General features: G+C 73.2%; 198 protein-coding genes and 1 pseudogene. 163 read left to right on the top strand and 36 right to left on the bottom strand.

Going from position 1 to position 214,183, the window contains the following annotated elements:
• A partial coding sequence (locus tag DSZ44_RS09530; protein ID WP_146237513.1) for a transposase occupies positions 1–149 on the bottom strand: 149 nt, incomplete at its 3' end.
• A 179-nt stretch (positions 150–328) separates the two neighbouring features.
• Between DSZ44_RS09530 and DSZ44_RS09525 the strand changes: the two genes are divergently transcribed.
• Both DSZ44_RS09525 and DSZ44_RS09520 read left to right on the top strand, forming a co-directional pair.
• A complete protein-coding gene (locus DSZ44_RS09525) occupies positions 329–688 on the top strand; it encodes a hypothetical protein (RefSeq protein WP_110852378.1) in 360 nt (119 codons plus the stop codon).
• Between the two features lie 271 nt (positions 689–959).
• Positions 960–1,835 (top strand): AbiJ-NTD4 domain-containing protein, encoded by an 876-nt coding sequence (locus DSZ44_RS09520; protein WP_146237512.1) that lies wholly within the window; start codon positions 960–962, stop codon positions 1,833–1,835.
• Between the two features lie 410 nt (positions 1,836–2,245).
• Here DSZ44_RS09520 and DSZ44_RS09515 read toward each other — a convergent pair whose 3' ends face one another.
• The 7 genes from DSZ44_RS09515 to DSZ44_RS09490 all read right to left on the bottom strand — a co-directional run bounded on the left by DSZ44_RS09515 (position 2,246) and on the right by DSZ44_RS09490 (position 8,875).
• On the bottom strand, positions 2,246–4,201 hold the full coding sequence (locus DSZ44_RS09515; protein WP_146237511.1) for a DUF3732 domain-containing protein: 1,956 nt from the start codon (positions 4,199–4,201) through the stop codon (positions 2,246–2,248).
• The gene (locus DSZ44_RS19025) at positions 4,202–4,711 is read right to left on the bottom strand and encodes a three component ABC system middle component (RefSeq protein WP_220035147.1); all 510 of its coding nucleotides are present in this window, start codon (positions 4,709–4,711) and stop codon (positions 4,202–4,204) included.
• A complete protein-coding gene (locus DSZ44_RS09510) occupies positions 4,698–5,822 on the bottom strand; it encodes an ABC-three component system protein (protein ID WP_146237510.1) in 1,125 nt (374 codons plus the stop codon). The genes DSZ44_RS19025 and DSZ44_RS09510 overlap by 14 nt, the downstream gene beginning before the upstream one ends.
• A 314-nt stretch (positions 5,823–6,136) precedes the next feature.
• On the bottom strand, positions 6,137–6,814 hold the full coding sequence (locus DSZ44_RS09505) for a hypothetical protein (protein ID WP_110852374.1): 678 nt from the start codon (positions 6,812–6,814) through the stop codon (positions 6,137–6,139).
• Positions 6,811–7,512 carry a hypothetical protein gene (locus tag DSZ44_RS09500; protein ID WP_110852373.1) on the bottom strand — a complete coding sequence of 234 codons (702 nt, stop codon included), beginning with the start codon at positions 7,510–7,512 and terminating at the stop codon, positions 6,811–6,813. The genes DSZ44_RS09505 and DSZ44_RS09500 overlap by 4 nt, the downstream gene beginning before the upstream one ends.
• Positions 7,512–8,675 carry a hypothetical protein gene (locus tag DSZ44_RS09495; protein ID WP_110852372.1) on the bottom strand — a complete coding sequence of 388 codons (1,164 nt, stop codon included), beginning with the start codon at positions 8,673–8,675 and terminating at the stop codon, positions 7,512–7,514. The genes DSZ44_RS09500 and DSZ44_RS09495 overlap by 1 nt, the downstream gene beginning before the upstream one ends.
• The gene (locus DSZ44_RS09490) at positions 8,675–8,875 is read right to left on the bottom strand and encodes a hypothetical protein (protein ID WP_146237509.1); all 201 of its coding nucleotides are present in this window, start codon (positions 8,873–8,875) and stop codon (positions 8,675–8,677) included. Before DSZ44_RS09490 ends, DSZ44_RS09495 begins: the two co-directional genes overlap by 1 nt.
• 481 nt (positions 8,876–9,356) lie before the next feature.
• On the opposite strand from DSZ44_RS09490, the gene ileS reads away from it, so the two are divergent.
• From ileS to DSZ44_RS09305, 37 genes are all read left to right on the top strand, one after another.
• Positions 9,357–12,590: an isoleucine--tRNA ligase gene (gene ileS / locus DSZ44_RS09485; RefSeq protein WP_110852370.1), complete on the top strand. Its 3,234-nt coding sequence runs from the start codon at positions 9,357–9,359 to the stop codon at positions 12,588–12,590.
• Positions 12,591–12,643: 53 nt separating this feature from the next.
• On the top strand, positions 12,644–14,215 hold the full coding sequence (locus DSZ44_RS09480; protein ID WP_110852405.1) for a bifunctional folylpolyglutamate synthase/dihydrofolate synthase: 1,572 nt from the start codon (positions 12,644–12,646) through the stop codon (positions 14,213–14,215).
• 31 nt (positions 14,216–14,246) lie between these two features.
• Positions 14,247–15,248 (top strand): dihydroxyacetone kinase subunit DhaK, encoded by a 1,002-nt coding sequence (dhaK, locus tag DSZ44_RS09475; RefSeq protein ID WP_110852369.1) that lies wholly within the window; start codon positions 14,247–14,249, stop codon positions 15,246–15,248.
• 7 nt (positions 15,249–15,255) lie between these two features.
• Complete coding sequence (gene dhaL / locus DSZ44_RS09470; RefSeq protein ID WP_110852368.1) at positions 15,256–15,906, top strand: dihydroxyacetone kinase subunit DhaL; 651 nt, start codon at positions 15,256–15,258, stop codon at positions 15,904–15,906.
• Positions 15,903–16,586, top strand: a complete 684-nt coding sequence (dhaM, locus tag DSZ44_RS09465) for a dihydroxyacetone kinase phosphoryl donor subunit DhaM (protein ID WP_110852367.1) — start codon at positions 15,903–15,905, stop codon at positions 16,584–16,586. The genes dhaL and dhaM overlap by 4 nt, the downstream gene beginning before the upstream one ends.
• Before the next feature lie 108 nt (positions 16,587–16,694).
• Positions 16,695–17,804 (top strand): S-(hydroxymethyl)mycothiol dehydrogenase, encoded by a 1,110-nt coding sequence (locus tag DSZ44_RS09460; RefSeq protein WP_110852366.1) that lies wholly within the window; start codon positions 16,695–16,697, stop codon positions 17,802–17,804.
• A 114-nt stretch (positions 17,805–17,918) separates the two neighbouring features.
• Positions 17,919–18,587, top strand: a complete 669-nt coding sequence (locus DSZ44_RS09455) for an MBL fold metallo-hydrolase (protein ID WP_110852365.1) — start codon at positions 17,919–17,921, stop codon at positions 18,585–18,587.
• Between the two features lie 36 nt (positions 18,588–18,623).
• Entirely contained in the window at positions 18,624–19,430 is an 807-nt protein-coding gene (locus tag DSZ44_RS09450) for an HAD-IIA family hydrolase (RefSeq protein ID WP_110852364.1), read from the top strand.
• Positions 19,427–19,837: a DUF4233 domain-containing protein gene (locus tag DSZ44_RS09445; protein WP_258369374.1), complete on the top strand. Its 411-nt coding sequence runs from the start codon at positions 19,427–19,429 to the stop codon at positions 19,835–19,837. The genes DSZ44_RS09450 and DSZ44_RS09445 overlap by 4 nt, the downstream gene beginning before the upstream one ends.
• Before the next feature lie 10 nt (positions 19,838–19,847).
• A complete protein-coding gene (gene ndk / locus DSZ44_RS09440; RefSeq protein WP_110852363.1) occupies positions 19,848–20,270 on the top strand; it encodes a nucleoside-diphosphate kinase in 423 nt (140 codons plus the stop codon).
• Positions 20,271–20,361: 91 nt separating this feature from the next.
• A complete protein-coding gene (smc, locus tag DSZ44_RS09435) occupies positions 20,362–23,916 on the top strand; it encodes a chromosome segregation protein SMC (protein WP_181424589.1) in 3,555 nt (1,184 codons plus the stop codon).
• Between the two features lie 56 nt (positions 23,917–23,972).
• Positions 23,973–24,299, top strand: coding sequence for a hypothetical protein (locus tag DSZ44_RS09430; protein ID WP_110852362.1), 327 nt, complete (start codon positions 23,973–23,975; stop codon positions 24,297–24,299).
• A gap of 82 nt (positions 24,300–24,381) precedes the next feature.
• A complete protein-coding gene (gene ftsY / locus DSZ44_RS09425; protein ID WP_110852361.1) occupies positions 24,382–25,545 on the top strand; it encodes a signal recognition particle-docking protein FtsY in 1,164 nt (387 codons plus the stop codon).
• 238 nt (positions 25,546–25,783) lie between these two features.
• Positions 25,784–27,103, top strand: coding sequence for an ammonium transporter (locus DSZ44_RS09420; protein WP_110852360.1), 1,320 nt, complete (start codon positions 25,784–25,786; stop codon positions 27,101–27,103).
• On the top strand, positions 27,100–27,438 hold the full coding sequence (locus tag DSZ44_RS09415) for a P-II family nitrogen regulator (RefSeq protein WP_110852359.1): 339 nt from the start codon (positions 27,100–27,102) through the stop codon (positions 27,436–27,438). The genes DSZ44_RS09420 and DSZ44_RS09415 overlap by 4 nt, the downstream gene beginning before the upstream one ends.
• A 2-nt stretch (positions 27,439–27,440) precedes the next feature.
• Positions 27,441–29,243 (top strand): [protein-PII] uridylyltransferase family protein, encoded by a 1,803-nt coding sequence (locus tag DSZ44_RS09410; RefSeq protein ID WP_258369372.1) that lies wholly within the window; start codon positions 27,441–27,443, stop codon positions 29,241–29,243.
• Positions 29,244–29,271: 28 nt separating this feature from the next.
• Positions 29,272–30,846 (top strand): signal recognition particle protein, encoded by a 1,575-nt coding sequence (gene ffh / locus DSZ44_RS09405; protein WP_110852358.1) that lies wholly within the window; start codon positions 29,272–29,274, stop codon positions 30,844–30,846.
• A gap of 10 nt (positions 30,847–30,856) precedes the next feature.
• A complete protein-coding gene (locus DSZ44_RS09400; protein ID WP_110852357.1) occupies positions 30,857–31,945 on the top strand; it encodes an amidohydrolase family protein in 1,089 nt (362 codons plus the stop codon).
• A 99-nt stretch (positions 31,946–32,044) separates the two neighbouring features.
• Positions 32,045–33,436 (top strand): FAD-binding oxidoreductase, encoded by a 1,392-nt coding sequence (locus DSZ44_RS09395; protein WP_110852356.1) that lies wholly within the window; start codon positions 32,045–32,047, stop codon positions 33,434–33,436.
• Between the two features lie 103 nt (positions 33,437–33,539).
• Complete coding sequence (locus DSZ44_RS09390; protein ID WP_110852355.1) at positions 33,540–33,902, top strand: GntR family transcriptional regulator; 363 nt, start codon at positions 33,540–33,542, stop codon at positions 33,900–33,902.
• Positions 33,899–34,780, top strand: coding sequence for an ATP-binding cassette domain-containing protein (locus DSZ44_RS09385; protein WP_110852354.1), 882 nt, complete (start codon positions 33,899–33,901; stop codon positions 34,778–34,780). The genes DSZ44_RS09390 and DSZ44_RS09385 overlap by 4 nt, the downstream gene beginning before the upstream one ends.
• Positions 34,777–35,538 (top strand): hypothetical protein, encoded by a 762-nt coding sequence (locus DSZ44_RS09380; protein ID WP_110852353.1) that lies wholly within the window; start codon positions 34,777–34,779, stop codon positions 35,536–35,538. Before DSZ44_RS09385 ends, DSZ44_RS09380 begins: the two co-directional genes overlap by 4 nt.
• Before the next feature lies 1 nt (position 35,539).
• On the top strand, positions 35,540–36,463 hold the full coding sequence (locus DSZ44_RS09375; protein ID WP_110852352.1) for an ABC transporter ATP-binding protein: 924 nt from the start codon (positions 35,540–35,542) through the stop codon (positions 36,461–36,463).
• Positions 36,460–37,254 (top strand): ABC transporter permease, encoded by a 795-nt coding sequence (locus DSZ44_RS09370; RefSeq protein ID WP_110852351.1) that lies wholly within the window; start codon positions 36,460–36,462, stop codon positions 37,252–37,254. Before DSZ44_RS09375 ends, DSZ44_RS09370 begins: the two co-directional genes overlap by 4 nt.
• Before the next feature lie 191 nt (positions 37,255–37,445).
• On the top strand, positions 37,446–37,907 hold the full coding sequence (rpsP, locus tag DSZ44_RS09365; protein ID WP_110852350.1) for a 30S ribosomal protein S16: 462 nt from the start codon (positions 37,446–37,448) through the stop codon (positions 37,905–37,907).
• A complete protein-coding gene (locus DSZ44_RS09360; protein WP_110852349.1) occupies positions 37,897–38,133 on the top strand; it encodes an RNA-binding protein in 237 nt (78 codons plus the stop codon). Before rpsP ends, DSZ44_RS09360 begins: the two co-directional genes overlap by 11 nt.
• 70 nt (positions 38,134–38,203) lie before the next feature.
• Complete coding sequence (gene rimM / locus DSZ44_RS09355) at positions 38,204–38,719, top strand: ribosome maturation factor RimM (RefSeq protein ID WP_110852348.1); 516 nt, start codon at positions 38,204–38,206, stop codon at positions 38,717–38,719.
• 1 nt (position 38,720) lies between these two features.
• The gene (gene trmD, locus DSZ44_RS19020; protein WP_110852347.1) at positions 38,721–40,034 is read left to right on the top strand and encodes a tRNA (guanosine(37)-N1)-methyltransferase TrmD; all 1,314 of its coding nucleotides are present in this window, start codon (positions 38,721–38,723) and stop codon (positions 40,032–40,034) included.
• A 158-nt stretch (positions 40,035–40,192) separates the two neighbouring features.
• Positions 40,193–40,534, top strand: a complete 342-nt coding sequence (gene rplS, locus DSZ44_RS09345) for a 50S ribosomal protein L19 (RefSeq protein WP_110852401.1) — start codon at positions 40,193–40,195, stop codon at positions 40,532–40,534.
• A gap of 82 nt (positions 40,535–40,616) precedes the next feature.
• Positions 40,617–41,378 carry a signal peptidase I gene (gene lepB / locus DSZ44_RS18785; RefSeq protein WP_110852346.1) on the top strand — a complete coding sequence of 254 codons (762 nt, stop codon included), beginning with the start codon at positions 40,617–40,619 and terminating at the stop codon, positions 41,376–41,378.
• 25 nt (positions 41,379–41,403) lie between these two features.
• Positions 41,404–42,162 carry a ribonuclease HII gene (rnhB, locus tag DSZ44_RS18780; RefSeq protein ID WP_110852345.1) on the top strand — a complete coding sequence of 253 codons (759 nt, stop codon included), beginning with the start codon at positions 41,404–41,406 and terminating at the stop codon, positions 42,160–42,162.
• A gap of 7 nt (positions 42,163–42,169) precedes the next feature.
• A complete protein-coding gene (locus DSZ44_RS09330) occupies positions 42,170–42,475 on the top strand; it encodes a DUF2469 domain-containing protein (RefSeq protein ID WP_110852344.1) in 306 nt (101 codons plus the stop codon).
• Positions 42,476–42,584: 109 nt separating this feature from the next.
• Complete coding sequence (locus DSZ44_RS09325; RefSeq protein ID WP_110852343.1) at positions 42,585–42,947, top strand: YraN family protein; 363 nt, start codon at positions 42,585–42,587, stop codon at positions 42,945–42,947.
• A gap of 1 nt (position 42,948) precedes the next feature.
• Complete coding sequence (locus DSZ44_RS09320) at positions 42,949–44,478, top strand: YifB family Mg chelatase-like AAA ATPase (protein WP_110852342.1); 1,530 nt, start codon at positions 42,949–42,951, stop codon at positions 44,476–44,478.
• Positions 44,471–45,661, top strand: a complete 1,191-nt coding sequence (gene dprA / locus DSZ44_RS09315) for a DNA-processing protein DprA (protein WP_110852341.1) — start codon at positions 44,471–44,473, stop codon at positions 45,659–45,661. The genes DSZ44_RS09320 and dprA overlap by 8 nt, the downstream gene beginning before the upstream one ends.
• Positions 45,662–45,772: 111 nt before the next feature.
• A complete protein-coding gene (fdhA, locus tag DSZ44_RS09310; protein WP_110852340.1) occupies positions 45,773–46,978 on the top strand; it encodes a formaldehyde dehydrogenase, glutathione-independent in 1,206 nt (401 codons plus the stop codon).
• 18 nt (positions 46,979–46,996) lie between these two features.
• Positions 46,997–47,950 carry a tyrosine recombinase XerC gene (locus DSZ44_RS09305; protein WP_258369369.1) on the top strand — a complete coding sequence of 318 codons (954 nt, stop codon included), beginning with the start codon at positions 46,997–46,999 and terminating at the stop codon, positions 47,948–47,950.
• A gap of 189 nt (positions 47,951–48,139) precedes the next feature.
• Here DSZ44_RS09305 and DSZ44_RS09300 read toward each other — a convergent pair whose 3' ends face one another.
• Entirely contained in the window at positions 48,140–48,691 is a 552-nt protein-coding gene (locus DSZ44_RS09300) for a M23 family metallopeptidase (protein WP_110852338.1), read from the bottom strand.
• Between the two features lie 465 nt (positions 48,692–49,156).
• Between DSZ44_RS09300 and rpsB the strand changes: the two genes are divergently transcribed.
• The 27 genes from rpsB to DSZ44_RS09165 all read left to right on the top strand — a co-directional run bounded on the left by rpsB (position 49,157) and on the right by DSZ44_RS09165 (position 78,797).
• Entirely contained in the window at positions 49,157–50,164 is a 1,008-nt protein-coding gene (gene rpsB / locus DSZ44_RS09295; protein WP_110852337.1) for a 30S ribosomal protein S2, read from the top strand.
• Positions 50,165–50,192: 28 nt separating this feature from the next.
• The gene (gene tsf / locus DSZ44_RS09290) at positions 50,193–51,032 is read left to right on the top strand and encodes a translation elongation factor Ts (protein ID WP_110852336.1); all 840 of its coding nucleotides are present in this window, start codon (positions 50,193–50,195) and stop codon (positions 51,030–51,032) included.
• Positions 51,033–51,101: 69 nt separating this feature from the next.
• Positions 51,102–51,893: a UMP kinase gene (gene pyrH, locus DSZ44_RS09285; protein ID WP_110852335.1), complete on the top strand. Its 792-nt coding sequence runs from the start codon at positions 51,102–51,104 to the stop codon at positions 51,891–51,893.
• The gene (gene frr / locus DSZ44_RS09280; RefSeq protein ID WP_110852334.1) at positions 51,890–52,447 is read left to right on the top strand and encodes a ribosome recycling factor; all 558 of its coding nucleotides are present in this window, start codon (positions 51,890–51,892) and stop codon (positions 52,445–52,447) included. Before pyrH ends, frr begins: the two co-directional genes overlap by 4 nt.
• A complete protein-coding gene (locus DSZ44_RS09275; RefSeq protein ID WP_309146708.1) occupies positions 52,448–53,359 on the top strand; it encodes a phosphatidate cytidylyltransferase in 912 nt (303 codons plus the stop codon).
• A gap of 32 nt (positions 53,360–53,391) precedes the next feature.
• On the top strand, positions 53,392–54,594 hold the full coding sequence (gene rlmN / locus DSZ44_RS09270) for a dual-specificity RNA methyltransferase RlmN (RefSeq protein ID WP_110852333.1): 1,203 nt from the start codon (positions 53,392–53,394) through the stop codon (positions 54,592–54,594).
• Positions 54,591–55,148 (top strand): DivIVA domain-containing protein, encoded by a 558-nt coding sequence (locus DSZ44_RS09265; RefSeq protein WP_110852332.1) that lies wholly within the window; start codon positions 54,591–54,593, stop codon positions 55,146–55,148. The genes rlmN and DSZ44_RS09265 overlap by 4 nt, the downstream gene beginning before the upstream one ends.
• On the top strand, positions 55,145–56,320 hold the full coding sequence (dxr, locus tag DSZ44_RS09260) for a 1-deoxy-D-xylulose-5-phosphate reductoisomerase (protein WP_110852331.1): 1,176 nt from the start codon (positions 55,145–55,147) through the stop codon (positions 56,318–56,320). The genes DSZ44_RS09265 and dxr overlap by 4 nt, the downstream gene beginning before the upstream one ends.
• Entirely contained in the window at positions 56,317–57,630 is a 1,314-nt protein-coding gene (locus tag DSZ44_RS09255) for a M50 family metallopeptidase (protein WP_110852330.1), read from the top strand. Before dxr ends, DSZ44_RS09255 begins: the two co-directional genes overlap by 4 nt.
• Positions 57,631–57,669: 39 nt before the next feature.
• On the top strand, positions 57,670–58,833 hold the full coding sequence (gene ispG, locus DSZ44_RS09250) for a flavodoxin-dependent (E)-4-hydroxy-3-methylbut-2-enyl-diphosphate synthase (RefSeq protein ID WP_110852329.1): 1,164 nt from the start codon (positions 57,670–57,672) through the stop codon (positions 58,831–58,833).
• A gap of 46 nt (positions 58,834–58,879) precedes the next feature.
• On the top strand, positions 58,880–59,710 hold the full coding sequence (locus DSZ44_RS09245) for a GNAT family N-acetyltransferase (protein WP_258369367.1): 831 nt from the start codon (positions 58,880–58,882) through the stop codon (positions 59,708–59,710).
• Positions 59,711–60,017: 307 nt separating this feature from the next.
• Positions 60,018–61,808 (top strand): proline--tRNA ligase, encoded by a 1,791-nt coding sequence (locus DSZ44_RS09240; protein ID WP_110852327.1) that lies wholly within the window; start codon positions 60,018–60,020, stop codon positions 61,806–61,808.
• Positions 61,809–61,810: 2 nt separating this feature from the next.
• Positions 61,811–62,722 carry a DUF4439 domain-containing protein gene (locus tag DSZ44_RS09235; RefSeq protein ID WP_181424588.1) on the top strand — a complete coding sequence of 304 codons (912 nt, stop codon included), beginning with the start codon at positions 61,811–61,813 and terminating at the stop codon, positions 62,720–62,722.
• A 61-nt stretch (positions 62,723–62,783) separates the two neighbouring features.
• Positions 62,784–63,272, top strand: a complete 489-nt coding sequence (rimP, locus tag DSZ44_RS09230; protein ID WP_110852325.1) for a ribosome maturation factor RimP — start codon at positions 62,784–62,786, stop codon at positions 63,270–63,272.
• A gap of 9 nt (positions 63,273–63,281) precedes the next feature.
• Positions 63,282–64,265: a transcription termination factor NusA gene (nusA, locus tag DSZ44_RS09225; protein WP_110852324.1), complete on the top strand. Its 984-nt coding sequence runs from the start codon at positions 63,282–63,284 to the stop codon at positions 64,263–64,265.
• A gap of 114 nt (positions 64,266–64,379) precedes the next feature.
• Entirely contained in the window at positions 64,380–64,739 is a 360-nt protein-coding gene (locus tag DSZ44_RS09220; RefSeq protein ID WP_110852323.1) for a YlxR family protein, read from the top strand.
• A 70-nt stretch (positions 64,740–64,809) separates the two neighbouring features.
• Positions 64,810–67,704 carry a translation initiation factor IF-2 gene (gene infB / locus DSZ44_RS09215; protein ID WP_110852322.1) on the top strand — a complete coding sequence of 965 codons (2,895 nt, stop codon included), beginning with the start codon at positions 64,810–64,812 and terminating at the stop codon, positions 67,702–67,704.
• Positions 67,705–67,778: 74 nt separating this feature from the next.
• The gene (gene rbfA / locus DSZ44_RS09210; protein ID WP_110852321.1) at positions 67,779–68,243 is read left to right on the top strand and encodes a 30S ribosome-binding factor RbfA; all 465 of its coding nucleotides are present in this window, start codon (positions 67,779–67,781) and stop codon (positions 68,241–68,243) included.
• A gap of 7 nt (positions 68,244–68,250) precedes the next feature.
• Positions 68,251–69,015 carry a sulfite exporter TauE/SafE family protein gene (locus DSZ44_RS09205; RefSeq protein ID WP_181424587.1) on the top strand — a complete coding sequence of 255 codons (765 nt, stop codon included), beginning with the start codon at positions 68,251–68,253 and terminating at the stop codon, positions 69,013–69,015.
• Between the two features lie 30 nt (positions 69,016–69,045).
• Complete coding sequence (gene truB / locus DSZ44_RS09200) at positions 69,046–69,984, top strand: tRNA pseudouridine(55) synthase TruB (protein ID WP_110852319.1); 939 nt, start codon at positions 69,046–69,048, stop codon at positions 69,982–69,984.
• A gap of 104 nt (positions 69,985–70,088) precedes the next feature.
• Positions 70,089–71,444 carry a nucleoside transporter C-terminal domain-containing protein gene (locus tag DSZ44_RS09195; RefSeq protein WP_110852399.1) on the top strand — a complete coding sequence of 452 codons (1,356 nt, stop codon included), beginning with the start codon at positions 70,089–70,091 and terminating at the stop codon, positions 71,442–71,444.
• Positions 71,445–71,506: 62 nt separating this feature from the next.
• Positions 71,507–72,454 (top strand): bifunctional riboflavin kinase/FAD synthetase, encoded by a 948-nt coding sequence (locus DSZ44_RS09190; RefSeq protein ID WP_110852318.1) that lies wholly within the window; start codon positions 71,507–71,509, stop codon positions 72,452–72,454.
• 54 nt (positions 72,455–72,508) lie between these two features.
• Positions 72,509–72,817 (top strand): 30S ribosomal protein S15, encoded by a 309-nt coding sequence (gene rpsO / locus DSZ44_RS09185; protein ID WP_181424592.1) that lies wholly within the window; start codon positions 72,509–72,511, stop codon positions 72,815–72,817.
• Between the two features lie 210 nt (positions 72,818–73,027).
• A complete protein-coding gene (locus DSZ44_RS09180; RefSeq protein WP_181424586.1) occupies positions 73,028–75,388 on the top strand; it encodes a polyribonucleotide nucleotidyltransferase in 2,361 nt (786 codons plus the stop codon).
• Positions 75,381–76,742, top strand: coding sequence for a M16 family metallopeptidase (locus tag DSZ44_RS09175; RefSeq protein ID WP_110852398.1), 1,362 nt, complete (start codon positions 75,381–75,383; stop codon positions 76,740–76,742). The genes DSZ44_RS09180 and DSZ44_RS09175 overlap by 8 nt, the downstream gene beginning before the upstream one ends.
• A gap of 348 nt (positions 76,743–77,090) precedes the next feature.
• On the top strand, positions 77,091–77,843 hold the full coding sequence (dapB, locus tag DSZ44_RS09170) for a 4-hydroxy-tetrahydrodipicolinate reductase (RefSeq protein ID WP_110852397.1): 753 nt from the start codon (positions 77,091–77,093) through the stop codon (positions 77,841–77,843).
• Positions 77,844–77,903: 60 nt separating this feature from the next.
• Positions 77,904–78,797 (top strand): serine/threonine-protein kinase, encoded by an 894-nt coding sequence (locus DSZ44_RS09165; protein ID WP_181424585.1) that lies wholly within the window; start codon positions 77,904–77,906, stop codon positions 78,795–78,797.
• 7 nt (positions 78,798–78,804) lie between these two features.
• Here DSZ44_RS09165 and DSZ44_RS09160 read toward each other — a convergent pair whose 3' ends face one another.
• Together DSZ44_RS09160 and DSZ44_RS09155 are read right to left on the bottom strand one after the other, a co-directional pair.
• Positions 78,805–79,737 carry a nucleoside hydrolase gene (locus DSZ44_RS09160; protein WP_110852314.1) on the bottom strand — a complete coding sequence of 311 codons (933 nt, stop codon included), beginning with the start codon at positions 79,735–79,737 and terminating at the stop codon, positions 78,805–78,807.
• Between the two features lie 21 nt (positions 79,738–79,758).
• Positions 79,759–80,385 carry a GNAT family N-acetyltransferase gene (locus DSZ44_RS09155; protein WP_110852313.1) on the bottom strand — a complete coding sequence of 209 codons (627 nt, stop codon included), beginning with the start codon at positions 80,383–80,385 and terminating at the stop codon, positions 79,759–79,761.
• 85 nt (positions 80,386–80,470) lie between these two features.
• Here DSZ44_RS09155 and dapA point away from each other — a divergent pair, with 85 nt between their 5' ends.
• Genes dapA through DSZ44_RS18775 form a run of 3 tightly spaced genes read left to right on the top strand, consistent with a single transcriptional unit; the run spans position 80,471 to position 83,185 of the window.
• Positions 80,471–81,367, top strand: a complete 897-nt coding sequence (gene dapA / locus DSZ44_RS09150) for a 4-hydroxy-tetrahydrodipicolinate synthase (RefSeq protein ID WP_110852396.1) — start codon at positions 80,471–80,473, stop codon at positions 81,365–81,367.
• The gene (locus DSZ44_RS09145; protein ID WP_110852312.1) at positions 81,364–83,049 is read left to right on the top strand and encodes a ribonuclease J; all 1,686 of its coding nucleotides are present in this window, start codon (positions 81,364–81,366) and stop codon (positions 83,047–83,049) included. Before dapA ends, DSZ44_RS09145 begins: the two co-directional genes overlap by 4 nt.
• A gap of 10 nt (positions 83,050–83,059) precedes the next feature.
• On the top strand, positions 83,060–83,185 hold the full coding sequence (locus tag DSZ44_RS18775; RefSeq protein WP_258369362.1) for a hypothetical protein: 126 nt from the start codon (positions 83,060–83,062) through the stop codon (positions 83,183–83,185).
• Here the strand turns inward: DSZ44_RS18775 and DSZ44_RS09140 are convergent.
• A complete protein-coding gene (locus tag DSZ44_RS09140) occupies positions 83,152–83,718 on the bottom strand; it encodes a TetR/AcrR family transcriptional regulator (protein WP_110852311.1) in 567 nt (188 codons plus the stop codon). The two genes, DSZ44_RS18775 and DSZ44_RS09140, sit on opposite strands and share 34 nt — an antisense overlap.
• 53 nt (positions 83,719–83,771) lie before the next feature.
• Between DSZ44_RS09140 and DSZ44_RS09135 the strand changes: the two genes are divergently transcribed.
• Complete coding sequence (locus DSZ44_RS09135) at positions 83,772–84,209, top strand: hypothetical protein (RefSeq protein ID WP_258369361.1); 438 nt, start codon at positions 83,772–83,774, stop codon at positions 84,207–84,209.
• A 108-nt stretch (positions 84,210–84,317) separates the two neighbouring features.
• Positions 84,318–86,951: a DNA translocase FtsK gene (locus DSZ44_RS09130; RefSeq protein ID WP_110852310.1), complete on the top strand. Its 2,634-nt coding sequence runs from the start codon at positions 84,318–84,320 to the stop codon at positions 86,949–86,951.
• A gap of 451 nt (positions 86,952–87,402) precedes the next feature.
• Here the strand turns inward: DSZ44_RS09130 and DSZ44_RS09125 are convergent, their stop codons facing one another.
• The gene (locus DSZ44_RS09125) at positions 87,403–88,701 is read right to left on the bottom strand and encodes a CapA family protein (RefSeq protein ID WP_110852309.1); all 1,299 of its coding nucleotides are present in this window, start codon (positions 88,699–88,701) and stop codon (positions 87,403–87,405) included.
• A 61-nt stretch (positions 88,702–88,762) separates the two neighbouring features.
• On the opposite strand from DSZ44_RS09125, the gene pgsA reads away from it, so the two are divergent.
• The 3 genes from pgsA to DSZ44_RS09110 all read left to right on the top strand — a co-directional run bounded on the left by pgsA (position 88,763) and on the right by DSZ44_RS09110 (position 90,308).
• Positions 88,763–89,362, top strand: coding sequence for a CDP-diacylglycerol--glycerol-3-phosphate 3-phosphatidyltransferase (gene pgsA / locus DSZ44_RS09120; RefSeq protein WP_110852308.1), 600 nt, complete (start codon positions 88,763–88,765; stop codon positions 89,360–89,362).
• Complete coding sequence (locus DSZ44_RS09115; protein WP_110852307.1) at positions 89,359–89,850, top strand: CinA family protein; 492 nt, start codon at positions 89,359–89,361, stop codon at positions 89,848–89,850. The genes pgsA and DSZ44_RS09115 overlap by 4 nt, the downstream gene beginning before the upstream one ends.
• Positions 89,851–89,999: 149 nt before the next feature.
• Positions 90,000–90,308: a helix-turn-helix domain-containing protein gene (locus DSZ44_RS09110; RefSeq protein WP_110852306.1), complete on the top strand. Its 309-nt coding sequence runs from the start codon at positions 90,000–90,002 to the stop codon at positions 90,306–90,308.
• 68 nt (positions 90,309–90,376) lie between these two features.
• Here the strand turns inward: DSZ44_RS09110 and DSZ44_RS09105 are convergent, their stop codons facing one another.
• The 3 genes from DSZ44_RS09105 to DSZ44_RS09095 form a co-directional block, all read right to left on the bottom strand.
• Entirely contained in the window at positions 90,377–91,081 is a 705-nt protein-coding gene (locus DSZ44_RS09105; RefSeq protein WP_110852305.1) for a hypothetical protein, read from the bottom strand.
• 90 nt (positions 91,082–91,171) lie between these two features.
• Positions 91,172–91,951 carry an Fpg/Nei family DNA glycosylase gene (locus DSZ44_RS09100; protein WP_110852304.1) on the bottom strand — a complete coding sequence of 260 codons (780 nt, stop codon included), beginning with the start codon at positions 91,949–91,951 and terminating at the stop codon, positions 91,172–91,174.
• Positions 91,938–96,659, bottom strand: a complete 4,722-nt coding sequence (locus DSZ44_RS09095; RefSeq protein WP_110852303.1) for an Lhr family helicase — start codon at positions 96,657–96,659, stop codon at positions 91,938–91,940. Before DSZ44_RS09095 ends, DSZ44_RS09100 begins: the two co-directional genes overlap by 14 nt.
• Positions 96,660–96,746: 87 nt before the next feature.
• On the opposite strand from DSZ44_RS09095, the gene DSZ44_RS09090 reads away from it, so the two are divergent.
• The 3 genes from DSZ44_RS09090 (at position 96,747) to DSZ44_RS09080 (ending at position 98,829) form a co-directional block, all read left to right on the top strand.
• Positions 96,747–96,977 (top strand): DUF3046 domain-containing protein, encoded by a 231-nt coding sequence (locus DSZ44_RS09090; RefSeq protein ID WP_110852302.1) that lies wholly within the window; start codon positions 96,747–96,749, stop codon positions 96,975–96,977.
• A 230-nt stretch (positions 96,978–97,207) separates the two neighbouring features.
• Positions 97,208–98,251 (top strand): recombinase RecA, encoded by a 1,044-nt coding sequence (gene recA, locus DSZ44_RS09085; RefSeq protein ID WP_110852301.1) that lies wholly within the window; start codon positions 97,208–97,210, stop codon positions 98,249–98,251.
• A 92-nt stretch (positions 98,252–98,343) separates the two neighbouring features.
• Positions 98,344–98,829: a regulatory protein RecX gene (locus DSZ44_RS09080; RefSeq protein WP_258369357.1), complete on the top strand. Its 486-nt coding sequence runs from the start codon at positions 98,344–98,346 to the stop codon at positions 98,827–98,829.
• Positions 98,830–98,861: 32 nt separating this feature from the next.
• Here the strand turns inward: DSZ44_RS09080 and DSZ44_RS09075 are convergent, their stop codons facing one another.
• From DSZ44_RS09075 to DSZ44_RS09060, 4 genes are all read right to left on the bottom strand, one after another.
• Positions 98,862–99,752 (bottom strand): amino acid ABC transporter permease, encoded by an 891-nt coding sequence (locus DSZ44_RS09075; protein ID WP_110852299.1) that lies wholly within the window; start codon positions 99,750–99,752, stop codon positions 98,862–98,864.
• On the bottom strand, positions 99,749–100,399 hold the full coding sequence (locus tag DSZ44_RS09070) for an amino acid ABC transporter permease (RefSeq protein ID WP_110852298.1): 651 nt from the start codon (positions 100,397–100,399) through the stop codon (positions 99,749–99,751). The genes DSZ44_RS09075 and DSZ44_RS09070 overlap by 4 nt, the downstream gene beginning before the upstream one ends.
• Positions 100,400–100,464: 65 nt before the next feature.
• Positions 100,465–101,322, bottom strand: coding sequence for a glutamate ABC transporter substrate-binding protein (locus tag DSZ44_RS09065; protein ID WP_110852297.1), 858 nt, complete (start codon positions 101,320–101,322; stop codon positions 100,465–100,467).
• 42 nt (positions 101,323–101,364) lie between these two features.
• The gene (locus tag DSZ44_RS09060) at positions 101,365–102,084 is read right to left on the bottom strand and encodes an amino acid ABC transporter ATP-binding protein (RefSeq protein ID WP_373681247.1); all 720 of its coding nucleotides are present in this window, start codon (positions 102,082–102,084) and stop codon (positions 101,365–101,367) included.
• 138 nt (positions 102,085–102,222) lie between these two features.
• Here DSZ44_RS09060 and miaB point away from each other — a divergent pair, with 138 nt between their 5' ends.
• The 4 genes from miaB (at position 102,223) to DSZ44_RS09040 (ending at position 106,414) form a co-directional block, all read left to right on the top strand.
• Positions 102,223–103,740 carry a tRNA (N6-isopentenyl adenosine(37)-C2)-methylthiotransferase MiaB gene (gene miaB, locus DSZ44_RS09055; protein WP_110852295.1) on the top strand — a complete coding sequence of 506 codons (1,518 nt, stop codon included), beginning with the start codon at positions 102,223–102,225 and terminating at the stop codon, positions 103,738–103,740.
• Positions 103,741–103,936: 196 nt separating this feature from the next.
• On the top strand, positions 103,937–104,845 hold the full coding sequence (gene miaA / locus DSZ44_RS09050; RefSeq protein WP_110852294.1) for a tRNA (adenosine(37)-N6)-dimethylallyltransferase MiaA: 909 nt from the start codon (positions 103,937–103,939) through the stop codon (positions 104,843–104,845).
• Positions 104,846–104,935: 90 nt separating this feature from the next.
• The gene (gene dapF / locus DSZ44_RS09045) at positions 104,936–105,847 is read left to right on the top strand and encodes a diaminopimelate epimerase (protein WP_110852394.1); all 912 of its coding nucleotides are present in this window, start codon (positions 104,936–104,938) and stop codon (positions 105,845–105,847) included.
• 42 nt (positions 105,848–105,889) lie between these two features.
• Positions 105,890–106,414, top strand: a complete 525-nt coding sequence (locus DSZ44_RS09040) for a hypothetical protein (RefSeq protein ID WP_146237508.1) — start codon at positions 105,890–105,892, stop codon at positions 106,412–106,414.
• Positions 106,415–106,425: 11 nt separating this feature from the next.
• On the opposite strand, the gene DSZ44_RS09035 is transcribed toward DSZ44_RS09040, so the two are convergent.
• Positions 106,426–107,031, bottom strand: a complete 606-nt coding sequence (locus DSZ44_RS09035) for a class I SAM-dependent methyltransferase (protein WP_110852292.1) — start codon at positions 107,029–107,031, stop codon at positions 106,426–106,428.
• Positions 107,032–107,122: 91 nt separating this feature from the next.
• Between DSZ44_RS09035 and hflX the strand changes: the two genes are divergently transcribed.
• The 3 genes from hflX to DSZ44_RS09020 are packed head-to-tail and all read left to right on the top strand — an operon-like array spanning position 107,123 to position 111,602.
• The gene (hflX, locus tag DSZ44_RS09030; RefSeq protein ID WP_110852393.1) at positions 107,123–108,610 is read left to right on the top strand and encodes a GTPase HflX; all 1,488 of its coding nucleotides are present in this window, start codon (positions 107,123–107,125) and stop codon (positions 108,608–108,610) included.
• Positions 108,607–110,616 carry an ATP-dependent DNA helicase gene (locus DSZ44_RS09025; protein WP_258369356.1) on the top strand — a complete coding sequence of 670 codons (2,010 nt, stop codon included), beginning with the start codon at positions 108,607–108,609 and terminating at the stop codon, positions 110,614–110,616. The genes hflX and DSZ44_RS09025 overlap by 4 nt, the downstream gene beginning before the upstream one ends.
• Positions 110,617–110,648: 32 nt before the next feature.
• Positions 110,649–111,602 (top strand): L-lactate dehydrogenase, encoded by a 954-nt coding sequence (locus DSZ44_RS09020; protein ID WP_110852291.1) that lies wholly within the window; start codon positions 110,649–110,651, stop codon positions 111,600–111,602.
• Here the strand turns inward: DSZ44_RS09020 and lexA are convergent.
• Entirely contained in the window at positions 111,599–112,306 is a 708-nt protein-coding gene (gene lexA / locus DSZ44_RS09015; RefSeq protein ID WP_220035145.1) for a transcriptional repressor LexA, read from the bottom strand. The two genes, DSZ44_RS09020 and lexA, sit on opposite strands and share 4 nt — an antisense overlap.
• 169 nt (positions 112,307–112,475) lie before the next feature.
• Between lexA and DSZ44_RS09010 the strand changes: the two genes are divergently transcribed.
• Both DSZ44_RS09010 and nrdR read left to right on the top strand, forming a co-directional pair.
• Positions 112,476–112,919: a LysM peptidoglycan-binding domain-containing protein gene (locus tag DSZ44_RS09010; protein ID WP_110852289.1), complete on the top strand. Its 444-nt coding sequence runs from the start codon at positions 112,476–112,478 to the stop codon at positions 112,917–112,919.
• A 91-nt stretch (positions 112,920–113,010) separates the two neighbouring features.
• On the top strand, positions 113,011–113,532 hold the full coding sequence (nrdR, locus tag DSZ44_RS09005; RefSeq protein WP_110852288.1) for a transcriptional regulator NrdR: 522 nt from the start codon (positions 113,011–113,013) through the stop codon (positions 113,530–113,532).
• Positions 113,533–113,579: 47 nt separating this feature from the next.
• Here the strand turns inward: nrdR and mgrA are convergent, their stop codons facing one another.
• Genes mgrA through DSZ44_RS08990 form a run of 3 tightly spaced genes read right to left on the bottom strand, consistent with a single transcriptional unit; the run spans position 113,580 to position 118,107 of the window.
• Positions 113,580–114,605: an L-glyceraldehyde 3-phosphate reductase gene (mgrA, locus tag DSZ44_RS09000; RefSeq protein ID WP_110852287.1), complete on the bottom strand. Its 1,026-nt coding sequence runs from the start codon at positions 114,603–114,605 to the stop codon at positions 113,580–113,582.
• Between the two features lie 26 nt (positions 114,606–114,631).
• Positions 114,632–115,840, bottom strand: coding sequence for a phosphoglycerate dehydrogenase (gene serA / locus DSZ44_RS08995; protein ID WP_258369353.1), 1,209 nt, complete (start codon positions 115,838–115,840; stop codon positions 114,632–114,634).
• 56 nt (positions 115,841–115,896) lie between these two features.
• Positions 115,897–118,107, bottom strand: a complete 2,211-nt coding sequence (locus tag DSZ44_RS08990; RefSeq protein WP_110852285.1) for a HelD family protein — start codon at positions 118,105–118,107, stop codon at positions 115,897–115,899.
• A 115-nt stretch (positions 118,108–118,222) separates the two neighbouring features.
• Here DSZ44_RS08990 and DSZ44_RS08985 point away from each other — a divergent pair, with 115 nt between their 5' ends.
• The 5 genes from DSZ44_RS08985 (at position 118,223) to DSZ44_RS08965 (ending at position 122,811) form a co-directional block, all read left to right on the top strand.
• Positions 118,223–119,350, top strand: a complete 1,128-nt coding sequence (locus DSZ44_RS08985) for a SpoIIE family protein phosphatase (RefSeq protein ID WP_110852284.1) — start codon at positions 118,223–118,225, stop codon at positions 119,348–119,350.
• Entirely contained in the window at positions 119,347–120,954 is a 1,608-nt protein-coding gene (locus tag DSZ44_RS08980) for a sensor histidine kinase (protein WP_258369352.1), read from the top strand. The genes DSZ44_RS08985 and DSZ44_RS08980 overlap by 4 nt, the downstream gene beginning before the upstream one ends.
• Positions 120,951–121,382, top strand: coding sequence for a response regulator (locus tag DSZ44_RS08975; protein WP_110852283.1), 432 nt, complete (start codon positions 120,951–120,953; stop codon positions 121,380–121,382). The genes DSZ44_RS08980 and DSZ44_RS08975 overlap by 4 nt, the downstream gene beginning before the upstream one ends.
• 68 nt (positions 121,383–121,450) lie before the next feature.
• On the top strand, positions 121,451–122,401 hold the full coding sequence (locus DSZ44_RS08970) for a PAC2 family protein (RefSeq protein ID WP_258369351.1): 951 nt from the start codon (positions 121,451–121,453) through the stop codon (positions 122,399–122,401).
• A 206-nt stretch (positions 122,402–122,607) separates the two neighbouring features.
• The gene (locus DSZ44_RS08965; RefSeq protein ID WP_110852282.1) at positions 122,608–122,811 is read left to right on the top strand and encodes a cold-shock protein; all 204 of its coding nucleotides are present in this window, start codon (positions 122,608–122,610) and stop codon (positions 122,809–122,811) included.
• 55 nt (positions 122,812–122,866) lie between these two features.
• Here the strand turns inward: DSZ44_RS08965 and DSZ44_RS08960 are convergent, their stop codons facing one another.
• Entirely contained in the window at positions 122,867–123,745 is an 879-nt protein-coding gene (locus tag DSZ44_RS08960) for a spermidine synthase (RefSeq protein ID WP_181424584.1), read from the bottom strand.
• Positions 123,746–123,771: 26 nt separating this feature from the next.
• Between DSZ44_RS08960 and dinB the strand changes: the two genes are divergently transcribed.
• The 25 genes from dinB (at position 123,772) to dnaE (ending at position 152,523) form a co-directional block, all read left to right on the top strand.
• A complete protein-coding gene (gene dinB / locus DSZ44_RS08955) occupies positions 123,772–125,046 on the top strand; it encodes a DNA polymerase IV (protein ID WP_110852280.1) in 1,275 nt (424 codons plus the stop codon).
• Positions 125,047–125,148: 102 nt separating this feature from the next.
• On the top strand, positions 125,149–125,526 hold the full coding sequence (locus DSZ44_RS08950) for an SCO2097 family morphological protein (RefSeq protein WP_110852279.1): 378 nt from the start codon (positions 125,149–125,151) through the stop codon (positions 125,524–125,526).
• Between the two features lie 454 nt (positions 125,527–125,980).
• The gene (gene mraZ, locus DSZ44_RS08945) at positions 125,981–126,412 is read left to right on the top strand and encodes a division/cell wall cluster transcriptional repressor MraZ (protein ID WP_110852389.1); all 432 of its coding nucleotides are present in this window, start codon (positions 125,981–125,983) and stop codon (positions 126,410–126,412) included.
• Positions 126,413–126,564: 152 nt separating this feature from the next.
• On the top strand, positions 126,565–127,566 hold the full coding sequence (rsmH, locus tag DSZ44_RS08940; protein ID WP_110852278.1) for a 16S rRNA (cytosine(1402)-N(4))-methyltransferase RsmH: 1,002 nt from the start codon (positions 126,565–126,567) through the stop codon (positions 127,564–127,566).
• Positions 127,563–127,946: a cell division protein FtsL gene (gene ftsL, locus DSZ44_RS08935; protein ID WP_110852277.1), complete on the top strand. Its 384-nt coding sequence runs from the start codon at positions 127,563–127,565 to the stop codon at positions 127,944–127,946. The genes rsmH and ftsL overlap by 4 nt, the downstream gene beginning before the upstream one ends.
• Positions 127,943–129,694, top strand: a complete 1,752-nt coding sequence (locus tag DSZ44_RS08930) for a peptidoglycan D,D-transpeptidase FtsI family protein (RefSeq protein WP_110852276.1) — start codon at positions 127,943–127,945, stop codon at positions 129,692–129,694. The genes ftsL and DSZ44_RS08930 overlap by 4 nt, the downstream gene beginning before the upstream one ends.
• A 61-nt stretch (positions 129,695–129,755) precedes the next feature.
• Complete coding sequence (locus DSZ44_RS08925; RefSeq protein ID WP_110852275.1) at positions 129,756–131,153, top strand: UDP-N-acetylmuramoyl-tripeptide--D-alanyl-D-alanine ligase; 1,398 nt, start codon at positions 129,756–129,758, stop codon at positions 131,151–131,153.
• The gene (gene mraY, locus DSZ44_RS08920) at positions 131,147–132,238 is read left to right on the top strand and encodes a phospho-N-acetylmuramoyl-pentapeptide-transferase (RefSeq protein ID WP_110852274.1); all 1,092 of its coding nucleotides are present in this window, start codon (positions 131,147–131,149) and stop codon (positions 132,236–132,238) included. The genes DSZ44_RS08925 and mraY overlap by 7 nt, the downstream gene beginning before the upstream one ends.
• Positions 132,235–133,692, top strand: coding sequence for a UDP-N-acetylmuramoyl-L-alanine--D-glutamate ligase (gene murD, locus DSZ44_RS08915; protein WP_110852388.1), 1,458 nt, complete (start codon positions 132,235–132,237; stop codon positions 133,690–133,692). Before mraY ends, murD begins: the two co-directional genes overlap by 4 nt.
• A complete protein-coding gene (gene ftsW / locus DSZ44_RS08910; protein ID WP_110852273.1) occupies positions 133,689–134,957 on the top strand; it encodes a putative lipid II flippase FtsW in 1,269 nt (422 codons plus the stop codon). Before murD ends, ftsW begins: the two co-directional genes overlap by 4 nt.
• A complete protein-coding gene (murG, locus tag DSZ44_RS08905) occupies positions 134,950–136,065 on the top strand; it encodes an undecaprenyldiphospho-muramoylpentapeptide beta-N-acetylglucosaminyltransferase (protein WP_220035144.1) in 1,116 nt (371 codons plus the stop codon). Before ftsW ends, murG begins: the two co-directional genes overlap by 8 nt.
• Positions 136,066–136,100: 35 nt before the next feature.
• Positions 136,101–137,423 (top strand): UDP-N-acetylmuramate--L-alanine ligase, encoded by a 1,323-nt coding sequence (gene murC / locus DSZ44_RS08900; protein WP_502530284.1) that lies wholly within the window; start codon positions 136,101–136,103, stop codon positions 137,421–137,423.
• A complete protein-coding gene (locus tag DSZ44_RS08895) occupies positions 137,420–138,343 on the top strand; it encodes a cell division protein FtsQ/DivIB (RefSeq protein WP_110852271.1) in 924 nt (307 codons plus the stop codon). The genes murC and DSZ44_RS08895 overlap by 4 nt, the downstream gene beginning before the upstream one ends.
• Positions 138,344–138,563: 220 nt before the next feature.
• Positions 138,564–139,769, top strand: a complete 1,206-nt coding sequence (gene ftsZ, locus DSZ44_RS08890; RefSeq protein ID WP_110852270.1) for a cell division protein FtsZ — start codon at positions 138,564–138,566, stop codon at positions 139,767–139,769.
• A gap of 14 nt (positions 139,770–139,783) precedes the next feature.
• Complete coding sequence (locus DSZ44_RS08885; RefSeq protein WP_110852269.1) at positions 139,784–140,542, top strand: purine nucleoside phosphorylase YfiH/LACC1 family protein; 759 nt, start codon at positions 139,784–139,786, stop codon at positions 140,540–140,542.
• Between the two features lie 122 nt (positions 140,543–140,664).
• On the top strand, positions 140,665–141,138 hold the full coding sequence (locus DSZ44_RS08880; RefSeq protein WP_110852268.1) for a cell division protein SepF: 474 nt from the start codon (positions 140,665–140,667) through the stop codon (positions 141,136–141,138).
• A 3-nt stretch (positions 141,139–141,141) separates the two neighbouring features.
• On the top strand, positions 141,142–141,435 hold the full coding sequence (locus DSZ44_RS08875) for a YggT family protein (protein ID WP_110852267.1): 294 nt from the start codon (positions 141,142–141,144) through the stop codon (positions 141,433–141,435).
• Between the two features lie 107 nt (positions 141,436–141,542).
• Entirely contained in the window at positions 141,543–142,241 is a 699-nt protein-coding gene (locus tag DSZ44_RS08870) for a DivIVA domain-containing protein (protein ID WP_110852266.1), read from the top strand.
• Positions 142,242–142,305: 64 nt separating this feature from the next.
• Positions 142,306–143,172: a signal peptidase II gene (lspA, locus tag DSZ44_RS18270; RefSeq protein ID WP_181424583.1), complete on the top strand. Its 867-nt coding sequence runs from the start codon at positions 142,306–142,308 to the stop codon at positions 143,170–143,172.
• Positions 143,165–144,091, top strand: coding sequence for an RluA family pseudouridine synthase (locus DSZ44_RS08855; protein WP_110852265.1), 927 nt, complete (start codon positions 143,165–143,167; stop codon positions 144,089–144,091). The genes lspA and DSZ44_RS08855 overlap by 8 nt, the downstream gene beginning before the upstream one ends.
• Entirely contained in the window at positions 144,088–144,558 is a 471-nt protein-coding gene (locus DSZ44_RS08850) for a GNAT family N-acetyltransferase (protein ID WP_110852264.1), read from the top strand. The genes DSZ44_RS08855 and DSZ44_RS08850 overlap by 4 nt, the downstream gene beginning before the upstream one ends.
• Positions 144,559–144,602: 44 nt before the next feature.
• Positions 144,603–146,201: a helix-turn-helix transcriptional regulator gene (locus DSZ44_RS08845; RefSeq protein WP_110852263.1), complete on the top strand. Its 1,599-nt coding sequence runs from the start codon at positions 144,603–144,605 to the stop codon at positions 146,199–146,201.
• Between the two features lie 126 nt (positions 146,202–146,327).
• Positions 146,328–147,410, top strand: coding sequence for a flavin-containing monooxygenase (locus tag DSZ44_RS08840; RefSeq protein WP_110852262.1), 1,083 nt, complete (start codon positions 146,328–146,330; stop codon positions 147,408–147,410).
• Positions 147,411–147,614: 204 nt separating this feature from the next.
• Positions 147,615–148,796 carry an FAD-dependent monooxygenase gene (locus DSZ44_RS08835; protein WP_110852261.1) on the top strand — a complete coding sequence of 394 codons (1,182 nt, stop codon included), beginning with the start codon at positions 147,615–147,617 and terminating at the stop codon, positions 148,794–148,796.
• A gap of 160 nt (positions 148,797–148,956) precedes the next feature.
• Positions 148,957–152,523: a DNA polymerase III subunit alpha gene (dnaE, locus tag DSZ44_RS08830; RefSeq protein WP_110852260.1), complete on the top strand. Its 3,567-nt coding sequence runs from the start codon at positions 148,957–148,959 to the stop codon at positions 152,521–152,523.
• A gap of 29 nt (positions 152,524–152,552) precedes the next feature.
• Here dnaE and DSZ44_RS08825 read toward each other — a convergent pair whose 3' ends face one another.
• The 3 genes from DSZ44_RS08825 to DSZ44_RS08815 form a co-directional block, all read right to left on the bottom strand.
• A complete protein-coding gene (locus DSZ44_RS08825) occupies positions 152,553–153,413 on the bottom strand; it encodes an amino acid-binding protein (protein WP_110852259.1) in 861 nt (286 codons plus the stop codon).
• A gap of 157 nt (positions 153,414–153,570) precedes the next feature.
• Positions 153,571–154,143, bottom strand: coding sequence for a biotin transporter BioY (locus tag DSZ44_RS08820; protein WP_110852258.1), 573 nt, complete (start codon positions 154,141–154,143; stop codon positions 153,571–153,573).
• 98 nt (positions 154,144–154,241) lie between these two features.
• On the bottom strand, positions 154,242–154,466 hold the full coding sequence (locus DSZ44_RS08815; RefSeq protein WP_258369348.1) for an RNA-binding S4 domain-containing protein: 225 nt from the start codon (positions 154,464–154,466) through the stop codon (positions 154,242–154,244).
• Positions 154,467–154,538: 72 nt separating this feature from the next.
• Between DSZ44_RS08815 and hisD the strand changes: the two genes are divergently transcribed.
• Both hisD and DSZ44_RS08805 read left to right on the top strand, forming a co-directional pair.
• A complete protein-coding gene (gene hisD / locus DSZ44_RS08810; protein ID WP_110852256.1) occupies positions 154,539–155,867 on the top strand; it encodes a histidinol dehydrogenase in 1,329 nt (442 codons plus the stop codon).
• A gap of 254 nt (positions 155,868–156,121) precedes the next feature.
• Positions 156,122–156,868, top strand: a complete 747-nt coding sequence (locus DSZ44_RS08805; protein ID WP_110852255.1) for a SurA N-terminal domain-containing protein — start codon at positions 156,122–156,124, stop codon at positions 156,866–156,868.
• A gap of 5 nt (positions 156,869–156,873) precedes the next feature.
• Here DSZ44_RS08805 and DSZ44_RS08800 read toward each other — a convergent pair whose 3' ends face one another.
• Together DSZ44_RS08800 and DSZ44_RS08795 are read right to left on the bottom strand one after the other, a co-directional pair.
• On the bottom strand, positions 156,874–158,343 hold the full coding sequence (locus tag DSZ44_RS08800) for a gluconokinase (RefSeq protein WP_110852254.1): 1,470 nt from the start codon (positions 158,341–158,343) through the stop codon (positions 156,874–156,876).
• 44 nt (positions 158,344–158,387) lie between these two features.
• A complete protein-coding gene (locus tag DSZ44_RS08795; RefSeq protein WP_110852253.1) occupies positions 158,388–160,574 on the bottom strand; it encodes a RecQ family ATP-dependent DNA helicase in 2,187 nt (728 codons plus the stop codon).
• 435 nt (positions 160,575–161,009) lie between these two features.
• On the opposite strand from DSZ44_RS08795, the gene DSZ44_RS08790 reads away from it, so the two are divergent.
• From DSZ44_RS08790 to DSZ44_RS08745, 10 genes are read left to right on the top strand one after another with little or no spacing between them, the layout of a single operon-like run.
• Entirely contained in the window at positions 161,010–162,017 is a 1,008-nt protein-coding gene (locus tag DSZ44_RS08790) for a siderophore ABC transporter substrate-binding protein (protein ID WP_110852252.1), read from the top strand.
• A 50-nt stretch (positions 162,018–162,067) separates the two neighbouring features.
• Positions 162,068–163,060, top strand: coding sequence for an ABC transporter permease (locus tag DSZ44_RS08785; protein WP_502530283.1), 993 nt, complete (start codon positions 162,068–162,070; stop codon positions 163,058–163,060).
• A 55-nt stretch (positions 163,061–163,115) separates the two neighbouring features.
• Positions 163,116–164,138, top strand: coding sequence for an iron chelate uptake ABC transporter family permease subunit (locus tag DSZ44_RS08780; RefSeq protein WP_258369380.1), 1,023 nt, complete (start codon positions 163,116–163,118; stop codon positions 164,136–164,138).
• Positions 164,135–164,890 carry an iron ABC transporter ATP-binding protein gene (locus DSZ44_RS08775; RefSeq protein WP_110852250.1) on the top strand — a complete coding sequence of 252 codons (756 nt, stop codon included), beginning with the start codon at positions 164,135–164,137 and terminating at the stop codon, positions 164,888–164,890. The genes DSZ44_RS08780 and DSZ44_RS08775 overlap by 4 nt, the downstream gene beginning before the upstream one ends.
• A gap of 56 nt (positions 164,891–164,946) precedes the next feature.
• Positions 164,947–166,077, top strand: coding sequence for a histidinol-phosphate transaminase (locus tag DSZ44_RS08770; protein WP_110852249.1), 1,131 nt, complete (start codon positions 164,947–164,949; stop codon positions 166,075–166,077).
• Positions 166,074–166,679, top strand: coding sequence for an imidazoleglycerol-phosphate dehydratase HisB (gene hisB, locus DSZ44_RS08765; RefSeq protein WP_110852248.1), 606 nt, complete (start codon positions 166,074–166,076; stop codon positions 166,677–166,679). Before DSZ44_RS08770 ends, hisB begins: the two co-directional genes overlap by 4 nt.
• A complete protein-coding gene (locus DSZ44_RS08760) occupies positions 166,676–167,212 on the top strand; it encodes a hypothetical protein (RefSeq protein ID WP_110852247.1) in 537 nt (178 codons plus the stop codon). Before hisB ends, DSZ44_RS08760 begins: the two co-directional genes overlap by 4 nt.
• Before the next feature lie 17 nt (positions 167,213–167,229).
• On the top strand, positions 167,230–167,877 hold the full coding sequence (gene hisH / locus DSZ44_RS08755) for an imidazole glycerol phosphate synthase subunit HisH (protein WP_110852246.1): 648 nt from the start codon (positions 167,230–167,232) through the stop codon (positions 167,875–167,877).
• 35 nt (positions 167,878–167,912) lie between these two features.
• Complete coding sequence (gene priA, locus DSZ44_RS08750; protein ID WP_110852245.1) at positions 167,913–168,644, top strand: bifunctional 1-(5-phosphoribosyl)-5-((5-phosphoribosylamino)methylideneamino)imidazole-4-carboxamide isomerase/phosphoribosylanthranilate isomerase PriA; 732 nt, start codon at positions 167,913–167,915, stop codon at positions 168,642–168,644.
• Complete coding sequence (locus DSZ44_RS08745) at positions 168,641–169,441, top strand: SseB family protein (RefSeq protein ID WP_146237507.1); 801 nt, start codon at positions 168,641–168,643, stop codon at positions 169,439–169,441. Before priA ends, DSZ44_RS08745 begins: the two co-directional genes overlap by 4 nt.
• Positions 169,442–169,549: 108 nt before the next feature.
• Here DSZ44_RS08745 and DSZ44_RS08740 read toward each other — a convergent pair whose 3' ends face one another.
• Positions 169,550–170,287, bottom strand: coding sequence for a trypsin-like peptidase domain-containing protein (locus DSZ44_RS08740; protein ID WP_258369347.1), 738 nt, complete (start codon positions 170,285–170,287; stop codon positions 169,550–169,552).
• Positions 170,284–170,970, bottom strand: a complete 687-nt coding sequence (locus tag DSZ44_RS08735; RefSeq protein ID WP_110852243.1) for a hypothetical protein — start codon at positions 170,968–170,970, stop codon at positions 170,284–170,286. Before DSZ44_RS08735 ends, DSZ44_RS08740 begins: the two co-directional genes overlap by 4 nt.
• Before the next feature lie 172 nt (positions 170,971–171,142).
• Between DSZ44_RS08735 and infC the strand changes: the two genes are divergently transcribed.
• From infC to DSZ44_RS08695, 8 genes are all read left to right on the top strand, one after another.
• Positions 171,143–171,829: a translation initiation factor IF-3 gene (infC, locus tag DSZ44_RS08730; RefSeq protein ID WP_110852384.1), complete on the top strand. Its 687-nt coding sequence runs from the start codon at positions 171,143–171,145 to the stop codon at positions 171,827–171,829.
• A gap of 81 nt (positions 171,830–171,910) precedes the next feature.
• Positions 171,911–172,105: a 50S ribosomal protein L35 gene (gene rpmI, locus DSZ44_RS08725; protein ID WP_110852242.1), complete on the top strand. Its 195-nt coding sequence runs from the start codon at positions 171,911–171,913 to the stop codon at positions 172,103–172,105.
• 25 nt (positions 172,106–172,130) lie between these two features.
• Positions 172,131–172,511 (top strand): 50S ribosomal protein L20, encoded by a 381-nt coding sequence (rplT, locus tag DSZ44_RS08720; RefSeq protein ID WP_110852241.1) that lies wholly within the window; start codon positions 172,131–172,133, stop codon positions 172,509–172,511.
• Positions 172,512–172,517: 6 nt separating this feature from the next.
• The gene (locus DSZ44_RS08715; protein WP_110852240.1) at positions 172,518–173,516 is read left to right on the top strand and encodes a TrmH family RNA methyltransferase; all 999 of its coding nucleotides are present in this window, start codon (positions 172,518–172,520) and stop codon (positions 173,514–173,516) included.
• A 36-nt stretch (positions 173,517–173,552) separates the two neighbouring features.
• Positions 173,553–174,188 carry an RNA 2',3'-cyclic phosphodiesterase gene (gene thpR, locus DSZ44_RS08710; RefSeq protein WP_110852239.1) on the top strand — a complete coding sequence of 212 codons (636 nt, stop codon included), beginning with the start codon at positions 173,553–173,555 and terminating at the stop codon, positions 174,186–174,188.
• 362 nt (positions 174,189–174,550) lie between these two features.
• A complete protein-coding gene (gene pheS, locus DSZ44_RS08705) occupies positions 174,551–175,618 on the top strand; it encodes a phenylalanine--tRNA ligase subunit alpha (protein WP_110852238.1) in 1,068 nt (355 codons plus the stop codon).
• Between the two features lies 1 nt (position 175,619).
• Positions 175,620–178,205, top strand: coding sequence for a phenylalanine--tRNA ligase subunit beta (pheT, locus tag DSZ44_RS08700; protein WP_110852237.1), 2,586 nt, complete (start codon positions 175,620–175,622; stop codon positions 178,203–178,205).
• Complete coding sequence (locus DSZ44_RS08695; protein ID WP_110852236.1) at positions 178,198–178,983, top strand: SDR family NAD(P)-dependent oxidoreductase; 786 nt, start codon at positions 178,198–178,200, stop codon at positions 178,981–178,983. Before pheT ends, DSZ44_RS08695 begins: the two co-directional genes overlap by 8 nt.
• 67 nt (positions 178,984–179,050) lie before the next feature.
• On the opposite strand, the gene DSZ44_RS08690 is transcribed toward DSZ44_RS08695, so the two are convergent.
• Positions 179,051–179,518: a hypothetical protein gene (locus DSZ44_RS08690; RefSeq protein ID WP_110852235.1), complete on the bottom strand. Its 468-nt coding sequence runs from the start codon at positions 179,516–179,518 to the stop codon at positions 179,051–179,053.
• A gap of 172 nt (positions 179,519–179,690) precedes the next feature.
• On the opposite strand from DSZ44_RS08690, the gene DSZ44_RS08685 reads away from it, so the two are divergent.
• The 15 genes and pseudogenes from DSZ44_RS08685 (at position 179,691) to DSZ44_RS08620 (ending at position 198,667) form a co-directional block, all read left to right on the top strand.
• Complete coding sequence (locus DSZ44_RS08685) at positions 179,691–181,085, top strand: acyltransferase family protein (RefSeq protein WP_110852234.1); 1,395 nt, start codon at positions 179,691–179,693, stop codon at positions 181,083–181,085.
• 1 nt (position 181,086) lies between these two features.
• Positions 181,087–182,385 carry a sensor histidine kinase gene (locus DSZ44_RS08680; RefSeq protein ID WP_110852233.1) on the top strand — a complete coding sequence of 433 codons (1,299 nt, stop codon included), beginning with the start codon at positions 181,087–181,089 and terminating at the stop codon, positions 182,383–182,385.
• Positions 182,386–182,395: 10 nt separating this feature from the next.
• Positions 182,396–183,049, top strand: coding sequence for a response regulator transcription factor (locus DSZ44_RS08675; protein WP_110852232.1), 654 nt, complete (start codon positions 182,396–182,398; stop codon positions 183,047–183,049).
• Positions 183,050–183,074: 25 nt separating this feature from the next.
• Positions 183,075–184,151, top strand: a complete 1,077-nt coding sequence (locus DSZ44_RS08670) for a winged helix DNA-binding domain-containing protein (RefSeq protein WP_110852231.1) — start codon at positions 183,075–183,077, stop codon at positions 184,149–184,151.
• A 52-nt stretch (positions 184,152–184,203) separates the two neighbouring features.
• A complete protein-coding gene (locus tag DSZ44_RS08665; protein ID WP_110852230.1) occupies positions 184,204–184,701 on the top strand; it encodes a flavodoxin domain-containing protein in 498 nt (165 codons plus the stop codon).
• Positions 184,702–184,856: 155 nt separating this feature from the next.
• Positions 184,857–186,263: an MFS transporter gene (locus DSZ44_RS08660; RefSeq protein WP_110852229.1), complete on the top strand. Its 1,407-nt coding sequence runs from the start codon at positions 184,857–184,859 to the stop codon at positions 186,261–186,263.
• Between the two features lie 15 nt (positions 186,264–186,278).
• Positions 186,279–188,537 carry a molybdopterin oxidoreductase family protein gene (locus DSZ44_RS08655; RefSeq protein WP_110852228.1) on the top strand — a complete coding sequence of 753 codons (2,259 nt, stop codon included), beginning with the start codon at positions 186,279–186,281 and terminating at the stop codon, positions 188,535–188,537.
• Positions 188,534–190,270: an FAD-dependent oxidoreductase gene (locus DSZ44_RS08650; RefSeq protein WP_110852227.1), complete on the top strand. Its 1,737-nt coding sequence runs from the start codon at positions 188,534–188,536 to the stop codon at positions 190,268–190,270. The genes DSZ44_RS08655 and DSZ44_RS08650 overlap by 4 nt, the downstream gene beginning before the upstream one ends.
• A gap of 139 nt (positions 190,271–190,409) precedes the next feature.
• Positions 190,410–193,085, top strand: coding sequence for a nitrite reductase large subunit NirB (gene nirB, locus DSZ44_RS08645; protein WP_258369346.1), 2,676 nt, complete (start codon positions 190,410–190,412; stop codon positions 193,083–193,085).
• Positions 193,082–193,516, top strand: coding sequence for a nitrite reductase small subunit NirD (nirD, locus tag DSZ44_RS08640; protein WP_110852226.1), 435 nt, complete (start codon positions 193,082–193,084; stop codon positions 193,514–193,516). The genes nirB and nirD overlap by 4 nt, the downstream gene beginning before the upstream one ends.
• Complete coding sequence (gene cobA / locus DSZ44_RS08635; RefSeq protein WP_110852225.1) at positions 193,513–194,646, top strand: uroporphyrinogen-III C-methyltransferase; 1,134 nt, start codon at positions 193,513–193,515, stop codon at positions 194,644–194,646. Before nirD ends, cobA begins: the two co-directional genes overlap by 4 nt.
• Positions 194,643–195,791: a uroporphyrinogen-III synthase gene (locus tag DSZ44_RS08630; RefSeq protein WP_258369344.1), complete on the top strand. Its 1,149-nt coding sequence runs from the start codon at positions 194,643–194,645 to the stop codon at positions 195,789–195,791. The genes cobA and DSZ44_RS08630 overlap by 4 nt, the downstream gene beginning before the upstream one ends.
• A complete protein-coding gene (locus DSZ44_RS08625; protein ID WP_110852224.1) occupies positions 195,788–196,597 on the top strand; it encodes a sirohydrochlorin chelatase in 810 nt (269 codons plus the stop codon). Before DSZ44_RS08630 ends, DSZ44_RS08625 begins: the two co-directional genes overlap by 4 nt.
• Positions 196,598–197,140: 543 nt before the next feature.
• A pseudogene (locus DSZ44_RS19015) lies at positions 197,141–197,218 on the top strand (SEC-C metal-binding domain-containing protein); the annotation flags it as partial.
• Between the two features lie 33 nt (positions 197,219–197,251).
• Positions 197,252–198,667, top strand: coding sequence for a hypothetical protein (locus DSZ44_RS08620; RefSeq protein ID WP_258369342.1), 1,416 nt, complete (start codon positions 197,252–197,254; stop codon positions 198,665–198,667).
• An 830-nt stretch (positions 198,668–199,497) separates the two neighbouring features.
• Here DSZ44_RS08620 and DSZ44_RS08610 read toward each other — a convergent pair.
• Positions 199,498–200,619, bottom strand: a complete 1,122-nt coding sequence (locus DSZ44_RS08610; protein WP_110852221.1) for a TIR domain-containing protein — start codon at positions 200,617–200,619, stop codon at positions 199,498–199,500.
• Between the two features lie 311 nt (positions 200,620–200,930).
• Between DSZ44_RS08610 and DSZ44_RS08605 the strand changes: the two genes are divergently transcribed.
• Positions 200,931–201,368, top strand: coding sequence for a hypothetical protein (locus tag DSZ44_RS08605; protein ID WP_110852220.1), 438 nt, complete (start codon positions 200,931–200,933; stop codon positions 201,366–201,368).
• Positions 201,369–201,970: 602 nt separating this feature from the next.
• Here DSZ44_RS08605 and DSZ44_RS08595 read toward each other — a convergent pair.
• Positions 201,971–202,156: a hypothetical protein gene (locus DSZ44_RS08595; protein ID WP_146237506.1), complete on the bottom strand. Its 186-nt coding sequence runs from the start codon at positions 202,154–202,156 to the stop codon at positions 201,971–201,973.
• A 318-nt stretch (positions 202,157–202,474) separates the two neighbouring features.
• Between DSZ44_RS08595 and DSZ44_RS08590 the strand changes: the two genes are divergently transcribed.
• From DSZ44_RS08590 to tyrS, 11 genes are all read left to right on the top strand, one after another.
• Complete coding sequence (locus DSZ44_RS08590; protein WP_181424581.1) at positions 202,475–202,945, top strand: DUF4395 domain-containing protein; 471 nt, start codon at positions 202,475–202,477, stop codon at positions 202,943–202,945.
• Between the two features lie 93 nt (positions 202,946–203,038).
• A complete protein-coding gene (argC, locus tag DSZ44_RS08585; RefSeq protein ID WP_181424580.1) occupies positions 203,039–204,115 on the top strand; it encodes an N-acetyl-gamma-glutamyl-phosphate reductase in 1,077 nt (358 codons plus the stop codon).
• A complete protein-coding gene (gene argJ / locus DSZ44_RS08580; protein ID WP_110852216.1) occupies positions 204,112–205,278 on the top strand; it encodes a bifunctional glutamate N-acetyltransferase/amino-acid acetyltransferase ArgJ in 1,167 nt (388 codons plus the stop codon). Before argC ends, argJ begins: the two co-directional genes overlap by 4 nt.
• A complete protein-coding gene (argB, locus tag DSZ44_RS08575) occupies positions 205,275–206,201 on the top strand; it encodes an acetylglutamate kinase (protein ID WP_110852215.1) in 927 nt (308 codons plus the stop codon). Before argJ ends, argB begins: the two co-directional genes overlap by 4 nt.
• A complete protein-coding gene (locus DSZ44_RS08570; protein WP_373681245.1) occupies positions 206,198–207,445 on the top strand; it encodes an acetylornithine transaminase in 1,248 nt (415 codons plus the stop codon). The genes argB and DSZ44_RS08570 overlap by 4 nt, the downstream gene beginning before the upstream one ends.
• The gene (gene argF, locus DSZ44_RS08565; RefSeq protein WP_110852214.1) at positions 207,442–208,383 is read left to right on the top strand and encodes an ornithine carbamoyltransferase; all 942 of its coding nucleotides are present in this window, start codon (positions 207,442–207,444) and stop codon (positions 208,381–208,383) included. The genes DSZ44_RS08570 and argF overlap by 4 nt, the downstream gene beginning before the upstream one ends.
• Positions 208,384–208,385: 2 nt before the next feature.
• Positions 208,386–208,952: an arginine repressor gene (gene argR, locus DSZ44_RS08560; RefSeq protein ID WP_110852213.1), complete on the top strand. Its 567-nt coding sequence runs from the start codon at positions 208,386–208,388 to the stop codon at positions 208,950–208,952.
• Positions 208,949–210,232: an argininosuccinate synthase gene (locus DSZ44_RS08555; protein ID WP_110852212.1), complete on the top strand. Its 1,284-nt coding sequence runs from the start codon at positions 208,949–208,951 to the stop codon at positions 210,230–210,232. The genes argR and DSZ44_RS08555 overlap by 4 nt, the downstream gene beginning before the upstream one ends.
• Positions 210,225–211,637 carry an argininosuccinate lyase gene (argH, locus tag DSZ44_RS08550; protein ID WP_110852211.1) on the top strand — a complete coding sequence of 471 codons (1,413 nt, stop codon included), beginning with the start codon at positions 210,225–210,227 and terminating at the stop codon, positions 211,635–211,637. The genes DSZ44_RS08555 and argH overlap by 8 nt, the downstream gene beginning before the upstream one ends.
• On the top strand, positions 211,637–212,284 hold the full coding sequence (locus DSZ44_RS08545; protein WP_110852379.1) for a DNA-3-methyladenine glycosylase: 648 nt from the start codon (positions 211,637–211,639) through the stop codon (positions 212,282–212,284). The genes argH and DSZ44_RS08545 overlap by 1 nt, the downstream gene beginning before the upstream one ends.
• Before the next feature lie 46 nt (positions 212,285–212,330).
• Positions 212,331–213,608 carry a tyrosine--tRNA ligase gene (gene tyrS, locus DSZ44_RS08540; RefSeq protein ID WP_110852210.1) on the top strand — a complete coding sequence of 426 codons (1,278 nt, stop codon included), beginning with the start codon at positions 212,331–212,333 and terminating at the stop codon, positions 213,606–213,608.
• Positions 213,609–214,183: the final 575 nt, after the last annotated feature.

Raw genomic sequence — 214,183 nt, 5'->3', positions numbered from 1 at the left:
CCGGTCCCGTACGCCTGGAGCCACTGGCGCAGCGTGCCCCGCACGATGCCCAGATCCTCAGCGATACCGCGGACCGTGGCCCCCGGGGTGGACTCGTACAAGTCGACGGCCTGACGACGGAACTCCTCGGAGTAGTTCTTCCTGGCCATAGTTCCTTGATCATCTCGCTCTCCCAGCAGATGCTGGATTCAGCGTGTCCAAGAACTGGGGTCAGGGCCCCCCGCGGCTGGCCCCGGGACCGGACCGTGGTGACCCGGGCGACGTTGGCAGTTGAACCAGGCGCTCGGTAATGCCCCGGAAACGAACGTCCGCCCCATAGGCTCGCTTCGTGTTCGCCGCCTCCGCCCTCCCAGTCGGCGCGCGCTTCACCATCCGGGGGCGCGAGTGGGTGTTGGCCCAGCTCCGTGACGAGCAAACCTTGGACGGGGATGTTCGGGACGTGCGCATGGTTGAGTCTTACCTCATAGAGCACTTCACCAAAGAGGAACTACGTGGAGAGAATGCCGGGCGGAGCTTCGCCGAGATGATCAACAACTTCCTGCGGGACAACCTCCCGGCCTGGACGATCATAGAGGGGCGTGTAGGGGAACTTCACCCCTCCAGCGACGTAGACGCAGTCCACGCGGCCCTCGACGCCACCGAAGGCCGGCCTGGCGCCCGGCATCACCTGCAACGCATCCTGTTCTAAGTAGCCGCACACAACCTCACCCTCACGTCACCTCGTCAGCGCCCAAGCGCGCCCGAGCGCCGTGCCCAGTCGCGATTACGGCTTGCGTCGAGGTCAATGTCATCACCGCTATCACTGTGCCCGCGATGCACGCGTGGCCTCCTCGGCGAAACTGCCACGGCTAGGTGTCGCGCGCTGTTCCTGGGGCCGTTCTACCAGTGCTTCCCGTTGCCTGGATGGGGCTCTGGACAACGGTCGCCGCGTGCTTCCCGACACATGCGACACTCAAGGCATGACAGATGCGCCCAACGTGAAGGCCTCCAACTTCTCGCAGCAATACGGGTATGAGCCCATCCCGAACACGCTCCAGCGTGAGGAGATGGATGGCCGTCTTCGGAACGCCATCTGGAACCGACTGTTCGTCTTTCAAGACAGGTTACGAAAGTCGTCGACGGACTCCTTCGATCACGTACCCCTGGTTCGGCACTGGGCGAGCCAGGGCAAGCCAATAGACGAAATCCCTACCTACGTCCGTCAATATTTCGCCTACTTGAAGACGTCCATCCAGCGCGCCGACTGGCATCATGTCTACGACTTGATCCAGCACTTCGCTTCTGAGGAGCACTATGGTGACACTGGGTTCGCTGGCTTCTCTGAGCTCGTAAACGGTGCCCTCGAACAGCACCTCTCCGCCTGGACCATCATCGACGGGCAGGTGGTCGAGCTTCACGCGAGCACAGACGTGGAGGCGGTCCGCGCGGCGCTCACAGACACTGAGGGGCTTCCTGGAGCGCGTCACCACCTCACGCGGGCGCTAGCAATAATGAGCAACCGCGACAACCCCGATGCGTCGAACACGATCAAGGAAGCCATCTCAGCGGTGGAGTCGGTATGCGGCTCTATCAATGGGAAAAAGGGTACGTTGGGTGACGCACTCAGCAAGCTCGAGAAGAGTGGCGTCACGATCCATCCTGCGCTTATAAACGGATGGAAGGCGATCTACGGCTACACGAGCGACGCGGACGGCATCCGGCACGCATCTATCGAAGTTCCCAAGAGCGATGTAGCGATGGCTCGCTACATGATGGTGTCTTGTTCCGCGTTCGTCAGCCTACTAATCAAGTACGCCCAGGAGGCAGGAATCTCCCTGATTAGCGGCAGCCCCTAACGACGCGTAGGAAGTCAGTATCTACAAACACGAAGCAGCCGTTCGCCCTGGTCGGGCCGACATTAGCCCCTCGTCGCTCTCGACCGTCTCAACCTGGACCTGGCCAGGCCGAGCAGCAGATCGCGTCGAGGGGCCGGCGCGGGCCACGCTTCGCTTCAGCGGGGCGAGGTCCGGTTGGGTTGGGGTGCGGGCGGCCTGTTATCCGGTCATGCCGCAATGAGCGCATCGGCTGACCGCAGGGGGATCGTCTTACGGCGAGTCTGTGCCCGCTTCCCCGCCGGTCGTGGCCGTCTTCAGTAGTCAGTCCTTGCTATGGAACCAGAGGGGGAGTAACCAGTCGCACGCCGGGGAGAGCAGGTTCGTGCCGCGCCCACGGACTCGGATCGCCCCCCTCGCACTTTGCGGATCCGCTAAGTTGCCTTCGATGGCCAATCGTCAGGGATCAATGCGACGCCGTTACGCCAGTTGTCTACTACGGCATCTTGGAACCAGTCGTCCGCCAAATTCGCGTGGTCGCACACGATCACCTGAAACCGTCCACCGAGCGAAGTGACAACGTCTTTCAGGAGTTCGAACTGACGCCGCACCGCTCCCCAGTCGGCGTCCTCATCGTCAGTAGCGTCCACGACCTCCTCGGGGAAGAAAGCTTGAGTGGGCTGGTCCAGCATGAGGAACCTTGGCACTGGCCGGTCTTTTGTAACGAACCAATGGTGCAGAGCAAGGTGTGCCGCGAGGTGGTAGCCCACCCAGTTCTCTGCGCTCCCCATACGTGCTAGAGGGACGCGGCCCCCCGGGCGCCGGTACGAAACGGTCAGTTCTCCTGGGTCCAGACGCGCATAGTGCTCAGACCCCTCCAGTTCAAGGCTCCGGGCGTAGTCGGTAATCAACTCACTCAGCCCGTCCATGGCTCGCCGAAGTGACTCAGTTGGATCGTCGGCTTCAAAGAGCTCTTCTAAGCGAGCCACCTGCCCACGTGCGCGGCGTTCCGCGACGCGCAATTCCTCAACCCCGCCCTCGACGTGAACTCCACGCTCCAGTTCCTGGCTCACTCGGCCCTTCAAGAAAGCCACTTGCTCGCGCCGCTCGCGCCCTTCCGACAGTTCCTGATTCTGTATCGCCGCAGCATCGAGATCCGCCGCATTCTTACGGAGCGCTGTTAGCAGATGCTCCCTGGACTCCTTGAGATCATCGATCACCGACTCCCTGCGTGCCGCTGAGCCACGAGAAGCTGCCAACCGAGTGTCCAAGTCGCTCAACAGTGCCTGAAGTGACTCAATCGTTTCATCAGACTGCGGGAGACCTTGGTCGCACAGCGGGCATGTACCTGCATGGCCAGCTGCATGACGTTCTCGAGGGCGCATGAACTCCAGAGCGCTTAGTCGATCTCGCTGAATCGCCAACTCTGAGGTCGCATCAGATTGCTCCGCTTCGAGGCGCGTCATTAGAGCGATCCGATCGTCAACCTCTCGAAGTTGCCGGCGAATCCCCCTACCCTCCTCAAGTAGTTCTGCCTGGCGCGCCACAGCCTCCGTGCTGAGAGTCGTGTCGACCGACTCGGATTCGTAATGCAGGATTTGCTCGAGCAGGTCGCGCCCATGGTCGGGGTCATTCCCTACCTGGTCCGACTCGCTCAAAAGACCCAGCGCTACGGCGGACCTCAGGAGATTGAAAGTGCGGTCATCCCGTTGACTTAGCTCCGCCTCTGCCGCTCGAATTTCAATCAGCAGTCGCTGCAACGTGCGCCTAGCCTGGAGTAGCTGACGTTGGATTGCCGACTGTTCGGGAGTTGACGCTCCTAAGAAATACGGCAGTGCCCCACGGATGGTGGGGCGCACTTCGGGTTCGTTCTGGCGATGGAACAGGACCGCGCGATTTGCTATCTCGTTCTGACTTTGGAAGCAGAACAGCAACGCCTGCTTGCTAGAAACCTCAAAGGGATGGCGAAGCGACCCTCGATCAGGTTCAATTCGGAACCTCTCTATTCGCAGGCGCTCGCTCAAGACGTCCTTTACGACCTCGGTGTCCGCGTTGACTTCCAACGGTCGGCTCGAGCTCGGGGCCTCCAGGGCGAGGTCACCGATGGTAATCATTGCCCTATTAGTGCTAGCCGTCTCTGGATTCGGGCGGCAAAGCAACACTCGCTCATTGTCGAACTGAACAAGTGTTGAGTACCAGGATACTTTATCGCTGATAACACCGGTCGGAATTGTGACAGTGTCGCGTCCCAGGCAGAACTCGACAATGTCGAGGAGGGCGGATTTGCCGGTCTTTGACTTGCCGGTCAGAATGTTCAGTTGACCAGGAACGAAGTCGACCTTTCGATGCTCTCCGTGGTGGCCATACACGCCGATGGAAACAATTTGCACTTAGTTGCCCATTCCGAGGAGGTTGAATGCCGTGTACACGTCGGTAGCCCGGAACCAGCGTCCAGAGACGCGTGCAGCGCGGACCGCGTTGGTCAGTTCCTCTGGCCATTCATTGCGAATTGGGTTTCTTGGTCGCGCGATCGCCATGACGTCTGTACCTGAAAGCGCCAACCGACCCGAGCGCATTCCGAACCGAAGGGCTCGTTTTGTCTGATCGACCGTCGTAGCAACGCGGGCGCCGATGCTCTGAGACAACTCGGCGTTACGAACCGCCCACGCGGTCAATGTAACTGAAGGACTCCGCGGTAGTGATTCACGGGTCGGGGGGTGGAGGACGAGCGGAAGAATGAGAAAACATGCTGGCCAGCTAAGGCCCGTGTCACTGTCTTGCTCTTTTGCCCATGCTGCATTGACGAGTAGCTCGGATGTGAACGCCTCGTTGAACAGCGCGACCGCCTCCGGCGCGCGCGCGCGTCCACCTCCGTCGACGGGGGTCTCAGACTGTTGCACCGGTGAGCAGGCCTTCCAAGCGAGATTGAAAGTCGGGGTGCCAACCTATCCGGTATCCAAGTTCGCCGTCGGCCAGCGCTTGGAACATGCCACGGTTGAACCACGGCTCGTCGAAGCGGTCGCGCAGCCTGGCCCTCGAAGTTCGCGCAAGCTGACTCATGATCTCTTGCCCGACTTCCTCTGCGGTGCGGCCCCCATCTAGAGCCCTGCCAACTTCAGCATCGAAAACTTGTTCCCACTCGTCGTACAACTTGAACGCGAAACGGTCGAGTTCCTGTTCACCGACAAGTTGGTAGCGCAGCCAGAAGGAGCGCTGTGAGTATGAACGATGATAGTCGCGGATTGCCTTCCATAGACGCTCTCGGTCGAGGGCAACCCACAGGAGTTGCTGAACAAATTGTCGGTCCTTATAAGCTTCGGTGATCGATTCATCGAACCGCTGCCGCACATCCGGGTCCACCGGGAGGTTGTCCAGTCTAAGTTGATCAACGATGTCCGCGACCTCGACCGCCAGGTCGTTTCCCGTTACAGCAGGCAATGTGCGATCGAGCAATCTAACGGCGATCCCTGCCCACCAGCCTTTGAGGAGAGCCAAGAAGGCCTTCTCTTTTCCAGGTGTAACCGCGTAGCGAAAAGTCTGAATCAACTCCGAGTCCAAGCCGCTAGCGCTTGGCGTGGCGTCATCTATGACGATTCGGTCGACGAGTTCGAGCTGGTCCACTGCGTCCAGCTGAAGGAAACGGTCGCGCCAAGGCTGGGACTTTTTGTTGCCTGAAGCGCTTGCCGCTTCGACGATCCTTCGCAATGCCTCCGGACTATCCCTGTCTGCCCCTGGCCGAAGCAAGCCGAGGTCCTCATCAGCGATCTGGGTAGTGACCATTCGTAGAAGAGGCCGCTCGTCGAGAGAAAGGTCCATCCACACATTCATGGTGCGCCAGAAATCTACGCTCTTCGCTGTTACTTTCTCCGTCTCACCGAGGTGATGCTTTGTCTGCAAGAGTTCCGACGCGGATCCGCCGGAGTTAAAATCTATGTCGTCTAAGACTTCCAAGCGGAGCACGACGGCAGGATCGACCGATGCTCGCTTCCCCAGCTCAGCGAGCGCGCGCATGCACTGTTGGAAGTACCCCAGAGCTTGGCCAGCCGCCTCATGGCTCGCTCCCAATGACATCCGATGCACCTCCACAAGCGAACAGCAGCGTTCGAGGCCGGCCCGAGCGGTTCCGACTGTACATCGCCAGTGGCGAACTACGTTCCGGTTTGCAGGTCGGAGCGGCGGCGGACCGTTCGTCTCCGACGCTCGTTTCGCTCGCCCCGATAGGGGAACCATCAACGGGAACCGGCTGGTCAGACGCGCAGCCGGGGGCTCGCTCGAGCCGTGACGTCCCGTAAGCCCCGTCCGGTGATCCGTCCGGTGAGGGTGCGCTATCCGGCAGTGCCGTACGCCGTCGCGGCCGGGTCGTGGATGAGGCCGCGCTGCACGCGGCGCGAGCCGCGCCACAGGGCGACGGCCGGGACCGCGCACACGACGGCGAGCACCGCGCAGGCGACGCCCAGCGTGGCGTTGAGGGCGACGTCGATAGCGTCACCGCCGAGGCGCGAGAGGCTGAAGCCCACGGCGCTCGCGGCCAGCACGGCGGCCAGGCCGCTGAGGCTGCACAGGACCACGCGCGCGAAGAGCTCGGGCCGCAGCGCGGAGAGCAGGCCGTGGACCCGGTGCCCGAGGCCCGGGTGCCGGGCCGGGCCGCTCGTCATCCACGCCTCCGCCGCCCGAGACAGGCGGGCGCCCGCACGGAGGAGGTCACGGCCCCGCAGCGCCGCGAGGCAGCCGCCGGCGAGGGCGACGGCGACGGTGAGGCCGCCCAGCACACCGGTGGTCACGGGGTCCCCGCCGACGACGGTGGCGAGCACCGCCACGCAGCCGACCGTGGCGACCACGAGTGCCGCCACGACGCCCAGCCACAGCGCCACGCCGGTGAGCAGGCGCCGTCCGCTCGTGTACTCGGCGACGACGGCGCGGACGGCCGGGCGACGGGCGCCGGTCGTCTCCCCGCGCTCCGCGGCGACGACGTAGGGCTCCACCGTGGCGGGCAGGAACCTCACGTGCCCGCCGGCTCGTTCACCGGCAGCACACCACTGGCGCGCGCGACGCCCTCCGGCGGCTCGGTGCCGACGTGCACGCCGGCCGCGATGGCGCTGACGACGTGCGCGAGCAGCGGCCGGTGCTCGGGGTCCGGGGAGCTGCCGGTGACGAGGACGAGGTCGTGCGGACGTCCCGGGAGGGCGACGGCCACGACGCAGCTGCCGAGCCGCTCGACCGGCGGGGTGCCGGTGCCGCCGGCCGGTGCCGTCGCGGAGCCGTGCGCCCGCCCCAGCCGGGTCTCCGGGCTGAGGGTGAGGAAGGCCTGCACCGCCGTCCGCCCGTCGACCAGCGTGATGTCCTCGACACGCTCGACCGTGCCGGCGGTCCCGACGGCGCGCTCGACGAGCGCGACCGGGTTGACCTCTCCGCTCGCTACCTTCTCGATCGTCGTCGAGAAGGTCCACACGGCGGGCTTGTCGTCGACCTCGGTGACGACGACGCCCGCGGAGGTGACGCCGCTGCGGGCGACGGCCGCCCGGGCCTCGCGCAGGCCGAGGTAGAGGTGGTCGGTGGGGCCGTCGCCGAGGTGCTCGCGGGCGGGCTCGATCATGTCGCGCCAGTGCGCCTCGGCGCGCGCGTCGGTGTCGAAGGCGGCGATCTCCACCCAGCCGGGCGGGGTGGGGACCCAGAACTGCTTCTGAGCAGCGGTCGTGTCCATCAGTCGTTCCGATCGTCGATGTCGCGCTGCTGCTCGGCGGTGACGAAGCCGTGCCCGCCGAAGAGGTTCCCGAAGCGCTCGACGGTCCGGCTCACCGGGTTGCCGATGTCGTTGAGGTTCTCGCTCGTGTCCATGACGTTCTTGCTCTCCTCGTAGGTGCGGCCGGTGACGTAGCCCCACGTCGCCAGCGGACCCACGGGGTTGAAGGACAGGGCCGCCGTCGCCGTGGCGCCGGCCCCGCCCGTCCCCCGGGAGATGCCCGCCACCGCCGGGACCAGCCCCGACATCCCGCCCGAGCTCGCCGCCAGGCTGCCGAGCCCCTGGACGATCTTGCCGAGACCCGCGCCGGCGAGGAGACCGAGCGCCCCGGTGAGCATCTCGGTGGCGTCCTCGCGCCCGCCGGCGAACTGGAGGAAGTCGACGGCCACGGCGGCGCCGCCGAGGATGAGGCCGGCCATGCCCAGCCAGCCGACCGGGCCGGAGACGATGAGCGCGATGATCGCCGCGACGGCGACGACGACCGCGAGGATGTCGATGATGTCCTCGAGCACCGGCAGGACATAGTCCTGGAACCAGTCCTCGACGTCCCCCAGCCAGTCGGTGAAGCTGTCCCACATGCTCGAGTCCGGGGCGTCGCCGGCGGCGCAGGACAGGCAGCTCGCGACGTACTCCGCCTCGCCCGCGTAGGTCTCGGCCAGGCCGTAGGCCTCGGAGCGGATCTGCTCGAGCTCGGAGGTCGCCGCGGAGAGCTGGTTCGCCGGCCCGTCGGTGTCGACGTCCGGGTCCTCGCTCTGCCGGGCGGCGGTGAGGTCGTCCGCCGCGTTGGAGACGTTGGTGATCGCGGTCGCCGCGCGGGTCTCGAGATCCTCGGCCTGCTGCTGGAAGGTGACGAGGGAGGAGGCCCAGGTCTCCAGGGCGGCGGCCGCCGCCTCGAAGCTGTCGGCCGCCGTGACGACCTTGGGCGTCAGCTCGCCCGACATCGTCTCGTGGAAGGCGGTGGCGGTCTCGCCCTGCCAGTTCTGCTGACCGGTGCCACCGAGCACGTCCGCGGCCTCGCGGATGCGCGCGGCGGTCGTGCGCACCTGCTCGGCGACCGACTCGGCGGAGACGAGGCTGCCCGGCGCGGGGTCGAAGCCGAGTGCGGGGAAGGACCTGGCGACCATCAGCCCTCACCGCTCTCGAGGGAGGCCTTGAGGGCGGCGTCGAGCTCGGCGAAGCCCTGCGCGATGGCGCCGAGCCCCTCGGCGCCGTTGCCGGAGACCTCGGCGAGCTCGCCGATGCCGTGGTTCCACTCCTCGCCGAAGCTGCTGAGCTGCTGCCGAAGGGCGTCGTGCCCCGTGACGTCCCCGGGGACGGCGGACATCGCCCCGGCCGCGCCGGACAAGGTCTAGCGGATGTTCTCCAGCGTCGTCCTCGTGGCTGCCAGGGCGTCGCCGTCGATGAACAGGTCGACCACGTGTGCGCCTCTCTCTCGCCGATGACGTGCCCGGTGCACGTCTGCCGGGGACCATCATGGCGAGCGCCGCCCGCGAGGGACAGCGCAGCGCATAGGGAGAACTCCCCATGTGCCGCCCGCTCACCGCGCGGCCGCCGCGAGCGGCTACACTTCCCGGCACAGGCATCGACCCGGCCATCACCGGTGAGCCGCCGGAAGAACGGAGCCCCGGCTCCCAGTAGAACCGGCCGGTCGCGGACCGTCATCCCGCACGAGAGCGGCCCCGGGCCGCGGCCCCGGCCGTGGACCCGACGGCAAGCGAGGTGGTACCGCGGCAGCGGACCCGCCCAGGGTGGGTACGTCGTCGTCCTCGCATCGACGCGCACGACGACGAGGAGCACCACCACCCATGGCTTCCACCCCCCGCTACCCGCGCCACCAGACCGGCGGCGAGGTCCCGGCCTCCCCGCGGTTCCCCGAGCTCGAGCAGCGAGTGCTCGCGCACTGGGCCGCCGACGGCACCTTCCAGGCCTCCGTCGACAACCGGCCTGCCGGCGAGGACGGCAGCAACGAGTTCGTCTTCTACGACGGCCCGCCCTTCGCCAACGGCCTGCCGCACTACGGCCACCTCCTCACCGGCTACGTCAAGGACGTCGTCGGGCGCTTCCAGACCCAGCTCGGGCGCCGGGTGGAGCGCCGCTTCGGCTGGGACACCCACGGCCTGCCGGCCGAGCTCGAGGCCGAGCGCACCCTGGGGATCACGGACAAGTCCGAGATCGAGGAGATGGGCATCGAGGCCTTCAACAAGGCCTGCGAGGACTCCGTCCTGCGCTACACGGGGGAGTGGCAGGACTACGTCACCCGCCAGGCGCGCTGGGTGGACTTCGAGAACGACTACAAGACCCTGGACCCCTCCTACATGGAGTCGGTCATCTGGGCCTTCAAGCAGCTCTACGACAAGGGCCTGGCGTACGAGGGCTACCGGGTGCTGCCGTACTGCTGGAACGACCAGACCCCGCTGTCCAACCACGAGCTGCGCATGGACGACGACGTCTACCAGATGCGCCAGGACCCGGCCGTCACCGTGGGGCTGCGCCTCGAGAGCGGCGAGCTCGCCCTCATCTGGACGACGACTCCGTGGACCCTGCCCTCCAACCTCTCCCTCGCCGTCGGGCCGGACGTCGAGTACGTCACCGTCGTCCCTTCCGAGGGGGCGCTCGCGGGGGAGAGGGTGCTGCTCGCCGCGGCCCGCGTGGGCGCCTTCGCCCGCGAGCTCGGTGAGGAGCCGCAGGTCGTGGCGACGACGACGGGACGCGAGCTCGCCGGGCGCCGCTACGCGCCGGTCTTCGACTACTTCGTCGGCCGCGAGGGCCTGGGCGAGAACGTGTGGACCGTCCTCACCGCCGACTACGTCTCCACCGAGGACGGCACCGGCATCGTCCACCAGGCCCCGGCCTTCGGTGAGGACGACATGGCCGTGTCCGCCGCCGCCGGTATCGGCACCGTCGTCCCCGTCGACGACGGCGGCCGCTTCACCTCCGAGGTCGCCGACTACGCGGGCACGCAGGTCCTCGAGGCGAACCGCGCGATCATCGCCGACCTCAAGAACGCCACCGGCCCGATCGGCCGCCGGCCCGAGGCCGAGCGGCCCGTGCTCGTGCGCCAGGAGACCTACGACCACTCCTACCCGCACTGCTGGCGCTGCCGCCAGCCGCTCATCTACAAGGCGGTGACGAGCTGGTTCGTCCGCGTCACCGAGTTCCGCGACCGGATGGTCGAGCTCAACCAGCAGATCACCTGGGTGCCCGACCACATCAAGGACGGCCAGTTCGGCAACTGGCTGGCCGGCGCGCGCGACTGGTCGATCTCCCGCAACCGCTACTGGGGCACCCCGATCCCGGTGTGGGTCTCCGACAACCCTGAGTACCCGCGCATCGACGTCTACGGTTCCTTCGCCGAGCTCGAGGCGGACTTCGGGCGGCTGCCGGTGGGACGCGACGGTGAGCCGAACCTCCACCGTCCGTTCATCGACGAGCTCACCCGCCCCAACCCGGACGACCCGACCGGCACGTCGACGATGCGCCGCATCCCCGACGTCCTGGACGTGTGGTTCGACTCCGGGTCGATGCCCTACGCCCAGGTGCACTACCCCTTCGAGAACGCCGAGTGGTTCGAGCACCACAACCCGGGCGACTTCATCGTCGAGTACATCGGCCAGACGCGCGGCTGGTTCTACACACTGCACGTCCTGGCGACGGCGATCTTCGACCGCCCGGCGTTCACCACGTCCGTCTCCCACGGCATCGTCCTCGGCTCCGACGGCCGCAAGATGAGCAAGTCGCTGCGCAACTACCCCGACGTCAACGAGGTCTTCGACCGCGACGGCTCGGACGCGATGCGCTGGTTCCTCATGGCCTCCCCGATCCTGCGCGGCGGCAACCTCGTCGTCACCGAGGAGGGCATCCGGGAGAATGTGCGCCAGGTGCTGCTGCCCGTGTGGAACACGTGGTACTTCCTCTCCCTGTACGCGGGCGCCGCCAACGGCGGGCAGGGCGCCGTGGGCCGCGAGGTCACCGCGGAGGAGGCGGCCGGCCTGCCGGTCATGGACCGCTACCTCCTCGCCCGCACCCGCACGCTCGCCGCCGACGTCCGCGCCATGCTCGAGGCCTACGACGTGCCCGGCGCCTGCCAGGCCGTGCGCGAGCACCTCGACGTCCTCACCAACTGGTACGTGCGTACCTCCCGCGACCGGTTCTGGGAGGAGGACGCCGACGCGTTCAACACCCTCCACACCGCGCTCGAGGTCCTCATGCGCGTCATGGCGCCCCTCGCCCCGCTCATCACCGAGGAGGTGTGGCGCGGGCTCACCGGTGGGCGCAGCGTCCACCTCACCGACTGGCCCGTCCTCGACGACGCCTTCTCGGCCGACGAGCTCGTCACGACGATGGACCGGGTGCGCGACGTCGTGTCCACCACCCTGGGCCTGCGCAAGGCCGGCGGGCTGCGCGTGCGCCAGCCGCTGCGCACCCTCCAGGTCGTCACCGACGACCCGGCGGCGCTCGAGCCCTTCACCCGGCTCATCGCCGACGAGGTCAACGTCAAGGCCGTCGAGCTGCGCTCGCTCGCCGACGACGCCGCCCAGGAGTACGGCGTCTACACCAAGCTCACCGTCAACGCCCGAGCCGCCGGCCCGCGGCTCGGCAAGGACGTCCAGCGCGTCATCAAGGCAGCCCGCTCGGGCGCCTGGGAGCAGACCGCCACCGGCGTCGTCGTCGACGGCATCGCGCTCGAGGAGCAGGAGTACACGCTCACCACGGAGGTCGAGGACCGTCCCGGCGACGAGCGCGCCGCGGGCGTGCTCGACGGCGGTGGCTTCGTCGTCCTCGACACCGCCCTGGACGACGAGCTGCTCGCCGAGGGCGTGGCCCGCGACGTCGTGCGCCGGGTGCAGGACGAGCGCAAGGCCGCCGGCCTGCACGTCACCGACCGCATCACCCTCGCCGTCGACGTCCCCGGACGCTACGCGCGCTGGATCGAGAACCACGCCGACCTCGTCACCGAGGAGACCCTCGCGGTCTCCCTCACCGTCGACGTCAGCCCCACCGACGAGATCGCCGTCCGCCTGGAGGTGGCACAGCCGTGACAGACCGCGACGACCAGCGTCCGGAGGACCGGACCGACCGCGCCCGCCGGGAGATGCTCTCCCGGCGGACGGACGAGCACGCCGCCCCGCCGGCGTCGGGCGGACCCACGCCGGCGAGCGCGGAGACACCGGACAGCGCCGAGCTCGAGGCCCGGGAGGTGCAGGCCGAGCACGACCGCGCCGCCCAGGAGCTCGTGGCCTCGGGCCTGTTCAGCGGGCCGGACCCCACGGTGATCGACGACGTCCGCGCCTCCTCCGACCCGACCGTCGTCGTCGACCCGGTCGCGCGGGCCCAGGCCGAGACGGAGGTCCACCGGATCTACACCGAGATCCTCACCCGGGCGCCCGAGCACGACGTACAGCCCAGCCTCGACCGGGTCCGGGAGGTCCTCGACCTCCTCGGTGAGCCGCAGCGCGCCTACCCCGTCATCCACATCGCCGGCACCAACGGCAAGACGTCGACGGCGCGCGTCGTCGAGCGGCTGCTGCGCGAGCGCGGTCTGCGCACCGGACGCTTCACCTCCCCGCACCTGTCGACGGTGCGCGAGCGCATCGCCCTCGACGGCGAGCCCATCAGCCCGGAGGCCTTCGTGCGCACGTGGGAGGACGTCGCGCCCTACGTCGAGATGGTCGACGAGCGCTCCCGCGCCGCGGGCGGGCCGCGGCTGAGCTTCTTCGAGGTCTTCGTCGTCATGGGCTACGCGGCCTTCGCCGACGCGCCGGTGGACGTCGCCGTCGTCGAGACCGGCATGGGCGGGCGCTGGGACGCGACGAACGTCGCCGACGGGACCGTCGAGATCCTCACGTCGATCTCCCGGGACCACGAGCAGTGGCTCGGGGACACGCTCGAGGCCATCGCGGGCGAGAAGGTCGGCATCCTCACGCCCGGCTCGACGGTCGTCAGCGCCGAGCAGCACGACGAGGTCACCCCTGTCGTCCGGGACGCCGCCCACGCGCTGGGCGCCCGGCTCGTCGTCGACGGGCAGGACATGGAGGTCGTCGACCGGCAGCTCGCCGTCGGCGGGCAGATGCTCGTCCTGCGCACCCCGGCGGCGACCTACACGGACGTGTTCCTCCCCCTCCACGGCGCCCACCAGGCGCGCAACGCCCTGCTCGCCGTCGCGGCCGTCGAGGCCTTCTTCGGCGGGGGCTCGCTGAGCGGGGAGGTCGTCGAGCACGCCCTCGCCTCCGTCGACTCACCCGGTCGCCTCGAGCTCGTCCGCACGAGCCCGACCGTCCTCGTCGACGCCGCCCACAACCCCGCGGGTGTCGAGGTGCTGCGCGAGGCCCTCGAGGAGTCCTTCGACCTGCGGCGCGTGGTGGGCGTCGTCGGCCTCATGGCCGACAAGGACGCCGAGGGGATCCTCTCGGGACTCGAGCCGATGCTCACCGAGATCGTCATCACGCGCGCGGCGACCGACCGTGCCCACGACGTCGAGGACCTCGCCGAGCTCGCTCGGGACATCTTCGACGAGGACCGCGTCCACGTCACCGAGAGGATCGACGAGGCAATCGACCTCGCGGCGGCCCGGGCCGAGTACGGTGGGGAACCAGGCGGGGCCGTCCTCGTCACCGGCTCGGTGGTGCTGGTCGGGGAGGCGCGGCTCCTGCTGCGGCGCGGCTGAGCGCCGTCCCACGACGCCGAGGGAGGCTGCAGTGAAGAAGCTCATCAACGACCCCGGTGACGTCGTCACCCAGTCCGTGGCGGGCCTCGTGTCCGCCCACGGGGACGTCCTCACCGCCAGCACGGACCCGCTGTTCGTCTCCCGTGCCGGAGGCGCGGTCAGCGGCAAGGTCGGGCTCGTCTCCGGCGGCGGCAGCGGGCACGAGCCGCTGCACGCGGGTTTCGTCGGCGTCGGCATGCTCGACGCCGCCGTTCCCGGCGCCGTCTTCACCTCACCCAGCCCGGAGCCGATCCTCGCCGCCATGCAGGCCGCCGACGGCGGCGCCGGCGTAATGCAGATCGTCAAGAACTACACCGGCGACGTCCTCAACTTCGAGGTCGCCGCCGAGCTCGGCGAGGCCGAGGGCATGACGGTGCGCAGCGTCCTCGTCGCCGACGACGTCGCCGTGGAGGACTCGACGTGGACGGCCGGGCGCCGCGGCGTCGCCGGCACGCTCGTCGTCGAGAAGATCGCCGGGGCCGCCGCCGAGCGCGGTGACGACCTCGACGCCGTCGTCGCCGTCGCCGAGCGCACCGCCCGGGCGGTGCGGACGATGGGCATCGCCCTGCACGCACCCACCGTGCCCGCCGCGGGCCGCCCGTCCTTCGACCTCGAGGACGACGAGGTCGAGCTCGGCATCGGCATCCACGGCGAGCCCGGCCGCAGCCGCGTCAAGGCCGCCTCCGCCGACGAGACCGCCACACTGCTCCTGGACGCCGTCCTCGCCGACCTCGGTGACGTGTCCGGCCGCGAGGTCCTCCTCCTCGTCAACGGCATGGGCGCCACGCCCGCCCTCGAGCTGTACGTCCTGTACGGCGCCGCCCGGCGCCTGCTGGAGGAGCGCGGCGCGAGCGTCGTGCGCTCGCTCGTCGGCAGCTACGTCACCTCCCTCGACATGGCGGGCGCGAGCATCAGCGTCATGCCGCTGGACGAGGAGCTCATCACGCTGTGGGACGCACCCGCCCACACCGTGGCACTGCGTCAGGGAATGTGAGGACCGCATGGACACGCTCGACACCTCCTGGGTGCTGCGCTGGGCCGAGCTCGCGCAGCAGACCGTCTCCGAGAACCGGATCGCGCTCATGGAGCTGGACCGCGCCATCGGCGACGGCGACCACGGCGACAACCTCGACCGCGGCTTCACCGCCGTGAGCGCCAAGCTCGCCGACGCCGCCCCGGACAGCCCGACGGCGGCGCTCAAGCTCATCGCCACCACCCTCATGTCCACCGTCGGCGGAGCGGCCGGGCCGCTGTACGGCACCGCGTTCCTGCGCGGCGCGACCGCCGTGGGCGACGGCCCGGTCGACGCGTCCGCCGTCGCGGCGCTGCTCAGCGCCGCCGTCGAGGGTGTCATCGCGCGGGGCCGTGCGGAGGCCGGGGACAAGACGATGGTCGACGCGCTGCGCCCGGCCGCCGAGGCTGCCCGCGCCGTGGCCGAGGAGGGGGGTAGCGCTCGCGCCGCCCTCGAGGCCGCCGCCGACGCCGCCGCGGCCGGTGCGGAGGCGACCGAGCCGTTGGTCGCCCGCAAGGGGCGCGCCAGCTACCTCGGGGAGCGGTCGGCCGGACACCGCGACCCGGGCGCCCAGTCCAGCGCCCTCATCCTGCGCGCCGCCGCGGACGCCGCGGCCGACGGAGCGGGAACAGGGCCGTGACGACGGCGATCGTCGTCGTCTCCCACTCCGCGCAGCTGGCCCAGGGGCTGTGCGAGGTCGCGGCCCAGATGGCCCCCGACGTCCGGCTCCGCCCGGCCGGCGGGACCGACGACGGCCGCATCGGCACGAGCTTCGACAAGCTCCTCACGGCGGTCGGCGAGCTGACCGCCGACGGCCCTGACGGCGTCGTCGTCCTCACCGACCTCGGCTCGGCGACGATGACGGCCGAGTCCGTCCTGGAGATGGTCGAGGACGACCGGGTGCTGCTCGCCGACGCGCCGCTCGTCGAGGGCACGGTCGCCGCGGCCGTCGCCGCGCAGGGCGGCGCGGGCCCCGAGGAGGTGCGGCGCGCCGCCGAGGAGGCCGCACTGTCCTTCGCCGCCACGAGCCGGGACGGGCGCGAGGAGCCCGCGCCGGGCGACGACGTCCTCGAGCGGGTCCTCCAGCTGCACAACCCGCTCGGGCTGCACGCCCGGCCTGCCGCGCAGCTGGCCCGCCTCGTCACGAGCTTCGACGCCCGCGTCGAGGTCAACGGCGTGGATGCCACCAGCGTCCTCGCGCTCATCGGGCTCGGGCTGTCCGGCGGGGCGACGATGACGGTCCGGGCCAGCGGCCCGCAGGCCGAGCACGTCCTGGACGCCGTCGCCCAGGTCGTCGACGAGGGCTTCGGGGAGGAGTAGCGCCGCCCGTGGCGGCCGGACCGACCACCCGGCCCGGCGGCCGCGACGTGGTTATGGTGGCGGTAGCGCTCGCCCCGACCGCACCGTCGCCCGAAGGGAACTCACCCGATGCATGAGGTCAAGGCCGTCGTCGTCACGGCGAAGGACGCCCCCGCCACCGTGGAGACCATCCTCGTCCCCGACCCCGGACCGGGGGAGGCGCTCGTCGACGTCATCACGTGCGGGGTGTGCCAGACGGACCTCCACTACAAGGTCGGCGGCGTCAGCGACGACTTCCCCTTCCTCCTCGGGCACGAGGCCTCCGGCGTCGTGTCCGCCGTCGGTGAGGGGGTCACCGAGATCGCCGTCGGGGACCGCGTCATCCTCAACTGGCGCGCCGTGTGCGGGCAGTGCCGCGCGTGCCGCAAGGGCCAGCCCTGGTACTGCTTCGCCACCCACAACGCGCGGCAGAAGATGACCCTGCAGGACGGCACCGAGCTCACCCCGGCGCTCGGCATCGGTGCCTTCGCCGAGAAGACGCTCGTCGCCGCCGGCCAGTGCACGAGGATCGAGGGCGACATCGGCCCCGAGCAGTACGCCGCCCTCGGCCTGCTCGGCTGCGGCGTCATGGCGGGGATCGGCGCCGTCCTCAACACCGGTGCGGTCCAGCGCGGGGAGTCCGTGGCCGTCATCGGCTGCGGCGGGGTCGGCACGGCCGCGGTCGCCGGGGCCGTGCTCGCCGGGGCGACGACGATCATCGCCGTCGACCTCGACGACGAGAAGCTCGCCACCGCCCGCCGCTTCGGCGCCACCCACACCGTCAACTCCCGCGAGCAGGACCCGGTCGAGGCGATCCGGGAGCTCACCGGCGGGTTCGGCGCGGACGTCGTCGTCGACGCCGTCGGGGTCGCCGCCACCTTCGCCCAGGCCTTCGAGGCACGTGACCTCGCCGGCCGCGTCGTCCTCGTCGGCGTGCCCGACCCGGGCACCACGTGGGAGATCCCGCTGGACCAGGTCTTCGGGCGCGGCGGGGCGATCAAGTCCGCGTGGTACGGCGACACGCTGCCCTCGCGCGACTTCCCCATGCTCGTGGAGCAGTACCGCCTGGGCCGCCTCGACCTCGACGGCTTCGTCACCGAGCGCATCGGCATCGACGATGTCGAGCCCGCCTTCGACAAGATGAGCGCGGGCAAGGTGCTGCGCTCCGTCGTCGAGATCAACGATCCCCCCGCCTCCTGACCCGCCCCCACCCCCCCCCTTACCGCCGACAGCGCACTTACCGCCGACAGCCTTCCCCCTAGCGCCGACAGCTGACTTGTTACCGGCCGTCACCGACCCGATGGGAGCCACCCGATGACCACCCCCGTGCGCACCGACAGCACCGGCCGCGTCCGCGTCGAGAACCTCGTGACGAGCGGGACGTTCTCCCTGGACGGCGGGACCTGGGACGTCGACAACAACGTGTGGATCGTGGGCGACGACGCCGAGTGCGTCGTCATCGACCCCGCCCACGATGCGGCCGCCGTCGTCGAGGCGGTCGCCGGCCGGCGTGTCGTCGCCGTCCTGCTCACCCACGGGCACGACGACCACATCCGGGCCGTGCGCGACGTCGCCGCCCAGGTGGGCGCTCCGGTCCACCTCAACCCGGCCGACACCATGCTGTGGGAGCAGGTGTACCCCGGCACGACGGCGGACGAGGAGATCGTCGACGGGAAGGAGACCACCGTCGCCGGCGTCACGCTGACCGCCCTGCACACCCCCGGCCACTCGCCCGGCTCGACGTGCTTCCACGCACCGGACCTGGGGGAGGGCGGCGTGCTCTTCTCCGGGGACACGCTCTTCAGCGGTGGCCCGGGCGCGACCGGTCGCTCCTACTCCGACTTCCCCACGATCATCGAGTCGATCCGCGAGCGGATCCTCACCCTGCCCGGGTCCACCGAGGTGCTCACTGGCCACGGGGACGCGACGTCGGTGGGCGCCGAGAAGCCGCACCTGCAGGAGTGGGTCGACCGCGGCCACTGAGGCTGCCGGCGCGGCACGTAGGGCACGATAGGGGCCATGAGCGAGATGAAGCCCGTCGAGAGCTGGTTGACCGACATGGACGGCGTGCTCGTCCACGAGCAGCAGGCCATCCCCGGGGCCGCCGAGTTCATCCAGACCCTCATCGACTCCGGGCGGCGCTTCCTCGTCCTGACGAACAACTCGATCTTCACCCCGCGCGACCTGCGGGCGCGGCTGCGCGCCGGCGGCATCGACATCCCCGAGGACGCGATCTGGACCTCGGCGATGGCCGCCGCGCAGTTCCTCGACGGCCAGCGCCGCGGCGGCAGCGCCTACGTCGTCGGCGAGGCGGGGCTCACCACCGCGCTGCACGACATCGGCTACACGATGACCGACACCGACCCCGACTACGTCGTCCTCGGGGAGACCCGCACCTACTCCTTCGAGGCGATCACCCGCGCGATCCGGCTCATCGAGGCCGGCGCCCGGTTCATCGCGACCAACCCCGACCCCTCCGGCCCCTCCCAGGAGGGCACGCTGCCGGCCACGGGAGCGGTGGCCGCCCTCATCACCCGGGCCACCGGCGTCGAGCCCTACTTCGTCGGCAAGCCCAACCCGCTCATGATGCGCAGCGCGCTCAACCGGATCGACGCCCACTCCGAGTCCACCGTGATGATCGGGGACCGGATGGACACCGACGTCATCTCCGGCCTCGAGGCCGGCATGCGCACCATCCTCGTCCTGTCCGGCTCCACCCGCCCCGAGCAGGTCGACCGCTTCCCCTACGTGCCCAGCCGGGTGGTCGACTCCATCGCCGACGTCATCCCGCTCGTGGCCGAGTACGGCCAGCAGGCGGAGCAGTGAGCCGCCGCCCCAGGCGCAGCGCCCGGGCGCTGTTCACCGCGACCCTCCTCCTCAGCGAGGCGATGGTCGTCCTCTTCGCCGGCCTCGTCGCCTACGGCCTGCGGCTGGCGCCGGTCCGCGAGATCGTCCTCGGCGGAGCGGTGCTCGCGCTGTGGTCGGTCGTGGCCGGCGCGCTCGTGCGGCGGGGGACGGTCGGGTACGTGCTCGGCTCGGTGCTCCAGGTCGCGCTCATCGCCACCGGCCTCGTTGTGCCGATGATGTTCGCCGTCGGCGGCATCTTCGCGGTGCTGTGGCTCGTGTCGCTGCGCGTCGGCGGGCAGATCGACGCGGAGCGCGTCGTGCGCGAGGACGCCGAGCGCGAGTACGAGCAGCGCCACGGCGCGGGGGACGCCGCAGCGGCCGGGTAGGGTCGGTCGCGTGACTACCGAACGCACCCTCGTCCTCATCAAGCCCGACGGCGTCCAGCGCTCCCTCGTCGGGGAGGTCCTGCGCCGCATCGAGGCCAAGGGCTACCGCATCGTCGCCCTCGAGATGCGCAGCGCCGACGCCGAGCTCCTCGGCGAGCACTACGCCGAGCACCGTGGGCGCCCGCACTTCGAGCCGCTCCTCGAGTTCATGGGCTCCGGCCCGCTCGTCGCCGCCGTCGTCGAGGGCAACCGCGTCATCGAGGGCTTCCGCTCCCTCGCCGGTACCACCGAGCCGACGACGGCGGCCCCCGGCACCATCCGCGGCGACCTCGCCCGCGCCTGGGACACCCAGGTGATCCAGAACCTCGTCCACGGCTCCGACTCCGAGGAGTCGGCCCAGCGCGAGATCGCCCTCTGGTTCCCGGCTCTCTGACTCGTCTTCCGCCGAGAGCTGAGATGTTCCCCGGAACATCTCAGCTCTCGGCGTCATGGGGGGTGGGGGCGCGGGCCGTTAGGCTGCAGCCGTGCATCTCAAGACGCTGACGCTGCGGGGGTTCAAGTCCTTCGCGTCGGCGACGACCCTCCACCTGGAGCCGGGGATCACCTGCGTGGTGGGTCCCAACGGCTCGGGCAAGTCCAACGTCGTCGACGCCCTGTCCTGGGTGATGGGGGAGCAGGGCGCCAAGTCCCTGCGCGGCGGCTCGATGTCCGACGTTATCTTCGCCGGCACCTCCTCGCGCGCACCGCTCGGCCGGGCCGAGGTCTCCCTCACGATCGACAACTCCGACGGGCTGCTGCCCATCGACTACTCCGAGGTGACGATCTCGCGCACCCTCTTCCGGGGCGGCGGCTCGGAGTACGCGATCAACGGCGAGTCCTGCCGGCTCCTCGACATCCAGGAGCTCCTCTCCGACACCGGCATGGGCCGGGAGATGCACGTCATCGTCGGGCAGGGGCAGCTCGACGCCGTCCTGTCCGCCGGCCCCGAGGAGCGCCGCGGCTTCATCGAGGAGGCCGCCGGCGTCCTCAAGCACCGCCGCCGCAAGGAGAAGGCGCTGCGCAAGCTCGAGGCGATGCGCGCCAACGTCGACCGCGTCACCGACCTGTCCACCGAGATCCGCCGCCAGCTCGGCCCGCTCGCCAAGCAGGCCGACGTCGCCCGCCGCGCCCAGGTCATCCAGGCCGACCTGCGCGACTCCAGGGCCCGGCTGCTGGCCGACGACCTCGTCCAGCTCACCGCGACCCTCCAGCGGGAGGTCGCCGACGAGACCGCCCTGCGGGAGCGGCGCACCGCCGTCGAGGCCGCCGCCGACTCCGCCCGCAGCAGGCTCGCCGCCCTGGAGGCGCAGGCCGCGGCCGCCGCACCGCTCCTGCGGGAGGCGACGGACACCTGGCACTCCCTGTCCGGGCTGCGTGAGCGGCTGCGCGGCCTGCACTCGCTGGCCGCCGAGCGCACCCGCCTGCTCGGCGCCCCCACCCAGGAGCACCGCGGCACCGACCCCGAGGAGCTCGACGCCCGCGCCGCCCGCGCCCGCGAGGAGGAGCAGGCCCTCGCCGCAGAGGTCGAGACCGCCCGCGCAGCCCGCGACGCCGTCGTGGCCGAGCGCACCCGCCTGGAGGAGGCCGAGCGGGAGGCCGAGCGGGCCCTGGCCGCCGTCCACCGCGGTGTGGCCGACCGCCGCGAGGGGCTCGCCCGGCTCACCGGCCAGGTCGCTGCCCGCCGCAGCGCCGCCGAGGCCGCCCAGGCGGAGATCGGGCGCCTGCGCGCCGGCCTCGCCGAGGCCGAGGAGCGCAGCCGCCACGCCCAGGCCGAATTCACCGCGCTCGAGCAGCAGGTCGCCGGTGAGGAGGAGGGCGAGGAGGGCCTGGACGAGGCCCACGAGGAGGCCCTGGAGGAGCTCGACGCCGCCGAGGCCGCCCTCGCCGCGCTCCTCGAGGAGGAGCGCACCGCGGAGGGGGAGCGCCGCACCTGGCAGACCCGCCGCGACACCCTCGAGCTCTCCCTCGCCCGCAAGGACGGCACCGGCGCGCTCCTCGAGGCCGCCGACCGGCTCGCCGGCCTGCGCGGCTCCCTCCCGGACGCGCTGAGCGTCGAGCACGGCTACGAGACGGCCGTTGCCGCCGTCCTCGGGGCCCACACGGACGCCGCGGTCGTCGAGTCCACCGACGTCGCCGTCGACGCCATCCGCCGCGCCCGCGACGAGGACCTCGGCCAGGTGCGCCTCGTCGTCGCCGGCGCCCCCGGCCAGGACGACGACGGCGCCGCCCCGGCCGGCGGGCGCTGGGCCCGCGACGTCGTCACCGCCGACGGCGAGCTCTCCGGTGCCGTCGCCACCCTCCTGGCCGGCGCCGTCGTCGTCGACGACCTTGCCGCCGCACGCGCCGCCGTGGCGGCCGCCGACGTCGTCGCCGTCACCCGCGACGGCGACGTGCTCTCGCGGGCGAAGGCCGCCGGGGGCACGAGCGCCGGCCCGAGCGTCCTCGAGCTGCACGCCGCCCACGAGGAGGCGGTGGCCGAGGCCGACGCCGCGACCGCCCGCGCCGAGCAGGCCCGGTTCGGACTCGTCGCCGCCCGCGACCGCGTCTCCCGTGCCCAGGAGTCCGTCGACGCGACCCTCGCCGCCCTGCACGCCTCGGACGCCAGGCTCGCCGGCGTGGCCGAACAGCTGGGCCGCCTCGGGTCCGCCGCCCGCTCCGCGGAGGCCGAGGCCGAGCGCCTCCGTCCCGCCATCGCCGAGCTCGTCGCCAAGGGCGAGGAGCACGAGCGCCAGCTCGCCGAGCTCCTCACCCGCCTCGAGGTCGCCCAGCAGGAGCCCGAGCGCACCGAGGAGGACCTCACGGCGGCGACGGCGGAGCGGGACCGTGCTGCCGGGGAGGCCCGGGCGGCCCGCGCCCGCGAGACCGAGGCGCGCCTGGCGCTGCGGACCGTCGAGGAGCGGGCCGGGGCACTGTCGGGCCGGGCCGCCTCCCTCGAGCGGGCGGCCGAGGCGGAGCGTGTGGCGCGCCGCAAGGCCGCCGAGCGCGAGCAGCGCCGCGCCCGGCAGGCCGAGACCGCCGCACTCGTGCGCGCCGGTGCCGAGCAGGCGCTCGGCGTCGTCGAGCGCTCCCTCGCCGCCGCCGCGGACGCCCGCGAGGAGGCCGAGGAGGCACGCGGCGCCCGCGAGCGTGAGATCGCCCAGGTGCGCGGGGAGGTCGAGGAGGCCACCGCCGAGCTCGCCCGGCTCACCGACGCCGTCCACCGCGACGAGGTCGCCCGCACCGAGCAGCGGCTGCGCATCAGCCAGCTCGAGGAGCGCTCGGTGAGCGAGCTGGGCCTGGACCCGGAGGTGCTCGTCGAGGAGTACGGGCCCCACCAGCCGGTGCCCGTCGTCGTGCCCGAGGGGGAGGAGCCGCGCGACCCCGTCCCCTACGTCCGCGAGGAGCAGGACAAGCGCCGCAAGCGCGCCGAACGCGACCTCGCGCGCCTCGGCAGGGTCAACCCGCTGGCCCTGGAGGAGCACGCGGCGCTCGCCGAGCGGCACCGGTTCCTCACCGAGCAGCTCGCCGACCTCAAGAAGTCCCGCGCCGACCTCATGGAGATCGTCCGGGAGATCGACGAGCGTGTGGAGCGGGTCTTCGCGGAGGCCTACGCCGACACCGCCGCCGCCTTCGACGACGTCTTCGCCCGGCTGTTCCCCGGCGGCGAGGGCCGGCTCGTCCTCACCGACCCCGAGGACATGCTCACCACGGGCATCGAGATCGAGGCGCGGCCCGCCGGCAAGAAGGTCAAGCGGCTCTCCCTCCTGTCCGGCGGGGAACGCTCCCTCACGGCCGTCGCCCTCCTCGTGGCGATCTTCAAGGCCCGGCCCAGCCCGTTCTACGTCATGGACGAGGTCGAGGCGGCGCTGGACGACACGAACCTCGGCCGGCTCCTGGAGATCTTCACCGAGCTGCGCGAGGACTCCCAGCTCATCGTCATCACCCACCAGAAGCGGACGATGGAGGTCGCCGACGCCCTGTACGGCGTCACCATGCGCGGTGACGGCGTCACCACCGTCATCAGCCAGCGCCTGGTCGAGGAGGAGCGTGCGGGCGTCTGAGGCACGCCCGCGAAAGGGGTAGCACAAATCGCCCCTGCATGGGTGATAATGGGCCCATGACGGGGGCGATCCTGGTGACCACGCTCGCGGTGCTGTGCGCCGCGGGGATCTTCGTTGCCGTCCTCACGGCCCAGCGCCCCGAGGAGGGCTGGGGCACGTGGCTGCGTGACACGGTCCGCGCCTGGCGGCGCGAGGACTTCACGTGGGCCGACGAGGTCGACGAGGAGGACGCCGGCGGGCTCGGCACGCTGTACCTCATGAGCGAGCCGGGCAACGCCTACACCTCCGCCGAGGAGCTCGCCGGGCGGCTGCGTGACTTCCGCGAGCACGCCCCCGTCCTCGCCGACCGCGGCGAGGGTCGCCCCGCCGAGGCGCCCGCCTGACCCAGGCCCAGCGGGCGGCCCCGGTCCCCGCCTCGCCCGCCCGGTGGCCCTGCCACCGTCCCGTGGTCCAGACTTGGCTGTTGTGACCGATCAGCTCTGGGCAGTCCTTGCCGTCGTCCTCGTCGTCCTCGCCGGCGGAACCGCCGCCCTCACCGCGGGCGTGCGCCGCCGTCGTCCACCCGCGCTGCCGGACGAGCAGCCCGCCGCGCCTGTCGCCACCGCCGACGCGCCGGTCGACACCCTGCCTCCGGACGTGGACGACACCGACGTCGTCGTCGAGGAGCCGTCCGCCGTCGAGGCCGAGCGGCCCGCGCCCGTCGCCGGGCGGATGGTGCGCCTGCGCGAGCGGCTGTCCCGCTCGGGCGCCATCGGCCGCTCGCTGCTGTCGATCCTCTCCCGTGAGTCGCTCACCGAGGAGGACTGGGAGGAGATCGAGGAGACCCTCCTGCTCGCCGACGTCGGCATCGGCCCCACGACCGAGCTCATGGACCGGCTGCGCACCCGCGTGCAGGTCCTCGGCACCAAGGACGCCGCCTCGGTGCGCGAGATCCTGCGCGAGGAGCTCCTCCAGCTCGTCGACCCCGCGATGGACCGCTCGCTACGCACGACCAAGGGCGTGGGCGACGACGGCGAGCAGCACCCGGCCACGATCCTCGTCGTCGGCGTCAACGGGACAGGCAAGACGACGACGGTGGGCAAGCTCGCCCGCGTCCTCGTCGCCGAAGACCTCGAGGTCGTCCTCGGCGCCGCCGACACCTTCCGCGCCGCGGCCGCCGACCAGCTGCAGACCTGGGGCGAGCGCGTGGGGGTCACCACCGTGCGCTCGGACCGTGAGGGCGCCGACCCGGCCGCCGTCGCCTTCGACGCCGTCCAGGCCGGACGGACCGCCGGCGCGGACGTCGTCCTCGTCGACACCGCGGGGCGCCTGCAGAACAAGGCCGACCTCATGGGTGAGCTCGGCAAGATCAAGCGCGTCATCTCCCGGCAGGCGCCGGTGAGCGAGGTCCTCCTCGTCCTGGACGCGACCACCGGCCAGAACGGCCTGCGCCAGGCCCAGGTCTTCGCCGAGGTCGTCGACGTCACCGGCATCGTCCTCACCAAGCTCGACGGCACCGCCAAGGGCGGGATCGTCGTCGCCGTCCAGCGCGAGCTCGGTGTCCCGGTCAAGCTCGTGGGGCTGGGGGAGGGCGCTGACGACCTCGCCCCCTTCGTCGCCGAGGACTTCGTCGAGGCGCTCCTCTCGTAGGCACCCCACCACCGCACTGTGCGCCCCTTCGGCACGCTGTGCGCCCGTTCGAACGGGCGCACAGTGGGCACAGAGGGCGCATGGTGCGGGGGTGGTCGCCGGCGGCGGGGAAACATGCCCGTCACACGACGGCGAAGAACGTCACCCGGTCGAAACATTGCCGCGCCGTGCCTGAAACATGGTGCGAGCAGGGTGGTCCTCAGCCGGCCGCAAGGAGCCGGGATCGAGAGGACCACCCATGGAGCTCGACAGCGGCATCACCGCGTGGATGCTGGTCTCAGCATCGCTCGTGCTGCTCATGACACCCGGGCTGGCGCTGTTCTACGGCGGTATGACCCGGTCCAAGTCCGTACTCAACATGATGATGATGTCCTTCGGGGCGATGGGCGTCATCGGAGTCATCTACGTGCTGTGGGGCTGGTCGATGTCCTACGGCAGCCAGAGCATCGGCGGATTCTTCGCCAACCCCTTCGAGATGTTCGGCCTCGACGGCGCGATCCTCGACGAGTCCGGGGAGTTCGTCCTCGACGGCGGACTGCCCGTCATCGTCGACGTCGGCTTCCAGGTCACCTTCGCCATCATCACGACCGCCCTCATCAGCGGCGCCCTGGCCGAGCGCGTGAAGTTCGGCACCTGGATGGTGTTCACCGGCCTGTGGGTCACCCTCGCCTACTTCCCCATGGCCCACATGGTCTGGGGCGGCGGCCTCCTCAGCGGTGACGGCCCCTTCGCCTCGATCGCCGAGCCGATCGACTTCGCCGGCGGCACCGTCGTCCACATCAACGCCGGCGTCGCGGCCCTCGTGCTCGCGATCGTCGTCGGCAAGCGCCGCGGTTTCGGGCGCACCCCCAGCCGCCCCCACAACCTCCCCTTCGTCATGCTCGGCGCGGCCCTCCTGTGGTTCGGCTGGTTCGGCTTCAACGCGGGCTCCGCCTACGCGGCCGACGGCCTCGCCGGCCTGGCCTGGGTCAACACCACGACCTGCGCCGCCGCCGCCATCATCGGCTGGCTCGTCGTCGAGAAGCTGCGTGACGGGCACGCCACCTCCCTCGGTGCCGCCTCCGGCATCGTCGCGGGCCTCGTCGCCATCACCCCGGCCGCCGGTGCGCTCAGCCCCGTCGGCGCCATCGTCCTGGGCCTCCTCGCCGGTGGGCTGTGCGCCCTCGCGGTCTCCCTCAAGTACCGCTTCGGCTACGACGACTCCCTCGACGTCGTCGGCGTCCACCTCGTCGGTGGCCTCGTCGGCACCGTGATGATCGGCTTCCTCGCCACCGACGGTGGCCTGTTCTACGGCGGCGGCCTCAACCTCCTCGCCGTCCAGGTCATCATCGCCGTCGTCGCGATGGTCCTGTCCGCCGTCGTCACCCTCGTCATCGCCCTCGCCCTCAAGGCGACGCTGGGCTGGCGGGTGGCCGAGGACGTCGAGACGATCGGCATCGACTCCGCCGTCCACGGCGAGTCCGCCTACGAGGGCCTGGGCAGCGGCCTGGCCGCCACCCTCCCGCCCCGCGAGGGCGCTCCCACCACCGTCAGCAGCGAAGAGAAGGTCGGGTCATGAAGCTCATCACCGCAGTCGTCCAGCCGCACCGGCTGACCGAGGTCAAGCAGGCCCTCACGAGCGTGGGGGTGCGCGGGATGACGGTCTCCGAGGCCAGCGGCTACGGACGCCAGCACGGGCACACCGAGGTCTACCGCGGCGCCGAGTACGCCGTCGACCTCGTGCCCAAGGTCCGCATCGAGGTCCTCGTCGACGACCACGACGTCACCGTCGTCACCGGCGCGATCGTCCAGGCCGCCCAGACCGGGCGCATCGGCGACGGCAAGGTGTGGGTCTCTCCCGTCGAGGAGGTCGTGCGGGTCCGCACGGGCGACCGCGGCGCCGTCGCGGTCTGACCGTGGGCCGCGCGCACACCGTCGACGACCTGCGCGCGGCCCGGCTCGCCCTCCCGCTGCCCGTCCCGGCCCAGGCCGGGGCGGGCAGCGGTCGTGCGACGGCCGGCACCCGGTACCGCGCCGAGCTCTCCGGCCTCGTCGACGCCGCCCTCGCCGGGCTGTGGGACGCCGCGGTCCCGGACACGCCGACCGGCCTCGCGCTCGCCGTCGTCGGGTCGCAGGGGCGGCGCGACGCCGGACCGACGAGCGACCTCGACGTCGTCCTCCTCCACGACGGGCGCCACCACGACGCCGCGGCCGTCGCGCCGCTGGCGCAGGCGCTGTGGTACCCGCTGTGGGACTCCGGCCTCGACGTCGACCACGCCGTGCGCAGCCTGGCCGGGTGCCGCCAGGTCGCCTCCGACGACCTCGTCTCCGCCGTCGGTCTGCTCGACATCCGGCACGTGGCCGGGGACACCGACGTCGTCGCCCGTGCCCGGAGCGCCGTGCTCGCCGACTGGCGGTCCGCGGCCCGCCGTCGCCTGCCGGAGCTGCTCGGCTCGGTGCGTGAGCGCGGGGAGCGGCACGGCGAGCTCGCCTACCTCGTCGAGCCGGACCTCAAGGAGGCCCGCGGCGGGCTGCGCGACGTCGTCGTCCTGCGGGCGCTCGCCGCCACCTGGCTCGCCGACCGGCCCCACGGCGAGGTCGACGACGCCGCCGGGTTCCTCCTCGACGTGCGCGACGCCGTCGCCGTCGTGACCGGCCGCCGCACCACGCGGCTGCTGCGCGCCGACACGCCCGACGTCGCGGCGCGGCTCGGCCTGGACGGCCCGGACGCGCTGCTCGCCGAGCTGGCCCAGGCCGCCCGTGTCGTCACCGCCGCGCTCGACCTCACCGTCCGCCGCGCCCGCCAGGCGCTGCGCCGGACCGCGCTGCTGCGCCGCGGCCCGACGGTGGTGCGCGGACGGCGCGTGGCCCCCCGGCTGCGTCACGTCGCGGCGGGGCTGGCCGAGCACGACGGCGAGCTCGTCCTCGCGACCGATGCCGATGTCGAGCAGGACACCGGCCTCACGCTGCGCGCGGCGGCCGCCGCGGCGAGGACCGGTCTGCCGCTGTCACCGGTCACCCTCGAGAGCCTCCGGCGGGCGCCAGCGCCGCCGGTCCCCTGGCCGGAGAGCGCCCGGTCGGACCTCCTCGAGCTGCTCGCCTCCGGCCTCGCGCAGATCCCCGTGTGGGAGGCGCTGGACCTGGCCGGCGTGGTGACGCAGTGGATCGGGGAGTGGCGGGACGTGCGCAACCGTCCCCAGCGGTCGCCGGTGCACCGGCACACCGTCGACCGGCACCTCGTCCAGACCGCCGCCAACGCCGCCGAGCTGCTGCGCGACCGCGCCCCGCGTCTGACGGAGGCGGCCCGGACGACACTCCTGCTGGCGGCGCTCCTCCACGACATCGGCAAGGTCGACGGCGCGGCGGACCACTCGCGAGAGGGGGAGCGGCGGGCCGCGGTCGTCGTCGCGCGGCTCGGGCTGCCCTCCCCGGTCGCGACGACGGTCACCCTCCTCGTGCGTGAGCACCTCACGCTCGCCACCCTCGCCACGACGCGCGACCCGGCGGACCCGGAGGTCGCGGAGGAGCTGCTCGCCGCCGTCGGGCACCGTCCCGTCACCCTCGAGCTCCTCGCGCTGCTCACCGAGGCCGACGCGAGCGCGGCGGGCCCTGTCGCGTGGACGCCGTGGCGTGCCCGGCTGGTCGGTGAGCTCCTCGCGCGGGGCCGTGAGCGGCTGCGGCACGCGCCGTCGGTGCCGCCAAGTACCCTGGAGCTCTGACCGGACCCAACGAGCACGAGGAACGTCCTTGTTCGCCAGCCTCTCCGACCGCCTGACAGCCACCTTCCGCAACCTGCGCGGCAAGGGCCGGCTGTCCGAGCAGGACATCACCACCACCGTCTCCGAGATCCGGCGCGCCCTCCTCGAGGCGGACGTCGCCCTGCCGGTGGTGCGCGAGTTCACCGCCGCCGTGCGCGAGCGGGCGCTCGGCGCCGAGGTCTCCAGCGCCCTCAACCCGGGCCAGCAGATCGTCAAGATCGTCAACTCCGAGCTCGTCGAGATCCTCGGTGGCCAGGCCCGTGACCTGCGCTTCGCCAAGCGTCCGCCCACGGTCATCATGCTCGCCGGCCTCCAGGGCGCCGGTAAGACCACCCTCGCCGGGAAGCTCGCGAAGTGGCTCAAGGACCAGGGCCAGACCCCCCTCCTCGTCGCCTCCGACCTCCAGCGCCCCAACGCCGTCACCCAGCTGCAGGTGGTCGGCGAGCGGGCCGGCGTGCCGGTGTGGGCGCCCGAGCCGGGCAACGGCGTCGGTGACCCCATCGAGGTGGCGCGCTCGGGCCTGGCCCACGCGCAGGACAAGCTCTACTCCGTCGTCATCGTCGACACCGCCGGCCGTCTCGGCGTCGACAGCGAGATGATGGCGCAGGCCGCGGCCATCAAGGACGTCGTCCAGCCCGACGAGACCCTCTTCGTCCTCGACGCGATGATCGGCCAGGACGCCGTCGCGACGGCGCAGGCCTTCCAGGAGGGCGTCGACTTCACCGGCGTCGTCCTCACCAAGCTCGACGGCGACGCCCGCGGTGGCGCCGCGCTCTCCGTCGCGAAGGTCACCGGCCGGCCCGTCCTCTTCGCCTCCACCGGTGAGAAGCTCACCGACTTCGAGCGCTTCCACGCCGACCGGATGGCCTCGCGCATCCTCGACATGGGCGACATCCTCACGCTCATCGAGCAGGCCGAGCGTGCGTTCGACCAGGACGAGGCCGAGCGGATGGCGGCCAAGGTCGCCGGCGGCGAGGACTTCACGCTGCAGGACTTCCTCGACCAGATGCAGCAGCTCAAGAAGATGGGCTCGATGAAGAAGGTGCTCGGGATGCTCCCGGGCGCCGGCCAGATGCGCGAGGCCCTGGAGAACTTCGACGAGCGCGAGGTCGACCGCATCGAGGCGATGGTCCGCTCGATGACGCCCCAGGAGCGGGCGAACCCGAAGATCATCAACGGCTCCCGCCGCTCGCGCATCGCCCGCGGCTCGGGCACGACCGTCACCGAGATCAACCAGCTCATGGAGCGCTTCGAGCAGGCGAAGACGATGATGCGGCAGATGGCCCGTTCCGGCGGGAAGATGCCCCCCGGCGGCTTCGGTCCCGGCGGCCTGCCCGGCGGCGGCAAGAAGTCCAAGGGACGCATGGCGCCCCCGCCGAAGAAGGGCAAGAAGGGCAAGTCCGGCAACCCGGCCAAGCGTGCCAAGCAGGAGGCCGAGGCGCTGCGCAAGGCCGCCGAACAGCCCGCCGCGCCCACCGGGTCCTCCTTCGGTCTCGGGGGCGGCGCCGGGGCGGACCCGGACGCCGTGCCCGACCTCGAGGACCTGCAGAAGTACCTGCGCTGACGGGAGTGGGATGGGCCAGCCGCTGCACCTGACCGGGACGATCGTCGTCGGCGACACCGCCGAGCTCGACGAGTGCTGGGTGGTCGACGGCCGCCTCACGCTCGAGCCGCCGGCCGGGCCGGCACGCGAGGTCGAGGGCTGGGTGCTGCCCGGGCTCGTCGACGTGCACTGCCACATCGGGCTCGGTCCCGAGGGGGCGGTGAGCGTGGAGGAGGCCGAGGTCCAGGCCAAGGCCGACCGCGACGCCGGCACGCTCCTCGTCCGTGACGCCGGCTCACCGCAGGACAACCGGTGGGTCCAGCAGCGGACCGACCTGCCCAGGCTCATCCGTGCCGGCCACCACCTCGCGCGGCCCAAGAGGTACCTGCGCCACTACGGGCGCGAGCTCGACGACGTCGCCCGGCTCCCGCAGGCGATGGCGGAGGAGGCCGCCTACGGGGACGGCTGGGTGAAGGTCGTCGCCGACTGGATCGACCGGTCCGAGGGTGTCGACTCCGACCTGCGCCCGCTGTGGCCCGCCGACGTCCTCGCCGAGGGCGTCGCGGCCGCCCACGAGGCGGGCGCCAAGGTCACCGCCCACGCCTTCTCCCGCGAGGTGGTCGACGACCTCCTCGACGCCGGCATCGACGGCATCGAGCACGGGACCGGGATGACGGCGGACCACATCGCCGAGGCCGCCCGCCGCCGCATACCCGTCACCCCGACCCTGCTCCAGGTGGCCCACTTCGCGGACTTCGCCGAGCTGGCCGCTACCAAGTACCCCGTGTACGCCGCGCGCATGCGCGCGATGCACGAGCGCCGCCACGAGCAGGTGCGTGCCTTCCACGAGGCCGGCGTGCCGCTGCTCATGGGCTCCGACGCCGGAGGCACCATCGTGCACGGGTCGCTGCCCGCCGAGCTCGTCGAGGTCGTGCGGGCCGGCGTCCCCGCGCTCGACGTCGTCGCCGCCGCCAGCTGGCGAGCGCGTGACCTGCTGGGTGTGCCCGGCATCCGGGAGGGTGCACCGGCCGACGTCGTCGTCTACGCCGAGGACCCCCGCGAGGACGTCTCCGTCCTCGCGGACCCGCGCGCCGTCGTCCTGCGCGGCGAGCTGTTCTGAGGGCCGGGCGCCCTACCGCAGCGCATCCAGCAGGAGTACCGTTCCGGCCAGGTGCGCGGTCGCACGGCCGGTGGGCCGCGCGGACCAACGGAGGCTCTCATGGACGCCGCGACCGTCGCTGCCCAGGACCCGGTGCCCGATCTCCGCGCCCGCGTCTCCGGCGCCGTGCTGGGGGCCGATGACGAGGGCTACGACGAGGCCCGTCGCGTGTGGAACGGGATCATCGACAGGTTCCCGCTCGCGGTGGTCCGGGTCGCGGACGAGGAGGACGTCGTCACCGTGGTCGGCTACGCCCGTGACCACGGGCTCCCGCTCGCCGTGCGCGGTGGTGGGCACGGCGTCGCCGGGTACGGCACCGTGGACGCCGGCATCGTCATCGACCTCGCCGCCCTCGACCGGGTGGAGGTGGAGCCGGAGGCCGCCACCGTCCGGGCCGGTGGTGGGGCCCGGCTCGCCGACGTCGACCGCGCCACCACACCACACGGTCTTGTCGTGCCGCTCGGCGTGGTGTCGCAGACCGGTGTCGGGGGCCTCACCCTCGGCGGCGGGGTCGGGTGGCTCACCCGTGCCTACGGCCTGACGGCCGACAACCTCCTCGCCGCCACCGTCGTCACGGCGTCGGGTGAGCGGGTGACGGCGAGCGGGACGGAGCACACGGACCTCCTGTGGGGGTTGCGCGGCGGAGGCGGCAACTTCGGCGTCGTCACGAGCTTCACCTACCGCGCCCGACCCCTGCCCGCACCGCTGGTGGCGGTCGAGCTCGTCTACGGCGAGCCGCGGTGGCCCCAGGCGCTGCGCGCGTGGGAGGAGTGGACGCGGGAGCTGCCCGACGCGATGCAGTCGATCGCGACCTTCCTCGTGCCGCCGCCGGAGCTCGGGGCCGGGGACGAGCCGCTCCTGGTCCTCGCCTCGGTGTGGGCCGACCCCGACGACGGCGCCACGGGAGAGCGGCTCGTGTCCGAGCTGCGCGCCGCCGCGCCGCCGGACGAGGAGTCGCCCGAGGCCGACTGGGTGGCCTGGCAGTCCGCCTTCGACGTCCTCGGGGGCCGGGACCGCCGCGGGTACTGGCGCAACACGTCCTTCGACCGCCTCGACGACGACGTGACCGAGGTGCTCCTGCGGCGCGCGGGCGAGCAGCGCTGGGCCGGGACGGGCATCGACATCCACCACATGGGCGGGGCGTTCGCCCGCGTCCCGGCGGACGCCACGCCGTTCCCCGCGCGTGGTGCCCGGTTCTGGCTCAACGTCTACGGCGCGTGGACCGACCCGGCCCTCGACGGCGCCCGCACCGCGTGGGTGCGCGCGTTCGCGCAGGACATGGCGCCGGCCTCCACCGGTGGCCTGTACGTCAACTTCATGGGCAGCGAGCCCGGCGACCGGGGCGCACGGGCCGTCTACGGCGACGACACCCTCGCCCGCCTCGCCGGGCTCAAGCGGCGCTACGACCCGGAGAACCTCTTCCGGCTCAACCACAACGTCCTCCCCGCCTGACCCAGCCTCCCGCGGCCGGCACGTGCCCGCGAGGCCTTGACGCGCGCCTACTTCCGTGGTTCATTAGTGGAGTAATGAACCAGTGAGGCGAGGGAGGTGGGAGATGTTCGACGGACCGGAGCCGATCTACGTGCAGATCGCCGAGCACCTGCGTCGCCAGGTCCTCGACGGCGCGCTGGCCGAGGGGGACCAGGTCATGAGCACCACCCAGTACGCCACGACCTACCGCATCAACCCCGCCACCGCGGCCAAGGCCTTCGCGCAGCTGGTCGACGAGGGCGTCATCTACAAGCAGCGAGGAGTGGGCATGTTCGTCGCCGACGGCGCCCGGGAGCGGCTGCGCGAGCACCGCCGCGGCGCCTTCTTCACCGACCACCTCGACCAGGTGCTCGACGAGGCCCGGGTGCTGGGCATCAGCCCCGACGACCTCGTCCGCTACATCCAGCAGAAGGGAGCCGGAGCATGAGCGGCCTCGACGTCGAGCTCACCGGGCTCACGGTCGACTACCGCGACACCCGCGCCGTCGACTCCGCCACCGTCCGCTTCCCGGCGGACAGCATCACCGGGCTCCTCGGCCGCAACGGCTCGGGCAAGACGAGCATGCTCTCGACGATCGCCTCCCTGCGGCGCCCGACGAGCGGCACCGTCCGTGTCGACGGTCGCGACCCCTTCGAGGACGAGCGCCTCATGGAGAGCGTCTGCCTCATCCGCGAGAGCGGGGACGTGCTGAGCGAGGAGAAGCTCAAGGCCAGCCTCGAGCTCGTCGCCTCCGCCCGGCCCACCTGGGACCAGGCCTACGCCGAGGAGCTCCTCGACGCCTTCGGGCTCGACCCGCGCAAGAAGCCGGGCAAGCTCTCCCGCGGCCAGCGCTCCGCCTTCGGTGCCGTCATCGGGCTCGCCTCCCGCGCGCCGGTGACGATGTTCGACGAGGTCTACCTCGGCATGGACGCCCCGTCACGCCGCCGCTTCTACGACCTCCTCATCGCCGACTACGTCGAGCACCCGCGCACGATCATCCTCTCCAGCCACCTCATCGGGGAGGTCGAGCGGCTCTTCGAGAACGTCGTCGTCCTCGACGGCGGCACGGTGCTGCTCGCCGAGGAGGCCGAGACCCTGCGCAGCCACGGCGTCACGGTGACCGGCCTGGCCGCCGACGTCGACGCCGCCACGGCCGGCCTGCGCGTGCTCGGCGAGCAGGTGCTCGGACCCACCAAGCGGGTCACCGTGCTCGGCCGGATCGACGACGCCACGCTCGGCCGCTTCCGCGCCGCCTCCCTCGAGCTCGGTGCCGTCCCGATCGAGGACCTGTTCATCGCCCTCACCGAGAAGGAGGCCCGCCGATGATCACCGGCACCTCAGCCCCGCGCCTGCGCGGCAGCGTGAGCGTCAGCCGCCCGCAGTGGGTCCGCTCGGCGGTCCACCACCTGCAGGTCTACCTGCTCATGTGGGTGTGGCTGTGGGCGGTCGTCGTCGTCGGCGCTGCCGTCGCCATCGCCGTCGTCGACCGGGTCGGCACCGTCAACGTGTCGGTCGTCCAGTTCGTCCGCAACGGCCCGCTCGTGTGGTTCCTCTTCTCGATCGCCGTCATCGTCGCGACGACGTACCTCACCGCGCACGTCGCCAACGGCATGACCCGTCGCTCGTTCCTCACCGGCGGGCTCGTCGCCGCGGTGAGCAGCTCACTGCTCCACGCCGTGACCGCCGCGGGGCTCCTCCTCCTCGAGGGGATGCTCTACGACCGCATGGGGTGGCAGCACGACGCGGAGCCGGGGGAGGAGTACACCGCGGGCGTGTGGGAGTCGGGGCTCGGGACGCTCCTCGTCGACCACGCCCTCCTCGGGCTCTCCGGCACCCTCACCGGACTCCTCGTCGGCATCACCTACTACCGGCTCGGCGGCTGGTGGGGCACCCTCGCGCTGCCGCTCACCATCTCGCCGATCCTCGCCGTCATGTTCATGACGAGCTGGACGGAGGCCCCCTTCGTCCCCTTCGACGCGCCGGGCTGGAGCGGCTACCTCGTGGGCGCTGTGCTCGTCCTCGCGGCCGCACTCGCCTTCGCCCTGCTCGTCCGCCGTGTCCCGATCGCCCGAACGGAGTCATGAGATGGAACCCGTCATCGAGGTCCGCCACCTCCGCAAGACCTACGGCGACAAGGTCGCCGTCGCCGACGTCAGCTTCGACGTCCACCCCGGCGAGATCGTCGCCGTCCTCGGCCGCAACGGCGCCGGCAAGACGACGACGGTCGAGACCGTCGCCGGCCTGCGCACCGCCGACGGCGGCGAGGTCCGTGTCCTCGGCGTCGACCCGCAGCGCCACCCCGAGCTCATCCGTGAGCACGTGGGCATCCAGCTGCAGGAGGCCAAGCTGCCGCCGAAGATCACCGTGGCCGAGGCCATCGAGCTGTACGCCTCCTTCTACGCCGAGCCCGCCGACGGGCAGGAGCTCCTCGCGCTGCTCGGGCTCACCGAGCACCGCGACAAGCGCTTCGACCGCCTCTCCGGGGGCCTGCAGCAGCGCCTGTCGATCGCGCTGGCCCTCGTCGGCAACCCGCGCATCGCCATCCTCGACGAGCTCACCACCGGCCTGGACCCCCAGGCCCGGCGCGAGACCTGGGCCCTCATCGACGGTGTCCGACGGCGCGGCGTCACCATCCTCCTCGTCACCCACTTCATGGACGAGGCGGAGCACCTGAGCGACCGTGTCGTCGTCATCGACGGCGGTCGGGTCGTCGCCGACGGCACGCCGGCCGAGCTCGCGGCGGGCAGCGCAGACCAGCGCAGCTTCCGCATGACGACGCCCGAGGTGCTCGACCCGGCGCTGCTGCGGGACCTGCCCGAGGTCACCGACGTCGTCGCCCACGGCCGCGAGGTCGAGGTGACGGGCACGCGCCGGGTGCTTCCCGCCGTCGTCCTCGAGCTCGCCCGCCACGACGTCGTCCCCGACGACATCACCACCGTCCGCCGCACCCTAGAGGACGTCTTCCTCGAGGTGACCGGCTCACCCAGCACGGAAGGAGTCCCCGCATGAGCGCCACCGCCACCACCGCCACCCGTGCGCCCTCGGGCCGCCGCGGCCTCACCACCCTCGTGAGGACCGAGGGCCGGCTCTTCCTCCGCGACCCCGGAGGCGTCTTCTTCGCCCTCGCCTTCCCGGCCGTGCTGCTCCTCGGCATGGGCCACGCCATCCCCGGGATGCGGACGGAGGTGGAGGGCGTCCCCGGCCTCGAGGGCGTCACCCTCATCCACCTGTGGGGGCCGGTCGTCCTCGCCACCGCGATCGCAACCGTCTCCCTGACCACGCTGCCCGCCACCGTGGCCGGCTACCGGGAGCAGGGCATCTTCCGGCGCCTGTCGACGACGCCGATGCGGCCCAAGTCCGTCCTCGTCTCCCACGTCGCGGTGAGCGGGGCGGCGCTCGCCGTCGCCGTCGTCCTCGCCCTCGTGGGCGGGATGGCCACGCTGGGGATCCCGCTGCCCGAGAGCCCGCTCCTCGTCCTTGCCGCCTTCCTCCTGGCAACCCTCGCGCTGTTCGCGATCGGCCTCGTCGTGGGCGGGCTGGCGCCCAAGGCGTCGACCGCCTCGGGGATCGGGATGCTCCTGTACTTCCCGCTCCTGTTCTTCGCCGGCCTGTGGCTGCCGATCTCCCAGATGCCCGACACCCTCGCGACCGTCGCGACGTTCACCCCGCTCGGTGCGGCGAGCGAGGCGATGACCACGGCATGGTTCAGTGGGGACCTGCCGTGGCGCGAGCTCGCGGTGCTGGCCGCCTGGAGCGTCGTCGGCTACCCCGTCGCCGCGAAGGTCTTCCGCTGGGCGTGACGAACGCCCCACGCGCCCTTCGGGGCAGCACGCTTGGGAATGGGCCCGCCGGTCTGGCAGAATGACCCGCTGTACTCGGACCGGTGGGCCCCTCTCACCCGTCGGAGCCGCGTCCAGGGCCAAGCACGTCCCCGAAACCCACCGGGGACACGCGTCGGCCCACCCCACATGAACCAGGAGTGACCACCACAGTGGCAGTCAAGATCCGTCTCAAGCGCATGGGCAAGATCCGCGCGCCGTACTACCGCGTCGTCGTCATGGACGGTCGCAAGAAGCGTGATGGTCGGGCGATCGAGGAGATCGGCAAGTACCACCCGACCGAGGAGCCCTCGCTCATCGACATCGACTCCGAGCGTGCGCAGTACTGGCTCTCCGTGGGCGCCCAGCCCACCGAGCAGGTCGCCGCGCTCCTCAAGGTCACCGGTGACTGGCAGAAGTTCAAGGGCCTGCCGGGCGCCGAGGGCACCCTGCGCGTCAAGGGCGTCAGCGCCGAGGAGGCCGCCGAGGCGCGCGCCGCCGCGGTCAAGGCGGCCGAGGACGACGCCGAGAAGCGCAAGGCCAAGGCCTCCGAGGCCGCCGCCGCGACCACCGAGGAGAAGGCGCCTGCGGACGCGCCCGCCGAGGAGCCCGCCGACGAGACCAATGCTGGCTGACGCCCTCGAGCACCTGGTGCGTGGCGTCGTCGACAACCCCGACGACGTCACCGTCACCTCCCGTTCGCTGCGCCGCGGTGAGCTGCTCGAGGTCCGGGTGCACCCCGACGACCTCGGCCGCGTCATCGGCCGGCAGGGGCGCACGGCGCGTGCCCTGCGCACCGTCGTCTCCGCGCTGTCCACGCGCGGCCCGGTCCGCGTCGACGTCGTCGACACCGACCGCTGACCACCGGCGCGAGCCCTGGTTCACCACCGGTGAGCCAGGGCTCGCGCTCGTTCTACCCGAGGAGAGCTAGATGGAGCTGGTGGTCGCCCGCATCGGCGCACCCAACGGCCTGCACGGCCTGGTGCGCCTGGAGGTCCGGACCGACGACCCGGCCGGTCGCCTGACGCCCGGGGCGGTGCTCGCCACCGACCCGCCCGAGCGCGGCCCCCTCACCGTGGCCGCCAGCAGCGAGCGGCAGGGCTCGTGGTACGTGCGCTTCGAGGAGGCACCCGACCGCACCGCCGCGGAGGCGCTGCGCGGCACGCTCCTGCTCGCCGCGCCCGAGGAGGGCGCCGAGGAGGACGCCTGGTACCCCCACGAGCTCGTCGGGCTGCCGGTGGAGGACACCGAGGGCCGGCACCTGGGGACGGTCGCCGGGATCGAGTACCTGCCCGCCCAGGACCTCCTCGTCCTCACCGAGACCGGCGGCCAGCGCACGCTCGTGCCCTTCGTCGCCGAGATCGTCCCGGTCGTCGACGTCCCCGGCCGGCGCGTGGTCCTCGACCCGCCGCGCGGGCTGCTCGCCGGCGACGACGACGAGGACTGACGTGCGCATCGACGTCCTGACGATCTTCCCCGACTACCTCGCCCCCCTCGAGCTCTCGCTCGTCGGCAAGGCCCGGCAGTCCGGCCTGCTCGACCTCGCCGTCCACGACCTGCGCGCCTGGACCACCGACCGGCACCGCACCGTCGACGACACCCCCTTCGGCGGGGGAGCGGGCATGGTCATGCGGCCCGACGTGTGGGGCACGGCCCTGGACACCGTCCTCGGGGACGACGCCGACGGTGACGGGACCGTGCTGCTCGTGCCGAGCCCGGCCGGGGAGGTCTTCACCCAGCGCACCGCCGAGGAGCTGGCCGGCGCGCGCCGCCTCGTCCTCGCCTGCGGCCGCTACGAGGGCATCGACGCCCGCGTCGCCGAGCACTACGCCACCCGGCCCGGCGTCACCGTCCGCGAGGTGTCCATCGGCGACTACGTCCTCAACGGGGGCGAGGTCGCGGCGCTCGTCGTCGTCGAGGCCGTGGCGCGGCTGCTGCCCGGCGTGGTCGGCAACCCCGAGTCCCTCGTCGAGGAGTCGCACGGCGCCGCGGGGCTGCTCGAGTACCCCGTCTACACCAAGCCGCCCGCCTGGCGGGACCTGCCCGTCCCCGAGGTCCTCACCTCCGGCCACCACGCCAAGGTCACCCGCTGGCGCCGCGACCGCGCCCTCGAGCGCACCGCCGCCCGACGGCCCGACCTCCTCGAGCGCCTCGCGCCCGAGGCGCTGGACCGCGAGGACCGGCGCGTCCTCGCCGGCCTGGGCTGGTACGTCGGTCCGGCCGGCCCCCGTCGCGCGCAGGTGCGCCCCGCCGACCCCGACGACGTCGCCGCACTGGCCGCGCTCGCCGCCGTCACCTTTCCCCTCGCCTGCCCGCCGTCGCTCGGCGCCGAGGCGATCGCCGCCCACGTCGCGACCCAGCTCGACGTCGACAGCTTCGCCCGCTTCCTCACCGACCCGCGGCGCCTCCTGCACGTCGCCGCCGACGAGGACACCGGAGCGCTGCTCGGCTACACGATGGTGGTCCTCGACTCCCCGGCGCCGGGCCAGGAGGAGAGTGCGGGTGTCGCCGAGCTGAGCAAGTGCTACGTCCACCCCGACGTCCACGGCGGGGGACTGGCCGCCCGGCTCGTCGCCGCCGCCACGGACGCGGCCGCGCAGCACGGGGCCCGGGAGCTGTGGCTGGGGACGAACGTCGCCAACCGCCGGGCCCGACGCTTCTACGAGCGGTGCGGCTTCGCCGTCGTCGGACGGCGGACCTACGACGTCGGCGGGGTGCCCAACGACGACGTGGTGATGAGCACACCGGTTTCGGTGCCCTGACGGGCTGTGGCAAGATGGACCGGTCATGCGCTCACGGCGCGCGGTCTGCCTCAGGGGACCGGCGCATCCGGGCGGCGTGACCACCATCAGAGATGTCGGCAGCGACCGCTGCCACGAACAGCGCCGGTGACCTGTGGCACCAGCGGGAAGGCACCACCATGCAGACCCTCGACCACGTCGACGCGGCATCGCTGCGCGACGACATCCCCGACTTCCGTGCAGGCGACACCCTCAAGGTCCACGTCAAGGTCGTCGAGGGCAACCGCAGCCGTATCCAGGTCTTCCAGGGATACGTCATGGCCCGCTCCGGTGCCGGGGTCCGCGAGACCTTCATCGTCCGCAAGGTGAGCTTCGGCGTCGGTGTCGAGCGCACCTTCCCGATCCACTCCCCGTCGATCGACAAGATCGAGGTCGTCTCCCGCGGCGCGGTCCGCCGGGCCAAGCTGTACTACATGCGCGGTCTGCAGGGGAAGAAGGCCAAGATCCGCGAGAAGCGCTGACTCGCGAGCACGTACCATCGCTTCTGCCCGGCTCGTCTCGAGCCGGGCAGAAGTCATATCCAGACACAGGAGTGCGCAGGCCGTGACGAACGACGACGACGCACGGACCAGCGCGACGCGCCGCGACCGTGACCAGCTCCGGTCCGACGAGCCGGGCGAGGCAGCCCGGCCGGCAGCCCGGCGCCGCGGCGGCTGGCTGCGGGAGACCGCGATCGTCGTCGTGAGCGCGCTCGTCCTGTCCGTCCTCATCAAGACCTTCCTCGTCCAGGCCTTCTTCATCCCCTCCGGCTCGATGGAGGACACCTTCGCCGTCGGGGACCGGGTGCTGGTGAGCAAGCTCGCGCCCGGGCCGCTGGACGTGAGCCGCGGCGACGTCGTCGTCTTCGTCGACCCCGGTGGCTGGCTCGATGCGCAGCCCGACACCCGCAACCAGGTGCAGCGCGGCGTGGAGGAGGTCCTCACGTTCGTCGGCCTGCTGCCCCAGAACGCCGGTGAGCACCTCATCAAGCGGATCATCGGCCTCGGCGGGGACACCGTGGAGTGCTGCGACGCCGACGGTCGGCTCACCGTCAACGGCGTCGGGATCGACGAGCCGTACCTCAAGCCGGGCGTCGCGCCGAGCGAGACGGAGTTCTCCGTCACCGTCCCGGAGAACCACCTGTGGCTCATGGGCGACAACCGCTCCAACTCCCAGGACTCCCGCGCCCACCAGGGCGACCCGGGCGGCGGGGCCGTGCCCATGCGCAACGTCGTCGGGACCGCGATCCTCATCCTGTGGCCGTTCGACAGCTGGACGGTGCTGCGCAACCCGGGCGACACCTTCGCCGAGGTCCCCGAGCCCTGAGCGGGCCCGTGCCTACGATGGCCACGTGCCCGTGAACCGCCCACCCACCCGGCAGCTCGAGCGTGAGCTGCTCGACTCCGGCCACCGGCTCGTCGCCGGGATGGACGAGGTGGGGCGCGGCGCGCTCGCCGGCCCCGTCAGCGTGGGCGTGTGCCTCGTGGACGCGAGCACCGGCCGCCTGCCCCGCGGGCTGCGTGACTCCAAGCTCCTCAGCGCCTCCGCCCGCGAGGCCCTGTGCGAGCCGGTGCGCCGCTGGTCGGTGGGCAGCGCCGTCGGGCACGCCGGGCCGGACGAGATCGACGCGCTCGGCATCATCGCCGCCCTCCGGCTCGCCGGGACCCGGGCGCTGGCCACCCTGGCCGGGCAGGGTCTGGTGCCCGACGTCGTCGTCCTCGACGGCATCCACGACTGGCTCACCCCGCCCGACGACCTCTTCGCCGGCCTCGACCCCGAGCTGCCGGTCCTCGTCCCGCCCGTGCGGACCCAGGTCAAGGGCGACCTGCGCTGCGCCGTCATCGCGGGGGCGAGCGTGCTGGCCAAGTGCGAGCGCGACGCGATCATGGTCGACATCGCCGAGCGGCACCCCGCCTACGGCTGGGAGGCCAACAAGGGGTACTCGGCCCCCGGGCACCTCGCGGCCCTGCGCGAGCGGGGGCCCTCCGAGCTGCACCGCCGGTCCTGGCGCCTGCCGACGGCGCAGGACCCGGCTCACGGGGCCGCTGTGCCCGAGGCCACGCCGGTCCCGGTGCCCGCCGGTGCCGCACCGGCCCGTCCCGGGGCATGATGGGGACGTGAGTGCTGAGGACCTGGAGAACTACGAGGCCGATCTCGAGCTCGGCCTGTACCGCGAGTACCGGGACGTCGTCGGGCTCTTCTCCTACGTCGTGGAGACCGAGCGCCGCTTCTACCTCGCCAACGAGGTGGACCTGCAGGTGCGCTCGGCCGGCGGCGAGGTGTTCTTCGAGCTGACCCTCGGGGACGCGTGGGTGTGGGACGTCTACCGCTCCGCGCGCTTCGTGCGCTCGGTGCGGGTGGTGACCTTCAAGGACGTCAACGTCGAGGAGCTGCCGCGGGCGGAGCTCAACCTGCCCTCCTGAGGCGGTTGTCCCACAGTGCGGGTTCGCGCTGAGCCCGTGCACCGCCGGTGCGCGTGCCCAGCCGGCAGGTGGGCGGCGTCGGTGACGCTGGTCGCGGAGGTGGTGCCCCGTGGCCGCGAAGGACGAGCTCGGTGCCCGTGGTGAGCGCATCGCCGCGGCGATGCTCCGCGAGGACGGCTACGAGATCCTCGACCGCAACTGGCGCTGCCGCGAGGGCGAGATCGACATCGTCGCCCGGGACCCGCGGTCCGACGCCATCGCGTTCGTCGAGGTCAAGACCCGCAGCGGCACCGGGTTCGGTCACCCGGCCGAGGCCGTGGGCCCGGCCAAGCTCGAGCGGCTGCGGCGGCTCGCCGGGCGGTGGCTGAGCGAGCACGGCACGCGTGCCGCGGAGGTGCGCATCGACGTCGTCGCGGTGCTGGGCCGCCGCGGGCGCCCGGCGCTCGTCGAGCACCTGCGGGCGGTGGGCTGAGGTGGGGCTGGCCCGGACGTGGTCGGTCGCGCTGGTGGGGGTGGAGGGGCACCTCGTCCAGGTCGAGGCGCACGCCGCCAGCGGGCTGCCGGCCTTCATCCTCGTCGGCCTGCCGGACGCGTCGCTGTCCGAGGCGCGCGAACGTGTGCGGGCGGCGGTGACGTCCTGCGCGCTGCCGTGGGAGGCGCGGCGGCGCACCGTCAACCTCTCCCCGGCCTCGCTGCCCAAGGCGGGGTCCGCCTTCGACCTCGCCGTCGCGGTCGCGTGTCTGGGGGCGGACGGCCTGCCCGGCGCCGAGCGGGCCGCACGGGCGGTCCACCTCGGTGAGCTCGGCCTGGACGGCCGCGTCCACCCGGTCCGCGGGGTGCTGCCCGCGGTGGCTGCCGCCGTCGCGGCGGGCCGGCCGGAGGTCGTCGTGCCCGCCGGGAACCTCGCCGAGGCGTGCCTGGTCCCCGGTGCGCGGGTGCGTGGCGTCCAGCACCTGGCCGAGCTCGCCCGGGACTACGGAGCGGAGGTGGGGGTACCGGTGCCCGAGGCGCTGCCGGTGCCCGCCCCGCCCGGGGCCCGCACACCACCGGACCTCGCGGAGGTCATCGGGCAGGACGAGGCCCGCTTCGCGCTCGAGGTCGCGGCCGCCGGAGGTCACCACCTCCTCATGGTCGGGCCGCCCGGTGCGGGCAAGACGATGCTCGCCGCGCGCCTGCCCGGGCTGCTGCCCGACCTGGCGGACGCCGACGCCCTGGAGGTGACGGCGATCCACTCGGTGGCCGGCACCTTCGACGCCGGCGGGGGACTGCTGCGACGCCCGCCCTTCGAGGACCCCCACCACACGGCCACCGCCCAGGCCATCGTCGGGGGCGGGTCCGGGGTGCCGCGCCCCGGCGCCGCCTCCCGCGCCCACCGCGGGGTGCTGCTGCTCGACGAGGCACCCGAGTTCGCGCGCCGGGTCCTCGACTCGCTGCGCCAGCCGCTCGAGCAGGGGGAGATCGTCGTCCACCGTGCCCGGGGCGCCGCTCGGTACCCCGCCCGCTTCCAGCTGGTCCTCGCGGCCAACCCCTGCCCGTGCGGCAAGGGGACGGGCAAGGGCCTGGCGTGCACCTGCACGCCGCTCGAGCGGCGCCGCTACCTCGCCCGGCTCTCCGGGCCCCTGCTCGACCGCGTCGACCTGCAGATCGTCGTCCCGGCCGTCACCCGTGCCTCGGCCGCGCTCGGCAAGCAGGGCGAGAGCAGCGAGGTCGTGTCCGAGCGGGTCTCCGCGGCCCGTGAGGTCCAGCGCCGACGGCTGGCGGGCACACCCTGGCAGAGCAACGCCGAGGTCCCCGGCGGGTGGCTGCGCGCCCCGGAGCAGGGCCTCGGGCCGCGTCCGCGCGCCGTGCTGGAGCGGGCGCTCGACTCCGGGAGGCTGAGCCTGCGGGGGATGGACCGCGTGCTCAAGATCGCCTGGACGCTCGCCGACCTCGCCGGGCGTCCCCACCCCGACCTCGACGACGTCGGGACCGCCATGAGCCTGCGAGGAGCCACCGGTGCCTGACCTGCCCTTCGACACGACCGACCCGCGGCTCGCCGCGGCCGCCTGGACGCGCGTCGCCGAGCCCGGCGACCCGGTCGCCGGTGCACTGCGCGCCCGCCTCGGGGCCGGGGCTGCCCTCGAGTGGCTCGGTCACGTGCGGCGCTCGGGCCGGTCGAGCCCAGCAGTCCCACCCGGCGGGACCCTCCAGGAGGACGGCGTCACCGTCCTCGAGTGGGACAAGGCCGTGGCCCGGTGGCTCCCGCGCCTCGAGGACCTCGACATCCGCCGGGAGCTCAGCATGCTCGACGCCGTCGGCGGTCGTCTCCTCCTGCCGGGGGACGCCGAGTGGCCGGCCGCGCTCGCCGACCTCGCGGAGCGAGCACCGGCGGCCCTCTGGGTGCGGGGCCACGGGCGCCTGGACCGGCCGCGACCAGCCGTGGCGATCGTCGGGATGCGCGCAAGCACCGGGTACGGGGAGACGATTGCCGCCCAGCTGGCCATCGAGCTCGCCGAGCGGGGCGTCGTCGTCGTGTCGGGCGGCGCCTACGGGATCGACGCGGCCGCCCACCGAGGCGCCCTCAGTGCCGACGGCCTCACGTGGGCCGTGCTCGCCGGGGGAGTGGACCGTCTCTACCCGGCCGGCAACACCCGCCTGCTCGAGGCCGTCATGGAGGAGGGCGTCGTCCTGGCGGAGCCGGCGCCCGGCTCGTCACCCGGCCGCCACCGCTTCCTCGAGCGCAACCGGCTCATCGCCGCACTCGGCCGGGTGTGCGTCGTCGTCGAGGCGGGGTGGCGCTCCGGTGCCCTCAACACCGCCAAGCACGCCGAGGAGCTCCTGCGCCCGGTGGCCGCCGTGCCGGGTCCGGTGACCTCGATGGCCTCGGCCGGCTGCCACCGCCTCCTGCGGGACCACGGCGCGGTGTGCGTCACCGATGCCGCCGACGTCCTCGAGCTGCTCGCCCCCAGCGGGGAGGACCTCGCCCCGGACCGGCCCGTGCAGCCGGGTCTGCTCGACGGGCTCGACCCCCTCGGCTCCCGGGTGCTCGACGCGTTGCCGGCGCGGTCGGCCGCAAGCCTGGGCAGCCTCGCGCGGGCTGCAGGGCTGAGCGAGCGGGAGGTGCGAGCCGGCATCGGACGGCTCGAGCTCACCGGCCACGTCGAGCGCAGCGGCGCCGGCTGGCGCCGCTCCCGGGGCCCTGCGTGAGCCACGTCACAGTGAGGTAGCGTGGCAGGACGACGAGGCCGTCGTACCGGCCGCTGAGACCCATGCGCGACGACGCGTTCGTGGCCGGCGGATCACAGGGAGGGCAGGAACATGGCAGGAAACCGAGCAGTCGCCTACAAGGGTCCCGGCAAGGTCGAGGTCATCGACACCGAGTACCCGACCTTCGAGCTCCAGGACGGACCGGGCGTCAACCCGGCGAACGTGGGGCGCCAGGTCCATCACGGTGTCATCCTCAAGACCGTCGCCACCAACATCTGTGGCTCCGACCAGCACATGGTCCGTGGCCGCACCACCGCCCCCAGCGACCTCGTCCTCGGCCACGAGATCACCGGTGAGGTCGTCGAGGTCGGCAGGGACGTGGAGTTCGTCAAGAAGGGCGACCTCGTCTCCGTGCCCTTCAACATCTCCTGCGGCCGCTGCGTCAACTGCAAGAAGCGGCGCACCGAGATCTGTCTGAACGTCAACCCCGACCGGCCCGGCAGCGCCTACGGCTACGTCGACATGGGCGGGTGGGTCGGCGGGCAGGCCGAGTACGTCCTCGTGCCCTACGCGGACTGGAACGCCCTGGTCTTCCCGGACAAGGACCAGGCGATGGAGAAGATCCTCGACCTCACGATGCTCTCCGACATCCTGCCCACCGGCTACCACGGCGCGGTGAGCGCGAAGGTCGGGACGGGCTCGACCGTCTACGTCGCCGGAGCGGGTCCTGTCGGGCTCGCCGCCGCGGCCTCGGCGCAGCTGCTCGGCGCGGCCGTCGTCGTCGTCGGTGACTTCAACACCGAGCGGCTGGCCCAGGCCCGGAGCTTCGGGTGCGAGACGATCGACCTCAGCAAGGGGGAGCCGCACGAGCAGATCGAGGACCTGCTCAAGGTGCCCGAGGTGGACGCGGCCGTCGACGCCGTCGGCTTCGAGGCGATGGGCCACGGTGGCAAGGAGGCCCCGGCGACCGTGCTCAACAGCGTGATGAGGGTGACCTCCGCGGGCGCGTCGGTCGGCATCCCCGGCCTCTACGTCACCGGTGACCCGGGCGGCGTCGACGAGGCGGCCCAGCGCGGCGCCCTGTCGATGGACTTCGGGACCGGCTGGGCGAAGGCACTCACCTTCGTCACGGGACAGACGCCGGTGATGACGTACCACCGCGGCCTCATGCAGGCGATCCTCAACGACAGGATCCACATCGCCAAGGCCGTCAACGCCGAGGTCATCAGCCTCGACGAGGCGCCTCGCGGGTACGAGGAGTTCGACAAGGGCGCCGCCAAGAAGTACGTCATCGACGCCCACGGCTCCATCCGCTGAGCCACGATGCGCCCGGCGGTGAGGCTTGCCCTCACCGCCGGGACGCGCGACGGTGAGCGCGTGCCCGACTCCGCCGCGCTCCTCGACGCCTTCGGGCGCCACCTCGCCCTGCAGCGGGGGCTGTCGGAGCACACCGTGCGCGGCTACCTCTCCGACGTCCGCTCCCTGCTCGACACGCTCCGCGAGGGCGACGATGGAGCCGTGGACCTCACCCGGCTCGACCTCACCGCCCTGCGCGCGTGGCTGGCCGGACAGGCCCGTGAGGGGCGCTCGCGGTCGACGCTCGCGCGCCGCTCGGCGGCCGCGCGCACCTTCTGCACGTGGGCGGTACGCCAGGGGCACGTGGCAGAGGACGTCGGCGTCCGTCTGCAGAGCCCGCGCGCGGACAAGCGCGTGCCGCAGGTGCTCGCCGTGGACGAGGCGACCGTCCTGCTCGACCTCGCCGCGCAGGTGGCCGACGACGGCGACCCCTCCCACCTGCGGGACTGGGCCGTCCTCGAGATGCTCTACGCGACCGGTGTCCGCGTCGCCGAGCTCGTCGGCATCGACCTCGCCGCCGTCGACCGCCGCGAGCGGACCGTGCGCGTGCTCGGCAAGGGCGGCACCGAGCGGGTCGTCCCCTTCGGGGTCCCGGCCGACCGCGCCCTGGGGGAGTGGTTGGTGCGTGGCCGCCCGGAGCTCGTGACGCCGACGTCGCCGCCGGCCCTGTTCCTCGGCGCACGCGGCGGCCGCCTGGGCGTGCGGGCGGTGCGCGAACGGGTGCACGGTCTGACGGCGCTCGCCGGCGTGCGGGACATGGCGCCCCACGGCCTGCGGCACAGCGCTGCCACCCACCTTCTCGCCGGCGGCTCGGACCTGCGCACCGTCCAGGAGGTGCTCGGCCACGCCTCCCTCGCCACCACCCAGCGCTACACCCACGTGACCCCCGAGCGTCTCCGCGCCGCCTACACCCAGGCCCACCCCCGCGCCTGACGTCCCCTCTCGAAACCACCACCTCCCCGCCGAGAGCTGACTTGTTCCTCCACCTCCCCGCCGAGAGCTGACTTGTTCCTCCGCCCCCATCGCCGAGCGCTGAGTTGTTCCTCCCCCCATCGCCGAGAGCTGACTTGTTCCTCCGCCCCCATCGCCGAGAGCTGACTTGTTACTGACGGCCGCGGTGCCTCACCCGTGCTGGGGAAGCAGCCGGATCACGACGTCCTCGGCGAGGAGGCTGAGCGGGTCGACATAGTCGTCCGGGCCCCGCCGGGCGCCCCAGTGCAGGCACGGCTGGTCCGAGCAGTGGTGCCCGAGCGGCTCGAGCACGCCGAGCACCTGTCCCGCCGCCACCTGAGCGCCGCGTCGAGTCGTCGCCGTGACCGGCTCGTAGGTGGTGCGGAGGCCGTCCGCGTGGTCGACGGACACGACACCGCGGCCGGCGACCCGGCCGGCGAAGGCGACGACGCCGTCGCCGGCAGCCCGGACACCTGCGCCTGCCGGGAGGGCGAGGTCGACGCCCCTGTGACCTGCGGCCCAGCGCTCCGGCGGCGCGGAGAAGGGGCGGACGACCTCGCCAGGATCCCCGGTCGGCCACTCGTAGAGGACCCGACCGACGGGCTCGGCAGTGCTCGGCGCGACGACCGGGGGTGAGGCCGCCGGTTGCGGAGCCAGAAGGAGCGCGCCACCGATGACGGCGAGCACGCCCGCCGCAGCCACGGCACCGCTGCTGAGTCCCATGGAACCAGAGTGGGACGAGCGCGCCGGCCCCCGCCGGCCGGCGGGTGGCCTTTGGGGACGGCGGGTCCGCGGCGGTGACCGGTGGACCGGTAACAAGTCAGCTCTCGGCGATGGGGGAGTAACAAGTCAGCGCTCGGCGATGGGGGAGGGGGGTCGTGCGCGTCACACGGCGACGCTCTCGTCCCTGCGCTGCCGGGAGCCGCGGTGGCGTGCGGTAGAGTTGGCGGCGCAGCCGGAGCGATCTGGTTGACATCGCGTGCCCACATGTCGCGCTCGCAGTCCTTCGGACCCAGCGACGCGAGGCAGCCGGCGCGGTCCCGCCCAGGCGGGTGCCGGCAGTCGTGAGCACCAGGAGTGGCGGCCACCCGGTCGACCACTGAGAGAACCGAGTAGCGGACAAGGCAGCGGCACGCCCGCGCCCTGTCCGCGCGACGTGCGGAGCACCCGCACCGGAAAGGACGAGCCATGGCCGTCGTCACCATGCGCCAGCTCCTCGAGAGCGGCGTCCACTTCGGGCACCAGACCCGTCGCTGGAACCCCAAGATGAAGCGCTTCATCTTCACCGAGCGCAACGGCATCTACATCATCGACCTGCAGAAGTCGCTGACGGACATCGACCGTGCGTACGAGTTCGTCAAGGAGACCGTCGCCCACGGCGGCAGCATCCTCTTCGTCGGCACGAAGAAGCAGGCCCAGGAGGCCGTGGCCGAGCAGGCCGCGCGCGTCGGCATGCCCTACGTCAACCAGCGCTGGCTGGGCGGCATGCTCACGAACTTCTCCACCGTGCACAAGCGCCTTCAGCGCATGAAGGAGCTCGAGCAGATCGACTTCGACGACGTGGCGGGCTCGTCCCACACGAAGAAGGAGCTGCTCATGATGCGTCGCGAGAAGGAGAAGCTCGAGCGCACCCTCGGCGGCATCCGCGACATGGCCAAGCTGCCCTCCGCCGTGTGGATCGTCGACACGAAGAAGGAGCACCTCGCCGTCGCCGAGGCGCGCAAGCTCAACATCCCCGTCGTCGCCATCCTCGACACCAACTGCGACCCGGACGAGGTCGACTACGGCATCCCCGGCAACGACGACGCCATCCGCGCCGTCGGCCTCCTCACCCGCGTCGTCGCCGACGCCGCCGCTGACGGTCTCGTCACGCGCCACGGTGGCGGCTCGGGCAACGCCCCGACCGAGGCCGAGCCGCTCGCCGAGTGGGAGCGCGAGCTCCTCGCTGCGGGCGAGGCGGACCAGAGCACGCAGGCCCCGCCCGTCGTCGCCGAGCAGGGCGACGAGTCCGTCGAGGCCGCGCAGCACGCTGCCGGCGTGACGAACGACGCCGAGCAGGTCGCCGCCGCCGCCGAGGGCGGCGAGGAGACCGCCCCCGTCGTCTCCGGCGAGAGCCCCGACACCACGCAGGTGGCCGACAACGCCCCCGCGCTCGACGCCCCCGCGGCCGACGAGCCCCCCGCCAGCCAGGCCTGATCCCCGACACTCCCGAGGAGACACACACATGGCGAACTACACCGCCGCTGACATCAAGGCGCTGCGCGAGAAGACCGGCGCCGGGATGATGGACGTCAAGAAGGCGCTGGACGAGGCCGACGGCGACGCCGAGAAGGCCATCGAGATCATCCGGGTCAAGGGCCTGAAGGGCGTGGCCAAGCGTGAGGGCCGCGCGGCCTCCGACGGCCTCGTCGCCATCGAGGTCGTCGCCGACGGCGAGGGCGAGACCGGTGTCATGGTCGAGCTCAACTCCGAGACGGACTTCGTCGCGAAGAACCAGGTCTTCATCACCCTCGCCGAGAAGGTCCTCGCGGCCGCCGTCGCCTCCGGCGCGGCCGACGTCGAGGCCCTCCTCGCGGCTCCGACCGGTGACACCACCGTCGGCGCCCTCGTCGACGAGCACGCCGCCACCCTCGGCGAGAAGCTCGTCGTGCGTCGCGTGGCCCGCCTCTCCGGCACCAAGGTGGCGCACTACCTGCACCGCACCGCCAAGGACCTGCCCCCGCAGGTCGGCGTGCTCGTCGCCACGGACGCCGCCGGTGCCGAGGTCGCCCGGGACGTCGCGATGCACATCGCGGCGTACAGCCCGCAGTACCTCACCCGTGACGAGGTTCCCGAGGACGTCGTCGCCAACGAGCGTCGCATCGCCGAGGAGACCTCCCGCAACGAGGGCAAGCCCGAGGCGGCGCTGCCGAAGATCGTCGAGGGCCGGATGAACGGCTTCTTCAAGGAGTCCGTACTCCTCGACCAGGCCTACGCCCGTGACCCCAAGACCACGGTCGGCAAGGTCGTCGAGGGTGCTGGCGGCACGCTGACCGGCTTCGTCCGGTTCCGCGTCGGCGCCTGACACACGTCGTCCGGTGGCCCCGGCCCGTACGGGCCGGGGCCACCCGCACACCATCTCCCGGAGGTCTGCATGAACGTCTCGTCCGACACGCCCACGGGCGGGCCCTCGCCCCGCCGTGTGCTCCTCAAGCTGTCCGGTGAGGTCTTCGGCGGCGGCTCCATCGGTCTCGACGCGGACGTCGTGGCCGGCGTGGCCAAGCAGATCGCCGAGGCCAACGCCGCCGGCGTGCAGATCGCCATCGTCGTCGGCGGCGGCAACTTCTTCCGCGGCGCCGACCTCTCCCAGCGGGGGCTGGACCGCTCCCGCGCCGACTACATGGGCATGCTCGGGACGGTGATGAACGCCCTCGCCCTCCAGGACTTCCTCGAGCAGGCTGGCGTGCGCACCCGCGTGCAGACCGCCATCACGATGGGCCAGGTCGCCGAGCCCTACATCCCGCTGCGCGCCGTGCGGCACCTGGAGAAGGGGCGCGTCGTCATCTTCGGCGCCGGCGCGGGCATGCCCTTCTTCTCCACCGACACGGTCTCCGCCCAGCGGGCGCTCGAGACCCACTGCGACGAGGTGCTCGTCGGCAAGAACGGCGTCGACGGCGTGTACACCGCAGACCCGAACATCGACCCGACGGCCACGCGCCTGGACCACGTCACCTACGGCGACGCGCTGCGCCAGGGCCTGCGGGTGGTCGACGCCGCCGCGTTCTCCCTGTGCATGGACAACGGCCTGACGATGCGTGTGTTCGGCATGAACACGCCCGGTAACGTCACGCGGGCGCTGCTGGGTGAGAAGATCGGCACACTGGTGACGGTCGACGGCGGTGGCGACACCTCCGCGGCAGGAGACGACATGAAGGAGACACGGTGATCGACGAGATCCTCCTCGAGGCCGAGGAGAAGATGGACAAGGCTGTCGAGGTGGCCAGCGAGGACTTCGCCGGCATCCGCACCGGCAGGGCGAACGCGGGGATGTTCTCCAAGATCCTCGTCGACTACTACGGGGCGCCCACGCCGCTGCAGCAGCTCGGCTCCCTGACGATCCCCGAGGCGCGCACCGTCCTCATCCAGCCCTACGACCGCGGCGCCTCCAACGCGATCATCAAGGCGCTGCGCGAGTCCGACCTCGGCGTCAACCCGACCGACGACGGCAACGTCATCCGCGTCGCGCTGCCGGCCCTCACCGAGGAGCGCCGCCGCGACTACGTCAAGCTCGCCAAGACCAAGGCCGAGGACGCGCGCATCTCCATCCGCAACGTCCGTCGCAAGACCAAGGACGAGCTGGACCGCATGAAGAAGGACGGCGAGGCCGGCGAGGACGAGGTCGACCGCGCCGAGAAGGAGCTCGAGGGGCTGACGAAGAAGCGCGTCGACGCCGTCGACGAGCTGCTCGCCGGCAAGGAACGAGAGCTCCTCGAGGTCTGAGTGAGTACCACCGGCGGTGACCCGCCGCTCACCCGCCGCCAGATCCGCGAGATCCAGGAGGGTGCGCGGCGCGCCATCGTGACCCAGGCGCCGCCCAAGCCCGCGAGCCGGGCGGGACGCAACCTGCCCGCCGCGATCGCCGTGGGCCTGGGACTGCTCGGCCTGCTGCTCCTGTGCCTCTTCGTGCGCGAGGAGGCGTTCGTCGTGCTCGCGCTGCTCGCCACCAGCGGGGCGCTGTGGGAGTTCGCACGCGCCGTCGGCACCCGCGGGGTCGCCGTCCCGCTCCTGCCGCTGTGGGTGGGCAACGCGGGCATCCTCGTCTCGGCGTACACGGCCGGCCCGGGCGCGATGCTCGTCGCCTTCTTCCTCACCGCGGGCGGCGTGCTCGTGTGGCGCGTGCTCGACGGCGGGGGCCCCGACGCCGTGCGCGACGCCTGCGCCGGCATCCTCGCCTCCGCCTACGTCTCCTTCCTCGCCGGTTTCGCCGTCCTGCTCCTCACCGAGGACCGCGGGCCCTGGCTCGTCCTCACCCTCGTGCTGTGCGCCGTCGCCAACGACACCGGCGGCTACGTCGCCGGTGTCCTCGTCGGTCGCCACCCGATGGCGCCGTCGATCAGCCCGAAGAAGTCGTGGGAGGGGGCCGGCGGCTCCCTCGTCCTCGCCACCGCGGTGGGTGTCGCGCTCGCGCTGCTCGCGTTGGACGCGCCCTGGTGGGTCGGCCTGGTCCTCGGGGCCGGAGCCGTCGTCACCGCCACCGTCGGGGACCTGTCCGAGTCGCTCCTCAAGCGTGATCTCGGACTCAAGGACATGGGCACCCTCCTGCCCGGGCACGGCGGAATCCTCGACAGGCTCGACTCCCTGCTCATGACGGCACCGGCCAGCTACCTGCTGCTCACGACGTTCGTCGGCTGATTCCCAGGAACATCTGGAACAATCGGTCCGACATGTCGACGACTGCACCCCTCCCTCCGACGCCAGGCGCTGCCGGTGAGCGGCCCCAGCTGACCTTCACCGCGCGCCGCCGTGGCAAGCCGCCGCGCCACCTGGCCGACCTCACCCGTGAGGACCGCGCCGCGGTGCTGCGCGAGAAGGACCTGCCCGCCTTCCGGGCCGACCAGCTCTCGCGCCACTACTTCAGCCACCTCACCCGTGACGACGCCGCGATGAGCGACCTGCCCGCGAGCGGGCGCGACGAGCTCGTCGCCGAGCTGCTGCCCCAGCTCCTCACCGAGGTCCACACCCTCCAGGCCGACGGCGGAGCCACCCGCAAGGCGCTGTGGAGCCTCTTCGACGACGCCAAGGTCGAGTCCGTCCTCATGCGGTACTCCGAGCGCGCCACCCTGTGCGTGTCCTCCCAGGCCGGGTGCGGCATGGCCTGTCCCTTCTGCGCGACCGGCCAGCAGGGCCTGACCCGCAACCTGTCGACGGCGGAGATCGTCGAGCAGGTGCGCGTGGCGGCCGCCGCCTGCCGGGACGGCCTGCTCACCGGCGGTCCCACGCGCCTGACCAACGTCGTCTTCATGGGGATGGGCGAGCCGCTGGCCAACTACCGCGCCGTGGTCAACGCGGTGCGCCGGATGGTCGAGCCCAGCCCCGCGGGCTTCGGGCTGTCCGCCCGCAACGTCACCGTCTCGACGGTCGGCCTCGTGCCCGCCATCGACAAGCTCGCGAAGGAGGGCCTGCCGGTGACCCTGGCCGTGTCCCTCCACGCCCCGGACGACGGCCTGCGCGACGAGCTCATCCCGATCAACTCGCGCTGGAAGGTCGGCGAGCTGCTCGACTCGGCCCGTCGCTACTTCGACGCCACCGGGCGCCGCGTGAGCATCGAGTACGCGCTCATCCGTGACATCAACGACCACCAGTGGCGCGCCCAGCTCCTCGCCGACGAGCTCCTCGCCCGCGGCAAGGGCTGGATCCACGTCAACCCGATCCCGCTCAACCCCACGCCGGGCTCGAAGTGGACGGCCTCGGACCCGCACGTGGAGGACACCTTCGTCCGCACGCTGCGCAAGGCCGGGATCCCCACGACGGTCCGTGACACGCGCGGCAGCGACATCGACGGCGCCTGCGGCCAGCTCGCCGCCGAGCAGCTCGCCACCGCCGCCCCCAAGGTCGGAGTCCCCGAGGTGAAGGAGCCCCCGCGATGAGCACGCTGTTCCCGGTCGTGGGACGGACGAGCACCGGGTACGACCGCGAGCAGGTCGAGGAGTTCTTCACCCGCGCCCGCCAGGCCTACGAGGCGGGACGCTCCGGCACCGACGCAGGCCTCACCGAGTCCGAGGTCCGCCAGGTGGCCTTCGACCTCGTCCGGGCCGGCTACGCGACCGGCTCGGTGGACTCCGCGCTGGACCGCCTCGAGGCGGCGCTCGTGCAGCGGCGCCGCGACGCCTTCGTCGCCGCGCACGGCCAGCAGGCGTGGATGGACCGCATCGCCGAGCGTGCCACCACGCTCTACCCGCGCCTCGTGCGCCCGGCCGGGGAGCGTTTCGCGGCGCCCGAGCGGGGCCGCGGCTACGACCGCGACGCCGTCGACGACCTCATGGACCGGCTCGTCGCCTACTTCGACGCCGACGGCGACCTCACCGCCGCCGAGCTGCGCACCGCCACCTTCCCGTCCGCCCGTCGCGACAAGGCCTACGCCGAGGGAGTCGTCGACGCCTACCTCGACCGCGCCGTCGAGGTCCTCCTGGCCGTCGAATGACCACACTCACGCTCCTCGGCTCGACCGGCTCGATCGGGACGCAGGCCCTCGAGGTCGTCTCCCGCGGCGGCTACGAGGTCGCCGCCCTCGCCGCCGGCGGGGGGAACGTGCGGCTGCTCGCCGAGCAGGTCCTCGACCACGACGTGCCGCTCGTCGCGGTCTCCCGCGGCAGCGCCGCGGACGTGCGTGACGCCGTCGCCGCCGTCGCGGCGGAGCGTGGCGTGCCCGCCCCTGGTATCGAGGTGCTCGTGGGGGAGGGCGCGGCGGCCGAGCTCGCCGGCGCCGGCAGCGACGTCGTGCTCAACGGGGTCACCGGCTCGGTCGGCCTGGCGCCCACACTCGCGGCCCTGCGTGCCGGGTCGAGCCTGGCGCTGGCCAACAAGGAGTCGCTCGTCGTCGGCGGCGCGCTCGTGCGCGCGGCGCGGCAGCGGCCCGACCAGATCGTCCCCGTCGACTCCGAGCACTCCGCGATGGCGCAGGCGCTGCGCTCCGGCACCCACGGTGAGGTCGCCCGGCTGGTCCTCACCGCCTCCGGCGGCCCCTTCCGCGGCAAGCGCCGCGAGGAGCTCACCGGCGTCACCGCCGCCCAGGCGCTCGCCCACCCCACGTGGGCCATGGGGCCGGTCGTCACCGTGAACTCCGCGACCCTCGTCAACAAGGGCCTGGAGCTCATCGAGGCCCACCTGCTCTTCGACGTCGCCGTCGAGGACATCACCGTCGTCGTCCACCCGCAGTCGATCGTCCACTCGATGGTCGAGTTCGTCGACGGCTCGACCATCGCCCAGGCGTCCCCGCCCGACATGCGCCTGCCCATCGCGCTCGCGCTGTCCTGGCCCGCCCGCCCGCAGCGCGCCGTCGCGCCGTGCCGCTGGGACCAGGCGACGAGCTGGACCTTCGAGCCGCTGGACGAGGACACCTTCCGCGGCGTGCGCCTGGCGCGGCAGGCGGCCGCTGCCTCGGCCACCCACCCCGCCGTCCTCAACGCCGCCAACGAGGAGTGCGTCGCCGCCTTCCTCGACGGGCGCCTGGCGTTCCTCGCCATCACCGACATCCTCGAGCAGGTCCTCGCCGAGCACGACGGCGTCGCCGCCGAGAGCCTCGACCTCGCCACCGTCCACGACGCCGAGGCCTGGGCCCGGCGCCGCGCCCGGGAGCTGGCAGGCGCGCGATGAGCTTCCTCGTCGGCGTCCTCGTGCTCGTCGTCGGGCTCGTCATCTCGATCGCGCTCCACGAGGTCGGGCACCTCGTGCCCGCCAAGCGCTTCGGCGTCAAGGTCACCGAGTACTTCGTCGGCTTCGGGCCCACGCTGTGGTCCCGGCGGCGCGGGGAGACCGAGTACGGCGTCAAGGCCGTGCCGCTCGGCGGCTACGTCCGGATGGTGGGGATGTACCCGCCCGCGCGGTCCGACCGGCCGGTGCGCCGCCGCCGCGACGGACGCGCCACCCTCGTCGAGGAGGCGCGCGAGTACGCGCTCGCGGAGGTCGGACCGGGCGAGGAGCACCGCACCTTCTCCTCCCTCAGCGTGCCGAAGAAGCTCGTCGTCATGCTCGGCGGGCCGGTGATGAACCTCCTCATCGCCGTCGTCCTCCTCAGCGTCGTCCTCGTCGGCGTCGGGGTGCCCGCCTACACCGCCACCCTCGGCAACGTCCAGGAGTGCCTGCCGGCCGACCAGGCCGCCACCGAGTGCAGCGACACGGACCCCGCCGCGCCCGGTGAAGTCGCCGGCCTGCAGCCCGGGGACACCGTCGTGTCCTGGGGCGGGCGCCCGGTCGAGGGCTGGGACGACGTGCGCGCGGCGATCGCCGCGTCCGGGCCGAGCCCCGCGACAGTCGTCGTCGAGCGCGACGGGCAGGAGCGCACCGTCACGGTGACGCCCGCGATGAGCGAGCGGCCCGTCGTCGTCGACGGCGAGGTCCTCACCGACGACGCCGGTGAGCCGGTGACCGAGCCGCAGCCCTTCGTCGGCATCGGACCGGTCGCCGAGCTCGTCCCGCAGCCCGTCAGCGCCGTGCCCGGCCGGGTCGTCGAGGCGGTGGGCGCGACCTTCGAGGTCGTCCTCACGCTGCCGCAACGGCTCGTCGACGTCGCCCAGGCGGCCTTCGGCGAGGAGGAGCGTGACCCGGGCGTCGTCGGGCTCGTCGGCGTGGGCCGCTTCGCGGGAGAGATCGCCTCCATCGACAGCGAGCGCTACGGCGTCGTCGAGCGGGCGGCGGACCTGCTCGGCCTGCTCGCCTCCCTCAACCTCGCGCTGTTCGTCTTCAACCTCATCCCGCTGCTCCCGCTCGACGGCGGCCACATCGCCGGCGCCCTGTGGGAGGGCCTGCGCCGCCGGGTCGCGGCGTGGCGCGGGCGCCCGGATCCCGGCCCCGTGGACGTCGCCCGGATGCTGCCCCTCACCTACGTCGTCGTCGTCGCGATGGTGGGCATGAGCCTGCTGCTCGCCTACGCCGACATCGTGCGGCCGGTCACCCTCACCGGCTGAGCCGTGCACGCAGGCGGTGCGGTGGGGGATACTGGCCGGGTGAGTACTCCGATCTCCCTCGGCATCCCGAACGTCAAGGAGCAGCCCCCCGTGCTGGCTCCCCGTCGGCCGACCCGCAAGATCCGGGTCGGCAACGTCGAGGTGGGGGGTGACGCACCGGTCAGCGTCCAGTCGATGACGACGACGAAGACCCACGACATCAACGCCACCCTCCAGCAGATCGCCGAGCTCACGGCCTCCGGCTGCGACATCGTCCGCGTGGCCTGCCCCACGGACAAGGACGCCGAGGCGCTGCCGATCATCGCCAAGAAGTCCCAGATCCCGGTGATCGCCGACATCCACTTCCAGCCGAAGTACGTCTTCGCGGCCATCGAGGCCGGCTGCGGCGCGGTGCGCGTCAACCCCGGCAACATCCGCAAGTTCGACGACAAGGTCAAGGAGATCGCCCAGGCCGCCTCCGACGCCGGCGTCTCCCTGCGCATCGGCGTCAACGCCGGCTCGCTGGACCCGCGGCTGCTCAAGAAGTACGGCAAGGCCACGCCGGAGGCGCTCGTCGAGTCCGCCGTGTGGGAGGCCTCCCTCTTCGAGGAGCACGGCTTCCACGACTTCAAGATCTCGGTCAAGCACAACGACCCCGTCGTCATGGTGCGCGCCTACGAGCTGCTCTCCGAGCAGGGCGACTGGCCGCTGCACCTCGGTGTCACCGAGGCCGGCCCCGCCTTCCAGGGCACCATCAAGTCCGCCACCGCCTTCGGTGCGCTGCTGTCCAAGGGCATCGGCGACACCATCCGCGTCTCCCTCTCCGCCCCGCCGGTGGAGGAGATCAAGGTCGGCAACCAGATCCTCGAGTCGCTCAACCTGCGCCCCCGCAAGCTCGAGATCGTCTCCTGCCCGTCCTGCGGCCGCGCCCAGGTGGACGTCTACCAGCTGGCCGACGACGTCACCGCGGGCCTGGAGGGCATGACCGTCCCGCTGCGCGTCGCCGTCATGGGTTGCGTCGTCAACGGCCCCGGCGAGGCACGCGAGGCGGACCTCGGCGTCGCGTCCGGCAACGGCAAGGGCCAGATCTTCGTCAAGGGCGAGGTCATCAAGACCGTCCCCGAGGACCAGATCGTCGAGACGCTCATCGCCGAGGCCAACCGGATCGCCGAGGAGATGGGCCTGGAGTCCGAGGCCGGCGGACCCGTCGTCTCCGTCAGCTGAGCGGGCCCCCGTGCTGGGCAGGTGGCGCCACCCCGTGGGACCGCGTGTGCGTCCCCTGCGGGAGGAGGACCGTGAGCTGGCCCTCGGGCTGTGCGCCGCCGACCCCGTCGGCAACGTCCTCGCCGCCGTCCAGGTCGAGATGCTCGGGCGCCGCCGGCTGCCGGGCGCCGAGCTGCTCGGGGTGTGGCGCGAGGGCGAGCTGCGGGCGCTGTGCTGGTCCGGCGCCAATCTCGTCCCTGTCACGGTCGACGAGCCGGAGCTGCTCGACGCCGTCGCCGACCACGTGCGCAACCGAGGGCGGCGGGCCTCCTCGATCGTCGGCCCCGCCGAGCAGGTGCTGGGCCTGTGGGACCGTCTCGGTCCCGGCTGGCTGCCCTCGCGCGAGGTGCGCGGCGACCAGCCGTCGATGGCCATCTCCGCCACCCCCGCCGTCGAGCCCGACCCGCGGGTGCGGCTGAGCGGCCTGGAGGACCTCGACGTCGTCGTCCCGGCCTGCGTGGCGATGTTCACCGAGGAGGTGGGCTACTCGCCCCTCGCCTCCGGTGGCGCCTACGCGGCCCGGGTCCACGAGCTCGTCTCGACGCAGCGGTCCTACGTCCGCATCGAGGACGCCCCCGAGGGCCGGCGTGTCGTCTTCAAGGCGGAGGTCGGCGCGTGCGCGCTCGGCGTCGCCCAGATCCAGGGCGTGTGGGTCCATCCCGAGCACCGGGGGCAGGGCGTCGCGGCCCCGGCGATGGCCGCCGTCGTCGAGGACGTGCGCCGCCGCACCGCGCCCGTGGTCTCCCTCTACGTCAACGGCTACAACACCCCGGCCATCGCGACCTACCGCCGCACCGGCTTCGAGCAGGTCGGCACCTACGCCACCGTCCTCTTCTGACGCGCCCCGGCACCCCCCTAGCGCCGAGCGCTGAGTTGTTACTTCGCGTCCCACCCTCGTTGCCGAGCGCTGAGTTGTTACCCGGCGTCTCACCCTCCGTTGCCGAGCGCTGAGTTGTTACGGCCCCCTTCCCATGAGGTTCGGCGGTGGGGGGCGTGACTGATAAGTCAGCGCTCGACGTTGGGGTTGAGTAACAAGTCAGCGCTCGGCGTTGGGGTTGAGTAACAAGTCAGCGCTCGGCGGCGGGGGGTGCGGAGGACTCGGCTGTCGGCGGGAACGGGCGAGTGGGCGCGATACGCTGGCCCGCGTGCTGATGCGGATGTCGACCCTGTTCCTGCGGACCCTGCGTGAAGACCCGGTGGACGCCGAGCTGCCGAGCCACCGGCTGCTCGTGCGCGCCGGCTACATCCGCCGCGCCGCCCCCGGCATCTACACCTGGCTGCCCCTCGGGCTGCGGGTCCTCGGCAAGATCGAGCAGGTCGTCCGCGAGGAGATGACCGCCGCCGGCGCGCAGGAGGTCCACTTCCCGGCGCTGCTGCCCCGGGAGCCCTACGAGGCGACCGGCCGCTGGACCGAGTACGGACCGAACCTGTTCCGCCTCAAGGACCGCCGCGAGAACGACTACCTGCTCGCTCCCACCCACGAGGAGATGTTCACCCTCCTCGTCAAGGACCTGTACTCCTCGTACAAGGACCTGCCGCTCACGCTCTTCCAGATCCAGACGAAGTACCGCGACGAGGCCCGACCCCGCGCCGGCCTCCTGCGCGGACGCGAGTTCATCATGAAGGACGCCTACTCCTTCGACATCGACGACGCCGGCCTCGAGCGCTCCTACCGTGCCCAGCGTGAGGCCTACGAGCGGATCTTCACCCGCCTGGGCCTGGAGTACGTCATCGTCGCGGCCACCAGCGGTGCGATGGGTGGCTCCCGCTCCGAGGAGTTCCTCTTCCCGACGCCGTCCGGCGAGGACACCTTCGTCCGCTCGCCCGGCGGGTACGCGGCCAACGTCGAGGCCGCCCTCACCGCCGTGCCCGAGCCCGTCGACGCGAGCGACCTGCCCCCGGCGGAGGTCCGCGACACCCCTGACTCCACGACCATCGACACCCTCGTGTCGCAGGCCAACGCGCTCTACCCGCGCCCCGACCGCCCGTGGACGGCGGCGGACACGTTGAAGAACGTCGTCCTCGCCCTCACGCACCCCGACGGCACGGACGAGCTCGTGGTCGTCGGGCTGCCCGGCGACCGCGAGGTCGATCTCAAGCGGCTCGAGGGGGCACTCGAACCGACCCTCGTCGCTCCCGCCACCGACGAGCACCTCGCCACTCGTCCCGAGCTCGTCAAGGGCTACATCGGCCCCGCCGTCATCGGTCCGAACGCCGGCGACGACGGCGAGGACCGCACCTCCCTGCGCTACCTCCTCGACCCGCGCGTCGTGCCCGGCACGAGCTGGATCACCGGCGCCGACGCGGAGGGCAAGCACGTCTTCGGGCTCGTCGCCGGCCGCGACTTCACCGCCGACGGCACCATCGAGGCCGCCGAGGTCCGTGCGGGGGACCCGGCGCCGGACGGCTCCGGACCGCTCGAGCTGGCCCGCGGCATCGAGATCGGCCACGTCTTCGCCCTCGGCCGCAAGTACGCCGAGGCCCTCGGCCTCAAGGTCCTCGACGAGAACGGCAAGGCCGTCACGGTGACGATGGGCTCCTACGGCATCGGCGTCAGCCGTGCGCTCGCCGCCGTCGCCGAGGCGACGTGTGACGACTCGGGCCTCGCCTGGCCGATGCCCCTGGCCCCCTTCCACGTCCACCTCCTCGCCACCGGCAAGGACCCCGAGGTCTTCGCCGAGGCCGAGCGGATCGCCGCCGAGCTCACCGCCCAGGGCATCGAGGTGCTCCTCGACGACCGCCCCAAGATGTCCGCCGGCGTGAAGTTCGCCGACTCCGAGCTGCTCGGTGTGCCGCTCGTCCTCGTCGTCGGCCGCGGGCTGGCCGAGGGCAAGGTCGAGCTGCGCGAGCGCGCCACGGGGGAGCGGCGCGAGCTGCCCGTCGGCGAGGCCGTCGACGCGGTTGCGGGGGCCGTCCGGTCCGCCCTCGCGAGCTGACCGTGCCCGCGCGCCGCGCGCTGGGGGCCGCGCTGCTCGCCGCGCTGACACTGACGGGCTGCGGGGTCCGGATCGAGACGCCGCCCCCGGTCGTGCCCACCGCCGACGCCGTGGAGCAGGCCCGCCAGGGCGCCGCACTGGCGGCCGCGGAGCTGCGTGACGCTGCCGCGGTGGCGACGGACGACGGCGGGGACCTGGAGCAGGTCCTCGCTGCCGTCGAGGCCGCGTCGGCCGAGCACCACGAGGCGCTCGGCGCCGTGTGGGAGCCGTGGCCGGGTGCCGGCCCGGAGGCGACGGCGTACCCGGAGGACCCCACCACCCCCGAGGCCGCCCCGCCCGCCACGCCGCAGCAGGTCCTCGACCTCCTCGAGGAGAGCGCCGCCGCCGCCCGGGAGGACGCGCTGGACCACGACGGCGAGCTCGGCCAGCTCCTCGCCGCCGTCGCGATCTCACGCACCTGGCTCGCCGTCGACCTCGCGCGCGCCCTGTCCGTCGAGGCCGAGCGTCTCCCGGCCGCGCCGCAACCTGCCCCCGCGCCCGGAACGGTCGACCCGCGGACCTCGCGGTCCGTCGACGCCGCCCGGTACGCCTTCGAGGTCGTCGCCGCCCGCAGCAGCGGCGCGCAGCGCGACGCCGCCGTCGCCCGCGCCGAGCAGCTCGGGCTGGTCGCCGGCGCCGTCGCGCCGGAGGACGACGAGCGCGAGGTCGCCTACGACGTCAGCGACGTGGCGGGAACGGAGCGGCCGGAACGCGCCCTGGCGGGGGCGGCCGAGCTCGACGTCGTCGGTGCGTACGTCGCCCTGCTCGGGACGGCGGCCGAGGGCCGGGAGAGACTGCTCGACGCCGCGGCCTACGCCGCCGGGCAGGCGCGGTCGTGGGATACCGCACTCCCGGCCCTGCCCGGCCTCTCCTGAGACGGGCCCGCCTCGCGGGTAAGGTGTGGGAGTTCCGCAGCCGAGCCCCCAGGAGAGCACCATGGCACGCCCGTCGGACGTCGCAGCCGAGCTGCGCCGCGTCCTCGAGCCCGTCGTCACCGACGCCGGCCTGTACCTCGAGGACGTGAGCGTGAGCGCGGCCGGTCGGCGCAGCGTCGTGCGGGTCGTCGTCGACCTCGCGGACGGGCCCGGCGGTGTCGGCTCCGACCTCCTCACCGACGTCTCCCGTCAGGTCTCCACGACTCTCGACGACGTCGACGTCGTCCCCGGGACGTACACCCTCGAGGTCTCCACCCCGGGCGTCACCCGCCCCCTGACGACGGCCCGGCACTACCGCCGTGCCGAGGGGCGCCTCGTCCGTCTGCGCACCACGTCCGGCGCCCTGCGCGGCCGCGTCCTCGCGGTCGACGGCGAGGACGTGGTCATCGACACTGAGGGCACGCGCCAGGTCGTCGCGCTGCCCGACATCACCTCGGGCACCGTCGAGCCCGAGCTGGGGCGTGCGGCAGACGCTGCCGCAGAGGGCTGAGGAGGACACATGGACATCGACATGAACGCGCTGCGCCTGATCGAGAGCGAGCGCGAGATCCGCCTCGACGTGCTGGTCGGCGCGATCGAGGAGGCACTCCTCCTGGCCTACCAGCGCACCCCTGGCGCCGCGGAGCGGGCCCGTGTGGAGGTCGACCGCCGCACCGGTCGCGTCACCGTCATGGCGACCGAGGTCGACGAGGAGGGCACCGCCGTCGGCGAGTACGACGACACCCCCAGCGGGTTCGGCCGCATCGCCACCGCCACCGCCCGCAGCGTCATCGTCCAGCGGCTGCGCGACGCCGAGGACGACCAGGTCATGGGTTCGCTGCGCGACCGCGCCGGCACGCTCATCGCCGGTGTCGTCCAGCAGGGACGTGACCCGCGCGTCGTCCTCGTCGACATCGGCGAGCTCGAGGCCGTGCTGCCCGCCCACGAGCAGGTGCCCACCGAGACCTACCGCCACGGGGACCGCCTGCGCGCCTACGTCCTGGAGGTGGCACGCGGCGCCAAGGGGCCCTCGGTCACCCTCTCGCGCACCCACCCCAACCTCGTGCGCGAGCTGTTCGCCCTCGAGGTTCCCGAGGTCGCCGACGGCAGCGTCGAGATCAAGGCGCTGGCCCGCGAGGCCGGGCACCGCACGAAGATCGCCGTCGCCTCCACGGTCCCCGGCCTCAACGCCAAGGGCGCGTGCATCGGCCCGATGGGCCAGCGGGTCCGGGCCGTCATGAGCGAGCTCGACGGCGAGAAGATCGACATCGTCGACTACAGCGAGGACGCGGCGACCTTCGTCGCGAACGCGCTCTCGCCCGCGCGGGTCTCGAGCGTCGAGGTCGTCGACGCCGAGGAGCGGTCCGCCCGCGTCGTCGTGCCCGACTTCCAGCTGTCCCTCGCCATCGGCAAGGAGGGGCAGAACGCCCGCCTCGCCGCGCGCCTCACGGGCTGGCGGATCGACATCCACTCCGACACCGAGGGCGAGCAGCCCGAGGGCTGAGACCCCGCAGCGGGGTCGTGTGAGGAAACACACCACCCCCCGCCGCGGCGCCCATCACTGTCCCACGGGGGCCCGTGGGGGTAGACTTCCCGACGGGTCACAGCCCGAGATCTCATGACGACGCCTCCTCCCCCCTCACCTCCCGGCGAGGGACAGGTGCGTACATGCGTGGGATGCCGGGCCAGGGCCCCGCGGTCCGCCCTCGTGCGGGTCGTCCTCGCCCCCCACTCGCCTCGCGCGGTGGTGGACGAACGGACGGACGCCCCGGGGCGGGGGGCCTGGTTGCACGCTGACCGGGCCTGCCTGGACCTCGCCGATCGCCGGCGGGCGTTCCCCCGGGCCCTGCGCTCCGCAGGACCGGTGGACACCGCCGCCGTCACGGAGTGGTTCCGCACGAACAACGCCGGCTCAGACCTGGGCCGGCACGAGTCATCGACGAAGAAAGCGGGTTGGAAGCCGATGGGCACCCGATGAGTACCCAGCGATGAGTTTCAAGCACTAACACGGCCCCACCCTGTCCCGGGCGGGCCGAGACAGGAGAAATGTGGCAAAGCTTCGCGTCCACGAGCTCGCCAAGGAGCTCGGCGTCGACAGCAAGACGGTCCTGGCCAAGCTCGGCGAGCTCGGAGAGTTCGTCAAGTCCGCCTCGTCCACCGTCGAGGCGCCGGTCGTACGCCGCCTCCGGGAGGCGATTCCCGCACCGTCGGCCTCCGAGGAGAAGCCGGCACCGAAGAAGACGGTCAAGCCCAAGGCCCCCGCCGCCAAGACCGCTGAGCCTGAGGCACCGAACGCGCAGGAGGCCCCGGCGGCCCCGGCGCCCAGCCCCGCGCGTCCCGCGCCCGCTGCCGCGGAGCGGCCCGCCGCTCCCAAGCCTGGTGCGCCCGCCCCGACCCCGACCCCGACCCCGGCCCCCGAGCCCGAGCCGAAGGCGGCTCCGCCCGAGCCCGAGCCCGCGCAGCCCGCCGCCGAGGCGAGTGCTCCCGAGGCGCCGAAGCCGGACTCCAAGGCCGCTGCCGGCCCCAAGCCGGGCGCCCCGCGTCCCGGCAACAACCCCTTCGCCACCAGTCAGGGCATGCCCCGACCCGGTGGCAGCGGCGGCCCGCGTTCCGGCGGCCCGCGCCCCGGTGCCCCGCGCCCGGGCAACAACCCCTTCGCCACGAGCCAGGGCATGCCCCGGCCCGGTGGCAGCGGTGGTGCGGGCGGCGCAGCCGGCCCGCGTCCCGGCGGTCCGCGTCCGGGCGGTCCCCGCCCCGGTGCGGGTGCGGGTGCCGGCGCGGCAGGTCCGCGTCCGGGCTCCTCGCGTCCCGGTGGCGCCCGTCCCAGCCCGGGCATGATGCCCGGCCGCAGCTCGGTCGGGACGCCTGGCGCCCCGGCTCGTGGTGGCGGCGGTGGCCGTGGCCGTCCCGGTGGCGGTGGCCCCGGTGGTCCCGGTGGCGCGGGTGGTCCCGGTGGCGGTCGTCCCGGCGGTTTCGCCGGTCGCGGCGGCCGTGGTGGCCGCGGCGGCACGCAGGGCGCCTTCGGGCGTCCGGGCGGCAAGCCGGTCCGCGGGCGCAAGTCCAAGCGCGCGAAGCGTCAGGAGTTCGAGCAGCAGGGCGCGCCGAGCCTCGGTGGCGTCCAGGTCCCCCGCGGCAACGGCACCACCGAGGTGCAGATCCGCGCCGGCGCCAGCCTCGCGGACTTCGCCGACAAGATCGACGCGAACCCCGCAGCGCTCGTGACGGTGCTCTTCCACCTCGGCGAGATGGCCACGGCCACCCAGTCGCTGGACGAGGACACCTTCCAGGCGCTGGGTGACGAGCTCGGCTACGTCATCAAGATCGTCTCGCCCGAGGACGAGGACCGCGAGCTCCTCGGTGGCTTCGACATCGACCTCGACGCCGAGCTGGCCGGGGAGACCGACGAGGACCTCATGGCCCGTCCGCCGGTCGTCACCGTCATGGGTCACGTCGACCACGGAAAGACCAAGCTGCTCGACGCGATCCGCAGCACCGACGTCGTCGCCGGCGAGGCCGGTGGCATCACCCAGCACATCGGTGCCTACCAGATCTGGACCGAGCACGAGGACAACGACCGCGCGCTCACCTTCATCGACACCCCCGGTCACGAGGCCTTCACGGCCATGCGTGCCCGTGGTGCCGACGTCACCGACATCGCGATCCTCGTGGTGGCGGCCGACGACGGTGTCATGCCCCAGACGGTGGAGGCGCTCAACCACGCGCAGTCGGCCGGTGTGCCGATCGTCGTGGCCGTCAACAAGGTGGACAAGGAGGGGGCCAACCCCGACAAGATCCGCCAGCAGCTGACCGAGTACAACCTCGTGGCCGAGGAGTACGGCGGCGACACGATGTTCGTCGACGTCTCCGCGCTCCAGCGGAAGGGCATCGACAACCTCCTCGAGGCCGTCCTCCTCACCGCTGACGCCGCCCTGGACCTGCGGGCCAACCCCGACAAGGACGCGCGCGGCGTGGCCATCGAGGCGAACCTCGACAAGGGCCGCGGCGCCGTCGCGACCGTCCTGGTCCAGTCCGGCACGCTCCACGTCGGGGACTCGATCGTCGCGGGCACCGCCCACGGCCGCGTCCGCGCCATGTTCGACGAGCACGGCGACCCGGTCCAGGAGGCCGGTCCCGCCCGTCCGGTGCAGGTCCTCGGCCTCACCTCGGTGCCCCGCGCAGGTGACTCCTTCCTCGTGGCCGGCGACGACCGCACCGCGCGGCAGATCGCCGACAAGCGGGCCGCCGCCGAGCGTGCCGCGACGCTGGCCAAGCGCCGCAAGCGCGTCTCGCTCGAGGACTTCACCGAGGCTCTCCAGCAGGGCCGGGTCGAGACCCTCAACCTCGTCCTCAAGGGCGACGTGTCCGGTGCCGTCGAGGCGCTGGAGGACTCGCTCCTCAAGATCGAGGTCGGCGACGAGGTCGCGCTGCGGATCATCCACCGCGGCGTGGGTGCGATCACCCAGAACGACGTCAACCTCGCCACGGTCGACAACGCCATCATCATCGGCTTCAACGTGAAGCCCGCAGAGCGGGTCACCGAGCTGGCCGACCGCGAGGGCGTCGACATCCGGTACTACTCGGTCATCTACCAGGCGATCGACGACGTCGAGCAGGCCCTGCGCGGCATGCTCAAGCCGGAGTACGAGGAGGTCCAGCTGGGCACCGCGGAGGTCCGCCAGGTGTTCCGCTCCTCCAAGGTCGGCAACATCGCCGGTTCGATCGTCCGCTCCGGCACCATCCGCCGGAACACGAAGGCGCGCGTCCTGCGGGACGGCGTCGTCGTGGGGGAGAACGTCACCATCGACTCCCTGCGCCGCGAGAAGGACGACGTCACCGAGGTCCGCGAGGGCTTCGAGTGCGGTATCAGCCTCGGGTCGTTCAACGACATCACCGAGGGTGACGTCATCGAGACCTTCGAGATGCGCGAGAAGCCGCGTAAGTAGAGGGCTGCAGTTCCAGGGACGTGGCGCGCACCGACAGGTGCGCGCCACGTCGCGTCCCACGACAGGAGAGAACCATGGCCGACACCCCGCGGATGCGCCGCGTGAGCGACCGCATCCAGCAGATCGTCGCGTCGATGCTCGAGTCCCGCATCAAGGACCCGCGCCTCGGCTTCGTCACCGTGACGGAGGTCCGGGTGACCGGCGACCTCCAGCAGGCCACCGTGTACTACACCGTGCTCGGTGACGAGCAGGCCCAGCGGGACACCACCGCCGCCCTCGCCTCCGCGCGCGGCCACATCCGCTCGGAGGTCGGCAAGCAGCTCGGTCTGCGCCTCACCCCGACGCTCGAGTTCACGGCCGACGTCGTGCCCGAGACCGCCGCCGACCTCGAGCGCGCCCTGCGCGAGGCCGCCGAGCGGGACGCCGAGCTGGCCCGCATCGCGGCCGGCGCCACCCCCGCCGGTGACGCCGACCCGTACCGTCGCCCCGCGACGGACGAGGTCGACGAGGCGGACGAGCCCGCCGACGACGCCCGCTGAGCCCCGCGTGCCGGTGAGCATCCCGCGGCTCGGCGCCGCCGGCGTCGCCGTCGGGGTGCTCTCCGGCCTGCTCGGCATCGGCGGGGGAGTGGTCCTCGTCCCGCTGCTCGTCCTCCTCATGGGGATGGCGCAGAAGCGGGCGCAGGCCACCTCCCTCGCCGCCATCACGCTCACGGCGGTGGCCGGCGCCGCCAGCTACGGCGTCGCGGGCGACGTCGTCCTCGTCCCGGCCCTCGTCGTCGCGGCCGGCGGGATCATCGGCACGCTCGTGGGGGCCGAGCTCGTCCACCGGATGTCCGAGCGCACGCTGCGGATCGTGTTCGCCGCCGTCATGGTCGTCGTCGCCGTCCGGATGGCCCTCGCGCCGCCCGTCGAGGGCGCCGGCGAGCTCGCCCACCTCGACCCGCCGGTCCTCGCCGGCTACGTGGGCGCGGGTCTCCTCATGGGCCTGCTGTCCGCGCTCGTCGGCATCGGCGGCGGGGTCGTCATGGTCCCGCTGCTCGTCCTCGGCTTCGGCTTCTCCCCGCACGAGGCGCAGGGCACCTCGCTCGCCATCATGGTCCCCGTCTCCCTCATGGGCGCCTGGCGTCACGCCCGCCGCGGCTACACCGACTGGCACGCCGGGCTCGTGCTCGGCCTCGGCGGCGTCCTCGGCGCCCCGCTCGGCGCACTGCTCGCCCAGGCGGCGCCCGAGGTGTGGCTGCAGCGGCTCTTCGCCGTCCTGCTCGTCTACTCGGCCGTCCAGCTCGTCCTCAAGGCCCGCAAGTCCTGACGGAGGTGGCGGCGCTGCTAGCGTCGCCGGGTGACTGAGCGACGTTCCCCCTCCGGTGCCGCCGACCCCGTCGACGGGCTCCTCGTCGTCGACAAGCCGTCGGGCTGGACGAGCCACGACGTCGTCGGCCGCGTGCGCCGCCTCGCCGGCACCCGCAAGGTCGGCCACGCCGGCACCCTGGACCCCATGGCCACCGGTGTCCTCGTCCTCGGCGTCAACCGCGCCACCCGGCTGCTCACCTACCTCGTCGGCGCGGACAAGGAGTACACCGCCACGGTCCGGCTCGGTCAGGCGACCGTGACCGACGACGCCGAGGGGGACGTCACCGACGCCCCCGGTGCTCCCGACGTCGACCCCGGCGCACTCGATGACGCCGTCGCCGCCCTGCGCGGGCCGATCGAGCAGGTCCCCAGCTCCGTCAGCGCCATCAAGGTCGACGGCAAGCGCTCCTACGCCCGCGTCCGCGGCGGGGAGGAGGTCGAGCTCCCGGCCCGACCCGTCACCATCCACCGCCTCGACGTGCTCGCGCAGCGGACGACGACGGCGCAGGACGGCACCGCCGTCACCGACCTCGACGTCGTGGTCGGGTGCTCCTCGGGCACCTACGTCCGCGCCCTCGCCCGCGACCTCGGCGCCGCCCTCGGAACCGGTGGCCACCTCACCGCGCTGCGGCGCACCTGGGTCGGCCCGTTCGCACTCGACGGCGCCGCGGACCTCGAGACCCTCGGTGCCGCGCACGCGGAGGGCAAGCCGGTGCGCCTGCTCTCGATGACCGAGGCGTGCCGGGCAGCCTTCACCGTCCGCGAGCTGAGCGAGCGCGAGGCCACGGCGGTCCGCTACGGCCAGCGCGTGGACGCCACCGGCCGCCCCGGCCCGGTCGCCGCACTGGCCCCGGACGGTCACGTCGTCGCCCTCCTCGAGGACCGCGGCGCCCAGGCCCGACCCGTGCTCGTCCTCGACCCCGCCTGAGCCCCCTCTCCGCGCGAGGCTCGCCCGGGTGTGCCACCCTGCCCGGACGGCGTCACACGACGGGAGGAGGAGCGGTGCTCCAGGTGCTGTGGGGACTGGGCGGCATGGTCGTCCTCCTGGCGATCGCGTGGCTGCTGTCGGTCGACCGACGGCGGATCCGCTACCGCACCGTGCTGCTCGCCCTCCTCGTCCAGGTCACCTTCGGGGTCCTCGTGCTGTACGTGCCGGCCGGCCAGCGGGTCCTCGAGACGGTGACCTCGGGCGTGCAGTCGGTCATCAACTCCTCCGCCGAGGGCATCGCCTTCCTCTTCGGCCCGATCCTGCCCGACGAGGGCTCCGTCTTCGCCTTCCAGGTGCTGCCCGTCATCGTCTTCTTCGCCGCCCTGACCGCAGTGCTCTACCACGTGGGCCTCCTCCAGCTCGTCACGCGCTGGATCGGCGGAGCCCTGGCGAAGCTCCTCGGGACCACCGGGCCGGAGTCGATGAACGCCGCCGCCAACATCTTCGTCGGGCAGACCGAGGCGCCTCTCGTCATCCGGCCCTACATCAAGGACATGACGCCCTCGGAGATCTTCGCCGTCATGGCCGGCGGCCTCACGACGGTCGCCGGCTCGGTCCTCGTCGGCTACTCGCTGCTCGGCGCCAACCTCGAGTACCTCATCGCCGCGAGCTTCATGGCGGCCCCCGCGGGCCTCCTCATGGCGAAGATGCTCGTCCCCGCAGGCGCCCTCGCGGACATCGGCCCCAACGCCGAGACGGCCCCCACCCCGGACGCGCCCGTCGCCGACACCGACGACGACGGCGACACCTCCGGCCGTGGCGGCTCGCGGCTGGCAGCGGCCTTCCGTCGCGGCTCCCGCCGGGGCGGCACCCACGAGGGCCGCGACGAGCTGGTCCGCCGGGCGCGCGGTGAGGACGCCCCGGAGGAGGATGAGGAGGAGCCACCGGTCAACGTCATCGACGCCGCCGCCCGCGGCGCGTCCGACGGCCTCACCCTCGCGCTCAACGTCGGCGCGATGCTCCTCGCTTTCATCTCCCTCATCGCGCTGGCCAACATTGTCGTCGGCGGCATCGGCGGGTGGTTCGGCAACGACGACCTCAGCGTCGAGGAGATCCTCGGCTACGTCTTCTCCCCGGTCATGGCAGCCGTCGGCGTCCCCCTCCACGAGGCGGTCGACGCTGGCAGCTTCCTCGGCCAGAAGGTCATCCTCAACGAGTTCGTCGCCTTCTCCGACTTCGCGCCCAACGCCGAGGACTTCAGCGAGAAGTCCCAGGCCGTCATCACCTTCGCGCTCACCGGCTTCGCGAACCTGGGCTCCCTCGCCATCCTCCTCGGCGGGCTGGGCGGCATCGCCCCCACCCAGCGCGGCGTCATCGCCACCCTCGGCCTGCGGGCGGTGCTCGCGGGCACGCTCGGCAACCTCCTGTCGGCGGCCATCGCCGGGATCCTCATCGGCTGAGCCGGGGTAGTCTCGGCTGCGGCCCGCAGCCAGCGACCGCCCACGACAGAAGGAGCCCCAGCGTGCAGGTGTGGCACGGCATCGAGCAGATCCCCGACGGTCTGAGCGGCAGTGTCGTCACCATCGGCAACTTCGACGGCGTCCACCGCGGGCACCGGGCCGTCCTCACGGCCACCGCGGAGCGGGCCCGCTCGCTCGGGGTCCCCGCCGTCGCCCTCACCTTCGACCCGCACCCCGCGCAGGTCCACCGGCCCGGCACGACCCCGCCGCTCCTCACCGGGCTCACCGACAGGCTCGCCCTCCTCGCCGAGGTCGGCATCGACGCCACGCTCGTCCTCCACTACACCCTCGACCTCGCCGCGCTCACCCCCGAGGAGTTCGTCACCGGGTACCTGCGTGACGCGCTGCGGGCTCGCGCCGTCGTCGTCGGCCACGACGCGCGCTTCGGCCGCGGCAACTCCGGTGACCAGCACACGATGGCGGCGCTGGGGCAGGAGCACGGCTTCGCCGTCGACGTCGTCGCGGACGTCGGAGCCGACCGGCGCTGGTCCTCCAGCTGGGCCCGCGAGCTCGTCGAGTCCGGTGACGTGGCCGCGGCCGAGACCATCCTCGGCCGCCCCCACCGGATGCGCGGCGTCGTCGTGCGCGGCCAGGCCCGCGGGCGTGACCTCGGGTTCCCGACGGCGAACCTCGCCCCGTCCGCGACCGGCACCATCCCGGCCGACGGCGTCTACGCCGGCTGGCTGCGCCGGCACGCGGGCGCGGGGGAGCGGCTGCCCGCCGCGGTCTCCGTCGGCACCAACCCGACCTTCGGGGACATCGCCGAGCGCATCGTCGAGGCCCACGTCATCGGGCGCAGCGACCTGCACCTGTACGACGAGGAGGTCGTCGTCGAGTTCGTCGAGCGGCTCCGCGCGACCGTGCGCTACGAGGGCGTCGAGGCGCTCGTCGCGCAGATGCGCCTGGACGTCGCCGACGCGCTCGCCGTGCTGGGCGAGTCGGCCGTCTGATAGCATCATCTCTTGCCGTCAGATCGGCCGCGGATGCGTCATGCCCGGGTGGACATGCCCCGGTGCTCCGCGCAACAACCCCAAGGAGAACCTGTGCCCCTCGCTGCAGACGTCAAGCAGTCCATCATCGCCGAGTACGCCACCCACGAGGGCGACACCGGTTCGCCGGAGGTCCAGATCGCGATGCTCAGCCGTCGCATCCTCGACCTCACCGAGCACCTCAAGACGCACAAGCACGACCACCACAGCCGTCGTGGTCTGCTGCTGCTCGTCGGTCAGCGCCGCAACCTGCTCAAGTACCTGCAGCGTGTCGACATCGAGCGGTACCGCACCCTGATCGGGCGCCTCGGACTGCGTCGCTGACACTCGCGCCGGCTCGGACCCGTACGGGTCCGGGCCGGCTGTGCAATGTCCGCCGGTGACGGCGGACGACAACTCAACACACCACCACCGCGCCGGACGTACCGAGCCGGTTTTCGGTAGTGGCCCCCGGAAGACCGGTTCGCCGGTGGTCCGTGGGCCTCGATCGAAGGCCGCCGGGCGCCGCGCGACGACCACGAAGGAGGGCGCCCCATGGAGGGACCCGAGATCACGTCCGCCGAAGCCGTCATCGACAACGGCACGTTCGGCACCCGCACCGTCCGCTTCGAGACCGGCCGCCTGGCCCGTCAGGCCGCCGGCTCCGCCGTCGCGTACCTCGACGAGGACACGATGCTGCTGTCGGCGACCACGTTCGGCAAGAACCCGAAGGACCACTTCGACTTCTTCCCGCTGACCGTGGACGTCGAGGAGCGCCAGTACGCCGCCGGCAAGATCCCCGGCTCGTTCTTCCGCCGCGAGGGTCGTCCCTCGACCGAGGCGATCCTCGCCTGCCGGCTCATCGACCGCCCGCTGCGCCCGTCCTTCGCCAAGGGCCTGCGCAACGAGGTCCAGGTCGTCGAGACCGTCCTCGCGATCCACCCCGACGACTCCTACGACGTCCTGGCGATCAACGCCGCGTCGATGTCGACCCAGATCTCCGGCCTGCCCTTCTCCGGGCCGATCGGCGGCACGCGCATCGCCCTCATCGACGACCAGTGGGTCGCCTTCCCGCGCTACTCCGAGCTCGAGCGGGCCGTCTTCTCGATGGTCGTCGCCGGCCGCGTCGTCACCGACGCGCAGGGCACCGAGGACGTCGCGGTCATGATGGTCGAGGCCGAGGCAACCGACAACGCCTGGACGCTCATCAAGGAGCAGGGCGCCACGGCTCCCACCGAGGACGTCGTCGCGCAGGGCCTCGAGGCTGCCAAGCCGTTCATCCTCGCGCTGTGCCACGCGCAGAGCGAGCTCGCGGCGAACACCTCCAAGCCGACCACCGAGCTGCCCCGCTTCCTCGACTACTCCCCCGAGGAGTACGAGGCCGTCGTCGCCCACGCCGGCACGGACCTCTCCGAGGCCATCGCCATCGCGGGCAAGCACGAGCGCGAGAACCGTCTCGACGAGGTCAAGAAGGCCACCCTCGAGGCGCTCGCCGGCCAGTTCCCCGACGCCGAGAAGAACCTCTCCGCCGCCTTCCGCGCCGCCACCAAGCACTTCGTGCGCCGCCGCGTCCTCACCGACGGCGTGCGCATGGACGGTCGCGGACTGCGCGACATCCGCACCCTGTCCGCCGAGGTCGACGTGCTCCCGCGCGTCCACGGCTCGGCGATCTTCGAGCGTGGCGAGACGCAGATCATGGGCGTCACCACGCTCAACATGCTGCGCATGGAGCAGCAGCTCGACACGCTCTCCCCGCAGACGCGCAAGCGCTACATGCACAACTACAACTTCCCGCCCTACTCCACCGGTGAGACCGGTCGCGTGGGCTCGCCCAAGCGTCGCGAGATCGGCCACGGCGCCCTCGCCGAGCGAGCCCTCATGCCCGTCCTGCCCTCCCGCGAGGAGTTCCCCTACGCGATCCGGCAGGTCTCCGAGGCGCTGGGCTCCAACGGCTCCACCTCGATGGGCTCGGTCTGCGCCTCGACCCTGTCCCTGTACAACGCCGGCGTGCCGCTGCGCGCCCCCGTGGCCGGTATCGCCATGGGCCTCATGACCGACGAGGTCGACGGTGAGACCCGCTACGCGGCGCTCACCGACATCCTCGGCGCCGAGGACGCCTTCGGTGACATGGACTTCAAGGTCGCCGGTACCCGCGAGTTCGTCACGGCCATCCAGCTGGACACCAAGCTCGACGGCATCCCGTCCTCCGTGCTCACCGGTGCCCTGTCGCAGGCCCGCGACGCGCGCCTGCACATCCTCGACGTCATGACCGAGGTCATCGACGCCCCCGACGAGATGGCCCCGACGGCGCCCCGCGTCATCACGGTCAAGGTCCCCGTCGACAAGATCGGTGAGGTCATCGGCCCGAAGGGCAAGATGATCAACCAGATCCAGGAGGACACCGGCGCGGACATCTCCATCGAGGACGACGGCACCGTCTACATCGGCGCGACCGACGGCCCCTCGGCCGAGGCCGCCCGCCAGGCGGTCAACGCCATCGCCAACCCGCAGATGCCCGAGATCGGCGAGCGCTTCGTCGGGACCGTCGTCAAGACGACGACCTTCGGCGCCTTCGTCTCCCTGTCCCCGGGCAAGGACGGCCTGCTCCACATCTCCCAGATCCGCCGGCTCGTCGGTGGCAAGCGCGTGGAGAACGTCGAGGACGTCCTCGGCGTGGGTCAGCAGGTCCAGGTCGAGCTCGCCGAGATCGACGCCCGCGGCAAGCTGTCCCTGCACGCCGTCGTCGACGACGAGGAGGGTGAGGCGGCCGAGACCGCTGCGCCCGAGGCCACCGAGGCCGCCTCGTCCGGCGAGGAGCAGGGCGAGCGCGAGGAGCGTCCGCGCCGTGAGGGCGGCGGCCGTCGTCGCGAGCGTCGCACCCGTACGCGGGAGGACGGCGACAGCGCCGGTGCCTGAGGCACTTCCCCTGGGCCCGGCCGGTGAGCCGGGTACCGAGATCTCGCTGGAGCAGGACGGGAGCGTCATCCGACGCTCCGTCCTGCCCGGCGGGATCCGCGTGCTGAGCGAGGCCATGCCGGCCCAGCGCTCGGCCACGATCGGGGCCTGGGTGGCCGTCGGCTCGCGTGACGAGACCGACGGCCACCACGGCTCGACCCACTTCCTCGAGCACCTGCTGTTCAAGGGCACCCCTCGCCGGGACGCGATGGACATCGCCGTGGCCTTCGACGCCGTCGGCGGGGAGGCCAATGCGGCCACCGGCAAGGAGCACACCTGCTACTACGCGCGGGTGCTCGACGCCGACCTGCCGATGGCGGTCGACGTCATCACCGACATGGTGACCTCCGCCCTCCTCGACGCCGAGGAGTTCGAGACCGAGCGCGGCGTCATCCTCGAGGAGCTGGCGATGGCGGGGGACGACCCCGTCGACGTCGCCCACGAGCAGTTCGCGACGGCGGTCCTCGGACCGCACCCCCTCGGACGCCCGATCGGTGGCACGCCGGCGACGATCCGCGGCGTCCCGCGTGAGGCCGTGCTCGAGCACTACCGGCGCACCTACGTGCCCAGCGAGCTCGTCGTCACCGCGGCGGGCGCCGTCGACCACGACGAGCTGTGCCGCCAGGTCCTCGAGGCCGTCCGCGCGGGCGGCTGGGAGCTCGACCCGGCGGGCGTGCCCGCCGAGCGCCGCTCAGCCGGTGACGACGCGCTGCCTACCGAGGGCCGCGCCCTCACGCTGCGCCGCACCACCGAGCAGGCCAACGTCATCCTCGGCTGCCAGGGGCTGCCCGCCGGCGACGACCGCCGCTGGGCGCTGTCGGTCCTCATGACCGCCCTCGGCGGCGGGATGAGCTCGCGCCTGTTCCAGGAGATCCGCGAGCGTCGCGGCCTGGCCTACTCGACCTACGCCTTCGCCTCCTCCTACGCCGAGGCCGGCACCGTGGGCCTGTACGCCGGCTGTGCGCCGGAGAACACCGCGCAGGTCGTCGAGCTGCTCGGCGAGGAGCTCGACCGCATCGCCGCCGCACCGCTCCCGGCCGAGGAGCTCGAGCGGGCCATCGGCCAGCTGAGCGGCAACCTCGTCCTCGGCCTGGAGGACACCGGCTCACGCATGTCCCGCCTGGGCCGCGCGGAGATCGTCCACGGCGAGCTCACCACCGTCGCCGAGACGCTAGACCGCGTCGCCGCCGTGACCGCCGAGCAGGTGCAGGAGCTGGCTGTCGAGCTGGCCGCCAAGCCGCGCTCGCTCGTCGTCGTCGGCCCCTTCGAGCACGACCTCGCCGGTCAGCTCCTCTCCGCCACGGCCGCCCCGTAACCCCACCGCCGAGAGCTGAGTTGTTCCCGCAGCCCCCTCCGGCGCCCACAGCTGACTTGTTCCCCCAGCCCCCTCTGGCGCCGACAGCTGACTTGTTCCTGACACCTCAGTCCGCGCCGACAGCTGAGTTGTTCCCCGCGTTTCACGCCGTACGGCTCGTACCTGCGCTGCGAGCGGCACGAGCACTCGGTAATAACTGCGCTCTCGGCGGGGGTGGGGGTATTAACTCAGCGCTCGGCGGGGGTGGGGGTAACAACTGCGCTCTCGGCGGGGGTGGGGGTAACAACTCAGCGCTCGGCGGGTGGGCGGTCCTGAGGGGTGGGGGACGGGCGGCCTATGCTCGCTCGCATGACTGACTTCCCCAGGGTGGCCGTGCTGGGTGCCGACGGGCGCATGGGCGCCACCGTGTGCCGTGCCGTCGACAACGCCCCGGACCTGCAGCTCGTCGCCCGCCTCGACAAGGACGACGACGTCGCCTCGCTCGCCGGGCGGGCGGACGTCGCCGTCGACTTCACCGTCCCCTCCGTCACCGAGGCCAACGTCCACGCGCTCCTCGACGCCGGGGTCCACGCCGTCGTCGGCACGACGGGCTGGGACGACGCGGCCCTGGCCCGCGTGGAGGAGCGCCTCGCTCGCACCGAGGGCCTCGGGGTGCTCGTCGCGCCGAACTTCGCCCTGTCCGCCGTCCTGGCCATGCAGTTCGCCGCCACGGCGGCCCGCTACTTCGAGTCGGCCGAGGTCGTCGAGCTCCACCACCCGAACAAGGTCGACGCGCCGTCCGGGACGGCGCTGGCCACCGCCCGCGGCATCGCCGCCGCGCGCCGTGACGCCGGCCTGGGCGAGATGCCCGACGCCACCGAGACACAGCTCGACGGCGCCCGCGGCGCCGTCGTCGACGGCGTCCACGTGCACGCGGTCCGCCTGCGCGGGCTCGTCGCCCACGAGGAGGTCGTCCTCGGCAACCCGGGGGAGCAGCTGACCATCCGCACCGACTCCTTCGACCGGGAGAGCTTCATGCCCGGTGTCCTCCTCGCCGTGCGCGAGGTCGGCCGCCGCCCTGGACTGACGGTCGGCCTGGAGCACCTGCTCGACCTCCGCTGACGAGGCGCCGCGGTGCTCCCGAGAGGCGCCACGCGGGAGCCCCGCACCACAATGGCGGGCGTGATTCGTCTCGCGGACAGGTACGAGCTGCGGCACGTCGTCGGGCGTGGCGGGATGGGCAGCGTCTGGGCGGCCCGTGACGTGCGCTCCGGGCGCGACGTCGCCGTCAAGACCGCCGAGGCGCTCCCCGAGGAGACGTCCGCGCTGCGGCGGGAGGCCGCCCTCGCGGCGTCGGTCGACCACCCGGGCGTCGTGGACGTCCACGACGCGGGGCACGACGGCGCCACCGCCTACCTCGTCATGGACCTCCTCGACGGCCCCGACCTCGCCGCCGTGCTCGACGACGGCCCCGTGCCGCCCGCGGAGGCGATGCGTATCGCGCACGGTGTCGCGGACGCCCTGGCCGCCGTCCACGGCGCCGGCGTGGTCCACGCCGACGTCAAGCCCGCGAACGTCATGCTCAGCGAGGACGCCGTCGTGCTCGTCGACTTCGGCGTCGCCGCCGCCTCGCCGGACGACGACGCCGGACCGGTGACGTTCGGGACGGCGCCGTACATGGCACCGGAGCAGGTCGCGTCGTCGCCCGCGACCGCCGCGAGCGACGTCTACGCCCTCGGCTGCCTCCTCACGGCCACGCTCGCCGGCCGGCCCCCGTTCACCGCGGACAGCCCCACGGAGGTGCTGCGCCACCACGTGCGCGCCACGGCGCCTCGGCTGCGTGAGCTGCTGCCCGGTGTCCCCGCGCGCCTCGACGAGCTGGTCGCGACGATGCTCGACAAGGACCCGGCCGGCCGCTGCTCGGCGGCCGAGGTCCGCGACGTCCTCGCCGAGCTGCGGGAGGACGTCCCGCTCCCGCCCCGTCCGCTGCGGCCCGTGGGGGACCTGACCGCCAGGCTGGACCCGGACGCCACCCGCCCGATCCTCGAGGTGCTCGACCTGCCCTCCGCCGCCTGACCGCTCGCTAGCTCCCGAGGGTGGCGACGGCCGCGACGGTCATGTCCCACAGCCGCTCGCGGTCCAGCCCCACGGCCACGGAGGTGGCGAGCGGCCGGCCGAGGTCGCCGTCGAAGTCGGTGACGGTCATCCCGGTGGTCCAGCGTCCCGCCGTCTCGACCGTGACGAAGGCGTCGCGGTAGGTCATCACGTCGGGCTCCAGCACGGCGGCCACCGCGCACAGGTCGTGGACGGCCGGCGCGGGGAAGCCACGCCTCGCGTAGGACTCGGCGAAGAACTCGAGCAGCTCGTCGACGAAGGCGGCGAGCGGCGTGCCCAGCGCCCGGACCCGGTCGCGGAAGGCGTCGTCGGCCAGGGCCTGGTGGGTGAGGTCGAGGCCCACCATGGTGACCGGCCACGACGCGGCGAAGACCGCGTCGGCCGCCTCCGGGTCGGCGAGGATGTTGAACTCGGCGGCCGGGGTGCGGTTGCCGCGGGTGTAGCTGCCGCCCATGAGGACCACCCGCTTGACGAAGCCCGCGAGGCGCGGCTCGAGCGCGAGGGCCAGGGCGATGTTCGTCAGCGGGCCGGTGGGCACGAGCGTCACCGTGCCGGGCTCGTGCGCCAGGACGGTCTCCACGATGAGCTCGGCGGCCCGCCGCTCGTCCAGGCCGACCGTCGGGGCGGGCAGCACCGGGCCGTCCAGGCCGCTGTCCCCGTGGTAGTCCGGGGCGACGATCGGCTCACGCACCAGTGGCCGCGCGGCGCCGCGCGCGACCGGCACGTCGACCCCGGCCACCGTGCACACCGCGCGGGCGTTGTGGGTGACCTTGTCGATGGTCTGGTTGCCGGCGACGGTCGTGACCGCCAGCAGCTCGCAGCGCGGGTCACCGGCGGCGAGGAGGATCGCCAGCGCGTCGTCGTGGCCGGGGTCGCAGTCGAGGACGATCTTCTCGGTCATGGACCGAGTCTGGCCCCCGGCTCAGACCTGGGCGAACCAGCAGCTCTCGACGACGTCCCCCGCGCCGGTCGTGAGGACGCGACGCGGCCCGGCGGGGGCGAAGCCCGCCGAGGAGAGGAAGCGGGTGCGGGCGTCGTCCTCCTGGCCCGCCCACACGACGAGGGAGGTGGCGCCCGCCTCGTCGGCGAGGTCGGCGCAGGCGGCGAGCAGGCGGGAGCCGTGGCCCTCACGCGTGTGGGAGGCCTCGACCTCCAGCGCCAGCACCTCCACCGGCGCGTCGCCGGCGCCCTCGGGCAGCGCCACGCCCTCGGACGGGGCGAAGGCGAGGAAGCCGACCACCTCGACGCCCGCGCAGGCGGTGAGGACCCGGTGGCGCTGGCTGGGCGGGGCCGTGACGGCGGCCTGCCACTGGGCGGTCACGGCGGAGGTGTCGACCGCGCCCAGCTCCTCCTCGGTGATGATGCCGCGCGCCCGCCACGCCCCCAGCTGCAGGCCGGTGATGAGCGCGGCGTCCTCCGGCACCGCCGGACGGACGGAGAGGTCCGCCGTCGGGCCGTGGTCGTGACCCGCGTGCGGGTCGTCGTCGGGCAGGGCGCCGGCTGCCAGGGCGCCGAGCAGGTCGTCCGCGTCGTGCGGCGTGCTGTCCATCCTCACCCCAGCAGGCTACCGGCGCGGGCGGTCACGGTGCGGACCGGCGCAGCCGCTCGCTCGGGTGGACGGTACCGTCGTGCCCATGAACGCCGCCCCCTCGCGCACCTTCGGCTCGGTGTCGGTCGCCATGGTGACCCCCTTCCACGCCGACGGCACGGTCGACGTGCCCACCGCGCAGCAGCTGGCCGTCGACCTCGTCGACGCCGGCTGCGACAGCCTCGTCGTCAACGGCACGACCGGGGAGTCCTCGACCACCCACCAGCCCGAGAAGGACGCGCTGCTGATCGGGGTCGTCGAGGCCGTGGGGGAGCGCGCCATGGTCATCGCCGGCGCGGGGTCCAACGACACCGCCCACGCCGTGCGCATCGCCAAGAGCGCCGAGCGCACCGGCGCGCACGGCCTGCTCGTCGTCACCCCGTACTACAACCGGCCCTCCCAGGCCGGCGTGGTCACCCACATCGAGACCATCGCGGACTCCACCGGTCTGCCGGTCATGCTCTACGACATCCCCGGACGCACCGGCGTCGCCATCGGTGACGACGCCCTGGACCGCCTCGCCGAGCACCCGCGCATCCTCGCGGTCAAGGACGCGACCGGGGACGTGCCGCACGGCTTCGAGCGGATGGCCCGCACCGGGCTGGAGTTCTACTCCGGCGACGACGGCCTCAACTTCGCCTGGCTCGCGCACGGCGCCTCCGGCGTCGTCAGCGTCGTCGGGCACCTCGCGGCCGGCGCCTACGCCGAGATGGTCGCCGAGGTCGACGACGGCGACCTCGTGGCGGCCCGCGCCGTCGCCACCCGCACACGCGCCCTGGTCAATGCCATCATGGGAGGTGGCCAGGGCGCCGTCATGGTCAAGGAGGCACTTCACCTCCAGGGCCGGCTGCCCAGCCCGGCCGTGCGGCTGCCGCTCGTGCGCGCCGCGGAGAACGAGATCGCGGCACTGGAGACGGTGCTGCGCCAGGAAGGACTTCTGTGAGCCACACCCACCCCGACCTCGCGCCTCCCGGGCCCCTCGCGCCAGGGGCGCTGCGTGTCGTCGCCCTCGGAGGCCTGGGTGAGGTCGGCCGCAACATGGCCGTCCTCGAGTACGAGGGCCGCCTGCTCATCATCGACTGCGGCGTGCTCTTCCCCGAGGACCACCAGCCCGGCGTCGACCTCATCCTCCCGGACTTCGACTACATCGCCGACCGCATGGGAGACGTCGAGGCGATCGTCCTCACCCACGGCCACGAGGACCACATCGGTGCCGTGCCCTACCTTCTGCGGCTGCGCCAGGACATCCCGCTCATCGGCTCCCAGCTCACCCTCGCGTTCATCGAGGCCAAGCTCAAGGAGCACCGCATCACGCCCCGCACCCGCGCGGTCAAGGAGGGGCAGGTCGAGCGCTTCGGGCCTTTCGAGACCGAGTTCGTCGCCGTCAACCACTCCATCCCCGACGCGCTGGCCGTCATGGTGCGCACCGGCGCCGGCAACGTGCTCCACACCGGTGACTTCAAGATGGACCAGCTCCCGCTGGACGGTCGGATCACCGACCTGCGCGCCTTCGCCCGCCTCGGCGAGGAGGGCGTGGACCTGTTCATGACCGACTCGACCAACGCCGAGGTCCCCGGCTTCACCACCGCCGAGGCGGAGATCGGCCCGGTCCTGGACTCCGTCTTCGCCGACGCCACCCAGAAGATCGTCGTCGCCTCCTTCGCCTCGCACGTCCACCGGGTGCAGCAGGTGCTCGACGCCGCCTACGCCCACCGCCGCAAGGTCGCCTTCGTCGGGCGCTCGATGGTGCGGAACATGAAGATCGCCGCCGACCTCGGCTACCTCCACGTCCCGGAGGACACCGTCGTCGACGTCAAGCAGGTCGACGACCTGCGCGACGACGAGCTCGTCCTCATGGCGACCGGCTCGCAGGGCGAGCCGATGGCGGCGCTGAGCCGCATCGCCAACCGGGACCACCGCGTGTCGGTCGGCCCGGGGGACACGGTGATCTTCGCCTCCTCCCTCATCCCCGGCAACGAGAACTCGGTCTACCGCGTCATCAACGGGCTCACCCGTCTCGGCGCCAAGGTCGTCCACCAGGCCAACGCCCGGGTGCACGTCTCCGGTCACGCCAGCGCCGGCGAGCTCCTCTACTGCTACAACATCGTCAAGCCGCGCAACGTCATGCCGGTGCACGGGGAGATCCGCCACCTCGTGGCCAACGGGGCGCTCGCCGTCAAGACCGGCGTGCCCGCCGAGCGTGTCGTGCTCGCCGAGGACGGCGTCGTCGTCGACCTCGTCGACGGCAGGGCCCGGATCGTCGGAGCCGTGCCGAGCCGCTACGTCTACGTCGACGGCTCGAGCGTCGGGGAGATCACCGAGGCCGAGCTCAAGGACCGCCGTATCCTCGGCGAGGAGGGCTTCATCTCCATCTTCGCCGCCGTGGACTCCGCGACCGGCGCCGTCGTCGCCGGCCCGCACATCCAGGCCCGCGGCATGGCCGAGGACGAGTCCGTCTTCGACGGGATCCTGCCCAAGCTGGCCCAGGAGCTCACCAGCGCGGCACAGGGAGGCACCTCGGACACGCGCCAGCTGCAGCAGGTGATGCGGCGGGTCGTCGGACGCTGGGCCTCCTCGCGGCTGCGCCGTCGGCCGATGATCATCCCGGTGGTCGTCGAGGCGTAGGCGCGGTCCCATGGCCGCGACGATGACCGTCCTCGTCGCGGCCATCGTCGCCCTCGTCCCGGGCCGCGTGCCCCGCGCCGCGGCGACCTGGGTCGCGCCGTCTCAGCGCCGCGACCCGAGCAGCGCCGACCGGTAGCGGGCGTCCCGCTCGGCCCGGGTGCCGGGCAGCAGCTCCGCGAGCTCGAGGCTGACGAGCCCGTGGGCCAGCGCCCACAGCTCGAGGGCGCGCTCCTCCGCGTCGGGCACGCCGGGCAGCCGGGCGACGGCGCCGCGCAGCACGCGGAACGTCGGCCGCGCGGTGGTCGGGACGCCGTCGCGGGCAGCCTCGGCGCCGGGGGAGGAGCCGAACATCACCCGGTAGAAGTGCGGGTTGGCCAGGGCGTTGTCCCGGTAGGCCAGGCCGAGGGCGAGGAGGTCGGCGCCGGGGTCGTCCGTGCGCGGGACCGCGGCCAGGCGCTCGGCGAAGCGGCGGAACCCCTCGTCGACGACGGCGCTCAGCAGGCCGTCCCGGCCCCCGAAGAGGGTGTAGATCGCCGCCGTCGTCGTCCCTGCCGCCGCGGCGACCGTGCGCAGGGACAGGGCGCCGCTGCCGTGCTCGGCGACCGTCCGTGAGGCGAGCTCGACGAGGGCGGTACGGAGTGCGTCGTCGTGCGGGCGAGGGCGGGCCATGGGACGGGAGTCTAAGGCGTTGACACTGACCGGTCTAACGGTGTTATCTAACAGTGTTAGACAACGTCGAGGAGGTCACCGTGCTCGAGCTCTCCCCAGCCGCGCTGACGACCGCGGGCATCGCCCTGCTCGCGGCGGTCACCGTCACCAGCGGCGGGTACTTCATGACGCAGGTGGTCACTGCGAAGGTGCCCGCCACCCCGTTCCAGACCTCCTTCTACCGGGCAGGGCACGCGCACGCCGGGGTGTTCATCGTCCTCGGCCTCGTCTGCCTCGTCCTCACCGAGGCCACCGGGCTCACGGGCGCGTGGGCGTGGCTCGCCCGTACCGGGGTGCTCGTCGCGGCGATCCTCATGCCCGCCGGGTTCTTCCTCTCGGCGCTCGGGAGGGGACGACAGCGGCCGAGCCGGCTCGTGCTCCTCCTGCCCCTCGGAGCGGCGTTCCTCGTCGCCGGGCTCGTCACGCTCGGCGTGGGGCTCCTCACGGTGTGACGCGCAACGGATCGGGCCGGTCTCGCGTGTCCACCGGGCACTCCGTGGGTGCGGTGTGGTTCAGTGGACCCGCAGGTGCGTCTGTGACGCACCGCTTGGAGGACACACATGGCGACCCGTACGACTTCCCCCGCACGGTCCGCCCGGCCCGCCAGGCCGAGCGTGAGCTCGGCCGCGCGCTCCGGTGGACGGTCGAGCCGCGCCCCCAGCCCGTCACGCCCGCCGTGGCCGGTCCGGGCGGTGCGCGGGCTGTGGTTGGGGATCGCCCACGTCATCGGAGGGACGCTGCGTCGTATGGGAAGTGGTGCCCGCGGGCTGGACCCGGCACTCCGCAAGGACGGGGTGGCCCTGCTGCTCCTCGCGCTGGCGATCATCGTCGCCGCGCGTGAGTGGTTCGGCCTGTCCGGCGCGGCGGGGACCGTCGTGCACGCCGTCACCGCAGGCAGCGTCGGCGTCCTCGCCGTCCTGCTCCCCGTGCCGCTCGTCGTCCTCGCCGTGCGGCTCATGCGCCACCCCGAACGCGGCCAGGACAACGGCCGCGTGACCATCGGCGTCGCGATCGCCGTCGTCGCCGTCACCGGCATCATCCACGTCGCCAAGGGCGTCCCGAGCGCCACCCGCGAGTTCGCGGCCGTGCAGGACGCCGGCGGCGTGGTCGGATGGCTCGTCGGCACCCCGCTGACCGTGCTCCTCAGCGAGTGGGTCGCGATCCCGGTGCTCGTCCTGCTCGCCTTCTTCTCCCTCCTCATCATCACCGCCACCCCGGTGGCGGCCATCCCGCGCAAGCTGCGGGGGCTCGCGGGGCGCAAGGACGACGACGCCGCACCCACCTCCCCGCCGCAGGAGGAGGTCGACGCCGCCCGGCCGCCGCGCCCGCGTCGTCGCCGTGCGCCCAGGGCCGAGGCCGAGGTCGTGCCCGGGGAGTACGTGGCCGACGAGGCCTACGCCCGGGCGGCCGAGACGGCCGCCGCCACCGACGAGACGACCGTCATGCCCGAGCCGGGCCGCAAGCGGGCCCGCAAGAAGACCGCGCCCGAGCCGGAGCCCGTCGCACCGGAGGAGGAGCTCTCCGCCCCGCCGACCGAGCCGCTGCCCGCCCGCGCCGAGCAGCTCGAGCTCAGCCCCGACATCGTCTACCAGCTGCCCGCCGACGACGTCCTCACCAAGGGCGCCCCGCACAAGGTCCGCTCGGCCGCCAACGACCGCGTCGTCGAGGCCCTGAGCAACGTCCTCGAGCAGTTCGAGATCAACGCCAAGGTCACCGGCTTCTCCCGCGGCCCGACCGTCACCCGGTACGAGGTCGAGCTCGGGGCCGGCACGAAGGTCGAGCGGGTCACGGCACTGAGCAAGAACATCGCCTACGCCGTCGCCAGCGCCGACGTCCGGATCCTGTCGCCCATCCCCGGGAAGTCCGCGATCGGCATCGAGATCCCCAACGCGGACCGCGAGACGGTCTCCCTCGGTGATGTGCTGCGCTCGTCGGTCGCCCGCCGGACCGAGCACCCCCTCGTCATGGGCGTGGGCAAGGACGTCGAGGGTGGTTACGTCGTCGCCAACCTCGCCAAGATGCCCCACCTGCTCGTCGCCGGTGCCACCGGCGCCGGTAAGTCGAGCTTCGTCAACTCGATGATCACCTCGATCATGATGCGTGCCACCCCCGAGGAGGTGCGCATGGTGCTCGTCGACCCCAAGCGGGTGGAGCTGACGATCTACGAGGGCATCCCGCACCTGATCACCCCGATCATCACCAACCCGAAGAAGGCCGCCGAGGCGCTGGAGTGGGTCGTGCGGGAGATGGACGCCCGCTACGACGACCTCGCCGCCTACGGCTACAAGCACATCGACGACTTCAACGCCGGGGTCCGCGCCGGGAAGGTCAAGCCGCTGCCGGGCAGCGAGCGGACGATCTCGACCTACCCCTACCTCCTCGTCGTCGTCGACGAGCTCGCCGACCTCATGATGGTGGCCCCGCGCGACGTCGAGGCCTCGGTCCAGCGCATCACCCAGCTGGCCCGAGCCGCCGGCATCCACCTCGTGCTCGCCACCCAGCGCCCCAGCGTCGACGTCGTCACCGGCCTCATCAAGGCCAACGTGCCCTCGCGGCTCGCCTTCGCGACGTCGTCGCTCGCCGACTCCCGCGTCGTCCTCGACCAGCCGGGCGCCGAGAAGCTCATCGGCCAGGGTGACGCGCTGTTCCTGCCCATGGGCGCGCCCAAGCCGATGCGTGTCCAGGGCGCCTGGGTCACGGAGTCTGAGGTCCACGCCGTCGTCGAGCACGTCAAGAGCCAGCTGCAGCCGAGCTACCGCGAGGACGTCGTCCCCACGGCCGCCAAGAAGCAGGTCGACGAGGACATCGGTGACGACCTCGACCTCCTGCTCCAGGCGGCCGAGCTCGTCGTCAGCTCCCAGTTCGGCTCGACGTCGATGCTCCAGCGCAAGCTGCGCGTCGGCTTCGCCAAGGCAGGGCGGCTCATGGACCTGCTCGAGTCGCGGGAGATCGTCGGCCCGTCCGAGGGCTCCAAGGCCCGCGACGTGCTCATCCAGCCCGACGACCTGCCCGCCACGCTGGCGATGCTGCGCGGGGAGACCCCCGCGCCGTCGGGGGAGGACGTGCCCTACGACGTCGCCGCGGAGGTGGACGCCACCACGGTGCTGCCCACGGGGGACGCGGAGGTCGTCGACGACTACTACGACGACGACGCTCCCTCCGACGAGGACGCCTGGAACCTCACCAACCGCTGACCGCCCGCCCCCCTCGTACCCCGAGCGCTGAGTTGTTGCGCCCCGCTCGCGCCGTGCCCGCCCGCCCCTCTCCTGCGCCGAGCGCTGAGTTGTTGCCGCCCGGTCGCGTCGTGCCGGGCTCTTCCTTGCGCCGAGCGCTGAGTTGTTACCGCCTTGGTCGCGCCGTGCCGGGCCCTCTCCTGCGCCGAGCGCTGAGTTGTTACCGCCCGGTCGCGTCGTGCCGGGCTCTTCCTTGCGCCGAGCGCTGAGTTGTTACCGCCGCTGTCGCGTCGTGCTCGGCCCTCGTGCGCCGAGAGCTGAGCTATTGCCGCCCTTGTCGCGTGGAGATCGCTGTGCGCCGGCTGACACGTGCGCTGTCAGTAACAACTCAGCGCTCGGCGAGAGCGTGGCGGTAATAACTCAGCGCTCGGCGAGAGTGTGGGCGGGAACAACTCAGCGCTCGGCGAGGGGGTTAGTCGGTGGGGCGCGGGAGGACCTTGGGCGGGGGGCCGGTGGGCTCGGGGGGCTCGGTGCGCTCGGTGGCCACGTCCCCGACGACGTCGAGGACCTGCTGGTAGCGGCTGGTGACCTGCTGCTCGGTGAGGGCCAACCCCTCGGGACGCTCCTCGGCCACGAGGTCGGACAGGACGTGCAGCCGCTGGTCGCCGACGCGGTCGACCGTGACGGCCGTCCACTCCACCGACTCCACCCGGGCCGGTTCGCCGTCGGGCTTGACGATGTGCGCGAGGGCGAGCAGGCCGGTGGCGGTCTGCGGCACGCAGCACAGCTCGTCCTGGTTGGAGATGAAGTTGCCCAGCCCGTAGGCCACCCACATCCCCTCGCCGGCGGGGCCGCCGGGTACGCGGTCGATGGGTTGGGGGACGTGCGCGTGGTGACCGAGGACGAGGTCGACCTGCCCGGAGTCGGCGAGGGTCTCGGCGAGGCTCGCCTGGTCGGGGTGGATGTCCCCGCTGTACTCGCTGCAGCAGTGGATGCTTGCGACGACGATGTCCGCACCGGCCTCGCGGGCGTCCGTCGCCATCCGCACGAGCCGGTCGGCGTCGATGAGCTCGACCGCCCACGGGGCGTCGGCCGGCACCGGGATGCCGTTCGTGCCGTAGGTCGCCCCCAGCTGGGCCACCCGGATGGTCTGGCCCTCCCGCTCGAGCTCGTACCACTGCGCGCTGTCCGCCTCCGCCTGGCTGCGGGCGGTGCCGACGTGGCCCAGGCCCGCGGCGTCGAACACGTCCAGGGTGTGGGTGAGGCCGTCCATGCCGCGGTCGAGACTGTGGTTCGTGCCGGTCGAGCAGCCGTCCCAGCCGAGGCGGGCGAGGTCCGCCGCCAGCTCCTCGGGGGCGCCGAACATCGGGTAGCCGCTCGGCTCGGTTCCCGCCGGCGCGATGGGGACCTCCGCGTTGCACAGCGCGAGGTCGGCCCCGCGGGTGTACTCCGCCGTCGCCTCGAGCATGGGGACGAAGTCATAGCCGTCACCGGTTCGCGCCGTGTTGATGACCGTCGTGTGGGGCAGCACGTCGCCGCCGCCGAGGATGGTGAAGCGGGCGTCGGGACGTGCCTCGGGGGTCGGGGTGGAGGACGGGATCGTGCTCGGCTCCGCGGGCTGCGTCGTCGCCGTCGGGGACGGCGCAGCGGTCGGCTGGTCCTGCCACGGGCGCCACAGCGCGACGGCGGCGAGGAGGGCGACGAGCACGACGACACCCAGCGCCACCCAGGGTGCGGTCCGTGGGCGGGAGGGGAGGGCGTGGCGTCCCATGGCGCCGAGAGTACTGCCCGACGGCGGGTCCCTCGTCGTGGTGGCCCGTACCCTGGACCCCATGTCGACGGAGAGCTCCCCTCACGTCCCGCTGTGGAACCTGGCGAACGTGCTGACGATGGTGCGAGTGGCCCTCGTTCCCGTCTTCGCCGTCCTCATGCTCGGGGACTCCACCGCCACGCGCATCGCGGCCACCGTCGTCTTCCTCGCCGCCGCGGCCACCGACAAGCTCGACGGTCACATCGCCCGCAGCCGCGGCCTGGTGACGAACTTCGGCAAGATCGCCGACCCGATCGCCGACAAGGCCCTCGTCATCTCGGCCCTCCTGCTGCTGTGGGCGGAGGGCACCATCCCGTGGTGGGTACCGGTCGTCATCATCGTTCGCGAGCTCGGGATCACGGCGCTGCGCTTCGTCATGGTGCGCCGCGCCGTCATGGCCGCCTCCAACGGCGGCAAGCTCAAGACGGTCCTCCAGATCGTCTTCATCACCGCCTACCTCGTCCCGTGGGAGTCCCTGCTCCCGCAGGCGGCGGCGGACGTGGTGCTCGTGTGCGCCTGGTGGGTCATGCTCCTTGCCGTGCTCGTCACGGTCGTCACCGGCCTGGACTACGTCGTGCGCGCCGTGCGGATCGCCCAGGCGCCCGCGACCGACCGCCGGTGAGCGCCGGCGCCGTCGTCGAGCGCCTGCGTCGCGCGGGGCTCACCGTCGCCACCGGGGAGTCGCTCACGGGCGGGCTGGTGAGCGCTGCGCTCATCGACGTCCCCGGCGCCTCCCGGGCGGTGCTCGGCGGGGTAGTCACCTACGCGACGAGCCTCAAGGCGCAGGTCCTCGGCGTCGAGCAGGCTGTCCTGGACGACGGCGGCCCGGTCCAGGCCGAGGTCGCCCGCCAGCTCGCGCTGGGTGCCGCCCGCCTCCTCGGTGCGGACTGCGGCATCGGGACCACCGGTGTCGCGGGGCCGGGTCCGGCCGACGGCGCCCCCGCGGGCACCGTGTTCGTCGCCGCCAGCCTCGGCGGCGCCGTCCGGGCGCGCCGTCTCGCGGTCGCGGGCACCCGCCCGCTCGTGCGCCGCGCGGCGGTCGGCGCGGGGCTCGCCCTCCTCCTGGGGCTGCTGGAGGACCGGGAACAAACGACGCCGGTGGACCGTTGACCACACTGATGACGACGAACAGTGTTCCGGGCCGCACCGAGGTGCGACCGACACGCCGCCCTGTGGGACGGCGACCCACCCGACCCGCGCCCTCGCCCGCGTCGGGGTACGGTAAGACAACTTTCGGTGAGCGACAGGAGGTGACCCCGATGATCGTCCTACGACGTGAGATCGGTGATGTGCTCCGGACGGTGCGCCAGCACCAGGGCCGGACGCTGCGGGAGGTCTCCTCCGCGGCCCGTGTGTCCCTCGGCTATCTCAGCGAGGTGGAGCGCGGTCAGAAGGAGGCGTCCTCCGAGCTGCTCGCCTCGATCTGCACCGCTCTCAACATCCCGATGTCCTTCGTCCTGCGCAAGGTCAGCGACAGGATCGCAGTGGCCGAGGGCGTCCACGTCCCCGACACCGTGCCCGAGGAGCTCGTCTCCTCCCTCCGCGAGGAGCTCGCAGGCGTGGCCTGACCTCGCACCACACCTGAGCCCCCGGCTGGTCCGGGGGCTCACGTGTGCGTGGACCCGGCCGGCGGCGGTCAGCCGGCGCTGCCCGCTGACCGGCGCCACCGTCGGGCGACCCAGACCCCACCCGCCGCCACCACGCCGGTCCCCACGGCCGCGGCGACGGGCAGCCACCCGCGCCCCTCCTGCTCGGGCTCCGCGGCGCCGCCGACCAGCCCCTCCAGCTGCGTGGCGAGCGACTCGGCGAAGGCGGCCAACGGGGCGGCCCGTGGCCCCTCGAAGAAGCCTGGGACGAGCGTCGTCACCTCCTCGTCGCGGATCGTGAAGAACGCACCGAGCAGGGGCTCCTCGACGACGAGGGACCCGGCCGGCAGCGGGACCAGAGCCTCCGCCAGCTCCGCGTGGTCGTCGACGCTGGCGAGGGCCACCTCGCCGTCCACGCGCCAGGCCACGAGTGTCCCCGCCGTCGTGCCGTCTCGGCTGTACGCGGCCACCCACTCCTCCCGTGGCACGACCGGGTGCGGGGCCGGCTCACCGGTGCGCACGGACTCGCTCCACAGGTGCAGCGGGAACGCGCCGCCGACCGCTGCCGGTCCGTCGGCCTCCTCGGCCAGGCCTTCGCCCGCGGTCGTGGCTGCCGTGCTGCCGTGCGCGGCGAACCAGGCGGCGACATCGTCGGGGACGGGGGGTGTGTCCGCCCCGGCGGTGGCGAGGAGGCCGAGCAGCATCCCGGCCAGCAGCCGGCCGAGCGTGGGCAGTGCGGGGCGGGCCATCGTCATCAGGACCTCCGATCGTGGTCGCCAGCATGCCAGGGCGACACTCTCCGGCGTGGCATCGGCGCATCGAAGGGCTCTCGGTCCGCGATGCTCCTACGCGGGTTGGCAGTGCGGGCAGAAGAACGCCGGCCGCTCCATGCCCGGCGGGCCGACCTGGATCTCGACGATCGGCGTGCCGCAGCGCCGGCACGGGCGTCCCGCCCGGCCGTGGACGTGCTTGTCGCGCCCCGGTCCGTTCTCGCCGGTGGCCGTGGGCAGCGGGGAGTCGGCCGAGCGCAGCATGAGGTGGCGGGCAGTGGCGCACACCGGCTCGGTCACCTCACGCGCGGGCCGCAGCGGGTGGACGTGGTGGGCCCACAGGGACTCGGCGAGGTAGAGCGTGCCGATGCCGGCGACGACGGTCTGGTCGAGGAGGACGGCGCCGATGGGGCGCTCGCGCTGCGCCCGCACCCGCTCGCCGCACTCCTCGAGGTCGACGTCGTCGGCGAGGAGGTCCGGACCGAGGTGCCCGACGACGAGGTGCTCGTCGCGGGTGCGCACGAGGTCCACCATGCCGAGCAGCCGGCCGATGCAGGTCCACCGCTCGGTGCCGAGCACGGCCCGCACCCTGTGGGCGCGGTCCGCGCCGCGCTCCTCGCCGGCGCGGGTGATCCACCAGCTGCCGTCCATGCGCAGGTGGGTGTGGAGGGTGCGGCCGTCGTCGAGGCGGGTGAGCAGGTGCTTGCCCACGGGGTGGTTGCCGAGGACGACGGCGCCCGCGAGGTCCGTGTCGCCCAGCCGGCCCCAGCGCAGCTCGCCGCGGACGAGCCGCTGACCGGCCAGCGCGGCGTCCATCCGCCGGGCCACGCGCAGGACGATGTCACCCTCGGGCACGGGTGGTTCCCTCCGCCGCCCGGCGCCCCGGCCCGTCCTCCCGCAGCCGCAGCCCGCGCGGGGTGGCGAAGAACCCGGCCGCCTCGAGGGCCTCACGCGCCGGGCCGCCCGCGCCGAGCGCCGGCTCGCCGTCCACCCGCTGCAGGGTGACACGGCCGAGCGTCCCGCGCGCCACCGTGGCGGCGAGCTCCTGCGCCGCCGCGGACAGCCGGCCGGGATCGGCGGTGAAGGACAGGAGCGTGCGTCCTCCCCGCTCGACGTAGAGGCACAGCTCCCCACCGACGAGGACGACGACGGCGCCCGCCGCCCGGCGCGGACGGCCACCCTCCGTGGTGGCCTCGGGCCAGGGCAGGGCGGCGCCGTAGGGGTTGGCCGGGTCCGTGGCGGCGAGGAGGAGGGCGGCGGAGTCCTCCCGTCGCAGGGCGTCGCGCAGGAGGTCGACGCACTCGGGCAGGGCGAACTGGGCGGCGCCCAGCCCCTCGACGAGGTAGCCGCGGCGGACCTTGCCGGCGTCCTCGAGCCGGGTGAGGACGGGGTAGGCGGTACCGAAGCCGCCGGGGAGGTCCTCGAGGCCCGCGGCCCCGCGCGTGAGGACGCCGTGCCGCTCGAGGAGGGCGGCCACCTGCGCAAGGACGGCCGTGGCGGTGTCTCCGCCCCGGGGGACCAGCGACCACCGGCCGGCCGCGGCAGGCGGCTGCGGGTGGCCCGGACGGGAGCCGGCCGCCGCGGCCACGAGAGAGCGCCGGCGCGACAGTGCGCCGCCCGCCCGCGGCGGCCGGCGCGCCGAGTGGTGCGCCGGACGACCGCCGGAGAGGCGGGCGCGGACCGGGCCGAGGGAGTCGTTGGTGACGTGCCCGCCCCACGCGAGCTCCCACAGCGCGTCGAGCACCCGCTCGGTGCTCGCGAGGGCGTCCTCCTCACGACAGGCGCTGAGGAGGTCACGGAAGAACTGGCCGCCCCCGGCCAGCGCGTCGAGGATCGCCCGCTGGAGCGGGTCGTCGGCCACCTCCTGCGGTGGGGGCAGCAGCTCGGGGCTGTCGGCAGGGGCGAGGACGAGGTAGCCGTCGACCCCCGGCAGCGCGCCGGCGCCGCACCACACGACCTCACCTGCGGTGGTGAGCTCGTCGAGCAGGGCGGTGCGGTAGCCGCTCACGCGAGCCGGCAGGACGAGGGACTCCAGCGCGGAGGCGGGCACGCGGGCGCCGGCCAGCTGGTCGACCACCGAGCTCAGCGCGGCGGTGCCCGAGCCTGCCGTGCCCACCTGCTGCCACCGGGGCAGGAAGGCGCCCAGCGTGGCCGCGGGCACGGCCTCGACCTCGCTGCGGAGCACGGCGAGGCTGCGCCGGCGCACCCGGCGCAGGACCTCGGAGTCGCAGTACTCGTCGGCGGACTCCGAGCCCGGGCGCAGCCGCCCGGTGACGAGCGCGGACGCCGAGGTGAGCCGACGCAGCACCGGTGCCAGCGCCGCCGTGCCCAGGCCCAGGTGCGCGGCGGCCTCGTCGGCGCGGAAGGGGCCGTGGGTGCGGGCGTAGCGCCGCACGAGGTCGCCGAGCGGGTCGGGGACCGGCTCGAGGACCTCCTCGGGCAGCCCGACCGGGAGGGCGACGCCGAGGGCGTCGCGCAGGCGGCCGGCGTCCTCGAGCACCGCCCAGCGGGTGCCGCCGGCGAGGGTGACCCGGATGACGCGCCGAGCCCCCTCCAGCTCCTCGAGCCAGCCCTCGGCCGCGGTGGGCGGGTCGCAGCGGGTGGCGAGGTCCGCCGTCGTCACGGGACCGAGGCGGCGGACGAGGTCGGCGACCGCCTCGACGTCCTGCGCCGGGTAGCGCCGCAGGGACACCTCGGCCTCGATCTCGGCCAGCGCGGTGGCGTCGAGGAGGTCGGCGAGCTCGGTGGCGCCCGGTCCGATGAGCTCGGCGAGGAGGCGTGGGTCGAGGGTGAGGGCGGCGGCGCGGCGCTCGGCCGCCGGGGCGTCGCCGTCGTAGAGGAACTGGCCGACGTAGCCCATGAGGAGGCTGCGCGCGAAGGGCGACGGCGTGGGGGTGGCGACCTCGACCACGCGCAGCTCGCGACGGACGACCTGCCCCATGAGCTCGGCCAGGGCCGGGGTGTCGAAGTCGTCCTGGAGGCACTCGCGGACGGCCTCGAGGACGATGGGGAAGTCGGGGTGGTCGACGGCGACGCCGAGCAGCTGTGCCGCGCGGTGGCGCTGCTGCCACAGCGGCTGGCGGCGGTCGGGGCGGCGGCGGGGCAGCAGCAGCGCGCGGGCGGCGGCCTCCCGGAAGCGCGAGGCGAAGTGCGCGGAGCCGGCGAGTGCGTCGACGACCTGCCCGGTGAGCTCGTCGGGGTCGAGGAGGAGGTCCTCGGCGCTGACGGGCAGCTCCCCACCCTCCGAGCCGACGTCGGGCAGGCGCATGACGATGCCGTCGTCGGCGGGCATCGCGGCGACGTCCATGCCGAGCTGCTCGCGCAGCCGGGCGGCCAGGACCAGCGCCCAGGGCGTGTGGACCCGGGATCCGAAGGGGGAGTGGATGACCAGCCGCCAGTCGCCGAGCTCGTCGCGGAAGCGCTCGAGCACGATCGTGCGGTCGTCGCTGAGGTGGGCGTGCTCGCGCTGCTCGTGGAGGTAACCGAGGAGGTTGTCCCGGGCCCACTCGTCCAGCCCCTGCGCCGCGAGCCTCTCGTGGGCCTGCTCGGTGGGCAGGGCCGCGGTGGTGCGGACGAAGGCACCCAGCGCGCGGCCCAGCTCGACGGGCCGGCCGGGGGAGTCGCCCTTCCAGAAGGGCAGGCGCCCCGGCTGGCCCGGCGCGGGGGAGACGAGGACACGGTCGGGGGTGATGTCCTCGATGCGCCACGTGCTCGAGCCGAGCGTGAACGTGTCACCTACCCGCGACTCGAAGACCATCTCCTCGTCGAGCTCCCCCACGCGGCGTCCGCCGCGACCGGCGGAGGTGACGCCGTCGCCGCCCTCGGTGCTCACCGTGGCCGCGAGGAAGACCCCGTAGAGACCGCGGTCGGGGATGGTGCCGCCGCTCGTCGTCGCCAGGCGCACCGCGCCCGGCCGGGCGGAGAGGGTCCCGGCGGCGCGGTCCCACACGACTCGAGGCCGCAGCTCGGCGAAGTCCTCGCTCGGGTAGCGGCCCGAGAGCATGTCGAGGACGGCGTGCAGGGAGGCATCACCCAGGGACTCGAAGGGAGCACTGCGCCTGATGAGCGAGGCGAGCTCGTCCACCGACCAGTCCTCCACGGCGAGCATCGCGACGACCTGCTGGGCGAGGACGTCGAGCGGGTTGGCCACGACCTGGAGGGCCTCGATCGCGCCCTCCTGCGCCCGGACGGAGGTGACGGAGGCGGCGAGGAGGTCACCGCGATGGGTGGGCAGGACCACGCCGCGGGACAGTGCCCCGACCTGGTGCCCGGCGCGTCCGATGCGCTGGAGGGCGGAGGCGACCGACGGCGGGGACCCGACCTGGACGACGAGGTCGACGGCACCCATGTCGATGCCCAGCTCGAGGGTGGAGGTGGCGATCACCGCCGGCAGCGTGCCGGACTTCAGCGCCGACTCGATGCGGGTGCGCTCCTCGCGGCTCATCGAGCCGTGGTGGGCGCGGGCCAGCTCGCCGTCCGCCGCCGCCGAGGCGGTGCCCGACTGGCCGGGTACCTGCGCCGCCCACCCCGAGCCGGGGGAGGGCGACGACGGTGGGGCGGCGTCGTCGGCGGCGGGTCGGTTGCGCTCGGCCCAGACCTCGTTGACGCGGGCCGCCAGCCGCTCGGCGCCGCGACGGGAGTTGGCGAACACGATGGTCGAGCGGTGTGAGGTGATGAGGTCGACGAGCCGCTCCTCCACGTGCGGCCAGATGGAGGCGCGGTGCTGGGCGGGCAGACGGCCCGCGGCGCTGCCGGAGAGGTCCTCCTCGGCGGGCGCGGACTCCCGGCCGGGGGCGTCGGGAAGGTCGGACAGGTCCGGCACCGGGACGACGACGTCGACCTGGAGCTCCTTGGCGATGTCCGGCCGCACGACACGGACGGGGCGTCCGCCGTCCTCCGGTGTGCGGGTGCCGCCCAGGAACCGCGCGACGGCCTCGACGGGACGCACCGTCGCCGAGAGACCGACGCGCTGGGCGGGGCGGGGGAGCAGGGCGTCGAGGCGCTCGAGGGAGACGGCCAGGTGCGCGCCGCGCTTGGTGCCTGCGACGGCGTGGACCTCGTCGAGGATGACCGTCTCCACCCCGCGCAGCCCCTCGCGGGCGGCGGAGGTGAGGACGAGGTAGAGGGACTCGGGGGTGGTGATGAGGATGTCGGGCGGTCGGGTGGCGAGGGCGCGCCGCTCGGCAGGAGGGGTGTCACCGGTGCGGACGCCGACCGTCACGTCGCGGACCGGTGTGCCCGCCGCGGCCGCCGCCCGCGTGATGCCGACCAGCGGGGAGCGGAGGTTGCGCTCGACGTCCGCTGCCAGCGCCTTGAGCGGGGAGACGTACAGGACCCGGGCGCGTCGCTCGGGGGCAGGGTCCTCGCCGGTGAGCAGCCCGTCCACGGACCAGAGGAAGGCGGACAGCGTCTTGCCCGAGCCGGTGGGCGCGACGACGAGGGCGTGGTCCCCGGCGCGCACCGCCTCCCAGGCGCCGGCCTGCGCGGCGGTGGGGGCGGCGAAGGCCCCGGAGAACCAGGCGCGCGTGGGGGCCGAGAACCCGGCCAGCGCGTCGTCCACCATGACGACATTGTGCAGGTGAGGTGTGACATCCACTCCTCGGTGCGGCTACGGGGGCGACGGGCGGCGCGGGCGTGGCACGCTGGTGCGGTGAAGCACTCGGAGTTCCGGCAGGCGCTGGAGGAGACCTTCGGCTCGGCGTACGGCCGCACCCTGGCCGCCGAGCTCGCTCTCGTGCCCCTCGGGAACCGCACGCCCGACCAGGCGCTCGCGGACGGCGTGGCACCCCGCGAGGTCTGGGACGCGGTGTGCGACGAGATGGAGCTGGACGAGCGGGTGCGCTGGCGCCACCGGGGCACTCTGGACCCCAGGCGCCGCTGACGCGACGAGGTCATGCGCGTGTCGGGGACGCAGTCGAACGCCCGTTCGGTCTAGGCTGGTCCCCAGGGAAGGACGTGCCGCGGAACTCCACAGCAGGTGGGGGCCGCGACCCGGATGTCAGTGGTCGGACATAGCCTCCCCACAGGTAGCCGTCCGGAGAGGGCGGGCCCTGACAGACCAGCCCCGTCCCGCTCGGCCGCACCCGCCGGCCACGACACAAGGAGGCCCACATGGCCGCTCCCGTAGCAGACCGCAGCAAGGCCCTGGAGGCCGCGCTCAGCCAGATCGACCGCCAGTTCGGCAAGGGCTCGATCATGCGGCTGGGGGACGAGAACCGTCCGCCCGTCGCCGTCATCCCCACCGGGTCGGTGGCCCTGGACGTCGCCCTCGGCATCGGCGGGCTGCCCCGCGGCCGCGTCGTCGAGATCTACGGCCCGGAGTCCTCGGGCAAGACGACCGTCGCGCTCCACGCCGTGGCCAACGCCCAGCGCGCCGGCGGGATCGCCGCCTTCATCGACGCCGAGCACGCGCTGGACCCCGAGTACGCGAAGAAGCTCGGCGTCGACACCGACGCCCTCCTCGTCTCCCAGCCGGACACCGGTGAGCAGGCGCTGGAGATCATGGACATGCTCATCAGGTCCGGCGCGCTGGACATCGTCGTCATCGACTCCGTCGCGGCGCTCGTGCCCAAGGCCGAGATCGAGGGCGAGATGGGTGACTCCCACGTCGGTCTCCAGGCCCGCCTCATGTCCCAGGCGCTGCGCAAGATCACCGGTGCGCTGTCCGCCTCGGGCACCACGGCGATCTTCATCAACCAGCTGCGCGAGAAGATCGGCGTGTTCTTCGGCTCCCCGGAGACCACCACCGGTGGCAAGGCGCTGAAGTTCTACGCCTCCGTGCGCATCGACGTCCGCCGCATCGAGACCCTCAAGGAGGGCTCGGACCCGGTCGGCAACCGCACCCGGGCGAAGATCGTCAAGAACAAGATGGCCCCGCCCTTCAAGCAGGCCGAGTTCGACATCCTCTACGGCAAGGGCATCTCTCGTGAGGGCGGGCTCCTCGACCTCGGTGTCGAGCACGGCATCGTGCGCAAGTCCGGCGCCTGGTTCACCTACGAGGGCGACCAGCTCGGGCAGGGCAAGGAGAACTCGCGCCGCTTCCTCAAGGACAACCCCGAGCTCGCCGTCGAGATCGAGAAGAAGATCCTCGACAAGCTCGGGATCGGTATCAAGGCGGAGGACGCCACCACCGCCGAGGCGAAGGTTGACTTCTGAGCCTCTCGTCCCGGCCCGGTGGTCGGAGGCCCGCACCGGAGCCTCCGACCACCGGTGCTGCCGCCGAGGACGTCGAGCCGCCCGGTGAGGAGGTGGCGCGCGCCATCCTGCTGCGCCAGCTCGCCGCCGCGCCCCGCAGCCGGGCCCAGCTGGCGGAGAAGCTCGCCGCCAAGGACGTCCCCGAGGACGTCGCGGAGCGGCTCCTCGACCGTTTCGAGGAGGTCGGCCTCGTCGACGACGCCGCCTACGCGGAGATGCTCGTCCGCACCCGCCACCAGGAGCGCGGGCTCGCCCGGCGAGCCCTGTCCCACGAGCTGCGGCGCAAGGGAGTGGACCCCGAGGTCGCCGAGCAGGCCCTCGAGCAGATCGACGACGACGACGAGCTCACCGCGGCCCGTGACCTCGCCGTCCGCAAGGCCCGGGCGAGCCGCGGCCTCGACCCGGTCAAGCGCCGTCGCCGGCTCGCCGGCATGCTCGCCCGCAAGGGCTACTCACCCGGGGTCGCGATGCGCGCCGTCGACGACGCTCTCGCCGCGGACGGCGAGGAGACCGACGGCGACCCGCTCGGCTCGCCGTAGGCGGGCAGAGCGGGTCGCCCCCACCGTGGGTGTCAGACGTTGGACCCGGTCGACAGGGGATTGCGCGCCGCTGCCTGGCGCCCGGGCTTCCCCACCCTCTGACCCCGCTGGCGCAGGCGCCTCTCGACGACGATCGCCAGCCGGGTGAGCGTGAAGTTCAGGGTGAGGTAGATCCCCAGCGCGGCGACGAAGAACGGTAGCCGGCTCTCGTTGCCGAAGAAGTTGTAGTTGATCTGGGACGCCCGGAGCAGCTCGTGGTAGGCGATGATGAAGCCGATCGAGGTGTCCTTGAGCAGGACGACGAGCTGGGCGATGAGGCTCGGCAGCATCACCCGTACCGCCTGCGGCAGCATGATGATGAAGAAGTTCTGGAACCAGGAGAGCCCGATCGCCGAGCCCGCCTCTCCCTGGCCCTTGGCGAGGGAGGACAGTCCGGCGCGGAGGATCTCGGCGACGATGGCGCCGTTGTAGATCACCAGTCCGAACACCACCGAGGTGAACGGGCTGAAGTCGAAGACGAAGTACCCGAACATCATGAGCACGAGCACCGGCAGTCCGCGGAAGAGCTCGATGAGACCGGTGGTGGGGGTGCGGACGGCCCGGCGCGGGGTGGTCCGCAGGATGACGAGGACGAGCGCGAGCAATCCGGCCAGGGGCATCGCGAGCGCGGCTGCCTTGAGGGTGCCCTGGATGAGTCCGCCCCACAGCAGCGAGTCCCACCACACGTTCTCGACAGTCTGGCCACGCGGGGGGTCGACGAGCACGAGCCACCGGTCGTTGAAGATGTCGTTGCGGTACATCGCGTACAGCCCCCACGCGAGAACCGCGAGGATGAGGAGCCCGGCCAGGGCGGAGAGCAGGCGCTGGCGGCGGCGGGTGACCGGACCCGGCGCGTCGTACAGGACGGTGCTGACGTCATTCATCGTGCGAAGGCCACCTTTCGCTCGATCCGGTTGGCAAGCGTGCCGGCGGGCACGGTGATGATCAGGTAGAAGACGGCGATGCCGCTGAAGACCCAGAGCGCGGTGCCGGGATTCGCCAAGGAGACCGTCCGCGCGGCGGACACGAGCTCTGCCGACGCGAAGCCGGCGGCGATCGAGGTGTTCTTCACCATCGCGATGAGGACGTTGATGATGGGCGGCACGACGGTGCGCAGGGCCTGGGGCAGGACGACGAGCGTGAGCGACTGGCCGCCGGTGAGGCCGATGGACCGCGCTGCCTCCGCCTGCCCGATCCCCACGCTGTTGATGCCCGAGCGGACGGCCTCGCAGACGAAGGCCGAGGTGTAGACCGACAGGGCGACGATCGCCTGGGTGCGGCCGATCGGGATGAGGATGTCCATGGTCAGCAGCACGCTGGAGACGAAGATGAACAGGAGCGTCAGCGGGGTGTTCCGCATGACCTCGACCCAGGCGGTCGAGACCCAGCGCAGCGTCGAGAGGGGGGACACGCGCATGGCGGCCAGGACGACTCCCGCCACCAGTGAGATGACGCCGCTGACGACGGCGATGTACAGCGTGGTGAGGAAGCCGTCCCAGAAGGCCGGCAGGTTGTCGAGGACGACGTTCATTCAGGTTCCCGATCAGCGTGGATGCGGTCCGGGGCGCCGCAGCGCCCCGGACCGCAGGAGTCGGCTCAGTACCGGTCGACCTCGGGCGGCTCGGGCGTGTCGAGCACCGCCCCGGCGGTGTTCTCCCACGCCTCGGCCCAGCGTCCGTCATCGTAGGCCTCCTCGAGGACGTCGTTGATGAACGTGCGGAACTCGTCGTCACCCTTGGCCAGGCCGATGCCGTACGGCTCCTCGGTGAACTGCTCCCCGACGAGCTTGAAGTCGTCGGGCTGCTCGTCGACGTAGCCGGCGAGGATGACGTTGTCGGTGGTGACCGCGTCGACCTGGCCGCTGCTCAGCGGGTCGAGGCAGTCGGTGTAGGCGCCGTAGGTGACGAGCTCGGCGTCGGGGTAGTTGTCGCGGATGTTCTGCGCCGGCGTCGAGCCGTCCGCCGAGCACACGGTCTTGCCGGCGAGGTCGTCCGGGCCGTTGATGTCGGTGTTGTCGGCCGCCACCATGAGCGACTGGCCGGCGACGTAGTACGGCCCGGCGAAGTCGATGAGCTCCTTGCGGTCGTCGTTGATCGTGTACGTCGCCACGACGATGTCGACCGCCCCGTTCTCGATGAGCTGCTCGCGCTGGGCGGACTGGGCCTCGACGAACTCCGCCTCCACGCCGAGGGAGTCGGCGATGAGCTGGCCGATCTCGACGTCGAAGCCGACCGGGACGCCGTCGGGGCCCTGGAGGCCGAAGAGCGGCTGGTCGAACTTCGTGCCGATGGTGATCGTCCCCTCCTCGACGATCCGGGCCATCGTGCTCCCCTCGGGGAACTCCGAGGGGTCGACGGCCTCGGTCTCGGTGCCGCCGTTGTCGTCACCACAGGCAGACAGCGTGAGCATCCCTGCCGCCGCCAGGGCGATCATCGTCCTTCGAGTCTTACGCATGCTCTTCTCCTTCAGTTGGCACACAACGCGGATCGGGTTGGGTCAGTGGGTGAGGATCTTGCCCAGGAAGTCCTTGGCGCGGTCCGTCTCCGCGTGCGTGAAGAACGACTCCGGGTCCTTCTCCTCGACGATCTCGCCGGCGTCCATGAAGACGACGCGGTCGGCGGCGCGGCGGGCGAAGCCCATCTCGTGGGTGACGACGACCATGGTCATGCCCTCGCGCGCGAGGGAGGTCATGACGTCGAGGACCTCGTTGATCATCTCGGGGTCCAGCGCGGAGGTCGGCTCGTCGAAGAGCATGACCTTGGGCTGCATCGCCAGGGCCCGGGCGATGGCGACGCGCTGCTGCTGGCCGCCGGAGAGCTGGGCGGGGAGCTTGGACGCCTGGTTCGCGACACCGACACGCTCGAGCAGCCCCATGGCCTGCTCCTTGGCCTCCTTGGCCTTCATCCCCTTGACCTTCACCGGCCCGAGGGTGACGTTGTCGAGGACCGTCTTGTGGGCGAAGAGGTTGAAGGACTGGAAGACCATCCCGACGTCGGCGCGCAGACGGGCAAGCGCCTTGCCTTCGGCGGGCAGCGGGGTGCCGTCGACGAGGATCTCACCGGAGTTGATCGTCTCGAGGCGGTTGATGGTTCGGCACAGCGTCGACTTGCCGGAGCCCGACGGGCCGATGACGACGACGACCTCGCCGCGGTGCACGGTGAGGTCGATGTCCTTGAGGACGTGGAGCTCGCCGAAGTACTTGTCGACGTGCCGCATCTCGACGAGGGCCTCGGAGGTCGGTGGCGGCATGTCCGGCTCAGTCATAAGGGTCAACTTAACCAGTGATGTGGCTGGGATCATGATTTTCGGGGTCACGGTCGGGACACGGCGCGGCGCAACTACACTTGCTCGACGATGACTGCCACCGCGAGCGCGCCCCGCACCTACGTCGTGCGCACCATGGGCTGCCAGATGAACGTCCACGACTCCGAGCGCCTGGCCGGCATGCTCGAGGGCGCCGGCTACGTGCCCGCCGAGGCGGGTGCCGGCGAGGCGCTGGGCACCGGCGCCGACGTCGTCGTCATCAACACGTGCTCGGTGCGCGAGAACGCCGCGAGCCGGCTCTTCGGCAACCTCGGTCAGCTCGCGTCGGTCAAGCGCACGCGGCCGGGGATGCAGATCGCCGTCGGCGGCTGCCTGGCCCAGCAGATGCGCGACGGCATCGTCGACAAGGCGCCGTGGGTCGACGTCGTCTTCGGCACCCACAACCTCGACGTCCTGCCCACCCTGCTCGAGCGGGCGCGGCACAACGCCGAGGCGCAGGTGGAGATCGAGGAGTCGCTCAAGGTCTTCCCCTCGACCCTGCCCACCAAGCGCGAGTCGGCCTACGCCGGCTGGGTGTCGATCTCCGTGGGCTGCAACAACACGTGCACCTTCTGCATCGTGCCGCACCTGCGCGGCAAGGAGCGCGACCGCCGGCCGGGGGACGTGCTCGCCGAGGTCGAGGCCGTCGTCGCCCAGGGCGCCATCGAGGTCACGCTCCTCGGTCAGAACGTCAACTCCTACGGGGTGGGCTTCGGGGACCGCGGCGCCTTCGCCAAGCTGCTGCGCGCCTGCGGGCAGGTCGAGGGCCTGGAGCGGGTGCGCTTCACCTCCCCGCACCCCGCCGCCTTCACCGACGACGTCATCGAGGCGATGGCCCAGACGCCCACCGTCATGCCGCAGCTCCACATGCCGCTGCAGTCCGGCTCGGACCGGATCCTGCGGGCCATGCGGCGCTCCTACCGCTCGGCGAAGTTCCTCGGCATCCTCGACCGCGTCCGTTCCGCCATCCCCGACGCCGCGATCAGCACCGACATCATCGTCGGCTTCCCGGGGGAGACCGAGGAGGACTTCCAGGCCACCCTCGACGTCGTCGAGGCGTCCCGCTTCGCCAGCGCCTTCACCTTCCAGTACTCCCCGCGGCCGGGCACGCCCGCGGCCGACCTGCCCGAGCAGGTGCCGGCCGACGTCGTCGCCGAGCGCTACCAGCGCCTCGTCGCCCTCCAGGAGCGCATCGGCACGGAGGAGAACGAGCGGCAGGTCGGGCGCACCGTCGAGGTGCTCGTCGCCGACGGCGGCGGCCGCAAGGACGGCGCGACCGCCCGGATCAGCGGCCGGGCCGCCGACAACCGGCTCGTCCACGTCGCGCTTCCCGACGGCGTCACGGACCTCCCGCGTCCCGGCGACATGGTGACCGCGACCGTCACCCACGGCGCTCCCCACCACCTCGTCGCCGACTCCCCGGCGCTCGGCGGCACCTACGCCCTGCGCCGCACGCGCGCCGGCGACGCGTGGGAGCGCGCCCAGCGCGGGGACCACGACCACGGCGGTGGCGCCTCGGCAGCCGACGGTGCGGTGACCCTCGGCATGCCGACCCTGCGCACCCGCTGAGCCGGCCTACCACCGCGCCCCTGTCCGACGCCCCCTTCCCGCGCCCCCTTCCTCTCCCGCGCCCCCTTCCCGCGTCCCCATCCCTTCCTGCCGCGAGCGCTGAGTTGTTACCGGGCGTCCCGGTAACAACTCAGCGCTCGCGGCAGGGGGTGGGGCAAGGCGGGGCGGGGCGGGCCCGCCGCGTAGCCTGGGCGCCGTGCACTCTCCCGTCCTCGCCGTCGTCGGACCCACCGCGACGGGCAAGTCCGACCTCGCGCTCGACGTCGTCGACCTCCTCGGCGGCCCTGGGTCCGCCGAGGCCGTCAACGCGGACGCGATGCAGCTCTACCGCGGCATGGACGTCGGTACCGCCAAGCTCGCGGTCGCCGAGCGGAGGGGAGTCGTGCACCACCAGCTCGACGTCCTCGACGTCACCGAGGAGGCGAGCGTCGCGGCCTACCAGCGCGAGGCGCGCGCCGACCTCGCCGCCGTCGACGGCCGGGGCCGCCGCGGTGTCCTCGTCGGCGGCTCGGGGCTCTACGTCCGCGCCGTCCTGGACGAGCTCGAGTTCCCGGGCACGGACCCCGAGGTGCGCGGCCGCCTGGAGGCCCGCGCCGAGGAGGAGGGCCCCGGGATGCTGTACCGGGAGCTGGCCGAGCGCGACCCCACTGCCGCCGAGCGGATCCCGCCGGGCAACACCCGGCGCATCGTGCGCGCCCTGGAGGTCATCGAGCTGACCGGCCGGCCCTACTCCGCCACGCTGCCCGAGCACCGCTACCACCTGCCCGCCGTCCAGGTCGCCATCGACGTCCCGCGCGAGGAGCTCAACGTCCGGATCGCCGCCCGCACGCGGAGGATGCTCGACGGCGGCCTGCTGGAGGAGACCCGCGAGCTGCTCGCCGCGGGACTGGCGGAGGGCCGGACCGCGTCCCGCGCCGTCGGCTACGCCCAGGCCGTGGCCGTCCTCGAGGGACGGCTCAGCGTCGAGGAGGCGCACGAGGCCATCTCGATCGCCACCCGCCAGCTCGCCCGCCGCCAGGAGAAGTGGTTCCGCCGTGACCCCCGCGTCCACTGGCTCCCGCCGTCGCCCGACCTGCCGGACCGGGTAGCCGCCCTCCTGGCGTAGTCCGCCCCCTCGGCCGCCTGCGGGAGGGCGTCGTCACAGGAGTGCCGGGCGCGTGCGGAGGTTCCGGGGAGGGCGCGTAGGCTCGTGGGCATGTCGCTGCTGGCCCCGCTCCGGGGTGTCCCGCTCACCAAGGGGCACGCCACGGAGAACGACTTCGTCCTCCTCACCGACCCCGACGCCCGCCTCGACGTGGACGCCGCCGCCGTCGCCGCGCTGTGCGACCGGCGCGCCGGCATCGGCGCCGACGGCCTCGTCCGGGCCGTCCGGTCCGCCGCGCTGGGGACGCCCGAGGCCCGCGCCGCGGCAGCCGAGGGCGCCGAGTGGTTCATGGACTACCGCAACGCCGACGGCTCGGTCGCCGAGATGTGCGGCAACGCCGCCCGGCTCCTGGCCACCTACCTCGTCGACGAGGGCCTCATCGCCCCCGCGGACGGCGAGCCCGTGCTCATCGGCACCCGCGGGGGCGTGCGCACCGTCACCCGCACCGGCACCGACTGGACCGTCGACATGGGCCCCTGGCAGCTGCCCGGGGGCGGCGACGCCGTCACCCGCGGCTTCGACGTCGCCGTCCAGGTGCGCGGCCTCGAGGGCACCCGTGCCGGGCTGCGCGTCACCATGCCCAACCCGCACGCCGTCGTCGCCCTGCCCGACGAGGACGAGCTGGCGGCGGCCGACCTCGTCCCGCTCGTGGCCGTCGACCCCGAGCCCGCCGACGGCACGAACGTCGAGATCGTCGTCCCCCTCGGGGAGACGACGACGGACGGCGAGGCCACCGGCGCCGTCCGCATGCGCGTGCAGGAGCGCGGTGCGGGGGAGACACGCTCGTGCGGCACCGGCGCCTGCGCCGTCGCCGTCGCGCTGCACGCGTGGGGAGGGGCCGGGGCACCCCGGCTGTGGCGCGTGCTCGTGCCGGGCGGGGAGCTGCTCGTGCGGCTCACCGACGACGGCCGCGCCCTGCTGACCGGCCCGGCGACGCTCGTCGGGCGCGTCACGCTGCGCTGACCCACGGCCGTCCCCGCCGCGGCGTCGGTACACTCCCCGGCCATGGCTCTCCAGCACCGCACAAGGCGCTCCGTGTGCCTCGCGACCGGGATGCTTGCGGCACTCCTCCTCCTGCCGGCGTGCGGGACCGTGACGTCGCCCGGCGCGACGGGCTCGAGCCCGAGCCCGCTCCCCGCCTGCCCTGCGCCCGTCGACGGCCAGGTGCCCACGGACTGCGTGCCCTACGACCCGGAGCACGCGATGGAGCAGAACGAGCGGTACCGCGACCGCGCTGCCCTCGACGGGAGCGCGAGGGCCGGCAACGCCGGCACGCTCGAGCAGGCCACCGAGGCGCTCGAGGCGCTCGGCGCGAGCGACGAGCCCCTCACGGAGGGTGCGGTCGAGCGCGCACTCACCGACGTGGGCCTCGAGCACGTCCGGGCACGCGGCGACGGTGCCGGCGGTGTCCGCTTCGGGGTCGGCGCGCCGGCAGGCGGGTGCCTCGTCGGCGGTGTCGCGGCGGACGGCAGCGTCAGCGCCCAGCTCGCCGGCGTCATCCTCGACGGCGGCTGTCTCCCGGCGAGCTGAGCGGAGGAGGACTACCCCCGGCGCACGTCGAGCACCCGGAAGCCCTTGGAGCTCGACAGGCGCTCCGTCGGCATGCCGAGCTCGGTCTCGACCCAGCGCTGCAGGGAGTCGGCCCCGAGGTTCTTGCTCACCACCAGCCGCGCGTGCCCGGCGGGTGCCAGCCGGCCCAGCCACGTGCGCAGCAGCTCGTGCAGCGCCTCCTTGCCGATGCGGATGGGCGGGTTGGACCACAGCTCGTCGATGCCGTCCGCGACGAGCCCACCGGCCTCCTCCGGGGCGGTGGCGACGACGTTGCCGAGCCCGAGTGCGGCGGCGTTGCGCGCGGTGAGGTCGCGGGCCCGCTCGTTGACGTCGACGGCGACGACCCTCGCCGCGGGGGAGGCGGCGGCCATCGCCAGGGTGATCGGACCCCAGCCGCAGCCGAGGTCGACGAGCGTCCCGGTGGGCGCCGGGTCGGGCACGGCGTCCAGGAGCACGCGCGTCCCGATGTCGAGCCGGTCGCCGGAGAAGACGCCCGGTGCGGTGCGGACCTGGACCGGCCGCCCGCGCAGGACGACGTCGATGGTGCGCGTCTCGCCGGGGGACGCCGGCCGCGCGGTGAAGTAGTGCTCGCTCACGCACGAAACCTACCCCGCGCCTGGGGAAAACTGGTCGCCGGACGGGGGCCGCCGTGGGACCCTGGGAGCGGTGGACGACGACTGGGAGACCATGGCAGATCACGACGACGACGCAGTGCAGCAGCGCGACCCCGCACGGGACGTCGTGGCCCGGGTGCTCGCCCGGGCCGGGACGGCGCTGCAGTCCGGCGGCGCGGAGGGTCACGAGCTCGACGGCGAGCAGCTCGACCGCGAGGAGCGCTCCGCGCTGCGACGCGTCGCGGGCCTCTCGACCGAGCTCGAGGACATGTCCGAGGTCGAGTACCGCAAGCTGCGCCTGGAGCGGGTCGTCCTCATCGGTCTGTGGTCCGGCCCGCAGGCCGAGCTGGCGGAGGTCTCGATGCGCGAGCTCGCGGCGCTCGCCGAGACCGCCGGCTCCATCGTCCTGGACGCCGTGCTCCAGCGCCGCGCCACCCCGGACCCCGCCACCTTCCTCGGCTCGGGCAAGGCGGCCGAGCTCGCCGAGCTCGTCGCCGAGGTGGGCGCCGACACCGTCGTCGCCGACTCCGAGCTCAGTCCCTCCCAGCGCCGTGCGCTGGAGGACGTCGTCAAGGTCAAGGTCATCGACCGGACCGCCCTCATCCTCGACATCTTCGCCCAGCACGCGAAGTCCCGGGAGGGCAAGGCGCAGGTCGAGCTCGCCCAGCTGGAGTACCTGCTCCCGCGCCTGCGCGGCTGGGGCGAGTCGATGTCCCGGCAGGCCGGTGGGCGCGTCGCCGGCGGCGCCGGCATCGGCTCCCGCGGACCCGGTGAGACGAAGATCGAGCTCGACCGCCGCCGCATCCGCACCCGCATGGCGCGCCTGCGCCGCCAGATCGCCGCGATGGCCCCCTCACGGGAGACCAAGCGGGCCTCGCGGCACCGCGCGCAGATCCCCGCCGTCGCCATCGCCGGCTACACCAACGCCGGGAAGTCCTCCCTCCTCAACCGGCTCACCGGGGCCGGGGTGCTCGTCGAGAACGCGCTCTTCGCCACCCTGGACCCCACCGTGCGCCGTGCCGAGACCCCGGACGGGCGCATCTACACCCTCGCCGACACCGTCGGCTTCGTCCGCTCCCTGCCCCACGAGCTGGTCGAGGCCTTCCGCTCGACCCTCGAGGAGGTCGCCGACGCCGACCTCATCCTCCACGTCGTCGACGCCGCTCATCCCGACCCCGAGGGCCAGGTCAAGGCGGTCCGCGACGTCCTCGCCGACATCCCCGGCACCGACGACATCCCCGAGATCGTCGTCCTCAACAAGGCCGACCTCGCCGACGCCGGCACCGTCGCGGCCCTGCGCACCCGCTACCCCGGCGCCGTCGCGGTGTCGGCACGCACCGGCGAGGGCGTCGAGGAGCTGCGCGAGCGCATCGCCGAGCTGCTCCCGCGCCCCTCGGTGCGCGTGGACGTCCTCGTGCCCTACTCGCGCGGCGACCTCGTCTCCCGGGCGCACGCCACCGGCGAGGTGCTGACCGAGGAGCACACGGGCGACGGCACGCGGCTGACCGCGCTCGTCGACCCGGTCCTCGCGGCCGACCTCACCGCCGCCGCGTCGGCGTGAGCGGCACGCCCGAGCTGCTCGCCGCCGCTGTCGGCCGCCTGGGCGGCGGGGAGCGCGCGGGCCAGCTGGAGATGGCCGAGGAGGTCGCCCGCACCCTGAGGGAGCCGCGGGCCCTGCTCGTCCAGGCCGGCACCGGCACCGGGAAGTCCCTCGGGTACCTCGTGCCCGTCCTCGACCACGCCGTGCGCCACCACCAGCGGGCCGTCGTCTCCACCGCCACCCTCGCCCTCCAGCGCCAGGTGCTCACCCATGACGTCCCGCTCGTCGCCGACGTCGTCGCCGCCTCCGGAGCCCCCCGCCCCCAGGTGGCGCTCCTCAAGGGCTGGCACAACTACATGTGCAAGCACAAGGTCGCCGGTGGCTACCCCACCGAGGACGAGCCGGGCCTCTTCGCCGTCGACGCCGCCACGGCGGATGCCGGGGGTGCGTCCCGCGGGCCGCTCGCCGAGCAGGTCGTCCGGCTGCGCGAGTGGGCCGAGGAGACGGACACGGGGGACCGCGACGACCTCGACCCGGGCGTGGGGGACCGGGCCTGGCGCCAGGTCTCGGTGACCAAGCTCGAGTGCCTCGGGGCGAGCTGTCCCATGCTCGAGGAGTGCTTCCCCGAGGCGGCGCGGCGAGCGGCCCACGAGGCGGACGTCGTCGTCACCAACCACGCGATGCTCGGCATCGCCGCGGCCGGCTCCCCCCGGGTGCTGCCCGAGCACGAGGTCCTCGTCGTCGACGAGGCCCACGAGCTGGCCGAGCGGGTGACGGCACAGTCCACGCTCGAGCTGTCCACCGCCGTCGTCGACCGCACCGCCCGGCTGGCCCGCAAGCACACCGGGGTGGCTGTCGAGGCGCTCGACGCCGCGGGCCGCGCGCTCGGCGCCTGGCTCGAGACCGCGCCCACGGGGCGGCTGCGCTCGGTGCCCGCCGAGCTCCTCGACGCTCTCGCACTCCTGGAGGCGGGCAGCCGTGAGGCGATCAGCGCGATGCGCGGGGAGAGCGACGCCGAGGCCGGTGGGCGTCTCATGGCCCGCTCGGCGATGGTCGTCCTCCACGAGATCGCCGAGCGTCTCCTCGGTGACGGCGTGGCCCAACGCCGCGAGGTCCTGTGGTGCGAGCGCGGGCGCACCGGCTTCGAGGCCGCCCGCCTCCACCTCGCGCCCCTCGACGTCGCCCGCCCGATCGCCACCGAGCTCCTCGCCGGCAAGGCCGCCGTCCTCACCTCCGCGACGCTCTCCCTCGGCGGCACCTTCGCGCCGGTGGCCCGCACCCTCGGCGTCAGCCTGCTCGACCACCTCGAGCCCGACGACGACGCCCCTCGCCCGGCACCGGGCCCGCGCTGGCACGGCATCGACGTCGGCTCACCCTTCGACTACGGCCGCCAGGGCATCCTCTACGTCGCCCGCCACCTGCCCGCGCCGGGGCGCGAGGGGCCGGGGGAGGACGCCCAGCGCGAGCTCGTCGAGCTCGTCCGGGCCTCCGGGGGCGGTGCCCTGGGGCTGTTCTCCTCCCGGCGGGCCGCGGAGGAGGCCGCGGAGCTACTCCGCGGCGAGCTCGACACCCCGGTCCTGTGCCAGGGGGAGGACCAGCTGCCCTCGCTCGTGCGGCGCTTCGCCGAGGACGAGTCGGCCACGCTCGTCGGCACGCTGTCCCTGTGGCAGGGGGTGGACGTGCCGGGCCGCACGTGCCGGCTGGTCGTCATCGACCGCATCCCCTTCCCGCGGCCCGACGACCCCATCCGCTCGGCCCGCTCGGAGGTCGTCGCGGCGAGCGGCGGCAACGGCTTCATGTCCGTGGCGGCCACGCACGCGGCCCTCCTCCTCGCCCAGGGCGCCGGGCGACTCATCCGCTCGACCGAGGACCGCGGCGTCGTCGCCGTCCTCGACTCGCGGCTCGCCACGGCCCGGTACGGCGGCTTCCTGCGCGGTTCCATGCCGCCGCTGTGGCCGACGACGGACGGCGAGGTGGCCCGCGCCGCCCTGCGGCGCCTGGCGGCACAGCCCGCGCCGACCCCCTAGGCTCGGGTTCGTCGACGACGGAAGGAGCCGCAATGGCACGGGCAGGAGCGAGCACGGTCGCGATCGTGGGGGCGGGCGCCGTCGGGGCGACCCTCGCGTACGCGCTGCTCATGCAGGGTGTGGCGCGGCGGGTGGTCCTGCACGACGTCAACCGTGCGAAGGTCGAGGCCGAGGCCCTGGACCTCGCCCACGGCATCCAGTTCATGCCGCACGCCCAGATCATCGGCTCCGACGACGTCGAGGTCTGCCGTGACGCGGACGTCGTCGTCATCACCGCCGGGGCCAAGCAGCGCCCCGGGCAGACCCGCCTCGACCTCGCCGCCAGCACCGTGGGCCTCATGCGCACACTGGTCCCCAGGCTCACCGCCGTCGCCCCGGACGCGACCTTCCTCATGGTGACCAACCCGGTCGACATCGTCACCCAGGCGGCCCTGGCGATCTCGGGCCTCCCGCGCGAGCAGCTCTTCGGCTCGGGCACCGTCCTGGACACCTCGCGCCTGCGCTACCGCATCGCCCAGGAGACCGGGATCGCGGCGTCCAACGTCCACGCCTACGTCGTCGGTGAGCACGGCGACTCCGAGCTGGTCCTGTGGAGCTCGGCGATGATCGGCGCGGTCCCGCTGCTCGACTGGAGCAGCACCCACGCCCCGCTCCTCGACGAGCCCTCCCGCCGAGCCATCGCGGAGGAGGTCGTCACCGCCGCCTACAAGATCATCGAGGGCAAGGGTGCGACGAACTACGCGGTCGCGCTCGCCGCCGTCGGCATCATCCAGGCGGTGCTGCGGGCCGAGAACCGCGTGCTGCCCGTCTCCACGCTGCTCACCGACTACGCCGGCATCTCCGACGTGTGCCTGTCGGTGCCCACGGTCGTCGGCGGCGACGGCGCCCAGGAGCGGCTGATGCCGCCCATGACGCCGCACGAGCAGGCCGGGCTGCGGGCCAGTGCCGAGCGCATCCGCGCCGTGGCGCGCGAGCTGGGGGTCTAGAGGCTCCGGAGCACGGACACGACGCGGCCCAGCACCTGGGCGGCGTCGCCGTCGATGGGGGAGTAGGCCTCGTTCGCCGGCATGAGCCACACGTGGCCGTCGCGGCGCTGGAAGGTCTTGACCGTGGCCTCGTCGTCGAGCAGCGCAGCGACGATCTCGCCGTTCTCGGCGACGGGCTGACGGCGGACGACGACCCAGTCGCCGTCGCAGATGGCGGCGTCGATCATCGAGTCCCCGCGGACCTTGAGCAGGAAGAGCTCGCCGTCCCCGACGAGCTGGCGGGGAAGGGGGAAGACGTCCTCGACGGCCTGCTCCGCGAGGATCGGTCCGCCCGCCGCGATCCGTCCGACGACCGGCACGAAGGTGGGGGCGGGCGCGTCGCTCGCGTCCTCCGGGCTGCCGAGCTGCGGTCCGCGGACCTCCGTGCCGACGATCTCGATGGCGCGCGGACGCTTCGGGTCGCGGCGCAGGTAGCCCTTGCGCTCCAGCGCGGTGAGCTGGTGCTTGACCGAGGAGGGGCTCTGCAGCCCGACGATCGTGCCGATCTCCCGCATCGTCGGGGGGTAGCCGCGCTCGTCCACGCTGCGCCGGATGGTCTCGAGGACGAGCCGCTGGCGCTCGGTGAGGGCACCGTCGAGCGGCTCCTGCTCCGGGAGCTCGTGGACCGTCGCGCCGTCGTCGGGCTCGTCCTGGCCTGGGTTCACGGCACGTGCTCCTCGAATGTCAGTGGTCGGTGATGGGCTCGTCCTCGACAGCGTAGAAGGCTCCCGGGCCAAGATCAAACATCTGTTCGACGGCGTGTCGACAGTGTCGGCCTCGGGTAGTACGGTGTCGCACAGACGTTCGACGTACAGGCGTTCGAAGGAGTAGACGATGAGTGCACTAGCGATTCCCACGGTCCCGGCCCGAGAGGTCCCCGCACGGAGCAGGGGGCACCTCCAGCTCGTCGGCCCCGGCTACGTGGCTCCCGTCCCGCAGCGGGTCGAGCCCACGCGGCCGGCGGAGGTCGCCCGCCCGGCGGTCCGCCTCACCGCGCGCGGCCGGCTCGTGCGGTCCCTGCTCGTCCTCACCGTCGCGCTGACGGCCGCCGTGACCGGCGGCAGCTGGCTGGGCGGTCTGGCCGCGGACGCGCAGGGCTACCAGGGCCCGGTGGAGCGGGTGAGCGTGGCGACCGGGGACACCCTGTGGGCCATCGCCGCCGGCACGGCGACGGAGGGTGAGGACGTGCGCGAGGTCGTCGACGAGATCGTCGAGCTCAACGGTCTCGGCTCGAGCGAGCTCGTCGCGGGCCAGCAGCTCCTCGTCCCGGCGGGCTGAGCCCGCGCAACCTTGCACCTCGCGCTGGAGCGCCCGTACCGTGCTCCCAGCGGTGCCACGCGGTGGCCCGCCCAAGCAGCGAGGAGCTCACGTGCACTGTCCGTTCTGCCGGAACGCGGACTCGCGGGTCATCGACTCGCGAACGGCGGACGACGGTTCCGCGATCCGTCGGCGCCGCGAGTGCACGGCCTGCCACCGCCGATTCACGACCATCGAGACCTCCAGCCTGTCGGTCGTCAAGCGCTCCGGCGTCGTCGAGCCGTTCAGCCGCGAGAAGGTCGTTGCCGGAGTACGCAAGGCCTGCCAGGGCAGGCCCGTCTCCGACGACGACCTCGCCCTCCTCGCCCAGCAGGTCGAGGAGACGGTGCGCGCGGCCGGAGCGGCGCAGATCAACGCCCACGAGGTCGGGCTGGCGATCCTCGGGCCGCTGCGCGAGCTCGACGAGGTCGCCTACCTCCGCTTCGCCAGCGTCTACTCGGCCTTCACGTCCCTGGAGGACTTCGAGACGGCGATCACGGCGCTGCGCGCGGAGCGCCCGCTCGACCCGCCGTCCGCGGCGCCCGCCGACGACGACTCCGCTAGTGTGGAGGCCAGCGAGCCCGCCTCGCACTGACCACCGGTGACGGTGGCGGAGGGGAAGCCGCCACCGTCACCGGTTCCTCAGCGCCGGGCCCAGATGTTGATGCCGGCGTCCACGGCGTGCGCGTCGATCCGCTCCAGCTCCTCCGCGCTGATCTCGAGGTCGTCCAGCGCCGCGAGGGAGTCGTCGAGCTGGGTGACGCTCGAGGCGCCGACGAGCGCCGTCGTCACGCGCGTGTCGCGCAGCACCCACGCGATCGCGAGCTGGGCCAGGGTCTGGCCGCGCTCGCGTGCGATCTCCGCCAGCGCTCTGACGTGCGTGAGCGTCTGCTCGGTGAGGAAGTCCTCGCTCAGCGGGCCGCCGCGGGCGGCGCGGGAGTCCGCCGGGATGCCGTCGAGGTACTTCTCGGTGAGCATCCCCTGCGCGAGCGGGGAGAAGACGACGTTGCCCATGCCCGCCTCCTCGGTGACGTCCAGGACCGAGGGGCTGCCCTCCTCGACCCAGCGGTTGAGCATCGAGTAGGAGGGCTGGTGGACGAGCAGCGTCAGCCCGATCTCCTCGGCCACGGCCACCGCCTCGGCGGCGCGCTCGGCGGTGTAGGAGGAGATGCCCGCGTACAGCGCGCGGCCCGAGTCGACGGCGGTCTTCAGCGCCCCCATCGTCTCGTGCAGCGGAGTCCTCGGGTCGTCGCGGTGGGAGTAGAAGATGTCGACGTAGTCGAGCCCCAGACGGCGCAGGGAGGCGTCGAGGGAGGACAGGAGGTACTTGCGCGAGCCCCACTCCCCGTACGGCCCGGGCCACATCCGGTACCCGGCCTTGGTCGAGACGACGAGCTCGTCGCGGTAGGGGGCGAGGTCTGCGGCGAGGAGCCGCCCGAAGAAGGACTCGGCCGCGCCGGGCGGCGGGCCGTAGTTGTTGGCGAGGTCGATGTGCGTGACGCCGCGGTCGACGGCGTGCAGGACGATCTCCCGCTGGGTCTGCTCGGCGTGGCCGTGGCCGAAGTTCTGCCACAGCCCCAGGGCGATGGCGGGCAGGTCGAGGCCGCTGCGCCCGCAGCGGCGGTAGGTCATCGAGTCGTATCGGTCGGGCGCGGGCTGGTAGGTCATGGCCTCACGGTAGTGCGGCCCGGCCGTCAGCGACCGGTGAGCAGCACCCGCAGGCGGATCGTGTCGGGGACCTCGTCCAACGCCTGGCGTGCCTCGTCGGGCAGCTCCCCGCCGATGTCGGTGACGACGTAGCCGAGGTCGCCGCGCGTGCCGAGGATCTGGCCCTCGATGTTCGCCCCGCTCTCGGCGAAGGCCTGGTTGACGAGGGCGAGCGCACCGGGGGTGTTGCGGTGCAGGTAGGTGACCCGGTAGCGGGCCGTGGGGGCGCGGTCCAGGGCGAGCGGCGGGACGTTGACGCTCATCGTCGTCGTGCCGTCGAGGACGTAGGAGGCGAGCTTGTTCGACACGAAGGCGCCGATGCCCTCCTGCGCCTCCTCCGTCGAGCCGCCCACGTGCGGGGTGAGGATGACGTTGGGCAGGCCGCGCAGCTCGGAGTCGAACGGGTCGCCGTTGCGCTTGGGCTCCTCGGGGAAGACGTCGACGGCGGCACCGGCGATCGCGCCGGACAGCACCCGCTCACGCAGGGCGGCGTAGTCGACGAGGAAGCCCCGGGAGAGGTTGAGGAAGATGGCCCCGGGGCGCATGCGCTCGAACTGCTCGCGGCCGAACATGCCGGCGTTGCCTGCCCGGCCGTCCACGTGGAGGGTGACGACGTCGGCGATCTCGAGGAGCTCCTCGAGGCTGCCCATCCGCCGGGCGTTGCCCAGCGCGAGCTTCTCGGCGGTGTCGTAGAAGACCACGCGCATGCCGAGCGCCTCGGCGAGGACGGAGAGCTGGGTGCCGATGTTGCCGTAGCCCACGATCCCGAGCGTGCGGCCGCGGACCTCGTGGGAGCCGGCTGCGGACTTGTCCCAGCGTCCCGCGTGCAGGGCGCTGTCCTGGGCCGTGAGGCGCCGGTTGAGCGCGATGATCTCCCCGAGGGTGAGCTCGACGACCGACCGCGTGTTGGAGAAGGGCGCGTTGAACACGGTCACCCCCCGGTGCGCCGCGGTGCCGAGGTCGACCTGGTTGGTGCCGATGCAGAAGGCACCGATCGTCAGCAGGTCCGGCGCGGCCTCGAGGACGCGCCGGGTGACGGTCGTCTTCGAACGGATGCCGAGCACCTGGACGCCGTCTAGGGCGGCGATGAGCTCGTCCTCGTCCATGGCGCCGGTGTGGCGCACCACCTCCAGCCCGGCGGACTCGAGGGCTGCGTCGGCGTTCTCGTGGGGGTTCTCCAGTAGCAGTGCGCGCACCTGCCCATGGTGGCCCACCGGCGGGCGATCGGGGAAACCGATCCGCCCTGCGGACGTCAGTCGGCCAGCCCGGGGGGCAGCTCACCGCGGTGCAGCACGTGGAGCAGCCGCGTGGGACGGGTCATCGCGACGTAGAGGTCGCCCGGTCCGCCCGCGGCGACCTCCTGGGGCTCCACGAGGACGACGACGTCGAACTCGAGTCCCTTGGCGGTGACGGGATCGAGGACGACGACCGGCGCGGCGAGCACGTCCCCGCCGGGCGCCTCGAGCACGGCGCCCAGCCGAGGAGCGAGCAGCTCGCGCATGGCTGCCACCCGGCCGGTGGCCGTGACGACGGCGAGGCGCCCCTGGCCCATGGCCGCGTGCTCCGCGACGACGACGTCGGCCACCTCACGCTCGTCGGCCACCCTCGTCACCTTGAGCGAGCCGGGGACCGAGCGCGCGGAGCGGGCCGGGGCGGCCTGGGCGCCACCCGCGGCACGCAGCACGCGCACGGCGGCGCTCATGACCTCCGCCGGCGTGCGGTAGTTGATGGTCAGGGCGGCGCTCCGCACGTGCTCGCTCGCCGCGGTGCCCAGCAGCTCGGTCCAGCTGCGGGCGGGCTGGTGGCCCGAGCGCTGGTCGAGGTCGCCGACGAGCGTCATCGACCGGCTCGGGTTGCGGCGCAGCAGCGCCCGCCACGCCATGGGCGACAGCTCCTGGGCCTCGTCGACGACGATGTGGCCGTAGGTCCACTCGCGGTCGGACGCCGCCCGCTCGGCGAGCGAGCGCCGCGCCTCGGGCGCCGCGAAGCGTGAGGCGAGGGTCTGCGCGTCGACCATCCCGCCCCCGATGCCGTCCTCACGGATGGCGTGCTCGGCGTAGGCGATGGCGGACGCCCGCTCGGCGGCACGCGCCAGGCGGGCCCGCTCCTCCTCCGGGTTCTCCATGCGTCCGAGCAGGACGGCGAGCTCGTCGAGCAGGGGCAGGTCCGCCGGGGTCCACGGGGCCCCGGCGGGACGGCGGAGCAGGCGGCGGTCCGCCGGGCTCAGCCCGCGGCTGTGCCGGGCGAGGAAGGCGGGGTCGGCGTAGAGGCGGCGCAGCAGCTGCTCCGGAGTCGTGGGCATCCACCGGAGGTTGACCTCGCGGCGGGCGTCGCGCGACTCACGCAGGGACTGCAGCAACCAGCCCTGCTCGGACTCGAGGTCCAGGCCCTTCTCCCCGGCCCAGCGCCGGACGAGGGCGTCGAGCACGGCGGTCGCGTAGGTGCGGCGGGCCACGTTGTGCGGGCGGGAGCTGCGGCGGGCGCGCTCCTGGGCCGTGCGCACGTCCTCCGGCTCCAGACGCACCTTCTCGCCGTCGACGTCGAGAAGGACGGGCTCCTCCAGGCGTCGGGGGAGCCCGCGCACGGCGTGACGCAGCACCTGGGCCATGACCGCCCGGCCCTTGACCGCTGCCACCTCCTCCGGCTCCGTGCCCGTCGCGGGGACGTCGGCGAGGAGATCGGGCAGCGTCGTCGCGACGACGCCGCTCTCACCGAGGGAGGGCAGGACCTGCTCGATGTAGCGCAGGAAGACTCGGCTGGGCCCGACGACGAGCACGCCCGAACGCTCGAGGCGCTCGCGGTGGGTGTAGAGGAGGTAGGCGGCGCGGTGGAGGGCGACCGCCGTCTTCCCGGTGCCCGGGCCGCCCTCGACGACGAGCACGCCATCGGAGTCGGCGCGGATGATCTCGTCCTGCTCGGACTGGATGGTCGCGACGATGTCGCCCATCCGGCCCTCGCGGGCGGCGGCCATCGCCGCGAAGAGGGCCCCCTCACCGGTGAGCCCCTCGACGTCGGCCTCGGTGTCGAGCAGCTCGTCCTCGACCCCGGTGACCTGCCGGCCACGGGTCATGAGGTGGCGGCGGCGCACGACGTCCCCGCGCCGGGCGGCGGTCGCCTGGTAGAAGGGGCGCGCCGCCGGGGCGCGCCAGTCGATGAGGAGCGACTCCTGGTCCTCGTCGGCGATCCCGATGCGCCCGATGTAGCGGCGCGCCGCGTCGGTGAGGTCGAGGCGGCCGAAGACCAGCCGGTTCTCCACCTGCTCCAGGCGCGCCAGCGTGTCCTCGTAGTGGACCGCGAAGGCGTCACGTTCCGAGCGGTTCTGCGGCGTGCCGCTCGCCCCCTGCCGCCGGACCTCCTCCAGCCGCAGCCGGTAGCGGTCCCGGAGGTCGTCCAGGCGCCCGTAGACGTGGTCCACGAACTCCTGGTCCGCCTGCCACGTCGTCTCTGCCTCGTTCGGCTGCACCGCGTCCCCGCTTCCGTCTCGACCGGCAGACCATTATGGACGACGGCGCGCGTGCCGTGCGTCCGTTGCCCCCTTCACCGCTGCGTACTATGGCGCCACCGACGGAAGGACCACAGTGACCGACAGCGAGGCCTCTGCAGCCCTCCACCTCCTCCTCGTGGAGGACGACGACGGCGACGCCGTGCTCGTCGAGGAGCTGCTCCACGACGCCGGGATCGACACGGACGTCACGCGGGCGTGGAGCCTCGAGGCGGCGCTGGACGCCCTCGTCATGCCGGTCGACTGCATCCTCCTCGACCTCGGCCTCCCGGACGCCTCGGGCCTCGACGCCCTTCTCCAGCTGCGCCGCGCCTCCAGCGCCGCCGTCGTCGTCCTCACCGGCCTCGACGACGCCGACCGCGGCCTCGAGGCCGTCGGCGCGGGCGCCGACGACTACCTCGTCAAGGGCACGGTCGACGGCGAGGCCCTGGGCCGCGCGGTCCGCTACGCCGTCGAGCGCCGCCGCGGCGACCGCGAGAAGCGCGACAAGGAGGAGGAGCGCGCCCACGTCGAGGCCGTCTCGAGCCTCGCCGCCGAGCTGCGCCCGGGTCCGCGACTGGCCCGGGCCCCGGTCCGGGTGCTGCTCCGTGGCAACGACGGCGGGCCGCTCTCACCCCAGCTGTGCGACGTCGTCGAGCGCCCCGACGGCACGGTGCTCGCGGTCACCGGGACCGCGGCCGGGAGCGGACCGGCAGCGGCGGGGCTCGCCGTCAGCGTCCGTGCTGCCTTCCGTGCGCTCGCGCTGAGCGAGCTGCCCGTCACCGAGGTCCTCGCCGTCCTGGACCGCCTCGCGGCGGCCCACGGAGGGGCGGTCAGCGCCGTCGTCGTCGAGCTCCTGCCGGGCAGCCGCGAGGCGGTGTGCCACCTGGCGGGCCACCACGCCCCGCTGCTCCTGTCCGCGGACGCCGGCCCGCTGGCCGCGGCCGCCGACCGCGGTGCGCCGCTCGGCTCCGGGGCGGCTCAGCGCCCGGCCGTGCGCACGCAGCTGCGCGAGCCGGACCGGCTGCTCGTCCTCCACACCGCCGTGCTCGACCAGGCGGGCCGCGCGGCCCCCGAGGAGACCTCGCTCGCCACCGTGCTCGAGGCCGCCTCCCGCGGTACCGGCGACGACGCCGCGCTCGCCGACACCGTCGAGCGTGCGGTGCGCGCCTACGGGCCGGACGGGCAGGTCGAGTTCACCCTCCTCGGCTGGGCCCCGGCGTGAGGCGCGGGGCGTGGACCCTGCGCAACCGCCTGCGCACCGCGATCGTCGTCGCCGGCGTCTCGCTCGGACTGGCCCTCGTGGTGGCCGTCGCCGCCTTCAGCCAGCTCTCCCGCTACCAGGACGAGGTCACGGGCGACATCTTCAACGCCGTCGTCGAGCTCGAGGAGCTGCAGGCCGACCTCATCAACGCCGAGGCCGCCGTGCGTGCCTACGCGCTCAGCGGCGACGAGGAGTTCCTCGCCTCCTACACCGCGCTCGCCTACGGTCGCCCCGACCGCGTGCGCGCGGGACTCGTCGAGATCCTGCCGCGGGTGCCCGAGCTCGACGCGCACTTCGACACGCTCGCCGACGCCACCGACGACTGGCGTGCCGGCTACGCCAAGCCCCTCATCGAGGCGACCCGCTCGCCCGAGATCGACGTCGACCTCGGGGAGTGGCAGGAGCCGGGCGCCGAGCTCTTCGGCGACGTGCGCAGCTCCCTGCGCGATGCGCTGGACGACCTCATCGACTACCGCGCCGAGGGCGCCGCGGCGATGGCCGCCTGGCAGCGGGTGCTGCTCGGGTCCGTCGTGGCGCTCGCGGTCCTCGGCCTCGTCACCGGGATCCTCCTGTGGTCCTACCTGCGCCGCTGGGTGACCGACCCGCTCGACGAGCTCGCCGAGGGCAGCCGGGCCGTCGCGGAGGGCGAGCTGGACCGGCCGGTGGCCGTCTCCGGGCCCGACGAGATCGTCGCGCTCGCCCACGACGTCGACCTCATGCGCCGGCACCTCGTCGCGCAGATCGCCACGACCGAGCGTGCCCGTGTCGAGCTCGAGGCCTCCAACCGCGACCTCGAGCAGTTCGCCTACGTCGCCTCCCACGACCTCCAGGAGCCCCTGCGCAAGGTGGCGTCCTTCACCCAGCTGCTCGAGCGGCGCTACGGCGACCAGCTCGACGAGCGCGGGCACCAGTACATCGCCTTCGCCTCCGACGGCGCGCGGCGCATGCAGCGCCTCATCCAGGACCTCCTCGCCTTCTCGCGCCTGGGACGCGGAGACGCGGAGCCCACGCAGGTCGACGTCGGGGACTGCCTCACCGACGCCCTGGACAACCTGTCGGAGATGATCGAGGAGACCGGCGCGCAGGTCACCTGCGACCCGCTGCCGGAGGTCCTCGGACATGCCGGCCTCCTCACCCAGCTCCTGCAGAACCTCGTGGCCAACGCGGTGAAGTTCCGCCGCCCCGACGCGACCCCGCGCGTGCACGTCGGCGTGCAACGGGTGGGCTCGGAGTGGCTGTTCCGCTGCAGCGACAACGGCATCGGCATCGAGCCGCGCCACGCCGAGCGGGTGTTCGTGATCTTCCAGCGCCTCCACGCCAAGGACGCCTACAGCGGCACGGGCATCGGCCTGGCGATGTGCAAGCGCATCGTCGAGCACCACGGGGGCCGCATCTGGGTGGAGCACCAGGAACCGAGCGAGGGCACGACCGTGCGGTGGACCGTCCCGCTGTCCGTGTCCCGGGCGCTGCCGAACCTCGGGCCACGCGCGGAGGTGGACGGCGAGCGTGCCATCATGACCCCGGGCGCCGCCGGCGGCCCGTTGACGAGCGAGGTGGACGGATGACCGACATGATCGAGGTGCTGCTCATCGAGGACGACCCCGGGGACGTCCTCATGACCGAGGAGGCCTTCGCCGACTACAAGGTCGCCAACCAGCTCACCGTCGTCGCCGACGGCGAGTCCGCCATGGCCTACCTGCGCAAGGAGGGGGAGTACGCCGACGCGCCGACGCCGGACCTCGTGCTGCTCGACCTCAACCTGCCGCGGATGGACGGCCGCGAGGTCCTCGGTGAGCTCAAGGCCGACCCGGAGCTGCGCCGCATCCCCGTCGTCGTGCTCACGACCTCCGACGCCGAGGAGGACATCCTGCGCAGCTACAACCTGCACGCGAACGCCTACGTCACCAAGCCGGTGGACTTCGAGCGCTTCATCGAGGTCGTCCGCAAGATCGACGACTTCTTCGTGTCGGTCGTGCGCCTGCCCGGCCGCTGACCCACCGGGAATGCGGGCCGGTGCCCGCGCGTTCCACCCGGTGACCGAAGCCTGAGGAGGAGAACGTGGTGGAGCTGTACGACGTGCACCCCGACGCAGGGGACGTCCGCGCGCGCGTGCTCGTCAACGCGCTGACCGGAGCCATGGACGCGGGACACGCGGCCGCGCTCGCCGCGCGACACCTCACCGCCACCCTCGAGCACCAGCGGCTGCTCACCTTCCGCGTCGACGAGCTCGTCGACTACCGGGCGCACCGGCCGCCGATGACCTTCGAGAGCTGGCGCTGGACGGACTACGAGGAGCCCTACGTCGTCCTGGACGTCCTGCGCGACGACGAGGGCACCGAGCTGCTCCTCCTCCACGGCACCGAGCCCGACCTGCGGTGGCACGCCTTCGTGGACGCCGTCATCGACGTCGTCGAGCGGCACGGCGTCCAGCGCACGATCAACATCCACGGCGTGCCGATGGGCGTGCCCCACACCCGGCCCACGACCGTGACCGCCCACGCCAGCGAGCCCGGGCTCGTGCCCGTGCAGCCGGAGATCATCGGCACCGTCCAGGTGCCCGGCAGCGTCACCGGGCTGCTCGAGTACCGCCTCGGGCAGGCCGGCCACCAGGCCGTCGGCTTCTCCGCCAACGTGCCGCACTACCTCGCGCAGAGCCACTTCCACCAGGCCGCCGCCGAGCTCGTCCGCCAGACCGCGCGCTCGGCCGAGCTGGCCCTGCCCGTCGGGGACCTCGAGGAGGCGGCCACCGAGGCCGCGAACGAGATCGAGCGTCAGGTCGCCGCCTCGCCGGAGGTCACGGCGGTCGTCACGGCCCTGGAGCAGCAGTACGACGCCTTCATGCGCGGTGTGAACCAGGAGACGAAGGCGACCCTCCTCGCCCAGCCCGTCGACCTCCCCACCGCCGACGAGATCGGCGCCGCCGTCGAGGCCTTCCTCGCGGACCACGACCCTGCGACGGGCCCCGACGACGCCGCGGGAGACGACCTCCCGGAGCAGCGGGGGGACGCGTAACGGCCGTCCGGACGGCACGGGCCAGGGGTCGTTGAATCACTGGTCACGGCGGCACGGACGTGCCACACTTGACGTCGTTGCAGTTGCAGTTCGCTTACGTATGACCCTGGCCATGGCTGGGCCTAGCACGACGTGGGACGAGGCATTGCGGCACGGCGGAGCCGGCACACGGTCGGTTCCACAACGTCCCCGGAAGGACACAGCACATGGCACAGGGAACCGTGAAGTGGTTCAACGCGGAGAAGGGCTACGGCTTCATCGCCCAGGACGGTGGCGGCGCTGACGTCTTCGTCCACTACTCCGCGATCGAGTCCGACGGCTACCGCTCCCTCGAGGAGGCGCAGCGCGTCGAGTTCGAGATCACGCAGGGCCCGAAGGGCCCGCAGGCGGAGAGCGTCCGCCCGCTCTGACACCTCTGAAGGGGCTCGCACCGGTGACGGTGCGGGCCCCTTCGTCGTCCCCGGCTCAGGACTCGCCGGGTGACGCGACCGGGACGTCGTCGTGGCGGGGGGCGTGGGAGCCGGCGAAGTCGACGAGCTCCTCGCCCGCCACGAGGCGGACCGGCAGCGGCAGCCCGCGCAGGGCCCGGGCCAGGCCCGGCGTCGCGACCGGGTGCGCCGACCCGACGAGCACGACGTTGCCGTAGCGGCGCCCTCGCAGGATCGCCGGGTCGGCGACGAGCGCGACGTGCGGGAAGACCTCCCGCAGGGTGGCGACCTCGGCGCGGGCCACGGTGAGAGGTGGCCGGTCGGTGAGGTTGACGAGGTACAGGCCGTCCTCGGTGAGTGCGCTGCGTGCCTCCTCGGCGGCCTCCACGGTCCGCACGTGGGACGGGACGACGACGCCGGCGAAGACGTCCCGCACGACGACGTCCCAGGACCCGGGGGTGAGCGTCCCGAGGGCGGCGCGGGCGTCGGCCACCCGCACCCGCAGGCGGGGCGCGCGGGGCAGGTCGAACCACAGCCGTGACAGCCGGGCGAGCTCGGCGTCGATCTCGACGACGAGCTGGGTCGAGCCCGGGCGGGCCGCCTCCACGGCCCGCGGGAGGGCGCAGCCGGCGCCGCCGAGGTGGACGGCACGCAGCGGCGCGGGCGCCGGCGGGCCGGCCTCCTCGAGCACGACCGTCATCTGCTGCATGTACTCGAACTCGAGGTGGGCGGGGTCGGCGAGGTCGACGTAGGAGCTCTCGGCGTCGTTGATGAAGACGGTGACGGCCGACGGCCTGGAGGGGTCGCGCAGGAGCTCGACCACCCCGGTGGAGGTCCGCACCGGCCCCTCGGGCAGGTCGGGGAGGGGCAGTCGCCTGCTGCGGCCGCGCCGTCGGGAGGCTGGGCGCTCGGGCATGCGCTCCAGGCTAGCCTGGACGCGACATGAGCAGAGGTGAGCGCAGTGCCGCGGCCCGGCGGGACTGGGGCAGCGACGACACGGGCACCAGCGTCCTGCACGTCGACATGGACGCCTTCTTCGCCGCGGTCGAGCTGCTCGACCGTCCCGAGCTCCTCGGCCGGCCGGTCATCGTCGGTGGCGAGCAGCGCGGCGTCGTCCTGTCGGCCACCTACGAGGCCCGGCGCTTCGGCGTGCACTCGGCCATGCCGATGGCGCGCGCCCGGGCGCTGTGCCCGCAGGCCGTGGTCCTCCCGCCGCACCACGACACCTACACCCGTGTGTCACGGCAGGTCATGGCGATCCTCGCCGACGTGACCCCCGTCATGGAGAAGGTGAGCATCGACGAGGCCTTCCTCGACGTCTCCGGCGCCCGGCGGCGGCTCGGGCCTCCCGTGGCCATCGCCCGTGCCCTGCGCGAGCGCATCCACCGCGAGCTCGGGGTCCCGGCGTCCGTGGGGGTGGCGGCGACCAAGTTCGTCGCCAAGCTCGCGTCCAGCCACGCGAAGCCCGACGGGCTGCTCCTCGTCCCGCGCGAGGCCACCGTGCCCTTCCTCCACTCCCTGCCGGTGGGGGCGCTGTGGGGCGTGGGGGAGCGCACCCGCGAGCGGCTGCACGTCCACGGCATCGACACCGTGGAGGCGCTCGCGGCCCAGCCGGTGCGCACGCTGCACCGGATCCTCGGTGTGGCCGCCGGGCAGCGGCTGCACGACCTCGCGGCCGGCCGCGACCCGCGCGCCGTCGAGCCGGAGCGCGTGGAGAAGTCGGTCGGGACCGAGACGACCTTCGCTGCGGACGTCACCGACCGCGCCACCCTCGAGACGGTCCTCCTCGACCAGGCGCACCGGACGGCGGCCCGGCTGCGGGCCGCTGGCATGAGGGGACGCACCGTGGCGGTCAAGGTCCGGTTCTCCGACTTCCGCACGATCACCCGCTCGCGTGCCACCGAGGCGACGGACGTCGCCCACGAGGTCTTCGCCGTCGCCCGCTCCCTCCTCGACGACGTCGCCGTGCCCCCCGGCGGCGTGCGGCTCCTCGGGGTGCGGCTGGAGCAGCTGCAGCCGGCCGGCGAGGGTGTCCAGCTCCGCCTCGGCGAGGACGACAACCGGCGCGAGGCGGAGACGGCGATGGACACGATCCGGCGACGTTTCGGCCCGTCCGCGCTGCGCCCCGCCTCGCTCCTCGAGCGCTCCGCGGAGCAGGCGGGGGAGCCGGACGCGAGGCCCGAGGCGGCGGCGCGCGGCCAGCAGGGGCACTCATGAGCAGAGTCCTGCCCCGGTCGGCTTTCCCCCGGCGCTCCGGCGACCTAAACTTGGCTCAGTCGCCCTCGTGGAGGGCACACCTCGACCAGGATCGGAGGACCGATGCCTCTTTCTGAGTATGAGCAGCGGGTGCTCAGCCAGATGGAGCAGCAGCTCCGTTCCGACCCCCGCCTGGTGAGCACCTTCACCTCCGAGCAGCGCTACTCCGGCCGTCGCCTCGCCCTGGGGACCCTCGCGGTCCTCGCCGGCCTCGCGATGCTCGTCGGAGGCGTCGCCGCCTCCCTCGTGTGGCTCGGGGTCCTCGGCTTCGTCGCGATGCTCGGCGGGGTCATGCTCGCCATCTCCAAGCCGCGGGGCGCCGCACCCAAGGCGCCCGCCTCGCGGCCCCGCAGCAGCCGGCCGGCCGCCCCGCAGCGTGGCGGATTCATGCAGCGTCTCGAGGAGCGTTGGGACCGCCGCCGCGACCAGCGCGGCCGCTGACCCACCGCCCCCTCCCACGAGAGCCGGGCTCCTCCTCCGAGGAGTCCGGCTCTCGGCGTTCCTGAGGACGCTCCACCTCGCTCCACCGCGGGGTGGGTGCGGCTGGGTGGTACCGGTCCGCACCGTCGGCGCGAGCGCCGGGTCCGCCGTCGGGGGGGCTCCGGGTCCGGGCGTCCCCGGCCCGCTCCACATCGCTCCACCGCGGGGCACCGTTGCGCTCCACATCGCTCCCCACCGCGCCCGGAGGCGCGGATCGAGGCACCGGAGCACGTCGTGGCGACGCGCCGACGGCACAGCGGCGTGAACCGTCCTCCACTTCGCCCCACCGCATCTGACCTGCGACGACGCCGGACGCCGGGTGCGATGTGGCGCACCTTTCCGTTGACGGGGGAGGGAAGTGGAGTAATGTGGGGCGCATTGGCGGCGAGTGGTTCGGTGAAGGGTGGTGGACTGCGTGTTCCTCGGCACCTACCACCCGCGCCTGGACGACAAGGGCCGCCTCATCCTTCCCGCGAAGTTCCGCGACCAGCTCGCCGGTGGCCTGGTCCTCACCAAGGGTCAGGAACGGTGTCTGGCGGCCTACCCGATGCGGGAGTTCGAGGAGATCCACGAGCAGCTGCGCAAGGCGCCGGTCACCGACCGCCGCGTGCGCGACTACTCCCGCGTCCTGCTCGCCGGAGCCACCGACGAGCAGCCCGACAAGCAGGGCCGCATCACCATCCCCACCCACCTGCGCCAGTACGCCGGCCTCGAGCGGGACCTGGCCGTCATCGGCACGGGCTCCCGGGTGGAAATCTGGTCGGCCACCGCGTGGGAGGACTACCTGGCCGCCTCCGAGGACGCCTTCGCCGACACCGCGGAGGAGGTGGTCCCCGGACTCTTCTGACGGCTCGACCTCCGCACGACGAGGTCTCTCACCGCGACTCTGACGCACTTCCCCGGCGCCAGAGCCTGGCGGCGGGAGTCCTGGTCGGGTGGTGGAGGGCCCCCGACAGTGGCACGACCGAGCAGCACCAGACCGAGAGAGGGAGGAGGGACATGACCGAGGACCGCAGCGCCGCCGAGCGTCATGTCCCCGTGCTCGCCGCACGCTGCCTCGACCTCCTCGCCCCGGCCCTCGAGCGCCCGGGCGCGGTGCTCATCGACACGACCCTCGGCATGGGCGGGCACAGCGAGCTCGCGCTGCAGCGCTTCCCCGAGGCCCGGGTCGTCGGCATCGACCGCGACCCGCAGGCCATCGCGCTGGCCGGTGCCCGGCTCGCCCCGTTCGGGGAGCGGTTCACCGCCGTCCACGCCGTCTACGACGACGTCGACCGGGTCGCCGCAGACCACGCGACCGGGGGGGTGGACGGCATCCTCATGGACCTCGGCGTCTCCTCCCTCCAGCTCGACGAGGCCGACCGCGGCTTCGCCTACGCCCAGGACGCCCCGCTCGACATGCGGATGGACCCCACCCGGGGCGTCAGCGCCGCCGAGCTCCTCGCCACGGCGTCCGTGGGCGAGCTGCGCCGCATCCTGCGCGACTACGGTGAGGAGCGCTTCGCCGGGCGCGTCGCGTCGGCCATCGTCCGCCGCCGCGAGCAGCAGCCGATCGAGCGCACCGGCGAGCTGGTCGACCTCGTCCGCGCCTCCATCCCCGCCGCCACCCGCCGGACCGGGGGCAACCCCGCCAAGCGGACCTTCCAGGCACTGCGCATCGCCGTCAACGACGAGCTGGCCGTCCTCGAGCGGACCCTGCCGCGGGCCCTGGAGTCCCTGTCCGTCGGCGGGCGGATCGTCGTCATGGCCTACCACTCCCTCGAGGACCGGGCCGTCAAGCGCGCCCTGGCCCGCGGGGCCACCTCCTCGGCGCCCCCGGACTTCCCGGTCGAGCCCGAGACCCACCGGCCCTACCTCCGGCTGCTCACCCGCGGCGCGGAGGAGGCCGACGACGCGGAGCGCGCCGCCAACCCGCGCGCCACCTCCGTCCGCCTGCGCGCCGCCGAACGAACCCGCCCCACCCCCGACCACATGCGTCCACGATCAAGGAGCGCCGCATGAGTGCGATGCCCGCCCGTACCGCCGCAGTCGAGCCGCGTCGGTCCTGGCGCCCGCGGCTCCAGGTCGTGCGCAGCCCCGCGCCGGCCCGGTCCCTCGTGCCCTACCTCCTGCTGTGCGCGACGATCCTGCTCGGCTCGCTCGTCGCGGCGCTGCTCATCAACACCCAGATGGCCGTGGACGCCTACGCGATCCACGACGCCACCCGCACCCTCAACCGGCTCGAGGAGACGCAGACCGCACTCGTCCAGCAGGTCGAGGAGGCCGGCTCGCCCGCCAGCCTCCAGCGCCGCGCCGAGGACCTGGGCATGGAGCCCGCCGAGCGGGTCGACTTCATCTCCCTCCGGGAGGGCACGATCCTCGGCGGGAGTGACGGGGAGTGAGTGGCCGCACCCTCGTGCGGCGCCACAACGCCGTGCTGGCCGTCGTCCTCGCGATCGTCATCGTCTTCGCCGGCCGCCTCGTCTACGTCCAGGCCCTCGAGGGCCCGCGCCTGGCCGAGGACGCGCTCAACAGCCGCCTGTCGCACTCCACGATCCAGGCCATGCGCGGGGACATCCTCGACGCGAACGGGGAGGTTCTCGCCACCTCCGTGCAGCGCTACAACGTCGGCGTCAACCAGCTCAAGGTCCGCGAGTTCACCGCGGAGATCGACGGCGAGGAGAAGGAGGGCGCCGTCGCCGCGGCGGCCCTGCTCGCCCCGCTCCTGGACCGTGACCCCGCCGAGCTCGGCGCGGACATGGTCGGCGACTCGACCTTCGCCTACATCGCCCGCGGCCTCACCCCGGAGGAGTGGCGCGAGGTCCAGGCGCTGAGGATCCCCGGCATCGAGCCCGAGCAGACCTCCGAGCGGCTCTACCCCAACGGCAACACCGCCGGCAACGTCCTCGGGTACGTCGGGCGGGACAACGAGGGGCTGGCCGGCCTCGAGCTGAGCTTCGAGGAGCAGCTGCGCGGCGTGCCGGGCAGCAGCGTCGTGGAGATCGGGCGCACCGGGCAGTCCATCCCCACCGGCCTGCGCGAGACGGTCCCCGCCGAGCCCGGCGACACCGTCCACACGACGATCGACCGGGACGTCCAGTTCCGCGCGCAGCAGATCATCGACGAGACCAACGACACCTTCAAGGCCGCGTGGAGCGCGATGGTCGTCCAGGAGATCAGCACCGGCCGGGTCCTGGCCATCGCCGACTCCGACGCCGTCGACCCGAACGACTACCAGGCCAGCCCTCCGGAGAACCGTGGCTCGCGCGCCGTCCAGGCCGCCTACGAGAACGGCTCGACCGGCAAGCTCCCCACCTTCGCCGCCGCCATCGACACCGGCGCCGTCACCCCGACGACGACCTTCTCGACGCCCGACCGCTTCACCACCCCGTCCGGGCAGACCTTCTCCGACGCGGACCCGCACGCCACCGAGGAGATGACGGTCGCCGGGATCCTCGCGACGTCGTCGAACACCGGCACCGTGATGATCGGTGACCGGATGAGCGACGAGGAGCGCTACGAGTACTTCCGCGCCTTCGGCATGGGGGAGCGCACCGGCATCGAGCTCCCGGGGGAGACGCCCGGCATCCTCGCCGCGCCCGAGGCGTGGGACGGTCGCCAGCGCTACACGACGATGTTCGGTCAGGGCCTGGCCGTCAACCTGGTCCAGAACACCGCGATCGCCGCCGCCCTCGGCAACGACGGTGTCTACCACGCTCCGCGGCTGGTCGACGGCACGACGGACGCGACGGGCCGCTTCCACGCCGCCGAGCTCCCCGAGGGCCGTCAGGTGGTGAGCGAGGAGACCGCCGCGCAGATGGTGACGATGATGGAGGGGGTCGTCACCCAGGAGGGCACCGGCGTCCTCGGGCAGCTCGACGGGTACCGCCTCGCCGGCAAGACGGGGACCGCGCAGGTCCCCGACGAGAACGGCAACCTCACCCGCACCGTCGCGAACTTCGTCGGGGTCGCCCCGGCGGACGACCCGCAGTTCGCCGTCGGCATCGTCGTCTACCACCCGCGCCACCAGGTGCCGTCCTCGATCATCGCCGCCCCCGCGTTCAAGGACATCGCCGGCTACACCCTCCAGCACCTCGGCATCCCGCCGTCAACGACGCCAGCGTCACTCTTCCCCATGCGGGCAGAGTGAGCCCGCTGCGGATAGATTGTCGAGACGTGACTTCAGACGACCAGCTCCGGTGGGAGCAGCAGTGATCCACCTCACCGTCGCCCAGCTCGCCCAGGCCGTCGGCGGACGCCCGGTGGGCGTGGACCCGCAGCAGCTCCTGACCGGAGGGGTCGTCACCGACTCCCGGCTGGCCGGCCCGGGCTCGGTCTTCGTCGCCGTGCGCGGGGAGCGCACCGACGGGCACGAGCACGCCGCCGCGGCCCACGCCGCGGGCGCGGCCGTCGTCGTGGCCGAGCACGCGGTCGACGCCCCGCACGTCCTCGTCGAGGACTCCGTCGCCGCGCTCGGGGAGCTCGCCCGTGAGGTGCTCGCCCGGCTGCGCGCCGAGGGCTCGCTCAGCGTCGTCGGCCTCACCGGCTCGGTCGGCAAGACGACGACGAAGGACGTGCTGGCCCAGGTGCTCGCCCAGGCTGGGCCCACCGTCGCACCGCGCGAGTCCTTCAACAACGAGATCGGCCTGCCGCTCACCGTGCTCTCGGCGACCCGGGAGACCCGCTACCTCGTCCTCGAGATGGGCGCCAGCGGCCCCGGGCACATCGACTACCTCACCCGGATCGCCCCGCTCGACGTCGCCGTCGTCCTCGTCGTCGGCCACGCCCACATGGGCGGCTTCGGGACCATCGACGCCGTCGCCCGTGCCAAGGCGGAGATCGTCGCGGGCCTGATCCCGGGCGGCACCGCCGTCCTCAACGCCGACGACGCGCGCGTGGCCGCCATGGCCGCCGCCGCACCCGGGCCGGTCACCTTCGTCGGGCGCGGCGAGGGCGCCGACGTCCGCGCCACCGACGTCACCCTCGACGAGCAGGCCCGCGCCTCCTTCGTCCTCCACACCGATGCCTCCGGCGTGCGCACGAGCCACCCGGTGCGCCTGGCCCTGCACGGGGAGCACCAGGTCGCCAACGCGCTCGCCGTCGCCGGCGCCGCGCTCGCCCTGGGGCTGGACGCCGGGGCGGTCGCCCACGCGCTGGGCACCGCCGAGCGCGTGAGCGCGCACCGCATGGCCGTCACCCAGCGGCCCGACGGCGTCGTCGTCCTCGACGACGCCTACAACGCCAACCCCGACTCCATGGCCGCCGCCCTGCGCGCCGTCGCGGCGATGCCCGCCCGCCGCAGGGTCGCCGTCGTCGGGGAGATGCTCGAGCTCGGCCCGGAGGCCGAGCGTGCCCACGAGGACGTCGGACGCCTCGCCGCGGAGCTCGGGGTCGACGTCGTCGTCGCCCTCGGCCCGGCGGGCGAGCCGGTGCGCCGGGGTGCGGGCGAGGGCCCGCAGGTCCACTGTCCCGCCGACGCCGATGCCGCCGCGGCCCTTCTCGACGAGCTCCTCCAGGAGGGCGACCTCGTGCTGCTCAAGGGGTCCAACGGCTCAGGCGTGTGGCGCCTGGCGGAACTGCTGACGCAGGGGGGTGGCGCCGCGTGGTGACCGTCCTCGTGGCGGGGGCCACCGCTCTCGTCGTCGCGCTCTTCGGCACGCCGCTGTTCATCCGCTTCCTCACGAAGCGCAACTACGGCCAGTTCATCCGCCAGGACGGTCCCACCGCGCACTACACCAAGCGCGGCACGCCGACGATGGGCGGCGTCGTCATCATCCTCGCCACCGTCATCGGCTACGCGGTCGCCAACCTCTCGGCGGGCCGCTCGCCCAACGCCTCGGGGCTCCTGCTCCTCTTCCTCATCGTCGGCCTGGGCCTCATCGGCTTCGCCGACGACTACATCAAGATCAGCCGGCAGCGCTCGCTGGGCCTGCGCGCCCGCTGGAAGATCATCGGACAGGCCTTCGTCGGCATCACCTTCGCGGTGCTCGCCCTCCAGTTCCCCAACGAGAACTTCCGCACCCCCGGCTCGACCCACGTCTCCGGCGTGCGTGACACCTCGATCGACCTCGCCTTCGCCGGCGCGTTCCTCGGGCTCATCCTCTTCATCGTCTGGGCGAACTTCCTCATCACCGCGTGGTCCAACGCCGTCAACCTCACCGACGGCCTGGACGGCCTCGCCACCGGAGCCTCGGCGATGGTCTTCGCGGCGTACACGGTCATCGCGATGTGGCAGTCCAACCAGAACTGCCAGTTCCTCTCCGACCCGGGCGCGGCGTGGTCGGCCTGCTACGAGGTGCGCGACCCGCGAGACGTCTCGCTCATCGGTGCGGCGCTCATCGGCGCCTGCCTCGGCTTCCTGTGGTGGAACGCCTCGCCCGCGCAGATCTTCATGGGCGACACCGGCTCCCTCGCCCTCGGCGGCGCGATCGCCGGCTTCTCGATCCTCACCCACACCCAGTTCCTCGCCATCGTCATCGGCGGCCTCTTCGTCATCATCGTCATGAGCGACGTCATCCAGATCGGCTTCTTCAAGGCGACCGGCAGACGCGTCTTCCGCATGGCACCGCTGCACCACCACTTCGAGCTCGGGGGCTGGGGAGAGGTGACGATCGTCATCCGCTTCTGGCTCATCGCCGCCCTGTGCGTGGCCCTGGGGCTGGGCATCTTCTACGCGGAGTGGGTGACGGCGTGAGCGGGCTCGGCGACGCGCACGTCGTCGTCGTCGGCCTCGGGGCCTCCGGGCGCGCCGCCGTCGACGTCCTCACCACCCTCGGGGCCCGCGTCACCGGCGTCGACCGCAGCGAGGCCGCCGTCGAGGCCGCCCGCGCGGAGCTCGGCCCGCGCCCGGCCCTCCTCGCCGCGGACGACGACGCCGCCCTCGCCGACGCCGTGCTCGGCGCCGGGGCGGACCTCGCCGTCGTGTCCCCGGGCGTCCCGGCGACCTCCCCGCTGCTCACCCGGGCAGCCGCCGCGGGCCTGCCGTGCTGGAGCGAGGTCGAGCTCGCCTGGCAGGTGCAGCAGACGGCGACGACGACGGCGCCCGCCTGGCTCACCCTCACCGGCACCAACGGCAAGACGACGACGGTCGGCATGCTCAGTGCCATCCTCACCGCCGCGGGTCTGCGGGCCCCGGCCGTCGGGAACGTCGGCACCCCCGTCGTGCGGGTCGTGGCCGAGGGCGGGGTCGACGCGCTGGCCGTCGAGCTGTCGAGCTTCCAGCTCCACCTCACCCACAGCGTGGCGCCCGAGGCCTCCGTCTGCCTCAACCTCGCCCCCGACCACCTCGACTGGCACGGCTCCTTCGCGGCCTACCGCGACGCCAAGGCCCGCGTCTACGCCCGCACCCGCAAGGCCTGCGTCTACACCGACGCGACGACCCGCGCGATGGTCGAGCAGGCCGACGTCGCCGAGGGCGCCCGCGCCGTCGGGACGGTGCTCGGCACCCCGGCGGTCGGCGAGCTCGGGATCGTCGAGGACGTCCTGTGCGACCGTGCCTTCGAGCCGCGCCGGCAGACGACCGCGGCGTCCCTCGCCACCCTCGCCGACCTCGCCCACCTCGCGCCGCTGCCGGGCGGGGAGGTGCCGGGGCACGTCGTCGCCGACGCGCTGGCCGCCGCCGCGCTGGCCCGCGCGCACGGGGTGCCCGCCCAGGCGGTGACCGAGGGCCTGCGCGCCTACGACGGCGGCCGCCACCGCATCGAGCTCGTCGCCACCCGCGGGGAGGTCACCTGGGTCGACGACTCCAAGGCGACCAACGCCCACGCCGCCCGCGCCAGCCTCGCGGCGCTGCCCGCCGGCCGTGGCGTCTGGGTCGCCGGGGGCCTGGCCAAGGGCGCCACCTTCGACGAGCTCGTGCGGGAGGTCGCCGACCGGCTGCGCGCCGTCGTCCTCATCGGCGTGGACCGTGCCCCGCTGCGCGAGGCACTTGCACGACACGCACCGGATGTGCCCGTCACCGAGGTCGAGGCTGGCGACACTGGACAGGTGATGACCGACGCCGTCGCCGCGGCCGCGCGGCTCGCCCGCCCGGGCGACACCGTGCTGCTCGCCCCGGCGTGCGCGTCCATGGACCAGTTCGCCGGCTACGGCGCCCGCGGGGACGCCTTCGCCGCCGCCGTCCGTGCCCTGCCCGGGGAGCCGGGATGACGGCCGTGCAGCCGGGGCGTCTCCCGCGGGCCGCCGCACCGGCCACGCGCTCGCTGCGCACCGGCGCGCGGGAGACCGACCACCCGGCCACCCGTGGCCCGGCGGTCCTCAGCTACTACCTCGTCGGCGGGGCCACCCTGCTGCTCCTCGCCATCGGCGTCGTCATGGTGCTCTCCGCGTCCTCGATCACCTCGATCCGGGAGACCGGCAGCCCGTACGGCTTCTTCCTCGACCAGGCGGTCTTCGCGCTCGTCGGCGTACCGCTCATGGTCGTCGCCAGCCGGGTCCCGGTGGCCTGGTACCGCAAGCTCGCGTGGCCCGCGCTCGGTCTGGGCCTCCTGCTGCAGGCGCTGATCCTCACGCCGCTGGCTCGCGGCGAGAAGGGCAACACGAACTGGATCTACATCCCGGGCGCCGGCCAGACGATCCAGCCCTCGGAGTTCCTCAAGCTCGCGCTCGCCGTGTGGCTCGGGCTCGTCCTCGCCCGCAAGGCCCACCTCCTGCACCGGTGGCAGCACGTCCTCGTGCCGGGGATCGCGGTCGCGGTCCTCGCGCTCGGCCTGGTGCTCGTCGGCCGGGACCTCGGGACGGCGATGGTCGTCGCCCTCGTCGTCGCCGGGGCCATGTTCGTCGCTGGGGTCCCGCTCAAGTGGTTCGGCGCCGCCATGGTCGCGGGCGCCGGCGCGCTGGCGTTCCTCGTGGTCCTCTCGGACAACCGCATGCAGCGCATCATGGCGGTCTTCGGCGGGGAGTGCGACGAGAGCGCCGCGTGCTACCAGACCCTCCACGGGCTCTACGGCCTGGGCACCGGGGGCATCTCGGGCCTCGGGCTCGGCGCCTCGCGGGAGAAGTGGGCCTACCTGCCCGAGGCCCACAACGACTACATCTTCGCGATCCTCGGCGAGGAGCTCGGCCTGTGGGGCACGCTCCTCGTCCTGGGCCTCTTCGCGGCCCTCGCCACCGGGATGTTCCGCGTCGTGCGCCGGCACCCCGACCCCTTCGTCAAGATCACCACCGGCGCCATCGCGGCCTGGATCCTGGGCCAGGCGCTCATCAACATCGGTGTCGTCATCGGGTTCCTGCCCGTCATCGGCGTGCCGCTGCCGCTCGTGTCGGCCGGCGGCTCGGCGCTCATCGCCACCCTGCTCGCCATGGGCGTGGTCCTCGCCTTCGCGCGCGACGAGCCCGGCGCCGGTGCCGCGCTGCGCGCCCGGCGCGGCGTCGTGCGTCGCTCCCTGGCGGTCGTGGGGCGCGGACGTGGCTGAGCTGCGCGCCCTCCTCGCCGGCGGCGGGACCGCCGGCCACGTCAACCCCCTGCTCGCCACCGCCACCGCGCTCCAGGCCCTACCCGGCGGCGCGGACATCACCGTGCTCGGCACCGCCGCGGGCCTCGAGGCCCGCCTCGTGCCCGACGCCGGGCTGCCCCTGCGCCACGTCCCGCGCGTGCCGCTGCCGCGCCGCCCCTCGCCGGACCTGCTGCGCCTGCCGGGCCGGCTGCGTTCCGCCGTCCGCGCGGCTGCCGAGGCCATCACCGACTCCCGCGCGCAGGTCGTCGTCGGCTTCGGCGGCTACGTCGCCACCCCGGCCTACCTCGCCGCGCGGCGCCTCGGGGTGCCGGTCGTCGTCCACGAGCAGAACGCCCGTCCCGGGCTCGCCAACCGGCTCGGCGCCCGCTGGGCCCGCCACGTCGCGGTGTCCTTCCCCGGCACCCCGCTGCCGCGCGCGGTGCTCACCGGCCTGCCGCTGCGGGCCGCCATCGCCGAGCTCGTCGCCGAGCGCGAGTCGGACGCGACGGCACGCCGGATCGCCGGGGCCGCCGCCCTGGGCCTCGAGCCGCACCGCACCACCCTGCTCGTCACCGGCGGCTCCCTCGGGGCCCAGCGTGTCAACGAGGCCGTCGCCGGGGGCGCCCGCGCCCTCACCGACGCCGGCATCCAGGTCCTCCACCTCACCGGCCAGGGCAAGGACGAGCCCGTCCGCGCCGCCACCGCCGGGCTGGCGGGCTACCACGTGCGCCCCTACCTGGACGACATGGCCAGCGCCTACGCCGTCGCCGACCTCGTCCTCGCCCGGTCCGGCGCCGGCACGGTGAGCGAGCTCGCCGCCCTCGGCATCGGCGCCGTCTACGTGCCCCTGCCCATCGGCAACGGCGAGCAGCGACGCAACGCCGCCGACGTCGTCGCCGCCGGTGGCGGGACGATCGTCGCCGACGCCGACCTCACGCCCGCCTACGTCACCGGCCCGCTCCTCGAGCTGCTCGCCGATCACGACCGTCTCGCCGCGACGAGCCACGCGGCTGCCGGCGTGGGGATCCGCGACGGCGCCGCCCGGCTCGCCGAGCTCGTCGTCGACGCCGCGCAGGTGACGCCGTGAGCCGTTACCACCTCATCGGTGTCGGCGGGGCGGGCATGGCCCCGGTCGCCGAGCTGCTCGCCGCGCGAGGCCTGGAGGTCTCCGGCTCCGACGCACGCGACAGTGCCACGCTCGAGCGCCTGCGCGGGCTGGGGGTGCGCGCCCGCGCCGGGCACGCCGCCGCGCAGGTGCCGGGTGACGCGACCGTCGTCGTGTCCACCGCGGTCCGCCCGGACAACCCCGAGCTCGTCCGCGCCCGCGAGCTCGGCCTGCCGGTCCTCCACCGCTCGGAGGCGCTCGTCGTCGCCGCGGGGGAGCAGGACTTCGTGGCCGTCGCCGGTGCCCACGGCAAGACGACGACGTCGGCGATGCTCGCCGTCGCCCTCACCGAGGCCGGCGCGGACCCGAGCTACGCCATCGGCGGGCAGGTCGCCGGGCTCGGCACCGGCGCGCACCTCGGCACGGGGCGCGCCTTCGTCGCGGAGGCCGACGAGTCTGACGGCTCCTTCCTCAACTACCGTCCCGCCGTCGCCGTCGTGACGAACGTCGAGCCGGACCACCTCGACCACTACGGCTCGCGGGAGGCCTTCGAGCAGGCCTTCGTCGACTTCGCCGCCCGGGTCACCGGTGTGCTCGTCGTGTGCGCGGACGACGACGGCGCGCTGCGCCTGGCCCGGCACGCCCCCGGCCGCGTGCTCACCTACGGCACCGGCGCGGCGCCGGGCGTGGGGGAGGGCCACGTGCGCATCAGCGACCTCGCGGTCGGCGCGGCCGGCGCCCGCGCCACCCTCGGGCGGCCGGGGGAGCCACCGGTGCGCCTGGAGCTCGCCGTCACCGGCGCCCACAACGTCCGCAACGCGACCGCGGCGTGGTGCGCCGGCGTCGCCCTCGGCGCCGAGCCGCAGGAGATGGCCACCGCGCTCGGGGCCTTCCGCGGCACGGGGCGACGCTTCGAGATGCGCGGGGAGAGTGCCGGCGTGCGCGTCGTCGACGACTACGCCCACCACCCCACCGAGGTCGCCGCCACGCTCGCCGCGGCCCGGCTCGCCGCGGGCGAGGGCCGCGTCGTCGTCCTCTTCCAGCCTCACCTCTACTCGCGCACGCAGACCTTCGCCGCCGAGTTCGCCGCCGCGCTGGGCGCCGCGGACGAGGTCGTCGTCACCGACGTCTACGCCGCCCGCGAGGACCCGGTCCAGGGCGTGGACGGCTCGCTCATCACCGCCCTCGCCGACGGCGCCCGGTACGTGGCCGACCGCCAGGAGGCGGCCGCGGCCGTCGCCGCCCTCGCGCGCCCCGGCGACCTCGTCCTCACCATGGGCGCCGGGGACGTCACCGAGCTCGGACCCCGCGTCCTGGCGCTCCTGACGGAGCGGGCGTGAGGCCGCCGGCAGCGCCGCGCCAGCCGCGCCGCGGGCCGGACGCGGACCAGGCGGCGGTCGACGAGCCCCGCGAGGTCACCCCCGGGCGTGCGGAGCCGGCCGAGCCGGCTACTGGGCGCGCGGAGCCGGCCGAGCGCCGGCGCTGGCTGCCCGTGCGTCAGCAGCCGGACCCGAGCCTGCCGCAGGGCCCCGGCTTCCTCGAGCGGCTCGCCGAGCAGGCACGTGCGCGACGCCGCCTCGCCTGGCGCAAGGTGCTGCTCGCCGTCGGCGTGCTCGCCGTGCTCGGGGGGATCGCCTGGGCGCTCCTCCTGTCCCCGCTGCTCGCGCTCGACGTCGCCGAGGTCACCGTCTCCGGTGTCGGGGAGGGCACGACCGTGCCTCGGGAGGAGGTCATGGCGCTCGTCGAGGAGCATGCCGGCACGCCCCTCACCCGCCTGGACACCGGTGCCCTGGCCGACGACGTGCGCGCCATCACCACGGTGCGCTCGGCGACCGTGACGCGCGAGTGGCCGCGCGGCCTCGCCGTCGACGTCGTCCCCCGCGAACCCGTGGCGGCCGCGACCGCCGAGGACGGGCTCGTCCTGCTCGACGCCGACGGCGTGGTCGTCGGAGCCGCGGAGGAGGCGCCGGAGGGCCTGCCTCGGGTCACGGTGCCGCTGGAGGGCGAGCGGGCGGGGGAGACGCTGAGCGCGGTGCTCACCGTGCTCGCCGAGCTGCCCCCGGACGTGCGGGCCGAGGTCGACACCGCCGGCGCGGCCAACCCGGCCTCCATCAGGCTGGAGCTCACCGACGGCGCGGAGGTCCTGTGGGGGAGCGTGGAGGAGTCCGAGCTCAAGGCCGCCGTCCTCGCCGTCCTGCGCGAGCGAGAGGCCTCCGTCTACGACGTCACCGTCCCGCGCGCCCCGACCCTCTCCGACTGACCGCCCCACCGCGCCCGCCGACCCCTCCCGGCGACGGCCGACGTCCTCCCCGCCGAGCGCTGGGTTGTGACAACGGCAGCGCGACACACCCACGGAGGTCGTTGCTGGGGGACCTGTCGGCACCTAGCGTTCCGGGTGCGCAAGAATGACATAAGTCTAACGCTCAACTTGAGGTTGAGGGTTGGCCGAGGACCAGCAGCAGACAAGTGAGGGGGCCGACGTGGCGGCACCGCAGAACTACCTAGCAGTGATCAAGGTGGTGGGCATCGGAGGCGGCGGTGTCAACGCCGTCAACCGAATGATCGAGGTCGGGTTGAAGGGCGTGGAGTTCATCGCCGTCAACACCGACGCACAGGCGCTGCTCATGAGCGACGCCGACGTCAAGCTCGACGTCGGCCGTGAGCTCACCCGTGGGCTCGGCGCCGGCGCGGACCCCGAGGTCGGCAAGAAGGCCGCCGAGGACCACGCCGAGGAGATCGAGGAGGTGCTGCGCGGGGCGGACATGGTGTTCGTCACCGCGGGCGAGGGGGGTGGCACCGGCACGGGCGGCGCGCCCGTGGTCGCGCGGATCGCGCGCTCGCTCGGCGCCCTGACCATCGGCGTGGTCACCCGTCCCTTCACCTTCGAGGGACGCCGTCGCTCCACCCAGGCCGAGGCCGGCATCGAGGCGCTGCGCGCCGAGGTCGACACGCTCATCGTCATCCCCAACGACCGCCTGCTGTCGATCTCCGACCGCAACGTGTCGGTGCTCGACGCCTTCAAGAGCGCCGACCAGGTCCTCCTGTCCGGTGTCCAGGGCATCACCGACCTCATCACCACCCCGGGTCTGATCAACCTCGACTTCGCCGACGTCAAGTCCGTCATGCAGGGTGCGGGCAGCGCCCTCATGGGCATCGGCTCGGCGCGCGGTGAGGACCGGGCGGTCCAGGCCGCCGAGCTGGCGATCTCCTCCCCGCTCCTCGAGGCGAGCATCGACGGCGCCTACGGCGTCCTGCTCTCCATCCAGGGTGGCAGCGACCTCGGGCTCTTCGAGATCCACGAGGCCGCCCGGCTCGTCCAGGAGGCGGCCCACCCGGAGGCGAACATCATCTTCGGCAACGTCATCGACGACGCCCTCGGCGACGAGGTGCGCGTCACCGTCATCGCGGCGGGCTTCGACGACCCGGGCGCGAACGCCCCGGCCCCGGTCGCCCCGCCGCGCCGCGCCGCGGCCCCGGTGACGCTCCCCAGCGCCCCCAGCGCTCCGGAGCCGCCCGTCGCCGCCAGCCCCGAGCCGGTCCGCCAGGAGCAGCCCGCCGAGCCGGTGCCCGCCTACGCGGGCAACGAGGGCGAGCGTCGTGGCCTGGAGGTGCCCCGCGTCTTCGACGAGGAGCCGGTGCGCAGCCGCCGCGAGGAGGACCTCGACATCCCCGACTTCCTGCGCTGAGGCAGGCCGAGCGCATGCTCGAGCTGGTCCCTGCCGACCTCGGTCCCGGCGCGCGTGGTGGCTTCACCACGCGCGCCGGTGGCGTCTCCTGGGGCCCGTACTCGGGCGTCGACGGGAGCGGCGGGCTCAACCTCGCCTTCCACGTGGACGACGACGAGGACCGGGTCATCGCCAACCGGGACCTGCTCGACCGGTGGGCCGGCCACCACGTCGCCTGGATGAGCCAGCGGCACTCGAACCGCGTGCGGCTCGTCACGCGGCCTCCCGGAGCGGGGCGCTCCACGCTCGGGGGGTACGACTCCCTCGTCGGGCGGCGCAGCGGGCCGGGTGCACCCGCCGTCGGCGTCATGGTCGCCGACTGCGTCCCCCTGCTGGTCGCCACTCCGGACGGCGGCCTCGTCGCCGCCGTCCACGTCGGTCGCCAGGGCCTGGCCGACGGTGTCGTGCCCGCCACGCTCGCGGCCCTCACGGCCGAGGGAGCCTCGGTCCCCGAGCTCTACGCCTCCCTCGGCCCCAGCATCTGCGGCCGCTGCTACGAGGTCCCGGCCGACCTGCGGGAGGCGGTGGCCGCCGTCGTCCCGGCCGCGTCCGGCACGACGGCGTGGGGCAGCCCCTCCCTCGACATCCCCGCCGGCGTGGTCGCCCAGCTCACCGCCGCCGGCGTCCGCCGCGTGCAGCGGCTGGACGCGTGCACCCGCGAGGACGAGCGCTTCTACTCCTTCCGGCGCGACGGCGTCACCGGCCGCTTCGCCGGCGTCGTCCGTCCCGCCTGAGATCGCGCGAGAACGGTGACGACACGCCGCGCGTCGGTGCGCGGACTGGGCACGGGCCTGGTCTAGCGTCACGACAAGGAGCGGCACGAGGTGTGATCGCAGAACTCGAGACGGGAGCAGTCATGGCCGGAGCACTGCGCAAGACGATGGCGTACCTCGGACTGTCCGAGGACGAGGGGGACTACGTGGACGAGCTCGACGTGCCCCGCCACGAGGAGCCGGCGGCCGCCGAGGCCCGCCCCGAGCGCGAGGAGCCGCGCGCCCAGGTGACGCCCATGCGCGTGGTGCCCGCCCCCGAGCCGGTCGAGCACGATCTGCGCCGGATCAGCACGGTGCACCCCGCCACGTACAACGAGGCGCGGGTCATCGGCGAGGCGTTCCGCGACGGCACCCCCGTCATCATGAACCTCACCGGCATGAGCGAGACCGAGGCCAAGCGGATGGTCGACTTCTCCGCCGGGCTGGTCTTCGGCCTGCACGGCTCGATCGAGCGGGTGACCAACCGGGTCTTCCTGCTCTCCCCGGCCAGCGTGGAGGTCGCCTCCGACTCGGGCCAGCCCGAGACCGGCCCCGGCCGCCTGTTCAACCAGAGCTGAGACGTGCAACTCGTCTTCTCGATCGTCTACTTCCTGCTCCTGCTCTACCTGGTCGTCCTCATCGGGCGCCTGGTCCTGGACTGGGTGCAGGTGTTCTCCCGCGACTGGCGCCCGAAGGGCGTGCTCCTCGTGCTGGCCGAGCTCGTGTACACGCTCACCGACCCGCCCCTGAACTGGCTGCGCCGCTACATCCCGCCGCTCCGGCTGGGCCCCGTGGCGCTCGACCTGGGCTTCATCATCCTGTTCCTGGGCGTGAGCATCTCGATGCAGGTGGCCGCTTCCCTGTCACTCCCGTGACGCATGTGAACCCCGTGACGTGCTGGCTCTAGTAACGTTCCGCTAACGTGGACCCGTGAGACGCGCGACGCTCACGACCGAACGACTGACTTACTGAGGTGACGACTATGGCGCTGCTCACAGCGGACGACGTGCTGAACAAGAAGTTTCAGCCGACGAAGTTCCGGGAGGGTTACGACCAGGACGAGGTCGACGACTTCCTGGACGAGGTCGTCAACACGCTGAGCTCGCTCAGCGCGGAGAACGAGGAGCTCAAGGCGAAGCTCGCCGCCGCCGAGCGGCGCGTGGCGGAGCTGAGCAGCGGGGAGCAGCCCACGGCCGTGGCCGCGGCACCGGAGCCGCAGCCCGAGCCGGAGCCCGAGCCCGAGCCCCAGCCGGAGCCCGAGCCGGAGCCCGAGCCCCAGCCCCAGCCCTCCTTCGCGCCGCCCGCCGCGGCGGCGCCGGCCGAGGGTGTCACCGAGAACGCCGACGAGCCGACCTCGGCGACCGGCATGCTCGCCCTGGCGCAGCGTGTGCACGACGAGTACGTCAACAACGGCAAGCAGGAGGGCGAGCGCATCCTCCACGAGGCCCGCACCGAGGCGGACCGCATCGTGCGCGAGGCCGAGGAGACGCACAACCGCACCCTGGCCCAGCTCGAGCAGGAGCGTTCGCTTCTCGAGCGCAAGATCGACGAGCTGCGCGTCTTCGAGCGCGACTACCGCACGCGTCTGAAGAGCTACCTCGAGTCCCTCCTGTCGGACGTCGAGGGTCGCGGCAACGTCTCCGGGCGTGGTGACTCCGGCTCGGCGCAGTTCGGTCGCTGAGTGTGACACGACGGCGGCGGCCCGCGGGGCCGCCGCCGTCGTCGCATGTCAAGGAAGGGAACGCATGACCCAGCAGCAGCGGGGCAGGCGCGGGATGGTCATCCTCCTCGTCGCCCTGGCCCTCGGCATCGCCGGCATCGACCAGGCGACGAAGTACCTCGCCGAGGAGCGGCTGACCCAGGGTGTCTACATCCCCCTCGTCGGTGACCTCCTCGGCTGGCAGCTCATCTACAACCCGGGGGCCGCGTTCTCCTTCGGGACCGGGATGACGTGGGTCTTCACGGTCATCATGGTCGTCGTCATCGTCGTCGTGCTGCGGGTGGCGCGCCGCCTGCGCTCGGCCGCCTGGGCGCTGGCCCTGGGGATGCTCCTGGGGGGCGCGGTCGGGAACCTCTACGACCGGCTGCTGCGCGAGCCCGGCTTCGCCCGCGGCCACGTCGTGGACTTCATCAACTACAACGGCTGGTTCGTCGGCAACGTCGCCGACATCGCCATCGTGCTCGCCGCCGTCCTCATCGCCGTCCTCGCGCTGCTCGGGATCGAGGTCGACGGCACCCGCGTCGTCACCCCCCGCGACGACGAGGACGCCGCACCCGCCGACGACGACGGCGAGCCGTTGAGCGAGGAGCCGCTCGTCGACGAGACCGACTTCTCCCCGGAGGTGCCGCGCGCCACCGACGACGACGGCGTGGACGTCGCCACCTGGGTGAGCGGGGCGAGGTCCGCGGCCGCCACCCCGGCGCCGGCCGGCGAGGCACCGGCTCCCGCACCGGCCGCGCCGACGTGGTCCGCCGTGCGGCCGGCCGCGGAGACGGAGCCGGCCGGCGAGGCCGCGACGTCCGGGGAGCGCACCGGCCCTGCCGAGGCGGTCCGGCGCCGCCCGCGCAGCCGCCGGGAGATCCGACTCACCTCCTCCGACGACGATGCCTGAGACCCGTTCCCTGCCCGTCCCTGACGGACTCGCCGGCGAACGCGTCGACGCCGCCCTGTCTCGGCTGCTCGGCCTGTCCCGCACCCGCGCCGCCGAGCTGGCCACCGAGGGCGGTGTCGTCCTCGACGGCCGCACCCTGGCCAAGTCCGACCGGCTCGTCGCCGGCGGGTGGCTCGAGATCACCCTGCCCGACGCCCCGTCGGCGCCACCGCCGGAGCCCGTCGCGGGACTGGCGATCGCCTACGAGGACGACGACGTCGTCGTCGTCGACAAGCCCGTCGGGGTGGCCGCCCACGCCAGCCCCGGCTGGCAGGGGCCCACCGTCGTCGGGAGCCTCCACGCCGCCGGGTACCGGGTCTCCACCTCCGGGGCGGCCGAGCGGCAGGGCGTCGTCCACCGGCTCGACGTCGGCACGTCCGGGCTCATGGTCGTGGCCAAGTCCGAGCTCGCCTACACCGTCCTCAAGCGGGCGTTCAAGGAACGTACGGTCGAGAAGGTCTACCACGCGCTCGTCCAGGGCCACATGGACCCGTTCGCCGGGACCATCGACGCGCCCGTGGGACGCGACCCGCGGCACGACTACCGCTTCGCCGTCGTCGCCGACGGCAAGCCCGCCGTCACGCACTACGAGACGCTCGAGGCGATGTCCGGGGCGTCCCTGCTCGAGATCCACCTCGAGACCGGCCGCACCCACCAGATCCGGGTCCACACCTCCGCGGTGCGCCACCCCTGCCTGGGGGACACGACCTACGGCGCCGACCCCGTCCTCGCCCAGCGGCTGGGCCTGACCCGGCAGTGGCTGCACGCGGTGCGTCTCGGCTTCGCCCACCCGCGCGACGGCCGGGAGCTCGTCGTCACCAGCGAGTACCCCGACGACCTGGCGGGGGCGCTCGAGATGGTGCGGGAGGGACGCCGGTGAGCGTGCTCGTCCGCACCGTCACCACCCGCGAGGAGCTCGAGGCGGCCTGGGCGGTGCGCTTCGCCGTCTTCGTCGACGAGCAGGGCGTGCCGGCGGACATCGAGGTCGACGAGCTCGACGAAGACCCGACGACCACCCATGTGCTCGCCGTCGACGAGGCCACCGGCGAGGTGCTCGGCACGGGCCGGCTCCTGCTCGACGCGCCAGGTCACGTCCACCTCGGGCGCCTGGCCGTGCACGCAGCAGCGCGCGGCCGCGGCGTGGGTGCCCGGCTCGTGACCGCGATCGTCGAGCTCGCCCTCGAGCACCACGCCGTGGGCGCGCCGCCGGCCGTCGAGGTCGTCCTCAGCGCGCAGGAGTCGGCCATGGGCTTCTACGAGCGGCTCGGCTTCTCCGTCGTGTCCGGTGAGCGCTACCTCGACGCCGACATCTGGCACCAGGACATGGCCCGCACCCTCACCCGGTAGCCCGGTAGCCCGGTAGCGCGCCAGGTGAGCGCGATACTGGGGAGGTGAGCAGCGACGCCCTCGCCCGTGCTCGGTCGGCGTACACCGACCGACGGTGGGCCACGGCCTTCGCCGCGTTCCGCGAGGCGGAGCGCACCGCGCCGCTCGACCCGCGGGACCTCGACCGGATGGCCGAGTGCGCCCACCTGCTTCACCGGAGGGAGGAGTACTTCGCCGCCCGGGAGCTCGCCTACCGGCGGCACCTCGGCCGCGGTGACGACGCCGCAGCGGCCCTGAGCTCCTTCTGGATCGCGGTGCAGCACCTCCACGACGGGGAGCTGGCCCACGGCACCGGGTGGCTGCAGCGGCTCGAGCGGCTCGCGCCGGCAGGAGGCGACGAGCGGCTCGCGGGCTACCTGTCGCTCGCGCGCTCGTTCCCCGCCGCGGGCAGCGGCGACCTCGCCGGCGCCGCCCGCCTGGCCGTCGCTGCCGCACGCGCGGCCCACGAGTCCGCCGACCCCGACCTCGCCGCCCTGGCCCTCCACCAGGCCGGGCTCCTCCGCCTCGCCGAGGGCCTCGTGCAGGAGGGCTGCGCCCTGCTCGACGAGGCGATGGTCGTCGTCACCGCCGACCGCGTGTCCTCGATGGTCACCGGGATCGTCTACTGCGGGGTCGTCTCCGGGTGCTGGGAGGTCTACGACATCGGGCGCGCGCACGAGTGGACCGACGCCATGGCGGGCTGGTGCGCCACCCAGCCGGAGATGGCGGGCTTCGTCGGGGAGTGCCGGGTGCGCCGCGCCGAGCTCCGCCAGCTCGTGGGGGACTGGGTGGGAGCCGACGCCCTCCTCGTCGGCCTGGACGACGACGTCGACCGGACCTCCGCGGCGCTCGCGGCGTCCGTGCGCGGTGACCTGGCGCGGCTCCAGGGGCGGTGGCCGGACGCGGACGCGGCGTACGCCGCGGCTGCCCGCGGCGGGTGGGAGCCGCAGCCCGGTCTCGCCCTGCTCCGCCTCGCCCGGGGCAGCACACAGGCGGCGGCCGCCATGGTGCGCCGGGCCCTGGTCGAGCCGAGCGCGGTCGCACGGAGGGTGCCCCTGCTCGCGGCGGCGGTGGAGGTCCTGCTCGCCGTGCGGGACGAGCCCGGGGCGAGCGCAGCAGCGGAGGAGCTGGTTGGGCTCGCCGAGCGGCAGGACAGTGACCTCGTCCGCGCGGTCGCCGCCCAGGCGCAGGCCCGCCTCGCGCTGGCGGCCGGCCGGCCCGCGGAGGGCGGGGCCGCGGCGCGCCGCGCCCTCACCACCTGGCTGCGCACCGCGGTGCCCTACGAGGAGGCGCGGGCCCGGGCGCTCGTGGCGGCAGCCTGCCACGCCCTCGGTGACGTCGAGTCCGCCGGCCGCGAGCGGGACACCGCCCGGGAGATCTTCACGAGCCTCGGCGCAGGGCCGGACGTCGAGGCGCTGGACCAGCGAGCCCGTCAGCTGCTCACCGCGCGCGAGGTCGAGGTGCTGCGGCTCGTCGCCACCGGGGCCACCAACCGGGCCATCGCCGAGAGCCTGGTCCTCAGCGAGCGCACGGTCGACCGGCACGTGAGCAACATCCTCACCAAGCTCGACGTCACCAGCCGGGCTGCCGCCACGTCACGCGCCGTCGCGTGGCAGCTGCTCTGACCCGCCGCACCACCCGCCGGCGGTACCCACTCCCGCCGTCGTCCCCGGTTGGGTGGTTCCACCGATGCGCCCGGCCCCGGCCCCTCCGTAGCGTTCGAACCGTCGCAGCGACCGAGGGAGCAGACCATGGACCACACGATCGTCATCGGTGCCGGACAGGCGGGACTCGTCGCCGGCTACCACCTCGCCCGCCGCGGGCTGCCGTTCACGGTCCTCGAGGCCGACGACCGCGTCGGCGGAGGGTGGAACCACCGCTGGGACACGATGCGGATGTTCACCCCCGCGGGCAGCCTCGGGCTGCCCGGCATGCCCTTCCCGAGCGACGAGCTCTTCCCCTCGGGCGCGCAGATGGCCGCGTACCTCAGCACCTACGCCGAGCGTGTCGGCATGGACATCAGGACGGGTGTCGCCGTCGACGGGCTCTTCCGGGACGGCGACCGGTTCCAGGTGACCGCCGGCGCGGCCACCCTCACCGCCGCCAACGTCGTCCTGGCGACCGGGGCCGAGCGGGTCCCGAACGTCCCGGCCCTCGCCCGGCGGCTCTCCTCCGGGATCGTGCAGCTGCACTCGGTCGACTACCGCAACCCGGCCCAGCTGCAGCCGGGCGGCGTCGCCGTCGTCGGTGCGGCGAACTCCGGGGCGGACATCGCCCTCGAGCTCGCCGCCACCCACGACGTCGTGCTGTGCGGACGCCACCCGGGGCACGTCCCGCTCCGTATCGAGTCCAAGGCGATGCTCACCGTCTTCCCCCTCATCGCCCTCACCTGGAACCACGTCCTCACGCGGGACACCCCGCCCGGCCGCAGGTCGAGGGAGAAGCTGCTGTCGGGCCACGGCACGCCGCTCATCCGGGTCAAGCCCCGGGACCTCGCCGACGCGGGCGTGCGCCGCGCCGCGCGCGTGACCGACGTCGTGGAGGGCCTGCCCGTCACCGCTGTCGGTGAGGTGCTCGACGTCGCCAACGTCGTGTGGGCCACCGGCTTCCTCCCCGGCCACGACTGGATCGAGCTGCCCGGGCTGGACTCCTCCGGCTTCCTCGACAACGACCGCGGCGCCGTCACCGGTCAGCCCGGTCTCTACGTCCTCGGGCAGCTCTTCCAGCACCGGTTCTCCTCGCACAACTCCTTCGGCGTCGTCCCGGACGCCGAGCTGGTGGTGGGCGACATCGCGCGCCGAGCCCACCGTGCCGGGGCGTCCGTCCGCCCGTGACCGGGCGCGCGGCGGCCGCCCGCCACCGCCGTCGGCGCCCGCACGCCGAGCGACCTGGATCCCGGCCCGAGGTGGCCGGCTGTGTCCGTCCCGTGACGAGGACACCGCTCGTCGCTCCGACGTCACCGGCCACCCGGGCTGCGGCATGATGGGCGTCCTCACCGGCGGCGGGCCGCCGGGCGCTCAGGAGCGAGAGGAGTTGCCGTGGCTGACCGTGGACGCAGCGGCGTCGTCGTCGGCGGCGGCATCGGCGGGCTTGCCGCAGCGACCGCGCTGAGACTGGCGGGCTGGGACGTCACCGTGCTGGAACGCTCCGCCGAGGGCGGGGAGATAGGCGCGGGCCTCACGATCATGGCGAACGGGCAACGGGCGCTGCGCGAGCTCGGCCTCGCCGACGCCGTCGTCACCTCCGCCACGCCCCAGGGCGGCGGTGGGGTCCGGGACCGCTCAGGACGCTGGCTCGCGCGGGTCGACAGCGCCGCCCTGGAACGGGAGCTCGGCACCTCGGCCATCGGGATCCACCGTGAGCAGCTGCACCGGGTGCTGCGCGAGGTGCTGCCCGCTGGCGCGCTCGTCACGGGCGCCGAGGTTCTCGACGTCACCGCTGGACCGCCCGCGTCGGTCACCTTCGTCCGTGACGGGGAGCGGCGCACGATCACGGCGGATCTCGTCGTCGGAGCCGACGGCATCGGGTCGGCCGTACGTCGCAGGCTCTGGCCCGACCACCCGGGTCCGGCCCACACGGGCGTGACGGCCTGGCGCTCGGTGACCGCAGAGCGGTGGCCGCTCGACCTCGTCGGTGCCGTCACCTGGGGCCCAGGCACGGAGTTCGGAACGGTGCCCCTGGTGGACGGGCGGGTCTACTGGTTCGCGGCCGTCGCCGGCGCCCCCGTGGGGCACCGGTTCGCGGACGAGGCCGCCCACCTGCGCAGGCGCTTCGCCGGCTGGCACGCCCCGATCCCCGACCTGCTCGCCGCCACCGAGCCGGGTGCCGTCCTGCGCCACGACCTGCAGCACCTCGCAGTGCCCCTGCCCAGCTACGTCACCGGCGCTGCCGCTCTCCTCGGGGACGCCGCCCACGCCATGACACCGAACCTCGGGCAGGGCGCGGCGCAGGCCCTGGAGGACGCCGTCGTGCTCGGGCGGGCGCTGGCCCGGTACGAGGACGATGTCCCCGCCGCGCTCCGCGTCTACGACCGCACCCGGCGGCCGCGGTCGCAGGCGGTGGCTCGGGCCTCCCGCTGGAGCGGCCGGTTCGGGCACGAGCTGCGCTCCGCGCCCGTCGTTGCGCTGCGCGACCTGCTGGTGCGCGCCACGCCCGCCACCGTTGCGCTGTCGTCGCTGGCACGGTTCGCCCACTGGGAGCCAGAGCTGGTCGAGTCCTGACCCGAACCGCCGGCTCCGGGGGCGACGGAGACGTCCCGCGCGGCTGCTGCGCGCGTCGTCGTGGCTGCCTCACGCCGGGAACGGCGTCGACACGCCGAGCGACCTGGATCTCCCCTCGAGATGGCCGGTCGTGTCAGTCGCGCGACCTAGACTGACGGGCATGGCTGCTGGAGGATCTGACAACTTCACCCACCTCCACGTGCACACCGAGTACTCGATGCTCGACGGTGCCTCCAAGGTCGACGAGCTGCTGGGCGAGGCCGCCCGGATGGGCCAGCCCGCCCTGGCGATCACCGACCACGGCTACCTCTTCGGGGCCTTCGACTTCTGGTCCAGCGCCCAGAAGCACGGCGTCAAGCCCATCATCGGGCTCGAGGCCTACGTCACGCCGGGCACCTCGCGCTTCGACAAGTCCCGGGTGCGGTGGGGCGAGGAGCACCAGGCCAAGGACGACGTCTCCGCCCGCGGCTCCTACACCCACATGACGCTCCTGGCCCGCAACAACCAGGGGATGAACAACCTCTTCCGGCTCGGGTCGCGCGCCTCCATCGAGGGGCAGATGGGCAAGTGGCCGCGGATGGACCGCGAGCTCATCTCCACCCACGCCGACGGCCTCATCGCCACCACCGGCTGCCCGTCGGGCGAGGTGCAGACCCGCATCCGGCTCGGCCAGTACGACGAGGCGCTGCGCGCCGCCCGCGAGCTGCAGGACATCTTCGGCCGCGAGAACTACTACGTCGAGCTCATGGACCACGGCCTGGACATCGAGCGCCGCGTCGTCACCGACCTCCTGCGCCTGGCCAAGGACATCGGTGCGCCGCTCCTGGCCACCAACGACTCCCACTACACGCGCCCGGACGACGCCCGTACACACGAGGTCATGCTCGCCCTCCAGTCGGGCAGCAAGCTCACCGAGCCGAGCTACGACCAGGGCGGCAGCCGCTTCGCCTTCACCGGCGACACCTACTACCTGCGCCCCGCCGCCGAGATGCGCGAGGTCTTCCGCGACCTCCCCGAGGCCTGCGACAACACCCTGCTCGTCGCCGAGCAGTGCGACGTCACCTTCCGGACCGCCGCCGACGGTGCGAACTACATGCCCCGCTTCCCCGTGCCCGCGGGGGAGGACGAGCACTCGTGGTTCGTCAAGGAGGTCGAGAAGGGCCTGAACTACCGCTACCCCGACGGCGTGCCCGACCACGTCGAGAAGCAGGCGCGGTACGAGGTCGAGGTCATCACCCAGATGGGCTTCCCCGGCTACTTCCTCGTCGTCGCCGACTTCATCAACTGGGCCAAGTCCCAGGGCATCCGCGTGGGCCCGGGCCGTGGCTCCGGTGCCGGCTCGATGGTCGCCTACGCGCTGCGCATCACCGACCTCGACCCGCTCGTCCACGGCCTCATCTTCGAGCGGTTCCTCAACCCCGACCGCGTCTCGATGCCCGACTTCGACGTCGACTTCGACGAGCGTCGCCGCGGTGAGGTGATCCGGTACGTCACCGAGAAGTACGGCGACGACCGCGTGGCCCAGGTCGTCACCTACGGCACCATCAAGGCCAAGCAGGCCCTCAAGGACTCCGCACGCGTCCTGGACTTCCCCTTCCAGATGGGGGAGAAGCTCACCAAGGCGATGCCGCCGTCGGTCATGGGCAAGGACATCACCCTCGCGGGCATCTTCGACCCGCGCGACAAGCGCTACGCCGAGGCCGAGGAGTTCCGCCAGCTCCACGCCGCCGACCCCGACGCGCAGTCCGTCGTCGAGACCGCCCAGGGCCTGGAGGGCATCAAGCGGCAGTGGGGCGTGCACGCCTGCGCCGTCATCATGTCCAGCGAGCCGCTCCAGGACGTCATCCCGGTCATGCTGCGCCCGCAGGACGGCGCGATAATCACGCAGTTCGACTACCCGCAGTGCGAGAACCTCGGGCTGCTCAAGATGGACTTCCTCGGGCTGCGCAACCTCACCGTCATCGACGACGCGCTCGAGAACATCGAGCGCAACGGCAAGGCGGTCCCGGACCTCGAGCGCCTCCCGCTGGACGACCCCCTCACCTACGCCATGCTGGGCCGCGGTGACACGCTCGGGGTGTTCCAGCTCGACGGCGCCGGCATGCGCACGCTGCTGCGCCTCATGCGCCCGGACAACTTCGAGGACATCTCCGCCGTCGGCGCGCTGTACCGGCCCGGCCCGATGGGCGCGAACTCCCACACGAACTACGCGCTGCGCAAGACCGGCCAGCAGGAGATCGAGCCGATCCACCCCGAGCTCGAGGAGCCGCTCGCGGAGATCCTCGGCACCACCTACGGCCTGATCGTCTACCAGGAGCAGGTGATGGCGATCGCGCAGAAGGTCGCCGGGTACACCCTCGGCCAGGCCGACCTGCTGCGCCGCGCCATGGGCAAGAAGAAGAAGGCCGAGCTGGACAAGCAGTTCGCCAGCTTCGAGGCCGGCATGCTCGAGCGCGGCTACTCCCCGGCCGCGGTCAAGACCCTGTGGGACATCCTCCTGCCCTTCTCCGACTACGCCTTCAACAAGGCCCACTCGGCGGCGTACGGGATCATCTCCTACTGGACCGCCTACCTGAAGGCGAACTTCCCCACGGAGTTCATGGCCGCCCTGCTCACCTCCACCCAGGTGAACAAGGACCGCCTGGGGCTGTACCTCGGCGAGGCCCGGCACATGGGCATCACCGTGCTGCCCCCCGACGTCAACACCTCCGTGGGCTCCTTCGCGGCCGTCGGCGAGGAGATCCGTTTCGGCCTCGCCGCGGTGCGCAACGTCGGCGCGAACGTCGTCGAGGCGATCATCTCCACCCGCGAGGCGAAGGGGGAGTACACCTCCTTCACCGACTTCCTCGACAAGGTGCCCGCTGTCGTGTGCAACAAGCGCACCATCGAGTCGCTCATCAAGGCCGGGGCCTTCGACTCCCTCGGCCACACCCGCCGCGCGCTCCTCGCCCGACACGAGGAGGCCATCGACATGGTCATCGACGTCAAGCGCAACGAGGCGGTCGGCCAGTTCGACCTCTTCGCCGGCCTGGGCGGCGACGGCGGGGCCGGCGGGGCCGGGTTCACCATCGACATCCCCGACCTGCCCGAGTGGGACAAGCCGGAGAAGCTCACCTTCGAGCGCCAGATGCTCGGGCTCTACGTCTCGGACCACCCGCTGTTCGGTCTCGAGCACGTGCTCCAGCGGGCCGCGGACGTCTCGATCGCCAACCTGCTCACCGACGAGACCCGGGCCGACGGCTCCACGGTCACCATCGCGGGTCTGGTCACCTCCCTGCAGCGGAAGATGACGAAGAACGGCAACCCGTGGGCCATCGCCACCGTCGAGGACCTCGAGGGCGCGATCGAGGTGCTGTTCTTCCCGCAGACCTACTCGACGGTCTCGACGATGCTCGCCGACGACTCCATCATCACGGTCAAGGGCCGCCTCAACCGGCGCGACGACATCCCGACGATCTACGCCTCGGAGATGACCCTGCCGGACGTCTCCCAGGCCACCGACGGTCCGGTGCAGCTCACGCTCGCCGCCAACCGGTGCACGGCGCCGCTCGTCGAGCGGCTCAAGGGCATCCTCACCGACCACCCGGGCAGCTCGGAGGTGCGGCTGCGGCTCACCAGCCCGGGCCGGTCGACGACGATGCGCCTGGAGGACTCCTTCCGCGTCGAGCCGTCGACGGCCCTCTTCGGTGACCTCAAGACGCTCCTCGGTCCCGGCTGTCTCGTGTAGCCACCCGCGTCAGCCCTCCCCGCCCGGGCTCAGCCCTCGGCGTGAGGTGCGGCCGCGCCCAGGCCCGAGAGCCGGACGCCGTCGACGAGCTCGGCCAGCTCGGCGAGGCGGTGCGCGCGGGCCGACTCGGCGAGCGTGAACGGCTGCCCCGCCCGGGCGAGCACGACCGCGCCGCGCCAGCCGGCGTGGATCTTCAGCCGCGTGGCGTCACCTGACAGGTGGGAGGTGGGGTCGCCGGGTCCGCCGTCGACCACCTCGGCACCGAGCAGGTCGGCGACGGCCTCGGGGAGCTCGTGCGGCGCCTCCGCGACGCGCAGGGCCGTGCACAGCGCCCGGGTCGGGTTGTCGACCAGGGCCAGGGCGGTGGTCGGCCACACCTGGACGTTGCGGCCCCCGCCGTCCTCGACGGCCTCCACGAGGTCCCGCGCGGTGATCTCCTCCGGGACGTCGACGACGAACTCGTCGACCGCCCCGTCGGCACCGGGCTGGACCTGCACGCCGAGGATGTTGCCGTCGAGCATGCGCAGCTGCCGGGTGATGGACTCGAGGCTGCCGGGGGTGTCCCGCACCGTGGTCCGCAGCCGCCACAGCGAGCCGGCGGCATCCAGGCGCCTCCGCTCGCGCAGGATCGGGCCGTGCAGCCAGCGCCTCAGCAGCCGCGTCACCGAGGGTTCCGCGACCCACACGGCCAGGGCGGTGGCCGTCACCGTGAGGACGAGCACCTTGGTGAGGAGTGGGAGGTCGCTGGCCACGACGGCCGCGTGCACCGCCAGCTCGAGCGGGAGCATGGCCAGCACGGTGGCAGCCGTCCGGCGTGCCTTGCGCGGCTCGGGCAGCCGCCCGCACACCTCGCAGGCCAGCGTGTCCGTCGGGTCCCCGTGGTCGTCCATGCCCCCAGGCTGGCCGACCCGCGTTCCGGGGAGGTTTCGTCCGCGAGACAGCCGCGTGAAACTTCACCGGCAGGGCCTGGCTAGATGGTCACCGTCGCCAGCTCGTGGACGGCGCGTGCCACGCCTGCCGACCCGGCTCACCGCGGCGGCGGGTGGCTCAGTCCCGGCGGCCGAGCAGGCGCCAGGCGGCGGGCAGCAGCCCCGCGGCGGCCGCGGCCTTGAGGACGTCGCCGAGGAGGAACGGTGCGACACCCAGCAGAAGGGCCTCGCCCAGGCTCACCCCGAGGCTCACCATGAGCCACGGCACGCCGCCGGCGTACACCGCGAGGGTCGCCAGGGCGGCCGCCCCGGCCATCGACAGCGGGCTGCGGTCGGCGCGGCGCCGGGCGAGCGCGCCCACGAGGCCGGCGGCCAGCACGTAACCGATGACGTAGCCGAAGGACGCGGTGTGCCACCCGGCGCTCTGCTCGGCGAACCACGGCACCCCGGCGACCCCGGCCCCGAGGTAGAGCAGCATGCTCAGCGTTCCCCGCACCGGCCCGAGCGAGGCCCCCACGAGCAGGACGGCGAAGGTGCCGAGCGACAGCGGCACGGGGGTGAAGGGCAGCGGCACGACCACCTGGGACAGCACGCCGGTGACGACGGCGCCACCGGCGACGAGCGAGGCGTCCCGGACGAGGCCTGCGGGCAGCGAGTCGGCGAGGACGGCGGCGGGGGTGGTCGTGGTCATGGTCTACCTCTCATCGGGAACACCGGCCACGCTAACGAGGGGCGGGCACGGAGCGGGGTGCGGACCCGCACAGATTCGGGGCGGCGGCTCTGTAGCGGTCAGCCGACGACAGCGACGAGGACCCCGCCGGGAGTGCTCACCTCGACGCGTGCCCCGGTGGCGAGCTGGCGCCCCCGGCGGGTCTCGACGACGCCGTCGACGCTCACCTCGCCGTCGGCGATGAGCTCGCGGGCCTGCGCCCCGGACTCGGCGAGCGAGGCGAGCTTGAGGAACTGGCCGAGCCGGATCTCCCCGTCGACGGGCACGACGTTCTGCGCTTCCATGGCACCGATCATGCCCTGCCGTGGGCTGGACGGCCCCCGCCGCGCCCCGGCGGGCGTCATACGATCAGGCACATGCTCCGGCGAATCGACCTCCGCGCCTCCGACCTGACCCCCGACGCCCTCGTCGACGTGCTGCCGCGCGCCACGCTCGACGTCGAGGCCGCCATGGCGCAGGTGCTCCCCATCATCGACGACGTCCGCTCCCGGGGCGGCGCCGCCCTGCGAGACCTCGCCGAGCGCTTCGACGGCGTGCGGCCCGAGCACCTGCGGGTGCCGGCCCAGGCCCTGGCCGAGGCGCTCGACGGCCTCGACCCGCAGGTGCGCGAGGCGCTGGAGATGTCGATCGCCCACAACCGCGCTGGCCACGCCGCCCAGCTGCCCGCCGAGCGGGACACCGAGATCCTGCCCGGCGGCCACGTCCGTCAGCGCTGGGTGCCGGTGAGCCGGGTGGGCCTCTACGTCCCCGGCGGCCTCGCGGTCTACCCCTCGAGCGTCGTGATGAACGTCGTCGCAGCGCAGGTGGCCGGCGTGCGCTCGCTGGCGGTCGCGAGCCCGCCCCAGCGAGCCTTCGGCGGCCTGCCCCACCCGACGATCCTCGCGGCGTGCGCGCTGCTCGGCGTCGAGGAGGTCTACGCCGTCGGTGGCGCGCAGGCCGTGGGCATGCTCGCCTACGGGGCGGCCGGGCAGGACGGCACCGCCGACGACGCGCAGCTGTGCGCGCCCGTCGACGTCGTCACCGGGCCGGGCAACATCTTTGTCGCCGCCGCCAAGCGGGCCGTCATGGGCCGGGTGGGCATCGATGCCGAGGCCGGCACCACGGAGATCGCCGTCCTCGCCGACGCCGGTGCCGACCCCCGCTTCGTGGCCGCCGACCTCATCTCCCAGGCGGAGCACGACCCCGCCGCCGCCTCCGTGCTCGTCACCGACAGCGTCGAGCTGGCCGACGCCGTCGACGCCGAGATCGAGCGGCAGGCCGCAGCGACCAGGCACGCCGAGCGGGTGCGTACCGCGCTCTCGGGCCCGCAGTCCGGCACCGTGCTCGTCGCTGACCTCGCGCAGGGGATCGCCGTGTGCGACGCCTACGGGGCCGAGCACCTCGAGATCCAGACGGCGGACGCCGCCGCCGTCGCCGAGCGCATCCGCAACGCCGGCGCGATCTTCGTCGGGCCCTACAGCCCGGTGCCGCTGGGGGACTACCTCGCCGGCTCGAACCACGTGCTGCCCACCGGCGGCACGGCCCGCTTCGCGTCGGGGCTCAGCGTCATGGCCTTCCTCAAGCCGGTCCAGGTCATCGAGTACGACGACGCCGCGCTGCGGAAGGTCGCCGGGCCGCTGCGCGCGCTCGCCGTCTCCGAGGACCTGCCTGCCCACGCCGACGCCGTCGACGTCCGCCTGGGCTGACCCGCAGTTCCTGCCTGCGCGACCTGCGCTCTCGACGGCAGCTGCGTCGTCGGCGGCAACTGCGCTGTCGGCGGTAACTGCGCTGTCGGCGGTAACTGCGCTGTCGGCGGCGGGGGGCGGGGCGGCGGCGGGGGGCGGTGCGGCGGGGCAGATGTGCGCGCTCGGTGAAGGTTCGGGCGTCGGGCGGCGCGCGGCTTGCGTCGGGGGTGGTGCGGCGCGCACGCTGGAACCTCGTCTTCCGGAGAGGAAACCCCATGCGAACCAAGGTTGCCGTGGCGACCGCTGCCCTGCTGCTGGCCCTGACGGCCTGCGGATCGGGCGACGACGAGGCCGACCCGACCGCGGAGACGAGCACGCCTGCCGCTGAGGAGACCGCGAGCCAGGAGGCCCCCACGCCTCCCGCGCCGGACCTCGAGGGCCTGCCCGACGTCGTCGCCGAGGTCAACGGTGCCGAGGTCACCCTGGAGGAGTTCACCCAGGTGTACGAGGGCCAGCTCCAGCAGGCGTTCATGCAGTCGCAGATGTCGGGCGAGGAGGTCGACCAGGAGGCTCTCAAGCAGAGCACCGCGGAGGGCCTCGTCGACACCGAGCTGCTCCTCGCCGAGGCCGCGGCCCGCGACATCGCCCCCACCCAGGAGGAGATCGACGCCGCCGCCGAGGAGATCGCCGCCTCCAGCGGGCTGGGGTCCGCCGACGAGCTCTTCACCGCTCTGGAGGAGCAGGGGCTGGGCCGCGAGGAGGCCGTCGCGCAGATCGAGGAGCAGACGGCCCTCGAGCAGCTCTTCGCCGACGAGGCGGGAGAGTTCACCCCCTCGGAGGAGGAGGCGCGCGAGCTCTACGACTCCGCCGCCGAGCAGGGCGGGGGCGAGGGCGAGCTGCCCGCGTTCGAGGAGGTGCGCCCGCAGATCGAGGCGCAGCTCCAGCAGCAGCACGAGGGTGAGGCCGTCGAGGTGCTCCTCGAGCAGCTGCGCGGTGACGCGGACATCACCTACCACCTGTAGGTCGCTCAGCCCACCACGGCGGAGTAGAGCGCGGCGAAGCGCTCGGCGCGCTCGGCGTAGTAGTCGGCACGGGCGGCCACCGGCTCGACGGTGGCCGCCGTGGTGGGCGCTGCCCGCTCCACGTCCGGGGCCAGGGTCTGCAGTGCGAGCAGCGCCGTCCCGTGGAGCGTCGAGCGCTTGATCGTCACGGGCGTCACCGGCACCCCGGTGACGTCGGCGAGGAGCTGGAGCAGGTGCGGCAGTGACTGGCTCATCCGGCCGCTCGCGAGGATCTGCTCGGGCAGCGGGGCGACCCGCGTGAGCTCGGCGACGACCCGGCCGTAGCTGAGGGCCACGCCCTCGAGCATGCCGCGGGCGATCGCCGCGGGCGTGGTGGCCGCGGACAGGCCGACGAGCACGGCCCGGGCGTCGGCCGCCCACCCGGTGCTCCGCTCCCCGGTGAGGAAGGGCAGGGCCATCGGCGTCGTGGGGTCGACCTCCGCGGCGAGCACGCCGTCCAGGTCGACGTCGTCCAGCCGCAGCGTCGCCTCCAGCCAGCTCGCGCCACGTCCGACGTCGTTGAGGGCCCCGCCGAGCAGCGCGTGGTCGGCGTCCACCCGGTAGGCCCACAGCCCCGAGGGCAGCTCGGGCACCTCGGCCGGGACACGGACCCGCACGGCACCGCTCGTGGCGAAGGACGCGACGACGGTCCGGGCGTCGCTCGCCCCCGTCCCGATGTTCGCGGCCAGGCCGTCGGTGACGACCGGGAACCACGCCGCCGCCGCCAGCGCGGGCCAGCGCGTCGTGACGCCGGTGAGCGGCTGGTCGGGGTGGTGGACGGGGGACAGGGCCGCGGCGCTGATGCCCGCGACGGCGAGCATGCGCTCGTCCCACGTGCCGGAGAGGCGGTCCAGCAGCCCCGACCAGGCCGCCGCCGACGTGCCCACGGCCGTGGTGCCGGTGAGGCGCAGGACGACGAGCTCGCCGAGGGTCAGCCAGCGGGCCACCTCGTCGAACAGCCGGGGCTCGGTCTCCCGCAGCCAGCGCAGCCGCGCGGGCAGGTAGCTCGAGTGGAGGCGGGTGCCCGTGCGCTGCTGCACCTCCGCCTCGTCGAGCTCGGCGCGCAGCGCCGTCACCTGCGGCGCGCAGCGGGAGTCGGCGTAGGTGTAGCACGGGGTGAGCGGCTCGCCCGCGGCGTCGACGCCCACGAGCGAGGAGGCGAAGGTGTCCAGCGCGACCCCGGCGATGCGGCCGGCCAGCTCGGGGCGCGCGAGGACGTCGATGATCGCCGCGACCTCGTCGACCACCTGGAGGGGCTCGATGACCGAGGTGCCGTCGGTGGCGGTGGTGAAGGCGTGCGGGACCTTGTGCTTCATCCCGTCGACGGGCATCCCCCGGGCGTCGTACAGCCCACCGCGGCTCGCGGTGGACCCGACGTCCACGGCCAGCACGAGAGGGTCGACGGCGTCCTTGAGGTCAACGGTGAACGAGGGCATGGTTCCTCCGGTCGGCTGCGCCCGATCGTACGGCGCGGCGCCGGTCAGCGCTGGGCGAGCACGAAGGGGTGCACGGCCGCGGCGCCCGCCTGCCGCAGCAGCCGGGCGGCCACGGTGAGGGTCCAGCCGGAGTCGGTGAGGTCGTCGACGAGGAGGACCGAGCGGCCCGGCAGGCCCGCCAGCGCCGCCTCGCCGAGGTCGAGGCGCAGCCGCTGGTGGACACCGGCCAGCCGGGTGGCGGAGTTGACGTCGTGGCGGCCGGGCGGGCGGGCCGGGTCCGGGGCGACGGCCCCGACGAGCGGGACCTGGGCCAGGTGCGCGACGCCTCGCGCGAGGTGGTCGAGGAGCTGCGGCCGGGTGGTCGAGGAGACGACGACGACGCCCTCGACCTGTCCACCACCCTCGCGGATCGCGGCGAGCTGGTCGGTGAGCACCCGCTCGACGGCGCCGCGCAGGCCCGTGGGCAGCGCGCCGTCATGCCCACCGTGCGCCTCCCCGCCGGCCGGCCGGTCCGGTGAGGGCTCGAGCATCTCGCGCAGGGCGGCGGACCAGCCCAGCCCGTCCAGCCGCGCGACCGCGCGCCCCGGCTCCGCCTGCTCCCCAGGAGGGATGCGTCCCTGGAGCGGGACGCCCACCGCGGCCATCCCGGTGGGCCACTGCTTGCGGGGCGCGACGTCCGCACCCGGGCGGTCGAGGACGGCGCGTGCCTGCTCGAGGCGGGCCTCGTCCACCGTGGCGTCCAGGTCCAGGCCCCCGCACAGGTCGCAGCGTCCGCAGCGCCAGCCCTCCTCCAGCTCCCGGTCGGAGAGCTGGGCGCGCAGGTAGGCCATCCGGCACTGCCCGGCCCCGAGGCCGACGTAGGCGACCATGGCGTGCTGCTCACGCTCGCGGGCGGCGTCGACGCGGGCGTAGCGCTCGGCGTCGTACTCCCAGGGCCGCCCGGTGCTGCGCCAGCCGCCGGCCACCCGCTCGACCGCGCCGTCGACGTCGAGGACCTTGAGCATCGTCTCCAGGCGGGTGCGGCGCAGGTCGACGAGCGGCTCGAGACGCACGGTGGACAGCGGCTCGTCACCCAGGGCGGCGAGGACCTCGCGCACCGCGTGCTCCGGCGGGAAGGCGAGGGAGCCGAAGTAGGCCCAGATGTCGCGGTCCTCGGGGCCGGGCAGGAGCACGACGTCGGCGCGGTCGACGCCGCGACCGGCGCGGCCCACCTGCTGGTAGTAGGCGATGGGGGAGGAGGGCGCGCCGAGGTGGACGACGAAGGCGAGGTCGGGCTTGTCGAAGCCCATTCCCAGGGCGGAGGTCGCGACGAGGGCACGCATCCGGTTGGCTCGCAGGTCCTCCTCAAGCTGCTCACGGCGTGCCGGCTCGGTCCGACCGGTGTAGGACTCGACCTCCAGGCCGGCGGCCCGCAGCTGCTCGGCGACCTGCTCGGCCTGGGCCACGGTGAGCGTGTAGACGATCCCTGAGCCCTCCCAGGACGCCATCCGCTCGGCGAGCCAGGCCACCCGCTGGGCCTGGTCCGGCAGGCTGAGGACGCCCAGCCGCAGCGACTCGCGGTCCAGGGAGCCGCGCAGGACGAGGACGTCGCCGTCCTCACCGGTGCCGAGCTGCTCGGCGACGTCGGCGCTGACGCGGTCGTTGGCGGTGGCGGTGGTGGCGAGGACCGGCACCCCGGCCGGGAGATCCTCCAGGAGCGTGCGGATGCGGCGGTAGTCGGGACGGAAGTCGTGACCCCAGTCGGAGATGCAGTGAGCCTCGTCGACGACGACGAGGCCGGCGGTGGCCGCCAGCTGCGGCAGCACCTCGCTGCGGAAGCCCGGGTTGTTGAGCCGCTCCGGCGAGCACAGGACCACGTCCACCTCGCCCGCGGCGATGGCGGCGTGGACCGACTCCCACTCGGTGACGTTCGCGGAGTTCACGGTCACGGCGCGGATCCCGGCGCGGGAGGCCGCAGCGATCTGGTCCCGCATGAGGGCGAGCAGCGGGGAGACGATGACGGTGGGCCCGGCCGGCGGGCGGCCCTCGACCCCGGCGCGGAGCAACGCGGTGGCGACGAAGTACACCGCCGACTTCCCCCAGCCGGTGCGCTGGACCACCAGGGCGCGTCGGCGGTGGACGACGAGCGCCTCGATCGCCCGCCACTGGTCCGCCCGCAGCCGGGCGTCGGGCCGTCCCACGAGCGCCTGGAGCGCGGCCTGTGCCCGCACCTCGGTCGTCACTGTGTCCATGTCGCCTCCCGGTCCCTACGCTCCCACGTCCCTCCGACACCCGGGGTCGGGCCCGCACGGGGGTCGCGCGGACTGCTCCCAGGAACAACTCAGCTCTCGGCGCGGGGGATGGGGGCGCGGGTGTGGGGAGCGCGGGGATGGGGGCGCGGGGGATGGGGGCGCGGGGATGGGGGCGCGCGGATGCGGACGCGGGGATGGGGCGCGGGAGAGGGGGCGGGGTGAGTTGGCTCACATCGCGGGCATTTCGGAAACGGGCGCGGGTGCGCGCGAACGGCGGCGCCCCGCCGACTTCCCTCCTCCGATGGGATGAATTACGCAACGACGTCGGTATCAAATTGGCATGAGGGGCTTGTAGGTAAGGCTTACCTAACGCTTACATTGACCCTGGCCGGACCGGCGCCACCGGCCGCCACAGACCACGAGCGAAGGACACCCATGAGCATCGCTTCCCCTGTTCGTCGGCCGGTGCGCCTCGCCGGCGTGGCCGTCGTCGCCGCCCTGGCGCTGGCCGCCTGCGGCCAGGCCGACGGCGCCACCGACGCCGCTGCCGACGACGACGCGAGCGCCACGACCGTCGAGGTCGAGGACAACAACGGCACGCAGACGATCACCACGCCGCCGCGGTCGGTCGTCGCGACCGACAACCGGACCTTCGAGACCCTCGCCGCGTGGGACGTCGAGCTGAGCGCCGCCGCCGTCGCGCTCATGCCTGACACGATCCCCTACGCGCAGGACGAGTCGATCATCGACCTCGGCAACCACCGCGAGCCCGACCTCGAGGCCGTCGTCGCCGCCGAGCCGGACCTCATCATCAACGGCCAGCGCTTCGCCGACTACCACGACGACTTCACCTCCCTCGCCCCCGAGGCCGTGGTCCTCGAGCTCGACCCGCGCGAGGGGGAGCCCTTCACCGACGAGCTCAAGCGCCAGACCACCGTGCTCGGGGAGATCTTCGGCAAGCAGGCCGAGGCCGAGGCGCTGAACGCCGACCTCGACGCCGCGATCGAGCGCGCCCGCGCCGCCTACGACCCCGCCGACACCGTCATGGCCGTCATCACCTCCGGCGGCGAGATCGGCTACTCCGCCCCGGGCGCCGGCCGCACGCTGGGCCCGATCTTCGACGTCCTGGGCCTCACCCCGGCCCTCGAGGTCCCCGAGGCGAGCGAGGACCACCAGGGTGACGACATCTCCGTCGAGGCCATCGCCGACTCCAACCCCGACTGGATCCTCGTCATGGACCGTGACGCGGCCGTCGCCGCGGACGACCCGGAGTACGCGCCGGCCGCCGAGGTCCTCGAGGCCTCCGAGGCACTGACGGGCGTCACCGCGATCCAGCAGGACCGGCTCGTCTACATGCCCGCGGACACCTACACCAACGAGGGCATCCAGACCTACACCGAGTACTTCAACTCCCTGGCCGACGCCTTCGAGGCCGCGCGCTGACACCGCCCGGCGGGGCCGGCGCGAGCCGGCCTCGCCACCCCACGACGAGGATGACGATGACGACCACTGCCGCCGGGCCCCGCGCCCGGACCGAGGGGCGCCTGCTCGACTGGCGTCTCCTCGTCGGCGTCGCCGCCGTCGGCGCCCTCCTCGTCCTCTCCCTCTTCACGGGTGTCTACGACGTCGTCGGGGCCGACGACGGCGCCGAGATGTTCGCGATCACGCGCGTCCCGCGGACGATCGCCCTCGTCCTCGCCGGCGCCGCGATGGCGATGTCCGGGCTCGTCATGCAGCTCCTCACCCAGAACCGCTTCGTCGAGCCGACGACGACGGGCACCACCGAGTGGGCCGGTCTGGGCCTGCTGGCGGTCACCATCCTCGTCCCGGGCGCGAGCATCGCCGCCCGCATGGGCGGGGCCATCCTCGCCTCCTTCATCGGCACGATGCTCTTCTTCCTCTTCCTCAGCCGCGTCTCCCTGCGCTCCTCGCTCATCGTGCCGATCGTCGGGATCATGCTCGGCGCCGTCGTCGGCTCGGTGTCGACCTTCATCGCGCTGCAGACCGACATGCTGCAGAACCTCGGCGTCTGGTTCGCCGGCAGCTTCACCTCGGTGCTGCGCGGGCAGTACGAGCCGCTGTGGATCGTCGCCGTGGTGGTCGTCGTCGTCTTCGTCGCCGCGGACCGTTTCACCGTCGCGGGCCTGGGCAAGGAGATCGCCACCAACGTCGGCCTCGACTACACCAAGGTCATCCTCCTCGGTACCGGCCTCATCGCCGTCGCCACCGGCGTGGTGACCGTCGTCGTCGGCAACCTGCCCTTCCTCGGGCTCATCGTCCCCAACATCGTCTCGCTCGTCCGGGGCGACGACCTGCGCAGCAACCTGCCGTGGGTCTGCCTCCTCGGCATCGGCATCGTCGCCGCCTGCGACCTCGTCGGCCGGACGATCATCATGCCCTTCGAGGTGCCCGTGTCCCTCATCCTCGGCGTCCTGGGCGCCGCCGTCTTCGTCCTCCTCATCCTCCGGCAGCGTCGTCGTGGTTAGCCTCCTGCCCGCGACGTCGCGGACCACGCCCCCCGCCACGCGGACCACGCCCCCGCTGGCGGCGCCCGCGCCGCGACGGCGTGCCTCCGGGCCGCTACCGACCCGCCGTTCCCGACGGCGGTACGTGGCCGTCGTTATCACCCTCGCCGTCCTCGCCCTCGCGCTCGGGGCCGGGCTGGTCGTGTGGGACAACCCGATGCCGTTCGGGTCCGACGGCTTCTGGCGCATCGTCCAGCTGCGGCTGAAGAACGTCCTTGTCATGGCGATCGTCGCCTGCTGCCAGGCGATCGCCACCGTGAGCTTCCAGACGGTGACGAACAACCGCATCATCACGCCCTCGATCATGGGCTTCGAGTCCCTCTACGTCGCGGTGCAGACCGCGGCCGTCTACTTCCTCGGCGCTGCCGGCATCGTCGCGCTCACCGGCCTGCCGCAGTTCGTCCTCCAGGTCGGCCTCATGGTGGGCCTGGCCGTGGCGCTGTACGGCTGGCTGCTGTCCGGCAAGCACGGCAACCTCCACGTGATGCTCCTCATCGGGATCGTCATCGGCGGGGGCCTGGGCTCGGTGTCGACCTTCATGCAGCGGCTGCTCACGCCGAGCGAGTTCGACGTCCTCACCGCGCGCCTGTTCGGCTCGGTCACCAAGGCCGACGCCTCCTACCTGCCGGTGGCCGTCCCGCTCGTCCTCGTGGCCGGTGGCCTGCTGTGGGGCCGGGCGCGGCGCCTCAACGTGCTGGCCCTGGGCAAGGACGCGACGACGTCGCTGGGCCTGAGCCACCGCGCCGAGCTCGTCAAGGTGCTGCTCCTCGTCGCCGTCCTCATGGCCGTCTCGACCGCCCTCGTCGGGCCGATGACCTTCTTCGGCTTCCTCGTGGCGACCCTCGCCTACCAGTTCGCCGACACCCACGACCACCGCCACGTGTTCCCGGTGGCGGTGCTCGTCGGGTTCGTCGTCCTGGCCGGCGCGTACTTCGTCATGAACCACGTCTTCTACGCCCAGGGCGTGGTCTCGATCATCATCGAGCTCGTCGGTGGTTCCGTCTTCCTCGTCGTCATCCTGCGAAAGGGACGCCTGTGATCACCCTGAGCGACGTCCGCAAGGACTACAGCAGCGAGGTCGTCATCGGCCCCGTCGACCTCACCATCCCCGCGGGCGGGATCACCGCCCTCATCGGACCCAACGGGGCGGGCAAGTCGACGCTCCTCACGATGATCGGGCGGCTGCTCGGCCTGGACTCCGGGACCATCGAGATCGCCGGCTACGACGTGACGAGCACCGCGTCCAAGGACCTCGCCAAGATCGTCTCGGTGCTGCGCCAGGAGAACCACTTCATCACCCGGCTCACGGTGCGCCAGCTCGTCGCCTTCGGCCGCTTCCCCTACTCCAAGGGCCGCCTCACCGCGGTCGACGAGGAGCTCGTCAGCCAGGCCATCGACTTCCTCGAGCTCGCGGACCTCGAGGACCGCTACCTCGACCAGCTCTCCGGCGGGCAGCGCCAGCGCGCCTACGTCGCCATGGTGCTGTGCCAGGACACCGAGTTCGTCCTCCTCGACGAGCCGCTCAACAACCTCGACATGCGCCACTCCGTGCAGATGATGAAGCACCTGCGCCGGGCCGCGGCCGAGCTGGGCCGCACGATCGTCGTCGTCCTCCACGACATCAACTTCGCCAGCCACTACGCCGACTACATCTGCGCGGTCAAGGACGGCAAGGTCGCCGAGTTCGGCACCTGCGAGTCGATCATGACCGAGCCGGTCCTCACGCGGGTCTTCGACACCCCCGTGCAGGTCATCGACGGACCCAACGGGGCGCTGGCCGTCTACTACTGACGCCGGCTCCCGGCCCGCGAGACCCCCGGCCCCGGCGGGCGCCGTAGACTGACCCGGTGCCTTCGACCTCCCTCCCGGTACGTCCGGACCTGGCGGGCCTGACCCCCTACGGGGCCCCGCAGCTCGACGTCCCGGTGCTCCTCAACGTCAACGAGAACCCTCACCCGCCCTCGCCGGAGGTCGTCGCCGACCTCGCCGCCGCGGTCGCTGAGGCGGGCCCCGGGCTCAACCGCTACCCGGACCGCGACTTCCTCGCGCTGCGCGCCGACCTCGCCGACTACCTCCACGTCGAGTCCGGGGCCACCGGCCTGGGTGCCGAGAACGTGTGGGCGGCCAACGGCTCCAACGAGGTCATGCTCCACCTGCTCCAGGCCTTCGGGGGGCCGGGCCGCACCGCGCTGTCTTTCGCGCCCACCTACTCGATGTACCCCGAGTACGCGCGCGACACGATGACGGCGTGGGTGACCGGACGCCGCGAGGAGGACTTCACCCTCGACCCCGCCCACGCCGTGGCCCAGCTGACCGAGCACCGCCCCGCCGTCGTGCTCCTCGCCAGCCCCAACAACCCGACCGGCACCGCGCTGCCGCTCGCGACCATCGAGGCCGTCGCCGAGGCGGCCCGCACCACCGGGCCGGCCGGTCTCGACGGCGCCCCCACGGCGTCCGTCGTCGTCGTCGACGAGGCCTACGCCGAGTTCCGCCGCGAGGGCACCCCCAGCGCCCTGGCCCTGCTCGACCGCTACCCGCACCTGGCGGTGAGCAGGACGATGTCCAAGGCCTTCGGGCTCGCCGGCGCCCGCGTGGGCTACCTCGCGGCGGCCCCCGGGCTCGTCGACGTGCTGCGGGTCGTGCGGCTGCCCTACCACCTGTCCGCCGTCACCCAGGCCGTCGCGCGGGCCGCGCTGCGCCACCGCGGCGCGCTCATGGCGCAGATCGCCGAGCTGCGCGCCGAGCGCGACCGCACCGTGACGTGGCTGCGCGACCAGGGCTTCACGGTCGCGGACTCGGACGCGAACTTCGTGCTCTTCGGCCACCTCGAGGACCGTGAGAGGGTGTGGCAGGGGCTGCTGGACCGGGGAGTTCTCATCAGGGTCGTCGGTCCGCCAGGATGGCTGCGGGTATCGATCGGTACCGCTGCGGAGATGGCCGCCTTCCGGGCGGCCCTACAGGAGGTGCTCGGGCTGTGACTGGGACGCGAACCGCGCGACTGGAGCGCACGACGTCGGAGTCGAGCGTCGTCGTCGAGCTCGACCTGGACGGCACCGGCCGCACCGAGATCTCGACGACGGTGCCCTTCTACGACCACATGCTCACCGCGCTCGGCAAGCACTCGCTCATCGACCTCACCGTCCGCGCGACGGGCGACACCCACATCGACGCCCACCACACCGTGGAGGACGTCGCCATCACCCTGGGCGAGGCGCTCAGGGTGGCGCTGGGGGACAAGCGGGGCATCGCCCGCTTCGGTGACGCGCTCGTCCCGCTGGACGAGGCGCTGGCCCAGGCCGTCGTCGACGTGTCCGGCCGTCCCTACCTCGTCCACAGCGGCGAGCCCGCCGGTCAGGAGTACCACCTCATCGGCGGCCACTTCACCGGCTCGCTCACCCGTCACGTCCTGGAGTCGATCGCCCACCACGCGGCCATCGCCATGCACGTGCGCGTCCTCGCCGGGCGCGACCCCCACCACATCGTCGAGGCGCAGTTCAAGGCCGTCGCGCGGGCGCTGCGCGCCGCCGTCGCGCCCGACCCGCGCGTCGAGGGGATCCCGTCCACGAAGGGCGCGCTGTGAGCGAGATCCCGGCGGTCGCCGTCGTCCTCACGCCCGTCGCGTCCGCGTCGGCGCTCGCCGGACTGTGCGCGATGCAGGACGTCGACGTCCACGTCGTGCCCTCCCGCTCGGGCGCCGTCGCCGTCGTCGAGCTCGAGCCGGCGCCGGAGGCACCGCCCACGGACGAGTGGGACATCACCGAGCTGCTCGGCACCCCCGGTGAGGAGGTGCCCGCCGCGGCCGACGAGGCGGCCCGCACCCTGTCCCGGCTCACCAAGGCCGGGGTCGTCCTCATCACCGCCTCCCTCGCCCAGGACGCGGGCTTCGAGCGCGGCCTGTCCGGCCAGCTCACCGCCCGCCGGTACGCCGGCGGGGAGCGCGGGGAGGACGTCGCCGTGGGCCTCGTCCTCGCGGGCGCCGACGACGTCGTGGAGGACCTGGTCCTGGGCCGTGTGCGCGTGACCGACGTCCCCGGCCACGCCCGCTCGGGCGACCTCCCGCGCTGGAAGGCGGCGCGGATGTTCGCCAAGGGCCTGCGCAAGCCCCGCCCCTGAGCGCGTAGACTTCTGCGGTGACCAGCCAGCCGAACGTCGTCGTCCTCGACCACGGCTCGGGCAACGTCCGCTCCGCCGTCCGCGCGATCGAGCGGGCGGGGGCCCACGTCGAGCTCACCTCCGACCCCGACCTCGTCGCCGAGGCGGACGGCCTCGTCGTCCCCGGCGTCGGGGCCTTCGCCGCCGTCATGCGCCAGCTGCGCGAGGTGGGCGGTCCCCGCATGATCGAGCGGCGGCTCGCCGGCGGGCGCCCCGTCCTAGGCATCTGCGTGGGCATGCAGGTGATGTTCGCCGCCGGCAAGGAGCACGGGGAGCACGCCTCCGGCCTGGACCAGTGGCCTGGCACCGTGGACCGCCTCGAGGCCCCGATCGTCCCCCACATGGGCTGGTCGCCCGTCCGGGCGCCCGAGGGCACCACCCTGTTCGACGGGCTGCAGGACGAGCGTTTCTACTTCGTCCACTCCTACGCCGTCCAGGAGGACCCGACCACGGACTTCGAGTCCGGCTCGCCGCTCGAGCGCCCGCTCGTCACGTGGGCCGAGCACGGCAGCCCGTTCGTCGCCGCCGTCGAGAACGGTGCGCTGTCGGCCACCCAGTTCCACCCCGAGAAGTCCGGCGAGGCCGGTATCCAGCTGCTCCGCAACTGGCTGAGCACCCTGCGCTGACGCGCCGCGCGTCGCGCCGACCGAGGAGAATGTGCATGTCCCGCCGCCTTGAGCTGCTCCCTGCCGTCGACGTCGTCGAGGGCCAGGCCGTCCGCCTCGTCCAGGGGGAGGCCGGGTCCGAGACCTCCTACGGCGACCCGGGGGAGGCGGCCCGCACCTGGGCCGAGCAGGGCGCGGAGTGGATCCACCTCGTCGACCTCGATGCCGCCTTCGGGCGCGGCTCCAACGCCGAGCTGCTCGCCGGGCTCGTGGCCGGCCTCGACGTCGCCGTCGAGCTCTCCGGCGGCATCCGCGACGACGAGAGCCTGGCCCGCGCCCTGGACACCGGTGCCCGCCGCGTCAACCTCGGCACCGCCGCGCTGGAGAACCCCGAGTGGACCAGCAGGGTCATCGCCCGCCACGGCGACCGCATCGCCGTCGGCCTCGACGTGCGTGGCACGACCCTGGCCGCGCGCGGCTGGACCCGCGAGGGCGGGGACCTGTGGGACGTTCTCGCGCGCCTGGACGCCGACGGCTGCGCCCGCTACGTGCTCACCGACGTCAAGAAGGACGGCATGCTCAGCGGCCCGAACCTCGACCTCCTGCGCGAGGTGTGCGAGCGCACCGAGGCTCCCGTCGTCGCCTCCGGCGGGGTCTCCTCACTCGAGGACATCGCGGCGCTGCGCACGCTCGTCGACGCCGGCGTCGAGGGCGCCATCGTCGGCAAGGCCCTGTACGCCGGCGCCTTCACCCTTCCCGAGGCGCTGGACGTCGCGGGGCGGCCGTGAGCCCGCTGCCCCCCGGGATGATGCCCGGCGGCCAGGCGGACTCCGCCGGGCAGCCGTGGACCGGCCGCACCCTCAAGGCCAACCCGTTCTCCGGTGACGACGGCGCCGCACCTGCGGAGCTCGTCGCGGCGCTGGCCGTCGAGGACGAGGCCGAGCGGCTCATAGCCGTCGCCGACGTGCTGCGCACGGCGCGGGTCATCGTGCCCGTCGTCGCCCACGCCCACCCCGGGCTCGAGGAGGACGGCTCGGTGGCCGGGCACACCAAGCACGGCTCGGGGGACCCCCAGACCGACGCCTGCGCCTCGGCCGCGATGGTCTCGGTGCGCACCCCCGACGGCCGGGCCGCGCTGCCCGTCTTCAGCTCGGTCGAGGCGATGCAGGCGTGGGACGCCACCGCCCGGCCCGTCCCCGTCGAGGGGGTGCGGGCCGCCCTGGCGGCCGTGTCCGACGCCGACTCCATGCTCGTCCTGGACGCCGCCGGACCGGTGACGGCGCTCCTGGGCCGTCCCGCCGTGTGGGCGATCGTCCACAACGAGCCGTGGCTGCCGTCCTGGCGGGACCCCGAGCTCACCCAGGTGGCCGTCGACGCGCTGCGCGGGATCACCGAGCTCACCGCCGTCCGCCTCGAGCGGGGGGAGCGCAGCGAGCTGCGGGCCCTCCTCGCCCTGGCACCCGGCCTGAGCCGGGAGCAGATGCTTGACGCCGTCACCCGCGCCCAGGAGGCGCTGCGTGCGGACCCGGTCTTCACCGACCGGGTCGACTCCCTCGAGCTCTACCCGATGGCCGTCGCCGGCTGACCCACCGCCGAGAGTCGACTTGTCGCCGAGAGTCGACTTACCGCCGACAGCCGACTTACCGCCGACAGTCGACTTACCGCCGAGAGTCGACTTGTCGCCGAGAGCCGCTCAGTCGCCGGCGGTGTCCCGGCACGAGGTGATCGGCTCGAAGGCCTCCTCGGCGAGGAGGTCGTGGAGCGTGCTCACCGGCACCATGTAGCTGTTGCCCCACACGTCCATCGCGTAGACGACCCCGACGACCTGCCCGTCGCTGCCGAGGACGGCGCTGCCCGAGGACCCGTGGTCCACCTGCGCGTTGGACCGGCCCACCATGCCGAGGTCCGAGCCGAGGGTGTCGAGCTCGTAGCCGAGCACCGAGCCGGCCGCCGTCGTGAGCTGGCCCCCGCGGGGGTAGCCGACGACGGTGATCTCGTCCCCGACGGCGGCGTCCACCGGCGCCAGCCCGGGGACCGTGGTGAGGGGCTCGGCGGTCCGCAGGAGGGCGAGGTCGGCGACGTCGGTGACACCGGCGGAGACGGCGTCGATCTCCCGACCGTCGTAGGTGGTCACCTGGAGGCGGTCGGCGTCGGCGACGACGTGCCGGTTGGTGATGACGGTGCGCTCGTCGAGGGCGAAGCCGGAGCCGGTGGTCAGCTGCCCGCAGCCGACGTTGCGGATGCGCACCGCCATCTGCTCGGCCGCGTCGACGCCGTCGGGGGACAGGGCGCCGGGGTCGGCGAGCTGGGGCGCCTCCACCTCCGGGACGAAGTCCTCGGGCATGCCGCCGGGCATCGCGGGGACGACGCCGCACCCGGCGAGGACCGCGAGCGTGGCGACGCCGAGGGCGACGCGGCGCGTCGTTCTCACTGGCTGCCCACCTCCTCCTCGAGGCTCGTGTGGGCCTCCTCGGCGCGGGCGCACAGGCCCGTCACCTGCTCGCGGAGCGCGGCGAGGTCCACCTCGGGCTCGCCGGGCTCCTCGTCGGCGTCCTCGGCGTCCTCGCTGTCGGACGCCGACGGCGAGGCGCTCGGTGCGGGCCGGGCCTCCTCCTCCAGGTGCGTGATGAGGTCCTCCTGGCCGGCGATGCACTCGTCCATCGCGCCCGCCACGGCTGCCGCGTTCGCCGAGAGCTGGCGCTGGTACTCGGCCACCTGCCGCTGCACCTCACGGTCGTCGCCGGTCTGGGCGACGGCGTCGGCGAGCTCGTGGATCTGCTCCTGCGCGACCTCGAGCTGGCTCTCGACGAGGGCGAGGGTGCCGCGGGACTCCTCGAGGTCGGCGCGCACCTGCCCGAGCTCGGCTCCGAGGTCCCGCGAGGTCCCCTCGAGGGCCACGGCCCGGTCCTCCCAGGCGCGCGCCAGCGCGAGGAGGTAGCCGGCCGCGGCAAGCGCGAGCACGAGCGCGACGGCAAGGACGACGACGGGCCACCGCCGGCGGTGATCTCGCCCACCGTCCCGCTCGCCCTGGTCCGCAGCGACCGGGAACTCCGCGGGTACGCTGGGGACCGGGGCGGTCTCTGGGCCCTGGTCCCTGTGCGTCCGGCTGCTCATGCGTGCTAGTCTCTCAGACTGACCGACCGGAACGCGTGTTCCGGTGTGCAAGCGGAGATTCTCCCACCTTGTCTCGACAGTCTCGCAAGAGCGACAGAGTCCGGGTCCAAAGGTCGCTGAGGGGTAACCCTCGGCACGGGTGACACCGTGCAGCGACCCCTGTGAGGCCTCCGTGCGCACCTGTGGACGGAGGCCTTCTTCGTGCGCAGACAGCGACGAGCAGGAGGAGCAGCACATCAGCGAGCCCCGTATCAACGACCGCATCCGTGTGCCGGAGGTCCGCCTTGTCGGACCCGGCGGCGAGCAGGTGGGCGTTGTCCGTGTGGAGGACGCCCTGCGTCTGGCCCAGGAGGCCGATCTCGACCTCGTGGAGGTCGCACCCGATGCGCGCCCGCCCGTGGCCAAGCTCATGGACTACGGCAAGTTCAAGTACGAGTCGGCCCAGAAGGCGCGCGACGCCCGTCGCAACCAGGTCAACACCGCGCTCAAGGAGATCCGGTTCCGTCTCAAGATCGACCCGCACGACTACGCGACCAAGAAGGGTCACGTCGTGCGGTTCCTCGAGGGCGGCGACAAGGTCAAGGTCATGATCATGTTCCGCGGTCGCGAGCAGTCGCGCCCGGAGATGGGGATGCGGCTGCTGCAGCGTCTCGCCGAGGACGTCAGCGACCTCGGCTCCATCGAGAGCTCGCCCCGACTCGACGGGCGCAACATGACGATGGTCATCGGCCCGCACAAGAAGAAGCAGGGTGGCAGGAGCGAGCAGCGCCGCGCCCGCGACAAGAAGGCGGCCGACCAGGCCGCCGAGGCCACGGCGGAGGCCCCCGAGGCCGCCGACGAGGCCCAGCAGGAGGCGTAGCAGCCGCTACGCGACGCCAGGAACCGGCGCCAGCCGGCAGACACGGTCGTGCGTCCGCGCACGGCCCGAATGAGGAAGACGATGCCGAAGAACAAGACGCACTCCGGTGCCAAGAAGCGTTTCCGCACCACCGGTAGCGGCAAGCTGATGCGCGAGCAGGCGAACCGCCGGCACCTCTTCGAGGGCAAGCCGTCCAAGCGCACCCGCCGTCTGGCGATGGACAAGGCGGTCTCGCCGGCCGACGCCCCCAAGATCAAGAAGCTGCTCGGCAAGTAAAGCCGCCCTACCTAAGGAGAACGACGTGGCACGCGTCAAGCGGGCGGTCAACGCCCACAAGAAGCGCCGGACTACCCTCGAGCGCGCCAGCGGTTACCGCGGCCAGCGCTCGCGTCTGTACCGCAAGGCCAAGGAGCAGGTCACCCACTCCCTGACCTACAACTACCGCGACCGGAAGGCCCGCAAGGGTGACTTCCGCCGGCTGTGGATCCAGCGCATCAACGCTGCGGTCCGCGCCGAGGGCATGACCTACAACCGCTTCATCCAGGGCCTCAAGGCCGCGGGTGTCGAGGTGGACCGTCGCATGCTCGCCGAGCTCGCGGTCAACGACGCGGCGGCCTTCGCCCAGCTCGTCGAGGTGGCCAAGGCCAACCTGCCCGAGGACGTCAACGCGCCTGCCGCCTGACGTTCGATGACCGAACGCCCGGACCTGCTGACCAACCCCCGATCCGATCGGGTGCGGATGGTCAAGCGGCTGTCCGGGCGTTCGGCGCGTCTGCGCCACGGCCAGTTCCTCGTCGAGGGGCCGCAGGGCGTGCGGGAGGCCGTCCGTCACGCCCCCGAGCGGGTGCGCGACCTGTACCTCTCCGAGGACGCCGCGGAGCGGTACCCGGAGATCCTCGCTGCCGCCCGCGGGGCGGTGGCCCACGTCCACCTCGCCACCGCCGAGGTGCTGACGGCGATGAGCGGGGACGCCCAGGGTGTGCTCGCCGTCGTCCACGCCGAGCCGGCCCGGTTGCCCACCGGTGTGATGCGCCTCGTGGCGGTCCTGCCGTGGGCGGCCGACCCGGGCAACCTCGGCACCATCGTGCGCGCCGCGGACGCGGCGGGGGCGGACGCCGTCGTGCTCGGTCCGGGAAGCGTCGAGCCCGCCAACCCCAAGGTCGTGCGCTCGACCGCCGGCTCCCTGTTCCACCTCCCGGTCGTGCCGGTGGAGGACCTCGCCGGCACGGTTGCGTCCCTGCGAGCCGCCGGTGTCCAGGTGCTCGCCGCCGCCGCCGACGGCGAGTGGGACCTCGACACCCTCGCCGACCACGCCCTCCTCGCCGCCCCCCTCCCCGCAGACGGCGCCGCCCCCCTCCCCGCCGACAGCTCACTTGTTACCGACGGCGCCGCCCCCCTCCCCGCCGACAGCTCACTTGTTACCGACGGCGCCGCCCCCCTTCCCGCCGAGAGCTCACTTGTCGCCGAGAGCTCACTTGTCCCCGAGAGCGCACCTGTCGCCGCGCCCGACCTTCGCCGGCCGACCGCCTGGCTCTTCGGCAACGAGGCCCACGGGCTGCGACCGGAGGAGCGGGACCTGGCCGACGCCGTCGTCGGCGTGCCGATCCACGGGCTGGCCGAGTCGCTCAACGTCGCCACGGCGGCCACCCTCTGCCTCTACGCTTCCGCGCGCGCCCAACGTCGCTGAAGCGCTCCCGGCCGGTGCCCGTGGCACGATGCCGAGATGCGCCTCTTCGCCGCGCTGCGCCCTCCGGCCGAGGTTCTCGACCACCTCGACCAGGCGCTGCAGACCGTCTCACCGCCGTGGCTGGGCGCCGGCCCGCCACCGCTGCGGTGGGTCGCGCCGGAGCAGCGGCACGTGACGCTCGCCTTCTACGGGGAGGTTCCCGACGGCGCACTCGACGACCTCGCGGGTGCACTCACCGCCGTCGCGGCTGAGCACGACCCGCTGCGGCTGCAGCTCACCGGCGCGGGTATCTTCTCCCGCGCGACGCTGTGGGTGGGGGCGCGCGCTCTCGACGACGACGCCGCACTCGTCCGGCTCATGGCCGACTGCGGCGCCGCGGGCGAGGGCGTCTCGCACCTCGAGCCCCGTGACCGCAACCGTGCCCACCTCACCGTCGCGAGGCTCAGCGCACGTCAGCACCGCGAGGAGGCCGACCGACGACGCCGGTCGCGGCGGGGCGAGCAGCCCCGCGCGCCGTCGATCGACCTGCCCGCGCTCGCCCACGCCCTGTCGCTCTACCGCGGTCCGGAGTGGGTGGCTGAGCAGATCGAGGTGGTGCAGTCCCGCCTTGGTGCGGGTCGTGGTGGCGGCCCGCAGCACGAGGTCGTGGCCACACTGCCGCTCGGGACCTAGCTGCGCGGCGCGGACACCTTCGGCGGTCGGTAACAACTCAGCGGTCGGGAACAACTCAGCGCTCGGGAACAACTCAGCGCTCGGGAACAACTCAGCGCTCGGGAACAACTCAGCGGCTGGTGGGAACAACTCAGCGGTCGATGGCGAGTCGGCTGGCGGTAACAACTCAGCTGTCGGCGGTAAGTGCACTCTCGGCGGGGGAGGGGGCGGGGCGGTGTGGGAGGATGAGTGCTATGCGTGGCGATCGTCGATTTAGTGGGCCCGTTCGGGTCCTGCGCTGACGCGCGCACAGCCCGAGCGGGCACGACGACTACAGTCCTGTGCTGGATGCCGACAGGCACGACGACGCTCGGAAGGTTCGCATGACCACCCCACCCCTGTCCCCGCTCGACGCCGACGGCGTCGCAGCAGCCGTCGAGGAGGCGCTGGCCGCCGTCGCGGCGGCGACCACGCTGGAGGAGCTCAAGGCCGCGCGCCTGGCCCACACCGGTGACCACGCCCCCCTCACCCTCGCCAACCGCGAGATCGGCCGCCTGGAGCCCAAGGACAAGGCGACCGCCGGCAAGCTCCTCGGCCAGGCCCGCGGCCGCCTCCAGAAGGCGATCGCCGCCCGCCAGGCCGAGCTCGAGGTCGTGGAGGAGGAGCGCCGGCTGCGCGAGGAGCGCGTCGACGTCACCCTCCCGGTCGATCGCCGCCCCCGCGGGGCCCGCCACCCCCTGGAGACCATCCAGGAGGAGATCGGCGACTTCTTCACCGCCATGGGCTGGGACATCGCCGAGGGCCCGGAGGTCGAGCACGAGTGGCTCAACTTCGACGCCCTCAACCACGGCCCGGACCACCCCGCACGGCAGATGGCCGACACCTTCTACGTCCAGGGCACCGCAGAGCAGGACACCCCCGGCCTCGTGCTGCGCACCCACACCTCACCGGTGCAGGCACGCACCATGCTCAGCCGCGAGCTGCCCATCTACATCGCCTGCCCCGGCAAGGTCTTCCGCAACGACGCCCTGGACGCCACCCACACCCCGGTCTTCCACCAGGTCGAGGGCCTGGCCGTGGACAAGGGCCTGACGATGGCCCACCTCAAGGGCACCCTCGACCACTTCGCCCGCGCGATGTTCGGTCCCGAGGCCCGCACCCGCCTGCGCCCGAGCTTCTTCCCCTTCACCGAGCCCAGCGCCGAGATGGACCTGTGGTTCCCGCAGAAGAAGGGCGGCCCGGGCTGGATCGAGTGGGGCGGCTGCGGGATGGTCAACCCGCAGGTGCTCGTCGCCGCGGGCATCGACCCGGACGTCTACACCGGCTTCGCCTTCGGCGTGGGCACCGAGCGTGCGCTCATGCTGCGTCACGGCATCGCGGACATGCACGACATCGTCGAGGGCGACATGCGCTTCTCCCTCCAGTTCGGCACCACCGGAAAGGGGCACTGACATGCCGTACGTCCCGCTCACCTGGCTCGCCGAGCACGTCGCCGTGCCCGAGGGCACCACCGCCGCCGACCTCGCCGCCGACCTCGTGCGCGTGGGCCTGGAGGAGGAGGCGGTCATCCCGCCCGCCGTCACCGGCCCGCTCGTCGTCGGTCGCGTGCTCTCGATCGAGACCGAGGAGCACAAGAACGGCAAGGCGATCAACTACTGCCGCGTCGACGTCGGACCCGAGCACAACGACGCCCCCGGTGAGGGCAAGGAGCCGGCGGACGTGCCCTCGCGGGGCATCGTCTGCGGCGCCCACAACTTCTCCGTCGGTGACGACGTCGTCGTCGCCCTGCCCGGCACCACCCTGCCCGGTGACTTCCACATCGCCGCGCGCAAGACCTACGGGCACACCTCCGACGGCATGATCTGCTCGGCCCGCGAGCTCGGCCTCGGTGAGGACCACGACGGCATCATCGTGCTGAGCGAGTTCCTCCCCGACGTGCCGACGCCGGAGCCGGGCGCGGACGCGATCGCGCTGCTCGGTCTGGGCGCGGAGATCCTCGAGATCAACGTCACGCCGGACCGCGGCTACTGCTTCGCCATGCGCGGCGTCGCCCGCGAGTACTCCCACGCCACCGGCGCGGCCTTCACCGACCCCGGCCTGCCGGAGAACCTCACCGCCGGCCCGCCGCCGGCCGCCACCGAGGACGGCTTCGCCGTCGAGGTCGACGACGCCGCGCCCGTGAACGGGAACGTCGGTTGCGACCGCTTCGTCACGCGGATCGTCCGCGGGATCGACCCGTCCGCGCCCTCGCCGTCGTGGATGACCGAGCGGCTCGTCCAGGCGGGCATGCGCCCGATCTCCCTGGCCGTGGACGTGACGAACTACGTCATGCTCGACCTCGGCCAGCCGCTGCACGCCTACGACCTCGCCACGCTGAGCGCGCCGGTCGTCGTGCGCCGCGCCGCGCCGGGGGAGGAGCTCACCACCCTCGACGACGTGCGCCGCACCCTGCATTCCGAGGACCTCCTCATCACCGACTCCCCGGGCGGTGCCCGCGGCGGCCGCATCCTCGGCCTCGCCGGCGTCATGGGCGGGGCGGAGACCGAGGTCAGCCCTGGCACCACCGACGTCCTCGTCGAGGCCGCGCACTTCGACCCCGTCTCGGTCGCACGCACCGCGCGCCGGCACAAGCTGCCCAGCGAGGCGGCCAAGCGCTTCGAGCGCGGCGTCGATCCGCAGCTGCAGGCCGTGGCCGCCCAGCGTGCCGTCGACCTCCTCGTCCAGTACGGCGGCGGCACGGCCGACCCGGCCGTCAGCGACCTCGACGCGACCTCCCGGCCCGAGCCCGTGCGGCTGCGCCTGGACGAGCCGCGCCGGCTCACCGGCGTCGACTACCCCGCCGAGCAGGTCGTCGGGCTCCTCACCACGATCGGCGCGACGGTGAGCGAGGCGGACGCCGACGGCGTCGTCACCGTGACCCCGCCGAGCTGGCGTCCGGACCTCGTGGGCCCCGCCCACCTCGTCGAGGAGGTCGCACGCCTGGCCGGCTACGACGCGATCCCCTCGGTGCTGCCGCCGGCGCCGGCCGGCAGCGGGCTCACCCCGGGCCAGCGCCACCGCCGCGACGTGGCCCGCGCCCTGGCCGACTTCGGCCTCGTCGAGGTGCTGTCCTACCCCTTCGTCGGGGACACCCACGACCGCCAGCAGCTGCCCGCCGACGACGAGCGGCGCCTGGCCCTGCGCCTGGCCAACCCCATGGCCGAGGACGCCCCGGCCATGCGCACCTCCCTGCTCGACTCGCTCCTCGACACCGCGCGCCGCAACGTCAGCCGCGGCCTGGAGGACACCCGCGTCTTCGAGCTCGGCCTCGTCACCCGGCCCGCCGGGGTGGGCGCCGCGTCCTCGCCGGGCGTGGACCGCCGTCCCTCGGAGGAGGAGATCGCCGCGCTGCACGCGGCCGTCCCGCACCAGCCGCGGCACATCGCCGGTGTCCTCACCGGCAAGGTCGTCCCCGACGGCGTGCGCGGCCCGGGCCGCGCCGCCGACTGGGCCGACGCCGTCGACGCCGTCCACGCGGTGGCCGGTGCTGTCGGCGTGAGCGTCGAGCTCGCCGCCGCCGAGCGTGCCCCCTGGCACCCCGGCCAGTGCGCCGCAGTGTCGGCCGGCGGGCGGGTGGTCGGGCACGCCGGCCAGCTGCACCCGCGCGTCGTCGCCGCCTTCGACCTGCCCCCGGGCGCCGTCGCCTTCGAGCTCGACCTCGACGCGCTCACCGCGGCCGCCGGGGACCAGCCGGTGCAGCCCACGCCCGTGTCCACCTACCCGCCGGGCAAGGAGGACATCGCGCTCGTCGTCGACGACGCCGTGCCCGCCGCCGAGGTCCTCGCCGTCGTCCGTGAGGGCGCCGCCGAGCTCGGCGAGGAGGTGCGTCTCTTCGACGTCTACACCGGCGAGCAGCTCGGCGAGGGGAAGAAGTCGCTCGCCTTCGCACTGCGGCTGCGCGCCGCGGACCGCACGCTGACGGCCGAGGAGACCGCCGCCGTGCGCGACCGGATCGTCACGCTCGCCGCCGAGCGGGTCGGGGCGGTGCTCCGTGGCTGAGGTCGCCGCCGCGCAGACGGCGCTCGTCACCGGAGCCTCCCGCGGCATCGGCCGCGAGCTCGCCATCGGCCTGTCCCGCGCAGGCCTGGACGTCGCCCTCCTCGCCCGCGACGAGCGGCTGCTCGAGTCGACGGCCGAGGAGGTCCGCGCGGCCGGTCGCCGCGCCGTCGTCCTCACCGCCGACGTCACCGACGCCGCCGCGGTCCAGACTGCGGTCTCGCGCGCCGAGGACGCGCTCGGGTCCATCGACCTGCTCGTCAACAACGCCGGCGTCATCGACGCCGAGGTGCCGCTGTGGGCGACCGACCCCGAGCGGTGGTGGTCGGTCGTGGAGACCAACGTGCGCGGCCCGTTCCTCCTCGCCCACGCCGTCGTCCCCGGGATGCTCGCCCGCGGTGGCGGCCGGGTCATCGACCTCAACTCGGGGGCCGGGACCCGCGACAGCGCCCTCGCGACCGCCTACTACGTGTCCAAGACGGCCCTGTTCCGCATCGGTGGCGGGCTCCACGAGGCAGGCTTCGAGCGGGGGCTGCGGGCCTTCGAGCTCGCGCCGGGCGTCGTGCGCACCGACATGACCGAGTCGATGCGGATGCACGAGGACCGGACGGAGTGGACCGACCCGGCCGACGTCGTCGCCCTCGTCGTCGCGCTCGCGCGCGGTGATCTCGACGCCCTGTCGGGCTGCTACGTGCGGGCGGGCGCGGACACCCCCGAGTCGTTGCGCGAGCTCGTCGCCCGCGGGCTGGGGCCGGAGGAGCGCCGGCTGCGCGTCGTCTAGCCGCACGAACGTGAGGGGTTCGGGTCCGATGCGGACCCGAACCCCTCACGTTCGCGGCGAGCGACGACTACGGGCGTCCGTCGGCGCGGGTCGTGTCCCCGTCGGCGGCGTGCCGGCCGTGCGTGGGGTCCTCGTCCGGGTGCGGGCGGTCCGCGGTCTCCCGGGTGAGGTCGCTGTCCCCGGAGAGGTCGGGGTCGAGGGCGTCGGCGTCGGCGCGCTCGCGCTCCACCTGGTGGCGCGCCTCCTCGGCGGCCTCGGTGCGCCTGCGGGCCTCCTGCTCCAGGCGGTCCGCCTCGACGCGGGCACGCTGCGCCTCCGCCTGCTGCTGGAGGGCGGCGGCCTCCCGCTCGCGCGCGGTGATGTCCTGCTCCTCCGCGTGCGTCCGCAGGTCACGGGCGTGCTCCCGGTTCTCCCGATCGCGGCGCGCACGCTCCTCCTGCTGCCGCTGCTTGCGCTTCTTGGAGGCCGAGAGCACGAGGGCGATGACGATCGCCAGCACCACGACTCCGATGACGATCCAGACCCAGGGTTCCATCACACACTCCTGTTCGTAGAGGGTCTGCCCATCGAACTGGACACCGGGCCGGCCCGCGACCGGGAGCGGCCCGCGAGCCGCGTCACCCCACCTCGGGGGTAGGGCAGACCCCACGGCGAGGACGCCGGGAGGCACCAGTGACCGGGCGGCGCCCGTCGCGAAGGCTGGAGACATGCTCCCGACGACGCTCCTCCTGCCACCCGAGCCCGCGCGGCCGCCCAGGGTGGTCCCCGCCCGGGACCGGTTCGTCGACCTGCTCCGCCTCGGTGCGATGGCGCTCGTCGTCCTCCAGCACTGGCTCATGCCGGTGCTCTCGCTCGAGGGCGACGTCCTGCGCACCGCCAACGCATTCGCCGCCGACTGGGTGTGGCCGGTGACCTGGCTCAGCCAGGTGATGCCGCTCGTGTTCTTCACCGGTGGGGCCGCCGCCGGGCTGAGCCTGCGCCGCCGTGCCGGCGGTCCGTCCTGGTCCGCCCGGCGGCTGCACCGCCTCGCCGTGCCCGTCCTCGTGCTCGCGGCCGTCTGGCTGCCCCTGACGCCGCTCCTCACCGCGGCCGGGCTGCCCGCCCAGCCGGTGCACACCGCCGCCCGCTACACCGGCGCCCTCCTGTGGTTCCTCGCCCTGTACAGCGTCGTCACGGTCCTCGCCCCGCCGCTCGTGCGGCTCGCCGCGCGGTCCCGGGGCGCGGACGTCGTGGCGCTCGCGGCCGGCGCCGTCCTCGTCGACCTCGCCCGCTTCGGCCTGGGGGCGCCCGAGGAGCTCGGCTGGGCAAACGTCGTCCTTGTGTGGGTGGCCGTCCACCAGATCGGTGTCCACTACGCCGCCGGGCGGCTGTGGTGGCTGCGCGGCTCGTGGGCGCTCGCGGTGGCGCTGGGCGGGTTCGCCGTCGTCGCGCTCGCCGTGGCGACCGGCCCCTACCCGCCGAGCATGATCGGGATGCCGGGTGACGCGGTCTCCAACATGGGCCCGCCCACCGCCGTCCTCCTCGCGCTGGCGGCCGGGCAGCTCGGCCTCGCCCTCGCGCTGCGGCCCGCCGCGCTGGCGTTCGCCGAGCGGCCGGGGGTCGGTGCCGCCGTCGACCGCCTCGGAGGCGTCGTCATGACGGCCTACGTGTGGCACACCCCCGCCCTCGCGCTCGTCGGCGGCGTCGCGCTGCTCGGTCTCGGCCTCTCGACCCCGGAGCCGTTCTCACCCGCCTGGTACCTCGGGCTGCCGCTGTGGCTCGGTGCGCTCAGCGCCGTCCTCGTCGCCGCCCTGCGGGTCCTGGGGAGGGTCGAGCGCCGGCCGGCGCCACCCAGCACGGCAGGCGCGGCACGGCTCGCCGCCGCGACGCTGCTCGTGAGCGGCGGGCTGCTGGGCCTCACGCTGACCGGGTTCGCCCCGGCACCCGGACTCGGGGCCGCCGGCCCCTGGACCGCCACCCTCGCCGTCGCGACCGGACTCCTCGTCCTCGCCCGGCGCCCTACGATCGACCGGTGGCGCCAGCCCCGGCCGAGCGCGGACCCGGCACCGCCGGGCCCGTCCCCCGCACCGGCGGCGACCGCCGCCGCCACGACTGGAGCCTGAGATGACCACCGCCCACGAGACACGTCCCCCCGCCTCCCCGCCGTCGCCCCGTCCCGCGGTGCCGGCCCTGTACCGCCGCGCCGCCCGGGAGAGCGGCTACCTCCTGCTGTCCCTCCCGCTCGCCGTGGCCGGCTTCGTGCTCTTCGTCGCCACGATCTCCGTCGGGGCGCCCTCGCTCGTCGCCTTCCTCCTCGGGCTCGTCGTCCTCGCCGTCGGCCTGTCCGGCGCCCGGGCGCTCGGTGACCTCGAGCGCCGGCGCCTCGCGGCGGTCGGCCACCCGCTGCCGCCCGCGCGGCCCTTCGTCCACCCCGGCGGCCGCCTGCGCTGGGTGGTGGCCCGGCTCAAGCACGGGCAGGGCTGGCTCGACCTGCTCTACCAGGTCCTCAACTTCCCGATCGCCCTCGTCTCCTTCGTCCTCACCCTCACGTGGTGGCTCGTCGGCGCCGCGAGCGTCCTCTACCCGCTGTGGGACTGGGCCCTGCCCGACGACGGGACGAACCTCGCCGAGCTCCTCGGGCTCGCCCAGCCCGTCGAGTACGCGATGTACGTGGCCGGTGGGGCGCTGATGCTGCTCGCTGCCCCGTGGGTGGTGCGCGCCCTCGTGTGGGTCCACCACGGCTGGGCCCGGGTCACGCTCGGCGCGTCGGGCGTCACCCACCTGGAGGAGCAGGTCGCCAGCCTGACCCGTAGCCGGGCCGCCGTCGTCGGCGCCGAGGCGGAGACGCTGCGGCGCATCGAGCGCGACCTCCACGACGGCCCCCAGCAGCGCCTCGTGCGCCTGTCGATGGACCTCGAGGCCGCCCAGCGCCGCCTCGCCGACGGCGACGAGGAGGCCACCCGCACCCTGCTCAGCGAGAGCCTCGAGCACGTCCAGGGCAGCCTCGCCGAGCTCCGCACCCTCTCGCGGGGCATCGCCCCGCCGATCCTCGTCGACCGCGGCCTCGCCGCCGCCGTCGTCTCCGCCGCCGGGCAGAGCCCGATCCCCGTCGAGACGGACATCGCGCTGACCCCGGGCCAGCGCCTGGCTCCGGCCCGGGAGTCCGCCGCCTACTTCGTCGTCACCGAGGCGCTGACCAACGCGGCCAAGCACTCCGCCGCCGCGCGGGTGGCCGTGCGGGTGGGCATCGACGACGACGGCGTGCTCCGCGTCGTCGTCGCCGACGACGGTGTGGGCGGGGCCCACCCGGGCAAGGGCCACGGCCTGGCCGGGTTGCGGGACCGGCTCGCCGGTGTCGACGGCGAGCTGCACGTCGAGAGCGCGGACGGGCACGGCACCGTGGTGAGCGCGGCGATCCCGTAGCATCCGCCGCGTGCGTGTCGTGCTGGCCGAGGACTCGGTGCTGCTGCGCGAGGGCCTCGTCCGGCTCCTGGAGGAGGCGGGCTGCGAGGTCGTCGCGGCAGTCGGCGACGGCGAGGAGCTGGTCGCCGCCGCCCGGGAGCACCGGCCCGACGTCGCCGTCGTCGACGTCCGGATGCCGCCGTCGTTCACCGACGAGGGCCTGCGCGCGGCGATCACGGTCCGCGAGGAGCTGCCCGGGACCGCGGTGCTCGTCCTGTCCCAGTACGTCGAGGAGTCCTACGCCGGGGACCTGCTCGCCACCGGCGGGGGAGTGGGCTACCTGCTCAAGGACCGCGTCTCCGCGCTCGCCGAGCTGTCCCAGGCGCTCGAGCGGCTCGTCGCGGGCGGGACGGTGCTCGACCCGACGGTCGTGTCCCAGCTCTTCTCCGCGCGCCGCGCCCGCCCGCTGGACCGGCTCACCCCGCGGGAGCGGGAGGTCCTCGGCCTCATGGCCGAGGGCCGGACCAACCCGGCGATCGCGCGCGCGCTGGTCGTCACGCCCAAGGCCGTGGAGAAGCACGTGTCGGCGATCTTCGACAAGCTCGACCTGCCGCCGTCGACCGACGACCACCGGCGCGTGCTCGCGGTCCTCGAGTGGCTGCGCGCCAACGAGGACGGAAGCTGACCGCATCGGGACGTAGCGTCGGCCCATGGTGACGGACCTCGACATCGCCCGGTGGCGGCTGCACACCCAGCGCCTCACGGCGCCCGCGCCCGACGCCGGGACGGTCGTCGGCGGGCTGCTCGCCGTCCAGGCGGAGAACCGGCAGCAGGCCGGGTGGGCGGTCGCGTGCCGGACGGTGAGTCCCCGGGCCGCCGAGCTCGACGCGCTCCTCGCGGAGGGCGCCGTCGTCCGCACCCACGTCCTGCGCCCCACGTGGCACTTCGTCGCCGCGGACGACGTCGGGTGGCTCCTCGAGCTCACCGCGCCGCGGGTGCGTCCGGTGCTGCTCCGCCAGCTCACCGACCTGCCCGGGTGGGGGCCCGGAGAGCTCGACCGTGCGGCCACCACGGTGTGCGAGGTGTTGGCCGCGAACCCCGACCAGGACCGCGGGCAGCTCGCCGAGGCGCTCGCCGCACACGGGGTCAGCGCGTCCGGGCAGGCCCTGATGCTGCTCCTCGGCCTGCTCGAGCTCGACCGCCTGGTGTGCAGCGGCCGTGAGCGCGACGGCACCCACACCTACGCCCTCTTCTCCGAGCGGGTGGGGGAGCGGCGGCGCCTGGACCGCGACGAGGCGCTCGCCGAGCTCGCGTGGCGCTACGTCGCCGGCCACGGGCCGGTGACCGAGCGCGACCTCGCCTACTGGGCGACCCTCACCCTGACCGACGTGCGCCGCGGCCTCGAGCTCAGCCGCGACCGGCTGGAGACCTTCACCCACGACGGCCGGACGTTCTGGCACACCCCGGGGACCGCGCCGCCAGGCCCGGGCCGGCCCACCGGTCACCTCCTCCAGCTGCTCGACGAGACGTACCGGGGCTACCAGGACAGCCGCATGGTGCTCGACGCCGCGGGCGTCGTGCCCCGCGGCCGGGAGGCGGCGATCGGGATGGCCCTCGTCGACGCCCAGCTCGTCGGGGGCATGCGCCGCACGGTCGGCGCGCGCGTCCGCTTCGACGTCGCGCCCTACCGCCGCCTCGCCGCCGCCGAGGAGGCCGCCCTCGAGGAGGCCGCCGGGCGCTACGGCGCCTTCCTCGGCCGGGAGCACGAGCTGCGCATCCACCGGTAGAACCGGACGAAAGTCCCTCGCGAACGGCCTGCGGTCCGAGGACATTGGAGGCATGCGCATCCTCGTCGTCGCCGCGTCCAAGCACTCCTCGACCTCCGAGGTCGCCGACACGATCGGCGCGGAGCTCGAGTCCCTCGGGCATGCCGTGCGACGTGAGCCGGCCGGGACGGCGGAGGTCGGTGACGCCGAGGCGGTGGTCCTCGGGTCCGCGGTCTACATGTCGCGGTGGATGGGCCCGGCGCGTGACTTCGCCGAGCGCAACGCCGCGGCTCTCGCCGCGGTGCCCACGTGGGTCTTCTCCGTCGGTCTCGCCGGGGCCGAGGCGGACGACCCGCTGCGGATCGAGAAGGCCGTGCTCTCGGGGGTCGACCCCGTCGGTGCGGCCACCTTCGACGGCCGCCTCGACCCGGCGGTGCTCAACCTGCGCGAGCGCTCGGTCACGCGCCTGACGAGGGCGCCCGAGGGCGACCAGCGCGACTGGACGGCCATCCGCGCCTGGGCGGGCACGATCGACCGGGAGCTGCGGGAGCACCTCGCCCCGACGTCCTGAGCCGACGGCGGTAGGCGGCTCCCTCCGGCTTCTCACACCGGCCCGCGCAAGGGTGTGCGTTCTTCCTAACGCACGGTTCACCGCGCGAACGACCCGACGAAACACGGCCCTCCTAGCGTCCCTGGTACCGACCGGGACCTACTGGAGGAGCCGCCATGACCGCGACCACGAGAACACCCCACGGTGACGAGCTCGCGCCGCGCCCGGCCGGTGCCGCACCGGCCGGCACCGCCCCCGACGCTCCCGCGCGCCGCCGCTCCGGTCGGTGGATCGACCACTGGGACCCCGAGGACCCCGCGTTCTGGCTCGACGGCGGGCGGCGGGTCGCGTCCCGCAACCTCCGGATCTCCGTCTTTGCCGAGTTCATCGGCTTCGCCGTGTGGGCGCTGTGGTCCATCGTCGTGCCGCAGCTCCCGGCCGCCGGGTTCGTCCTGACGACCGACGAGATGTTCTGGCTCGTCGCGGTGCCGAGCCTCGTCGGTGCCACGCTGCGCATCCCGTACACCTTCGCCGTGCCCCTGTTCGGGGGCCGCAACTGGACGGTCGTGTCCGCGCTCCTCCTGCTGCTCCCCACGGTGGCGCTCGCCCTCGTCGTCCAACGCCCGGGCACCTCCTTCGGCGTCCTGCTCGCCGTGGCGGCGCTCGCCGGCTTCGGCGGTGGAAACTTCGCCTCCTCGATGGCGAACATCTCCTTCTTCTACCCCGAGCGGGAGAAGGGCAAGGCGCTGGGGCTCAACGCGGCCGGCGGCAACCTCGGGACGGCTGCGGTCCAGCTCGCGGTGCCCCTGGTCATCACCGTCGGGGCCGGCGTCGCGCTGGAGCGGGCGGGGCTCATGATGGTGCCGTTCATCGTGCTCGCGGCCGTCCTCGCGTGGCGCTGCATGGACAACCTCTCGGCGGCGCGGGCAGACCCTCGGTCCTTCGCCGCGGCCGCGCGCAACAAGCACACGTGGATCATCTCCTTCCTCTACATCGGCACCTTCGGCTCGTTCATCGGCTACGCCGGGGCGTTCCCGATGCTGCTGGGTGCCGAGTTCCCCGGGGTGGGGCTGTCCATCGCCTTCCTCGGTGCGCTCGTCGGCTCGGTGACCCGCCCGCTCGGCGGTGTCATCGCCGACCGGGTGGGCGGCACCCGCGTGACGATCGCCTCGTACGGCACGATGGCGCTCGGAGCCTTCGGCGCCATCCAGGCACTCGAGCGGGACAGCTTCGGCCTGTTCTTCGGCTCCTTCCTCCTCCTCTTCGTGGCCACCGGCGTGGGCAACGGCTCGACGTACCGGATGATCCCCGCGGTCTTCCAGGCCAGCGCGGCCGGCGACGGCGCCCCCGGTGACGCCCGCGCCCGCGCCCGCCAGGCCGCGGCGGGCTGCATCGGCATCGCCGGCGCCGTCGGGGCGTTCGGCGGCTTCCTCATCCCGCGCGGGTTCGCGGCGTCGACCAGCACGACCGGCTCCCTCGTCCCCGCGCTGTGGGCCTTCATCGGCATGTACGCCGTCATGGCGCTCGTCGCGTGGGCCGTGTACCGGCGCCCGGGCGCGGCGCTCGCCGCTGCCCGGATCTGAGCGGAGACGCACACCATGACGACGACCTCACTCCCGGTGACCCCCGTCGGCGCGCGCACCGCCGCCACGCACTGCCCGTACTGCGCGCTCCAGTGCGGCATGTCGCTCACGGCCGAGCCCGGCCGAACCGTGGACGTCACACCGCGCCAGTTCCCCACGAACCAGGGCGGCCTGTGCCAGAAGGGATGGACCAGCGCCGCGGTGCTCGACGCCCCGGACCGTCTGACCACGCCCCTGTTGCGCGGCGGTGACGGCGAACTTCGCCCGGCGAGCTGGGACGACGCGCTCGACGTCGTCGCCGGCTCGGTCACCCGGATCCAGCAGGTGCACGGCCCGGACGCCGTCGCGGTGTTCGGCGGCGGTGGCCTGACGAACGAGAAGGCGTACGCGCTCGGCAAGTTCGCCCGGACCGTGCTCCGCACCGCGAACATCGACTACAACGGCCGGTTCTGCATGGCCTCCGCCGCCGCCGGGGCGAACCGGGCGTTCGGCGTCGACCGTGGGCTGCCCTTCCCGCTCACCGACCTCGCCGGTGCCGACGCCGTCCTCCTGCTCGGCTCCAACCTCGCCGAGACCATGCCCCCGTCGGTGCAGCACCTCGCCGGCGTGCGATCGCGCGGCGGGCTCGTCGTCGTGGACCCACGGCGCAGCGCGACGGCGGCCCTCACCGGGGAGCCCGACGACCTCCCGGTGACCGGTGGCGCCGGGCCGGTGGGCGACCAGGGCGTGCACCTGCAGCCCGTCCCCGGCACGGACCTCGTCGTGCTGCTCGCCCTGCTGCACGTCGTCGTGACCGAGGGGCTCCTCGACGGGGAGTACGTCGCGGCGCGCACCACCGGCTTCGACGACGTGCGGCGCGCCGTCGCCGCCTGGTGGCCCGAGCGCGCCGAGACGGTGTGCGGCGTGCCCGCCGGTCGCCTGCGCCACGTCGCCCGGGTCCTCGCCGCGGCGTCGCCCGCCCGGGGCGGCGCGGGCGCCTACGTGCTCACCGGCCGCGGCGTCGAGCAGTCGACGCAGGGCACCGCGACCGTGACCGCCGCGATCAACCTGGCCCTCGCGCTCGGCCTGCCCGGACGCCCGGGGTCGGGCTACGGCGCCATCACCGGCCAGGGCAACGGTCAGGGCGGGCGCGAGCACGGCCAGAAGGCCGACCAGCTCCCCGGCTACCGGAAGATCGACGACCCCGCCGCGCGCGCCCACGTCGCCGCGGTGTGGGGCGTCGACCCCGCCTCGATCCCCGGCCCCGGCCGCCCCGCCGTCGAGCTCCTGCGGTCCCTCGGTGCCCGCGGCGCCGCGGGCACCTACGCCGAGGACGGCCGCCCGCGCGCGCTGCTCGTCCACGGGTCGAACCTCGTCGTCAGCGCCCCCGACGCAAGCCGGGTGGAGGCGAACCTGCGGGCACTGGACCTCCTCGTCGTGTGCGACGTCGTGCCCTCCGAGACCGCCCTGCTCGCCGACGTCGTCCTGCCGGTCACCCAGTGGGCCGAGGAGGAGGGCACGATGACCTCGCTCGAAGGCCGCGTCATTCGGCGGCGCCAGGTGACGGAGCCGCCGGGGGAGGCGCGCTCGGAGCTGTGGGTCCTCGCCGAGCTCGCCCGTCGCCTGGGCTCGACGGTCGTCTTCCCCACCGAGCCGGCCGCCGTGTTCGACGAGCTCGCGCGCGCGTCCGCGGGCGGCGCCGCCGACTACTCCGGGCTCAGCCACGCCCGGCTCGACGCGGACGAGGCATCCGGCGGCCCCGGTCTCTTCTGGCCGGTGCCCGCGGCCGGGGCGAGCCTCTCGCCCCACCCCGGGACACCGCGCCTGTTCCTCGACCGGTTCCCGACGCCGGACGGGCGCGCGCGCATGGTCGCCGTCGACCACGTGGGCCCGAGCGACGACGTCCGCGCCGATGCCCCGGTGTACCTCGTCACCGGCCGCGTGCTGCAGCACTACCAGTCGGGCGCGCAGACCCGTCGCGTGCCCGAGCTCGACCGCTCGGTGGCCGCACCGTTCGTCGAGCTGCACCCGGTGCTCGGCGTCCGCCTCGGGATCGCCGACGGCGAGCGGGTGCGGCTGACCTCGCGTCGCGGCCACGTCGAGGCCTCCGCCCGCTGGACCGACCGCATCCGGCCCGACACGGTCTTCATGCCGTTCCACTGGGGCAGCGCCGGCAGCGTCAACCGGGTGACGACCGACGCGACCGACCCCGTCTCCGGCATGCCCGAGTTCAAGGTCTGCGCGGTGGACGTGCGCAGCGTGAAGCGTGCCGACGGCACGGAGGTGGTCGCATGAGCCCCGTCGACGCCCCGACGAGGCGCGTCGTCGTCGTCGGCAACGGCATGGTCGGCTCCCGGTTCGCGAGCGACCTCCTCGCGCGCCTGAGCGACGAGGAGGTGGGCGCCGTCGAGATCACGGTGCTCGGCGCCGAGGAGTACGAGCCCTACAACCGCGTCCTGCTCAGCGAGGTCGTCGCCGGGAAGGTCGACCTCGCGGCGATCGGTCTGCCCGGTGCGGGTGACGACCGGGTGAGGGTGCGCCGGGGCACCGAGGCCATCGCCATCGACCGCGCGTCACGGCGCGTCATCACCGCCGACGGCGCCTACCCCTACGACGCGGTGGTCCTCGCGACCGGCGCCGCGGCGCGTGTCCCGGACATCTGCGGGATCACGGGCCGGGCAGGGGGTCTCCCGCGTGGCGTGCACACTCTGCGCACGCTGGACGACGCGCGCGGGATCGTCGCCGCGTCGGCCAACGCCCGGCACGCCGTCGTCATCGGGGCGGGTGTGCTCGGCCTCGAGGTGGCGTGCGGCCTGGCGTACCGCGGTGTCCCGGTGAGCGTCGTGCACGGCGGAGCGAGCCCGATGGACCGCCAGCTCGACACCGACGCCGGGCGCGTCGTCGAGGCGAGCCTGAGCCGCCTCGGGGTGCGCACGTGGACGCAGGCACGCACCGAGCGGGTCCGCGTCGACCAGCAGGGGCGGGCCTGCGGGGTCGAGATCCGCACGCCCGACGGCACCGACCGGTCCGCGTCGGAGGACGGGACCCGCGTCGTGGACGTCGAGGCCGACCTCGTCGTGCTCGCGTGCGGCACCGTCCCCGAGGCGGGCCTGGCGCGAGCCGCGGGACTGACGGTCGACCGGGGCGTGGTCGTGGGCGAGGACCTCGCCAGCCCCGACGACCCGCGCGTCTTCGCGATCGGCGACTGCGCACAGCCGCCCGAGGGCGGCACCGGCCTCATCGCGCAGGGCTGGGACCAGTCTTGGCGTCTCGCCGAGGCGCTCGCCTCGGCAGCTCGAGCGGACGACGGCACGACCGCGGGCCGTGACCGGCTCCCCGGCCGCCCCCCGTCGGGCGACGCGGACCGCCCCAGCATGGCTCTGCGGCTGGCGACGAGCGCCGTCGTGCGCCCGGTGGCGCACGACCCGCAGCCCGGACGCGCCACGGGGAGCTCGCCCGCTCGCGCGGCCGTCCCCGGCACCGACGTCGTCCGCGTCAAGGCTGCCGGCCTGGAGATCGTGACGATGGGGGTGTCGGGCCGGGAACCCGGCCACCGGTCGCTCACGCTGAGCGACCCGGCAGCCGGACGACACGTCCAGGTGGTGGTCGCCGACGGGCTCCTCGTCGGAGCCACGTGCGTCGGCGCACCGGACGTGGGCGCCGACCTCACCGCGACGTACACCCGGCGGGTCCCCGTCCCGGCGGACCCGGCCCACCTGCTGCTCCGACCGGCGGCACCCGCTCCGGTCCAGGCGGTGACTCCCACCCACATGCCCGACCAGACCACCGTCTGCCACTGCAACGGCGTGACGAAGGGCGACCTCGTCGCCTGCTGGCACGACGGGGCGCGCAGCGCGGACGACCTCGCCCGTGGGACCCGCGCCACGACCGGGTGCGGCGGGTGCACGGACGCGGTCTGCGGCATCGCGGACTGGCTCGCGGCCGCCGACCCGTCCGACGACGGGGTGCGCGACACGAGCAGCACCGCCCGGAGCCCCGTCCTCTCACCGAGCCCGCAACGTTCGTGAAACAACATTTACCTCGACGCAACAACCGCGGAACGACCGGGAAACCACGGCTCCGTACCGTCGTGAGCATCGTCCCGGCCCCACACCCGAACCGGACGGAGCGAGGCTGCCTCGCCCCACCACATGTCAGGAGATCGCCGTGACCGGACCTCAGACCGATCCCGCCCCGCAGGGGAGTGGCACCCGGCACCTCGTCGTCGTCGGTGGCGGCATGGTCGCGCAACGACTCGTCGAGGCGGTGCGCGACCGCGACGACGCCGCGAGCTGGCGCATCTCGGTCTTTGCCGAGGAGCCGCGCGCGCCGTACGACCGGGTGGCGCTGACCAGCTACTTCTCGGTGCAGCACGTCGAGGAGCTGACGCTGGGTGACCCGGCGCTGTGGGACGACGAGCTCGTCACGCTGTACCGCGACTGCGCCGTCACCGCGGTCGACCGGGAGGGGCGCACGGTCACCGACCGGCACGGCCGGGTCCACCGCTACGACGAGCTCGTGCTCGCCACCGGCTCGTCCGCGGCGATGCCGCCCATCAGCGGCAACGACCTGCCCGGCGTCTTCGTCTACCGCACCATCGACGACCTGGCCGCCCTCAGCGACTGGGTCGAGGAGAACCGCCGCACGACGGCGAGCGGGTGGAGCCGCCCGGTCCGTGGCGCCGTCATCGGCGGTGGCCTCCTCGGCCTGGAGGCGGCGGGCGCGCTCAAGGCGCTGGGCGCGCAGGCGACCGTCGTCCAGTTCGGCAGCCACCTGATGAACGCGCAGCTCGACCTCGGTGGTGGGCAGGCGCTCAAGCGGCTCATCAACGACATGGGCATCGCCGTGCGCTGCGACAGCGCGACCACGGCGATGGGCGCCGCGCGGCGCACCGGGCACGTCGGGCGGCTCGACTTCGCCGACGGCGGGCGGCTCGACGTCGACGTCGTCGTCGTCGCCACCGGGGTGCGGCCCCGGGACGAGCTGGCCCGCGCGGCGGGTCTCGCGGTCGGGGAGCGGGGCGGCGTGGTCGTCGACCTCGCCTGCCGGACCGCGGACGAGCACGTGTGGGCGGTCGGGGAGGTCGCGTGCATCGAGGGCCGCTGCAACGGCCTCGTCGCGCCCGGTTACGCCATGGCGGAGGTCGTCGCCGACCGGCTCCTCGGTGGCGAGGCGACGTTCCCGGGGGCCGACACCGCGACCAAGCTCAAGCTCCGGGGCGTGGACGTCGCCAGCTTCGGGGACGTCTTCGCCGAGAGTGACGGTGCGATGGAGCTCGTCCACGCCGACCCCGTCGCCGGTGTGTACAAGAAGCTCGTCCTGTCCGACGACGCGCGCACCCTGCTCGGGGGCGTGTTCGTCGGCGACGCGAGCGCCTACGCGACGCTGCGCCCCATGCTCGGCTCCGAGCTGCCGGGCGACCCCGGGCTGTTCCTCCTGCCGGAGGGCGCCGGCTCCGCGGGCGCCCCGGCGCTCGAGCTGCCCGACGCCGCCACCGTCTGCTCGTGCAACAACGTCACCGCCGGCACCGTCCGCGGCGCCGTCACCGAGCACGGGTGCACCGACCTCGCGGGCGTGAAGGCGTGCACCAGGGCCGGCACCTCCTGCGGCTCGTGCCTCCCGCTCGTCAAGAAGATCACCACGACCGAGCTCGAACGGGCCGGCATCGAGGTCTCCACCGCGCTGTGCGAGCACTTCGAGCTCTCCCGCGCCCAGCTCTTCGACGCCGTGCGCGTCGCCGATCTGCACACCTTCAGCGACATCATCGGGCGCTTCGGCGACGGGGGCCGCGGCTGCGACATCTGCAAGCCCGTCGTCGCCTCGATCCTCGCCTCGCTCGGCAACGGGCACATCCTCGACGGCGAGCAGGCCGCGCTGCAGGACACCAACGACCACGTGCTGGCGAACATCCAGAAGGACGGCACATACTCGGTCGTCCCCCGCATCCCCGGCGGCGAGATCACCCCGGACGGGCTGCTCGTCATCGGCCAGGTGGCCAAGGACTTCGGGCTGTACACCAAGATCACCGGCGGCCAGCGCATCGACATGTTCGGCGCACGCATCGAGCAGCTCCCGCACATCTGGCGCCGGCTCGTCGAGAACGGGTTCGAGTCGGGCCACGCGTACGGCAAGTCGCTGCGCACGGTGAAGTCGTGCGTCGGCTCGACGTGGTGCCGTTACGGCGTCCAGGACTCCGTGGGCATGGCGGTCGAGCTCGAGCTGCGCTATCGCGGGCTGCGCTCGCCGCACAAGTTCAAGCTCGGGGTGTCCGGCTGCGCGCGCGAGTGCGCCGAGGCACGCGGCAAGGACGTCGGCGTCATCGCGACCGACAAGGGCTGGAACGTGTACGTCGGCGGCAACGGCGGCTTCACCCCGCGGCACGCGCAGCTGCTCGCGGAGGACCTCACCTCCGCGGAGCTGCTGCGCACCATCGACCGCTTCCTCATGTACTACATCCGCACCGCCGACCGGCTGCAGCGCACCGCCGCCTGGGTCGCGGACTACGAGGGCGGGCTCGAGGCCATCCGCGAGGTGATCATCGAGGACTCCCTCGGGATCGGCGCCGACCTCGACGCCGCCATGGCACGACATGTCGAGACCTACGAGGACGAGTGGAAGGCGGTCCTCGAGGACCCGGACAAGCTGCGCCGCTTCGGCTCCTTCGTCAACGCGCCCTCCGAGCCCGACCCCGACCTCGCCTACGTCGTCGAGCGCGGCCAGATCCGCCCGGCCACCGCCGCGGAGCGGGCGGCCGCTCGTGAGAGCGCCCAAGCCGTTGCAGATCCCGCTGTCCCGGCCGGCCCCGTCGTCATCGCCGGCACGAGCCTGGAGGTACGTCGATGAGCGCGGTGACCCAGACGCAGCCCACGGGGCCCGGCCCGCACGACGCCGTGGCGTGGGAGCAGGTTTGCCTCTTGCGTGACCTGTTCGTCGAGCGCGGCGCGGCCGCCTTCGTCGGAGGGGTCCAGGTCGCACTGTTCCGGCTGCCCGACGACACGGTGCGTGCCGTCCAGCAGCGCGACCCGTTCTCCGGCGCGAACGTCATGTCGCGCGGGATCGTCGGGACGCGCGCCGGAGCCCCGACGGTCGCCGGACCGATGTACAAGCAGGTGTTCGACCTCGCGACCGGCCGCTGCCTCGACCGGGCCGGCTACGAGCCCGTCGAGGGAATGGCCGAGGACCTGGCGACCTGGCCCGTGGCGGTGCGGGACGGCGTCGTGCACGTGGCCATGCCCCCCGCGCCGCCCGGGCTGGACGAGGAGCGGACGCCATGACCACCCTGCTGGGGCTCGAGCTGACGGGCCGGACAGTGCTCGTCGCCGGTGGCGGCCGTGCCGCCGCCCGCAGGGTCCGCGCGATGCTCGACGACGGCGCGCTCATCCGCGTCGTCGCGCCCGGCCTGTGCGCGGACCTGCGACTGCTCGTCGACGATCCCGCGTCCGCTCGGGCCCTGACGTGGCTGGCGCGCGAGGTGCGGGAGAGCGACCTCGACGGCGTCTGGCTGGCGCTCGCGGCGACGGACGACCCGGCCGTGGACCGGGCGGTGGCCCGGTGGGCCGAGGAGCGGCGGACGTGGTGCGTCGACGCCGGGGCCGTGCACGACCGCACCGCCCGCACGCCCGAGAGCACGTCGAGCGCCGGTCGGCGCCGACGCCGTCGCGCGTCCGGTGGAGTCGGCTCGGTCGTGCTCGTCGGCGGCGGGCCCGGGGCGGTCGACCTGCTCACCGTGCGCGGACGCCGGGCGCTCGCGGAGGCGGACGTCGTCGTCACCGACCGGCTCGGCCCGGTCGACGTGCTCGACGAGCTCGCGCCAGGAGTCGAGGTCGTCGACGTCGGCAAGACCCCGGGCCACCACCCCGTCCCGCAGGAGGAGATCAACGCGATCCTCGTCGCCCAGGCCCGCCGCGGCCGGCGCGTCGTGCGGCTCAAGGGCGGGGACCCGTTCGTCTACGGCAGGGGCGGTGAGGAGGTCGCGGCATGCCACGCCGCCGGGATCCCCGTCGAGGTCGTGCCCGGCGTCTCGAGCGCGCTGAGCGTCCCCGCGCTGGCGGGCATCCCGCTGACCCACCGCGGGACCGTCGCCGCGTTCCACGTCACCAGCGGGCACGACGCCCTCGACGAGGCGGCCCTGGTCTCCGCGCGTGACCGGACGGCGACCCTGGTAATCCTCATGGGTGTCTCGCAGCTGCCCCGTCTCATGACCCAGCTGCTCACCGCCGGGGCCGACCCGGGGCTGCCGGTCGCCCTCGTGGAGAACGGCTCGACGCCGCGTCAGCGGGTCACGCGCGCGGTGCTGGGCGACGTCGTGAGACGCGCGGCCGAGGTCGGCGTCCGGTCGCCAGCGGTCATCGTCGTCGGGGACGTCGCCGCCGAGGGCCGCCTCGCCCAGGTGCTCGTCGCATGAGCGGGGTGGCCGTCGAGCCGGCGCGCGCGCCGGACGAGCGCATGCTGCGGCAGGTCATGGCGGGCTGCACGGTGCTCGTCACGGCCGACCGGCGCAAGGAGGAGCTAGGGGCGGCGTTGGGGCGCCGAGGCGCGCAGGTGCGCTACGCGCCGGCACTGAGCATGGTCCCGCACGTCGACGACGATCGGCTGCACGCCGCGACGCTCGCCCTCCTCGACGACCCGCCCGACGTCGTCGTGGTGACGACGGGGATCGGGTTCCGTTCGTGGATCGAGGCGGCCGACGCCCATGGCATCGCCGACCCGCTCCTCGCGGTGCTCGCCGGCGCGCGGATCGTCGCGCGCGGCCCCAAGGCGCGCGGCGCGATCCAGGCCGCCGGTCTCACCGCCGACTGGGTGGCGGAGTCGGAGAGCTCCGCGGAGATCGCGGACCTCCTCCTCGGGGAGGGCGTCGCGGGCCTACGCATCGCCATCCAGCACCACGGCGCGGGCGCCGACGGGCTGGACGTCGTGCTCGCCGAGGCGGGGGCCGCTGTCGCGAGTCTCGTCGTCTACCGGTGGGGCCCGCCACCGGACCCCGACGCGTTGCACGCCTCGGTGCTGGCAGCGGCGACCGGCGAGATCGACGCCGTCGTGTTCACCTCCGCGCCGGGCGCCGAGGCGTGGCTGAGCGCGGCCGAGGGGGAGGGGCTCGGTGGGCCCGTCGTCGAGCGGTTCCGGAACGGGATGGTGGCGGCGGCGGTCGGACCAGTGACGGCCCGTCCGCTCGAGCGCCGGGGCGTGACCCCGCTACAGCCCGACCGGGGCCGGCTCGGCGCGCTCGTGCGCTGCCTCGTCGCCCACTACGAGCACGCGGAGACGGTGGCGCTCGCGACCGTCGCCGGTCCGCTGCAGATCCGTTCGCGCCTCGCCGTCCTCGACGGCGAGGTCCTGCCGCTGTCGCCGAGCTCCCTGGAGGTGCTCCGCGTCCTCGCCTCCCGCCGCGGCGAGGTCGTGTCCCGCGACGAGCTCCTCGCGGCGCTGCCCGGCGACTCGTGCGACCCTCACGCGGCTGAGGTGGCCGTCGCGCGGCTGCGTGAGGCCGCCGGCCGCCGCGACCTCGTGAGGACCGTGGTGAAACGCGGCTACAGACTGGAGCTCACATGACCACGCAGACCTCGACCCGGCCGGCGCTGGAGCGCTCGGGCGCCGCGGCCCCCGTGCTCGTCGGCTGCTCGCACGGGACCAACGACCCCATCGGCCGGCAGGTGGTCCGCAGCATCCTCGACGACGTCCGCGCGGCGCGCCCCGGCCTCGAGGTGCGCGAGGCCTTCGTGGACGTGCAGCAGCCGGAGGTGGCGGACGTCGTGACGTCGGTGGTGACGGCGGACGGCGGCTCGGGACGTGCGGTCGTCGTGCCGCTCCTCCTCTCGGGTGGGTACCACGTCGAGGTGGACATCGCCGAGGCCGTCGTGGACCGTAACGGGCCCTCCGGCCGGGCGGTCGCCACCCCGGCGCTCGGACCGGACCACCGCCTCGTCGACCTCCTCGCGCACCGGCTTACGGAGGCCGGCGTGCGCCCGCACGACGCCGTCGTGGTCGCGGCGGCCGGGTCGAGCCGCAGCGGCGCCGCCCGCGACGTCGAGAGGGTCGCCGCCGGGCTCCGCGAGTGGCACCCGGGGCCGGTGACCGTGGGCTACGGGGCCAAAGCACGGCCCTCGGTGCCCGACGCCGTCGCCGCCGCGCGTGCCGCGCTCGCTCACGCGCCACGGCCGAACCAGCGGGACGGGCACGCGGCTGCACCCCGGGTCGTGGTCGCCGCGTATTTGCTCGCGCCGGGCTACTTCTACGACCGGGTGCTGGAGGCCGGCGCCGACGTCGTCACGGCACCGCTGGGCGCGGACCCCCGACTCACCTCCATCGTGCTCGACCGCTACGACGCCGCAGCCGCCACCATCGCCGCGGGGAAGTGAGCTTGCCGGCGTCGGACAGTTCCGCTGCCGGCGGTCGGACGATCCTGCAGACCAAGCCGCGGTTGCCGGCCGTGGTTGCACTGGCCGAACGTATCTGTGCCGCACAGCGCGACGACCGTACCCGCTCGCCGGAGGCCAACGTGAGCGTCTCGGATAGCGCCCCCTGTCCGGCCACATGGCCGGACGGGTCTTGCGGGACGGTCCGAGAGTGAGCGGGTGCGTCAGGGCAGGTCGGCGGGCGCAGCCGTTGGTGGTTGGCCTACCGAGACGTCTCAACCTAGACCCGCCGCAGAAGCTTCGTTGCTGCGCCACAGAGCGACGCGGTCGGAGTTCCACTCGCGGAGTTTCGACCCTTCGGGGAGCTCTTGGGGCCGCGTAGCCAGTGGATGCGTCACCGCGGCGGTGCTGACTACCAGACCGAGAAGATGGGCGGTACGACGACGTATGGCGGCAGGCTAGCGACAGACTATTGAACGGTGTATGGCTCGATGCGTCGGGTACATAACACGCGGCAGTATGTGCTTGAGCTGAGGAGGTGAGCCCGTGGATCCGTTGTCCAAGTTGGGCCGTAACGAGCGCTGTTGGTGCGGATCAGGACTGAAGTACAAGAAGTGCCACGGTGATCACCACCCTGGGTCCCTGCCAGGTGCGCCGGTGCCACCGGATCCAGACGACGGCGTGTACCTGAGTCCGTCGGTCACGATCGCCAGGGACGCGCTCACGCTGGATGCAGCCGGAGCCCCCATAACGATGCCGACGGGTGTGCCGACGTCGAAGGCGGTCGAGTTCACTAACTGGGACGCTGAGATGGTCTCGCATGTGAGCGCCGACGCCCCTTCGCTGTCGCCAGCGGAGCTGGGCCGTCTTCGAGTCGAAGTGCTGCGCCGACTCGTGGCGCTGCCTCCTGATGACTCCGATCCCAGCGACGGCATCAAGGCAGGCCTCTTCAACCTTGCCGCCGAGTCACTTCGGACAGTAAGCGCCCTTGCTGCGGAGAACGCCAAACCGACGGTTCTTTGGAATGAAGAACTCGATCCTGCAGCGTTTTTGGGGCGTACGCTTCTCCTGGCGGATCACGTCGCTATGCCAGACGAAGTCTTTCAGTCACTTCTTCGACGTGCGAGCAATCGCACCTTACGGCGATCCGCCGAGCGTCAGCTTGCCGTACGCGGGCTCCTTGCGGCGGGGCTGGTGATCCCCGTGCCAAACGGCGCGGCGATGGCGGTCGGAGGTTCCGCAGCCGTCAAACGCACGGACGACGATCTCAACGACCAAGCGCTCGTGTCGTGGGTCCGGGAACAGCTCATTCTGGAGGGCCCTACCGCCAGAGAGGTCCTTTTCGTCCGCGCGGTGGACGACTTGTCCCGTCATGCCGACAAGTTCTGGTTCCACGGTCACATTGATCAGGAGTCGGTCAAGAGCGGGGATGGGCGATTCGCAACGAAGATGCTTCAGCCCTACGATTCCAACTACGACTATGGTCCGTGGATCAAACAGGTCTCCGACTCTGCGGTCAGCTATTACGTCCAGCGCACGAACGAACGCGTCGTGGCCGCCGATGTCTATGGGACCGAGTACGTCTCGGCGTCGATGTTCGAGGCACGCCTTCTCGCCCGGCGCAGCGGCGGTCGGACGGTCGGCGCTGCACAGGCCGCCGTTTGGGCAGATGTTCCTCAGCTCACGTCACTCGCAGCGCCGGACCTCGCCAAAGTGCTGACGAACGAAGACGCGGTCGAAGATCTACGCCGCCAGGTACGTGCCTCTCTGGTCACCGCGCGCACACCAGGGGAGCAGGTCGACGCGCTGACCGAGTTGGCGCACGATTTGGAATCCTCGTCCTACAAGTTGGAGAAGATGGTCTTCTCTGACCGAATATGGCAAGGCGCTGTTCCGGGCGGACTGGGCGCAGCGAGCCTGTTGGTTGGCACGGTATCGGGGGGTATCCCGGCGATTGCAGCTGGCTCGTTTGGGCTCCTCGCAGGAGTGGCTCCGTTTCTCGGGGCAAGGGCGAGCAGAAAACGTGAGGCGGCTTACCTGTTTGTTACTGCACGGCGCATGCGCCGACGGTAGTGCCGTCACGGGAGTGGCCGGAGGACAAGATCGGAAAGCTGGCTGCCAACAGCGCAAAGGTATCAACGAAGGACTTCGGCCCTTATGTGCCGCGAAGCGGGCGATGTCTGGCAGAGCGTCGACACGGGGGCTACACCCCGGCCGTGCTCATCGCGCGAGAGCGGTTCATTTGCCGCTGGGGCAGTGACCCAGACGAGGAAGGGCGGTCCTGTTCCCTGCGAGGCGCGGCTGGGCTGTGTCCTGATACGGGAGTTGCTCCGAACCCCCTGTCTACCGGTATACGCTGCGCCACGCGAGGCAACCTGTAGCGCCGCCCGGTGGTCGCGCTGGGTCCAGAGGCATCGAGATGGAAGTCGAGGATGCCACCAACGTCATTGCACACCGTCGTGTTGGTCACCACCGCTAGACGGCCGAGTTATATCCGGCGCCTCGGCAGGTGCCTTGAGGGTCGACCAGGATCGCAAGCAAATCAGGTAGGAGGTCGATCGTACCGTCCTCGCTGACGATGGTGACCATGCAAGTCGACGTGTATTACGACGTGCGGCGGAATCGGAGGTGCGACGACTTGAGGAAACCATCGAAGAACATCCTGATTACGAACTGTTCTTTCGCCACTGAAAGCACCTGGAGTCGCTGTCTTTCTACCTGTCCGGTGGCCAATGCGCCCGAGCCAACGCTGCTCGTGAAGCACTTGAGGGGCACCGCGCGATGCCGGATCCAAGACATCGCAGCGGGCTCGGGCGCATCGTCCACGCCTCGTGGACGCCATTCGAATCAAATTCGGCCACGGATTCCAGCTTTCTCCTGGACGAAGTCCGGTTGGCTGGCGTTTACGGGAGAACGCCCTCGCGTCGCAGAACCTGACGAATCTCGTCAAAGGCGCCCCGAATGTTCCCGCGAGGGAATCTGATCTGGCCCAAGCCGAGGATGTTAGAGAACTCGGAGCACCCCTCTTCGAGCAGAACGATTGCCTTCGTGAAGCCGAGACGCCCTTGAAAGAGACCGACTTCATGCACGACGTTCTCGCGCGCCCGCACTGAGCCGTCGCTAGCCTCGTCTTCTGCAGTCATGAGCAAGAAGGCGATTTGAGCCCTGTTAAGCATCTCGGACAGGCGCTCCTTTGTGCTCAGGCCCGCGGCGGGCACCCGATCGAAGACTTCCCATTCCAAACCTTCGTCGGCGAGCCACACACCAAGTGCGAGGTACTCCTTCGAACCGCCCCCGTGACCAATGAATACCTTCGAGCCAGTCTGGACAAGCAATGGCCCGACGCTGGAATCTTTGGCTTCGAGGTGCGCGGCGATGGCGCGGCAGGCCTCGGCTAGGTCAACGGCTACTTGATACGGCGACCGGATGTAAGCCATCTCCCCCAGGACCAGTTGGTGTCCTGCAACTTGCCAGCCGCCCTCGTAGGCCTGCATGTCCCGCACGGGAACGTTGCCTTGAGGCACGTTCATCATGGAGCGCTGCAGTGTCCGGACCGATGGCAAGGCGATGCGTGCCAGTCCCTCCAGTCGTTCGGTCAGGTAAGCGTCATACGGCAGCGGCACTCGTGCTCCCGCGGAACGCGCCTTCTCGATCAGCTCTTTTGCGGCGGTACGGATTGCCTCCGAAGCCTGACGCACTGGCTCGAGGTCAACATCGCCCGCCCGCGAGTGAATTATGGCCACGACCTCGTCAGCACTGTGTCGCTCCCATTCCCCGACAGAGCCTTGAAACATACCAAGAAGCCCCCACTCACGGCTGAATATATGGCCAGCGGGCGGCGTCGAAAAATGCTTGTAATACACGTTAGCCTGGTAGCCGAGGCTTGACTGCGACCACGCCCTCCCGATGGACTTAGCGGCTTCCTCGAGACGTGAGAGGCCGGCGTCGTCAAGTTCAGTCGCTTGGTCGGCCAAGACATCGGCTTGTTCGGCGATTGAAGCAAACTCATCACTGAGAGACGTCATGGGCCGCACCCTACTTGACGACGCCCGTCGCACAGCATCTGATCCGAAAACAGATGGCCCCGCCTAGCGGCGGGAGGTGCGTCCTTCCGCGGCGCATGACCGCGAACCCCCACTAGTCGCTATGCGCGGTCTTGGCGTCCGCGTGCCGATCCCCTGCCGCACAGATGCCGCACCTCAGTGAATCGAGCGGCTATGCACACCGTGTTCGATGAGCATGGTGATGCCGCTGTGGCGATTCGAGATATGGCTGTACGGCGCCACCCAAGCTCACAGAAGTTGCGATGGTCATATGTCTTGGCCACCGTACATGCATGGGCCGCCCCGATGACATCGCTGCTGCGGCCGGCGACACCCGCTTCCCGCCGGCGCCCTACTTCGTGGCATTCGGCACTGCCATCGCGGCCGGCATCGGCCTCTCGGTGGTGCACAAGATTCTGATTGTGCTCGCTCCCCTCGGCTTGCTCGCAGTAGAGCCGGTGCGCCGCAAGAGGGGATACGTGGTGAAGGACCGTCAGACCCTCATTGCGATGAACGCTCCGCTACCGGGGACCATGGCGCCGAACGTGGCCTCGACCGCCGTCGTGTTCGGCGCAGTGTTTGTCGGGCTCTCAACGGACACTGCCTGGCTCGTCCTCGCCACGGGCGTTATCGCGGGCGTCGTTGCCGCCCGCCCGGGCCGACGGTCTGAGCTCCACCGAATGGCAGGCGTCCGAGGGCTGGAGAGGGCAACGGAGCCAGACGGGAAGTAGCGGTCCGAGGTAGTTTTCACAGCGGCTGCGGCCGGTCGTGTTGCATCGTCCCGTGAGCCGATCGTCAACGGGACCCACTCAAGCTGGCGGCTACCGATAGGGTCCTGTGAGCATGGAGCTATCCGCGAGCGAGGAGGCACCCTCTCGCCGGCAACGACGAGCCACTCAGTGGCGGATCGACGAGGTGAGGCGACGGCTCAACGCCTGGGCCTCGGCCGGGAGCCATGCCCCGGCCGAGCAGCCGGACGACGAGTGGGACTGCTTACTCGGGCCCGTCGTTAACCTCCTCGTACACCACGGGCCAGCGGACGAGATTGCGGCGCGCATCAGCGCCGAGTTGCGTGACCACTATGGACTGGAGCCCGGCGGTGACGACGTCGACTTCGCATCCGAGCTTCGCGCTTGGTGGGACGCGGATCTGAAGCCTCGGCGCTGACGATACGTACAGCGCGTGCCAGCGACGCACTATGCGCCTCGTCGACTGCCGAACAAGTTGCGCGACTCGCGCGCTCCATTGAAGGATCTGGCGAATGGCCAGCAGCGGCTCTGCCGCTTGCCGTACCGGGTCACACTCCGATGAGCGGTGCCCGGACCAATGCCACCTAGCGGCCCTTGCGAGGCTTCCTTCGCGTGCGCTCGGCGCCATCGTTCGAGCCGATGATGAGGAAGGCGACCGCCAGTACGAGGAAGGCCAGCAGCTCGCTCCGCCCCGTGGCGAGCCCCGAGATACCGACGACGCCGAAAGTGAAGGCGATGATGAGATACGTGAGGTTCGGGCGCTTCTTCACGGTTCCACAGTAGGGGGCAAGCGAGGAGCCGGTCGTCGAGAGGAAGTGCTCGACGAGAGGCAGGCACGTGAGCACCACGACGGAAAAGGCAGTCGCTGGTGGTGTCGAGTGGTTGTGCTCGGCGCTCGAGCCGACCACCTTCGGTGGCGCGGCCGAGCCGCTTCCTGGGAGATGCCGTATGTCCTCATGGGCCAGATCCGGCGGGTGTAAGTTGATCTGACACGCAGGCATCGACGAAGACGTGCTCGGCGGGATGCAGCTGGAACTCGCCAGCAGGGCGGCCACTCGCCAGCGGCCCGCACCCTCAGGAGCATCATCGTGGCCGGTATCGGCATCACCTCGTGTCCTCTGCGCGGACACGTCGACCCGCGCGCTCTTCGATTCGCTGCCGCGGCAACGGCCGGCGTTCTCGTCATCGTGCTGCTCACCGTTGAGCCCGTTCGCCCTCTGGCGCTAGGTCTGCTCGCCTCACAGGCTGCGATGTTCGCGTTCACCGCATTCGTGAGCATGCACTGGTCCGTGTGGGCACAGCTCTTCGCTCGTGTCATCTGGCCACGTCTCGGTGCCGCACCCGCGTTGGAGGATGCCCGCCCAGCGCGCTTCGCTCAGTTCATCGGTTTCGTACTCACCGTTCTGGCGCTGCTCGCCTTCCTCATCGGCGTGGACGCGATGGGCTACAGCCTCACCGCCGTCGCTGCCGCTGGGTCCGTCGTCAGGGCGACCACGGGGTTGTGCGTGGGCTGCAAGATCTACGTGCTCGTTCGTCGGCTGCAGCACGCACGAGCCTGATCACTCGCTTGCGCTCACGGGAGCGGACACCTCTTGTCCGGGCCCGCCTCCCCGGAGGAGTACGTGGCGCTCCATTCACTCCCGTGTATAGTTATGCGGGTGACTGTATCTGTAGCCGTGGCCGGGGCCAGTGGGTATGCCGGGGGCGAGGTCCTGCGCCTCCTCCTCGCCCACCCCGAGGTCGAGATCGGCGCGCTCACCGCGAACGCCAGTGCCGGTGACCTCCTCGGGCAGCACCAGCCCCATCTCCTGCCGCTCGCCGACCGGCTCATCGAGCCGACCGACCCCACGCGCCTGGCGGGGCACGACGTCGTCGTCCTCGCCCTCCCGCACGGCGCGTCCGGCGAGCTGACCGACGCGCTCGCCGCCCTCGACGGGCCCACGCCGCTGCTCCTCGACTGCGGCGCCGACCATCGCCTCGAGCACGTCGCGGACTGGGACCACTTCTACGGCGGCACCTTCGCCGGCGCGTGGCCCTACGGCATGCCCGAGCTGCGGCACGCGGGGGAGAGCGGCACCGCCGCCGCGCAGCGCCAGATCCTGCGCGAGGCCCGCACCGTGGCCGTGCCTGGCTGCAACGTCACCGCGGTCACCCTCGCCCTCCAGCCGGGCGTCAGCGCCGGCGTCGTCGACCCGGGCGACGTCGTCGCCGTCCTCGCCAACGGCTACTCTGGCGCGGGCAAGTCCCTCAAGCCGCACCTGCTCGCCTCCGAGGGGATGGGCACCGCCATGCCGTACGCCGTCGGCGGCGGCCACCGGCACGTGCCCGAGATCGAGCAGAACCTGCGGCGCGCCGGCGCCGCCGACGTGCGGCTCTCCTTCACCCCCACCCTCGTGCCGATGGCGCGCGGCATCCTCGCCACCGTCACCGCGCCGCTCACCCCGGGCACGACGACGGCGCAGGTCCGGGCCGCGTGGGAGGACGCCTACGCGGGGGAGGCCTTCGTCCGCCTCCTGCCCGAGGGCCAGTGGCCCACCACCGCGGCCACCCTCGGCGCGAACACGGCCCACGTGCAGGTGACCGTCGACGAGCGCGCCGGCCGCGCCGTCGCCGTCTGCGCGATCGACAACCTCGTCAAGGGCACCGCCGGTGCCGCCGTCCAGTCCATGAACCTCGCGCTCGGGCTGCCCGAGCAGCTGGGCCTGACCACCGTGGGAGTCGCCCCGTGAGCGTCACCGCAGCACGCGGCTTCCGGGCCGCCGGCGTCGCCGCCGGTCTCAAGAGCTCCGGCGGCAAGGACGTCGCGCTCGTCGTCAACGACGGCCCCGGCGCCGTCGCCGCCGCCGTCTTCACGACCAACCGTGTCGTCGCGGCCCCCGTCGTGTGGTCGCGCATCGCCGTCGGAGACGGGATCGCCCGCGCCGTCGTCCTCAACTCCGGCGGCGCCAACGCGTGCACCGGCCCGGAGGGCTTCGCCGACACCCACGTGACGGCCGAGCACGTCGCCGAGCGGCTCGACGTCTCCAGCGGGGACGTCCTCGTCTGCTCCACCGGCCTCATCGGCGAGCGGCTCGACATGCCCGCCCTCACCGCCGGCATCGACGCGGCGGCCGCAGCGCTCTCCGCGGACGGGGGCGCCGACGCCGCCGAGGCGATCATGACGACCGACACCGTCGCCAAGACCGTCCACGTGCAGGGCGAGGGCTGGTCGGTGGGCGGCATGGCCAAGGGGGCGGGCATGCTCGCCCCCGCGCTCGCGACGATGCTGTGCGTCCTCACCACCGACGCCGAGCTCGACGCCGCGCAGGCCGACGCCGCCCTCCGCGAGGCCGCCCGGCTGAGCTTCGACCGGATCGACTCCGACGGCGCGATGTCGACGAACGACACCGTCATCCTCCTCGCTTCCGGCGCCAGCGGCGTCCGCCCCGAGCCGGTCGCCTTCCAGGAGGCGCTCACCGCCGCCACCCAGCAGCTGGCCCGCCAGCTCATCGCCGACGCCGAGGGCGCCAGCCACGACGTCGCCGTCACCGTGACCGGCGCGACCGACGAGACGGCGGCGCTCGCCGTCGCCCGCGCCGTCACCCGCTCCAACCTCTTCAAGGCCGCGATGTTCGGCAACGACCCCAACTGGGGCCGCATCATCGCCGCCGCCGGCACCGTCCCCGAGGACGTCGCCCCCTACGACCCGCTCCTCCTCGACGTCAGCGTCAACGGCGTCCAGGTGTGCCGGGCCGGGGGCGTGGGGGAGGACCGCTCGCTCGTCGACCTCGCCGCGCACCGCGAGGTGCACGTCGAGATCGCCCTCCACGCCGGGGACGCCCCGCCCGTCACCGTGTGGACCAACGACCTCACCCACGACTACGTCCACGAGAACAGCGCCTACTCGACATGACCGAGCTCCCCGACAGCCTGCGCCCCGACCAGAAGGCCGAGGTCCTCCTCCAGGCCCTGCCCTGGCTGCGCCGCTTCGCCGGCACGCGCGTCGTCATCAAGTACGGCGGCAACGCCATGGTCGACGAGAACCTCCAGCGCGCCTTCGCCGCGGACGTCCTCTTCCTCCACCAGGTGGGCATGCAGCCGGTCGTCGTCCACGGCGGCGGCCCGCAGATCTCCGCGATGCTCGACCGCCTCCAGATCGCCTCGGAGTTCCGCGGCGGCCTGCGGGTCACCACCCCCGAGGCGATGGCCGTCGTCCGGATGGTCCTCACCGGCCAGGTGCAGCGGGACCTCGTCTCCCTCCTCAACGTGGACACCGCCCACGCCGTCGGCATCTCCGGGGAGGACGGCGGGCTGCTGCGTGCCGAGCGCCGCACCGCCGTCGTCGACGGCGAGCCGGTCGACGTCGGCCTCGTCGGCGACGTCGTCGAGGTCCACCCCTCCGCCGTCGAGGACCTCCTCGCCGCCGGCCGCATCCCGGTGATCTCGACGATCGCCCCGGACGTCACCGACCCCTCCCAGGTCCTCAACGTCAACGCCGACACCGCGGCCGCAGCGCTCGCCGTCGCGCTCGGGGCACGCAAGCTCGTCGTCCTCACCGACGTCGAGGGCCTGTACCGCTCCTGGCCCGACCGCTCCTCGATCGTCCGGCGCATCGCCGCCAGTGAGCTCAGCGTCATGCTCCCCGACCTCCAGTCCGGCATGGTCCCCAAGATGGAGGCCTGCCTGCGCGCGGTGCGCGGCGGGGTGCCGCAGGCGCACATCATCGACGGCCGCCAGCCGCACTCAATGCTGCTGGAGATCTTCACCGACGAGGGCGTGGGCACCCTCGTCCTGCCCGACTGGGCCACCCAGTCCACCCACCCGGAGGCACCGTGAGCGACATCGTCCCCGAGACCCAGCAGCCCGCGGCGGTGTGGGCCGAGCGCTACACCGGCGCCCTGATGAACACCTTCGGCCCGCCCCAGCGCGTCCTCGTGCGCGGGGAGGGTGCGTGGGTGTGGGACGCCGACGGCGGCCGCTACCTCGACCTCCTCGCCGGCATCGCCGTCAACTCCCTGGGCCACGCCCACCCCACGCTCGTCTCCGCGGTCTCCGCGCAGCTCGGGACGCTGGGCCACGTGTCGAACTTCTTCGCCACGCCCACCCAGGTCCACCTCGCCGAGCGACTGCTCGAGATCGTCACGCCCGGTGGCGCGCCGGCCGGGTCGCGCGTGTTCCTCGCCAACTCCGGCACCGAGGCGATGGAGGCCGCGTTCAAGCTGGCCCGCCGCCACGGCGAGGGCAGCCGGCCGCGGATCCTCGCCCTCGAGGGCGCTTTCCACGGCCGGACCATGGGCGCCCTCGCCCTCACCCACAAGGCCGCCTACCGCGAGCCGTTCATGCCGCTGCCCGGCGGCGTCGAGCACCTGCCCTTCGGTGACGTCGACGCGCTCACCGCCGCCATGGACGACGACGTCGCCGCCCTGGTCCTCGAGCCGCTGCAGGGGGAGGCGGGCGTGCGTCCGCTGCCCCCGGGTTACCTCGCCGCCGCCCGCGAGCTCACGTCCCGGCACGGCGCGCTGCTGATCCTCGACGAGGTGCAGACCGGGATGGGCCGCACCGGGCGGTGGATGGCCCACCACCACGACCACGTCGGCGGCGGGGTCGTGCCCGACGTCGTCGTCCTCGCCAAGGGGCTGGCGGGCGGGCTGCCGATCGGCGCCGTCGTCGCCCTCGGCGAGCACGCCGCCACCCTGCTCGGGCCCGGCCAGCACGGCAGCACCTTCGGCGGGAACCCCGTCGCCTCCGCCGCCGCGCTCGCGACCATGCACGTCATCGAGCGCGACGGGCTGCTCACCGCCGTCACCGAGCGCGGCCGCCAGCTGAGCGAGGGCGTCACGGCGCTCGGCCACCCGCTCGTCGCGGGCGTCCGCGGCGAGGGCCTGCTCCTGGCGATCATGCTCACCGAGGCCGTCGCGCCCCAGGTGGCGCAGGCGGCCCTCGCGGCCGGCTACATCGTCAACCCGGTCGCGCCCGACGCCGTCCGCCTCGCCCCGCCCTTCGTCCTCAGCCACGAGCAGGCCGCCGGCTTCCTCGCCGACCTGCCCGCCGTCCTCGACACCGCCGGAGGTGCCGCATGACCGCCCATTTCCTGCGCGATGACGACCTGTCCGTCGACGCCCAGCGCTCCGTGCTCCAGCTCGCGCTCGAGCTCAAGGCCGGCACGGTCGCCCCGCGCCCGTTCGAGGGCCGCTCCGTGGCGGTGCTCTTCGACAAGGCTTCGACGCGCACCCGGGTGTCCTTCTCCGTCGGGATCCACGAGCTCGGCGGCTTCCCGCTCGTCCTCGACTCCGCGTCCACCCAGGTGGGCCGCGGGGAGTCGGTGGAGGACACCGTGCGCGTCCTCGACCGGCAGGTCGCCGCCATCGTGTGGCGCACCTTCGCCCAGTCCGGGCTCGACCGGGCCGCCGCAGTGAGCGCCGTGCCCGTCGTCAACGCGCTCACCGACGAGTTCCACCCCTGCCAGATCCTCGCCGACCTCCAGACGATCGCCGAGCACCGCGGCGGCCTGGCTGCCGACGGTCCCGCCCTGGCCGGCCGCTCCCTCGCCTACCTCGGCGACGGCGCGAACAACATGGCGCACTCCTACCTCCTCGGCGGCGTCACCGCCGGCATGGACGTGCGGATCGGCGCGCCCGCCGACTACGCGCCCGACCCCGCTGTCGTCGAGCGCGCACGCGCCATCGCGGCCGAGACCGGCGGCAGCGTGCTCGTCACGACCGACGCCGACGAGGCCGTCGACGGCGTCACCGCCGTCGCCACCGACACGTGGGTGTCGATGGGCCAGGAGGACGAGGCCGGGGACCGCACCTCGCCCTTCGTCCCCTACCGCGTCGACGAGCGCCTCATGGCGCGTGGGCAGGACGCGGTCTTCCTCCACTGCCTGCCGGTCTACCGGGGGATGGAGGCGACGGCGGAGGTCGTCGACGGGCCGCGCTCGGTCATCTGGGACGAGGCGGAGAACCGCCGCCACGCGCAGAAGGCCGTCCTCGTCCACCTCCTCGGGGCGACGCCGTGAGCATGCCCGTCACCCGGCCGGCACGCCACGCCCTCATCGCGCGGCTGCTCACCCACGAGCGCATCTCCTCCCAGAGCGAGCTCAGCGCACAGCTGGCCGCCCACGGCGTCCAGGTGACCCAGGCGACGCTCTCGCGTGACCTCGTCGAGCTGCGCGCCGGGAAGATCACCCTGCCCGACGGCCGCCAGGTCTACGCCCTGCCGCAGGAGGGCGCGGCCGGGGCGATGGCCCCGCCCGTCGCGCCCGAGCAGGGGCACAGCGCCGCGCGCCTGGCGCGCTGGTGCAGCGAGCTGCTCGTCTCAGCGGACCGGTCCGGCGCGCTCGTCGTGCTCCGCACCCCCGCCGGCGCCGCCCAGCTGCTCGCCTCCGCCGTCGACACCGCGGTCCTGCCCGGTGTCATCGGCACCATCGCCGGGGACGACACCGTCCTCGTCATCGCCCGCGACGAGGAGGCCGGCGCCGCCCTCGCCGAGCGGCTCCTCGCCCTCGCAGCCCCGACCACCCCCGCACCGGCCCGGAACGGGGCCGACCGCACTCCCGCACCATCCATGGAAAGAGACCACGCATGACTGACAGCACCACCCCCGCGACCACCTCGACCTCCGGCAAGGAGCGCGTGGTGCTCGCCTACTCCGGCGGGCTGGACACCTCGGTGGCCATCGGCTGGATCGGCGAGCAGACCGGCGCCGAGGTCATCGCCGTCGCCGTCGACGTCGGCCAGGGCGGGGAGGACCTCGACGTCATCCGGCAGCGCGCCCTCGACTGCGGCGCCGTCGAGGCCTACGTCGCCGACGCGCGCGACGAGTTCGCCGAGGAGTACTGCATGCCGGCGCTCAAGGCCAACGCCCTCTACCAGGACCGCTACCCGGTGGTCTCGGCGCTCTCCCGGCCGGTCATCGTCAAGCACCTCGCCCGCGCCGCCCGCCAGTTCGGCGCCACCACCGTGGCCCACGGCTGCACCGGCAAGGGCAACGACCAGGTCCGCTTCGAGGTCGGCATCACCTCCCTCGCCCCCGACCTCAAGTGCCTGGCCCCCGTCCGCGACCTCGCCCTCACCCGCGACGTCGCCATCGACTACGCCCAGCGCCACCAGCTGCCGATCGAGACGACGAAGAACAACCCCTTCTCCATCGACCAGAACGTGTGGGGCCGCGCCATCGAGACCGGCTTCCTCGAGGACATCTGGAACGCGCCCACCAAGGACGTCTACAGCTACACCGACGACCCGGCCTTCCCGCCGGTGCCCGACGAGGTCGTCATCACCTTCAAGGAGGGTGTCCCCGTCGCCATCGACGGCGTGCCCGTGACCCCGCTGCAGGCGGTCCAGGAGCTCAACCGCCGCGCCGGCGCCCAGGGTGTGGGCCGCATCGACATCGTCGAGGACCGCCTCGTGGGCATCAAGTCCCGCGAGGTCTACGAGGCCCCCGGCGCGATCGCGCTCATCACCGCCCACCAGGAGCTGGAGAACGTCACCGTCGAGCGCGAGCAGGCCCGCTTCAAGAAGGGCGTCGACCAGCGCTGGACCGAGCTCGTCTACGACGGCCAGTGGTTCTCCCCGCTCAAGCGCTCCCTCGACGTCTTCATCGACGACACCCAGCGCTACGTCACCGGCGAGGTGCGCCTGCTCCTCCACGGGGGCCGCGCCGTCGTCACCGGCCGTCGCAGCGACACGAGCCTGTACGACTTCAACCTCGCCACCTACGACTCGGGCGACACCTTCGACCAGTCCAACGCCAAGGGCTTCATCGAGATCTACGGCCTCACCGCCAAGCTCGCCGCCGCCCGCGACGCCGCCTTCGGCAACGCCGTGGACCTCGGCTCCGGTTCGCTGGAGACGAGCAATGGCTGAGGCACCGCTGAGCCTGTGGGGCGGGCGTTTCGCCGGCGGCCCCGCTGACGCGCTGACCGAGCTGTCCCGCTCGACCCAGTTCGACTGGCGGCTGGCCCGCCACGACATCGCCGGCTCCCGGGCCCACGCCCGGGCGCTGGCCGGGGCCGGGCTGCTCGACGACGCCGAGCTCGCCGGGATGCTCGAGGCGCTGGACCGCCTCGAGGCCGACGTCGTCTCCGGCGCCTTCGGTCCCCAGCCCGACGACGAGGACGTGCACACCGCCCTCGAGCGCGGCCTCATCGAGCGGGCCGGCCCCGCGCTGGGCGGCAAGCTCCGCGCCGGGCGCTCGCGCAACGACCAGATCGCCACGCTCGTGCGCTCCTACCTGCGCGAGCAGGCGCGGCTGCTCGCCGGGGGAGTGCTCGACGTCGTCGGTGCGCTCGTCGACCAGGCCGCGGCGCACCCGGGCGCGGTCATGCCGGGGCGCACGCACCTCCAGCACGCCCAGCCCGTGCTGCTGGCCCACCACCTGCTCGCCCACGCGTGGCCGCTGCTGCGTGACGTCCAGCGCTGGGCGGACTGGGACCGCCGTGCGGCGATCTCGCCCTACGGCTCCGGCGCGCTCGCCGGATCCTCCCTCGGGCTGGACCCGCGGGCGGTGGCGGCCGACCTCGGCTTCACCGACTCGGTGGAGAACTCCATCGACGGCACCGCCTCGCGCGACGTCGTCGCCGAGTTCGCCTTCGTCGTCGCCATGGTTGGCGTGGACCTCTCGCGGATCAGCGAGGACGTCATCGTGTGGGCGACCAAGGAGTTCGGCTTCGTCCGCCTCGACGACGCCTTCTCCACCGGCTCCTCGATCATGCCGCAGAAGAAGAACCCCGACGTCGCCGAGCTCGCGCGCGGCAAGGCCGGGCGCCTCATCGGTGACCTCACCGGTCTGCTCGCCACCCTCAAGGGGCTGCCGCTCGCCTACAACCGGGACCTCCAGGAGGACAAGGAGCCCGTCTTCGACGGCGTCGACACCCTCTCGGTGCTCCTCCCGGCCGTCTCCGGCATGGTCGCCACGCTCACCTTCGACACCGACCGGATGGCCGAGCTCGCCCCGCAGGGCTTCTCGCTGGCCACCGACATCGCCGAGTGGCTGGTGCGCCAGGGCGTCGCGTTCCGCGACGCGCACGAGATCGCCGGCGCGTGCGTCCAGGCCTGTGAGCAGGCCGGGACCGAGCTGTGGGACCTCACCGACGACGAGCTCGCCGCGATCTCCCCGCACCTCACCCCCGACGTGCGGGCGGTGCTCAGCGTCGAGGGCTCCGTGGCCTCCCGCAACGGGCGCGGCGGCACCGCGCCGGACCGGGTGGCCGAGCAGCTCGAGTCGGCACGGACCGCGCTCACCCAGCTGCGGGAGTGGACGAGCGCCTGATGCTCGACCTCACCCGGCGGTCGCTGGACGTGGCACCGCTCCTGCTCGGCGCGCACCTCACGGTGCGCGACGACGCGGGAGCGGTGACCGTCCGGCTCACCGAGGTCGAGGCCTACGACGGCGGCAACGACCCGGGCTCCCACGCCTACCGGGGTCTCACGCCGCGCACCGAGGTGATGTTCGGGCCAGCCGGGCGGCTGTACGTGTACTTCACCTACGGCATGCACTGGTGCGCCAACGTCGTGTGCGGCGAGGACGGGCGCGCCAGCGCCGTCCTCCTGCGGGGCGGGGAGGTCGTCGACGGCGTCGAGCTGGCGCGCTCCCGCCGGGCGGCCGCGAAGAAGGACGTCGACCTCGCCCGCGGCCCGGCCCGCATGGCCCAGGCCCTGGGCCTGGCCGGCGCGGACAACGGGGTTGTCCTCACGCCCGGCGGGCGGGCCGAGCTCGTCGCGCCGGCCGCGGTTGCGGCCGAGGTGGCGACCGGACCCCGTGTCGGTGTCTCCGGCCCCGGCGGTGACGCCGAGACCTTCCCGTGGCGTTTCTGGCTGCCCGGTGAGCCGACCGTCTCGACGTACCGGCCCGGGGTGCGCCGTCGTCGTCGTCCCACGGACGCCGGACGAGCCGGCACCGCGGACGGGGCACACTAGTCCCCGGGGCCGGAGCGGTCCCGACCGACCAGGAAGGTACGCAGACGTGAGTGACATCCTCGAGGAGCTGGAGTGGCGCGGGCTCATCGCCCAGGCCACCGACCGCGACGCCATCGGCGCCGCCCTCGCCGCGGGACCTGTCACCTACTACTGCGGCTTCGACCCGACGGCGCCCAGCCTCCACCACGGGCACCTCGTCCAGCTCATCCTCCTGCGCCACCTCCAGCGCGCCGGCCACCGGCCGATCGCGCTCGTCGGCGGGGCCACCGGGCTCATCGGCGACCCCCGCATGTCGGGGGAGCGCACCCTCAACGACCGCGACGTCGTGAGCCAGTGGACCGAGCGCCTGCGCCGGCAGATCGAGCCCTTCCTCGACTTCGAGGGCGAGAACGCCGCGCAGATGGTCAACAACCTCGACTGGACCAGCGGGCTGAGCGCCATCGACTTCCTCCGGGAGGTCGGCAAGCACTACCGGCTGGGCACCATGCTCGCCAAGGACACCGTCGCCCGGCGGCTCGCCAGCGACGAGGGCATCTCCTTCACGGAGTTCAGCTACCAGATCCTCCAGGGCATGGACTTCCGGGAGCTGCACCGTCGCTACGGCTGCACCCTGCAGACGGGCGGCAACGACCAGTGGGGCAACCTGCTCTCCGGCGTCGAGCTCATCCGCAAGGCCGACGGCACGGGCGTCCAGGCGATGACGACCCCGCTCATCACCAAGGCCGACGGCACGAAGTTCGGCAAGAGCGAGGGCGGGGCGGTGTGGCTCGCCCCGGACATGATGAGCCCGTACGCCTTCTACCAGTTCTGGCTCAACACCGACGACGGCGACGTCGAGCGCTTCCTCAAAATCTTCACCTTCCGCAGCCGGGAGGAGATCGCCGAGCTCGTCACCGCGGTGGCCGAGCGACCCAAGGCCCGGGAGGGGCAGCGGGTCCTCGCCCAGGACGTCACCACCCTCGTCCACGGGGCGGAGGCGACCGAGCGGGTCGAGCGGGCCTCGCAGGCACTCTTCGGGCGCGGGGAGCTGCAGGACCTGGACGCCGAGACGCTCGGGCACGCGGTGGCCGAGCTGCCGCGTGGCGAGGCGGTGGTGGGGGAGTCCAACCTTGTCGACCTGCTCGTCGCGACCGGGCTGGCGAACGGGCGGTCCGCCGCGCGACGCACCATCGCCGAGGGCGGGGCCTACCTCAACAACGTCAAGCTCACCGACGAGGACCACGTGCTCGCACCGGAGGACCTGCTCGCTGGACGCTGGGTGCTCCTGCGCCGGGGGCGGCGGAACCTCGCCGTCGCCGAGGTCGCCGAGGTCGCCGGCGCCTGAGCCCGGCAGTCCTACGACGCCCGTCGGCCACCTCGGCCGGCGGGCGTCGTTGTGTCTCGGGCGCGCACGTATAGCGGTGCGCCGGGCGCCTGGCGCGGCGGCGCGCCGTGTGAACGACCGCACAGGCCGAGATTCCTGCTCCGGAGCGGTGCCGACGGCCACCGAGCCAGGTAAAACCGCAGGTCAGGCCAGCTGAACGGGCCCAGCTTGGGGCCCGCGCCCGATCGTTTGACGACGGCCCGCCGGCCCCGTAATGTTTCACCTCGTTGCCCCCCAGGGAGGCACGGACGCTAGGCCGAGAGGCTGGGCGGCCGGTCCCGGGGATGGCGAGTCCACACCGAAGCGAGTGACTGAGTCACGCCCACGGGATGTGGAACTGAGAGACAAGGGCCACGGAAACGCAAGTTGACGGGCCAGAGTCCATCAGGTAAGTTTAAGAGGTTGCCCCGGTCCGGGGTTCGGGTCAGATGGCTCGGGTCTCGGCGGTGTGTGTCTGTTTCTTGAGAACTCAACAGTGTGCCAAGTTTTTGATGCCAAATATGGTCCTGGCGTCGGCTGGTTCGTCTGCCGTCATG

Origin of the sequence: Georgenia satyanarayanai (assembly GCF_900116375.1) — a bacterium.
Lineage (GTDB): Bacteria > Actinomycetota > Actinomycetes > Actinomycetales > Actinomycetaceae > Oceanitalea > Oceanitalea nanhaiensis.
This window is presented reverse-complemented; position numbering and strand designations above follow the sequence as displayed.

Bases quoted from the DNA above. Each gene is read 5' to 3' on its own strand.
- DSZ44_RS09195 (WP_110852399.1), top strand. From the start codon at position 70,089: ATGGTCGTCCTCCTGGCGATCGCGTGGCTGCTGTCGGTCGACCGACGG.
- dapB (WP_110852397.1), top strand. From the start codon at position 77,091: ATGACTGACTTCCCCAGGGTGGCCGTGCTGGGTGCCGACGGGCGCATG.
- DSZ44_RS08805 (WP_110852255.1), top strand. From the start codon at position 156,122: ATGCGAACCAAGGTTGCCGTGGCGACCGCTGCCCTGCTGCTGGCCCTG.
- DSZ44_RS08735 (WP_110852243.1), bottom strand. From the start codon at position 170,970: ATGAGCAGCCGGACGCACAGGGACCAGGGCCCAGAGACCGCCCCGGTC.
- DSZ44_RS08840 (WP_110852262.1), top strand. From the start codon at position 146,328: ATGGACCACACGATCGTCATCGGTGCCGGACAGGCGGGACTCGTCGCC.
- cobA (WP_110852225.1), top strand. From the start codon at position 193,513: ATGACCACCCTGCTGGGGCTCGAGCTGACGGGCCGGACAGTGCTCGTC.
- DSZ44_RS09065 (WP_110852297.1), bottom strand. From the start codon at position 101,322: ATGCGTAAGACTCGAAGGACGATGATCGCCCTGGCGGCGGCAGGGATG.
- rpsB (WP_110852337.1), top strand. From the start codon at position 49,157: ATGGCCGTCGTCACCATGCGCCAGCTCCTCGAGAGCGGCGTCCACTTC.
- DSZ44_RS09255 (WP_110852330.1), top strand. From the start codon at position 56,317: ATGAGCTTCCTCGTCGGCGTCCTCGTGCTCGTCGTCGGGCTCGTCATC.
- recA (WP_110852301.1), top strand. From the start codon at position 97,208: ATGGCCGCTCCCGTAGCAGACCGCAGCAAGGCCCTGGAGGCCGCGCTC.
- DSZ44_RS09155 (WP_110852313.1), bottom strand. From the start codon at position 80,385: ATGGACAGCACGCCGCACGACGCGGACGACCTGCTCGGCGCCCTGGCA.
- DSZ44_RS09020 (WP_110852291.1), top strand. From the start codon at position 110,649: ATGGCACGGGCAGGAGCGAGCACGGTCGCGATCGTGGGGGCGGGCGCC.
- DSZ44_RS08960 (WP_181424584.1), bottom strand. From the start codon at position 123,745: ATGCCCGAGCGCCCAGCCTCCCGACGGCGCGGCCGCAGCAGGCGACTG.
- argC (WP_181424580.1), top strand. From the start codon at position 203,039: ATGCGGGTGACTGTATCTGTAGCCGTGGCCGGGGCCAGTGGGTATGCC.
- DSZ44_RS08665 (WP_110852230.1), top strand. From the start codon at position 184,204: ATGCGCATCCTCGTCGTCGCCGCGTCCAAGCACTCCTCGACCTCCGAG.
- DSZ44_RS08950 (WP_110852279.1), top strand. From the start codon at position 125,149: ATGCCTCTTTCTGAGTATGAGCAGCGGGTGCTCAGCCAGATGGAGCAG.
- DSZ44_RS09375 (WP_110852352.1), top strand. From the start codon at position 35,540: ATGGAACCCGTCATCGAGGTCCGCCACCTCCGCAAGACCTACGGCGAC.
- hisD (WP_110852256.1), top strand. From the start codon at position 154,539: ATGCTCCGGCGAATCGACCTCCGCGCCTCCGACCTGACCCCCGACGCC.
- DSZ44_RS09140 (WP_110852311.1), bottom strand. From the start codon at position 83,718: ATGGCCCGCCCTCGCCCGCACGACGACGCACTCCGTACCGCCCTCGTC.
- argR (WP_110852213.1), top strand. From the start codon at position 208,386: ATGCCCGTCACCCGGCCGGCACGCCACGCCCTCATCGCGCGGCTGCTC.
- DSZ44_RS09160 (WP_110852314.1), bottom strand. From the start codon at position 79,737: ATGACCGAGAAGATCGTCCTCGACTGCGACCCCGGCCACGACGACGCG.
- DSZ44_RS09380 (WP_110852353.1), top strand. From the start codon at position 34,777: ATGATCACCGGCACCTCAGCCCCGCGCCTGCGCGGCAGCGTGAGCGTC.
- DSZ44_RS08670 (WP_110852231.1), top strand. From the start codon at position 183,075: ATGGTGACGGACCTCGACATCGCCCGGTGGCGGCTGCACACCCAGCGC.
- dhaL (WP_110852368.1), top strand. From the start codon at position 15,256: ATGGACACGCTCGACACCTCCTGGGTGCTGCGCTGGGCCGAGCTCGCG.
- DSZ44_RS08855 (WP_110852265.1), top strand. From the start codon at position 143,165: ATGCCTGAGACCCGTTCCCTGCCCGTCCCTGACGGACTCGCCGGCGAA.
- DSZ44_RS09180 (WP_181424586.1), top strand. From the start codon at position 73,028: ATGGAGGGACCCGAGATCACGTCCGCCGAAGCCGTCATCGACAACGGC.
- DSZ44_RS08815 (WP_258369348.1), bottom strand. From the start codon at position 154,466: ATGGAAGCGCAGAACGTCGTGCCCGTCGACGGGGAGATCCGGCTCGGC.
- DSZ44_RS09415 (WP_110852359.1), top strand. From the start codon at position 27,100: ATGAAGCTCATCACCGCAGTCGTCCAGCCGCACCGGCTGACCGAGGTC.
- rpsO (WP_181424592.1), top strand. From the start codon at position 72,509: ATGCCCCGGTGCTCCGCGCAACAACCCCAAGGAGAACCTGTGCCCCTC.
- DSZ44_RS08660 (WP_110852229.1), top strand. From the start codon at position 184,857: ATGACCGCGACCACGAGAACACCCCACGGTGACGAGCTCGCGCCGCGC.
- DSZ44_RS09395 (WP_110852356.1), top strand. From the start codon at position 32,045: ATGGACGCCGCGACCGTCGCTGCCCAGGACCCGGTGCCCGATCTCCGC.
- DSZ44_RS09390 (WP_110852355.1), top strand. From the start codon at position 33,540: ATGTTCGACGGACCGGAGCCGATCTACGTGCAGATCGCCGAGCACCTG.
- hflX (WP_110852393.1), top strand. From the start codon at position 107,123: ATGGCAGATCACGACGACGACGCAGTGCAGCAGCGCGACCCCGCACGG.
- DSZ44_RS08680 (WP_110852233.1), top strand. From the start codon at position 181,087: ATGACCACCGCCCACGAGACACGTCCCCCCGCCTCCCCGCCGTCGCCC.
- ileS (WP_110852370.1), top strand. From the start codon at position 9,357: ATGGCTTCCACCCCCCGCTACCCGCGCCACCAGACCGGCGGCGAGGTC.
- DSZ44_RS09490 (WP_146237509.1), bottom strand. From the start codon at position 8,875: ATGTCCGCCGTCCCCGGGGACGTCACGGGGCACGACGCCCTTCGGCAG.
- dinB (WP_110852280.1), top strand. From the start codon at position 123,772: ATGAGCAGAGGTGAGCGCAGTGCCGCGGCCCGGCGGGACTGGGGCAGC.
- DSZ44_RS09105 (WP_110852305.1), bottom strand. From the start codon at position 91,081: ATGACGATGGCCCGCCCCGCACTGCCCACGCTCGGCCGGCTGCTGGCC.
- tsf (WP_110852336.1), top strand. From the start codon at position 50,193: ATGGCGAACTACACCGCCGCTGACATCAAGGCGCTGCGCGAGAAGACC.
- DSZ44_RS09510 (WP_146237510.1), bottom strand. From the start codon at position 5,822: ATGCGCGCGCTCGCTGAGCTGGGGAAGCGAGCATCGGTCGATCCTGCC.
- pyrH (WP_110852335.1), top strand. From the start codon at position 51,102: ATGAACGTCTCGTCCGACACGCCCACGGGCGGGCCCTCGCCCCGCCGT.
- dxr (WP_110852331.1), top strand. From the start codon at position 55,145: ATGACCACACTCACGCTCCTCGGCTCGACCGGCTCGATCGGGACGCAG.
- DSZ44_RS08555 (WP_110852212.1), top strand. From the start codon at position 208,949: ATGACTGACAGCACCACCCCCGCGACCACCTCGACCTCCGGCAAGGAG.
- DSZ44_RS08715 (WP_110852240.1), top strand. From the start codon at position 172,518: ATGACCGAACGCCCGGACCTGCTGACCAACCCCCGATCCGATCGGGTG.
- DSZ44_RS08605 (WP_110852220.1), top strand. From the start codon at position 200,931: ATGGGCCGCCCCGATGACATCGCTGCTGCGGCCGGCGACACCCGCTTC.
- miaB (WP_110852295.1), top strand. From the start codon at position 102,223: ATGACTGCCACCGCGAGCGCGCCCCGCACCTACGTCGTGCGCACCATG.
- pgsA (WP_110852308.1), top strand. From the start codon at position 88,763: ATGTCGACGGAGAGCTCCCCTCACGTCCCGCTGTGGAACCTGGCGAAC.
- DSZ44_RS08825 (WP_110852259.1), bottom strand. From the start codon at position 153,413: ATGGACGACCACGGGGACCCGACGGACACGCTGGCCTGCGAGGTGTGC.
- DSZ44_RS08800 (WP_110852254.1), bottom strand. From the start codon at position 158,343: ATGCCCTCGTTCACCGTTGACCTCAAGGACGCCGTCGACCCTCTCGTG.
- DSZ44_RS09480 (WP_110852405.1), top strand. From the start codon at position 12,644: ATGCTCTCCCGGCGGACGGACGAGCACGCCGCCCCGCCGGCGTCGGGC.
- DSZ44_RS08975 (WP_110852283.1), top strand. From the start codon at position 120,951: ATGACCGACATGATCGAGGTGCTGCTCATCGAGGACGACCCCGGGGAC.
- DSZ44_RS09495 (WP_110852372.1), bottom strand. From the start codon at position 8,675: ATGGTCGCCAGGTCCTTCCCCGCACTCGGCTTCGACCCCGCGCCGGGC.
- fdhA (WP_110852340.1), top strand. From the start codon at position 45,773: ATGGCAGGAAACCGAGCAGTCGCCTACAAGGGTCCCGGCAAGGTCGAG.
- argH (WP_110852211.1), top strand. From the start codon at position 210,225: ATGGCTGAGGCACCGCTGAGCCTGTGGGGCGGGCGTTTCGCCGGCGGC.
- DSZ44_RS09040 (WP_146237508.1), top strand. From the start codon at position 105,890: ATGGCTCTCCAGCACCGCACAAGGCGCTCCGTGTGCCTCGCGACCGGG.
- rbfA (WP_110852321.1), top strand. From the start codon at position 67,779: ATGGCCGACACCCCGCGGATGCGCCGCGTGAGCGACCGCATCCAGCAG.
- DSZ44_RS09385 (WP_110852354.1), top strand. From the start codon at position 33,899: ATGAGCGGCCTCGACGTCGAGCTCACCGGGCTCACGGTCGACTACCGC.
- DSZ44_RS09460 (WP_110852366.1), top strand. From the start codon at position 16,695: ATGCATGAGGTCAAGGCCGTCGTCGTCACGGCGAAGGACGCCCCCGCC.
- rlmN (WP_110852333.1), top strand. From the start codon at position 53,392: ATGTCGACGACTGCACCCCTCCCTCCGACGCCAGGCGCTGCCGGTGAG.
- DSZ44_RS08690 (WP_110852235.1), bottom strand. From the start codon at position 179,518: ATGGAACCCTGGGTCTGGATCGTCATCGGAGTCGTGGTGCTGGCGATC.
- DSZ44_RS09370 (WP_110852351.1), top strand. From the start codon at position 36,460: ATGAGCGCCACCGCCACCACCGCCACCCGTGCGCCCTCGGGCCGCCGC.
- rpmI (WP_110852242.1), top strand. From the start codon at position 171,911: ATGCCGAAGAACAAGACGCACTCCGGTGCCAAGAAGCGTTTCCGCACC.
- thpR (WP_110852239.1), top strand. From the start codon at position 173,553: ATGCGCCTCTTCGCCGCGCTGCGCCCTCCGGCCGAGGTTCTCGACCAC.
- priA (WP_110852245.1), top strand. From the start codon at position 167,913: ATGTCCCGCCGCCTTGAGCTGCTCCCTGCCGTCGACGTCGTCGAGGGC.
- DSZ44_RS08965 (WP_110852282.1), top strand. From the start codon at position 122,608: ATGGCACAGGGAACCGTGAAGTGGTTCAACGCGGAGAAGGGCTACGGC.
- DSZ44_RS09265 (WP_110852332.1), top strand. From the start codon at position 54,591: ATGAGCACGCTGTTCCCGGTCGTGGGACGGACGAGCACCGGGTACGAC.
- DSZ44_RS09110 (WP_110852306.1), top strand. From the start codon at position 90,000: ATGATCGTCCTACGACGTGAGATCGGTGATGTGCTCCGGACGGTGCGC.
- nusA (WP_110852324.1), top strand. From the start codon at position 63,282: ATGGACATCGACATGAACGCGCTGCGCCTGATCGAGAGCGAGCGCGAG.
- murC (WP_502530284.1), top strand. From the start codon at position 136,101: ATGGCCCCGGTCGCCGAGCTGCTCGCCGCGCGAGGCCTGGAGGTCTCC.
- nirD (WP_110852226.1), top strand. From the start codon at position 193,082: ATGAGCGCGGTGACCCAGACGCAGCCCACGGGGCCCGGCCCGCACGAC.
- DSZ44_RS08785 (WP_502530283.1), top strand. From the start codon at position 162,068: ATGACGATGACGACCACTGCCGCCGGGCCCCGCGCCCGGACCGAGGGG.
- DSZ44_RS18775 (WP_258369362.1), top strand. From the start codon at position 83,060: ATGGCCGCGACGATGACCGTCCTCGTCGCGGCCATCGTCGCCCTCGTC.
- DSZ44_RS09130 (WP_110852310.1), top strand. From the start codon at position 84,318: ATGGCGACCCGTACGACTTCCCCCGCACGGTCCGCCCGGCCCGCCAGG.
- lspA (WP_181424583.1), top strand. From the start codon at position 142,306: ATGACCCAGCAGCAGCGGGGCAGGCGCGGGATGGTCATCCTCCTCGTC.
- DSZ44_RS09500 (WP_110852373.1), bottom strand. From the start codon at position 7,512: ATGGACACGACCGCTGCTCAGAAGCAGTTCTGGGTCCCCACCCCGCCC.
- DSZ44_RS08820 (WP_110852258.1), bottom strand. From the start codon at position 154,143: ATGACCACGACCACCCCCGCCGCCGTCCTCGCCGACTCGCTGCCCGCA.
- DSZ44_RS09075 (WP_110852299.1), bottom strand. From the start codon at position 99,752: ATGAATGACGTCAGCACCGTCCTGTACGACGCGCCGGGTCCGGTCACC.
- DSZ44_RS09095 (WP_110852303.1), bottom strand. From the start codon at position 96,659: ATGGTGGACGACGCGCTGGCCGGGTTCTCGGCCCCCACGCGCGCCTGG.
- DSZ44_RS09360 (WP_110852349.1), top strand. From the start codon at position 37,897: ATGCTGGCTGACGCCCTCGAGCACCTGGTGCGTGGCGTCGTCGACAAC.
- DSZ44_RS08880 (WP_110852268.1), top strand. From the start codon at position 140,665: ATGGCCGGAGCACTGCGCAAGACGATGGCGTACCTCGGACTGTCCGAG.
- DSZ44_RS08545 (WP_110852379.1), top strand. From the start codon at position 211,637: ATGCTCGACCTCACCCGGCGGTCGCTGGACGTGGCACCGCTCCTGCTC.
- dapA (WP_110852396.1), top strand. From the start codon at position 80,471: ATGAACGCCGCCCCCTCGCGCACCTTCGGCTCGGTGTCGGTCGCCATG.
- DSZ44_RS09430 (WP_110852362.1), top strand. From the start codon at position 23,973: ATGACGGGGGCGATCCTGGTGACCACGCTCGCGGTGCTGTGCGCCGCG.
- dnaE (WP_110852260.1), top strand. From the start codon at position 148,957: ATGGCTGCTGGAGGATCTGACAACTTCACCCACCTCCACGTGCACACC.
- DSZ44_RS09070 (WP_110852298.1), bottom strand. From the start codon at position 100,399: ATGAACGTCGTCCTCGACAACCTGCCGGCCTTCTGGGACGGCTTCCTC.
- rplS (WP_110852401.1), top strand. From the start codon at position 40,193: ATGCAGACCCTCGACCACGTCGACGCGGCATCGCTGCGCGACGACATC.
- DSZ44_RS08650 (WP_110852227.1), top strand. From the start codon at position 188,534: ATGAGCCCCGTCGACGCCCCGACGAGGCGCGTCGTCGTCGTCGGCAAC.
- DSZ44_RS08790 (WP_110852252.1), top strand. From the start codon at position 161,010: ATGAGCATCGCTTCCCCTGTTCGTCGGCCGGTGCGCCTCGCCGGCGTG.
- DSZ44_RS09220 (WP_110852323.1), top strand. From the start codon at position 64,380: ATGACGACGCCTCCTCCCCCCTCACCTCCCGGCGAGGGACAGGTGCGT.
- DSZ44_RS09010 (WP_110852289.1), top strand. From the start codon at position 112,476: ATGAGTGCACTAGCGATTCCCACGGTCCCGGCCCGAGAGGTCCCCGCA.
- DSZ44_RS08625 (WP_110852224.1), top strand. From the start codon at position 195,788: ATGACCACGCAGACCTCGACCCGGCCGGCGCTGGAGCGCTCGGGCGCC.
- DSZ44_RS08630 (WP_258369344.1), top strand. From the start codon at position 194,643: ATGAGCGGGGTGGCCGTCGAGCCGGCGCGCGCGCCGGACGAGCGCATG.
- DSZ44_RS09420 (WP_110852360.1), top strand. From the start codon at position 25,784: ATGGAGCTCGACAGCGGCATCACCGCGTGGATGCTGGTCTCAGCATCG.
- rimM (WP_110852348.1), top strand. From the start codon at position 38,204: ATGGAGCTGGTGGTCGCCCGCATCGGCGCACCCAACGGCCTGCACGGC.
- DSZ44_RS09520 (WP_146237512.1), top strand. From the start codon at position 960: ATGACAGATGCGCCCAACGTGAAGGCCTCCAACTTCTCGCAGCAATAC.
- DSZ44_RS08655 (WP_110852228.1), top strand. From the start codon at position 186,279: ATGACGACGACCTCACTCCCGGTGACCCCCGTCGGCGCGCGCACCGCC.
- DSZ44_RS09400 (WP_110852357.1), top strand. From the start codon at position 30,857: ATGGGCCAGCCGCTGCACCTGACCGGGACGATCGTCGTCGGCGACACC.
- DSZ44_RS09455 (WP_110852365.1), top strand. From the start codon at position 17,919: ATGACCACCCCCGTGCGCACCGACAGCACCGGCCGCGTCCGCGTCGAG.
- rimP (WP_110852325.1), top strand. From the start codon at position 62,784: ATGGCACGCCCGTCGGACGTCGCAGCCGAGCTGCGCCGCGTCCTCGAG.
- argB (WP_110852215.1), top strand. From the start codon at position 205,275: ATGACCGAGCTCCCCGACAGCCTGCGCCCCGACCAGAAGGCCGAGGTC.
- DSZ44_RS08885 (WP_110852269.1), top strand. From the start codon at position 139,784: ATGCTCGAGCTGGTCCCTGCCGACCTCGGTCCCGGCGCGCGTGGTGGC.
- DSZ44_RS08870 (WP_110852266.1), top strand. From the start codon at position 141,543: ATGGCGCTGCTCACAGCGGACGACGTGCTGAACAAGAAGTTTCAGCCG.
- DSZ44_RS08610 (WP_110852221.1), bottom strand. From the start codon at position 200,619: ATGACGTCTCTCAGTGATGAGTTTGCTTCAATCGCCGAACAAGCCGAT.
- DSZ44_RS09125 (WP_110852309.1), bottom strand. From the start codon at position 88,701: ATGGGACGCCACGCCCTCCCCTCCCGCCCACGGACCGCACCCTGGGTG.
- mgrA (WP_110852287.1), bottom strand. From the start codon at position 114,605: ATGACCTACCAGCCCGCGCCCGACCGATACGACTCGATGACCTACCGC.
- pheS (WP_110852238.1), top strand. From the start codon at position 174,551: ATGACCACCCCACCCCTGTCCCCGCTCGACGCCGACGGCGTCGCAGCA.
- argF (WP_110852214.1), top strand. From the start codon at position 207,442: ATGACCGCCCATTTCCTGCGCGATGACGACCTGTCCGTCGACGCCCAG.
- DSZ44_RS08685 (WP_110852234.1), top strand. From the start codon at position 179,691: ATGCTCCCGACGACGCTCCTCCTGCCACCCGAGCCCGCGCGGCCGCCC.
- ftsL (WP_110852277.1), top strand. From the start codon at position 127,563: ATGAGTGCGATGCCCGCCCGTACCGCCGCAGTCGAGCCGCGTCGGTCC.
- rsmH (WP_110852278.1), top strand. From the start codon at position 126,565: ATGACCGAGGACCGCAGCGCCGCCGAGCGTCATGTCCCCGTGCTCGCC.
- pheT (WP_110852237.1), top strand. From the start codon at position 175,620: ATGCCGTACGTCCCGCTCACCTGGCTCGCCGAGCACGTCGCCGTGCCC.
- dapF (WP_110852394.1), top strand. From the start codon at position 104,936: ATGTCGCTGCTGGCCCCGCTCCGGGGTGTCCCGCTCACCAAGGGGCAC.
- ftsW (WP_110852273.1), top strand. From the start codon at position 133,689: ATGACGGCCGTGCAGCCGGGGCGTCTCCCGCGGGCCGCCGCACCGGCC.
- DSZ44_RS08795 (WP_110852253.1), bottom strand. From the start codon at position 160,574: ATGGACACAGTGACGACCGAGGTGCGGGCACAGGCCGCGCTCCAGGCG.
- DSZ44_RS09300 (WP_110852338.1), bottom strand. From the start codon at position 48,691: ATGGGACTCAGCAGCGGTGCCGTGGCTGCGGCGGGCGTGCTCGCCGTC.
- DSZ44_RS09450 (WP_110852364.1), top strand. From the start codon at position 18,624: ATGAGCGAGATGAAGCCCGTCGAGAGCTGGTTGACCGACATGGACGGC.
- DSZ44_RS09060 (WP_373681247.1), bottom strand. From the start codon at position 102,084: ATGCGGCACGTCGACAAGTACTTCGGCGAGCTCCACGTCCTCAAGGAC.